The sequence below is a fragment of the Sphaerochaeta associata genome (genome assembly GCF_022869165.1).
In the GTDB taxonomy this organism is placed as follows: domain Bacteria; phylum Spirochaetota; class Spirochaetia; order Sphaerochaetales; family Sphaerochaetaceae; genus Sphaerochaeta; species Sphaerochaeta associata.
Genome location: NZ_CP094929.1, coordinates 3169634 through 3400319 on the forward strand (window position 1 = coordinate 3169634; position 230686 = coordinate 3400319).

Below are 230686 nucleotides of genomic sequence, written 5' to 3' on the forward strand. Positions count from 1 at the left end.
GGGTGGCTGGTATTCTCCACCGAGCACCCTTTTTTTGCTTACAGGAACAACAATCTCCAGTCCTATTATGAGACGCAGGAGTTGCATATTCCCTGGAAAGGGTTCAGCGTCGAGGTGGTCATGGACAGCTATTACCACAGTTTGAGTGCAATTACTGAAGCCCTTTCGTCTTCCGGATTTCTTATAGAACGCATCATCGAACCCTATCCTGCCAAGGAGTTTGAAGCCGCCGATCCCAAGGGATACGAAAAACTGATGAAGTTTCCCCTCTTCTTGTTTGTAAGGGCGATTAGGCGTTAGGTCTCCAATCCCAGATGCAGCAGTTCATTGACTTTCTTCTGTACTGAGGTAAGTCGGCCGCAATAGCAGGTCCCCTGTTCGCTGAATGAGACATTCCGCAAGTCACTGAGGGAGAAGAGCACCTCTTCCACGGAAAGTCCACTTCCTTCCAGAGCCTCGTGGAGTACAGCCCTGATCGTCTCACTGATCAGTTGCAGAAATACCCTGCCAAGGAAGTATTGCGGGCTTTGGACCTGCAGGTTTTGACAATCCTCGAAGTTCATGAGGTTATCGAATCTTCGTTCGAACGCATTGCGTTTCTCGTACATATCCAGTGCTTCCTGGCTCGAAAGTTCCGTATTGGTCACCAAGGCCCAGAATCCGGCATGGGAGGCTTCGAAACGCTGTACGGGATCGGATGCAAGCTGTACATGATGCAAGGCTTTGCTGCGCTTTCGGACTCTGAAGTACGTCTCATACAACCTTGCATGCTCCTCGACATGCTGGCCGGTTTCAAGCTCCCGCTTGCATCGGCCCAACAAGGAAAAGAGATTCTCCCTTTGATTGGTCCGCCAGAGCTCATCATAAAACAGATGCACATAGAGAGATTGGTTCCCGAAAAATGGAGCCAGGAGGCGAAGGCTCCGTATATTTCGTTTTTGTGAATCAACCAGGCCAATACCCGTTTCGATTGCCTGCCGGTTGCTTGCGATCAATTCATCGAGCCATCCTTGTCTGGTAGGAACCCGGAAAAGGAAGGATCTGTTCTGTTGCAGCAACTGTTCAATCCTCGATAATGAGAAGAACCTGCGGTTGAGCATGAGAATGCTTGCATCGTCCGCATCGAGAAACGACAGGGTCTCGTCTACCGTCCTGCAGTCAAGCATGGTGCCGGGCAGGATTTGGAAGGAGATGGGGTGAAATCTCTCATAGGTGGTCAGAAGTACGATGGTATTCTGTTCGAGCGCCTCGCTGTCTCGATTGTACCCATACTGCAGGTATGGATTGTGATTCTCATAACTGGCGATTGCACACAGGTCGAAAACCGCATACTTCTGCCCTCCTTGTGTCAGTTTGGCCTGCCATGTCCGCAGCAGCTCCACATCGAGCAATCTCAGCAGTTCTCGCACCGCCTGAAGGTCGGCAGGCCCCTGATGGAGACCCGACTTCCCTTGTTCCCAGAACAAGGCGAAGGACAAAGGCCTTCTGTTACAGAGGAGAAACCAGGCCAGATGCAGAAGCCGGTCGGTCGCATCGGGACCGAGCAGGGAAGCAAGCTCCTGAATTGGTCGACAGTGTTGCTGAACATAGTCCTGCAGGCGGGCAAGACCCGGCGAGGTGAAGGTGGGAATCACCTGCATCCCGGTATCTTCCTGCCGGGAGATTTTTTCCCGATATGCTGGATTATAGACACGCTGGCCTGTCACACGATCCAGCTTTCCAATGCATCGACGCTTATGGCGTGTTTGTTTCTTGTGCGGGTCCCAATAGTGTTGGTCCTCGTAGAGATAGGTAACGTTGTTCTTTTTATTGGTAATTTCAATGACTTTTGGAGGAGAAAGTGTAGCTTCCATGTTATAATTTATAGCATTCCTACTCCTCAATCTCAAGGGTAAATCATAGCCTCCCAATTAATTAATCAACACCATGTTATAACTGAACTCTAATTACAAACATATATATTATAACAAATAGAGTACTTGTTATTGTTCTTGATCATACAATTTTGTTACAATTTCCTATCACGTTCTTAAAGGAGATACATGTGAACATAACTAAAAAGTTGTATCGTATTATGCTGCTTGTTGGTCTTTTGGCCTTGCTCGTCCTGCCTTCCTTGGTCGGCCAGGGACAGAAAGAAAGCAACAATACCATCTCATTTGCAGGCTCTGGAGGGTATCCCCCATTCAACTACCTGACCGAAACCGGCGAGGTTGCCGGCTTTGACGTGGATGTCGCCCAAGAAATCGCCGACCGAATGGGAAAGGAACTCACCTACGTAACCACCAGCTGGGACGGCATTGTCGAAGGTTTGCGTGCAAAACGCTATGACGGCATCCTGGGAAGCATGGGGATTACGGAGGAGAGACAGAAAGTCGTTGATTTCTCACAGCCCTACTACTATAGCGGACCGCAGCTGATCACCCGCAAGGACAGCACCATCAAGCAGGTGGAGGACCTGAAGGCAAGCCATCTCCTGGGTTTGGTGACCGGTACCACCTTCGAACGGGATGCTGAACAGCTGGGCACCCAGGTCAAGCTCTACGAGGACGACAACCAGACCTTGATCGAGCTGCTCAACGGCAGGATCGATGGAGTGCTCACCGACAGGATCGTCGGCCTCAATGCCATCGCAGAACTCAAGGAAGGAGACAGGCTCACCTTGGTCGGCTCGGTACTGAGAAGCGAGGTGATGGCCATTGCCTTCCATAAGGACAACACTGAGCTGAAGAACCAGGTCAATGACATACTCTCATCAATGTTCGCCGATGGAACCATGAAGGCGATCAGTGAGAAGTGGTTCGGCGGAGAAGACATCACCGTCGAATAAGGGAGCATCCTACCATGCATATACTACCTTGGGATCTCACAGTCATCCCGTCGAAGTTTTTTCTGTTCGCCGAAGCCGCTCAATACACGTTGCAGATTACCTTCTTCGGGATCCTGCTCGGTCTCATGATTGGATTGGTGGCCGCCCTCGGCCGCCTCTCCCATCGCTCTTGGCTCTCGGCTGTCTGCAGGTCGTACATTTTTCTGGTGCGGGGGACTCCACTTTTGGTGCAGCTGTTCATCGTCTACTACGGGCTGACAAGCCTGGTCACCATCGCCCCGATTCCCTCGGCGGTCATAGCCCTGGGTTTCCATAACGGGGCATATATTGCAGAGATATTCAGAGGGTCCATCCAGTCGATCGATATAGGCCAGATGGAAGCGGCGCGAAGCCTGGGCATGCCCCGCTCGAAAGCCATGCAGCGAATCATCCTGCCTCAGGCCTTCAAGCGAGCCGTACCCCCGCTTGGAAACCAGCTGATCATTGCACTCAAGGACAGCTCGCTCGCTTCGACCATCGCAGTTCCCGAACTCATGCTGAAGGGAAGGCAGATGGGTTCATCCTCATTCATGTATATGGAGATGTTTCTGATCGTCGGCATCTGGTACCTGATCATGACCAGCGTGCTCTCATTTGTGATGCATCGTATCGAACAAAGACTAAAGGTGAGCGACCGTGACTAACGAAACAAAGAAAACCGACGAAACCATTCTGAGAATCGAGCATCTGGTAAAACGATTCGGGGAATTGGAGGTGCTCAAGGACATCAATCTCGAAGTCAAACGCGGGGAGGTGGTGGTCATCATCGGAGCCTCGGGCAGTGGAAAAAGCACCTTGCTGCGATGTGTGAACTTCCTTGAGAAGGCGCAGAAAGGAAAGATTTTCATCAACGGAAAACTGGTGAAGCAGAGCGAGAAGCAGCTGAACAAGGTACGGCAGGAGCTCGGCATGGTGTTTCAGCACTTCAATCTCTTCCCTCACATGACAGTTATACAGAATGTGATGGAGGGGATGGTACAGGTGAAGAAATTCCCCAGGGAGAAGGCCCGCAAGGCAGCCTCGGACCTCCTTGATCAAGTCGGTCTGGCAGAGAAGGCCGACGTCTATCCTGCGATGCTCAGCGGCGGACAGAAACAACGCGTCGCCATCGCCCGCGCTTTGGCGATGAACCCGAAGATCATGCTCTTCGACGAACCCACCAGTGCACTCGACCCCGAACTGGTCGGGGAAGTCCTTTCGGTAATGACGGATCTTGCCAAGAAAGGAATGACCATGCTGGTGGTCACTCATGAAATGTGGTTCGCCAAGGAGGTAGCCGACCGGGTGATATTCATGGATGAGGGCTTCATCCTTGAAGAGGCGAACCCGCAGGACATGTTTACGTCCCCGAAGGAAGAACGGACCTTGGCCTTCCTCAAGCAGGTGTTGCCCCAGCAAGGTTGAGTCCTATTCCAGGAGGTTCAAAATCGCCTGATACGTCTCCATGATGAACTTCTCATCAAGAGGGCTCTGAGCATTATTGACGGTGACCACTACGGTATGGCGATTGTGCTCCTCATCCTCCAGATAGGTGGTCAGGTTGAGCACTCCCGGCTCGCTGCCTCCCTTATAGGCCACCCGATGCCAGCGCTCCTTGGTTGCAAGGCCTGCGTTGACGGTCATAAGAGGCAGAATCTGCAGGCGCTCGATCAGGGAGGCAAGCTCATGTGCTGTCATGAACCACTCAATGTCAATGGCGACAGGATTACCCGAAAGGAGGCCGGGCTCCATAAGAGGACGGCTCTTGATCTGGTCCAGAACCTTTTCCTTTTCTGCAGATGAACCTGTTCGGTACCGCGCAAGCAGGTCGCTGTTCGCAGGATTCTTCAACCGAAACGCTTCTGCTGTAGAGAGCACGGGCCTGCTGTTCGACAGGTATGAACCCACACTGTTTCTTCCAACCAACGACATGAGGGCATCGGTGGCGGTGTTGTCGCTCTGGCTGATCATCAAGGTCGCCAGCGTCTCAATGGTAAGACGCGAGCCGGTCGGCCAGTCCTGCAGGATTCCTGTTGGAAGACTCTTCCACATGGAGAGGAGCCGAACACTCTGAAACCACTGCAGCTTGTTTTCTCGCACGGCATCCTCAACGGCGGCAAGGATGCCCAGCTTGAAGGAAGAGCCCACGGCCAGGGGAATGTCGGCATTGTGGGCGACCACGGTCTCTGCGTTCTTACGAATCAGGATAGCAGTATCTGCATCGAGGTCGATGATCTGCTTCACTGCATCGGCGAGGGTAAGGCGGGCTCTGATCACTTCGGTGAATTGCAGACCGGCCACTTGATTCGACCCGTCCAGGCTGATATAGGCGGTTACGGTTCCTTCATCAAAGACCAGTGTGTACGGATTGGTACTACCCTTCACCTGCTTGAAGGGACCCAGTTGCGCCGAAAATTGGTCGAGAATCTGGTGCATCACAGCAAGCGGAACAGCACGTTCAAACTGCGCGGCATAGTCAATGCTTTCAGGACCTTTGGTGAACAGGCTTTCCAAGGTGGAAGCTTCATCGGCAAAGAGAGAGATGCCGAGTGCAAAAAGCAACATGCATATGCATGCAACGTATTTGTATGGTTTCATACGCTACTATGAGCACAAGTGAAAATCTTTGTAAAGCACTCCACCGTATCCAGTCAAGTAAATCCGGTATACAGGATGCAATGCCGAGAATAACAAGTATTCACGTCTTTTGTTTCTCACAACATATAATTACAGGATTGACAGGTGGCTATAGCGTGCTACACTAGAAGCAGGTGTTACGTAACACCTGCCTAAAAAGGCAGGTTGTATCACGAATGTACGAAGGAGGATTTTTAAATGAGGAAACATCTGTTGAACATGGTGGCATTCAGCCTCATGCTTGTCCTGGCAGCCGGCACCGTATTTGGAGCAGGCACACAGGAAGCTGCAAAAGAAACAACCGTCAATATGTTCCAGCTCAAGGTTGAAATCAAGGACGCCATCGACGGCTATGCTGCAGCCTACTCTGCAGCCACACCCGGTGTGACGGTCAAGGTCGAGACCCTCGGCGGCGGTGCCGACTACGGCGGGGCCCTGAAGGCAAAAGCGCAAGCCGGCCAAATGCCCGACATCTTTGTGATCGAAGGCCGCGGCGGCTATGACATCTGGAAAGACTACATCGCCGATCTCGGCGACCAGGCATGGGTTGCAGACACGGACCTGGCTTTCAAGGTGGATGGAAAGGTCTACGGCTTCCCCGTCGCCATTGAAGGCTACGGTCTGGCGTACAACGCCGACATTCTTGCAAAAGCAGGCATCGATCCGGCTAAGCTGACCACTCGTGCGGCATACGAGCAGGCATTCAAGACTCTCGAAGCAAAGAAAGCCGAGTTAGGCATTGATGCCCCGGTTTCCATGGCTGCATCGGTTGCAGGCGGAATGTGGTGGGTTGCGGCACAGCACAACCTCGCTACCTATTGGGGCGGCGGACTTGACTTTACCGACACCCGCATCATCGACATGGCCCTGCAAGGCAAGCTTGACGATGCCCGCTTCCTTCAGTATGCCAAGTATCTGCAACTGCTGTTCAAGTATGCCGACCAGAAGATCCTGCTCAACGGCAGCTATGACGATCAGGTCGGAGCCTTCGCCCAGGGCAAGACTGCATTCCTGCATCAGGGCAACTGGGTCGATCCCAACCTGAAACAGCTTGGTGTCACCTTCCCGATCGGCTACGCCCCGCATGCCTTCCTCGACACCGAGCAGAAGGGCCTGTACCTCTTCGCTCCCTCATGGTACTGCGTCAATGCCAAGAGCCCCAATGCCGAGGCTGCAAAGGCATTCCTCAATGCCATGGCCACCACAGCCGAAGGTCATGACTACATGGTCAACAAGGCCGGTATGATTCCCGCCTTCAAGTCGGTCACGCTCAAGCCGGCCGGCCAGCTCAGCCAAGCCTTGATGGCGGCAAATGCCAAGGGCGGCAACTATGGCGTCTTCTTCGGCATGCTGCCCGATGGAGCCGGCCAGAACGTCTTCGGCCCGATCTTCGACCTGTTTGCCCAGAACCAGAACAATATCAATCAGTTCATCGCAGACATGAAGAAGGCTGTCGCCGATCTTCCCAAGATGTAATACACTACTCGTTTCCTGCACAGGTCTCATCCTGTGCAGGAGCTTTCCGGGGGGCGAACACCAATGAAAAAGAACCGTGCCGTCAATATTGTATTTGTCGCACCATGCGTCCTGACCTTCGTCATGGTCATCATCATTCCCTTCTTCTTCGGTCTCTACTATTCAGTGACTGACTGGAACGGAGTACGTAATGATGTCGCCTTCGTCGGGCTGAAGAACTTCAGCAACCTCATGTCGTCTCCGGATTTCATCTATTCGTTCTTGATCACCATCGCCTATACGCTGATCAATATTGTTTTCATCAACATCGTCAGCTTCGTCCTTTCCTTGATTGTAACCAGCAAGATCAAAAGGCGGAATTTCTACCGCTCGGGATTCTTCGTCCCCTACCTGATCGGAGGAATCGTACTGGGTTACATCTGGCAGTTCATTCTGAACAACATCCTGGTGAAAATCGGAACCACCTACTCCATCGCCTTCTTGGAGACATCCTTTCTCAGCATGCCGCATACCGTCATCTGGACGATGGCTGTAGTCAACACCTGGCAGTATGCCGGTTACATCATGCTGATTTTTGTGGCAGCCATCCAAAGCATCCCATCCTCTCTCATGGAGGCTGCGAATGTCGACGGGGCCAGCTATTTTCATCGGGTCATCCACATACTCATACCGATGATGGCGAACGCGTTCACCATCTCCATCTTTTTGACCCTTACTACATCATTCAAACAATTCGATATGAACATGACACTGACCAACGGGGGTCCTGCAACACGTTTCATGGACGCACCGGTCAAGGCCAGTCAGTTGTTGGCCATGAATATATTCAATACCGCCACGGCAAACCGGATGGCGGAAGCCCAGGCCAAGGCAGTGGTTCTGTTTATTGCCTTGTTGATCGTCTCCCTGATCCAGGTATCAGTGAATAAGAAGAAAGAGGTGGAGATGTGATGAAACCACTACGCTTGGGAAAAAACAACCGCTCCCTGAAACCCGATCTGCTGCTGCTGGAACTGGTGACGATCCTGCTCTTCATCCTTTTCATGTTCCCCTTCATCATGGTGGTGTTGAACTCCGCCAAGACATCGCGGGAAATCATTTTCGATGCAATAGCCCTTCCTGCAAACTGGAACCAGCTGTGGGTGAACGTCGGACTCATCTTCAACAATCCGACGGTCGACTATCTGGGCGCCTTCGTCGACAGCATCGTCATTACGGTGTTATCGCTTCTGGTCATATCGATTTGTTCCTCCATGGCGGCATGGATTCTGGTGCGGAACAAGACCCTGTGGTCGACCATCCTCTTCATGGCCTTTGTTTCGGCAATGGTCATTCCTTTCCAGGTCCTGATGTACCCCTTGGTCCGTTGGATGCGGGTGATCGGGGAGTTCCTGCATTTCCGCCTGCTCGGAACCGTAGGGGGCATTGTATTCGCATACCTCGGATTCGGAAGTCCCCTGTCGATCTTCATCTTTCACGGATTCATCAAGAACATCCCCTTGGAGATCGAGGAGTCGGCGACCATCGACGGCTGTCCGAAGAGTACGGTATTCTTCAGGATTGTATTCCCCTTGCTGCAGCCGATCATCATCACCGTTCTCATTCTCAACGGGATCTGGATCTGGAACGACTATCTGTTGCCCCTGTTGGTGCTTGGCTCCAACGGGAGGGTGCAGACGATCCCCATCGCTGTAACGGCCTTCGCAGGCGCATATCTCAAGCAATGGGATCTGATTCTCACCTCAACGTTGATAGCCATGCTTCCGATTATTGTCTTATATATTTTCGCTCAACGATACATCATCAAGGGCATGGTTGAAGGTTCAATTAAATAGAGGGAGAGAAAACATGAAAATTGTACTGGTTGGTGCTGGAAGCATCCAGTTTGGCTTGGGTACGCTGGGCGATATCTTTACCAGCAAAGCACTCAAGGGCAGCGAGATAACACTGCTCGACATCAATATACAGTCGTTGGACATCGTCCTGCAAACAACGCAGGCATTCATACAGGCGCACGACCTGCCATATACGGTGAATGCGACCATCGACCGAAGGAGCGCCTTTGCCGGTGCCGATTTCATCATCTCCTCCATCGAGGTGGGCAACCGATTCCAGATGTGGGACGAGGATTGGAAGGTTCCCCTGCAGTACGGGGTGCATCAGGTGTACGGTGAAAACGGCGGCCCGGGGGGTGTTTTTCATTCACTTCGCATCGGCAAGGTGATTTTGGACATCGTCAAGGATGCCATGGAGATTTGTCCCGATGCCTGGATATTCAACTACTCCAACCCGATGACTGCCATCTGCACCACCGTCAAACGCATGTATCCCCAGGCAAAGTTTGTGGGTATGTGCCATGAAATCGGCTGGCTGGGCCGCTGGTTGCCCAAGATGCTGGGCAGAGCCCATGAGGACCTCCACTACCGAGCTGCAGGATTGAACCATTTCAGCTGCATGATCAGCCTGACCGACAGAAAGACAGGAGAGAACCTCTATCCCGAAGTGCTGGCGAGAGCCGATCGGTTCTTCGAACAGGAGCCCGGGTACAGCGACTTGTACGATTCGTACAGGCGCACGGGTTCACTTGCAGCAGCTGAGAAATTCGATAAAGGGGAGACGAATCTAAAGAGTGCTTATACGTGGGCCGACCGCAAGCTGGTGCAGTTCATGCTGAAGAACTACAAGCTGCTGCCCATCACCACGGACAGCCATTTCGGTGAATACCTCAGCTGGGCCTGGGACGTAGTGGACCATCGGGGCATACTCGATTTCTACGATGTATACAAGGTCATGCTCTCCCAGGAAGTCCCCCATGAGATTCGGCTGGAGACATCAGAGCGTGTCATTCCCATCATCGACGGGATCATTACCGACGCCAAGAGCGAGGAAGCCGCCGTCAATATCCTCAATGCAGGACTCATTGACGACCTGCCGTCCTGGTTGGTGGTGGAGGTTCCTGCAATGATCGACAAGAACGGCATCACAGGAATCAGGATGGGGCAGCTGCCCAAGGGATATCTGGCTCTGTTGCGCTCGTACGCCGGTGTCTATGACATGACGGCCGAGGCGATCATCCATAAAAGCAAGGAGTATGCAATTCAGGCCCTGCTGGCCAATCCGGTGGTCCACCAAGCCTCTTCATTGGAGGAATTGGTCGATCGAATGATCAGCAAGCAGGAACGTTGGCTGGGATATCTGAAGTAGGCGAACCAACAACGGATGGGAGTATACTTCCATCCGTTGAATTTTGTAGAATGGGCGGATATGGCTACAATCAAGGAAATCTCCCGTAAGGCCGGGGTGAGTGCTACTACGGTTGCAAATGTCATTCACGGCCGCACCAGCAAAGTCTCCCCTGCCACCCTGCAAAAGGTGCAGGCGATTATTGAATCGGAAAAGTATGCCCCCAATATGGGCGCCATGATGTTGCTGGGCAACAACTCACGAATCATCGGCGTGATCATGTTCACCGAGCCCAGACATAACGAAACCGTGTTGGAAGACCCGTTCTCCTCGGCCATCCTCGGGGCAATGGAGCGTGATATTCGAGCCGCCGGCTACTACATGATGCTCTATGTCTCCAGCGATGAGGAGGAGGTTGTCCGTCTATCCAAGGCTTGGAAGATGGACGGCCTGATTCTTGTCTGGGTCCCGGGCAAGATTTGCAGCATCATCAGCTCAAGCGTCGATGTTCCCTTGGTCTACATTGACTGCTTTTTCAATGACGACGATCACACGTATTATAATATCGGGCTGGAAGACAGACGAGGGGGGTATGAGGTGACGAAGTACCTCCTCTCGATGGGGCACACCAACATACTGTTCCTCCCATGCAACCCCATTTTTCCCGGCGGCGATTCAGAGCGGTTTTCCGGATGCAAGGAGGCTTTTACTGAACACGGCTTGGTTCTCACTGATGAAGCAAAGCGGCCCCTGCCGTACGATCGTGCAAAGCGGGAGAAGATCTATCTTGAAATCACGGGAAAGGATGCGGGTTATACGGCTTTGGTGTTCTCTTCCGATTACTACGCTTCCGAAGCGCTCACTTTCTTGCAGGAACAGGGCATCAATGTTCCCGATGACATCTCCATCACCGGTTTTGACGATAATATCTTCTCTCGTCTGGTAACACCCAGGTTGACCACCGTCCATCAGGATTCGAGCAGAAAAGGGAGGCTTGCCATCGAGATGTTGATGCGCCTGCTCCGTGGAGAAGAAATCGAGCAGCCGAGGGTTACGCTGCCGATATATCTGCAGATACGCGATTCGGTGCGAAAGCTCTAACTCTCGGTTCTCTCCCTATGCACAAAAGCCTCCCCTTCTGAATCGGATGGGGGGTTTTTGTTGCAGGTATCTTCAACTATCCATGGTTCTGTTATTTATATAACAAGTAAAATGTTTTTACAACAAATTGACACGTTGCTTCAATGGTTGTATTCTTATTAACATTCACATACCCTATTGGGGCTCTGTTGCCTTATAGAGAGAAAGGAAGGATACCAATGAAGAAAACTGTTGCTGTTTTGGTCGTACTGCTCTGTCTGACCGGAATGCTGTTCGCCCAAGGGAAGCAGGAAGCCCCCGCTTCACAAGCAAAGGTGCTGAGAGTCGCCATGGAGTGCGGCTATGCACCGTACAACTGGACCCAGACCACCAATGCGAACGGGGCTGTACCCATCTCCGGTTCAAAGGAGTTCGCATACGGCTATGATGTAATGATGGCCAAGCTGATCACCGAGCGCCTGGGCTATGACCTTGAGATTGTAAAGCTGGACTGGGATTCGCTCGTGCCTGCAGTGCAGTCCGGTACGGTGGACTGCGTCATCGCCGGTCAGTCGATCACCTCGGACCGCATGCAGATGGTTGATTTTACCTCCCCGTACTACTATGCCTCGATCGTCTGCCTGACGAACGGTGACAGCAAGTACGCCTCGGCAAAGGGTATCAGCGATCTGGCGGGAGGCGCCTGCACCAGTCAGCTCGGGACCATCTGGTACGACACCTGTCTGCCTCAGATTCCCAATGCAAAGATCCTCCCGGCCCAGGAGTCTGCACCTGCCATGCTGGTTGCCCTGAACAGCAAGCGCGTGGACTTCATCTGTACCGATATGCCTACTGCCAAAGCCGCCATTGTTGCTTACCCGAACATGAAGATTCTCGATTTCGCTGGCTCAAATGATGATTTTGCTGTCAGTGAAGAGGAAATCAACATCGGTATTTCCGTCTCCAAGAAGAACCCTGAGCTGACCAAGGCAATCAACAGCGTACTGGACACCCTCATCGTCGATGACTTCAATGCCATGATGGAGAGCGCCATCGCCGTTCAACCTCTGTCCAACTAACCTGAAGGAAATGGAATGTCGATATCTGAAATGAATTTCTTGCAGAGGATGCTCTACATCCTCGAGCAGTACAGCGGCTCCCTTGCAAAAGGGGCCGCTACCACCATGGTAATCGCCATCGTCTGTACGGCCTTGGGATGCGTTATCGGTTTTGCAGTCGGTATCGTCCAGACACTTGAACCAAAGAAGAAGGACAATATTTTCTATAAGATTATCTTGAAAGTCATCAAGCTGCTGCTCACCGCCTATGTAGAACTCTTCCGCGGAACGCCGATGATGTTGCAGGCTGCGTTCATCTACTATGGTGCAAGCCAGGTCTTCGGCCTCAACCTCGGCATGTGGCAGGCGGCGATCCTGATCGTCTCCATCAACACGGGAGCCTATATGGCTGAGACGGTCCGCGGGGGCATCCTGTCCGTCGACATCGGCCAAACCGAGGGTGCAAAGGCCATCGGCATGAATCACTTCCAGACAATGTTGTCCGTCATTCTCCCTCAGGCACTGAGAAACATCATGCCCCAGATCGGCAACAACTTGATCATCAACATCAAGGATACCTGTGTATTGTCCATCATCGGAACCGTCGAGCTCTTCTTCACCTTCAAGAGCATTTCAGGGGCTTTGTATACCTATTTTGAAGCTGCCACGGTCATTCTCATCATATATTTCATCCTGACCTTCGTCTCATCGCGAATCCTGCTTGCATGGGAGAACCGAATGGACGGCCCTGTCAATTTCGACCTTGCCACAACTGATACCCTGGCTTTCACCAGCGGCATGATGCGTTTTCCGCGCAAGGCGAAGAGGAGGAAATAATGTCTGAAATTCTTAGCATCGAGCATCTTTCAAAACGCTTCGGCGAAAACGAGGTTCTCAAGGACATCAATTTTCAAGTTCGACCCGGGGATGTAACCTCGATCATCGGAGCCTCGGGTTCGGGAAAATCCACGCTGCTTCGATGCATCAACCTTCTGGAGAGCGCCACTTCCGGCAAGATTCTTTTCCACGGACAGAACATCCTCTCAGATCATGTCAACGAGGCGAAATATCGTGCGAAAGTAGGTATGGTCTTCCAATCCTTCAATCTCTTCAACAACCATACAGTGCTCAGCAACTGCATGGTCGGTCAAATCAAGGTGTTGAAGAAACCGAAGGAAGAGGCGTATGATGCAGCACTGCTCTATCTTGACAAGGTAGGCATGACCAGCCACATCAATGCCAAGCCTCATCAGCTCAGCGGCGGTCAGAAACAACGTGTTGCCATCGCCCGCGCCCTGGCGATGCAGCCTGAGATCCTGCTCTTTGATGAACCCACCTCAGCTCTCGACCCCGAGATGGTCGGTGAGGTACTGGACGTCATGAAGGCTTTGGCCAAGGAGGGAACCACCATGCTGGTCGTCACCCACGAGATGGCCTTTGCACGGGATGTCTCCAACCATGTCGTCTACATGTATGATGGGAAAATTGAGGAGGAAGGGGAGCCGAAGAATCTCTTCTCTCGTCCAAAGAGTCCCCAGCTGAAAGAGTTTCTCAGCCGATTCACCAAAACAGACCAATCCAACGATGCAACGTAAACAGTTCAGCCGATGAAACAATTCCCGGCTCGTGTGGACACTTTTTAAGGTGAAAATGCATCATAGTAAGTAACAATGGTCCTTATAAAACCTATCATGCACTAGTTTTGCCTGTAGGGCGTTGTTTGGTTTACCTAAAACCAGGCCTGCCCGAGGAGGCAGCATGAGAAAAAGGTTTTACATGGGGCTTATTACTGCATTGCTTGCGCTGGTAGTGGGCTGTACGACCACTACAACGACTAAGGCAGGTGTCCATCCGCTCTGGGATGCGGGAAATACCCGCGATAAAATCATTGTTCTCAGCGATATTCACCTCGGCATTGAGGATGCATATGCTGAAATTCTGGAAAACCGCTCCCATCTGATCGAATTCCTCAATCGAATCGCCGCTACAGCAGATGTACGGGAAGTGGTGCTCAACGGTGATATCCTGGATGAATGGTACCTGCCTCTCTCCTTCAACGAGACCGACCGTGATGCCTTCTATCAGGAAATTCTCGAGAACAACCGGGGGGTGCTCGCTGCGTTCAAGAACATTATGGATGCAGGAATCAAGCTGGTGTACGTAGTAGGGAATCACGATATGTCCATTACACCGGCGAGCATCGAAGAGGCAATCCCCGGCATTGTTGTCTGCTCCGACCGCCTCGGCCTCGGTCTCTACAGAACCGGGGACCGAAGCGAGATAGTCATCGAGCATGGACATCGCTACGACGTATTCTCAGCCCCGGATACCATCACCAATTCTCATCTGGTAAGTGGTCCCACGATGTTTCCTCCCGGATACTTCTATGCCCGGTATGCAGCCGATTGGGTGATCTCCGGCAAGCCGTCCTTCACAGCCGATCTTCCCGTCATATCAACAGTTCCAGACCGAGCGACGAATCCCGACCAGTTCGCCGCCTATGCCTATTACAAGACTCTTGCTACGGAGTTCAGCCGTATTACCTTGGGCAATGCATTCGGTGATGCGCTGTTCGATATCCGCATCGATGGGTACAACGATGTGTACTCCGTTAAGGATATGTTTCCGGTCCTCAATGAACAAGGCGAGATTTCTGCACCGGTTTTGTTTCCAAACTATCAGAGGACGTGGGATGCCCGTCAGCAGGCGAACGGTGTTCAAAAGAAGGCCAGTTTCATTGAAGCAGCACTCGGAGCACTCGGGGGAGATTACATCGAGACCCAGGCACGCCTGCAATTCGAAGTCGACAAGGCCCATAGCGATACCAGTGTCGTGCTCTTCGGCCACTCTCATATTCCTGCGTTCTACGACTACGGCAACAACCACTACTATGTAAACACCGGTACTTGGATCGACCACAACGTCAATTACAAGGAGGCAGACGGCAGCTACCTCGCCAGAACCTTTGCAGTAGTCACCACCGGTCCTTCCAATCAGGTGGGAGTCTACCAATATACCACCGATGGCAAGCTTCGTGATATCAAGGATCTGCTTCTCTCGGACCTTGTGTAACAGGATTGTCTGCCCCGTGGCCGAAGAGGCCATGGGGCTTGTTCTCAGAGCTTGATCAAACGGGTTTTGGAAAAATCGTCGGTATCACGGTCCAAATGATCGGCGAGATTCTGCACGGCTGCAACCACTGCTTCGAGATCATCGTCCGAAAGATTCTCCAAGAGGCCGAACATCTGTTTGTACCCGAGTTCCAGCAGCCCCTTGCTCTTGCTGCTGTAGAACTCCCTGCCAAAAGCCGACGGCCGCAGGATGATTTCTTTTTGGTTATCCGTTTTTTTGTACCGTTCAACCAGATGTTGCTGTACAAGGCGTTTCACATATTTGGAAAACGTGCTCTGAGGCATACCGAGACAACGGGAAAGTTCCGCCATCTTCAGAACTTCATCCTCATGTTCGATGATGCACTCCAAGACCTGCCAGCTCTGGGCGGAGAGAAACACTCCATCCTCCCCTCCCAGCTCAATATTATAGCCACGGACATAGATGTTGGCATATCTGGTCAACTGGCCTACGAGATTCCTATACCGCCCCATCCAGCTCAATTCCATGAAGCACTCCAGCCTACTCTCAAAGTAGTGTGAGTATAGCACATCTTGGAAGGGTGAAAACAGAACCAGGTGACATCGGCGAAAGCGGTTTTTGATGACACCTGGCAAATGGACAAGCGACTACAGCATGACTGCAAAGGAACCGGCAGCACTCAGGTACCAGACAATGAAAAGTGTTGCGATGCCGGCCCCTGCATACACCCTGCCGGTCTTGCGGAAGAAATACGTGTAGATGCAGGCAACAAGCGGCCAGAGAACCAACAAGGGGATGTAGTAGATGCCTCCCATCCCGGCAGCTGTCTGAATCAGAGGATTCGAGCCAAAGATAATGGATCCACCCACCATAAGCGGTACATACAGGAAGAGCAGCCAAACAACCGCTCCCAATGTCATCACAACGGCATTGATCGCCATCTCCCTGCCTAAACCAAGCTTGCCCTGCTTCGGTCTTTGGAAACCAGCCAACACGATTCCTTGCGGTATGAAATAGAGAGCAAAAGGAACCAAGTACCCAAGAAAGGCTAAAAACCGTTTCCCCGTGAATGGAAGCAGGGTGACAACCCAAGCCCTGAAATCCACCTTCCATACCCCGTCAACGAATACGAGAATCAGGTAAACAGGCAGGAGGGTGCATATTGCAAAGCCTAGGGATTTCAAGATTTTCATCCCGTCGAATGTACGTGAAGAGTCGGTCAATCCATAGTGCGCGACTGTAGCTCCTTTCTTCTTCAATTGGGTGTAATGCCCCAATATCATGAGAACAACGGCTATACCGCCGCAGAGCATCGACCAAACCATATATACATTGGTGAAATTCTGAGGCCAGAGTCTGTTTGGAGTAATCCAAGGCACAAAAAACATGTGATTCCAAACAAACAGATACAGCAGTGGCCCGATGGCGGTGGTGAGCAACGCACCGATCCACCAACTTCTACCCTCATACCCGCGGTACTCCGGGAGTTTCTCCTTCAAATCGTTGAAATACCGGGTTTCAAGAAGCAATGAACCCATCGGAAAGAGGAACAGCATTGCACCAAATAATGCAAGGGCCGTACCGATAAGCTTGACAGGCCAAATCTGATTGCGCGCAGAGAGCCCGTTTCCACCTTCAAGCGTCAGTTGCATCCACTCCAAGGCATTTGCAATAGCCGGAATGGAATCTGTAGCACCTGCATGGTTCTCCCAAGGCTGATAGAGTATTCTTGCTGTTCCTTCTTCGATGGACCCATACACCTTTCCGACCTCGATGGGATCGGTAGTATTGAACAACGGCTGCAATACCGGTGATACGGGAGCATCAGAACCCTTGCCGATGAATATCATCACGCCAAGCTCGGTAACCGTTCCAATATTGAAGGCTGCATTTTTAACCAAGGGGGCGGCCGAGAGGTCCATGGACCCCGGTGCATTCACCTCGGACTCCATGAAGAACACCGATGAGTAGCCATCGGGATTCGAGGTGATTGCACCCATCGCTCCTGCAAACCCTCCTTGGGACATCCCGACTATACCGATATTCTGCGTATCAACATTCGGCAGGCTTCGAAGATATGCAAGGCCGGCGGGACCTCCGGCCCCATGGTCGAGATTCTTGGCGGTGGATCTTCCATGACCGCTCATATCCATGGAGAGAACCACATATCCTCTTCGCGCAAATTCCAGCGCAGTATTCGCCATATGGTTCTTTTGATTATTCAACCCATGAATGGCAAGGATTGCCGGGGCTTTTCCGGTATTGGCCTTGGGCGTATACAGGTAGGCGCTTACCTTGAAGCCCGGTGCATGCCAAATGGAGACCTCTTCGACCTTCACCCTCCCAAACCCTGCATTCACCCATGCTCCTACCAGACTACCGCCAACCATGAGTATGATCGCCAGATAGAGCAACATCCAGTTCTTGCTTGTTTTCATTCAAGCCCTCCTTATTTCTTTAGAATCTTTTTTGATTCTATAGTAAGTATAGACCAAGATATTCCTCCCTGCAACGATGATATTCATCATGACGGTGAGCTTCCCGACTTCTCTATTGCTTTACGATTGGATTTCGAGCGACTCGGCTATCCTACCATCTCCAGGAACGCTTGCTCCTCCATGGGTTTTGCGTAGTAAAATCCCTGTACACGCTCGATACCCACGCTCTTGACCATTTCCAACTGCTGTTCGGTTTCCACTCCTTCGGCGATAAGCACCTTGCCCAAGGTGTGCAGCATATCGACAAGCAAGGCAAGCATGGCAGGATCGGCCATGGCTGCATGGATGACGCTCTTATCGAATTTCACATAGGCGTACGGCAGGTCCATCAACGCCTTCAGGTTGGAATACCCCGTACCGAAATCGTCAAGGGCGAACTTGATGTCCCTAAGCGAGAGCTCAAGCATCACCTGTGAAACTTTTTCATATGAGCGGAGGGCCACCGATTCGGTGATCTCAAAGCCGATCTTTTTGGGGGCGATTTGCTCTTGCTCGATAATGGAGATCAATGAACCTGCAATATGGCTCGAATTGAAATCCTCGCCGCTCAAATTCACCGAAATGTACTCCAAAGCACACTCGCCCAGATTTTTCCTGACCAAGGTGCAGACTTTCGAGAGGAGAATCTTGGTAAGATGAACGATCAACCCCGATTGTTCGGCAAGGCTGATGAACTGGGAGGGAGGCAAAAACCCCAGATGTTCATCCTTGATCCTCATCAATGCTTCAGCCGAAACCATCCGGCCTGTTGCAACATCGTAGATGGGTTGATAGTGCACCATCACCTGCTCGGGATTGCGGATCGAGGATCGGAGTGCGGACAAGACGTTCATCCGACGTTGCTGGTCGAAAGCATCCTGCTTGGTAAAGATGAATACGGGCTGCTTGCGTACCGAAGTTATTTCGGAGAGCACCCGTTTGCGTGCCTGATCGTACTCTGCAAGCGTAGAAGCATGGCTTGGGATGTGCAGCACACCGAAGTTGACTTGTACGAACAGCAGCTCTCCCTCCACCTGCCAACCTTGGGTCATGCGCTGCCTGACCGCCTGAACCACCGAGCCGGCAAGCCTGCCGTCCTTCGATGGAAGACAAAGACAAAACCTGCTGCCTTCCAGTCGGAACGCCTCATTCGAAGCAGCCATGGTTTTCAGAAATGTACCAATCCCGACAAGCACTTGCTCGGCTGTCGGGGCTCCATGGAGCGAGCTGAAATACTCGAAGTTCTCGATATCCAAAAAGATGAGCGTATGAGGTGATTGAAAGCGGAAGATGCGGATGAGTTTACGCTGAAGCAATGCTTCGTTGGGAAGGCCGGAAAGACTGTCGAAGGTGACTGAGTCCCGTTGGCCTATCAAGTAGTACAACACCAGCATGAATGCATTAACCAGCATGAACATCAAGGGGGAATGGGTCGTCTGAAGCGATATCAAGGAGACTCCGAAGCACAAGGGCAACAGCAGGGAGATGAACAGAAACGACCCTTGGAGGTTCTTGCGATGGCCCAGGGTTGGCATGAGCATGGCAAAACAAAAGAACCAGGAGAGTGCAATGATATACGTGCTTCCAGAAGAAGGAAGCAGATGCACGAACGCCTGATTCAAAGGATAGAACTGTTGCCTGGGAACGTCCCGAAATGCAAGAACAGTCAAAACAGCGAGGGGAATGTCGTGGATCAGGGAGAGGATGCCAACTAATTTGGGATCATCCATCACATTGACTGCATTGAAGTGCATCCAGGCAGAGAGGAGAAATGGAATCGCCAGCGCATGCAAGGTCCAAACAAGCCGATGGATGAGAACCGGGTAGATTACAAGACCTTGTTGTGCTGATACCAGCAGCAACGTGAGGATGATGTACAACGAATAGGTGATGGTCAACTCCGAGAAGAACCTGCTTCCCCTATCCTTGCGTAAAAGCGGGAACCTGAGAACATCGATGAGAATCGAAAGCATCAGGATGCTCGAAAGCAGTGCGACTGTAACATAATGCATGAACCACCCCTGAGAGAAAGCTTGTATCTACAATGGTGGAATTATAACACAAACAAGCAAGAGTACAGCAGGAAAGGCATGGGGAACTACAAAGTCAACAGGTTCTATAGTATAGTCAATCCCATATGAGAAAGATTATCAGTATTGCGGTATGCATGCTCGCTTGCAGTATGGTGTTTGCTGCATCCTTTTCCTCGGTGGAAGGAAAGCTCTTCAACGACAAGTCATTCATCTTTCCCGATGATTTGCTTGAAGAGAGGTCTGTCATCATCGCCCTCACCCTCAGTTCATCCCGTAAGAACGGAGAGGAACAACAAAAGCACTTCATTGAGTGGCAGAAAAAGCTGAAAGAAACGTCATCAAAACTGAACTCAATTACCGTCTATCATATTTCGGTGATCGACGGGGCTCCCTTCTTTGTGCGGGGTGCAATCAGAAACGGCATTGCAAAGGAGTATGGCGACCTTGTAAAGGAGACACAGGGAGGGGTGCTCTACCTCTCCAAGTCCGAACGGTTCGCCTCCGATGCACGCATCCCCATCGATGGAGAGCCTACCCTCGTGGTGCTCTCAGCCACCGGTTCCATTGAGGGTTTTGTCAAAGGAGCGTACAGCTCCGACCGAATGCTCCAGCTTCAGTCTTTACTGGGTATGTGAGCTTGAGCTTCTAAAAGCGAGAGGGCGACTTTCTCATCCACCGGTCTGCTGATCAGGTAGCCCTGAATCTTGTCACAGCCGAATTTCCGTAAGTACTGCAGCTGTCTTTCATGCTCGATGCCTTCGGCTACGACACAGTGGCCGAGCTTGTGCGCAAGGCTTATGATGTCACCGGTTATTGCTTCTTCGTCGGTGAGTGTCATCAGTTTATCGATGAAAAACTTGTCGATCTTCAAACAGTTGATATTGAGCTCCCGTTCCCGGGCGAGGGAGGAATACCCGGTGCCGAAGTCATCGATTGCAATCTGGATACCCATGCTCTGCAGTTGTCCAAGAACCCTGTTGATGTCCTGATAGTTGGAAGCAAACACCGATTCGGTGATCTCGAGGCAGATGCAGCGGGGATCGACCTGCATCGCCTTGATCATCCGCAAAAGATTGGCGGTGAAATCATGTTTGAGCAGCTGGATGGCCGAGATGTTGATGGACATCACAATGTTGTGATACCCCTTGCCGTGCAAGGTGTTCAGAAACCTCAGAGCCTGTAGGATGATTGAATCACCGAGGGGGATGATGAGCTTGGTTTTCTCGGTGATCGGAATGAATTGCAAGGGGGATATGAGTCCGAGGGAGGAAATCTGAAGGCGTGCCAACGCCTCGAATCCGACAATCTTGTTGCTCGCAAGTTCAAAAATCGGTTGATAGTTGAGAAACAGCGAACCGCTTCCCTCACCGGCGGCGATGCGGCTGAGCTCTGCGGTTATCTCCTCCTCCCGGTAGAGCCGCTCCTCCATCTCAGTATCAAAGAAGCAATAGCTGGATTGTCCATGCAATTGCTGCAGAGCCTGCTCTGAAGCAACCAGGAGATTCCTGAGCAGTTGCTCCACATCCTTGGTGGCATCCCTGCCGATTTCAACAATGCCAATACCCCAATTGATACCCTCAATAATGAGAAAGGTCTCTAAAAGAGATGAGATTCTCTTACAGAAGTCTATCAAATCCTGTTTCTCACGGTAGTTTTTTACATAAAAGGAAAAGCGATACTCATGAGTTTTGCATAAGAGACACTGCTCGTTGCTGAGTACAAGCAAGGCAGTGGCAACCTTTTTAATGATCTCTTGTGTATACTGAAAACCGTAGGTCATGCTCGCCGTATGCAGGGCACTCAGATTGACTGCGACCACAGCCCGCTTCAAACAAGCATGCAGCTGGATATCCTCATGCAAGAGATTTTCCAAATGCCGGCGGTTGTATAGACTCGTCAACATGTCATGCTCGTTGTAAAACGTCAGTTCCTGTTCAACCTTCTTACGATCGGAGATATCGAGAATGATGCCCTCCAGCTCCTGTACTTCGCCTCTCTGGGTGTAGTATCCCTGCCCGGTCTCCCACACCCACACACGCTGTCCATCAGCTTTGATGATCTCATACTCATAAGTGAACGTCTGGTGCAAGGGCAACACACGTTCCCACTCCTCTCTGATGGCCTGCCTATAGGAAGGGACGATGAGCTCGTTGAAGCTGATGTCACGATTGCCCACCAAACTCGCCGGTTCATACCCGGTCAGATTCTTACAGCCGTCGGAAACGTAGAGCACCGTCCAATCAGGGTCGTACTTGGTACGGTAGGCAAGGCCCGGCAGATGGGAGAGCAACACAGACTTGCTGCGTTCGCTCTCGGCGAGCTGCTGCTCTGCCTGCTTGCGCTGTGATATGTCCTGCACCAGGCAGATATGGCTGTACGAGTGATTGCTCTGAATTTGCAAGGAAGCCACAACCATGGAAACCCATACCCAGGAACCATCGCTCTTGATATATCGTTTTTCCATCGAGTAGCTTTGGATTTCGCCTGCCTGGAGTCTTTTAAATTGTACGAGGTCCGCTTCAAGGTCGTCGGGATGCGTGATCGAGGCCCACCCGATTGTCTTCAGCTCCGCCCTGGTTCTTCCGGTTATCTCCTCAAACCGGGGGTTCACGCTGAACACCTCGTTTATGGTACCATCGAGCGGCCCGATGCCATGGGAGATGGTGATGCCGATGGGGGCCTGCCAGAAGATGGCGTTGAAGAGGGAGGACTGCTCGTTGAGCTGCTTGCAACGGTCCTTCTGCAGCACCTGCTGCACCTGATCCGATACACAAGCTCTGGTGAGCGGTGTGTGCAACACCGACTCACCCTCTCCTGTTTGGGATATCAGCATTACTGCGCAGCGGGGATCCTGTTCAAGGGTGTGGAGCAATAAAAGGGCGTCGAGAGTTTCAGAGGTCGCATCGATGATGATCAACACCAGATTGGAGAGATTTGCAACATACTCCAAGGCCTGCCTGCCGTCCTTGGCAAGAATGACATTATACACAGCAAGCGCAGCTTGTATGGTTGCCCAGTCATCCCGGGAAGACCCGACTACCAGTATGTTATCGCCCACGGTTGCTCTCCTTGCTTATGGTATGCAGTATACACGATGCCTGCCCCCGAGAGGAAACATTTTACCACTTGCATACAAGCACACCTGCTTGCCGCGTTATTCAATCGACGATCATCCAAGCCTTCTCTTGGGCAAGGGTACGCAATACGGTATCATCGCCTGGATTCCTGAGTACTCCAAACCGGGCCAACTGCAGCATCTCCCTATCCCCGATGCTGTTTCCAAATGCAAGCTGTGCAGCAAGAACACCAGCCTGAGCAAGGCGTTCGACTTTACCCGGGCCGTAGGGCAGCTCATGTCTTGTATCAGCCGCAATGGGGGTGATGCCTGAAAGTGCAAACATTTCGCAGAACGCAATCACCACCTGCAAGGGGCTTGCCGAGACAAGGAATACTGCCTTTTTAGCGTGAAGGCAGGCTTGCAGAAAAGCAAGCATGTGCTGCTCTTTCTTGACAAACAGACTGTGCTTTACGCCATCGAACAGAAAGGAACAACTATTGTCGCCAAAGGCTTCAAAGCAGCGGATGCAGGCGGACAGCACTTTAGCGTATGGAAGAGTCTGGACATAGTCGGCAGTGATTGCATAGGCCTCCTTCATAAGACCTTGCCTGACGGCACTGCTGTACGAACCGAGGATATGCTCCAAGCCTGTGCCTTTCGACTGTTCAAGCAAGGTGACATCGGAAGCGTTGATGGTCTGAGGCTCCTTGTGCAGCAGCTCGCATGCAAGCAGGACGAAAAACGAGGTCTCCCCCAAATCCCCGGCGAACAGCGTACCGTCCATATCAAACAGTGCCGGTCCCTCACCCTGATGACACAATTCCCATAGATCCTGCATTGCCTCTCCTCCCGATGCAGAGTATCGTTGCATACCTTGGCGCAGATTGCAACTTGCATGATTGGCTGTGATGGACTAGAGTACTACTTCATATGGGAACGCATACAAAACTCATGACCACCGGCTCCATCCAAAGGAATCTGCTCTCGTTTGCGATACCCATATTCCTGGGCAATCTTTTTCAACAACTCTACCACACCGCCGACTCCCTGGTCGTAGGGAATTTCGTCGGCAAAGAGTCGCTGGCGGCCATCTCCTCCATCGGGTCACTGACCATGCTGTTGATCGGACTCTTTCAGGGCATCTTCGTTGGGGCAGGGGTCGTCATCTCCAAAGCCTTTGGGGAAGGCGATGAGGCTGCAGTGCAAAAAGCTGTCCATACCACCGTCGCCCTCGGGCTTTCCGGCGGTGTACTTCTAACGCTGCTCGGGTATTTTTTTGCCCCGGTCATGCTTGTCTGGATGCAGACGCCGCCCAGTGTTTTCGACGACGCAGAGCTCTACATACGCATCTATTTTCTAGGGATCAGCACCCTCATTCTCTACAATACCGCCAGCGGCATCCTGCAGGCCGTCGGAGACAGCCGACACCCACTGTACTTCCTCATCATCGCCTCGGTCATCAACATCGTCCTGGATTTGGTCTTCGTCGCAGTATTTCAGATGGGGATTGCAGGAACCGCCTATGCTACGATCATCGCCCAGGCGGTGAGTGCCATCCTGAGTTTCCGCCTGCTTATCACCACGAATGACATCATCAAGGTACGCTTGTGGCATGTTCGTTTCCACAAAGGGTATCTCGGCCCCATCCTCAGACTTGGCATTCCCTCGGGAATCCAGAACTCGGTGACAAGCTTCGCCAATGTCATCCTTCAGTCCTCGATCAATCTCTTCGGCCCTTCCGCCATGGCTGGCAACGGGGCGTTCATGCGCATCCAAGGCTTTGCATTCATCCCCATCACCGCTTTCGCCCTCGCACTAACCACCTTCACCGGCCAGAACCTGGGAGCCGGAGAGTATGAGCGGGTACGCAAGGGAGCCCGCTTCGGGGTGATTTTTGCCATGGTGCTGGCCGAAACCATCGGCTTGTTGATGTACTTCGGCTCCGAACCCTTGATCGCCCTGTTCAGCCGCGATCCGGAGGTCCTGTCCTTTGGAGTACAGAAGTCCCACATCGCCAGCCTGTTTCTTTGGTCACTCGCCCTCAGCCATGCGATGACCGGCATCTTCCGGGGGGCGGGCAGGTCCATCGTCCCGATGAGCGTCATGCTCGCAATCTGGTGCATTTTCCGCATTATCTTCATTCAGGTGGGGCTCTCCATCGTCATGGACATCCGCGTTGTGTACTGGGCCTACCCGGTCACGTGGACGATCAGCGCGGTAATCTTCGTCATCTACTATTTTTCGGTCGACTGGATGCGCCAAACCAAGTAAACTGGAACCACCGATAGGAGGTTCTCATGGATACGACTACCTTCACCCTCTCAAAAATACGATGCATCCCCATGGTCAAGCTGTACACACAGAGCCAGGCTCCAAAGCTCATCCAAGCCCTCAAGGACAGCGGGGTCAGGGCCGTCAATGTCAGCCAACAGGGAGGCGACGGGCCGGCTCTCCTCAAGATCCTGTCAAAGGAGGAGACTCTCTTGGTAGGAGCGGGCAATGTGCAGACCTATGAACAAGCAGAGCGGGCGATTCATGCAGGGGCGGCATTTATCTTCTCCCCCCTCTTTGACGAGCGCATGATCGAGCTGTGCCACAACCGCTGTGTTCCCATCTATCCGGTCACCACCCAGGCAAATCTGGCTGTGTTGCATCAGTTGAAGGTCCTTGGCTGCTATCCGGTGGAAGAGCTGGGAGGGCTTTCCTTCATCGACAGGATGGCCGCCGAAGGCGACTTCTCCTTCTTTGTCGCCGGACATATCGATGAGTCGATGATGAACCACTATCTGAACCACCCTCACGTGCTGGGCATGACCGGCAGTTGGATGTTCAAGGACGCTGATAATTGGAAGGCTGTCACCGATGCTCTGATCCGTACGAAACAGTATTGGCTTTCATAAGAGCATCGATGGTTTTTGGTGTATAGAGCGTAAAACCCTGCTCCCTGAGCAGGTTTGCAAATACGCCTTCTCCTTCGATCAAGGTACCGCTGAAGGTTCCATCATATACGCATGTCGAGCCGCAGGATGGGCTGCGTTCCATGAGCAGCGCAATACTGCATCCTTGAGCTCGAGCAAGAGCCAAAGCCTTGCGTGATCCTTCCACAAAGGGCTCGGTCAGATCCAAGCCTTCCTTTGTCAGCACCCGCCTGTTCACCAATTCCGCACAGCTACGCGGGGTGGGAAGGCCTCCAAGCTGCTCGGGGCACAAGGCGATGAGCTCAAAAACCTCATCCAACGCATTCAAACAGGAAAGCAGGGCCGAACTGCCGTCATACCGGCAGCATCTGCCGGCAAGACATGCGCTGATTACAAGCGGGAGCTTCTTCATATCGAAAGCATAGCACACTGTGATATGCTGTTGCCATGGATGGATACGATACCCTGATTGAGACATTGAATCGGTTTGAGAGAAGCCTTGATTCCGCCACCCCCATTACCACGGTCGCCGAGTTGGCTCAAACCAGCGGCTACAGTGCTCACCACTTTTCCAGGCTCTTCTATTCTCATACAGCGCTTCACCTGAAGGAGTACCTGCAAGGCAGGCTTCTGACCAGCCTGATGATGGAAGCTGCGCGTTGCGACATCAGCTTTGCTGTTCTTGCCTCCCGCTACGGGTTTCGTGACTACGAAACATTCTACCGTGCCTGCAAAAACCGCTGGAACAAGAATCCCTCCCGGATGCGGGAGAGGGGACTCGGCGATGAGGAGAAACAAGAGCGCATCCATCCTCGACGAAAAGAAACGTCCTGCATCCTGGCAGGAGAGCTTGTTCATAAGGAAGCCTTCACGCTTTGTGGTCTGAACTTCTTTCTAGGGCCTGAAACGAAAACATTCCACACCATTTGGGCACAGTTCGGCCGTTACGAGCATCTGATCAGGCATGCTCTACAAGAGGGGACGACCTATCAATACAGCGCTTGGACCAACGAGGAACTGCCGGGCATGAGTGTGCTTTGTGCAAAATCTGTGAACCAAGGCTGGACAGGAGAGGAACTCTTCACCGTTCGAAGAGTTCCTGCAGCCTCGTACATACGATTCATCCACTCAGAAGATGTAACGCGTATAAGGGACGCGTATCAGTACATCTACGGTACCTATTTTGCCCAAAGTCCCCTGCATCCTCTGGGCAACTGGGAGTTCCAACGGTATCCGAAGGGACAATCGGTGATCGAAATCTACATTCCCGTCAGAACAGAAACTCCTCTTCCCAACTGAAGTGCTCGCTGTCCTCGATCCATTGCGGCCAATGGGCACACCAAACCGGAGTCTTGTATTCACGAACCCGGTCCTCGCTGCCGTGGTACGGCTTGATGTCCAGCACCGGCGTTCCATCTTCTGCATCGATGTATCCAAGCTGTAGAATACCCTGCTCCTCATCAACATCCACTACGCAGGCTGTACTGATGCACAGTGAGTTGGGTCGGTAGGGAGAACGGGTTGCGAAAACCCCGATCTGTTCAGGCCCCTTGGCATACGGCTTGGGGATGACGGTAAAGGCCGAACCGGCATTGCCCGCTTGGTCGGCAAACCAGACAACTTGTACATGACCAAAGCCTGCAAGGCCCTTCAAGCCATGCTTGTAGGGAGCCTGGAGTACAATCCGACACCCATCGCGCTGCTCGACGTTACCAATTACGGTACAGGAAATTTCCATAGTTGATCCTCCTGATCTGAGCATGAACTGCCTTGTGGGGGAAAACCATGACAAAACCGGAGAGGCAGATGACAAAAATTGCTTTATCTACAGGCCCAATTCCAGCAATTTGCGTCCTATTGCCTCAACGGTGGTTTCGATCAAGTACTCCCCGTATGCGGCTGTGGAAAGACGTGGATCTTCGCCCTTCACCCCCAGCGGCCATGCTCCGGAGGAATCCTCGATGCGACTGAGGTCCACCAAATCAGGATGAAGGGCCATCATGACCGATGTCTCATTTCGGCCTGCGTGGTCCTGCTGGGTCACAAAGGATTGTGCATCAAAGTCATTGATCGATGAGAGGAGGATGATGTCATACTGTTTCTCCCATTGCCCGGCCATGTGGGCCCAGGCTTTGCGTGAGGGCCCATGCCCGTCGGCTAAGAGACAGATGAATCCAGCCCGTTTCGCCTGAACCACGAGCGCCTCGAGCATCATCAGAAACAAGCCGTTCGAAACCCAGTAGCAACTCCCCTCAAGCCTTTGGTGGGGCTTGGTTGCATCGCTATAGTCCATGCCTATCAGATTTGTGCCCTCAGGCCCGGCCTCAATACGGTCCGGTCCGAGGTAGAGAGGAGGAAACACGATTCCCCCGAATCGTTGCGCTGCACGGGTGAAGATACCGTCAGCCTGCAGGGCGTCGGCTCCCAATACATTGTGGAGCCCGTGCCATTCAAGCGTCCCCAAGGGTATGTAGCCCACCGGGTGCTCTTTCAACCGTTTGGTGAACGAGGGAACACTCAACCTGGCATAGTGTACACACTCATCCATCCGAGGGCCTCCGTTTCATCGCCTCCTTGTTGCGATACATGGCATTGTCTGCAGCAACATAGGTATTGAACAAATTTCCGATGCACGACTCACACCAGGAGGTGCCCGATGCCAACGAGAGTTTGATCGTTCTTGTCGTATTTGACAGCTGAATCTGTACGTCCAAAAGCACAAGCGCGCGCTCGATTTCCTTATCGTCGATTTTCGTGCTGACAACGGCGAACTCATCGCCTCCGACCCGATAGACCTTGCCCAACCCCCTGAAACACCGCTCGATCAGAGAACCGGCATGCACCAACAGCTCATCTCCGGCCTTATGCCCATAGGTATCATTTGCTTTCTTCAGATAGTTGACGTCAAGCACTACGATTGCTGCTGCATCCCTGCTGCCATGCTGCAAGTCCAGGATATCATGCATGAACATGGTTCGGTTTCTGAGACCGGTCAAGGTGTCGATCGAATAGCGTTGTTCCAGGAAGAAGAGGTAGAAGAGCAGAAGAGAGAGGGCGACGCTCGGCCAGAGGGTAAGCACCCAAGGATACAGCATCTGGACTATAAAGCCCAAAATAGGGGTGGTGAGGATGCAGATCAGCAGCAATCGATCGGAATTATTGTAACGCGGCAACGACTTTACAAGGTACAGAATGCTCAAGCCATAGTAGAAAAGCGTAATGGAGGTGGAGACAAAAAAGAATGGGCCGCGCCGGTAGATATTCTGTTCGTCAACAAAGAAGGCCCACCCCGTCCAATAGCTCGCCAGGCTGAACATCGCATTGAGAATGAGAGGCAGCACCATAACGGGGCTAAGTTTCCGTACTCTGTAGTACCCGATGAAATGCAGTAAAAAGAAGCAGACCACCGGTGAGAGGGAGAAGCCCAACACATTGGTAGCCCTATGGAAAAATATCTGGCCGGCCACTCCCACATCATCCACCTGATAGGCGAACAACTCGGTTCCGAGTAATACGAGCAACGAGAATGCAGAGAGAATGTACCACCGGTTTCGGGGATTGGTCTGTACGCTTCTGCTGGCCAAGGCTATGGCGAAGAACATCATAACAACGGAAAGCATGTCCAGTTCCAACGTCGCTTGCATATCGTTACCCTTGCTTCGTATGATGACACAGCCATTTGCCTTTGCCTAGGGGAAAGGTTGCCACAGCGGCTTCTCTTGCGTACTATAGCCCTATGCATCCACCCCTTCCTCAGTATCCGGCCATGTTGCACGCTCTGTACTTGCAGCACCTGCTGACAACAAGAAAAGCCATTGATTTCGATTCAGAGTCCGCTTACTCCACCGACCGGCTCTTCGAAAGCGGTGGCGGCCTTATGTTCGGTGTGCTCACAGCGTGCGACCAAGCGGGAAACGAGGTGCTGCTCAAAGCCTTTTCAGGAAGCCTGGGGGGAAGGCGCAACCTACCCCACTGGGCCCCCCATGTAGTCAACGACCAGGACTACGATGTGTATATGAAGCAGTACGACCAGAACATCAAGAAGCTCGCAGGAAGGGCACAGCAGGCCACCCTCTCCCAGAAAGCCCTTTCCCACTACTACAGCCTCTACAACCTGGCGGCCATCGACGGTACCCGGATTCCTCTCACCTCATGTTTTTCTACTCCCAACATCCCTACCGGCAGCGGGGATTGTTGTGCGATAAAACTGCTTCATGAAGCGTTTTCCCGAGGTCTGCAACCGATCAGCATGGCCGAATTCTTTTTCGGCAATAGTTCCAACCGCACACATTCGGCCTTCTACGGCCCCTGTGACGAGAAATGCAAACCCATATTGCAGCACATGCTGGGCCTCGACATTGTCTATCGGGACGAGCACATTGCAGTGGTCAACAAACAAGCCGGGCTGCTCTCGGTCCCCGGCCGGACGGAGGACAAGGCCGATTCAGTGGAGACAAGAATCCGCCGCCTCTTTCCCGACGCCCCGCTTCAGTGTGCAACCCATCGCCTCGATATGGACACCTCCGGCCTGTTGGTGGTTGCCCTGAACAAGCAGGCACACCGCAGGATGCACCAGCTGTTCCGCGACCAACAGGTAAAGAAGTGCTACACAGCCCTGTTGGAAGGTGTATTGAAAGTGGAAAGCGGGACCATCACCCTGCCTTTCCGTGCCGACATCACCAATCGACCGCATCAAATCTATGATGAGGTTCATGGCAAATGGGGAACCACGGTCTATAAACGCCTGCGGGTGGAACGTACTGCCGATGACAGGTTGGTCACCCGTGTCCAGTTTGAACCCAAGACGGGAAGAACCCATCAACTCAGGCTCCACAGCTCCCATCCAAAGGGTCTGGGCCTTCCTATCGTCGGAGACCGGCTGTACGGCAGCGGGATGCAGGACCGGCTCTACCTGCATGCACAGATGATCAAGTTCGCGCATCCTGCAACCGGAATACTGATGACCTTCAGCACCGAAACACCTTTTTAAGCAGCACATACTTCTTACTTCGTACTTTCTTGACCACCAATGTTGGTGTATAGTAGATGGACAGGGGGCACTACATGCGGAGAAAGAACAATGCCATTTACATCGATCTGGAGAACATCCCTTCCGGTCTCGATCTGAAGATGCTCTTCGAGGAGCTTACACTCAAGCACAATGACAGCCCCGAGGAAGAGAACATCTTCGTCATCAAGATGGCTTGCGGAAATTCCAAGTCAATCAAGAAACTCGAGAAACAGCTGGCCGAGTATAATTTCACCATCCGCGACACCCCGTCGATCACCACCAATTACAAGAATCGGGCCGACCTGATCATCAGTCTTGAAGCATTGGAGACCATCATCATCAACACTCCGGTGATCGACCGGTATGTCTTCATCACCAGCGACAGTGATTTCACTGTCATTATGGAAGCACTGAGGAAATATGGGAAGGAAGTCTATCTGGTGACCAAGGAGGCGGTGAGCGACAAACCTATTTTCAACAACTGCTGTGATGAAATCCTGATCATCGAAACATTCATGCCCAAACCCAAGGCCGAAGAGCCGAAGGGAGCCGAGAAGGACAAGGCCAAAAAGGTTGAGAAACCCGACGCCGCCCATACCAAGAAAATGGACATTCTGGTCGAGGACTTGATGAGAAAGGTTGTTGAATCCTTCGACCCTGATGCCTGGCAACTGGTCAGCTATGCAGGGGTAAAGTTTCATCAGATGGATAAGAGCCGGATGATCGAGCGCAGCAGTTATCGCAGCCTCGGCAACTTGTTGTCCAAACTGGAGCAGGAACGCTTCATCGAACGAAAGCTCAATGAGAAGGGACATCCGGAGATTCGCAAGGCATCTCAAGCAAACCATGCATAGGAAGGTATAATGCTGGACTTCTCTGCTGAACATCGCATGCAACGGATTTTGTTGTTACTGGTCGTAGTCATGCTCTGCATGGCCTGTTTCCTCGACTCGTTTCTGCCCATACCCGCGTTGGACAATGAACCGACCACCGAATGGGAAGGCCCTTGGACAATCTACGAAGGGGAAACAGCCATTGCAAAAGACGTCAAGCTTCCCTACTCCATTGAAGGCCCCTTATTGGGAAAGACCTTCACCGCTGCCTACCGTCTACCCGCCTCGTTTCCCAACCACAATACCGCCATCGCAGTCAATACCAGCATGAGCAGCCTTATCGTCTCGGTCGACGGGACCAGCATCTATCGGTTCGAGGGACCCAAGCAAGGTTGGGCGCGCCCGGTTTTCGGGGGCTCGACACCCCATTTCATCCGCCTTGATGATGCCTATCAGGGCAAAACCCTTTCTCTGACGTTCGAATACACCTCCAACAACGCATTTGCCGGCTATATCCACGAAGTACGTGCCGGCAGCAAGGCATCCCTCATCCTTACAGAATTCAAAGAGTGGCCGTCGTTGTTCTTCGGCTTCTCACTACTGTTGTTGGGAACACTCATCGCCCTCTTCTCGTTTGCAATCCAGACCAAGGAGGAGCAAAAGAGCTTCTTCTACCTGGCCATGATTCTGCTCGCCCTCGGCGGGTGGGTGTTCAGTCAGACTCCGAGCAAGTTCCTGCTCTGGCGCAACCCTGTCCTTCCGTTGAATTTCAGTTTTGCCGCCCTGTACACGCTCCCGACCTTCCTGACCAATTATGTCATCCATTCCTATCCGGTACATCGAAGAATCAAGCACTTCAAGCGCATCTCGATGCTCTTTTTGCTGATGTACATCATCGGAGGCCTGCTGCAGATGACGGGTATAGCTCAGTATACCGACCTCCTTCTCTATTCGGGCTTGGCCCTGGCCCTCTTCTTGATTGCACTGTTCACCAACCTCGGGTGTGAGTATATAAAAGGAAACAGCCGGCTCAGCTCCTTTTTGCTCGCCTTCTCCTGCCTGCTTGCATCCATTCTCGCCGAAGTCGTTCTGCTTGCAATGAACATTCAGCTCGACAGTGCAGTCCTCCTGCACTTCGGCATGGCCCTTTCGGCAGTCATTCTCTTTTGGCACAGCATCACCCTTGTCAGACAGAAAACACAGCAGCTGAGTAAAGAACAACTTTTACAGCAGATCGCCTACACCGATGCACTGACCGGGGTAGGAAACAGGGCTTCCTACGACATGGAAGTGGAGCGGATCTGCAACGCAGGGAAATTAGAGGTGCTTGGGATTCTGATGATGGATGTCAACAATCTCAAACAGATCAACGATGCACAGGGCCATAAGGCCGGAGACAATGTACTGCGGGACTTCGGCCAACGACTCTCACGGTTGTTGCCGGCCTCGGCAAGCCTGTATCGTTACGGAGGCGATGAGTTCATAGCGCTCATTCCAAAAGTCGATGAGGACCAGATTGCCAAGCTTGCCGATACGGTGCTTGACTTCTTCAGCTCATCGGGCAAAGTCGACTACGATGTTGCCGTAGGCTATGCTGTGTACATACCCAAGAAGAAGGAGAAGTTTGCACAGGTAGTCAGCCGAGCCGATGCAGCCATGTATCGATGCAAGAGTGCGATGAAGGCAAAGAAGGTGTGATTCTTGACCTGCTCGAACTATTTCGGCACCCTTAGCACAGGAGAATTGTATGAAAAGATTCCTTGCTGTTTCCCTGATTCTGCTTGCATGCTCGGTTTCGTTGTCTGCAAATACCACCCTTGCAGGAACGTCGGGATATATTGTCGTCCCCAGCGCTGAGGTAACACCCAGCACCAATGCAAGTGCGGTCACCACCGCCTACAGTGCCACATTCGGCACCAGCGGTGCTCTCCATATACCCGCCCTTCAATTGGCTTTCAAGGACACGTTTGAGACGAGTCTTGCCGTTGACATCGCCGATAATACCGACTTGTTGCTCAATGCAAAGTGGCGGTTCAGCAAAAAGGGAACCACCAGTCTTGCTGCCGGATTGCTTGGACAATGGAGCGGGGTGTCTGATACCAACCAGATATCGACGCAGCTGTACCTTGTCTCCACCTTCGACAGTTCCATCATGGACCATCCATCCAAGACCACGCTCTTGGTGGGGTACTCACTGATGAAGGGCATGAACAGCGACATCAACTTCGCCCTCGCCTTCCAGACTCCGCTTTTGGAGAAAACCTTCAAGGGGAAGGTCGACTTCCTCATGGATTTCGGCAATGTAAGCTACAGTGCAACCCCATCGGCCGGCAATGCCGACATCCGGGGGTTGGTCAATGTAGGAATACGGCTGCTGCCCATCGAGTTTCTCAAGTCGACCTTCATCTCAGTGGACATCCGTGCCTTGGATCTCTTCGACCATCAGGGAAGAGCCCTGAGTCTGGGCGCTTCCATCTCCTTCAGGCCGTAGTACTACTCGATCTCCACCACCTTGATCATGTTGGTCTTGCCCGAGCTGCCCACCGGCACCCCGGCGGTGATCACCACAGACTGTCCTCTCTCCACCAACTTGTGCTCTTTCAGGTACCAGGGTGCATAGGCCAACAGATGGTCCACTGAATCCTGAGGCTCGATGAGTATGGGGGTGACACCCCAGGAGAGGGCAAGGTATTGCACGACCTCCTTCAGGGGGGAGAAGGCGATGATGGGCACCGAGGGACGGAATTTGGCGATCAGGCGGGCCGTTGATCCGGATTGGGTGAAACAGGCGATGTAGGAGGCTCCTATAGAGAGGGCGAGTTCACGTGTAGCGAGACCCACCGCCTCGGTCTTGGATTGCTTGCGGTGCGGATCGAGGGTGCTGATCTGATTGAATACCTGCCTGCGGAAGGCACTGCTGCGCTCGGCCAGACTTGCAATACGAGCCATGGTGGTCACCGCCTGAAGCGGATACTCCCCTGCCGCAGTCTCCCCGCTGAGCATGACCGCACTGGTGCCGTCGAGCACGGCATTGGCAACGTCATTTGTCTCGGCTCGGGTGGGCCGGGGGTTGTGCATCATCGACTCAAGCATCTGCGTGGCGGTAATCACCGGAATACCGGCATCGATGCAGCTGCGGATGATGGATTTCTGAATCAGGGGAACCTCTTCGGCTGGAACCTCCACCCCCAGATCCCCACGGGCGATCATGATGACACTGGACTCACCGATGATATCGGCAAGGTTCTCCACAGCTTCGGGTTTCTCGATTTTGCTGATGATGGGAATGGTCCTGCCGTACACAGCTTTCATATGAGCCTTCAAGGCTCTCACATCATCGCCGCTGCGGACAAAGGAAAGGGCTACATAATCGAGGTTGTTGGCAAAGGCGAAGGCAAGGTCCGCTTCATCCTTCTTGGTGAAGGAACTGAGATGCTTCAGCGGGACTTGAGGTAGGTTCACTCCTTTTCGGGGCAGCAAGGTTCCTTCCTCCAGCATCCTGCAATGGATGTCCCGGCCCTCGATACTCTCCACAACCAGGCTTACCAGACCATCGTTGATGAGAATTCGCTGACCGATGAGTATCTCTTCGTGCAGGTTCGGATAGTCGATGCTGATACGCCGGCGGTTTCCCACACAGACTTCGGTGGTGATGATCAGCTTCTCGTCCTTCTTCAGGGTATAGGAGGGATCCTCCAGGCTGCCCAGTCGAATTTTCGGCCCCTGCAGGTCCATGAGGATTGTGACGGGAAAACCCAGCTCCTCGCTTGCTTTGCGTACGTTGTCGTGACGCTTCTGTTGCTCCTCGTGCGAGCCGTGGCTGAAATTCAGCCTTATGACCCTGCAACCTGCCTCAAGGATGGTCTTGATCATCTCATAGCTCTCACTGGCCGGACCGAGTGTTGCGACAATCTTGGTATAGTTCATAGTGTTCCCCCTATGGCAATCATCATGGATGGACCGGCTTTTGTAAAGCGGGTATTACCTATCGGGTGATAGTGTCTCACCCGCAAAGGTGAGGCAATATGCTCTGCTCAGGCGATTGCAGACATGCTTGAAACGGCTACAGTGATGATATGGAACACCAACGAAGTCGCGACGCATTGATCGTCATAGCCTGCCTGCTTCTCTCTTCTCTCAGTCTGCTTGGAATCGGAAGATTAAAAATCGATTCCTCGACCGATGCCTTCATTCCCACCAAGGCTCCAGTCGTGGAGACGAACAACCGGATCGAAGAGCAGTTCGGCTCCCTCGATGCCCTCGTTGTAAGCCTGTATGACGAAAAGGGCATTCTCAGTGGAGAAAACCTTGCACTCATAGCCTCTCTCACCGATGAGATAGGAAAACTGGAGGGGGTCAAGCAGGCCAGCTCGATCACCAACTTGAAGCATCTGGAGCCTGCACCCGATGGGGTGGAAGTGGTTTCACTGTATGAAGGGAACGTAGAAGCGCTTGAGACCCATATTGCAAGCTGGCCGGGTTTCTACGAGGGAACCTTTCTCAGTGAGGACCGGACAAGCGCCTCGATCCTCATCCAGACACAGCTCGATTACAACCAGGCAGCGCTGCTCGGCTCGCTGCGCGCCATCCTCGCCCCCCTCTCTGGTTTGGAGTCTTCCATCCTGGGGCTTCCTGTGGTTACCGAGCAGATTCGAATAAGCCTGCTCGCCGATCTCGCTTTTTTGGTCCCGATTGTTGCGGCCTTGATCATGCTTGTTCTTTATCTCTTCCTTAGAAGTTTCAAGGCAACCCTTCTGTGCCTTGTTCCTCTGGTTTTCAGCAGCTCGCTGGCTTTGGGAATCATGAGTATCACCGGCATCACCTTCACCATGGCCACCATGCTGGTACCCGTATTGCTGCTTATCGTCGGCAGCGCCTACACCATCCATATTTTCAGCCACTTCTTTGAGGAGTATGAGAGCCTGGGAGTAGAAAACGCCTTGAAGAAAGTGGTCAAGAAAAACACCTCTCCCATTCTTAGCGCAGCTGCTACGACCGCCTTCGGCTTTCTCGCCCAGCTCTCCAGCCCGTTGTTGCCGTTTCGCACCTTCGGTTTGCTCAGTTTCATAGGAGTGGTGGTCTGCGCCGCAAGTTCTCTGATCCTGCTGCCGGCCCTGATACGTCTGGTCTACAAGGAACCTATTCACAAGCAAGTACGAAAGAGAGCAGCAAGGGGCCTGTGGGTTGCGATGGGGAACACCCTCTCCAACCACTACGGGAAAGTCATACTGTTTGCCTCCCTGCTGCTTTTGGTAATCATCCTGCCGCTCTCCTACAGCAAGCTTGAAGAGGGAACGAACATCCTTGCCTTCTTCAAGAAAGGCTCGGACCTGGTCCAGGATACCCGATCATACAATCAGCGCATGCAGGGGAGCTTCTCACTCTCGGTCATGGTCAAACCCTCCGAAGAGGTGCTGCTGCCAAGCACCCTCACCATCGTTGAGAAGGCAATTTCAACCTTGGAAGGAGAAAACCATGTAGGAGGGGTGCAGTCCATCCTGCCGTTTGTGAAGCGGATGAATGAGCTGCTCGGCCCGGGAGATGGAGAGAGTACCGTACAATCCGACGAACCGGAGCTCGTTTTTGATTTTTTCACAGACCTGTCCGATGAACAGGCCGGCGGGCAAGCGTACGAGCCGTTACGTGAACAAGCGGGGGGAATGGGAAGCTATGAGATTCCTCTCGACCCCTCCCGTTATGGGCTTGAGACAGAAGACCAGTTGGCCGCCCTCATCGCCCAATACCTGTTGCTGTACAGTTCATCGCTGGACACCTTCATCAACGACCCGCTTGAGCCCGATGCCATGCTCATAACCATTCTTCTCAAGGATTCCGATACACGGACGCTGCGAAACCTCACCTCCCTGATCCCCACCCTCTTTCCTGAAGATTGGTCGGTGGAGATCGGCGGCGGGGAAGCGGTAAGCCTTGCACTCACCGATTTGGTGACCAAAAGCCAGGTCATCTCCCTCTTCAGTTCACTTCTTGCAGTGTGGCTCTTGGTTCTCTTGACCTTCAAGTCGGCAAAGCTAGCCACGCTCAGCCTCATTCCCTGCCTCTTCGCCCTTACCTCGGTATTCGGTGTCATGGTCATTTTCCATATCAAGTTGGACATTATTACCAGCCTGCTTGCAGCACTGTGCATCGGAGTCGGAGTGGATTATGCCATTCACTTGATTTCGGCATTCCAACGCAACGATCAGAGCGTAACCGAAGTCATGCAGACAACGGGCAAGGCGATCATGGCGAATGCAGCCTCGGTTGCCTTGGGGTTCTCGGGCCTGCTCTTCAGTCGCTTCGTTCCCATTGCCAACATGGGTCTGCTCTTCTCCATCGCCATGATCAGTGCCGCACTTTCCGCCCTGCTGATTCTTGGAGCGATAAAACTACATTACAGCTCTCTTATTACCAGGAGGCCTTCATGAAACGAATGTTCACCAGCCTTATCCTTGTCCTGTTCACCTGCAGCCTTGTCTTGGCGGCCGTACCGGCCGGCTACGTGATGGCCAAGGTAATGGAGATCCAGAGTTCCGATACATCCGCACTCGATCTCAGACTCACCCTTATCGAACCCAACGGTCAGATGCGTGAACGAAGGATTCAAACCCTCAGCCAAACCAAGGAGGGATTGACATCTTCGCTGACAGTCTTTCTCTCCCCTGAAAATGTGCGAAACACACGGTTTCTCTCCATCGAGCAGCAAGGGGGGAGGACCGAACAGTGGATCTATCTGCCTGCCTTGAAGCGAAGCCGGCGCATAGGCTCATCAGAGGAGGGAGGCTCGTTCATGGGCAGTGACTTCTCATATTCGGACATGGCCTCGACCACCTATGACGAAAAGGAGGCAGACCATCTGCTGCTGGATGAGGATGCAACAAGCTGGCGCATCCAATCCACTCCCTTTGCGCAAAAGACCTATGGGAAAACCATTACGGTAGTCGAAAAAGCGACGTACCTTCCTTTGCGGGTCGAATTCTACGACCTCGATGGAAAAACCCTGGTAAAAACCTTGGTCACCGAAGAGACCGATACCGTCGAGGGAAAACCCATCACTAAAATCCTGACGATGAAAACAGAGGCCAGCGGCCATGCCACACGCCTTGAGATGCTGCAGACCCGCTTCGACATCCCCCTCAGCAGTGGATATTTCACCTTGAAATTCTTGGAAACCGGGAGGCTCTAATGAAACGCATACTCCTTATACTCGCATTCAGTCTTCTCTTGCCGGCGCTGTACAGCTTCGACCTGTTCTTGGAGGAGCAGCCAAGCAGAATCACCACCTTTACGGTAAAAGCCGGTGGAGGACTCTATCGGGACGAGCAGTTTCTTACTGACTCGAAGCTCTCCTTCGCCGCCGAGCAGAACGGTCAGCGTTACCGTTCAGTCGCCCAACTCTCATACGATGTGCTGGAAAACCGGTTGGAGGCGGACGAACTCTCGATCTCCCTCTTTGCGCGGAATCTGACGATCAAGGGGGGCCTGTTCACCCACCCGTGGGGAAGCGCTTCCACCTCCCATGTAGTCGATGTGCTCTCCTCCCGTGACCTCAGAGACGGCTTTGTGGACGACCTTGAGGCGATGAAACGCCCATCTGCGATGCTGCTTGCATCCTCATACTTCAAGAACAGTTCGCTGGACCTGGCTTTCAAGCCGGGCTTCTCACCCTCCTATTTGGTCACCGAAGGCCGATACAGCCTCGTTCCTACGGCCTTTGGAAGTGCAACCATCACCGAGCCGGACACCTCAAACCTTGGCTCATGGGAAGCCGGCGGCCGGTATCGCACCTCCCTTGGAAACCTGGATATGGGCCTGTTGTACTTCAATGGACATCACTCGGATCCTGGATTCACCATTACAGCATTCGATTCAGTAACATTTTTGCCAACTTCTTTGAACTTGACCTATACCCGCTACCAACTCTTCGGCATGGAAGGCAGCCTGCTCTTCGACCCATTCACCCTTGCCCTTGAAGGAGGCTTCTTTCTCAGCGAAGACAAGGATGGAACTGACAGCAGTCTCTACAACAGCAGGTTCGCCTATCTTGCAGAGCTTTCCTATACTCACCCGGCAAGCTCGGCCTTCCTGGCCCTCGCCTATCAGGGCAGGTATATATTGGACTACAGCAGCGCAAACCCCGTTGATGTGGATTATCTGGCCTCCTACGATGGCAAGGCGTATGAGAACACCCTCTTGATGGTCGTGGAGTATCCGTTCATGCAACAACGGCTCACAGCCAGGGCCGCTGTCACCTACAACATCGAGAGCGAAGGGTATGCCGTCCTCACTTCTCTTTCCTATGCGCTTGAGGATAACCTGAGTGTATTTCTCAAGGGTACGGTGTATGGGGCTGCCGGCACCAAGAGCAGTCTGTACAAGAGTTGGGATGACAATGATTCGCTGCAGGTCGGCATGAAGGCATGGTTCTAGAGCGCCGGGTGTGATAGGATTCTCCAAGAGGGTCTCTATGGTGATTCTATCCGACATCCTGCTCTTCTTGACGACAGCCTTGGTAGTCTCGATTACCTGCTTGTGCGTGTTGCTTCGCGTTCGTATGAGTGATGCCTATACCGGCTCGTTTCTCACCGTGCTCACCCCGTTGAGTTTTCAGATGTGCCTGACTTTGTTGACCACCTACCTGAGCAGGGTTTTGGATGAGCAGCACCTGCTTTCACGTTTCTATGAGACCTATGCCCTGGGAGCGACCCTTCTCTCCGTATTGCTGACCACGCTCCTGCTTCTGATGTTCAGCAGGTACTTGATCAAGTTGATCAGGGCGACCGAGGAGCAGAAGCATCTGGGCAACCGCATTCTCACCCTTTTGATTCTTGTCTTTTTCATCCTCAGCCTCTACATCATTTTTGCAAAGAGCGGAGGAGACTGGATCAAGGCTTTGCACGACACCATGCGGTACCATTTCTTCAGTGCAAGCATGTTTCTGGTCATTCATGGAGTGCTGGGGTGCCTCTACGCTAAAAAAGCGACCACCTGGGAGGAGGAGCGGCTGCTGAAAGGCATCTGCTACACCTTCCTGCCCCTGATCATCCTGTTCCCTTTGGACATCCTTTTCTTCAGGCAGGTGGCATTCAAGCTTGTGTATCTCAGCTTCGCCGTCCTCTCGGTGTACTTGTACTACTTCATCAGCCGCCGTTACTTCCTCACCTATGAGATGACAAGCGGACTTCCTGATGCCAAGGTGAAGCAGCTTGGAGTCTCGGAACGGGAGGCACAGATCATCAACCTCCTGGTCGAGGGATTGAGCAATCAGGAGATTGCGAAGGAACTCTTCATCTCCCCCAATACCGTAAAGACCCACATCAAGAACATTTATACGAAACTGGGGGTGAGCAACCGCCTGCAGCTCTTCAATTTGTTGAAGCAGTAGCATCCTTGCAATTCTTGCACTGGCCGGTCAGAAAAAAGGTATGGTCGCTGACGGTGAAGCCATAGGCCTGTTCCCACCTTGCCAATTGTTCATCATATTGGCAGTCTCCAAGGTCTATGAACCGATGACAGGTCCGGCAGTGAAACCAGTGGTGATGCACACCATCCTCACAGCTTCGATAGCTGTAGTAACGCTCCGTGCCATGCTCGGTGCAGTGAAGAATGAATGAGTCGGCCATCCCTTTCTCCTCCAGGTAATGAAGGTTCCGATAGACGGTGGCCTGGTCGAACCGAATGGAGGGATGCTGCAGCAAGTGGGAAGCCGAGACCGGTTCATTGCTCATCCTCAGTACCTCAAGAAGTGCTTTTCGCGACTTGGTCATGGCCCCTCCTTCGCTTCGTAATGAGATTCCCTGCCGCCTTGCCTAAAAAGAAGGCTCCAGCGATGACAACCACCATTGCCCCCACCGGAACGTCGACGACCCAACCCACCGCCAAACCCGAAAAGGAGAAGAAGAAGGCATAGAGGGTGGCACCGACCATCATCGATGCCAGGTTCTTTGCTGTATAGCCGGCCGTCCCCGCCGGCAGGGTCAGCATGGCTATCACCATGACAATCCCTACGAATGTTTGTAAAAGCACCACCGCAACGGCGGTCACCGAGAGGATGATCAGAAATACCGAGCGGGTATGGATGCCCCGTACCTGGGCGAACTCCTCATCGAAGGCCGAAGCCTCGATCTGGGGGTAGAAGCGCCAGGCGAGAAAGACCACCACCACGTCAAGCAGAAGAAGCAACACCAAATCTTGATTGGAAATCAAGAGGATGTTGCCGAACAGGTAACTGGAGGGATCGGTGTATCCGGGAGTCTTTGCCATGAAGAGCACCCCGATGCTCATCCCGATCGCCCAAATGGCTTGGATGACGGTATCCTCGCGCTGCTTGGACTTCAGTGAGACCGTTCCTATGATAATTGCAGAGAGCAGGGCGAATACAACCGCACCCACCATCGGACTGAGGCCAGGAACCTTGCCGGTTGCACTAAGGTACAGGGCGATCCCGATTCCTCCCAGCACCGCGTGGCTGATCGCCCCGGCGAGGCCTGCAATGCGTTTGACGGTGACTACCGAGCCGAGCACCCCGAAGAGCACCGAAGAGAGCAGACCAGCCAGAAAGGCATTCCTGACAAAGGGAAAGTCGGCTGAGACCAATGCGCTGAAAAAGCTTGCAAGACTATCCATCAAGACCCTCCTTCTGGCACTGGTCGCCCGAAAGACGGACATCGTGGAGGATGCGCTTGGTCCCGTCTTCGTAGTCTTCCAACGCATGCTGCACCACGGTGCGGCCCACTTTTCCCTGCTTGTGGGCATCGATGCAGAACACCCGGTCGGTGAGGTCGGAAACTTGACGCATATCGTGAGTGACGATGAGAATCGTAGTCTCTCCCTTGAGGTTGGCCAGCGTGGCATAAAGCCTTCTCTCGCTCTCCTTGTCCATATTGGCAGCCGGTTCGTCGAGGATGAGCATGCTCGGCTTGGCACACAGCGCCCTTGCTACCAGGACACGGCGGCGCTGCCCGCCGCTCAGATCGCTGTAGGAGCGGGATGCCAGATGGGCGAGCTCTACTTGCTCCAGAGCCCATAGGGCTTGCTCCAGCTCCTGCTTGCGCTGGCCGCGTCCTGTCGATGCCACCATACCCATTCTGACAACTTCCTGCACCGTGATTGGGAATGTCGGGTCATAGGACGCGTGCTGAGGGACATAGCCGATGAGGCTGCTGCTCTTTTTTGGATTCTGGCCGAGCAAGGTGATGGCTCCCTTCTGTGGTTGCTCCAGACCCAGGATCAGCTTGAGCAGTGTGGTCTTGCCCGATCCGTTGGGACCGACAAGGGCTATGAACTCCCCGCTATGAAAGTGGAAGCTCACATCCTCGAGTACATCCAAAGCCGGATAGGAGAACGAGACCGATACAAACTGGAGTGCAATTGGTACATCCACCATGGTTTTACCGCACCTTCATCAGCGCATCAGCCATGGTTTGGATGCTCTCCATCCAGTTATAGGCAAGCGGATCGAGGCTCACCACCTCTGCCCCTACGGCTTCGGCTACCGTCTTGGCACTGGCCACGGGGAACTGCTTCTGGACAAAGATTACCTTTGGCTGCTGTGCCTTGGCCTTTTCGATCAAGGCAGACAAGGCTTTGGCGGTAGGCTCCTTTCCCCCGGTCTCTACGGCTTCCTGAGCGATTGAGAAGGAGTCGAGGAAATAGCCGAAGGAGTTGTGGTAGACAAAGACGGTGGAACCGGCCAGCGGCTCGAGTTGGTCGGTAAGCGATGCAAACAGCACGTCAATCTTTGAAATCTGGTCTTGGCATCGACTCTCGACGACCGCCTTGCTCTCAGCACTCAGTACGGGCAAAAGGGCTTCTTTTGTGTTGGCAAGCAGAACCTTGACCTGTTCATGACCGAGCCAGGTATGGCGGTCGATGTTCAGATTGTGCCCATCATCGTGCTCATCATGGCCTTCGGCCTCATGGTCATGCTCCTCTATCATCCGGAATGTCATTCCCCTTGTCCCATCCACTACAACTAGGTTTGGATAGAGACCGGTCACTTTCTGTCGCAGGGAGAGCTCAAAATCGGTTCCGCTGAGAATCCAGAGCTTGGCTTTCGCCAACCGCGCCATCTGAGAGGGGGACGGTTCGTAGGAGTGCGGGTTCTGCCCCTCACCCACCAAGGTGACAACCTCGACCAAGCCTTGGGTCAATTGGTCGACAAAATAGGCGTGCGGCAGGATGCTCACCACTACAACCGGCTTGGAATCTTTATCGGTTGCTTCTTTTGTCCCGCTGCCAAAGAGCAGAGCGGATGAAAGAAGAACGAATATGACAAGAATACGAGTACGCATGGCACCTCCTCATAAGGTAGGTACAAGATAGTGAAATGTACTGTAATTTGCAAGTCATTCGCAAATCAATCACTATACAGAAATCACTGAATATGGTTCAATCCATAACAAAGGAGCATTTGCATGATAGCAGGATACAATGGGACCCAGCCTACAATTGGACGACACTGTTATGTTGCACCGACGGCCGATATCATCGGGGATGCCAAGCTCGGCGATGGGGTCGGCATATGGTTTCATGCCACGCTCAGAGCCGACGTAAACAGCATCACCATCGGTGAGCAGACGAATATCCAGGACAATTGCGTGCTGCATGTGACCAAGGCTCAAGCCTTGGCGGTGGGCAAACGGTGCACCATCGGTCATGGGGCGATCCTGCATGCCTGCACGATCGAGGATGACTGTCTGATAGGAATGGGTTCGATCGTGCTGGACGGCAGCCACATCGGAACACAATGCTTGGTCGGGGCCGGTTCAGTGGTTCCACCCAACAAGACCTATCCACCACACAGCCTGATCATAGGCTCCCCTGCCAGAGCCATCCGCCAACTCACCGAGGAGGAACTGCTGCACATGAAGCAGAACACCCTTGAGTACTGGCACTTCGGTGTGGATTTATGTGAAGGCAGACAGACTATCGGCTAGAGCTCGTTTGCCTGCTCGAACTTCTTGATCGCCTCATTCGAGCCGCCGACGACCAGCACATCCGCCTCCTCGAGCACAAGATCGGGGGCAATATCGCTGATGGCTTTCTCGTTGCGTATGACTACGATGATGTTCAGGTGATAGCGTTTCCTCAAGTTCAGCTGAGCCACACTCTGATCGGCGAATTTGGAAGATAGCTCGATGTTCGCAATGGAAAAGTCCTCACACAGCTCCAAAAAGTCCAAGGTACCGGTGCTGACCAGTGAATGGGCAAGCCTCGTCCCCATCTCGACCTCGGGGAACACCGCCTCGGCACCGATGCGCTGAAGCACCTTTCCATGGTTGGTGCTCGTGGCCTTGGCGATGACCCTGGGAATCCCCAGCTCCACCAGACTCATTGTAACCAGAATATTGGACTCGATGTCCTTGCCGATGCAGACGATGGCGGTGTGGCAATGGGATATGCCGGACTCCTCCAATACCTCGGGTGTGATCGACTTGATCGGATAGATGTTCTCTATCTGGTCCTTGACCGCATCCAGCTTTTCCGCCTCGACTTCAAGGACTATCACATGCTTTCCCGCCGCAGTCAACTCAAGGGCCAGGGCCAGACCGAAACGTCCCAGTCCGATGATTCCAAATGCATTGGGGTCAAACTCTTTCTTCATATGCTCCAGCTCCTTGCATCAACCGATGAATACTTGTTCTTCAATATAGCCCAGATGGGAACTCTTCGCCTTGAGGCTGGTGGCGATTGTGATGGGCCCCACCCTTCCGGCAAACATAATAAGCACAATGACCACCTTCGAGAGTGTTGACAATGTCGGGGTGATACCGCAGGAAAGACCGACAGTAGCAAAGGCGGAGACGGTCTCGAACAACACCGCCATGAAGTCATAGGTTTCACCTTCGATCAACAACAGCGACAAAGATCCGAACAGGACAACCAGGAAGGAGAGCAGAAGCACCTGAAAGGCCTTGAGGATACTCTCACCGCCCACCTTGCGTTTGAATGCCGCACTCTCACGGCGGAACATCAACGACCCCAGGCTGAGCAACAGGGCGAAAGTCGTCGTGGTCTTGATGCCGCCGCCGGTGGAACCCGGGGAGGCCCCGATGAACATGAGCAGCATTGCAAAGAACAGACCGGCTTGGGAGAAGGAGGCGATATCGACGGTATTGAAGCCCGCGGTTCGGGTTGTTACGCTTTGGAAGAAGGCGGCAAGCGGGGATAGGTGCTCGACGGCCATGAAGAAAAGGAAGCCCAGGGTAATGAGCGTTCCGTTCATCAGAATCACGATCCTGCTGTGCATGCTCAAGCTCGACCATGTTCGGCTTCTGGCTATGTCGGCAAGTACAAAGAAACCGGTCCCTCCAAGGATGATGAGAACAGCGGTGGTCAGGTTCATTACCGCACTTGCTTGGTAGGCTGTCAGACTGCGATAGCCGCCCATCAAATCAAACCCGGCATTGTTGAATGCACTGATGGTATTGAAAAGGGCGTGACCGAAGGCGTTCAAAGGCGTATAGGCCTGGCGGAACACAAAGTACTCTGCTGCAGTCCCCAGGGCCTGGATTACAAAGGAGGATATCAGGACTGCACGGACGATGCCCAGCGTCCCCTTTATCGATGAGAGGTTGTACGCCTCCTTGATGAACAGGCGTTTGGACAGGTTGACGTTCATGCCCAAGAGCAGACTGAAGGAGATGACGATGGAGGCAAAACCCAAACCTCCAAGGAGTATCAGGATGGCGATAACCGTTCGTCCGAACAATGAGAACGTCAGGGCGACATCGACGGTGACAAGGCCGGTGACGCAGACGGCGCTTGCAGAGATGAATAGGGCATCGATGTAGGCAACGTCTTGGCCGCTGTTATGGGCGACAGGCAGGCTCAGCAGCATCGAACCCATCAGGATGATCGCCAAAAAGCCGATAAGCAGCAGATGATTCGGCTCCAAGCGTTTGCCCTTTGGTTTTTTCATGAGCAAAAGTCTACTCCAACTCTTTTCTGCGATGCAACTCCCCCCACTGCGCGATTACCATTGTCGATACACAATCTTAATTGTATACTATTCTTATATCACGCATCTCGACTAAAGGAGAACCAACCATGCTTGCACCTACCATTGCAAAATTGATCACCGAACAAATCAACAAAGAGTTCTACTCTGCCTACCTCTATCTGGATATGGCAAACTACTATGCTGACAAAGGCCTGTTGGGCTATGAGAACTGGTTCAAGGTTCAGGCCCAGGAGGAGATGAGCCATGCCATGCTGATGCGCCAGTATCTGCAGAACAATGGGCATTTCGTAAAATTGAGCGCCCTTGCAGACCCGTCCAAGCCCTATGCCGACCTTAAAGCCCCGCTTGTGGAGGCCCTCAAGCATGAGGAATATGTGACAGCATCCATCAATACCATCTACGAAGAAGCCATCAAGGTGAAGGATTTCAGGACCCAGCAGTTTCTGGACTGGTTCATCAAGGAGCAGGGAGAAGAGGAGATGAACGCCCAGGAGAATATCCAGAAGTTCGAAGTCTTCGGATCCGATGCCCGCGGCCTGTACCTGCTCAACCAGGAGCTTGCAGCCAGAACCTTCGCACCGCCCTCTCTCGTTCTGTAATATCCTGCGTATGAATCTACCCGCCCTTTTGCAAAAAGGCGGGTAGTCTGTTCTTTAAGCAAACAAAGGAGTTTCCATGCACGTAAAGCCCATCAAACGCATCACCGGAGGCGCTGTCCAGTACGACGGAGCCGGTGTAAAACTGGTCCGGGTCATCGGCTACAACGATGTCCAGGAGTTCGATCCCTTCCTTATGTTGGATGCCTTTGACTCTGTCGATCCGAAGGACTATGTTGCAGGATTTCCCTGGCATCCCCACCGAGGCATCGAAACAGTCACCTACCTCATCGAGGGGGAGATCGAGCATGGGGACAGCATGGGAAACAAGGGTTCGATCAACGACGGGTGCTGCCAGTGGATGACCGGCGGCAGCGGCATAATACATCAAGAGATGCCGCAGGAGAGCAGGCTCATGCTTGGCACCCAGCTGTGGATCAACCTTCCCAAGAAGGACAAGATGACCGATCCTGCGTATCGCGATATCAGAGAGCATCAGATTCCAGTCATACAGGGAGAGGGTTCGGAGGTCAGGATCATCAGCGGCTTCTATGAGGGCAAGGCCGGACCGGAACAGGGTGACTATGTGAAGACGCTTTATCTGGACATCAAGCTCGAGCCCGATGCGTCATGGGACCTTTCGGTCAATCCCGGGAATACCCTGTTCATCTACATCGTCCGTGGTTCGGTGCATACCGACAACCAAGAAGTCCCCTATCACAGGGCGGTGCTCTTCGGCGAAGGAGACACCCTTTCGTTGAAGGCAGGTTCAGAGGGCGCGCGCATTTTCCTCTACAGTGCAAAACCACTTGGAGAGCCGATCGCCTGGGCAGGCCCCATTGTCATGAATACCCGTGAAGAGCTCTCCCTCGCCCAGCGTGAGTTGCGTGAAGGAACTTTCATCAAACACGCATAAGATTTTCTGCTCCTCCTTTTTTGCTACCCATGCGAGGGTAGCAATTTTTTTTCCATAGACACCACGAGGCTTTTGTTGACATTGTACTAATACACCAGTACAATAGTACAAGAAAGGAGCGCTATGTGGCAAAGCTGAAAGAAGAACCTGCATTGGAGTTCAGCCTGGATGTAAAGAGCGGGGTTCCGTTCTACAAGCAAATCATCTTCCAGGTGGAGATGGCCATCGCCGACGGGAGGCTTGAAAAAGGTGCACAGCTGCCCACTGTCCGCAGCCTTGCCGTCGATTTGAGCATCAACCCCAATACAGTCGCCCGAGCGTATGCTGAAATGGAAATACGGAACATCGTGGTCACCCAACAGGGCTCGGGAACCTTCATCAGCGACAAGAAGGTAACCCTTGATGCAATTGAACGCGAGCGCATCCTCTCCCAAATCACCAAGGAGTATCTTACAAAAGCTTCCAGCTACGGCTTCACGTTGGAGGAAATCCAACAAGTCATTGAAGACCTGGGCGCAGAAGCTCAGAAAAAAGAGGGAACAGTATGAACCTGTATCAGAAGAAAATTGAACGAATCAAGAACATGAAGGGGTTTGTTCTCAAGCGGGACTTCAGCTATGGCTCGATCTCGTTTTTGTGTCTGGCCATCTTTCTGGCCCTTGGAGCGGTTTTACAACTGTCGCTCTACCCTTATACACATCTTGAGGCCATCGTATCGGTGAGTGCATCGACTTTTGTGGCGGCTTTGGCTGTAGTAATCTTTCCCATCTGGGCTGTTGTGATGGCACTCGTTCTCATGCTGTGGGTCGGCATTGTGGGCGGTCTGTCCATATACCTCTACCCCATCACGCTTCTATCAACCTTAGGGCTATTGCTCTCGGCATGTTTCCAGTTGGTGTATCACTGGGACAAGGTCCTGGTCCTGAGGCTTGGCAAGTTCCATAAGGTCCGCGGACCCGGATTGTTCTTTCTCATTCCACTGGTCGACCGTATTGCAGAGTTCATCGACATGAGAATCAGGGCAACCGATTTCAGTGCGGAGAAAACCCTTACCAAGGATACAGTGCCGGTACATGTGGACGCCCTCTCCTTCTGGATGATCTGGGATGCAAAACGAGCAATCCTGGAGGTGGAAGACTACACCGAGGCCGTCATCCTATCCGCCCAGACCGCTCTGCGCGATTCAATCGGCAAGCATCCTCTCTCGAGTCTGCTCAGCGAGCGCGAGGAGTTGGGACGGGAGATCCAGCAGGCCCTCGATGCAAAGACAAATCCCTGGGGTGTTTCGATTCTCTCGGTGGAGATCACCGATATCATCATTCCCAAGGAGTTGGAGAATTCGCTGAGCAAGCAGGCTCAGGCTGAACGGGAGAAGGAGTCGCGCATCATCCTCGGGGCCGCAGAGGTGGAGATAGCGAAGAAGTTCACCGAGGCCTCCGCCCAATACGCGAGCGACCCGATTGCCTTGCAGCTGCGCTCGATGAATATGATCTATGAAGGCATCAGGCAGAACAATTCCATGATGCTCATGCCTGCTTCCATCCTCGACCATATGGATTTCGGCTCTGTCATGGGCACAGCAGCCATGCAGAAGGTGGAGGAACTTACACATACACAGTCAAAGACCGACGAGGGAGATACTGAGAAATGATCAAGGTTCAGAAGGTAAGTCGCAATTATAAGACGGGTGAGAGTGTTGTTCGTGCATTGAGGCAAGTCTCGCTGGAGATACAGGACGGGGAGTTCCTCTCCATCGCCGGGCCCTCGGGCTCGGGAAAGACCACATTGCTCAACCTCATCGGGTGCATAGACGCTATCGATGACGGGGAGATCAGCATCAACGGGCAGAAGGTCAGCACCATGAACAAGGAGGAGAAGACTTCGTTCAGAAGACAGAACCTTGGATTCATCTTTCAGACCTACAACCTTATTCCGGTTCTCTCCGCCTATGAGAATGTCTCATTCGTCCTCTCCCTGCTCGATGTTCCTGAAGCAGAAGTGAGGCAGCGCACCTATGAGATCCTGAAGGAAGTCGGGCTGGAAGGCATGGAGAACCGTCGCCCTTCAAGGCTCAGCGGAGGACAACAGCAGAGAATAGCCATCGCCAGGGCGTTGGTGAAACGCCCGCAGATTATCCTGGCCGATGAGCCGACGGCCAATCTTGACTCCAAGACCGGCGAGGAGATCCTCAAGCTGATGAAGCGGATGAACGAGAAATTCGGCACGACCTTCATCTTCTCCACCCATGACAAGATGGTCATGGAGTATGCCAGCCGGCTGGTGCAACTGCATGACGGCTCCATCGTGAGCGATGAAAGGAGGCAGTGATGAAATTCATCCTGCAACTGGCAGCAAAAAATTTGATGCGTTACAAGCGCAGGACCGCCATAACCGCTGTTGCCATCGCTTTCGGATTGATGATGTACGTATTCGTAGACTCACTGCTGCTTGGAGCAGAGCTTGAGTCGATGAGAAACCTTCGCTGGTATGAGACGGCATCGCTGAGGGTCCACGATTCCGCTTACTGGGAGGACCGCTATTTCCTCCCCTTGGATGCATCGATCGAGAGTCCTCAACCAATTCTCGACCTGCTCAAGGCTGAAGGAATTACCGCTACCGCACGTACTTCCTTTGCCGCCGATATGATTCTCTATCAGGATGACTTCGGAGAGGACGGCAATATGAGCGTACAGGTGACAGCCATCAATCCGGCTACCGACTTTGATGTTTATCGCTTTGAGAATACACTCATCGAAGGCCGGTTTCTCCAGAGCGGGGAGATGGACGGCATCGTTCTGGGCAGCTGGTTTGCCGAGGACATCGGGGCGAAGGTGGGTTATTGGGTCACCCTGGTCACCCGTGGAAAGGGAGGGTTCTATGAAGCCTTCGACATGCAGGTTGTCGGCATCATCAACTGCCCCAATCCCAATGTGAATCGTTCATTGGTGATGATGGACATCCAAGCCGCCGACCTCTACCTCGCCATGGATGGTTCGATTTCGAGCATCGACATCGTGCTGGGAGAGAAAAGCAACCTCAACGAGGTTGTGCAAAGTCTTCAACCAAAGCTTCAAGCCATCGATGCCGACCTGACGCTTTATACCTGGGAGGACCTTGCACGCGACTATCTGGCGATTCTTGAAGCCAAGCAAGGAGGCACCGGCATGATCCTCTTTCTTGTGTTCATCATCGCAGCCGTCGGTGTTTCCAATACCATGTTGATGGCCATGTATGAACGGATGCGCGAGCTGGGCATGATGCGTGCCCTGGGCATGCGCGACCGCGATATTCTGCTGGCTTTCCTCTTCGAGGCCGGCGGCATCGGACTGCTTGGTTCGGTGGTCGGCATTCTATTGGGTTGTCTTGCCAATCTATATTTGGTGAATGTAGGCTTCGATTTCGGTTTCATGTTGAGGGATATGGACATCGGCTTCAGAATCCAGAACGTCATGCGGGGTGCCTGGAGCATTCCGACTCTGATCAAGGCTTTCCTCAGCGGCATCGGTCTCTCCATGATCGTTGCATTTTTACCCATTCGAAGAGCCCTGAAGCTGGACATCCCAACCTGTCTGCATCATCAATAGGAGAATCGGCAATGACGACTAAACTACCAGCAGTAGCATTTCGCAATATTTTTCGCAATCTTCGTCGCTCTTCGCTCTCAGCTATAGCGATAGCAGTATCAGCAATGGCAATCATGGCCCTGTTGGCCCTGCTTGAGTGCATGGAAGCGGATATGGAGACAAACCTGACCTCCTATTATACCGGTGAGATACGAATCCGGCACGAGTCGTTCGAGAAGTATGAACGTTACAATCCTCTCCACCTCAGTCTTGATGTGGAGGCAGTGCTTGGCGTTGCAACGTCCGTCGATGGCGTTGAGGCGGCAACCAGCCGTATCAACTTCCCGGCAAATCTCTATCTCAACGGCAAGAACAACGGAGCCCTCGGCGTCGGTGTCGATTTTGCACGTGAAGCGGCATTCATCGACTTTCCCTCCTTGGTGACCAAGGGCAGCATTCCTCAAGCGGGAAAGAACGAGCTGCTCATCGGAGCCATTCTGGCTCATGAGCTTCAACTGGAAGTCGGGGATAAAATAACTGTTTTGACATCCACCGCCCTGCGCGGATCGAATGCAATGACGTTCGAGATAGTCGGCATAGCATCGTTTCCAGTCGGCGGCTTGAGTTCCAAAACCCTCTATATTCCCTTGGACCGGGCGCAGTACATGCTGCGCATGGAAGGGCAGACCCAGGAGATTCTCCTGCAGGTCGCCGATGGGTACAAGGAAGCGGATGTCGCTCAATCGGTGAAGGCTGAGCTTCAGGCCTCCTTGGGGCTTGCCACCGAGACCAAGGCTTGGAAGGACCTGAACATGATGTATTCCCTGCTCTCCATCGCCAAGTTCATCTACTACGTCATGGCCGGAGTATTCTTTGTGCTTGGAAGCACCGTCATCATCAATACCACCATGATGGTAATTTATGAGCGGATGCGGGAGATCGGTACGCTCGCTGCCTTGGGCATGCAGGGCAAGGAGCTCACCCGGCTCTTCCTGCTGGAAGGGTCGTTCATCAGTATCGCCGGCTCTACGCTCGGGACCATCGCCGGGCTCATCATCATCGCTGTTCTGGGCAAGGTAGGCCTGAATTTCACCGAGGCGATGAGCGGGGTGGATATGGAAATCTCTTCCATCCTCTATCCACAGGTCAACTGGTGGATCGCCCTCTTTGTCTGGTTCTATGCCATTCTCACTGCTACCCTTTCCACGCTCATTCCCTCCAGAAGAGCATCAAAAATCCAAATCGTGGAGGCACTGCGCTATGTCTAACCGTACTCGCATCATCACAACAACCCTGCTCTTTCTGCTCATTATTCCCTTCAACCTGAGTGCAATCACGGCAGAAGAGATCATCAACACCATGGACGGGATGCAAACCTTCGACACCTCCTATTCGACTGGGTCCATCAAGACAACCGACCGCTTCGGTGTGAAGGAGAGTACCTTCAAGGCATGGTCGCAGGGTTCAAGCGACTCCCTGATAGAGTTCACCAGCGTTGCCGAACGCGGGCAGAAGATCCTTCGGACCAAGGGCAGCCTGTACCTCTTCTATCCTGATGCCGAGGAGTTGATCAGACTCCAGGGGGCTGCACTGAGACAGTCACTGCTCGGTTCGGACCTCTCGTATGAGGATATGACCGAGGAGAAGAACACCCTGGACGATTATACCGTCCGCCTTGACGGCAGCCAGATCGTCAACGGACACGACTGCCATGTCCTGACCTTGACTGCCAAAACACGTCAGGTCGCCTATCCCATCCAGAAAATCTGGGTGGACAAGGAGACATACCTGGTGTGGAAAGCCGCTTACTCGACTGCTCAAGGCAGGCTGCTCAAGGAGATGGAGGTCCTCGATACCATCGTGGTTGATGGAAGAACCCTTCCTAAGCAAACCAAGATCGAGGACAAGATGAAGCGCGACAGCTCCACCATCATGGCCTTGGATACCTTGGAAGTAAACATCCCGCTCGACCGAAAGATCTTTGCCTTGGAGAATCTGACATGGTAGGAAGACGACTGCTATGTGCATCCATTCTTATCGGCTGTTTCCTCTTCGGCATCGGGGCGGCACAGAATCCTGTGGTGGAGATGAATCTTTTATCCTCAACAGCCTATATGCTGTATTCACAAGATCTCATGCAGGGCATGGGAATGGATTTGAAAATTTCACTTCTCTCAGAAAACTCAGGCAATGTACGGGGAGAGGTTGCTTTTAGAACCACCTATAATTCTTTGGTACCGACTCCCATCACGTCTATCGACGATGTCATTTACAAAGCCTATCTGCGTGCCCGATTCCCCTCCTTCCGCCTGACAGCGGGCAAGACCCGCCTCAGCTGGGGGGACGGCATGCTCTTCAATGCTGCAGACATCCTCTACGGCAGCTCCTCTGTTTCGGTGGACCTAACGCAGGCTGAGTTGCGTTCCAAGACCGATTGGATGATAAATGTGAACTATCCGCTGGGCTTTTTCAGCTTCGCCGAGGCGGTTTTTCTGCCGAGCATGACAGGAGAGGCCCAGGACATGGGAGTGGGTGGTCGCTTCTATACCAATGCGGGAGAGACGAAAGTCGAAGGCGGCTACCTTACCAAGAAGGAAACCACACGGGTTCACAAGCTCTACACAAGCCTGCAGGGAAACATCGGACCCGACTGGTATCTGGCCTCCTCGATTACCATCGACCAGAGCAATCCCAGTGCCTCCGATATCCAAAAGTCATGGCTGATCAGCGGCGGCCTCTTTCATATGCAGTATCTCAGCGGAGAGAGAAACCTGTCCCTTCGCCTTGAAATGCTCAGTCGGCCTTTCGGCACATGGAAGTTTGAGAGCCAGAGCGAAGCCTCCTGTGCCCTGCTGCTCTACCCGGAGGTCGTATACAGTCCGACCAGCACGCTATCGTTCAGCCTCAGGGCGATACTCTCACCGCTTGATTTCAGCACCATGCTCTCTGCAGGCGCATCCTGGTCGGTGTTTGAAGGCTTCGCCCTGATCGCAAACATCGCCGCCCCCTTTGGAGAGAGCGGCGATCTGTTCAACTGGGATGGAGCAAGTGCAGCAGCGTTGACCTTGGGAGCCTCCTGGATCTATTAGCGCAGGATTTCCCCTTCGGTGGAGATGGTCACCACTGCAAGGGGGATGATCTTGCCGCTTGCGGCGATGGCGCGCTTGACCGCTGAATCCAAGCCTCCGCAGCAAGGGACTTCCATCCGTGCCACCGTAATGCTTCGAATATCGTGACTTGAGAATATCTGGGTGAGCTTCTGTGCATAATCGCCCTCATCGAGCTTGGGGCAACCAATGAGGGTGACTCGGTTACGGATGAATGTATTGTGAAAGTCCCCATGCGCATACGCTGCACAGTCGGCGGCGATGAGCAGATCGCAATTGTTGAAGAAGGCTGCATTGGGGGCTGCAAGCTTGATCTGTACCGGCCACTGCCTCAGTTGGCTTACAGATGGTGCAGCGGTGCTGGAAGGCACACTCTGACGCTGACTCTCCTTCATGACCTTGATCTGGCTGCCGGGACAGCTGAACACAGGCTTGTTGGCTTGCATGAACTCTTCGACCGCCTCGTGGTTGAAGGCAGGGGCTTCCCGCTCTTCAAAGGTGATGGCTCCGGTAGGACATACCGGGAGGCAGTTGCCCAGTCCATCACAATAGTCTTCGCGCAAAAGAACCGCCTTACCGTTGACCAGGCCGATGGCTCCTTCCTGACAGGCGCTGACACACAGGCCGCAACCGTTGCACTTCTCTTCATCTATAGTAATCATCTGTCTGATCATAATATCCTCCATTGTCTCGAATCGAAGGGTATGGTACCATGGGGCTCAGTTTTATTATGTTGTTTTTACAACAGAAGAGGGAATCCTATGGATGTAGTACAAATTCTGTTGCAATCGGTATTGTTTACCCGGATTCAAGATGAGAACATCGAGGGGCTGCTCTCCTGCCTGAAGGCTAGAACGTCAACCTTCCCCAAGGAATACACCATCATCGATGAGGGGGAGTATACCGATGAGATGGGAATCATCCTCTCGGGGTCGGCGAACATCGTCCGCCACGATTTCTGGGGCAATCGGACGGTCGTCGCAAACCTCGGTGTTGCAGACAGCTTTGCCGAAACGATCGCCTGCACCCAGCTGCCCAGCGAGGTGGTTGTCATCACCTGTGAGCCGACAACCGTACTCTTTTTGAATATTCACCAAGTCATCACGACCTGCCAAAGAGGATGCGTGCATCATCAAGGACTCATCGAAAACATGGTACGACTGCTCTCGCAGAAGAATCTGGAACTGATGAAGAAAATGAACCACATCACCAAGCGAAGTACCAGGGAAAAACTGCTGTCCTACCTATCCGAGGAGGCAAAGAAACGCAGCAGCCGGACCTTCACCATTCCTTTCGACCGCCAGCAGCTGGCCGACTATCTCTGTGTCGAGCGCAGCGCAATGTCCAGCGAGCTCTCCAAAATGCGCAGCGAAGGTTTGTTGGAGTATCAGAAGAGTACCTTCACCCTATACGAGGAGGAGTAAATGAAACGATTCCTACTACTTTCAGCACTATCGGCTTTGATGCTGCTCACTTCCTGTGCGAGCACATCCCGTACACCCGGCCCTCTCGCAGTCAAGGTGACCGAGGCTGTGAATTCACCGCTGCTGGTGCTCTCGATAAGCGAGAACGACTTGTACCAAGCAGGCTATAAAAACGGCGATCGGGTGCTCATCGAACTTGATGGAATGTTGATAAAGGCACTGCTTTCGGACAGTGCCTCACAACAAACTACAACCTTGGTGGCAGGTCCGACCAACTCGGTTCTCTACACTCCCACCGCAATCAGGCAGGGAAGCTCGGGCCTGATCATTCCCTACCGACCGCAACAGGAGAGAACACAATCGTCAGTGAGTTTTTCGGGCAACTTTGTCTTCACCCTGTAGTTGTACAGGCTCGGAGAGAATGTCAAAGGTATCGCAGACGGTTTCCAGCAGGAAAATCCTGATGCTTTGCATATCCATGCCACCCTCGTACGGGCCGAGATCCTCACGCACCTCATTGGTGTAGACATAACCGCGCAGCTCGGAGAAGTATCCTTTGGTTTGATAATCCTCCTGCAGCTCACGAAGCGAACACCCCAGCTTGTAGGAGAGGGAGCGCAGGTCCTCCTGCTCGAGGGAGACGGCAAGAATCACCTTTTTGCCGCGCTTGACGATCATCGAGTAGGGAATATTCACCAAATCCTCCCCGCTCTTGCAGGCAGGGTTCTTGAGCATGGTACATACCAACGTACCGCACTTCCATATTTCATCGGCAAGAATACCATCGTTCTCATCGGGAAAAGAGTGCCAGATAAGCGGATCGATCGCAGCTTGGCTTACAGGGTCTAACAACATAAGAGCCTCCGGCTTCCACATTAGCCTTTCATCTTGTACCTAGGCAAGGGGTTTCCCATCTTGACCGTTCAAGTCCGGCTTCGTATTGTAAGGGCATGAGCAGCAATCCAATCTTTCTGGCTTTCCTGGCTACGATGGGTACCTGGGCTATGACAGCCCTCGGAGCGGCGTTCGTATTCTTTTTCAAGACAATCCAAAAGCATGTGATGAACGCGCTCTTGGGGTTTGCCAGCGGCATTATGATTGCAGCGTCGTTCTGGTCGTTGCTCGCCCCTGCCATCGAGTTGGCCGAGGACGGTCCGGTTCCAGCCTACATTGCGGCTACCATAGGATTTCTGCTTGGAGGCCTCTTTCTCTATGTAAGCGACCATCTGCTGCCCCACACCCACATCGGCTCGAAGGAAGGAGAGGAGGAAGGAATCCCAACCCATCTTCGCAGGTCCATCCTGTTGGTCCTTTCCATCACCTTGCACAACTTTCCTGAAGGTTTGGCGGTAGGAGTTGCCATCGGATCGGCGGCCATAAGCGGAGGGAACATGAGCGCAGCCCTGGCCGTAGCCATCGGCATCGGGCTTCAGAACCTTCCTGAAGGGGCGGCCGTCTCCATTCCCCTGCGCAGGGAGGGACTGAGCCGGACCAAAAGCTTTTTCTATGGACAGGCATCAGGTATCGTTGAACCCATTGCAGGGGTATTGGGAGCCCTTCTGGTCACCCAGGTGACGCCGATTCTTCCCTATGCACTTGCCTTTGCGGCAGGGGCGATGATCTATGTGGTGGTTGAGGAGCTGATCCCCGAAGCCCAGGGGGCCTCGGACGATCACAAGGGGACCCATTACGCCACCTTGGGGACGATGCTTGGTTTCGCAGTCATGATGATTTTGGATGTTGCCCTGGGCTAGATGCGCTGCAACAGGTTCTCGATGGTCAGCGACCCAAGACTGGCAATACCCCGGTCCTGGACCTGTAGGGCGACAGCCTCTCCGGCCGTATCGTGCTCCACCTCATCCATGGTCTCAAGTCCGTACAGGCCTATCACCAAGTCCTGAAGACGCAGACTTTCCAGCGGTTGCTTCGGAATAAAGCTCGTATGGCTGTTGTTGGTGGGAGTGATGAAATCCAGTTGGGTCAACAGGGATAGAAAGCCTTGCAGGCGGTTGTAGGGAATTGCAAGGCGGTCGAGCATCTCCCGAACCGAGGTCGCCCCCTTGCCGTCCCGGAAGTTGCTTCCGATGAGCATCATGATATTGGTCCCCTCCGAAAGCTGCAAGGCAGGGCTCTGAGGAAGGCCTATGAAGCTGGAAGCTTCTGGTCGAAACTGGTGGACATACGCCAGCTCGACACTGAAGAAAACCGTAGCCCAGAATACGTAACAGAAAAACAAGAATAAAAAGACTGCGGCGAACGAACCGTAGATGACCGAGAAGTTGGTGGCCATCGAGGTAAGGATGGTGGTGAACTTGCTGAATATGCTGATGAACAGCAGACCGGCGAGGCTGCCAAGGAAGGCGGCATCGAACCTGACTTTGGTATTGGGAACAAAATAGATGAGCATAAAGAGAACAAGGGCTACAATGAGCGAGGGGGCGATCGTTCTGAGTACACTCGACCAGCGGCCGATGGAAACCCCCAGCAGGTCCAGATACCACGAGGCCAGCACCGACTGTACGCTCACATAGGCAGCCAATAAAAGGCTGGCTACAATGAGGAAGGTGACATACCCTGCAAAGCGCTTGAGGGGGTTGCGGCTGCGCGACGACCGGTAAATCTGGTTGATCACCGACCAGACCTTGTTGATGAGCAGGACCATGGTGATCAGGAAGGAGACCAATCCAACCACACCAAGACTCGTTGCATTGCGGGTGTAACGATTCAGCAGGACCATCAACTCACTTCCCGCCTGAGGCCCTGCAAGTTCGCCAAGCCATTGGGAGATGAAGTCGGTCAGAGGCTCAAGGACCCCAAGGATGTTGAAGAACGTGAAGATGAAAGTCAGGGCCGGAACAATGGCAAGGAGCGTAGAATACACCAAACCAGAGGCCGAGTTGAGAATATTATCCTTCATCGCCTGTCTGAAGACGGTGGAGAGAAACTTACCCAATCGTTTGAGGTTCTGCTGCACTACGCTCCAAAGCGTTGTTTTCATATCCTTCGTTTCATCCAATTATACAGGTATTCCTTGGTCGAAAGACGGTTCGTCTCCTGCAACAACTCATGCCGTGCCTCGGGAACCAAGGAGAGCGTGATGTCGGAGATATTGCTGTCACGATAGAGCTCATACACCCTGCGGACTCCCTTGCCGTATCCCCCCACCGGATCTTTTGCACCGCTGATAATCAATAAAGGCAGGTCAACCGGCAGTTTTCTGGCCTTAAGGGGGTCATTGGCCATCTGAACCCCGTCAAGCAGGTCCTCAAAGAATTTGGAAGTACAGACAAAACCACACAACGGATCCTCAATATAGGCGGCAACCTGCTCCTTATCTCTGGAAAGCCAATCAAAGGGGGTCTGGGCATTGGGAATTTTCTTGTTGTAGGAACCAAAACTCATTTTATCCAAAAGGGCGTCGGGATACTTGGAGCCATGCTTGGAAACATGGGAACGGGCGATCATTTTCCCGACCTTGCCAAGAAGGCCCTGTGAGGAGCCGGTACCCATGATGATCACCCCGTCAAAGAGGTCGGAGTGGTCGACGATCAGGGAGCGGGCGAGAAAGGATCCCATGCTGTGGCCCAGCAAAAAGAGGGGTTTCTTTGGAAAATCGGAAAGAATGATATTGCTCAGCTCGTACGCATCCTCCACCACACGCTGCCACCCTTCCCGTTCGGCGAAATAGCCCAACGTATCCCCTTCCTGCTGACCGGTCAGACCATGCCCCCGGTGGTCGGGAGCATACACGGCGATGCCTTTGGAGTTGAGAAACAAGGCGAATCGTTGATAGCGGAGACTGTGCTCGGCCATGCCATGCAAGATAAGGAGAACACCCTCTATCTGCCTCTCATCAGGAATCCAAACGCGATATTGTACCGTTTTCCCATCGCTGCAATCCAACTCCCTGATTGTAGTCATAGGCCCCTCCCCGTCTTGTTTATTTTTATATAATTCCCGTATCATGATAGCAATATTGTGTGCACATCACAAGAACCAAATTTCCTCTCTTTGGGAAATTGCTGTAGGAGAATATGAACTCATGCATCCGACTCTGATTCTGGCCAGTGATATTCATGGATCAACTGCAGCTCTCCGTCTGTTGCTGCAATACGCCAAGCACTATCAGGCGCAACATATTCTCATTGCAGGAGACATCTGTCCTCCTTCATCACCTGCTTTCAAGGAGCTGCTCAGTCAGCATACCGATACTATCCTGGTCCGGGGCAATTGCGACAGCTCGTATGATTTCAGTGCCGCCGGCATCAATCTCCCTCCCTTGGTGCAACGGCTGAAGTGGGGCGAACACTCAGTGGTCATGACCCACGGCGACAGGTTTCCCTCTCCCTACGGTTTGGATATGCAAGGTGGTGACATCTTCATCTCCGGGCACACACACTCACCCCGTCTGGTGATGCAGGAGGATGGTATTCTCCACATAAACCCTGGCTCGACCACCTTCCCGAGAACGGCCTTGGGTCCTACCTATGCACTGCTTTTTGAGGATGGAGCAAGCATCAGAAGCCTTGACGACGATCGGCCTTTGCCTTCACTGCAGTACTATTTCTTGTAACGAGAAAGATGCTGGTAGGCATCCAGCAGCCTGGCAAGCGGAACAACCTGCGCCCTTTGGTAATTGCTCTTTCCATTCACCAGAAGCTGATCAGGAAGTCGGCCTTTCCGCTTCTCAAGCAGCTTGTCGTTGATTTGCTGTTGCAACGCTTGAGCCTTTTTCCCGAATTCCATCATCTGCTGTGCTGATATCTCATACCCTTCGCCCAGCGAGGCGAAAGAGGCAAGCATTGTAAAATTCTTGTGCTTGTTCTTCCACCGAGGGAAGTGTAGAAGCGGATGGGCGAACGAGGGCAGCAACACCAGTGGACAGAGTCCGACACTCTCCAAGGCGGATGAAAGTTGCTGGACATAGAGGGCCCAGGAGGCAAGAGTCCGCTCATTTCCTCTGCGATAACGGTTCCCCCAGAGCAATTCACCATATACCATTCGCTCATCCCCGAGCGAAGCAAGCAGGGCTTGCACAGGAAGCGCCCGATAATCGAAGGGAGGGAGCGGCAGATTGTCGACTTCGAAGGCATGGTCTGCTCCACCATAGGTGGCAACCAACTCTTCCATCGTCTTCCCCAACTGCTCGCCGGTCCCTCGCTGGTAGGCCATGGCATCGAGAAGCCTGAGATAGAGCATGGCAGAGGAGCGCTGCATATCGGGCAGAAAGCCTAAAAGACCGTCCATTCGGCTTTTGCGCGCCCAAGAGAGGACCGCACCGGCACTTATCGGATCGAGTCCGTTTTCCAGGCATCGGGCGACCAGCTGCTGGACACTGCGGCTGTCGAAGAGTTCCAGGTTGGACCCCAAGGCCATGGCACTCTGAAGGTCCATAGCCGACTTCTCCTCACATACAGGACAGGAGACATCCTCTTTCCGTACTTCTTCCTCGCTCGAGCGCGGACAGAGTCCCCAGAGGCGCCCATCGATTCGCATCGAATAGTTGTCGATAGCGGCCCAACCATGGTGATTCGCCTTTGCAAGCAGCGCCAGAGTACCTTCCTTGGCTACCGTCCGGCTGATTCGGCTCTTGCTCATTGCCTGTAACGATGATTGGACAAGCAAGCCGAACCGATGAGGATCGTAGGATTCCCTGCCGGTTGAAGACATATCGAGGGAGAAATATTTGATGTTTTTCAGGCCGAACACCATGGCGATGCCACCGCAGCGGATGTTTTGGTTGTCGGCGACAAGCGAGGCATGGGCAACCAGATGCTCACCCGCAGGGCCGATGGAGACCACATGCTTGGAACCTACCCGTCTGGCAACCTCTACGGTAGTCATGTTGTGCAACTCTTCGGCTGCAGTAAAGCTCACCCCGCCGTCATGGATGGAGAAGCCCAAAAGCCTTCGTGCGCGGCCGGTGATGACCAAGGCGCTATAGCCGGATCCTGCGATGGCCCCTGCCAGGGATGATGCAGCACTCCCAACGGCAATCCTGCCCGTTATCGGGCTTTTCGTAACCATGGTGTAGGAGGTGGGACAGGGCATGGACAGGTCGGAGGCGGCACCGGGTGCAAAGACAATCGGGTTGCCGCTCTCATAGTATTTCGCCCCGAGCTCTGTAAACACTGCAAACCGTTTCCATAGCTCGAGGGCAAGAAGTCTCCCCCCAAGGTACGCTTTTGCATCGGATTCCGACAAGGGGATGACTTCGAATGATTCAGATGCTATATCTATATGCAATACCGAGCGTTGCCGATAGGGGAACGCTAATGTACGCTTCTTTTTCATATACAAAGGGTACCTACCTCACACGTTGCTGTCAATCAAAATTCCAGTCTCTATACTGAAGTAACAAGTATAGCATGGATTTACAAAAAATGCTTTCCCCTTGCCGCCGGTTTCACCTGCCGGTATTATAGATGCATGAAACAGATTAGTGTGAAAATCCATGGCCAAAATCTATCCTTGCCGATAGGCACCACTGTAGAGGATGTACTGCTCATGGCTGACATCGAAGGATCATGCAACGATCCTGTCTACGAGGACAACCCCTTTGTGGGTGCTTTGGTCAATCATGAGCTGCACTCCTGTTCGCGCTCCTTGGTTGCCGACTGCACCGTTGAACCTGTTCGCCTGTTCGGCGACATGGGCAAACGCATCTACCGCCACTCCCTCTGTTATCTCTTGTGTGCCGCTGTTTCCATGCTCTACCCCCAACGCCGTCTGGTTATCGGACACTCACTCGGAGACGGCTACTATTTCAGTTTCGACGACGAATTGATGCTCGCTGGCAGCGATATCCTTGCCATCGAGGAAGCGATGCGTTCTTTGGTCGAACAGAAACTGGATATCGAGGAGGTCACCCTCACCTACGAGAACGCCCTCGCTTATTTCGAACAGAACCACTTCGACCAAACGGCGGCACTCCTGTCGACCCGCAATGAACCAAAGGTGAACCTATACCGGCTCAGCGGATACCTGGACATCTCCTATGAACCGCTGCTGGGCAACACCGGCCTGATGAAGGTATGGGAGCTAAAACCGTACCAAGAGAGGGGCATGTTGCTGCGTTACCCCAGATCACACAATATCAAGGCGCTGGACCCGTTTGTGGACAACCCCCTGCTCTTCTCCGTCTTCAAGGAGTACAAGGCGTGGGGGAGCATACTGGGCGTCCAGTCTCTGGGGCAATTGAACCGGATGGGCAACCAGAATACGGTTGAGTCATTCATCCGACTCGCCGAGGCTCTACAACAGAAGAAGATCGCAAGCATTGCAGACCAGATAAATCTGCACAGCAGCGTCAAGGCTGTCCTCATAGCAGGCCCCTCCTCATCAGGCAAGACAACCTTCGCCCACAAACTGGGAATACAGCTTCAGGTATTGGGGAAGAAAACGATAAAAATTTCGCTGGACAGCTACTATCTTCCCCCCAGCCAAGCCCCCAAGGACGAGTTCAACAAGCCCGATCTGGAAGCGCTTGAAGCACTCGATGTGGCCAAGTTCCAAGAGGACCTTGCCAGCCTGTTCAGAGGAGAACCGGTTCGATTGTGCAAATTCGATTTCAAGACGGCGAAGCGCAGTTATGAATCCGAACCGGTGCAGATGGACAAGCGCACGCTTCTGGTTATTGAAGGCATTCACGGAATGAATCCCGAGCTCACAGCCTCGCTGGAAAGCGACCTGCTATTCCGAGTCTACATCTCAGCCCTTACGCAGCTGAATCTCGACGACCACAATCGCATCAGCACCACGGACAATCGCATCATCCGGCGTATGATCAGAGACAATCGAACCCGCGGTACGAATGCCGAGACCACCCTCAATATGTGGCCGTCGGTACAGCGCGGTGAAGACCGCTACATTTTCCCCTACCAGAACAACGCGAATGTTCTGATAAACAGTGCCCTCGATTATGAACTGGGGGTGCTGACCACCTACGCCCAACCGTTGTTGAAGATGGTAAAGCCATCAGCAGGGGCGGCCTATGAGACGGCCCGCAGGCTGCTGAGGTTCCTGGAGCATGTGAATCCCATCCCCGACACGCTTGTACCACCCGATTCCCTGCTCAGGGAGTTCATCGGAGGGAGTGAATTTGACGTCATTTGACGAAGGAGTCAACATATGGAACTCTACGATTCCAGACAGATAGATACGCTTGCATTGGAGACAAGACTGGGAAAGCCGGTCAAGCTCTACGAGAAATCGGTGACGAGCCTTGGAGAGTGCATCATCGCACTGATCCGCTCTGAGAAAGACAAATACCTGGTCGCCCAAGGCAGCGGGCCTGTGTTTGATGAATTGACAGGTGATGTCGCCCAAACATGCAAAATCTGCCCTGCCGACCATGCAAACCGGCTTGTCCTGAACAAGTATCTGCCCTACACGACACCGGTGGCCAATACAAGCAGACGGCCTTCACTCGGCTTGGGGGACAGGCTCGGCGAGGCGACGGCCGGTCATATCCAGGCGTTGAGTGGAACCAAGGTGTTCCCGTTTTTCGCCCAGCAGTCGATCAGGGAGCTCAACTTCACCGGTCGAAGCTTCGACGATGTCATCGATGCTGCTGCCTATGCAGTCTTTCAGGAGGGGTATACCACCGGATACGGTGCAGACGGCGATCACCTGAAGAAGTGTGAGGATATTGAGAAGTCTCTCAAGCAAGGCGCTACGATGATCACCCTCGACTCCTCGGAGCAGATCGACAACTCCATCCAAGGTCTGGATACGGATGCATTGCTTGCTCGCTATCAACAGCTTGGAGAAGAGACCCGGACAATGTATGAGAAGCTCTATCAGGAGCAGTTGATCACCATAGGCGATGAGATGTATAAACTCGACCGCACGCATCTGATGCAGGACGTACTGACCTATCACAAGGCATTGGACTTCATCCAGATGGTGTATGAAAGCTATATTTGCACCTCGTCAAGGCCGATTGATTTTGAGATCTCCATCGATGAGACCGACACCCCGACCGATCCCAAAAGCCATGTATTCATCGCCTTGGAGCTGAAACGAAGGCAGGTGTTGGTTTCTACATTGGCCCCCCGCTTCATCGGTGAGTTCCAGAAAGGAATCGACTATATCGGAGACCTGGACCTCTTTACTGCAGACCTTGCCCAGCATGCAGCCATAGCCGACCACTATGGGTACCGACTGAGCATTCACTCAGGCAGCGACAAGTTCAGCATCTTCCCCATCCTTGCAAAAACAATCAAGGGAAGCTTCCATGTCAAGACGGCAGGGACGAACTGGCTTGAAGCCGTCAGGCTTGTCGCACTGAAAGATCCTTCACTCTACCGCAGGATGCACGAGCATGCCCTGAAGAGGTTCCCCGATGCCAAGAAATTCTACCATGTTACGACCAGACTCGACCGCATCAGCGCTTTGCAGGAGGTGGAAGACAGTGAGCTGTGGCGCTATCTGGAGGATGACAATGCACGACAGCTTCTGCACATAACCTACGGCTACCTGCTGCGGGATGAGAACGATACGGGAGCAAAATTGCTCGGCGATGATCTATTCGGCCTGCTTGCACGTGAGGAAGAGCTTTATCAGACCCTGCTTGCCAAGCATATCGGCAAGCATCTTTCCTTATTGGGATTCTCCAAGTAGGACAAGGATAAGGCGGCCTTTCGGCCGCCTTGCTTCTTCATACGTTGTAGATGTGCTTGAACTCGTCAAAGAGTTCGCTTACCGCTTGCTTGCACTTTCCGCAGACCGTACCGTATTCGGTAATCTCCTGCAGTTGTTCGAGCGTTTTCGCCTGCCCGGACTTCACCAGGTCCTCAATCTGGACATCGGTGACGCTCTTGCACTCACAAATAACCTTGGCCACGTGCTTCTTGAAGGGATTCTCCCTTCCCTGCTTCTCCAGATAGTCGTCTATGGCGGCACGAAGAGCCTTGTCCCCAAGAACGGAGCAGTGGAACTTGTGCTCGGGAAGCCCTCCCAAAGCGTCGGTGATCATGGCCGGGGTGAGGTGGTACGCCTCCTCAAGGGTGAGGCCGATGGCCATTTCACTCATCATGGAAGTGCTTGCAATGGCCGATGCGCAGCCGTAGGTAAGCCATCTCAGGTCGAGGATTCTGTCGTCCTTGACTTTAATCAAGATTTGCATCTGATCCCCGCATGCAAGCGATCCAACATCTCCAATACCATCATAATCGAACTGTTCATCCTCTTTGAGGGTATTCCTGGGATTCATAAAATGGTCCTTCACCACCGGGGTATAGACCCATTGACTCATAAAATTGGTCATCGTGTTGACATCTCCCTTAAACGCTTGATAATCGGCGGCAGCTTCTCCAGGACATATGCAACGTCCTGCTCGGTATTGTATCGACCGAAACTGAACCGGATGGAGCCGTGGGCAAGCTCGATATCCACCCCGGAGGCCAGCAGTACGTAGCTGGGCTCAAGCGACCCGCTGGCACAGGCACTCCCGGTGGAAACCATAATTCCTTCCATATCGAGATAAAGCAGAATGGACTCCCCTTCTGCATGAGGGAAGGAGACATCAAGGGTGCCGGGCAGGCAGTGCTCCTGATTCCCGTTGACCACAACATTGCTGATACGTTCAAGAATCCCGACTCTCAGCATCTCCCTGAGTTTCCAAAGCTTCTTTCGCTCCATATCCAGATCGCGCTGTGCAATGGAGGCAGCCACTCCCATCCCTACGATGGAAGCCGTATTATAGGTTCCTGCCCGCTTTCCGCCTTCCTGATGGCCTCCATGCACCAACGGGGCATAGGGTGCCTTGGCCTTCACGACCAATGCTCCGACACCCTTGGGCCCATAAAACTTATGGGCGGAGAGACTGAGGTAGTCCACCCCAAGCTCCCTCATAGAAACAGGGATTTTCCCGATTGCCTGCGTAGCATCGGTATGCATGAAGGCCCCCGTTTGATGGGCGAGTCGAGCAATCTCTGCAACCGGCTGGATGGTCCCGATCTCATTATTCCCCAGCATCACCGACACCAGGGCGACATCATCGCCAAGCAGCTTATTCATCACGTCCATCTTCACCCGACCGGTACTATCGACCGGACATTCATCGACGTTGTAGCCGAGTTGTCTCAGGTATTTGACGGTCTCGATTATCGAAGGGTGTTCGATGGTGGTTGTCACAATTCGATTGCGCTTCGAACCAAGGTCGATGCGCTCCTTGAAGATATTGAATACGGTATTGTTTGCTTCGCTTGCACCGCTGGTGAAGACGATTGACGAGCTCTCCTCATCGATGAGAGAAGCAAGAGCCTGCCTGCTCTGTTCGATGGCAAGGGCCGCCTGACGCCCGGCCATGTGCATGCTGGAAGCATTTCCGTATAGCATATTGGATTGATGCACCGCTTCGATGACATCTTCATGCATCGCAGTAGTCGCATTGTTATCCAGATAGATAATGTTCTGTTCCATGAAATAACCTCATATACAACATAGTGAAGCACGGCCCGAAGGGTCAAGCCGCACACATTTCATGCGCGAAATGTATCGTATAGAGGTTCGTCCGAGTCCTCGGAAGGACAGGTCTTGCTATGGATGAAGCGGATGAAACGCCGCTCGGCGAATCGAAGGTGATGCTTTCTGGCCCAAGCCACGTAGCCGCAGGTCTCGGGCAGGTAGGAGGCGAACATTGCCCTGAGCCGTGTCATCTTCTGGCAGCGGGCGCAACGGACAAACCGCTCGGAATATACCTTGCATTGTTTGGTCGCCGGGTCGAAAAATTCACACCAGGAATCCAGGTCTATGACAAGATTACGGCCGTACACAGCCTTCTCATGGCAGCAGAGCCCGCATTTGGTGCATTTATCTTCCCAACACTTACCCACAATCGACCTCCTCGCTCATGGCGTCGAGGGCTTGTTGCACCTTCTGGTGCACCGGGGGAAGAATGGAAAGGGCGGTTACACTGATGTAGCCGCTGCGGACAGCCTGGAAATCGGAGAACTGTGTATCACAGCGTTGTATCGGTTGCACTCCCCCTTTAAGGGAGAGCACCACCGAGGTTCCAAAGCGTACTGAAGCAGTATCGAAATATCGATTCTCCTGCTCATGCTTGGTCTCTACTGCATCATGGTACTCAAGATAGCTGAGCACCCCGCTCTTCCACTTGCCGTTTCCATCCCCGGGGACATTGATATTGATGATGCACTCTCTGCTGGTCAGTGGATAAAACTCATCCAAGTGCTCTACCACAAAGGCTGCCGAACGGGCAAAGGGAAAGGAGCCCTCTTTGTCACGGCTGCAGCTGACAGCCATCGAGGGAAGCCCTGTCAAGGCTGCTTCACGAGCTGCCCCGACGGTTCCTGAATAGAGAATATCGGTGGATATATTGTAGCCGTGATTGATTCCGCTGATGACCAAATCGGGGGTCATGGGGAAAATCTTCCCTTTGGAAGCATAGAGAATGCAATCGGCAGGAGTGCCGCTGCAGTGATACCGATTCTTTGCATACTCGGTAATGACAATCTCTCCACGGAGTGTCATGGAGTGGCTGCTGGCGCTTCGCTCGGATGAGGGAGCGCAGATCCAGACATCGTGGCCGGCCTTCACCAAAGCATCGGACAGCGCAGCCAGTCCTTCACTTCGATACCCATCGTCATTCGTCAGCAGTATTCTCATCTATGCTCAGGGAGCACAACTTTTGCAGCTTCATGCCCACCATAGATATACCAGCGTGGGTGGAAACCAAAGATATGCTCGTAGTCCTCCAGACGGCTAATATAACTTGGAAGCGCCTGTTTACTCAAGAGGACCATGATATTACCGGAAAATCCATTGGAGATCTGCACCGACCCAAGACATCCATTAAGCTCTGAAGCACGTTTGGTGAGCCAGTCGACTTCCGGGCAGGTTACCTCAAGCAGGTCTCTCAGACCTGCCTGGACACGGTTCATCAGCTTGCCGTACAGAGAGGCGTCCTTGGATGTCAGCAACGATGCAGCATCATTGGCAAGATGTGACTCCATCAGGACATATTCACAGATATGACGAGCTTCCTCATCAAGGGGAACAATTCTAGCTGAGAGCTCGCTTTCAGGAAAGTCACGCAGAAAGCCTCCACTTTTCAGCTCCTTGAGCTTGCAGAAAGCACGCTCGATGGCCCGCCTCTTGCTGCTGATCTCTTCGCGCATCGCGTTCGGGGAGATTTTGCTATCCACCACGATAGCGACATACTCCTCATTCTCTTCGGTGAAGGGGAAGGAGATCTCCTTATAGGTCACATGCTGCAAGTCGAAGAAAAGTATCTTGGAAGGCTTTCCGTTGAGCATCGTCAATAGGTCGCTGACCCTGCAGCTTTCATTATTGAAGGTGGTGCTTGCTTGGTAGGCGATCCTGATCATGGAAGTCATGCTGAGGTTAAGGCCCATCAATGCATCGAGGGCGATGACCGTCCCCAGCGAACAGGCAGTGCTGACCATCTGGTTGTCACCATATAAAAGATTTCCTTCCACTGTAATATTCAACCCGGTGAAAGAGACCCCTTCATTGGCGAGAACAGCGATGACACCCTTGAGATAATTACCCCATCGGTCTTCCTTGCGGTACTTGATATTCCCCAGGGAGAAGCGTTTGCGGTCGTTGAGCGTGGCATTCGTCAGCCTTACCAGCTGGTCGTCACGCAACGAGACTGCTACGAAAAGCGTCGAGGCATCAGTACCGACTAAAGACCATCCCTTGCATGCATCCGCATAGCTACCCAGCAGGGTACACGTACCCGGCACTTGCGCTATTACGAGAGGAGTCTCTCCGTACTCTTTACTATGTTGTTTGATGACGTTATCCATGCCCCAACCTAATTTTTATGGGTCAATTTTAGGATACTTGTCGGCATAATGCAACAAAAAACCTACTTTTGTATAGTTTGCTGACCGAGCATTTCTCAACCCAATCGATAGATGCACGAACTGTGTTGCAAATACCTTAAAAAAGCCACCATTGCTGGCGGCTTCTTTGTGCTTGATTATTTTTCCAGGCCGTAGCGCTTCTTAAAGCGTTCGATACGTCCAGCGGTGTCAACCATTTTCTGGGTACCGGTGAAGAAGGGGTGGCAAGCAGAGCAAATTTCCAGCTCCAAGCTCTTGGCAGTTGTCTTGGTCTTGATTACGCTACCGCAAGAGCAGCGAACTTCAGCCAATTCATAGCGGGGGTGAATTCCGTCTTTCATGTTCAAATTCCTCCAGGAATATGTAATCTGCTGGCTGTACGCAGCAGACTGGTTTCAAATTCTCTTGGTCCTAATAGCCTGCAGAGTTCGTAGGAATCCCGGTATTAATAGAGCGTAAGAACGCCTCATTATCCTTTGTCTTCCGGATTTTGTCAATGAGGAACGGAGTCATCTCTTGGTCGTCCATATCATTGACAGCATTACGGGTGAGCCAGATCCTGGCAGCTTCATCAGGAGGCAACAGCAGATCTTCACGCCTGGTTCCACTTTTCTTGATGTTGATGGCCGGCCATAGACGTTTGTCTGCAAGCCTGCGGTCGAGAATGATCTCATTGTTTCCGGTACCCTTGAACTCTTCAAAAATAACCTCGTCCATCCTCGAACCGGTTTCAATCAAGCCAGTTGCAATAATGGTGAGGCTTCCGCCGAACTCAATGTTACGGGCAGCTCCAAAGAACCGTTTGGGTTTATGCAGGGCATTGGAGTCGACACCACCGCTGAGGATTTTCCCGCTCGCAGGAACCGTCTGGTTGTAGGCGCGGGCGAGACGGGTGATCGAGTCAAGCAGAATGACGACATCCTTCTTGTGCTCAACAAGACGCTTGGCCTTCTCAATGACCATCTCCGCGACCTGGACGTGACGACTTGCCTGCTCGTCGAAGGTGGAGGCGATTACCTCTCCCTTGACGTGACGGCGCATGTCGGTCACTTCCTCGGGTCGTTCATCCACCAAAAGAACCATGAGAACCACCTCGGGATGATTGGTACTGATGGAGTTGGCGATTTTCTGAAGCAGGACGGTTTTACCGGTTCTCGGGGGTGCAACGATCAAGGAGCGCTGACCCTTTCCGATCGGGCAGAACATATCAATGATACGCACCGACATATCCTCTTCAGCAGTCTCCAATTTCAATCGCTGATCGGGAAAAAGCGGGGTCAGACTGTCAAAAGGAACACGCATCTTTGCTACGATGGGCTCATCGCCGTTGACCTTGAGGATTTTGAGAATCGCAAAGAAGCGTTCGCTCTCACGCGGGGTTCGAACCTGTCCGTAGACAACATCCCCGGTTTTCAAATACAGGCTCTTGATCTGGGCGGGAGAAACATAGACGTCCTCGAGTCCGGAGAGATAGCTGTTTGACGGTGAACGAAGGAATCCAAAACCGTCGGGAAGAATCTCAAGGGTGCCGGTCCCTACAATAACGCCGCCGCTTGCAGTGTGGATCCTCAGAATTTCAGCTACGATTTCCTGCTTGCGCAAGTCGAGAATGGTATCTGCACTCAGGCCCTTCTCTATTCCCACCTTGCGCAGTTCATCGATGGACATATTGGTATACAGTTCAAGCTGGAGAACGGGTGCTTCAGGATGCTCTTCAATATTCAAGTCAAAAGAGGGTTCTTCATTCTGGTTCTGGCGCATTGAGCGATTCGGACCAAAGCTTTGGCTCTTCTGGAAGGAGCCCTTTGGATGGCGGTTTTGCTGATTGCGGTTGTTGCCTTTATTGAATTGGGGGTTCTTTCTATATGCATTCTGGTTCGGATTCTGATTCTGGGTTTGACTCCTCTGTTCGCTCTGCTTCTGCGATGGCTGAGTCTCGTCTGGTGAAGCAGCATGGGGCTGCGGTACAACAGCGGGAGCTTCTTCCTTGACCGGCTGGTCCTGCTGCTCAACGTGCAAGTCGAGCTGCGGTTGCTGCTCGTCAAGCATCTGAGATTTTTCATCTCGCTGCCTCACGCTGGTTTTCTTTGGCCTACCTCTTCGTTTTTTCTGCTGTGAGGACTCGTCTGTCGCCTCTTGTTGCTCGGCACTCTGATCAGCAGCATTCTCTGACGCTTTTACAGCCACAGGGCTTTTTTTTCGGGTGATACGCCGTACCGGTTTCTTCGCCTTTTCAGACTCGGAAGGTACTGACAACGCAGCTTCAGTTTGCACTAATTCTTCGGAAGACATAGGATAAACTCCAACGGAACAGGGAATTATACGTACCGATAAGGTACAATGACAACCCGACTCCTAAACTGTGATACAGGATGTAAGAATATGCGGGAATACAATTAACGAAATTCTGATAACGTCCCGCGATTGATACTCTAAATATATTGCCACTTCTTCACAGTGTCAAGCAAGCAAGCTCCTTTGATATACTGACTTGCAAGAATCAAGGCGACAACCGAAGCCTTTCTTCTTACCGAATCACGACCATAGGAAGTAAGTTGCACCTTCACTGCCATGCTTGAACGATGTTTGGAGGCGAATCCAAACCATACGGTTCCCACCGGTTTCTCGTTGCTGCCGCCGTCGGGCCCGGCGATACCACTGACTGACAACGCCCAATCGGTGTTTGAACGATTGAGCATACCCTCGGCCATTTCAAGCACACAAGCCTCGCTGACTGCTCCGTGGATTTGCAAGGTCTCTTCGTTCACCCCAAGCATAGCCATTTTTGCTTCATTTGCATAGGTGACAGCCCCTCCATAGAACCAAGCTGAACTTCCGCTTTGGTCGGTAAGCAGCTTTGCAATAAAGCCCGAGGTGCAGCTCTCTGCACAGCTGATCGTCTCACCCCTGGCCACAAGCAGATCCGTCAACAGCTGAGCGGGCATGACATCACCCTCTACCAGCAAGGAAGGGCCGACAAGGGATTCAAGGCGCTTTGCCATCTCTACACGCTCTTGATCATCACCTCCCACCAGATACAGGCTGATCTTCAAATCCTGGAACCGTGTACCCCACTGCAGACCATTGAAGGTTGCCTGCCTGCAGAGCTCATCGAGTTTTGCTTCGGGGATCAGGAAGGTGGAGTATTCACTGCGCGCAAAATCATCATGACCGATCAGCTGAGCCAGATAGGGCAGCACCTGGTCGAAGAACATCGGATCCATCTCCCTGGGCGGACCGGGCATGGCGATGCAGACAATCTCGCGGTCCCCTTCGGGTATGATGCCCCGGAAGCCGGCTGCCGTTCCATACGGATTGGGGATTGCGGCAAAGCCCTGAGGTATCATGGTCTGTTGCTCATTGGCTCCCCAGATACGCTCGCCGATGCGCGCATACAACGCATCAAAGGTTGCTTGGTCACGTACCAGAGGGACGTTTGCCATTCGGGCGACAATGCTGCGGGTCAAATCGTCGCTGGTGGGTCCAAGACCTCCGGTAAGAATGACAATGTCACACGTATCGATGCACTCCTGCAGCACTTCGCCGATGGTCCCGTCATCGGGAACCAGGACCATGCGATCAACCCGATACCCCAGCTGCGTCAGCTGGCTGGCAAGGACCTGCCAGTGTTTATCCGCAATGACGCCGCGGGTCAATTCAGTCCCGATAATGAAGAGTGCCGCACTGATGTAGGTCATGTTCTGTTCTGCCTTCTCTTTCGAATGAAGTGTAGTAGGTGATTGAGAGCTCCAAAACCAAGCAATAGGTACGAAAGGTAAATGGTCAAAAAGGCGAACCAGTCGATGTGCCTGGTATAGAAGGTTGTTCCATGACTTTCTCCGGTGAATACGGGAACGTCATAGATATGCCAGCCTACCTTGAAGGGCTCCATGGGGTCGATGATCTTTCCGGTTACATCGATGACGCAGGTCATGCCGCTGTTCGTACCACGAACGGTGGTACGTCGATTCTCGATGGAGCGGAACACAGCCAGACCCAGGTGCTGCATCTCGGCCGAGACGGCCTTCGACCAGCCGTCGTTGGTCATATTGACGATGACATCGGCGCCGTTGGCTACAAAGCCGGCATTCAAATAGCCGAACACATCCTCAAAGCAGATCGGAGTGGAGAACTTCACGCCTTCCTCGGTTTCGAAGACCACACTCTCGTACCCCTTCTCCCACCAGTTGTAGTCATTGGCCAACAACAGGTTGTAGAGCAGAGGCAGTTGTTTCTCATAAGGGAAGTGTTCGGTGAACGGGACAAGATGTTGTTTGCGATATGTATTCTTGATCTTGCCGTCCTCAAAGAAAATGACCGTGTTGTAATCCTTGCGGTTCCAACTTCCATCTGAGAGCAAAGCCGGCTGGGATGGATCGTCGATCACTCCTTCGGGGTTTCCTGTCACCAACGGAATGGGCAGGGACTTGCCGAATGCAACGAACTCTTCGACCAAAGCCGAAGTGGCCGGATCGGAGGGATAATTCTCATGCCATGCAACCGAGGGAACAAATGCGGTCTCAGACCAAAGTATGATGTCGGGATCAGCTTGCAGGGCCTCCAGGCTCATGCGGCGCAGGTTGTTGAAGTTATTCTTGTATGTGGTATACCCGCCCTTCCAGGTATCGGCGCTGTGTTGGATGGTGGCGACTTTCCAAACTTTCTCGGGCTCTTGGGACCTCCAGTAGGAGATGCTGGCAAAGCCGTACACCAATGTCGCCAGCAATATAACTGCATAGGCAGCCAAGAAGAGCAGATGCTGCTTCAGGTAGGTCGTATAACGCTCCGGACGGTTTCGGTATTTCTCGAACAGAATGAAAGCCAGGAATGTTTGGGGCAGTACCATCAAGAAAGTAACCCCCCAGATGCCGGTGAATTCGGCAATCTGGATGAACGCAAGATATTCGTAGGCAGCCGACCCCAGGGTTCCATAGGGGTATCCGGCAAACCAATCCTGGCTGACATAGGAGTACGCTACCCAGATGATGCCCTCGACGATATACCCATACTTCTTGAACAACTTCTGTGCTGCCTTCAATAGAGGAAACAGGACAACCATCTCGCCGCCCTTGATGATGGGAACGATCAGGATGGCAAGCGGATGGAAGGTCTTCAGCCAGTAGTTGAAGAACAGGTAGAACATGAAACCATAGAAGAAGCCGTATACAGGCGTAAGCTTCCAGCTGGTATTACGAATAACAGCAAAAACCGGAATCAGGGCAATGAACCCGATGAAACCCAACCCATTGGCCGATACGAGCCCCGGGAAGGCAAATGAGTACACAAACGCTGATGCCAATAACACAAAAACCTCAGAACAAACCGTTCCGAGGTTCCGTCTGGGATACAAATCAACCAAGAGATGTTCTCCTACTGTAAACGCGTGAAACTTCAGTCGTTCTCCGGCTTGTTGTCACGCAAGTCCCATACATAATCCTTGAGCTCTTTGCCAGGACGGAAAATTGCGACCCCGTGTGTCTCGACGGCAACAATAGCACCAGTCTTGGGGTTGCGAGCTTTCTCCCTGCCCTTACGGGTACGAACCTCAAAGGTTCCAAATCCACGGAGCTCGATGACCTGATCGTTCTTCAGCCCTTCTTTCACTTCTTCGAAGAATTCATCGATGATCTTATGGATATCGGCTCTATTCAGTCCATGCTTCTCATGGAGACTCTCAATAATGGCTGCTTTTGTCAATTTTGGTCCTGCCATGGTAACTCCTTAACACACAATATTTGCAAAAGAACATAAGCCGATACCACAATCGGCCTGATTTCAAGTGGCCGTTATGCCTGGACGGCAGCCTGGTTGTTCAGCTTGTTGAACCTGGCCTGCAATCTGGATTTCTTGCGGCTGGCGGTGTTCTGATGGATAATTCCCTTGCTTGCAGTTGAGTCAAGCAGTTGGAGACTTAGCGCCAGGGCAGAAGCAGCAGTATCCTTGTCATTGGAGACCACAGCGGCTTCAAACTTCTTAATTGCGGTGCGCATAGTACTCTTGGCTGCACGGTTCCTCATTCTCCTGACGCTGTTCTGTCGCTCTCTTTTCTCAGCAGACCTGTTAATCACGTAATACCTCCAAACATATTACCTTGAATACGTAGTTATTTGTATGAAATATGAAGTCGGCAACACAGGGCCGACGGTGTAAAAACATATCACAGTCTATAAAATCGGTCAATACAATGCTTTACTTCAGTTTGACAAAAATTCATCCGTATACTCCTTCGTTATCTCCCAACGACTGGATTCCTCGTTGAAAAATACCGCTGAATGAGGGATTGCCAGCATCCGACCCTCACTTCCCGTGAGCAGAATTCGTTTTGACAGTATGTTGACTTCTGATACTTTCATCAACTCAAATCCCACTTTTAATTTGCTTCCTTCCGGAGGATAGTTGCGTTTTTCCTCCACATAGAAGTCGAATTCATAGGAAAGACAGCAGAGGAGCCTACCGCATGGACCGGAAATTTTCATCGAATTGAGTGATAAATTCTGCTCCTTCGCCATTTTGATTGAAACGGGATTGAGTTTGTCAGTTACACTGTGGCAGCAGAAATCTCTTCCGCAGACAGCCAAACCGCCAAGCACCCGACTTTCATCACGCACCCCGATTTGACGCAATTCGATACGGATGCGGAACACCGAAACCAAGTCCTTGACCAACTCCCGGAAGTCGACACGAACATCCGCGGTAAAAAAGAAAATTATTTTCGGCTCCCCGAGCAAAAAGTGAGCGGTAACCAACTTCATGTCCAGTTTATGACAGGCAATCTTCTCTCGACAGATCCGCATCGCCTCATCCTCTTTCTCCACAAGCTCCTGGTATCGGTTCAAATCGGAGGGGGTCGCCAAGCGGTCGATCCATACAATCTCTCCGGTCAAATCGACTTCCCTGGGCTCGGGGTGCGGATTACACCCGCCGCAGGAGTCGCAAGGATCTTCGTCGGGCTCGGAACGGTACAGGATCTCGATTCCTTGCTCTGGCTCGATACCGACCGCTTCATCCTCACGCTCGTCCTTGGGAAGACATTCGCCATGCAGACAAGCACCCTGACACTGGTCGCAACCGGGAGTATACTCCTTGCCCAACCTGTCTGCACTTGCCACGATGATACCCAAATCCAATCCATACCGGGTAGGCGCCACCACCGAGGTGCCGGGATACAATACAGAATCCCACGCACAAATGCTGGTCTCGTTGGATGAAGGGTTCTTTACCAAATATATATAGCCGCGAGAGGGTCTGTTTCGTTGACTTTGACCTTCGGGGGCACGCATTCGTTCTTTTTTCATGCAAATCCTTTGCCAAAAGGGCACTAACGTTGTAAAGCTACCACGTGGACAAGAAATTGTCAAACTGTATATCAAGGGGCTTAAGTGATTGACAGTATTCGAGTTACAACGTTGACGGCTACATTCTGGCATGGTATAGTCTAGGCACATCTCCCATTATGTTGAGAATGTTTCTCAAGGAGTCGGTATGCAACTGTTTGATACGCACGCCCACATAGGGTTGTTGCAGGATGACAAGATGGAGCAATTGCTGGCAGTCCAACTTGCGAAAGTCAAGTCGGTCAAACACGTAGTAAGCATTTGCAACAGTTTGTCGGACTTCGAGCGTACCTATGCCAACCTGGAGAGTGCCGATTCCGTCTATCATGCCGTAGGGGTATCCCCGACCGAGGTTGCCAATCCCGGCAAGGACTGGGAGGAACGGGTTATCACCCACGCCCAGCAGAAGAAACGCATTGTCGCCATCGGAGAGACAGGTCTGGACTACTACCATATGTTCGGCGGCGATAAGACACTGCAGATCGAGTTGCTGCTCAAGCATCTGGAAATCGCACGGCATCTCGACCTTCCTGTCATCATACACAACCGTAATGCAGCGGAGGACCTGTTGCCCATCCTCGCAGAAAAACTGCCGCCAAAGGGTGGCATCCTTCATTGTTTCGGGGAGGACTGGACGTTTGCAAAACAGGCTCTCTCACTTAACCTGATGTTCTCGTTTGCAGGAAACCTGACGTTCAAGAACAGCAGAAGCCTGCAGGAGGTTGCAATGAGACTGCCTTCCGATAGAATTGTCATTGAAAGCGAAGCGCCCTTCATGACACCCTACCCTTACAAAGGAGAGCGCAATAAAATTCACTATCTGGTTGAAACAGCCAAGGTCCTTGCCACACTGCGGCAGACCTCCCTTGAAGAGCTTTCTGAAAGCCTTTATGCTAACAGCCTGAAGGCGTTTGCCCTTCCAAAGGACGTATGAACGAACAGCAACTGTATCACCCGGTCCAGATAGGAAATGTCAAGATTGCAGGAAATCTCTTTCTTGCACCGCTTGCCGGCTACACGGACATCCCATTCAGATCACTGTGCATCGAAGCAGGGGCCGATTTCACCTTCACGGAGATGGTCAGTGCAGAAGGGCTATCCCGTGAGGGGGAAAAGACCCTGGAATTGATGTATCGCGCCCCAAATGAGAAGCAGTATGCCATCCAGCTTTTTATGAGCAATACCGATTCGCTGAAACAGGCGCTCCAGCAATTGATGCCCTTCCAGCCGGAAATCATCGATATAAACTGCGGCTGTCCGGTTCCCAAGGTCACCAAAACCGGCGCGGGATCGGCAATGATGAAAACACCATCCCTGATCACCGACGTGGTGCGAACCATAACCGATGAGATGGACATCCCGGTTTCAGTCAAGTTCCGTACAGGCTGGGATGCGCAAAGCGAGAACTTCCTCACCTTCGCCCAGGCCGCCCTTGATGGAGGGGCGTCGGCGCTCACCCTGCATGCCCGAACCCGTAGCCAAGGATATGCCCCCTTTGCCGACTGGACCAAGCTCGCTTCCCTTAAACAGTATTGCATCGAGCATGACTACCAGGTCCCGGTTTTTGGTTCAGGAGACCTCTTTGCCGCCGAGGATGCAAAGAAAATGATCCAGGAAACCGGTGTTGATGGTGTCATGTTCGCCCGCGGAGCCATCGGAAACCCCTTCATTTTCGCCCAGGCAAAAGCGCTTCTGCAAGGCAAGGAAATGGTTGAGATCACCAAGAAGATGCGCTATGAGGCAATTCTCAGGCACTTGGATCTGATGATCGATACCTTCGGGGAGAAAACTGCCTGCACCCTGATGCGCAAGCACACCTGTTCCTACCTCAAAGGCGTCCCCAATACTTCTCCCATAAAACAGGCGGTCGTCCAGGCGGTTAAGCGTGAGCACTACACACAGGCTCTCAGCCCACTTGTTGACCTATGAAGCCGTAAAATGGTACGTTTATTAGAGTAATCTGAGATTGAGGAAATGCAATGAGAGTATTAGTGTTAGGTTCCGGAGCCAAGGACCATGCCATTGCATGGTGGTTCTCCCAAAGCCGTCTGGTCAACGGATTATTCGTTGCTCCGGGTAATGTGGGAACACAGTCCATCGCCACCAATCTTGCCATTGATCCGTCAGACCCCAAGCAGGTCTACGAAGCCTGCACCGCCCATGGAATCGACTTTGTCTTCGTCGGTACCGAGACTCCCTTGTTCACCGGCGTCATCGACTACCTCAACGAAAGGGGCATCGATACGTTCGGCTCACCAAGCAGGGCACTTAAACTTGAAGGGGATAGGAATTTCAGCCGCATGTTCACCGACCGGCATAACATCCCCACCCCAACCCACGTCCTGTTCGACGACGAGCATAAGCTTTCCGAATACCTCAAGCGTCACGAAGGCGAACGTTTTGTCGTGAAGAGCAATGCCATCGCCCCCAGCCGGGTAATGATCGACTCCTCCGATTACCACTCCTTGATGGAGTTCTCGAAAAGCATCATGGCCACCAGCCCGATTATTTTGGAGGAACACCTCAACGGGCTTCCCATCACCGTCACCCTCTTCTTGGACAACAAAGGGTACCTTGCCCTGCCTACCTGCAGCGACTACATGAAATCTGAAGAAGGCGGCCTTCCTACCGGTGGTATGGGTTCCATCTGCCCTGTTCCACTTCAGGAAGAAGTCAGCCAGGCCTTGGTCGATACCATCATAGAGCCCACCCTGTTTGGCTTGAAGGCCGAGCGCATGTCCTACAAGGGAGTCCTGACGATCAGCGTCATCATCACCAAGCGAGGTCCGATTCTTGTCGATTACCACGTTCGCTTCAATGATCCGGCAGCCCAGGCCTTTGTGCCTTTGATCAAGACCGATATCGTCGATATCCTGAATGCAATGAAGCATGACACCCTCTCTTCCATCACCCTTGAAGCGTCCACCAAGTCAACCGTTGCCTTGGTTGTCGCCTCCGAGGGGTATCCTGAGAAGCCTATCATCGGCAAGGTCCTCGACCCCATGCCTGCGGCTTTGTTGCTCAATACCTTCGAGGGAGCCCCCCGCTATTACTTTGGCGGCGTACAAGAGAAGGAAGGTGCGTTGGTGACCACCGGCGGGCGGTGTGTAACCGTCGTCGGTGTCGGGTACAACATCATGAATGCAAACAAGAACGCCTATAAAGGCGTCAAACATGTACATTTTGAGGGTGCGTGGTACCGCAAGGACATCGGAGACAGGTTCTTCGAGAACTGATTCAGGTCAAGCACAGTTGTAAGGAACTCCCACAGCCTGACGCAATTATTGTTGTCGGGCTGATTTTATTTGCAAACCAGTCTCATTTATTGGTACTATTGAAGTACAAAACATTGAGGTCCCCATGGAGTTAATTGTAGCTGAGTTTGTATCCTTTTTCATAGTAGCAGGCATCCTCGTAGAACATCTACGATCAAAGAAGGCTAGCTATCACCTTAAGAAAGACGCCATCACTTCGGTCGCTCTTTCCTACGTCTTCTACCTCCTTACGTCAATCATCACACACCTTTTCATAAGAGGCTACCTCTCACTTGAGCCTTGGATTGCACAGTTCCTCACGATGCTGCATATACTTGCCATTCCCACCTACATCCTGTTCTGGATGCATGCCATCGAACGGCGTCTACTCCCACCAAAACCGGCTCGAACCCTTGGGCAGGTACAATTCATCGCGCTTGGATTGGTGCTGCTGATCTCATTCTCCGACCTTGCCTTGCGCAAGCTCTTCGTCTTCTCCCCTATCGGACTAATCGTCAATGGCCGCGGAGTCTTATACATCCTCTTTCTGTGTGCCTTGTTCATCTTTGTCCAGATGTACGTCCTGGTCTTACGTTGGCGTCGAATCCCCGGTTATGTCCGCAACCTCTTTCTCTTCTCCTCCTTCTTCCTGCTTCTCTCTCTTGTCTTTTTCCAATGGTTCAAGCAGCCCTATTTGTTGGGCCTGAGCAGCACCTTCATGCTGCTGCTCAGCTATCTGGTTTGGCAAAAAAGGGAACTCACTTTGGATTTACTGACAAGGATTCCCAATTACACTGCATACCTGGAGCACCTGAAGCATGTAGTACGTACAGCACAGGAAACAACCATCCTCATGCTCGACATCGAGAACTTCCGCTTGATCAACGATCGGTACGGCAATGCCCATGGGGATGTATTCCTGCAGCGTTTTGCAACTAAACTTGAAACATCCATTCCATCGGGTCCTGTATTCAGACTGTTCGGCAACCGATTTGCCATCATCCTTCCCCACCAAAGCCATAACGGAATCGTCCGTATCGTCAAAAACATCAGATCCATTGCCAACGAGGGTTTCCTCATTGAGGAAATGCACATAAGCTGCCATGTCAACATTGCCATTGTTGAATCACCGCTGAAAACAAACACAGTCGAAGAGATTGTTGAATCCCTCGATTACACGATGGCTGAAATCAAGGAGCGGCGCAGGCTTTCAGTAATCATATTCAACCAAAAACTGGTCCCCCTGCGTCAGAGAAAGCTCGATGTCCTTTCGGTTCTCAGGCGGGCTGTGGTGCAGGAGTCGATGGTCAAGGTTCTTTACCAGCCCATCATAGCAACAAAGGACAACCGCATTATTGCCGCTGAAGCGTTGATGCGAATCGAAGATGATCGGCTTGGGATGATTTCTCCGGGAGAGTTCATCCCTGCCGCCGAGATGGCGGGGCTCATCTCCCCTCTGACAGAAATCATTATACGCAAGGTCTCCACGTTTTTGAAAAACCATGAGCAACAGGCCTCTCATCTCTCTCATATCTCGATCAACATCTCTGCTGACGATTTGCATTCGGCTGAATTCGCCAGACGAATTTTGGATATCATTGAGCAGACCAAGGTGGATGCTGGAAAATTGAGTTTTGAGGTGACTGAATCCATGTTGCTCAGCCCTTCAGACTCGGTGCATAAGAACTGGAATGCATTCACTGAGCGGGGTATTCATTTCCTGCTCGACGATTTCGGTACCGGATACTCCAATCTAACGACATTGGTCAGCAAACCATTCGACTTCGTCAAGCTCGACCGTAGCCTGGTTTCAAATGCTACCAACAATTATGAACTACTGTCCCTAATCACAGGCATGCTCAAACACCTTGGCTTGAGCATGGTTGCAGAGGGTGTGGAGACTAAGGAACAACTAGAAGTCGTAATGCGGGAAGGAATTCAGTTTGTGCAGGGCTACTACTTCTCCAAGCCGGTTTCTGAAGAACAATTCTTGAGGTGGTTGTCGGGGAGCATGTGCATCATCCCTAAAGCGTAAAGAAATGAGGCCTCGTACCCCAACGAAGCCTCATCACCGACCATCCCTTCCCTCTCAAGACTGGCGGCCACCTCCCCAGGTAGCCGCCATCTGTTCATCCCCCCACGCAAAGGGAACGGTCTGAAGAAATCGTCTTAGAACTCTCTCAGAGTGACTGCTGTCTAGAAGGAAACACAAAACACAGCCTCTCTGTGTCTTCATCCTACTCTCAGTTTCCCTGCGCCGTCAATGAATACCGTATCTGAGGCCCTCTTAATTCTAGCAGTGTACTATGATCATTAGAATGAAAAGGAAGTCCCCATGACAAGTTGCACATCCCATGCATGAGAGTTGAAAGCTTGTAAACTCTGAAGATATGAACCTCTCGCCAGCAAGGATACCTGCGAATACACCTGCCAGTCCGTACTGAAAGATATCAAATTCCCCACATCCAATGCTCCAGCAAGGGTGGCGATGAACGATGTGTGTATCACATCTTCGCTGAACATCGTGGTTCCATACCCACTGGATCTATCGTCAAGTTCTGTAAACATGTCAATATCACCCTTCAGCACTCCGGTCACAGCCAGCGACAAGCTACCCCTATCCGCAACCTTGTAGAGTGTTTGGGCATGGAGGACAAAGGCATCGCCGCCGTAGGGAGAACCGATGTAGTCCAGCTTGATGGCATTCCAAGCATTATTGTTTAATCCGGCATATCTGCGAGCCATCAAGAAATCCACGGTGTCGCGGCGGTACATGTGAGGCAGCGCCAACGAAGCTTCAATTGACGACTGCCACACCCCTTGGGCGAGGACTGTTGCATAGTCAGCCCCCAAAGACAACCCCCATGCCGGTAGTTCAGGATTATCACCTTCGTTGGGAGCAACCGCTTGATCGAGAGCAAACTGTCCATAGAACCGGAAGCCTGCAAATGGTACATAGGCAAGCTCAATATGGGCGATTGCATTAAATTTTTCCCGCTGGTTCAGATTATGATACACAAATGCTGGATTGAGAAACCGTAAATCCAATGTATCATCCTGATACATGACATTCTCACTGACAGCCACGCTGACCTTGCCCCAAGGACGGAACTCCAAGCGATGAGCCAACAACATCCTTAATTTGGAAGAGCCAACACAATTCATATCGAAAAAGACGGCCAACGCCTCATACTTGAAATACTCGGAGTAGGTTGTGAACCGAAGATACTCATAAAAATCAACATGGTCGTCGAGTACGAAGTTCCCGATCTTTGAATTGCCCCAGGAGATTCGGTCCCTGCTGAAGGTGGCATTCCACTGCCGGCCTCCCAAGGAGATGACCGATCGCTTGGGGGTCTGGAAGTCGATATGCGTGGAGGATGAGATCAGGTTGTTGGCATACCGCTTTTGGTATTGCACCAACGTGGTGTTTTCGTCTACGTAGTACAGCTTGGAATCCTTAGGGATAAGGGCTCCGACACTCTCATCGGCACCGAGATAATCGAGAGTATCATCCTTCGTATGCAGACCGTACCCATATTGCAGATCGGAATAGGTGTAGAAGAAATCCGAGACCGCCATGTCCAAGCGCAAACGCAGCAGCGGTTTTCTATCGACGTAGGAGTAATCCCACGCGCCATAGGAGGAGAAATCCGAGTTTAAATGAACGTAGGATTCCACAGAAATGTCGGCGTATGCGGAAAGTGAGAAGCCATCGGAAAAGTTCCAACGAAGCGGAGCACCCACTCTCTCTTCGATGGATTCATACAGTGAGAGAGCGGCTGCTTGCAGCCCCTCTTTCTGTACTCTGCCCAAGATTGCCTGTGCTTCCGCCTTTGTCCAGGGCCGGGAACCGGAGGGAGTACCCTCTCCTGCAAGCAGATAAAGCAAATCCATGTCTTCATATACCGAGCTTGCAAGAGGGATTACCTCCTGCGCCCCTACAGACGCAGGAAGAGGAATTACAAAGGCAATAAACACTGCAAGACAGAGAACAATTCGTTTCAAAAAGGCTGTTCTCATAGTGAATACGTTGCACCGAAGGTCAGCTGGATGTCTCCGGCACTGTCTCCACTCTTGTTCTTGTAGTTCTTGATGGTAATGTAGTCCACCTGCCCGAAGACCGAGAGACAATCGGACAGCTGATAGGAGCCGTTTATACCCGCAACGAGGGTGTGTGAGACGGCGTTGCGTGATGCATACGTGCTGTCTTTATAGTTACCCGCACTATCTCCTCCATTATCGGTAGGGGTCGTTGCTATAGGAGAAGCATTTCCTCCAACACGATCCCAAATGGTGAACATATCAAACGTACCATGGGCCATATAGAACACGTTCGCTGATACATTCCATGCTCCAAATGCCTTCATTCCTCCGTTGAAATTGAGCACTCTCGCATCATTGCCGTACGTATATCCCAAGAATTGGGGATTGTACAGTGTTCCCGATTTATTGGTGAACTCTCTGATTACTCCCACATAATTCAGGCCATAATCATCATAATTTGGAGGATTAGAATCAGGTGCACTCTTTGTAGTGTATCGTAGATAGAGATACGGATCGGTTTGGGCGAATTCAAGCGATGCGTACCCTACTGCACTCTTAAGAGGAAGTACCCCCTTAAATCCTGCAAGGAAACCAAACGTTTGCGGATAATTGGTCTCAGTTGCGCTTGGAACAGCCTCTCCTGGCAGTGAGAACTCATCCACTGCAGCCTGGGCATAGATGTTCAATCCCTGAACAGGAGTATAATCGATTTCCAAGCCAAGAATGGAGTTTGCATTGCTTCTGATGTAGTAATCATGGAAGATCATGGCAGGATTGAGAATCCTCAGATCCAGCAGGTTTTCCTCACTTTGGTACATGATGCTCTCGGTGAGGGTGAGGCCAACCTTGTCTGCAAACATCCGCCACTCCAAGCGATGGGACATGAACATGTAGATGCCACCAAGAAGAACTTCTTGCCCATTTCCTTTAATAGGACCATCTCCAGGATTAAGCGTAATTGATCCATCGGGATTCGTAGTAACACCATCATAATAGCTAGCCGGATGCGGGAAGAACGAAGTCACAAAGGTATATTTGAACTTGTCCGAGAACGTCGTGATACGGGCCATGTTGTGGTACTTGAGCGTATCACTGAGCATGAGGTTGCCGGTTGTCCCTGCACCCCAGTTGAGCCTGTCCCTACCAAGCTGGAAGGTTCAATGATCTCCTCCACCAGCTACAAACGTACGATACGGGAAATTCAAATCAATATCAGAAGTTGCTGCTGGAGGAACAACGATGACGTTTGAAGAAATCATGGTACTTCCAAACGGTGTGGCAAGTGTAGGAACGTTTCCAACACTAAATTCTGAATACCCATAAAAGCTCTCAGCCGGCCAAGTTTCCAATCCGATGTTCAATAGAGGCTTCTGTTGGAGAGAGCCTCTCGTCCAGGTTTCCCTTCCCACGAAGTTGGTGGTATCGGTGTGGTAATAAGTTTCCAGATTGGCATCGAAATTCCACGAAAGCCCGATTCCTTTTCCTTGAATCTTAGGCTCGATGTTCAATTGTTGAACAACATAGTCATATGTTGAGGAAAGACTTCCTTTCAGTGTTTCAGGCTTGAGCTTCTCCAACATCAAGGTCAGCTCAGCCTGGCTGTACGGCCCGGTCGTTGAGGGAAGAGACAGCCCTTGAGAAACGTACAGTATTTGTATTGCTTCATAGATATCGCTATCCAGACTATAGATTTTCTGTTGATTCGAAACAGCAAAAATTGGAGACACCAGCAATGCAATGCATAGACCAACCAGCAGCGGACGGAGCTTTCGCATGAGAGACCTTTTTTGATAATTTTCATCAGTATAAACCAAGGGATGCCGTTTGGCACCCCTTAAAAAGAAACATGTACATGGATTGTTACATCGCAGTGACCAACCCGGCAAGGTCGTCGGTTACCACCGTCTCCTCGGCAGGAGCAGCCGTCATTGCGTAGGTAGGCGGCTCATAATTCTCAAGCCAGATGCTTTGATCAGCATCTGCATCGGCAACCAAGGCCGGCACAAGAATCATGACCATGTCCTGCATCAAGGGGATCTTGAACTTTCGGGTGATCACATGCTCTTCCCAATTGGAGTCGGTATAGACTACCGTCACCTTGTGGGTTTGTCCGGTCACCTCGAACTTGTCACGGTCGCGGGCAGCGAGTTCCAATCCATCAAGCTTGTTGACCTGGACCTCAACCAACTGCAAGGCCCTGACCTCGGCTCCATTGACCGTGATGGTCTTGTTATCCACCAGAACCGTGTGCTGCCTTCCGATGAAAAAGAGAAATACGGAGAAGGCCAGCAGTACAATGATGGCGGAAAGGCGAATCCATGTTTTACGATTGAAGGTAATGCTCATGCCTGCACCCCCTGATCGGCTGCAAGCTCAAGGCCTGCAATATTCTCGTCCCGCTTCTTTCTCACCTCATACAGGACAAGCGAGATGGTGATAACCCCATAGGAGACAAATACCCGGAAGTACTCTCCAAGCTGTGCCTGACCGATAAGGTTCTTACCTGCCATCGGGGATACGATGAACATCAAATGGAACAAAATGACACCAAGGAAAACGTTTCTGATGTTTGCTTTTGCAACTGTGGCACCACCAACCAGGAGGGCGGCAACGCTGAACATGCCGATCTGCATATGGCTGTTGTAGGTGTTCAGGGTGCCGATGTTCTGCATGTACACGATCATGCCAAATCCGGCAAACACCGTGGAGATGATGATCGAGATGATGCGGGTATGCTCAACCCTGATGCCTGCTGCCCGTGCAACTTCCATATCCTGTCCTACCGCACGCATATCCTGTCCGAGCTTGGTCTTCTTGAACCAGAGCACAAACAGACACAGAAGAGCAATCAAGGCCAGGGTGGCGAGGGGTATCGGTATACCAAAGAGACGGACAGTCAACAGATTATCCAAGGATTTACGGATACCGATCAAGTTGACGGTATTGCGGATCCCATAGCCTCTGGGAAGCACCAGTGCGTTTGATCGAATCGGAATAACCGCCCCCATGCCATAGAGAACGATCAGCTGATAGATACCGTTCATGAAAAAGCCGATGATGTAGCTGGTAACCATCTCACGGCCCTTGGCCATGTTCAGGATCTTGCCGCACCACCACCCCAGAAGTATTGAGATGGGGGTGGAGATGATCATCGCCAGCAACATGCCCGGGATGCCTACGATGCCCCAGTCACTGATGAAGATCAGCCCGATCTGCCCAGCCATGGCACCGAGAGTCATGCCAAAGTTCAATCCCATACCGGCAAGGATGGGGATCAAAAGGCTGACAATCAGGAAGGAGTTTCTGACGATTCGAATAATGATTTCACTAAGCAGGTAGTTTGCCGAATATCCACTGAGAGGAATACCGAATGCACAAATCACCAAGAAAAGAATCGGCACGGTATTGTTGGCCATGAAGCGAAGTACTTTTTGTGTATTGGTCATCTGAAGTTTCATCGTACTGCCTCCGTTTTTCTGGTCAGGGCGTAGAGGATCATACCATTGGAAACCACAATTCTGATAACCTCACTCATGTCAGTATGAATCATCGAGTTCATAACCGAAGGCGTCATGGTGACAATACCCTGGAACAGGAAAGTCCCTATCACAACGTTCAGGATGGAGGCCTTGTTCACCGACGCCCCGCCGATGAGAATCGCCGAGACGGCAGGCAATGCCATGTAGAAGGGTCCCATGTAGAGCTGGATGAATCCAAAGCTCTGCTGATACACGAGGATGCCTATGGCACCCAACCATGTCGACATGACTACACTCAACGTCCTGATACGATCGACGTTGATGCCGCTCGCCCTGGCGAACACAGGGTTCGATCCGACAGCGGTCATAGCAGTTCCTGTCTTGGTATGCAGAAAGGCCCAGATGATGAATGCCAGCAAGGCGAAGAACAGAATCATACCGGTTGGAATGACCAAGTGATCACTGAGCCGAATCGACAGCAGGTCGTTCAGCACATGCAGGTAGTAACCTTCCACGGAAATGGTGGTACGAAGCCCCGAACCACTGTACCCCCAGACCATGGTGGGATTGTTATACGGCAGCAGCAGCCACATGATGCACATAAAGGCTACACTGGAAAACCCGACATAGGTGGCGATCATCATCTCACCACCCTTGACCTTGTTGAGCAACTGCCCATATCCCCAGCCGAGAATGACGGCGAACGGAGTGGCCAGAAGGACCGCCAGGACGAATGAGAACGGACCACCGATATTGATCTGCAGGCTGAGAGTCGCTCCAAGAAGCCCTGCGATGATTCCCAAAGGAAGGCCGAAGTTCAAGCCGCAACCGCTGTGAATCATCGGCACCATGGCCAATACCATGACTGCGTTCATTCCGAATCGGTTGAGGGTATCAGAAAGGCTGGTTCCGACATTAACCCCCACAAACGGTGCGAGAATGAAGAGAACCAACAAAAACAAGGCGATAATGACTCGTGGAAGCCCGAAGGAGTGCACCATGCCCTTTATCGAAGCTGTCAGCTTTTCGAAGTTCATACACTCCCTCCTTGTTGGAGCTGGCTGGTCTGGCCGACCATCAACAAACCGAATTCAGCACTATCGGTGGTTGCCGGCAAGATACCGAACACCTTACCGTCGCTGATAATGGCTATCCGGTCGCAAATCGCCCGAAGTTCTTCAAGTTCACTGGATATCATAACAATGGTTGTCCCACTCTCCTCGTTGTATTTCCTGAGGGCCTTAAGTACAAGGCTCTTTGCCCCAATGTCGATTCCCCGGGTAGGTTCGGATACAAACAAGAGCTTCGGAGCGACCGCAAAAGCCTTGGCCAGACAAACCTTCTGCTGGTTGCCTCCGCTGAGCTCCTTCGCTTTCTGCTTGGTGCTGGTACAGCGGATCTCCAGCTGCTTCACATAATTCTCTGTCTCTTCTTCGATTGCATCTTGGTCCCGCCATTTAATGGCACCACCAAGGTACTTCTTGAGGTACTTCTCCTGGACCTGCATGGCAGTGAAAGAGATGTTCCACTCAAGTGTCTCATCGAGCAACAACCCCACTCCACGGCGGTCTTCACTTACAAACGCCATACCGGCATCAAGGAAATTACGGGGATTATTCAGATCAATCTGCTTACCCTCGAAGGTGATTTTTCCTCCGGCGGGAAACAACCCCATGGCTCCATTCGGAATACCGAGCTTTCCTTGTCCCGCCATTCCTCCGATACCCAAAATCTCTCCCTTGTGCACCGCAAGGTTCACATTTCGTACCGTCTCACCGGGCATGTTCACCCACAGGTTTTCCATGGAAAGAATCACCGGTGATTTCTGATAGTCGAACTCACGGGCCTGACGCTGGGCGGTGTTCACATCACGACCGACCATCCAGCGGGCGATATCGGTTATCACCACGCCTTTTGCGGGAACCGTCTTGATGATTTTTCCATCACGCATGACCATGATGGTGTCGCAGACATCAATAATTTCCTGCAGGCGGTGTGTTATGAAGATTATGGCAATCCCGGCTTCGCTGAGCTTGCGCATTGCAGAGAGCAGGCTGTCGGCTTCCTGCTCCGAGAGGACAGCGGTCGGCTCATCAAGGACCAACAGCTTGATTCCTTCGGTAGCCTCGGAGGCCTCCTTGCTGAGCTCTCGGGCAATCTCAGTGAACTGCTTGTGACCTACAGGCATTTGGGAAACCAACATGTCGGCATCGAGGGGGACATTCAACCGGCCGATGGCTCGCTTGGAAATATCGTCCATCTGTGCACGATCGAGTTTGTTCATCCTCTCTCCGAACACTTCGCTCAGCCACGTGTACTTAAGCGGTTCACGGTTGAGTAAAATATTCTCTGTGGCGGTAAAATCAGGCAACAGGGAAAACTCCTGGTGCACCATGCCGATTCCTTTCGCCAAAGCATCAATGGGGGAAGCGAATTCAACCTTTTGTCCATGCATCAGGACATCCCCGCCAAATCCACCGGTTTGATGGATCTCATCCATGCCAAAGAGAATTTTCATCAAGGTGGACTTTCCTGCACCATTCTCACCGACAAGGCCCAATATCTCCCCTTTTTTCAGGGAGAAATTGATGTCACTGAGTACTTGGTTGCCGAAGAAGTCCTTGCTGATGTGTCTCATCTCCAGCAAGGGAGCATCGTTCTCATTCATCTGTTCTATCCTTTCAAACTTGGTTGTGGCTCTTGTCTGCTTACAAACAACAGTCACGACCACGTCTAAATACAGCTCTCAATAAGCGGTACAAAGGGGGAGAGTACCACTCTCCCCCTCAAAATTACAACTGGGAAACCTTATTTGATGGAGAAATACTTCTCGGGAACAACGAGGTCAGCATTGCCCATGTAGCCCTTGCCCATCATGTAGGTGTCCTGGTAAATGAGGACGTGGTTGCGAGCTCTGACACCAGTGTTGACATCAGTGTAGAAAGAACCATTCCACTTTGCATCAGCGGTGTACTTGCCATAAGCCTTCATCAGGTCCGAAAGCTTGAGCAGTTCGCTCTCGCCTTTGAGCACGTTGATGGCATGCTGGCCCAAACCGGCAGTGGAGGTGTAACCATAGGAATAAGCCCAGGTACCAAAGCGGCCTGCGCCGCCCTTGGCGACAACAGAGGCTTCAACCTTCTTGAGAATGGCACTAAAGTTGCCAGCCTCAGCAGAGAGGTCGATGCCCAGAGCTCCAGGATATCCCATCAGCGGGCTGGGGAGGTCGGCTTCGATGAAGTAACCACCATAGGCCAGAAGCTGCTTGAGCAGGGGCTCGGTGTGAGCATCGTTGGTGCAGAAGAAGGCAGCATTCTTGCCGTAGGATTCGATCCATGCGGGAACCTTCTCCAGGATGTACTGCTGGGCACCGGCGACACCGACGTCGGAGGTCGGATCGGGAGCGGTCTCAAGCACGAACTTCATACCAAGTTCCTCACAAGTTGCACGCATGATGGCAACGCGGCGGCTCATGGTTTCATAGCTCATGTGCCTGGGGAACGAGATGTGCACGAATGTATCGCAACCAAGCTCATGAGCGGTGCGGATGATCAGATAGCCGCGGGCCACAAAGTCATTGTTGACAGCGAGGTCTGCAGAGGTCTGGATTACATTCGGGTCCTCATGGGCTTCACCGGCGATGGTGATGATGTCGGGTCTTCTCTCCTTGACGCGACGGAAAGCCTCGGTGGTTCCAGGAATGGCCTGGTTGACAATGATGGCCTTCATCTTCGGGTCATCGGCGAGACCGCTGATGACACTGATGGTGGTCTCAGCTTCGTCCATGAAGTTGTCAGGATAGGTGACATGCTGGATGATGCCACCGGTAGAAACCGAACCATACTCCTCGATCAGGCGTTCTGCACCACGCAGATCATCTTCAGACTGGGAGACGGTACCGGTAACAATACCAACATGGAAGTCACTGGCAGCGGGCTTGGCTGCAGGAGCGGGAGCTGCAGGAGCTGCGGTTGCTACGGGGGCAGCTTCTGTCTTGGTCTCAACAGTGGCAGGAGCTTCTTTCTTTCCACAGGAAACAAAGACAGCACTGACAAGTAAAATACAGAGAACAAGAGCTAAGGTCTTTTTCATTTCTACTTCTCTCCTTGAATTGGGTTATATCCCACCAACCATGATACGAAAAAGATAGTCAGAACACAAGAAAAGATTATTTTATTTATACAAAATGCTGTAAATTATCTGTATTTTTATTGAAAACAGGCATGGGAAAGCTCCTTGCCTTTATACATTTACAATCATTTGTGGCAATTACTTGGTCGCTTGCTGCCTTCTCACCTCATAGAGCAGAATACCGGTTGCCACCGAAACGTTCAATGAATCGATGTGTCCGGTCATCGGAATTGTGACCATATGATCACAAAGCTTCTGCGTCAGCTGCCCGATTCCCTTGCCCTCATTGCCCATTACCAGAACGGTCCGCTTGGGGAACACCGTCTTGTACACAGCCTGCCCGTTCATCGAAGCACCGTAGACCCAGAATCCTTCTTTCTTCAAGAATTCAATCTCACGATTCATATTGGTGACTGTTGCCAGCGGTACGTAATGAGCAGCCCCCGAGGAGACCTTCACCACGGTGGTATTGGCCTGGGCGCTTCTCCTCTCGGGAATGATGACCAAAGATACGGAGAATTGGTCGGCGGAACGCAGGATTGCACCAAGGTTCTGGGGGTCGGTGATCTCATCAAGCACCAGAACCAGTGCAGAATCGTCTTCCTTCAGCCCGGCACAAAACTCTTTGACGGACATGGCGGGAATTCTGGCACCAGCGCCTTTGACAGGAACCATAAGATCCAGAACCGCTCCTCTATGGTCGGCCTGGTCGACCATGCGATCCATCTCGACCTTTGCAATCTTCTTGACGATTACCTTGCCGCTCAGCTGAGCCTGTCGCTCCAGCGTCTGGGTGTTGCTTCCCATTCCACGCACAAGATAGAGAACAGACCCGGAGGCTGCTCGTTTAAGTCCTTCTTCAATGGCATGGAAGCCAATAATTTTCTCACCCATGTGGTGCTCCTCGTAATACGGCCAACAGGGCTACCGATTCCGGTAGCCCTGGCCTTGTTAATCTTCATCAAATGGAACTGGATTCGGCGAAGTCTCTTCACCCATTGCATCCGAAAGTTCCTGCATCAGCTTCTTTGCCTTCATCCCCAAGCGCTTAGGAACTTGGATCATAAGCTTGATATACATATCGCCTCTGTCGGTTGAGTTGAGTTTGGTAACTCCCCTCTCCCTCACCCTGAGCATTTTCCCATGTTGGATGCCGGCAGGAATGTTCACCTTGATCGACTGCCCATCGATGGTTGGTACCTGTATCTCGGCTCCTAGTGAAGCCTGGGTAATTGAGATGGGAATCTGGCAGTACAAATCATAATCCTGCCGTACAAAATACTTGTGAGGCTTCACATTGATGTATACATACAAATCACCGGCGGGTCCGCCGTTGGGACCGGCATCACCCATACCGCGCAGGACAACCCTGCTTCCGGTATCGACTCCTGCAGGAATGGTCACCTTGACTTTCTGCTGCTTTCGCTTCAACCCACTGCCATGACAGGAAGAACAGGGATTATCGATCACCTGGCCGCTTCCATTACAGGTCGGACACGTGCTGGCGATGGCGAAGAAGCCGCTGTTGCGTCTTACCTGGCCGCTGCCGTTACAGGTCGGACAAACCTTGGTACCGCTGCTGCCCTGCGAACCCGATCCATGGCACTCTTCACAAGCCACCTGATGCGAGTAGGCAACCTCGATTTTCGTCCCGAAAACGGCATCCTTGAATTCGATATCCACATCATAGCGCAGGGAAGACCCGGCTTCCGGACCACGTTGGGCACCCCGGCCCTGGGTTCGGCCTCCGCCTCCAAAGAAAGAGCTGAAGATATCCTCAAATCCACCGCCTCCAAAGCCACCACCAAAGATATCGCTGAAGTCACGGTACACATTGGAGTAGTCATGAGCGCCGCCATTAGCACCATCGACACCCGCAAAGCCGTACTGGTCATACATTTTGCGCTTCTTTTCGTCGCCAAGGACATCATATGCTTCGGTAGCTTCCTTAAAGCGTTCCTCAGCCGCCTTATCCCCGGGATTCTTGTCCGGATGGTTGGCAATAGCCAGTTTGCGGTATGCCTTCTTAATTTCTTCGAGTGTCGAGGTCTTTCCGACCCCCAGCACTTCATAATAATCACGTTTCGCCACGATGCGACTTCCTTAGAACAGATTGGCCTCAGAAACATCATGTCGGCCGAAGCCGACATGATGGTAAGCCGTTATGCTATAGTACCCTGTTACCGACTCCTTAGTCTACGACTTCGAAGTCAGCATCCTCAACGCCGTCCTTCTTATGCTTCGGCTGGGAAGCTTCGGAAGGTTCTTCCTGAGCTTGAGAAGCATCAGCGCCTTGAGCGGCACTGTGCTTGTACACCTCTTCGGCAAGCTTGTAGGCTGCCTGCTGCAAGGCCTCATTCTTCGCCTTGATCTCCTCGGCACCAGCACCTTGATTCTCCATTACACGCTTGAGGTCTGCAATGGCACTTTCAATCTTTGCCTTGTCCTCGCTGCTGATCTTATTCCCATACTCCTTCAGAGACTTCTCGGTGGAGTAGATCAAGCTGTCAGCTTCGTTACGGGCATCGATACGGGCACGCTCTCTCTTGTCCTCTTCGGCGTGGGCTTCCGCTTCCTTGACCATCTTGTCGATTTCAGCATCGCTGAGGCCGCTGGAAGACTCAATGCGAATCTTCTGCTCCTTGCCGGTGCCCAGATCCTTTGCAGAAACGTGGACGATACCGTTGGCGTCGATGTCGAAGGTGACTTCAATCTGGGGAACGCCACGGGGTGCGGCAGGAATGCCGATCAAGTCGAACTTGCCAAGGGTCCTGTTCTGGGAAGCCATCTCACGCTCACCCTGCAGAACATGGATGCTCACCGCAGTCTGCCCGTCGGCAGCAGTGGAGAAAATCTGGCTCTTGCGGGTGGGAATGGTCGTGTTGCGCTCGATTAAACGGGTGCAGACACCACCGAGGGTCTCAATGCCCAAAGAGAGTGGAGTGACGTCCAGAAGCAATACATCCTTGACATTTCCACCGAGGATTCCACCCTGGATTGCAGCACCCATGGCTACAACCTCATCAGGATTGACTCCCTTGTGGGGCTCCTTGCCGAACAGCTCACGGACCATGGCCTGGACAGCGGGGATTCTGGTGGAACCACCAACGAGGATCACCTCGTCGATATCGGCTGCAGTCAGACCGGCATCACGAAGAGCATTCTTGACCGGGAGCTTGGAGCGCTCGATCAGGTCGGCGACGAGTTGTTCGAACTTTGCTCGAGAAAGAGTCATCTGCAAGTGTTTCGGACCGGTGCTGTCAGCAGTGATGAAGGGCAGGTTGATGTCGGTACTGGTCGAGTTGGAGAGCTCGATCTTCGCCTTCTCGGCTGCTTCACGCAGTCTCTGCAAAGCCATCTTGTCGCTTGAAAGGTCGATTGCATTGGACTTCTTGAACTCACTGATCATCCACTCGATGATTCTCTGGTCGAAGTCGTCACCACCGAGGTGGGTGTCACCATTGGTGGACTTTACTTCGAAAACACCGTCGCCCAACTCAAGGATGGAGATATCAAAGGTACCACCACCGAGGTCATACACTGCAATCTTCTCCTCCTTGGAGGCGTCCTTGCCAAGACCATAGGCAAGAGCTGCAGCAGTAGGCTCGTTGACAACACGCTTTACATCAAAACCGGCAATCCTGCCTGCATCCTTGGTTGCCTGTCTCTGTGCATCGTTGAAGTACGCAGGGACGGTGATGACTGCTTCGGTGACAGGCTCACCAAGATAGTCCTCTGCCGTCTTCTTCATCTTCTGGAGAATTGCGGCAGAGATTTCCTGTGGAGAATATGACTCACCGCGAATATCAACCTTTATTTCATCGCCATTCTTGGCGACAACCTTATACGGAATTTTTCCAAGTTCAGAGGGAACCTCATTATATTTGCGACCCATAAAGCGCTTGATGGAATATACAGTGTTTTCGGCATTCGTAACCATCTGGTTCTTAGCCGGCTGACCTACCAAGCGATCGCCCTTGGAGGTAAATGCAACGATACTGGGAGTCGTCCTCTGGCCTTCGCTGTTAGCGATGACCACGGGATCGTTACCTTCCATAACTGCAACGCAGCTATTGGTGGTACCCAAGTCAATTCCGATAATTCTTCCCATTTTATATTTCTCCTCTCCAAATTAACTATCAAATGTATAATCAGGGAACTAATCCCTGCATGTAAGGTACTCAAACGACCGCCAATCGTCAAACGTTTGGCTTGCCTACTTTTACCTTCGAAGGCCTGAGCACCCGTCCATGAAGCTTGTAACCTACGATGAACTCCTGTAGTACCGTTTCGGTTTCCAGTGAATCATCGGTGACTACCATATAGGCCTCGTGCTCCTCAGGATTGAACTCTTTTCCGACCGACTCGATCTTCTGAAGACCCCAATTCTTCTCCAACGTGGAATAGAGCTGGGAATTCACCATGACAACCCCGTCATGCACCTTGGCATAATCCTTGGTGGATTCTGCCGCTTCCAAAGCGCGACTGAAGTCATCAAGCGGCTGCAAAAGGTCCTTAATCAGATTCTCATTGGCAAACCTGATGGAATCTTCCTTGTCACGAATGAGACGTTTTCTATAGTTTTCAAGATCGGCACGGTCACGAAGCATCTGCTCCTTAAGGGAGGCAAGCTCACTCTGAGCCGTTTCAAGTTGTTCTTTCAATCGCACGATTTCCAACTCCTTCTGTTCAAGTTCAGACGGGACCTTTGCATCCTGTCCTGCTGTTTCTGAAGAAGTAGGTTCTTCTTGCTGAGTATCAACAGCCTGAGCGGTCGCAGCCTTTACTTCATCCTGTGCATCAGACTTGCTTTTCTTATCTTTCTTATCCATTCCGTTCCTCGATTTCCCATACACCAAACCTTTGTATTGGCACATGTCTATTTGTAAACCCGGCATACAGTAACTTCCCATTTGCCGGGCTCAGAATCATAACCATTCATAACATAAAGAGTAGCCCGACTTCGGGCATGCAGATAACATACTCACACACAAGAGGAAGCGTCAAGTATTTTTATCCTCTTCCTCATCCAATGTAATCTCTTCTTCCTCACCCTCAGGAATATATTCAACCCAGATCTTTTCTTTCTTAGTAGTGCGATTATCATCGGAAGGCTCATCCTCATCGGAAGGCTCATCTTCATCGGAAGGCTCATCTTCATCGGAAGGCTCATCTTCATCGGAAGGCTCATCTTCATCGGAAGGCTCATCTTCATCGGAAGGCTCATCTTCATCGGAAGGCTCATCTTCATCGGAAGGCTCATCTTCATCGGAAGGCTCATCTTCATCGGAAGGCTCATCCTCATCGGAAGGCTCATCCTCATCGGAAGGCTCATCCTCATCGGAAGGCTCATCTACATCGGAAGGCTCATCTACATCGGAAGGCTCATCCTCATCGGAAGGCTCATCTACATCGGAAGGCTCATCCTCATCGGAAGGCTCATCCTCATCGGAAGGCTCATCCTCATCGGAAGGCTCATCCTCATCGGAAGGCTCATCCTCATCGGAAGGCTCATCCTCATCGGAAGGCTCATCCTCATCGGAAGGCTCATCTTCATCGGAAGGTGCTGCTTCTTCGGATGATTCTGTTTCCTCGAGTTCGGATTGCCGGGCTTGGGCTTGCAACTCTTGTTGCTGGATGGTTTCAGTGAGTACCTGCAGTTCATTCTGCTTCTGGTTCAATTGCAGAGCAAGAGCAGCAATTGAAGCAGCCAGGGTTGCTGCAGTATTGCTTTCCTGCGAATTGGCAACAACGAGATGCTCTTTTTCGGCATTGAGACGATCTAGCTCCGTATGCAGGGAGGAAGCCTCATCTCGAAGATGAGCAATCACCTGGGCAAGCTCTTCCTGCTTTCGGTCACCCCTTCTCAGACTCTCCTGCACGTCATCATTGCGTTTTACCAACAACTGGATCTGACTGGCATATGTTTCCAGATTTACGTGTTCCTGCTCCTTGAGCTTCTCACTCATTTGTTGGGCCTGCACCACCCGTTCCTGCAGTTCCTGGATAAAACTCGTGATGGTATGAATCATGGTCTGGAATGCTTGGTCAGTTTTGGCGATGGTATGGGTGAACAGATTCTCCATCTCGATATTGCATTGCTGGGAGAAGGCTTTCAATGATTGCAAGGATTGCATGTTTACCTCTTCCGAGAGATCCTGCAACGTCTGTTTCTGTTGGACCAGAGCCTTCTCGATCTCGGTCTTGACTGCTTCATAGTTTTTCTTTTGTTCGTTCAGGTCCTGGAAAGCCTGTTCTCGGGCAAGCTCAAGAGCATGTTCGTTGGAAGCGATAATCTGCTCGCTCTCATCCCCAAGCTGGCGGATCTTTGCTAGTTGGCCGGAAAGGACAGCCAACGAAGCAGCCTCATGACCCTTGAGCATCTCGGCATGTGAGGCAACTCGCCCCTGGTTGGCCCGTTCTACTTCCTGCACCTCACTCTCATACTCCTGAAGTTTTGCATACGAAGTGTCCAGAAGCTGTTTGACCCGTAGCTGCTGATTTGAAATAGCCTCGGTACCTTCTTCAACCATTGCCTGCAGAGCAGCCCTGAACGATTCAATTCTTGTATCGAATCCATCAATAATGGCTTGCACCGCTTCAATACGGTGCACTTCCTGCTTAACCTGCTCGATGCGTGCCTCAACCTGGGCTGTGGTGGCACCAAGCTTCGTCAATGAGTCACGATAGGTATTGAGTACACTCTGGAGCTTGGCGAGGTCCTCACTGCGAACCTCAAGCTCGGTCAGCTGGCTGTCAAGTCTCATCAACATCTGGTTGGAAGCTTCAATCTTATGATTGACCCGCTCCTCCACCTGTTGGGCTGTATCCTTGAACTGCGATCGGGCCGATTCCACTTCCCGGGAAAAGAGGTTTACCTTCTGCTTCATCAAATCCAGACGGCGATCACGTTTATCCTCCACCCGCAATAAGTAGATTATGACCAACGTAATCAGAAACAGAATTACAGGAAGTAATAGTTCAAGTCCCATACCGCACCTCCATGCATTCAGAGTACCAGAGAAGCAAACTCCTTCCAAGAGCCGACTACAAGGTCGGCATCCGGGTAGACAGGTTTTCGCTTTGCCGTAATCAGGCAGGAGTACATACCGGCTCTTTTCGCTCCCTGGCAATCCTTGGAATAACTGTCTCCCATAAAGAGAACCTGTGCCGGTGGCACTGCCAAACGTTCAAGCAAGAAAGAGAATGCACGGCTGCTCGGTTTCAGGTATCCGCTCTCCTCCGAACTGTGTGCTATATCCACCAAATCGGAGATACCCAGCGTTTCCAATTTTCGGGCAAGCGGAAAATCGCTGAACACCGCGATGACCAGCCCATGTCGTTTTGCCTCTGTAAGAGCTTCTTTCATCCCTTCGTAGGCTTTTATCGAACGAAAGGAACGCTCCCAAGCGCGATAGAACTGTCGTTCGATGGAGTCGCGGGTCTTCTGCAGGTTTAACTCATCCAGAGGACGGCCGAGTCGGCCGGCAACCAATCGGGATTGGAGGTCAAGCAGGCCTTCCCTGCTCGGCTTCAGATTCGGATGCACATCCTGGACCCGGCGGTACTGGGCTCGAGCCCAATTGAAGGCCATCGCCAAACGAAGCGAGGGAAAGGAGGAACGTACCATTCTGCTGTTGAGCATCCGCTTGGGGTAGAGGGTCCCATCAATATCGAGGCACAGCACCCTGATGCCTTGGTCAACCAAAAACCCCATCCTTATCCTCGCTTCCGACTGCTCTGCTTCTCGTTACGCTTGCGAGCCTTGTCCACCGATGCCTTGTTGCCCGGCTTTGTTGACTTCGGCTTGGCAATCGCCTTTCCTCCAGTATTTCTCTTCACCTCTTTCTGCGGCGTTGGATTGACTGGTGCTTTCGGCCCGCGGTCATGCAACGAAGGATTACGCTTACGCTCACGTAAATCAATTTCAATCGGAATGAGGGTGAACCCCAAATCCTTACGGATGCAATTCTTCAGGTATTGGATATAAATCTGCGGGAATTCCTTGATTCGGTTCACAAAGAACAGGAATTTGACCGGATTGGCGCTGATCTGGGTTCCGTAATACACCTTGTAATGACCGCCGCTTCCACGCGGGGGTTGATAAGCCTCACCCCAGACCTTGATGGACTCGTTGAGACGAGCGGTATCGACACGCTTGTTCAGTTGTTTCCAAACCGTCCAGACCATGTCGAGCAACTTTCCAATATCCTGGCCCTGCAAGGCGCTGATGGAGGTAATCGGTGCAAAGTTGAGAATCGGGAACAGGAATCTGACACGATCCTTGATCGCCTCAAGTTCATTGCCGATTCCGGCAAGCAGGTCGATTTTGTTCAAAACCAGAATAATGCCCTTCCCACGGCGTACAATGAGATTGGCGATTTTCTTGTCCTGGTCTGCAAGACCCTCGACGCTGTCAATCATCAACAGGACGACATCGGCTTCATCGATGGTTTTGATGGCCCGGTTCACAGAGTAATACTCGACATCCTCCTCAACCTTGCTCTTGCGTCTGATACCTGCAGTATCGAGTACCGTGAAGTCTGTTCCCTTGTAGTTGAAGGAACCCATTACGACGTCGCGCGTAGTGCCTGCAATTTCGCTCACAATTGAGATGTCCTTGCCGACAAGCAGGTTGGTCAAGGTGGATTTGCCGGTATTCGGTTTGCCCAAGATTGCAATCTTCACCCTCTCTGCTTCCTCGGGAGCCTCTTCGAGACTTACCAGGTCAAGCATTCCCAGCAGGGTATCCTCCAATTCCTCGATACCCAGACCATGGGCTGCAGAGATACCAAGAATACGCTGATACCCGTACTCGTAGTACTCCCACAAGAGGTCCTCGCGCTTGGGGTCATCGATCTTGTTGACCACAAGGACGATCTTATCGGTGTATGGGCGCAGGTACTCCAAGAGCTCCCGATCCTCGGCGGTTACTTCGGTACAATCCATCATGAACACAATGGCGTCGCTGATGGCCAGTAAGCCAAGGCTTTTCTTGGCCACCAGGTCATCCATGCTGTCACGGTCGACCTTGACTCCACCCGAATCGATGAGGGTGACCGGGTGGTTGCCCAACAGCCAGCGCTCGGGAATCAAATCGCGGGTAACCCCGGGAGTGGGATCGGTGATGGCTCGTCGTTTTCCAATAAGGCGATTGAAGAGGGTGGACTTGCCCACGTTGGGCCGTCCTATGATGGATACCACAGGAATCTTTACCTGGGTATCAACGTTGTCAGATGGTGGTGAAATGATCGAATCGGTCATGCATCCACTCCCTTATATAGGTGGTAATCGTCAGATAGGAGTCCATGTCCAGCACATGTTCGGCAAGCGCCTTTGCCTCCTTGTAGGAGACGGAGCGAAGAATCTTGCGGACCTGCAGCAGGCTTTGGGACCCCATACTCAATTCATCCAATCCCATTCCTGCCAACAGCACGGAACAGAAAGGATCGGAAGCCATCTCCCCGCAGAGGCTCACCGGTATGTTGTTTTCGTGGGCCATTTGGACGATCATTTTAATTGATCGCAATACCCCGGGGTGAAATGGCTGATACAGGTAGGCAATCTTCTCATTTCCCCGATCAACGGCGATGGTGTATTGGATCAGGTCATTGGTTCCAATAGAGAAAAAGTCCACTTTCTTGGCCAGAATATCTGCACACAAGGCTGCAGAAGGCACCTCGATCATAGTCCCCACCTTGATGTCGGGGTCAAAGGGTATGTGTTCATTTCGACATTCACCTTTGACATGTTCAAGGAGGTGCAATACAGCATTCAACTCCTCAACCCCGCTGATCATGGGGAACATGATTTGTAATTTTCCGTAGACACTGGCGCGGAGCAACGCCCTGAGTTGAACGGTAAAGATATCCTTGCGAGAGAGACAGAACCTGACCGCCCTCCAACCGAGGATGGGGTTCTTCTCATCGATACCCAAACCGCTGACCACCTTGTCTCCACCGATATCGATGGTACGGATGGTTACCGGCTTGGGGGCCATGGCCTCGATGACTTGTTTATAGACTTCAAACTGTCGTTCTTCCGATGGATTCTCCAAGGATTCCATAAAAAGAAACTCGGAACGGAACAAACCGATACCCGAAGCACCACAAGCCTTGGCCGCTTCCACCTCACTGGAAGTCTGAATGTTGGTCTTCAGCAATACCTCGTGTCCATCGGTAGTGGTGCTGGACAGAACAGCCATTTGATGCAGCTCGACCTCGTGTTGCTGCCAACGGGCATACCGCTCATCAAGCATCTGTGAAACGGTATGGTCGGGCCTGATGAACGCCTCGCCATAAGTTCCGTCAACAATGATCTCATCACCATCATTGACAGTCTTTGATGCCCCGCCTGCAGCGAGCACGGTGGGAATGTTGAATGCACGCACCAGGATTGCTACATGGCTGGCTCTACCTCCGCCGTCAAGACAGATACCCAGGATGTGGGTCTTGTCCATGGCGAAGAGTTCACTGGGCATCAGAATATCGGCAACGAGAATTACATCCTCGCCCAGATGCTCCATCCGTCGCTGGCCCTTGCCCTTGATCGCATCGATCAAGTACAACGATACATCCTTGAAATCCACAGCCCGTTCACGAAGCAGTTCATCATCCGTCTGCTCGAGCAGTGTTACCATGCTGGTGGTAACCGAATCGATGGCCCATTGGGCGCAGACCAGATTGGTGGTGATATACGCTTCGATTTGCTGAGTATACTCAGGATCCTCAAGCATAAGCAGATGCGTCTCCAGAATGTCCCTCGACTCCTTGGAGATATCGCTTGCATTGTGCTCTTGCAATGTGTGTTTCGCAGTCTGTAGGGCTTTCCGAAATTTTTCCAGCTCCCCTGACACCCCGTCGGCCAGGATATGCTGCTTCTCTGCAGTCATCGATGCATGATGATGCACCAACGCTTTTCCCTTCGCCAACCCCTCGGAGGCTGCTATACCCTTGAATATCCTCATATGTAATGTACTATACGGACTTTATCTGCTGATGTAAAGCTGGAAACACAACCGTCGATTTGTTAGAATACATCCGATGGAAGACCAAATCCTCGGCGAAAAACCAAGAAAACGACACCCTTTGATACTCTTTCTCATATGGGTTCTCTTCTCCCTTGTGGTTGTGGCGCTCGGATACCCGCGCGTACGTTCATCCATCGAGGACAGCGGGGTGCTCGAGATTCTGAAAACCAGTGGTTTATCTTCGCAATCCCAGGCCAACACAAGAAATGTAGAGGTAGTCTTCATCCAATACCCCCAAACATTCAAAACGTTTACCGTTCAGCAGAGCCGTTTGGGAGGGAGTGCCTACCATGACACCTTCGAAGCCCTGCTTTCCGGTCCGTCACTGGAGATTCTCAAGACAGGAGCAGTCAGCTACATCCATGCCGATACCACGCTCATAGGAGTCACCCTCTCCTCAAGCATCCTCTATGTGGACCTCTCCAAGGAGTACCTGCTTTCACCGGACCTGGAGACGGCGCGGCAGCAGATACGCCGTACAGCCCTGGCTTTCCAACGTGTCAAGGATGTTGTAATTCTTGTCGAAGGGAAACAGCTCAGCTGAGCAGCTCTTCCAGCTGCGCAGTCATCTCATCCTTGCTCAAGCCCGGCTGCATCTTCAAGAGGGAGAGAAACTCGGTATTTCCCTTGTGGCCGGTGATCGGGCTTTTTGCCAAACGATGCATCCCCACCCCGTCCCGGGCAAGCAGGTCATACACATTTCGCATGACCTTGACCAAGACGGAACGGTCCTGCACCACGCCGTTGAAGTTCACCAAACCCTTGGGCACCTCGAACTGGGGTTTAATCAAGCTGACCAACCATCCGTCCTTGCACAGGGAAAGTATGTGACGAGCAGCTCCTGCAATCGAGCGAAAGGAGAGGTCGCAGACCGCTGCATCGCACTCAGGCTCGAGGGAATCGAGGGTCATGATGTTCTGCTTCTCATGCACAACCACCCGCTCATCGATTCTCAACCGCCAATCGAGCTGGTTGTACCCGACATCGACGCTGTGGACCAGAGTGGCTCCACGTTTGAGCAGGCAATCGGTAAACCCTCCGGTGGAGGCTCCTGCATCAAGCATCACCAGATTTTGTACATCGAGTCCAAATGTGTCCAGAGCATGCTCCAGCTTGTAGCCGCCGCGGGAGACGTAGGCATCGAAGGTGAAGGAGAAGCAAGCATTTGGATCGACCAATAGTCGCGGGTCTGTTGCAAGCACACCATCCACCAATACATTGCGGCATACAATGAAGGCTGTGAGTTGGTCCTTGGTATACTCGTCAAACTGCCGGCCGAGGGCCTGAAGCAGTGCAACCTTACGGACTTTCATCAGATATCGTACAACCTCGAGAACCGTTCGATGGAGAGAGCCTGCCCGCTTACAGCATCGATCGTGATGCAAACCCCCTGCAGCAAGGGGGCGGTGTCGGCAATCTCGGTACGCAGAGGCATTTGCGTAAGTTGCTTTGCGATCGATACGGAAGGATTGGAACCGATGACACTTGCCGACGGACCACACAGGCCCAAGTCGGTGATGTATGCGGTTTTACCGGGGAGTATTTTCTCATCGGCAGTCTGTACGTGGGTGTGTGTTCCCACAACAGCAGATACCTTGCCATCCAGATGGAAGGCAAGAGCCTCTTTTTCCTCAGAATTTTCTGCATGAAAATCTACAAGGATGATGGGCGTCTGTTTTTTCAGGCGCTGCACCTGGTCCAACCCAACCCGGAACGGACAGTCGATGCTCGGCATCGATTGACGACCCTGGAGGTTCAACACTGCAACCTTGTAATTCTTGATATCCACCACTACAGAACCATGACCAGGAGCCTGCGGAGGATAATTGGCCGGCCTGAGCAGGCGCTTCTCACTATCCAGCAACAGCCTGAGATCGTCCTGCTGCCAGATATGATTCCCACTGGTTATCACACTGATTCCAAGAGCGAAAAACTGATCCATCAGAGAGGCTGAAAGGCCGAAGCCATTAGCGGCATTTTCGCCGTTGACCACGACCACATCAGCACGGTACTCCTTGACCAGCGTGTGTAATCCGATAAAAAGAGCCCTGCTTCCGGGCTGTCCGCAGACATCCCCAAGCAGCAGGGCGACACATGTTTTTGCATCAGCCACGAACAACCTACCTAGCGTACTCGACGACTCTCATCTCACGGATGATCGTCACCTTGATGCGACCCGGATACCTCAGCTCAGCTTCGATGCGCCCGGCGATGCCCTTGGCTATCTGCTTGGCTCCATCATCATTGACCTGATCGTTGTTCACCAGGATCCTCAGCTCACGGCCGGCCTGGATGGCATACGCCTTGTCTACGCCGGTAAAGCTCTCAGCAATCTGCTCAAGAGACTCAAGGCGCTTGATGTAGTTGTCCAACGTTTCACGGCGTGCACCAGGGCGGGCGGCACTGATTGCATCGGCAATCTGTACGATGACGGCTTCGATGGTTTGCGGCTCAGTATCATTGTGATGGGCGAGGATGGCATTTACCACCCGTGGATCCTCACCAAGACGCTTTGCCATATCGGCTCCAAGCTCTGCATGGTTTGCATCGCTCTCGGTCTCAATTCCCTTGCCGATGTCATGCAGCAAGCCCGAGCGCATCGCAAGTTCGCTATTCGCTCCGATCTCACTGGCGATCATACCTGAAAGAATGGCGACTTCCTTGGAATGACTAAGTACATTCTGACCATAGCTGGTTCTGAAATGAAGCCTGCCCAAGGCTCGGATTGTTTCCGGCCCGACATTGTGGATGCCAAGATCGAAAATAACCTTCTCTCCCTCGTCGGCGATGATTCTGCCGATTTCCTTGGTAACCTTGTTGACCACCTCTTCGATGCGGGCCGGATGGATTCGTCCATCCTGGACCAAGCGCTCCAAGGCGACTCTGGCGATCTCCTTGCGAACCGGGTCGAAACAGGAGATGACCACGGCCTCGGGAGTGTCATCGATAATGACATCCACACCGGTGAGGGTCTCAAGGGTACGGATGTTTCTTCCTTCCCGACCAATAATCCTGCCTTTCATCTCGTCACTAGGCAGACTCACCGAACTGATCGTCACATCACCGACGACCTCTGTGGCAAGCCTCTGGATTGAGGTCACAACGATATCACGAGCCTTTTTGTCAGCGGAAAGCTGCGCTTCCTGTTCGATCTTATTGATCATCAGTTGCGCATCTCTCCTCGCATCGTTGTACATTGTCTCCATGATGATGTTCTTTGCCTCATCAGCTGACAATCCAGCAATGCGTTCAAGTTCAGTAATCAGGCCGCCTTCTTTCTCGGCAACCTCTTGTTCTTTCCGGGCAAGTCCAGACTCCCGGTCTCCTAATTGCTTCCTGATAGCATCCAATTCAGCCTGCTTGTGTTCAAGATTCTCTTCCTTCTGAAGGATTCTTCTCTCGACACGCTGCAGTTCACTCCGTCTTTCCCTAGCCTCTCGTTCCTGCTGTTGTTGTTCTTTCAACAACTGATCCCGAGTCTCAAGCAAGAGCTCTTTGCTCTTTGCTTCCGCTTCCTTTATCGCTTCCTCGTTCAGTCTGATCGCTCTTTGTTCGACCGAGGTAAGCTTAAATTTCGCATACAGCCAACGGCTTAACCAACCTAAGATGATACCAATAAGACAACTAAGGAGGATGATAAGTATACGTTCCATATACTACCCCCTATTGTAATGGTACAATGATACGTACGCTTGTCGGAATTGTCAAGGCTCGAAAGCAACGCTATCTTGTCTGTAAGTACAGATTGTTCGGTTAATTACTGAGAATCGTACACTCTATGGGAACAATAAAAAAACCGCTGTCATGACAACAGCGGCTTCACCCAAATGGGTTTTTGTTTAATTGAAGAGGCACTTCAGAGGCTTATTTTTCCTCGTCGTCACTCTTCTCAGCCTTCTTGGCTGGTTTGTCGGCCTTCTTCTCAGCCTTCTCAGACTTCTTTTCGGCCTTCTTCTTCTCGGGCTTTGCGGTCTTCTCAACCAGCTCGAGGATCACCATCTCGGCAGCATCTCCGAGGCGGTTGCCGGTCTTCAGGATGCGGGTATACCCACCCTTCCGCTCGACAAACAAGGGGGCGATCTCTGTAAAAAGCTTTGCTGCAATAGCTTCATCGGTGATGTCCCGAGCGATCAAACGGCGGTTTGCAACGCTGTCGACTTTCGCACGGGTAATCATCTTCTCTGCCATTCTGCGAACTTCCAGAGCCTTTGCCTTGGTGGTCTCGATCCGTTCATATCTGAACAGTGAGGTCACCATGTTGCGCTTGAGGGCCTTACGGTGAGATGAGGTCCTACTAAGCGCATTGAATCCAATCCTATGCTTCATTCTCTTCTTCCTTGTTCCCAGGTACTTTGATTGCAGTTTTCAGAACACTATAGTCGGTCATCCCAAGGCTGAGATTCCACTCCTTCAGTTTTTCCTTAATCTCTTGGAGGCTCTTCTTACCGAAGTTCCTCGTCTTTGCAATCTCTTCCTCAGTCTTCTTGGTGAGATCGCCGATAGTACGGATGTTGGCATTCTTCAGACAGTTGCTGGATCGAACGGTCAGCTCGAGTTCCTCAACCGAGGTATTGAGAATCTTGCGGACCCTCTCTTCCTCTTCGTCCACCTCATCGTTATTGCTGATCAGAGTCTCGTCGAAGTTGATGAAGATCTGGAAGTATTCCTTCGCAATCTTTGCAGCTTCAGCAAGAGCATTCTGCGGTGCAATCGTACCATCAGTGTAGATTTCCAGTGTAAGCTTGTCGTAATCGCTGCGATAGCCGACACGGGTGGGTTCAATCGAATACTTAACGCGGGTAACCGGTGAGAATGTGGCGTCGATGGGGATGGTCCCGATCTCTTCCACATACTTCTCGTTGATTTCAGACGGGACATAGCCCCTACCAAGGTCAATCTGGACTTCCATCTCGATGTTGGCATCATCCATCATCGTGAAGAGAACCAAATCCTTGTTGGTGATCTCAACCTGGTCACGCTCGAAGTTTGCGCCACTTACAATACCGGGGCCCTTGCATTCGATGAGGAGGTTGGTCCCCTCCGAATCTTCGGGCATCCTGATCTGAAGCTTTTTCAACGCAGCAATGATGTCTGCGATATCCTCGCGGACTCCGGGAAGCTGCTCATACTCGCTGGAAATCAGGTGGGGAACACCATCCTCATTGAAGCTGGTGAACTTTACGGCAGTGACGGCATACCCCTGGATCGATGAGAGGAGCACCCTCCTGAGCGTGTTTCCGATCGTGGTTCCAAAACCTCTCTCAAACGGATAGGCAATGAATTTCCCATAGTTCGGTTCAACTGCGCTGTGTTCGAAGGTTATCCCCTTGGGCTTCTTGAAGCCCTTCAGAAGGTTTTTGCGTGCCATGGTTACTCCTTATCTGGAATACAACTCGACAACCAGCTGCTCGTTGATCTTCTCGAGCTCGGTGACTTCACTTCTCCTCGGAACAGCGACGAAGGTACCCTTCATTGCATCCACGTCCAGGCTCAGCCACTGGCAGACACCGGACTTGGTGTATTCCTTGAGGTTTTCTTTGACCAAAAGCATCTTCTGACCCTTTGCACCAACGCTGACTACGTCACCGGGGCGAAGGCGGTAGGAAGGAATGCTCACACGCTTTCCGTTCACAAAAATGTGGCCGTGGTTGACGAACTGAGCTGCCTGGTTGCGGCTGGCTGCAAAGTGGAGTCGGAATACCACGTTGTCGAGCCTCTGCTCCAAAAGCATGATCAAATTCTCACCAGTCTTACCGGGAATTCTTGCGGCTTCGTCGAAGGTCAACTTGAACTGCTTCTCGAGCATGCAATAGGTTCTCTTCAGCTTCTGCTTTTCGCGCAACTGCAAGCCGTAGTCGGTCGGCTTCTTGGAACGTGCGCGGGGATCCTTGCCCGGAAGGCCGGTGGACTTGGTATCGTTCATCGGGCACTTGCCGCTGTGGCAACGCTCTCCCTTGAGGAACAACTTGGTCCTCTCGGCTCTGCAATATCTGCACTTAGGTCCAGTATATCTTGCCATGTATCTGCTATCTCCTCATCAGACTCTTCTACTCTTGCGAGGTCTGCATCCATTGTGGGGGATGGGGGTGACGTCACGGATGGAGCGGACCTTCAGTCCAAGCACACCCAACGTTCTGATGGCGCTTTCGCGGCCAACACCAGGTCCCTTCACAAATACGTTCACTTCCTGCAGTCCACTGTCCATAGCAGCCTTGGCTGCCTTTTCGGCAGTTGTCTGTGCTGCATAGGGGGTGGACTTCTTGGCACCGCGGAACCCAAGTCCGCCGGCGCTTGCCCAAGATACCGCATTCCCGTTGAGGTCGGTTACGGTAACAATGGTATTGTTGAAGGTCGCCTGAATGTAGACGTTTCCTTCGTATACCGTCTTTTTGACTTTACGCTTTGCTGTAGCCATGTGGTACCTGCTCCTTATTTCTTCTTAGCCGCAACGGTCTTCTTCTTACCCTTGCGAGTACGGGCATTGGTCTTTGTCCGCTGTCCGTTTACCGGAAGACCCTTACGATGACGAAGGCCACGATAGCAGCCAATGTCCATAAGGCGCTTGATATTCAGAGCGACTTCTGTTCTAAGACGTCCCTCAACCTTGTACTCTTCCTCGATTACCTTACGAAGTACTGCAAGATCCTCGCTGGAAAGGGTGTTGATGTTGGTATCTGGATTAATATTTGTTTTTTCACAAATTTCAACCGCCGAAAACCTACCGATCCCGTAGATATAGGTCAAGGCGATTTTCACTGCCTTGTTCGGCAAATCTACACCTGCAATTCTCGCCATTCATGGCCTCCTGAATTTCTCTTATAGAGTAGGAAGGCTTGCGCCGAACCCTGTTATCTCTGTCTCTGCTTGTGCTTGGGATTGTCACAAATAATGCGGACCACCCCATTCCGTCTGACTACTTTGCACTTGTCACAAATCGGTTTGACACTTGCTCTTACTTTCATGTTCTAGCTCCTAGCCTAAATATGTTTTGACTTTTTTCCACTCACATTGAACCCATCGTAGTGGTGCATTTTCATGACACCCTCAATCTGACGCATGGTATCCAAGTCAACGCCGACAAGAATCAGCAGTGACGTTCCACCAAAGAGCATGGCCACGGTCGAGGGGAAGTTGAAGAACTTCTGTACCAGCGTGGGAATCAAGGCGATGAAAGCCAAGAAAAGAGAGCCGGGAAGAACGATGCGGTTGAGAACCCTGGTAAGGTACTCTTCCAATTTCTCGGACCGTACACCGGGAACCGAGCCACCATTCTCGCGAATCTGCTTGGCCATCTCAACCGGGTTCATAGACACCTGCGTATAGAAGAAAGCAAACGCTATGATCAACAGGGCGTAGATAATCAGATAGGGGGCACCCTGCGGATTCAGCCAATTAGCAAAGGCGGCAAGCCACCTTACTTCCGGGCCCAAGGTAGTAGCAATCTGCAGCGGGAAGGAGAGCAATGCGCTTGCAAAGATTACAGGGATAACGCCGGAGGGGTTGACCTTGATGGGGATATAGGTGCTCTGTGCACCATACATCTTCCGGCCTACCACACGCTTTGCGTAGTTCACGGGAATCTTGCGGACGCCCTGCTCTTCGTACACTACGAGAGCGACAACCACCAAGAACATCACAAACACCACCAAGACTACAATCGGATTCAGAACACCCGCGGAGATGCTTCTGAACAAGACCGACATGGCCTCGGGGAATCTTGCGACGATACCGGCAAAGATCAACAGGCTGATACCGTTACCGATACCCCACTGGGTGATCTTATTGCCGATCCAAATCAAGAGCATCGAACCGGTGGTCACAGTCAGCATTGCTACCAACGTGAACGGAAGGATACCCATAGTCATCACGCCGGGAATGGAATTGGCGTAAATAGTAACTACATACGACTGAATCAAACATACAACAATCGTACCATATCTGGTGTATTGCTGAATTTTCTTATGGCCTGACGGGTCCTGAGCCAGCTTCTTCAATGAGGGGATCACCAACATCAACAGCTGCACGATGATCTGCGTGCTGATATAAGGCATGACACCAAGCATAAAGAGTGAGAAGTTGGAAAATGCTCCGCCAGAGAAGAAGTTCAAATACTCAGTCAGACCGATATTGGAACTAGAACTCTGTGAAAGAAAAAACAGTTTCAGAACTTCCGGATCAATCCCGGGAATTGGAATCACAGCCCCGATCCTGCTGACAATCAGCAGGCCCAGGGTAATGAGTATCTTCTTCCGAAGATCCTTGATTCTATACATCTCAACTAAGGAGTTTGCCATAAAGCCCTTCTTTGTTATCTGATTTCGCCGCCCGCAGCCTTAATCTTTTCGATTGCGCTTGCGGAAACCTTCAGTCCGTCAATGACTACCTTCTTGGTCAGATCCCCATTGCTCAGGATTTTAGCCTGTGCATTGTAACCCTTAACCAACCCAGCGTCCTTAAGGGCGTCGAGGGTAACTACATCGCCATCTTCAAAGTTGGCGGAAATCACATCGAGGGACACGACAACATACTCCTGCTTGAATACACTGTTCGAGAAACCCCTGCGAGCGACACGACGGTACAGAGGCATCTGACCGCCCTCAAAGCCAAGACGGACACCGCCGCCGGAGCGGGAATTCTGTCCATCGTGACCCCTACCACTGGAGCGGCCCTTCGAGGAAGCACCGCGACCAACGATAGTCTTTTTTGTATTGGCACCCTTGGGTGCATTGATCTGTCCCATCTTACATCTCCTCGACTTTCACAAGGTGAGCTACTACACGGACCATCCCAAGGTTTGCAGGGGTGGCGTCATGTACAACCGAGCTGGAAATCTTGCCGAGTCCCAGAGCCTTGACAGTCCTGCGCTGATTAGGCAGGCAGCCGGAAAGGCCTTTGACCAGGGTGACCTTGATTTTCTTTGCTTCAGCCATCATCTTACCCCCACATCTCACTCAGGGACTTGCCCCGATTCTTCGCAACAACCTTTGCATCAAACAGGTGCTCGAGTGCATCGAATGCAGCCTTTACCGTATTGATGGAGTTCTTGGAGCCAAGGCTCTTGCTCAGGATATCATTGATTCCGCATGCATCGCAAATGGCACGCACAGCACCGCCGGCGATAACACCGGTACCGGGTACTGCGGGCTTGAGAAGCACGCTGGCACTCTTGTAATTGCCGATGATTTCGTGAGGAATTGAAGACTTCTTCACCGGGACGACAATCATACTGGCCTTTGCACGATCGACGGCTTTGCGGATGGCTTCGGTTACGTCGTTGGCCTTGCCAAATCCATATCCAACCTTACCGTTCTGGTCGCCTACGACTACCAGAGCAGAGAAGGAGAACCTTCTACCACCCTTGACAACCTTGGCAACACGGTTGAGCTTGATCAGCTTTTCAACGTACCCGTCGTTCTTATTGTTATCTCTTTCTCTAGATCTTTCCACAGTTTCCCCCTAGAACTTTACGCCGGCTTTGCGTGCGCCGTCAGCGATGCTCTTGACAATGCCGTGGAACAGATAGCCGTTACGATCGAACACACAAGTATCGATGTTCTTCTCGAGCATTCTCTTCCCGACGGCCTCTCCAAGCTTTGCAGCATCTGCAACAGTGTTCTTCAAGCCCTTCAGTTCACCTTCCAAGGAGCTGGCGGACACAAGGGTGCAACCTGCTACATCGTCAATGACCTGAACATACATGTGGGAATTGCTGCGGAATACACTCATCCTTGGCTTGCTGGCAGTACCGGAGATGTTCTTGCGAATATGATGCTTGCGGCGAGCAAGCTTCTTTCTCTTGTCGATTACTCTATTCATCTTTCTTACCTACCCACTATTTCTTTGCCGAAGCGGTCTTACCAGCCTTGCGACGGATGACCTCGTTATCATACCGGATACCCTTGCCCTTATACGGCTCAGGTCCACGGAGAGAGCGGATCTCGGCACAAGTCTGTCCGACAAGCTGCTTGTCAATGCCGCTGAGAGTAACCTTGTTGGGGTTCTCCACAACAACAGTGATTCCCTGGGGAATTACAACTTCAACCAACTCGGAGTACCCGAGGTTCAGAGTCAGAAGATTTCCCTTCAGATCGGCGCGATAGCCGACGCCGTTGATCAGCAGGGTGCGGGAGAAGCCTTTGGAGACACCTTCCACCATGTTGTTGATCAACTGGCGATAGAGGCCCTGGAAGGCATTCGCTTCCTTGGACTCATCCCTCGGAGCAACCTTGACCACAGAACCTTCAATGGTGAGAACCACTTCAGGACGGGCAGGACAATTAAGCTTTCCCTTCGGACCTTCGACATGAATTACACCATCGGTGACGGCAATCTTGACCCCTTGAGGTACAGTGATTGGCAATTTTCCAATTCTGGACATTTTATACCACCTTACCAAATAGAGCAGATCAGCTCACCACCGACCTTGTTCTCAGTCGCCTTCTTACCGGTAATGATACCAGCAGAAGTGGATACTACAACAACACCATGTCCGTTGTACACACGGGGCATATCCCGGTATCCGGTATAAATCCGGCGGCCAGGAGTGGAAATACGTTCAATCCCGTGCAGCACAGGACCCTGCGTCTCATCATATTTCAAGAATACGCGGATGTAGGAAATACCATCCTTCGTCACCTTCTTGAAGTTCTTGATAAATCCTTCATTCTTGAGAATCTTCACAATCTGAAGCTTCATCTTCGAAGTGGAAATATCTACTTTTTCATGCTTAGCCAAACTAGCATTTCTGATTTTGGTCAGCATATCAGCAACTGGATCACTTACAGCCATTTTTCTCTCCTACCAACTAGATTTGGTAACACCAGGAATCTGGCCTTCACTTGCCAATTTGCGGAAGCAGATCCTGCACATATCGAACTGGCGCATATAGCCACGGGGTCTGCCGCAAACTCTGCAGCGATTGACGTGTCTGGAACTGAACTTGGGCTCCCTATTGGCCTTTACGATCATTGATTTCTTTGCCATATGTCTCCACCCTTATTTGCTGAAGGGCATGCCAAGCTTTGCAAGCAGGGCGTAGCCTTCTTCATCGGTCTTCGCGGTCGTTACAATGGCGATGTTAAAGCCGCTGACACGCTCGATTTTATCGAAGTCGATTTCCGGGAAAATAATCTGCTCGGTGATACCCAGCGAATAGTTTCCATGACCATCAAAGGCATTGGGCTTTACACCCTTGAAGTCCTTGACGCGGGGAAGAGCAACACTAATCAACCGTTCCAGGAAGAACCACATGTTGTCACCACGAAGGGTGACCATAGCGCCGATTTCCTGGCCTTCGCGGACCTTGAAGTTGGCAATGGACTTTCTGGCCTTGGTCTTAAGGACATGCTGACCGGTGATCTGCTCGAGCTCTTTAACAGCAGCATCGAGAAGCTTCTTATTGGTAATAGCCTCGCCGACACCAACACTGACAACAATCTTTTCCAGGGCTGGAATCTGCATCTTGGAGGTGTAGCCAAGCTCCTTGAACAAGGCGGGAGCCGCAGTTTCAAGGTATTTCGTTTTAAGGTTTGGTACGAACTTTTCCATTAGATTACTTCCCCGGTTTTCTTGGCGTAGCGGACTTTGTTTCCACTTTCATCAAACTTGTACCCGATCCTGGTAGGCTCACCCTTTCCGGTGACATACGCAACGTTGGAAACGTGGATCGGAGCCTCGATTTCCATGATGCCGCCCTTATCCTGCGGATTCTTCTTTTTCATGGTCTTCTTGACCATGTTGGCACCCTGGACGACGACCCTCTCATTCTCACGGTCTACCTTTACGATCTTGCCGGACTTACCTTTGTCCTTGCCAGCAATAATCAGTACGGTGTCGTTCTTCTTAAGCTTCATGTGCACACTCCTACAACACTTCCGGCGCGAGTGAAACGATCTTCATGTACTTGTCACGCAGCTCTCTAGCTACGGGCCCGAAGATACGCTTGCCGCGCGGGTTATTGTTGGCATCAATGATAACGCACGCGTTGTCATCGAACCTGATATAGGTACCGTCAGGTCGGCGGTATTCCTTCTTCGTTCGAACAATGACCGCCTTCATGACGTCACCTTTCTTGATGGCGCCGTGGGGCAGGGCATTTTTAACAGCAACTACAATAATATCGCCAATTCCTGCAACATACCGGTGGCTGCCGCCAAGCACCTTGATGCACTGCACCTGCTTGGCACCACTGTTGTCCGCAACATTCAAATACGTCTGCATCTGTACCATATCGTCTCTCTCCTATTAGCGAGCGCGCTCGACGATCTGCACGAGACGCCAGCACTTATCTTTGCTGATGTGGCGGCTTTCAACAACACGTACGGTGTCGCCGATATTGGCCTCGTTCCGTTCATCATGTGCCTTCACTTTCTTGGTGGTGGTCACATACTTCTTATACAGGGGATGCAGTCTTCTGGAGGAGATGGCCACGACGATAGTCTTGTCCATCTTGTCACTGACCACCTGGCCGGTAAAACTTTTCTTGTTAGCTTCCATCTGAATCGCTCTCCCTTACTTTGCCGCTTTCCGGATTCCGAGTTCATATTCGCGAATGCGGGTATTCACACGAGCGATATTCCGCCTGATGGTGCGAACAGCAAGCGGATTTTCCACATGCCCGAGCACTCTTCCCATGCGAAGGTCAAAATACTCTTTGTGCAGCTTTTCCTTCTTGGCAGCCAGCTCGTCAAGGGTTAAATCATTATATGAATTTTTCATAATCTTACTCCACTTCCCTTCTGGCGACAAACTTCGTCTTAATCGGAAGCTTGGACGCTGCAAGCGTCAATGCTTCACGAGCCAACTCTTCGGTAACGCCACCCATTTCAAACATGACAGCACCGGTCTTTACCACAGCCACCCACCCTTCGGGGGCACCCTTACCATTACCCTGACGGGTTTCAGCGGGCTTCTTGGTGTAGGGCATATCAGGGAAAATCCTGATCCATACCTTACCACCGCGCTTGATATGACGGGTCATCGCAATACGAGCTGCCTCGATCTGGCGGTTTGTAATCCACTTCGGCTCGAGAGCCAACAGGGCAAACTCACCAAAAGCAATCGTAATACCGCGATGTGCAACACCATCGGTGGTGCCACGCTGCTTCTTTCTATATTTTACTCTCTTTGGACTAAGCATGGCCTACTAACTCCTTGCCTCAAGGCTTTCGCTCTTGCTGGGCTTTCTTACCAACCCGCCGGCGTCCTCTTTGATTGCACGATCGTAGATCTCACCATTGAATACCCAAACCTTGACACCAATGACACCAAAGGTTGTATTTGCAGTAGTAAAACCATAGTCGATGTCGCTGCGAAGCGTATGAAGAGGAACACGGCCTTCCTTCATCCACTCGGAGCGTGCAATTTCTGCACCACCGATACGACCGCTGAGCCTGATCTTCACACCCTGAGCTCCACTCTGGATTGCCTTGGAAACAGCAGTCTTCATAGCTCTGCGGAATGAACCGCGGGAGACGAGCTGCTTGGCAACGTTCATGGCGATCAACTGGGCGTCCGCCTCGGGCTTCTTGATCTCCTTGATCTTAATCTGCACCTTCTTGTTGGAAAGCTTCTGCAGACGTGCACCAAGCTTCTCAACGTTGGCGCCCTTGCTTCCGATAATGATGCCGGGGCGACTGGTGGTGATTACGATCGTGATGCGCTGAGGCTTGCGGATGATTTCCACATCCGAAATTTCAGCACCCTGAACTTCCGGGCATTCAACCAAAGCCTTTCTCAGCTTCAGATCTTCATGCAGGGTTTCTGCATACTCCCTGGGGTCCACATACCATTTGGACTTCCAGGTCTTGTTGACTCCAAGACGGAGTCCAATAGGATTAACTTTCTGGCCCATTTATTTCCTCACGCTTGCTTTTTCGTCAACGACGACGGTAATGTGTGACATCCTCTTAAGCAGAATATCCCGTCTTCCATGGGATCTCGGCCAGACTCTCTTGAGCCTCGGACCCTCGTTAACCTGCAACTCCATGATCACAAGATTCTCTTCATCGATCTTCTTGTTCTGATCAAGAGCATTTGCACAAGCGGATTGCAAAACCTTCAGGATCAGGTTTGATCCCTTCTGGGGCATAGCCTCGAGAATTGCAACAGCCTCCACATAGGACTTATTCCTCACAAGATTGGCGACGGGGCGAACCTTGGAAGGAGATACCATCAGATACTTTGCAGTTGCTGAGTAACCTTTCTTTTCTTCCATATTAGTACCCATTGCGATTAACCAACCTTCTTGTCGGATGCGTGCCCGCGGAAGATTCTGGTGGGTGAAAATTCACCGAGCTTGTGCCCTACCAGGTTCTCCGTCACAAATACAGGAATCCAAGTCTTTCCGTTGTACACGGAAATCGTGAATCCCACCATTTCAGGGATGATCGTTGAACAGCGGGAATAAGTCTTGATCATCTGCTTCTGATTAGTCTTGAGAGACTCCTGAATCCTCTTATACAACTTCTTCTCAATAAAAGGACCTTTTTTGATTGATCTAGCCACTTTCTACTCCTACTTCCGCTTCTTCACAATAAAGGCACCGGAAGGCTTCTTCTTGGAACGAGTCTTGCCACCCTTGGTCGGCTTACCCCACGGGGTAACAGGGTTGCGTCCAGCTGCAGTCTTACCTTCACCACCACCATGCGGGTGATCAATCGGGTTCATTGCAACACCGCGAACCTTTGGCCTTCTTCCGAGATGACGGCTTGCACCGGCCTTTCCGAGGCTGACGTTCATATGGTCTTCATTGCCGAGCTGCCCGAGGGTAGCGTAGCATTCACCAAACACCATGCGCATTTCACCGGAGGGGAGGCGGAGGGTGACATAGTCCCCTTCCTTGGCAACAACGGTTGCACCAAGACCGGCAGAACGGACAAGCTGTCCACCGCGGCCGAGAGTGAGCTCAACGTTGTGAACCATCAACCCGAGGGGCACTTTCTTCAACGGAAGGGCATTGCCGCTCTGGATCGAAGCATCAGGACCGGAAACAACAGTGGTTCCTACGGTCAGTCCCTTCGGAGCAATCATGTAGCGCTTCTCGCCGTCGGCATAGAATACCAAGGCAATGTTTGCGCTGCGGTTCGGATCGTACTCGATAGTCTTGACAGTTCCGGGAATACCGTACTTGTCGCGCTTGAAATCGATGATACGATATGCACGCTTATGGCCACCGCCTCTACGGCGAACACTGATGCGCCCGAAGGTATCCCGACCAGCCTTTTTGCTAAGGCCAACGGTCAAGGACTTCTCAGGCTTGCTGGCAGTCAGCTCGCTGAAGACCAAAGTGGTCTTCTGGCGAAGGCCGGGAGTATTGGGCTTGTAAGTTTTTAGAGCCATTTTCCAACTTCTCCTTATACGCCTTCGATGGCCTGGATGGATGCACCCTTGGCCAAGGTTACGACAGCCTTCTTCCAATCACCGGTGTTACCAAGGATGCTGCCACCCTTACCGCGGGAATACTTAGGCTTGCCCTTTACAATCATCACGTTGCAATCGGCAACCTCAACTCCAAACAGCTCCTTTACAGCAGCCTTGATCTGGAATTTATTGCTGTCCATGCGGACCTTGAACGTGTACCTTTTCGTTTCGCCTTCGCGAGCAATGTTTGTCTTCTCGCTCAGAACGGGTTCAATAATAATTTGGTCTGCTCTCATTTCCGGTCCCCTTATTTGTCGCCGTAGAAATCGTTGAGATTTTTAGCGGCACCTTCCAGAACCAAGAGCTTTCTTCCATACAGCAGTTCCTTGGCGGAAAGCCTGTTGTATGAGAGAACACGCAGGTAGGGAATGTTCCTCGCAGCGCGGCGTACCATCTCATCGTCGTCCTTCAGAATCAAGATGGTTCTTGACGCATCCTTGACGAAATTCTTGATGATCAGGTCCAAATCCTTGGTCTTGCCACTATCAATGGAGAAATCCTCAACTACTACGAGGCGGTCCTCCTTGACTCCCAAAGAAAGCAGGCTTTTCATTGCAAGCCTCTTCATCTTCTTGGGAAGGGTGTAGCTATAATCACGCGGCTTGGGTCCGAAAATCGTACCACCACCAACCCAGACGGGAGACTTCTTGTCACCAGCACGTGCGTTACCGGTTCCCTTCTGTTTGTATGGTTTTACGTTGCTGTAATGGACCTCAGCGCGGGTCTTCGTGCATGCAGTACCGACGCGGCGGTTTGCAAGCTCGTTGTTTACGGCATAATAAATGGATCCGTCACTCACTTCTCTGTTGAACACTTGATCATTCAACTCAATGCTTCTGACTTCACTGCCGTCAATTGAAAAGACTTTCGTTTCCATATATCTCGCCCCTACTTCTTAATCGCTTTCTTGACGATGACGACACTCTGGGCGGGGCCAGGGATAGCACCCTTAACCATAAGGACCTGCATCTCTTCATCGACACGGACGACTTTCAGGTTCTGAACCGTCATCCTCTCATTACCCATGTGGCCAGCCATTCGGTGACCCTTGAACGTGCGAGCAGGGGTGGATGACATTGCAGTACCACCGATATCGCGGTGGAACTTGGAACCGTGGGTTGCGCGACCGCCAGAGAAGCCGTGACGCTTCATACCGCCGGCATAACCCTTACCTTTCGTAGTCCCGGTGACATCCACAAAAGTGGCGTCCTTGAATATATCCACGCCCAACACCTCGCCGACCGTGAGTTCCTTATCATAATCACGGAACTCGATCAAATGCTGCTTCGGCTCACACACATCGGTGAACTGGCCAGCATAAGGCTTGGTGATAGTGCTTTTCTTCTTGTCGACGGAACCCAGGACGGCAGCACTATATCCGTGCTTTTCGTCAGTACGTTCCCCGACAACAACATTGCCCTCAATTTTTATTACAGTCACTGGTGTGAGCCTGCCTTGCGCATCAAACACCTGTGTCATTCCAACTTTTTTGCCGATAAGCCCTAACATCTCTTACCTCAACTCTCTTACTGTTTAATCTCTACATCCACACCGGCAGGGAGCTCAAGCTTCATGAGGGCATCCATGACTTTTGATGTAGGATCCAATATGTCAATCAACCTTTTGTGGGTTCTCATCTCGAACTGTTCGCGAGATTTTTTATTGACAAAGGGCGATCTCAGGACAGTGTACTTGTTAATACGAGTCGGGAGAGGAACAGGACCTGACACCGTGGCACCAGCCCTGACGACAGTTTCAACGATTGCTTTTGAGCTCTGTTCAACCAGCTCAATATCAAAGCCTCTCAACCTTACTCGAATTCTTTCTTTAGCCATATTTCCTCCAAAAAACGGGCCTTGCCATCATCAGCCGATGATGGCAAGACATTCGTCAATGAACTCAGTCGATAATCTCGGTTACTTGACCGGAAGCAACAGTCCTACCACCTTCACGAATAGCGAAGCGGAGACCCTTGTCCATAGCGATCGGGTGAATCAGTTCAACGATAATCTCAGTGTGGTCACCAGGCAGTACCATCTGCTTGCCTTCGGGCAGGTTTACGGTACCGGTGATGTCAGTGGTGCGGAAATAGAACTGCGGGCGATAGCCGCCGAAGAACGGAGAGTGACGTCCGCCTTCGTCCTTGCTCAACACGTATACGGTACCGGTGAACTTGGCGTGGGGCTGGATGGACTTGGGCTTTGCCAGAACCTGGCCGCGAACAACGTCCTTCTTGTCAACGCCGCGAAGCAGCAAACCAACGTTATCACCAGCCTGACCTTCGTCGAGCAGCTTGTTGAACATCTCAACGCCGGTTACGACGGTGTCACGGGTTTCCTTGATACCGACGATGGAAGCGGGATCGTTCACCTTGATGATACCGCGTTCGATACGACCGGTAACAACGGTACCACGACCGGAGATGGAGAAAATGTCCTCAATCGGCATCAGGAAGGGCTGGTCTACAGCGCGCTCCGGAAGCGGAATGTAGGTGTCCATTGCTTCGAGCAGGTCGTCGAGGCACTTGGTTGCTTCAGGATTGTCCGGCTGGGTCATGGCTTCGTAAGCGCTGCCGCGGATGACAGGAGCGTTGTCGCCATCGAATCCCTGTGCACGAAGCAGATCGCGCATCTCTTCCTCGACAAGGTCGATCAATTCAGGATCGTCAACCTGGTCGCACTTGTTGATGAATACAACGAGGCAGGGTACACCAACCTGGCGAGCGAGCAGGATGTGCTCCTTGGTCTGAGCCATTGCACCGTCAGTTGCTGCAACGACGATGATGGCGCCGTCCATCTGCGCAGCACCGGTGATCATGTTCTTGATGTAGTCAGCGTGACCCGGGCAGTCAACGTGAGCATAGTGCCTGTTGGTGGACTGATACTCAACGTGTCTGGTGTTAATGGTAATACCACGCTCTTTTTCTTCAGGGGCGTTGTCAATCGCATCGTAACCAAGGGCCTTATCGCCGAACAGCTTAGCGCAATGCATGGTGATAGCAGCGGTAAGGGTAGTCTTACCATGGTCGACGTGACCGATGGTTCCTACGTTTACGTGTGGCTTGTTCCTCTGAAATTTCTCTTTTGCCATCATTTCCTCCTTGTGACGTTCCATTGACTGTCACAAAAAATAATTAATATGTGCTCATAAAGGCCCAAAGCCTTTACCATTCCGCTTGAGACAAACTAATTACTTGGAAACAAAACATAAGAGGATTCCAGAGGTCCTCAGGCCTGGAGAATCCATCCTGACGACATAGTATAAGTTTTAAAAAAAACTTCTTACTGACTGAAACCACCTTATCATTGCTTCTGCAATAATCGGTTTGGCTCTTCATAGCACCGCATAGGCATAGCTATACGGACACCTTAAGCACTATATGCGAAAGCTGTTTTTATGTCAAGCAATACTCTTTAATTATATACAGATACAAAAAAAACCGGCTTTTCTTTTGAAAAAGCCGGATTTTTTTATGTACAGGACTACCAACGGTAGTGACTGAAGGCCTTGTTCGCCTCTGCCATCCTGTGGGTGTCTTCCTTCTTCTTGAAGGCGGAACCGGTATTCTGGAAGGCATCAAGGAGCTCGGCACCAAGCTTCTCAGCCATGCTGCGACCATTGCGGTTGCGGGCGGCTGCGATAATCCAGCGCATTGCAAGCGCCTCACGGCGATTGTCACGAATCTCGACGGGAACCTGGTAGGTGGCACCACCGACACGGCGGCTCTTTACCTCTACAACAGGCTTCACATTTTCCAAGGCTTTGAGAAACACGTCCAACGGCTTCTCTCCAGTCTTCTCTCCAAGGCTTGCCATAGCCTGGTAGATGATCCTGGTGCTGATGGACTTCTTGCCATCCACCATCATGCGGCAGATGAACTTCTCAACAATGACACTCCCATAAACGGGATCGGGCAACACTTCCCTGACGGGAGCAGTAGTTCTTCTTGACATATTCTATCTCCTCCCTTATCAAGCCTTGGGTCTCTTCGCACCATACTTGGAGCGACTTCTCTTCCGATCTGCAACACCGAGGGTATCCTTGGCACCGCGAACAATGTGATAGCGGACACCGGGAAGGTCCTTGACCCTTCCTCCACGCAGAAGAACAACAGAGTGCTCCTGCAGGTTGTGGCCGATACCGGGGATGTACGCGGTAACTTCAATACCGTTGGAGAGGCGCACACGTGCGACCTTTCTCAGAGCAGAGTTCGGCTTCCTCGGGGTGACGGTCATGACCCTGGTGCAAACACCACGCTTCTGGGGACAACCTTCAAGGGCTGGGGACTTGGTCTTGTTGCGGACGCTCGTCCTCCCCTTTCTGATCAGCTGATTAATAGTAGGCATCTTGTAGACACACTCCCTTTTCTTTCTTTGATCCACCGCCTCTCACAAAAGCGGGGATCTGTGCCGCCCCTACGGGCAGCACCTCGTATGTAAAATCCGTACCCAGCATGGACACAATGGTGTGGTTTTTTACACGAACCTTCCCAGGCTTCAGGATACGCCGACAGGCGCATCCATCATTCCTCGTCAGAATCGTCCACATCCACGGTATCACCTACGGATTTCATGTCTGCCAAATCTTCGACGTCGAAATCATCGTCATCAATCATCTCTTGGCGCCTGGATTCCTTGACCGCATCAACTTTCTGCTGCAGTGCGAGCAACTCCTCGTCCTTGAGTTTTACGTCCCGGTACTTCTTCATGCCGGTTCCGGCAGGAATAAGGTGGCCGATGATGACGTTCTCTTTCAGACCGCGCAACTCATCTTTACTACCAGCAATTGCTGCGTTTGTCAAGACCTTGGTCGTCTCCTGGAAGGAGGCTGCACTGATGAAGGAGTCGATGCTCAAGGACGCACGAGTGATACCGAGCAGCAACGGCCGTGCAACAGCAGGCTCACCGCCTTCGGTAATTACCCGATCATTTTCCTCGAAGAACCGATACTTATCCACCTGCTGCCCATGAATCAGGTTGGTGTCACCGACATGGACAACCTCGACCTTGCGGAGCATCTGTCTGACGATAACACCAAGGTGCTTGTCGTTGATCTGAACGCCCTGCATTCGATAGACCTCCTGAACCTCGTCCACCAGGAAGGACTGCAATGCATTCTCCCCAAGGATGTCCAGAATGTCGTGCGGATCTACAGAACCGTCACACAGCGCCTCGGCGGCTTCCACCGAGTCTCCATCGCGCACCAGAAGGTTTCGTCCCATCGGTACCATGTGCTTGTACTCATGCCCGTAGGGATCGGTAACCACGATGGTTCGTTTGCCCTTGACGATCGAAGCAAAACTGACCAAGCCGGCGACCTGGGCAAGAATTGCAGCATTGCGGGGCCTTCGAGCCTCGAAGAGCTCGCCGACACGGGGGAGACCACCGGTGATATCCTTGGTCTTGATACCTTCCTTCAGCAACTTGGCCAAAATGGTACCCTTGAAGACCTTGGTGTTGTCCTTGATCTGCAGATACGAACCGCCTGGCAGCAGGTATGCTGCGAGCACATCGCCCTTTCCATGCTCTGCACTCGTAATCTCGATGCGGGGCTGGAGGGACTCCAAGCTGTGTTCGGTAATCTTCTTCTCGATATTACCGGTTTCTTCGTTCACTTCCTCGATCAAGGTGGTTCCCAGCTTGATATCGACGAAGTTGACGTAACCGCCTACTTCTGCCAATACGGGCTCACTGAACGGGTCGAAGGAGACAATGGGAGTCTTCGCATCCACAAACCTGCCGCTCTCAACCAAGAGCTCGGAACCTGTCTTGACGACCTGGCTGGTTGAGTGACCGACAAGGTAGACCTTCGAATCCACTACCTTCACAGAGCCGTTCTCTTCACTGGTCACTTCCTTGCCCTTCTTGAGGTACAACGGAGTTCCCTTCGCTACAATCGAGCCATCCTCAACCAATAACTTGTCGTAACTGCCCTCATCAATGACAGCATTGACACGGAAGTATTCAATATGGCCCTTACGGGTGAACACATTGACCGAATCGCTCTCACGAACAACCCTGGTTCCGGTGATGTTGCCGATAAGTACAGGATAGTTGAAGGTAAGCTTGTTCTCTTCGGCGCTCGTCGAGGCAGTACCACCAACGTGGAACGTACGCATCGTAAGCTGGGTACCCGGCTGCCCGATTGACTGGGCGGCTATGATGCCGACTGCTTCACCGATGACTACGGGCCGGTTGGTAGCAAGGTTGCGGCCATAGCACTTACGGCATACACCATGCTTTGCTTCACAGGTAAGCACAGTCTTCAGCAGCACTTTCTCGATACCGGCTTCTTCGACCTTAAGTGCAGTAGCCTCGTCGATTTCAACGTTTGCATGTGCAATGACCTGTCTGGAGAAGGGATGCAATACATCCTCGACGGGACAGCGTCCGACGATGCGTTCGGAGAGCGATTCAACGATTTCATCGCCATCCTTGAGGGCCCCTCTCCAAATACCGTTGATCGTGTGGCAGTCATCCTCATTGATGACGACATCCTGGCTGATGTCAACCAGACGGCGGGTAAGGTACCCTGCCTCTGCGGTCTTGAGTGCGGTATCGGACAGACCCTTACGGGCACCGTTGGTGGAGATGAAGAACTCGATGATCGAAAGACCTTCCTTGAAGTTCGACTTGATGGGGAACTCGATGACGTCGCCGGACGGCTTTGCCATCAAACCACGCATACCACCAAGCTGCCTGATCTGGGTCTTCGATCCTCGGGCACCGGAGTCAGCCATGAGGAACAGCGGGTTGAAGCCGTTCTGGCTTACTCGCAACTCGCTCATCAAGGCATCGGTAAGCTGGTCATTGGTCTGGGTCCAGACCTCGATGACCCTGTTGTACCGTTCTTCCTGGGTGATATGCCCCTGACGATACTGCTCGAGGATTCTCTGCTGCTCGTTGTTCGCCTTGCTGACAAGCTCCTGTTTTGCAACAGGAACAATCATGTCCGACAGGCCGATGGTAGCACCAAAAAGCGTTGCATACTTATAACCGACATCCTTGATGGAGTCGAGCATCTCAACGGCGATGGAGTTGTCATTTGCCTTCAAGGTGTCGCCGATCAAAGCCTTCAGTTCCTTGTCGCCAAGAGTTGCGTTCTGGAACGGAACACTCTTGGGAAGGACGGCATTGAAAAGAATTCGACCGGGAGTGGTCTCAATCTTGGTACCATTCTCAAGTTTATATCGAATCTTTGCATTATACGAGAGCAGACCACTGTCAAGTGCCATCTCCAACTCACCGATGTTGTCAAAGTACTTGCCTTCACCGGCGGCACCCTTCATGTCACGGGTCAGGTAGTTGATACCGAGGACCATGTCCTGTGAAGGATATACAATCGGCTTGCCGTTGGCAGGGTCGAGCAGGTTGGTAACGCTGAGCATCAGCGTCCAGCATTCCAGCTGGGCGGCATGCGTCAACGGTACGTGGACTGCCATCTGGTCTCCGTCGAAGTCAGCGTTGTAGGCATGACATACCAATGGATGCAACTTGATTGCCTTTCCATCGACGAGAACGGGATCGAAAGCCTGGATACCGAGTCGGTGAAGCGTAGGTGCACGGTTGAGCAGCACCGGATGCTCCTTGACTACTTCATCAAGAATGGACCATACAGCATCAGTCTCTTCCTCAACCAGGCTCTTTGCCTTCTTGATGTTGTAGACCACGCCATCCTGCACAAGCTTCTTCATGATGAAAGGCTTGTACAACTCAAGGGCCATCTTCGAGGGAAGACCGCACTGATGCATCCTGAGCTCGGGACCGACGACGATAACCGAACGACCGGAGTAATCGACGCGCTTTCCAAGCAAGTTCTGTCGGAAACGCCCCTGTTTGCCTTTCAGCATGTCGGAGAGACTCTTCAAGGGCCTGTTGCTCGCACCCTTGACCACACGCTTGCGCTTCGAGTTGTCAAAAAGGGCATCCACCGCTTCCTGAAGCATTCGCTTCTCGTTGCGGATGATGATGTCCGGGGCATTGAGCTTGACCAAACGGTCAAGACGATTGTTTCGGTTGATCACACGACGATACAGGTCATTGAGATCGCTGGTGGCAAACCTGCCGCCATCGAGCTGGACCATGGGTCGGAGATCGGGGGGAATGACAGGAATGACGGTGAGAATCATCCACTCAGGGCGGTTGCCGCTGTCGCGGAAGTTCTCACACACCTCGATGCGCTTGAGCAGGCGCTTGTCGGCCTTGTCGCCCTTGAGGCGCATCTGCTCGCGAAGTTCGCGGGAGAGCTCCTCGAGGTCGAGATTGACCAGGAGCTTGCGCACCGCTTCAGCACCCATGCCCGCCTCAAACGAGTCGCCGTATTGCTCGCGTGCCTGCCAATACTCTTCCTCGGAAAGCAACTGCTTGCCCTTCAGGTTGGTATCCCCTGCATTGATCACTACATATTTCTCATAGTAAAGAATGCTCTGCAGGGAGTTGCGTGTAATATCGAGCAGCATGCTCATGCGGCTGGGAACCGAACGATAGTACCAGATGTGGGAAACGGGGGCCGCCAGGGTGATGTGACCCATGCGTTCACGGCGTACCTTTGTATTGGTCACCTCAACACCACAGCGGTCACAAATCACACCCTTGTAACGGATCGACTTGAATTTGCCGCAGTAGCACTCCCACTCCTTGGTGGTACCGAAAATCTTCTCGCAGAAGAGACCATCGCGCTCCGGACGGAGGGTGCGGTAGTTGATCGTCTCCGGCTTCTTCACCTCGCCGTAGGACCAATCCTTGATCTGCTCCGGCGAAGCCAGCTTTATCATGATGCTATCGAAATCTTGAATTTCTTTCATCCGTACTTCTCCTGGTTAGTTGAGGGAGCCTTTCGACTGCTTGGCGATCAACTCTTCATCACGTTCGGTAAGGGGCACCTGCCGACCCTTGGAGTCATACACAGACATATCCAGAGCCAAGCCACGGATCTCCTGAACCAACACATTGAATGCCTCGGGCATTCCTGCTGTAGTGGCGGGTTCACCCTTGACGATACTCTCATAAATCTTGACACGTCCGTTCATGTCGTCACTCTTGATGGTCAAGAGCTCCTGCAGCGTGTTGGCAGCGCCGTACGCCTCAAGGGCCCACATTTCCATCTCACCAAGTCTCTGACCACCGAACTGAGCCTTACCGCCGAGCGGCTGCTGGGTTACCAGTGAGTAGGGACCGGTTGAACGTGCATGCATCTTGTCATCCACCAGGTGGTGCAACTTCAGATAGTAGATATATCCGCAGAATACAGGATTCACAAAAGGAACACCGGTCAGACCGTTGTACAGAACAGTCTTGGAGTTCTCGGGAAGCCCTGCCTCACGCATCTTCTCCTCGATCTGTGCCATCGTGGCGCTCTGGAATACCGGAGTGGAATACCACTTGTCAAGCTTGACTGCAGCCCAGCCCAGCTGGGTCTCCATCAGCTGTCCGATGTTCATTCGGGACGGAACGCCAAGCGGGTTCAAACAGACATCAAGCGGAGTACCATCGGCCATGTACGGCATATCTTCCTCTGCGAGAATGCGGCTGACTACACCCTTGTTACCGTGTCGTCCTGCCATCTTGTCACCCTGCCTGAGCTTGCGCTTGGTAGCAATGAGGACCTTCACCGTCTCCTCGACACCGGGGGGAAGCTCATCATTGTTGCTTCGCTTCAAGCGCTGGATGTCGATAACCGTACCCTCGGTTCCATGGGGAACCTTCAGGGAGGTGTCACGAACCTCTTTTGCCTTCTCACCGAAAATCGAGTTGAGCAACTTGAACTCGGGCGTGGTATCACTTTCACTCTTGGGAGTTACCTTACCAACCAGAATCGAGCCCGGGCGGACTGCGGTTCCAATACGTACGATACCATCCTCATCAAGCTGCTCGAGCATTTTCTCGCTGGTGTTGGGGATATCACGGGTAAGCTTCTCAGGACCGAGCTTGGTCTCACGGATATCGGTAGTGAACTCCTTGATGTGGACGGAAGTGAAAATATCGTCCTTTACAACGCGCTCACTGATGAGAACGGCGTCCTCATAGTTGTATCCGTTCCAGGGAACGAAGCCGACGAGAATATTGCGTCCGAGGGCCAGCTCTGCACTCTGGGTTGCAGGACCATCGGCCAGAACGTCTCCGGCTTCAACATGCTGGCCGAACGAAACAATCGGCTTCTGATTGAAACAGGTATCCTGGTTGGTTCTCTGGTACTTCTGCACCTCATAGGTGTCCAATTGACCCTGAATCTCTGCAGAATCAGGCTGAATCACCACGCGGTCGGAACTTACATAGGTAACCGTACCACTACGCTTGGCCTTCACCAACACACCGCTGTCATAGGCGGTCTTGCCTTCCATACCGGTACCGACTCGCGGGGTTTCGGGGAATACAAGAGGGACTGCCTGACGCTGCATGTTCGAACCCATCAGGGCTCGGTTGGCGTCGTCGTGCTCAAGGAACGGAATGAGGGAGGCTGCAACACTGATAACCTGCTTCGGGTCTACGTCCATGTACTTGATTTCGGCAGGCGGCTTGGTGGAGTAATCGCCACTTCTGCGTACCGGAACCTCATTCTCATGGAAATTACCGTCATCATCCAGCTTTGCTGAAGCCTGGGCGATGAAGAATTTCTCCTCATCGTTTGCATCCAAGTAGCGGTACTGCTTGGTGACCACACCATTGACCACCTTACGGTAGGGGGTCTCCAAAAAGCCATGCTGATTGATGCGGGTATAGTTGGCCAACGAGACGATAAGACCGATGTTCGGTCCTTCAGGGGTCTCGATGGGACAGATGCGACCATAGTGGGTATAGTGGACGTCACGAACCTCAAAGCCTGCGCGGTCACGGGAAAGACCGCCGGGTCCGAGTGCGTTGAGCCTTCTCTTATGGGTAAGCTCGGCAAGCGGGTTGACCTGGTCCATGAACTGCGAAAGCTGGCTGCTGCCGAAGAACTCCTTGATCGCCGCCACAATCGGCTTGATCGAGATGAGGTCCTGCGGCTTGACAGAACCGGTCTCCAGGTTCATGCGTTCCTTGGCAATGCGCTCCATGCGGGCGAAAGCACTCTTCAGTGCATTCTGCAGAAGCTCGCCAACCGAACGGACACGCCTGTTGCCCAGATGGTCGATATCGTCGACGTTCTGTTCACGGATGAATACCTTGATCAGGAAATCCATCGTATTGACGATATCCTGAGGGGTGAGAACGGTCAGGTCTGTGGAAGCATTCTCCTCTTCCTCTTCGGTACCGGTTCCGAACTTCTTGTTGAACTTGTAACGGCCGACCGAACCGAGATCATAGCGGCGATTTGAGAAGAACATGTCAGGAAGGTCCTTCTCTGCACGCTCGATGGCAATCATCTCACCGGGCATCAAGACAGAGAAAATCGGAGAAAGAACATCTTCCTTGGTAGGCTCGTCGTACCCTTCACGCGTGTACTTTGCATCCTCGATTTCGAAACAATTGAGAATCATGTCACTGTGCAGGGTTCCCTCTCCACGGAGGTTGACCAACTGTACTTCATGTACATTCAGCTTGAGCAGCTCATCGATTTCATGGGCGTGCAGCATGTCACCGGCTCGAAGGACCTTTTTCTCAGTCCCTTCAACCTGTGCATGGACGTCCTTGAAAAGGTAGCGGTTTTCCAAGCTTGCCTTCAAGTCGGCATCATCGACCAGTTCAACCGTTTCGGCAGAATAAAACTGCTCGAGAATCTTCTCACGTGTATCGAATCCGATGGCACGCAGGAAAAGCGTACCAAGGATACGCTTCTTGCGGTCGATCTTGGTGAAGATCAAATGCTTTTTATCATCAATTTCAAACTCCAGCCAAGACCCCCGGTAGGGGATGATCCTGGAGGAATAGACATCTTTTTCATCTGAAAAGATTACACCTGGGGAGCGGTGGATCTGGCTGACCACAACGCGCTCTGCACCATTGATAATAAAGGTGCCACGGTCAGTCATCAGCGGAATGTCACCGAAGAAAATCTCTTTCTCCCTCATTTCTCCATTGGAGAACTCAAGGCTGATTGTGACTTTGATGGGCACACTATAGGACCGACCTTTTTTCTTGCACTCCGTTTCGGAGAACTTGATATTATCAAGATCAATCGTATACCCCTTGTATGCGAGACGCATCTCACCATTGGGGCTGTCAATGGGGAATGTCGACTGGAACACTTCCTCAAGCCCGTACGACGAATCTGGACTCAGGCCCTGCCTACAGCGTTCCAGCTGCAAAAATCTCTCATAGGAATCAAGCTGGATCCCGATAAGGTTGGGCAGTTCACAGACTTCATGTAATTCAGAACCGATGTACGTGCGTGTTATGGATTTGCCTTTGGCAACCATCATGTACCCTCCAAAGTCAATTGAGAAACAGACAGCATCCCTCGTAAGGAGAGGGAAACGAAAGACACAACAGGCCACCGGTGTCTATCCGGTGGCTCAATGAACCGGGCGTTGGCCCTCTTGCAAAAATCGAGAGCAGGGGGCCAGCCTTGCAGCCGGTCCCCTAATCCGAGATTAGTCAACGGGCTTAACTTCAACAGTACAACCAGCAGCTTCAAGTTTCTCCTTGAGGGATGCTGCATCGGCCTTGCTGACGCTTTCCTTGACAACCTTGTCACCAGCTTCAACCAGGTCCTTTGCTTCCTTGAGGCCGAGGCCGGTGATAGCACGGACTTCCTTGATTGCTGCAATCTTCTTGGTAGGATCACAAGCCTTGAGGATTACGTTGAATTCAGTGGGCTCTTCCACAGCGGCAGCAACCTCGGCGACAGGGCCGGCGGCAACGGCGGCGGCGGCAGCCACAACACCAAACTTCTCTTCCATCATCTTGATGAGGTCAGCGACTTCCATGACGGACATACTTGCGATCGATTCCAAAATCTCTTCTTTAGTAGCCATATTATCTTCTCCTTGTAAAAGTTTTGTCTGCACAGTCATAGCAGGTTACCTGTGAAGACTAAGACTGTGTTCAGTTCTCTTCGGTGGCGGAAACAGAACCGCCATTTCTCTCGACATAGGCAAGCAAGGTTGCTGCCAGCTTCTGCACCGGTGCCTTCATGGTCCCCATCAAGGAAGCGATCAACTCCAGCTTGGTCGGGAGCTTGCTGAAAGCCTCGACCTCTTCAGGAGTGAAAAACTTACCATCGAGCATTGCGCCCTTGACCTGGATGGGAGAACCATCCTTGATAGTTGCAAACAGCTCCTTGGCAACCACATTGGCCTCATCACCGCGGACAAGTGCAATGGCCGTCGGGCCAACCAGCTGATCGTCAGCCTGATTGTCCAACTCGGTCAAGGCAATCTTTGCAAACCGGTTCTTGACAACACGGTATGCAGCGTCCTTCTTCATGAGGATTCTTCTCAGTTTGGTGATCTGTTCAACAGTCATTCCGCGGTAATCGGTGAAGATGTAACCGGTATACTGGCTGAACTCATCCTTCAATGCCTTGACGGCCTCTTCCTTGGCGGGGGTAATACGAGTCTTGTAATCCATAGTATGCATCTCCTCTTATACCGAAGCCGTCAGGTCCTTCACATTGACCCTGACACCAGGACCCATTGTGGAGGAAAGGGCGATGCTGACTACAAAGTCAGCCTTGGCATCGGAAGGCTTCTTGCGGATGATTTCCTTGACCACGGACCTGGCGTTTTCACTTACTTTGTCGGGATCCATGGAAACCTTTCCAACTGCAAGGTGAATAACGTTGGTCTTGTCGGAGCGGAACTCGACACGGCCCTTGGTAAGCTCTGCAAGAGCTCCCTTCAGGTCGAAGGTAACGGTCTGGGTCTTGGGGTTCGGCATCAAGCCTCTGCGACCAAGGATGGGACCGAGACGACCTACGTCCTTCATCATATCAGGAGTGGCGACAGCCACATCGAAATCCATCCAACCGCCGCGAATCTTCTCGATCAGGTCGTCATCACCGACAAATGCGGCACCGGCCTGGCGGGCTTCTTCAGCCTTCTCTCCCTTGGCGAAAACAAGTACGCGCTTCTGGGCTGAGAACTGGTTGGGAAGGACCACCGTATCACGAACACTCTGGCTCTTCTTGAGGGTAAGCTTGACGGAAATCTCAACGGTCTCGTCGAACTTGGCAAATGCAACGTCCTTTACCAGGGCTGCAGCTTCTTCGAAGGTATAGAGCTTGGTACGGTCAATTTTCTTGATAGTCTCGCGATAATTCTTTCCGTGTTTCATCTTACTGCTCCACCTCTACGCCCATGCTGCGGGCAGTTCCTGCAACGATCTTCTTGGCAGCCTCAATGTCATTTGCATTGAGATCTTCAAGCTTGGTCTGTGCAATCTCGGTCAGCTGTGCCTGGGAGAGCCTGCCAACCTTCACCTTGTTGGGACTGCCGCTTCCGCTGGTGATACCAAGAGCCTTCTTGATAAGCACGGCGGCCGGCGGAGTCTTCAGGATGAACGTGAAGCTCTTGTCGGCATACACAGTTATGATGACGGGAAGAATGAGTCCAGCTTCGTAGTTCTTCGTCTTATCGTTGAACTCCTGGACAAACTTTGGGGCACTGACACCATGAGGTCCAAGCGCGGGCCCGATCGGGGGTGCCGGCGTAGCCTTCTGGGCAGGGCACTGCAATTTGATGACTGCAGTTACCTTTTTCTTTGCCATGTTTCTCTCCTTACGCGACAATCCCACCCATCGGGTGGTTTTTCGATTTCGCGCTGGTCTTAACGCCTGTCATACGATCAGGCTCCCACCTCATGCAACATGAGGGAGTAATCACACACAAAAGGACTCGGTTGTAAAAAATCAGAAAACTCTCGTGCAGCCATCCAGTCCTGAAGACGACTACAGAATCTTTTCTACTTGCAGGAAATCCACCTCAACCGGAGTGGAGCGTCCGAAAATTCCGACACTGACCCGCATTCGGGCCTTTTCAAGATTGACCTCTTCAATGACTCCGGTAAAGGAGTCGAAGGGACCCTCGATAATACGAACCTGCTCTCCGATGGAGAACGACTGCTTGGGTTTAAAGACCTTTTCAGCAGGAAGATCGCCGGTTTTCTGGAAGAGACTCTTCACTTCAGCGGCATTCAGTGGTTGCGGCTTCACACTATCATTGGGTGTGACAAAACCGGTTACGCCTTGAATGCGCTTGATCTGGGAACACCAGGTTTTCCAGCTATGATCGGGCAAGTCGAGCTCAACGAGGATATATCCAGGAAGAATCTTGCGCTTTACATCGCGTCTCACCCCGTCCTTCACCTCAACGACGGTCTCGAAAGGGACCTTCACATCAGTGCAAACGAGCGCGAAGTCCGTATCGGTCTCGCGCATCTTGTTGATGATTCGCTCAATCTTTTGTTCGTATCCCGAATAAGTATGTACTACGTACCAGCCCTTTGCCATGTCGCCGCCTTACAGAATAAACAGCACACCCTTGAGCAGGAGGAAGTCCACCAACCCAAGGAATATTGCGACGATGACTGTAGAAACAAGTACGACCTTAGTCGAAGAAATGACAGCTTCACGGGAGGGCCAGACAACTTTCTTCAGTTCCTGGTGGGACTCCTTGAAATACTTTAAAAGCTTCTTCATGAAAGGCTCCTTGTGGAAATGATCGAGAAGCCAACAGGCCAAGAAGGACTCGAACCCTCAACATCCGGTTTTGGAGACCAGCGCTCTACCAATTGGAGCTATTGGCCTATTCGCTTCTCGATCGAAACTACCTTATTTAATCTTTGTCTCGCGATGCAAGGTGTGCTTGCGTTCAAACGGACAATACTTGCTCAACTCAAGCTTTCCTTGAGTATTTCTCCGATTCTTTTCGGTGGTATAGTTCTTCTGCTTGCATTCGGTGCACTGGAGAGCAATTTTCTCCACGGGACCTTTTTTCTTTGCTTCACCCATTACATGCTCCTCGGTGAGTGTTCACCTCATACCCATCCTACTAAACCGGAAGGGGATAAAAAAAGAGCCCTCGAACGGATTTGAACCGTTGACCCCCACCTTACCATGGTGGTGCTCTACCGACTGAGCTACAAGGGCGTCGGTCATATTACAGGGCATCCACGAGTATACCAACCTGCAACATGCAGAAGCAAACTTACCAGAGTGCGTTCTTTTTGTCAATATACATCAGCAACATTAGGGAAAAACTTGGACCTGTTGCTCAGTTATCTTCAATCATATATAGTTTATACGAGTTATTTGTACCAATTACAAGGAGTTCCTATGAAGGATCAACAAAAGACCCGTTACGGCCATACTGCCAAGGACATCGCTCAGGATTTTGCCGAGCACCTCAAGTACAGCCAGGACGCCGATATGTACCATACCACCCAGGAGGGCCGTTATACCGCCCTTGCCCTTACTGTACGTGACAGAATCATACATCAATGGAACCTCAGCCGCAAAACACAGAGACAGCAGAGCGCCAAGCGCGTATACTATCTCTCACTCGAATTTCTCATGGGCCGTGCCATGACCAACAACATCATCAACCTGGGAATTGAGGGACCGGTGAGAGAAGCCCTCGCCTCCCTTGGCTATACCTACGAGGAGTTGAGCGAGGTGGAGCCTGATGCAGGTCTGGGTAACGGCGGCCTCGGCCGACTTGCCGCCTGTTTTCTCGATTCACTGGCAACCCTTGAGATACCCGCCTACGGGTACGGCATCCGCTACAACTACGGCATCTTCCGCCAGCAGATCAAAAACGGCTGGCAGGCGGAACAACCTGACAACTGGCTTCGAGACGGAAACCCTTGGGAAGTCCTGCGACCGGATGTAGTCTATCCGGTACAGTTCGGAGGAGAAGTACAAATCATCCGGGAGCGGGGCAAGGACCAGTTCAAGTGGATCGGCAGCGAAATCGTACAAGGTATCGCCTACGACACCCCCATCATCGGATTTGGTTGTAAAACAGTGAACACCTTGCGCTTGTGGTCGGCCAAAAGCCCCGAGGAGTTCAACTTCCATGAGTTCAACGACGGCGACTACACCGAAGCGGTACGCTCCAAGATTTCGGCGGAAAACCTCAGCCAGGTCCTCTACCCCAACGACACCCAGTATATGGGTAAGGAACTCAGGCTGAAACAGCAATACTTCTTCGTTGCCTGCTCATTGGCCGACATCATCCGGCGATTCAAACGCGAGAACAAAAGCTGGTCGATGCTTCCCGACTTTGCGGCGATCCAGCTCAACGACACCCACCCGTCCCTTGCAGTACCCGAGCTCATGCGCATTCTTCTCGATGAGGAGTTGCTTGATTGGGACGGTGCCTGGGATATCACAACCCGTACACTCGCATATACAAACCACACCCTCATGCCCGAAGCCTTGGAGAAGTGGTCGCTTCCCATGCTGCAGAAAATCCTGCCGCGCCACATGCAGATCATCTACGAAATCAACCATCGCTTCTTACAGCAGGCAGTCTCCTATTTCCCGTTGCAGCCGCAGATGCTCGGAAAAATCAGTGTCATTGAAGAGTCAAACCCGAAGCAGGTCAGGATGGCCAACCTTGCCATCATCGGCAGCCACAGCACCAACGGGGTGGCAGCTCTGCACTCACAACTGCTGAAGAAGCAGATGTTCCCCCAGTTCAACCTGATCTTCCCCGACCGGTTCAACAACAAGACCAACGGCATCACCCAACGAAGGTGGCTGCTCGCTTCCAATCCCAAGCTTGCCGATCTGATCAAGAGTGCGATCGGCGATGCATGGATCACCGATTTCAGCAGGATTTCCGACCTGGCTCCCTTTGCAGAGGACAAGAATTTCCTTCTGGACTTCAAGGCGATAAAAGAAGAGAACAAGGTTCGTTGTGCAGCTTTCCTGAAAGCAGAGAGCGGCTTGATCATCAACCCAAGCTCCTTCTTTGACGTACAGGTCAAACGAATCCACGAGTACAAGCGCCAGCTGCTCAATGCACTGAATATCCTGATTATCTACAACGATTTGAAAAACGGAGGAGAGGCTACCAAGAACATGGAGAGCACCACCTTCCTCTTCGGGGGAAAAGCTGCACCGGGATATGTGAATGCAAAGCTGATCATCAAGCTCATCAACAACATCGCCAAGGTGATCAATGCAGACCCCGCCACCCGCGACCGTCTGGCCATTCACTTCATGCCCAACTATCGGGTATCCATGGCGGAAATCGTCATCCCGGCCACCAACCTCAGCCAGCAGATTTCCACAGCGGGAACAGAGGCTTCGGGAACCGGTAACATGAAGTTCATGTGCAACGGTGCTTTGACCATCGGTACGATGGACGGTGCGAATGTGGAAATCGCTGAGGAAGTCGGCAAGGAGAACATGTTCATCTTTGGTCACACCGAAGAGCAGATTGCAAAACTCAGCCATACCTACGATCCCTTCTCCACCGTCATGGCGGATAAGGAGATCAAGAAGGCAATCGACTTGTTGTTCAGCGGTTACTTCAATGTGAATGAACCAAACATCTTTGAACCGCTTCGTAGAAGCCTCTTCGAGGAAGGCGACCGATACTACCACTTTGCCGACCTCAGGATGTACAGTGAAGCACACCGAACGGCAAGGGAACTCTACGCCACCGATGGCATGGAATGGAATCGTCGTGCGACGCTCAATGTGGCCTCAAGTGGAAAATTCTCCAGCGACCGAACCATTGCAGAGTATGCCAACGACATTTGGAACATCAAGGCATGCCCTGTCGCCAAGGATACAGGCGACGACACTGCGCTGCAGGATGCAAAAAAGCGTACATAAAGCGTGTCTGTGACGAAGGATTATCACCTCGATTCTCGAGGTGATATTTTTTCGTCACATTACGTAGTATTATTTTCATATCTATTCGATACTTATTTATTTGTTATTAAATATAGCATATTTTAATGACATATTCTCGTCACTCCACCCTGTCCCCTGCTATATTCATACCATGTCAAAATTCTGGGATAGAGTAAAAGTTTTGATGAGCGCCCCGACGGTTGTTGATTTAGCCAACCAGCTTGAGGTGAAGCGTAGCACACTCTCCAGTTGGCTGCATACAGACAGACGTCCGCCTATGAGCGTATTGCTCAAGATATCGGAGAAGACCGGTGTCACCATCGAGCAGCTTGAGTATGGGTTGGACTACAAACTGCTGGACGAGGAAGAAGCAGCAGAAGACATCCCCTCTTGCAAAAAAGAGCTCAAGATGTGGATCGACGACCTTCAGGCGAGGGAGCTATTCATTCTCAGACCCCTGATTTCCTATCTTAGAAACCAATCCCTTGAACGAAAGCCTTGATCAAAGGCGAAGCCAACGCCAACAGCGGAGCAATAATCATCGCGGGAAGGAAATTTCCTGTCTTGCTCTTGCGGATATCCAGCAAACCGAACCCGATCATCATGAGAAGCACCCCGCCCACAGCCGCCAGTTCGGTAATCCCAGCCTCACCGAGAACCGGGGCGATGGCACCTCCGGCAAGGGTGAAAAAGCCCTGGTACAACAGTACGAACAAGGCACTGGCCATGACTCCGGGACCATAGGCTGCACTGAATATTATCGCCATGCACCCATCCATGATCGACTTGACAAGAATCAGCTGATAATCGCCCACGGTCCCCGCCTGGATCGACCCAACCACGGTCATTGCACCGCTGCAGAACAAAAGGGATGCGTTGAGAAAACCCAAGGCAAAATTACGGGCGCTCTCTGCATTGCCCCTTCCCCTGGACAGGCGTCGTTCCATCCATGTGCCGAGGGCCAGGACTCCATCCTCGATTCTCAAGGCATAGCCGACAAACCCGCCTATCACCACTGAGAACAACAGGATCAGGTAGGATCCTGTCTGCATCGCCATGGAGATACCGATAACCAACGTGACCAAACCCGAAGAGGTAAATACAACCTCCTGATAAGAGGCCTTGAGCTTGTTCTTCACCAAGAGTCCGAGCAAGGACCCGACGATTACCATGAGGGCGTTGAAATAGGTAGCAATCATAATGCCAACGAGTATAATGGTTTTGGAATACTCACTCAAGGAAGCAACATGCAAAACATCTTGCTGGCCGCAGGGCTGGGCTCACGAAGCGAAGGAAAGAAACTGTTGCTCCCCTATCAGGGGGAGACGTTGGTCCATCATGCGGTCAAGGAATCCCTTCTTGCAGGCCTGTACACGGTGCTTGTGACCGGATACAAGGCTGACGAAGTGAAAGAAGCCGTCAAGGACCTGTACTGCGACAATCTGCTGGTTGTGCACAACAGCGAATATGCGCAGGGACAAGGCAGTTCCACCCGCTGTGGGGCATTTTATCTCAGAGAAGAGGAAAGCTTCTTCATCTCCCTTAGCGACATGCCACTTATCAAGGCAAGACACTATCACCACCTTGTTCGATGTGCAACACACGCTGCAGCCAGGCCCAGCTATAAAGGCAGGCTGGGCCATCCGGTGCTCCTTGCCCCGACATTTCTGTCGGTCATCAGAGACCGGAACGGCCCGTTCACCATGCGAAGCCTGCTATCTTCCTATGAAGTACAGGCAATCGAAGTGGACGAAGAAGCCTATATCCTCGATATAGATACGCTGGATGAGTACCACGCGCTGCTCGCTAGCGGGCAACCACCTCAGAGCCCTCCATTGTAAGATGGATTGAAGAGCCGGGGGCGAAACCGCCGCCGAGCAGTTTCACCGACAAGGGATCCTCAACCATACGCTGGATGGCACGCTTGATGGGCCTTGCACCGAAGGCGGGATCATAGCCTTCGCGGTACAGAGCATCCACCACCTCATCGTCCCAACGCAACGAGAAACCCCGCTTCTGCAGACGAGTCTGCAGTTGCTTCAGTTGCAATCCCACAATTCTACGGACCTGCTCCTCTCCCAGCCGTTCAAAGACTATGATCTCATCCAACCGATTGATGAACTCAGGCTTGAAGGAACTGTGGATGATTTGATTCACCATGCTCACTCCTTCCTCGTGACTCGGGGCATTCAAGAGCTGCTGGCTGCCCAGATTGCTGGTCATGATGATCACTGCGTTGGTAAAGTCGACGACCCGGCCTTGGCCATCGGTCAATCGGCCGTCGTCGAGCAGCTGCAGCAGGACGTTGAATACATCCGGATGCGCCTTCTCAATCTCGTCGAAGAGAATGACCGAATACGGACGTCGCCTGACCACCTCGGTCAGCTGTCCGCCTTGGTCGTATCCTACATACCCCGGAGGAGCACCGATGAGGCGGCTTACGGAGAATTTCTCCATGTACTCGCTCATGTCGATGCGGGTCAAAGCCTTCTCATCATCAAAGAGCAGTTGGGCAAGCACCTTGGCAAGCAAGGTCTTTCCAACACCCGTAGGACCGGCGAACAGGAATGTTCCCAGCGGCTTGTGCTCATCGGAGATGCCCGCCTTATTGCGTCTGATGGCGTTGCTGACTGCTTCAATGGCTTGCTTCTGGCCGACCACCTGCTCTGAGAGCGTCTTTTCCAGCTGCAGATATTTAGCCATCTCACTACCTTTCATCTTAGCAACAGGCACTCCTGTCCAGTTGCTGACGATGCGGGCGATATCGTCTTCACTGACCTCTTCACGCAGCATCTGTTTGCCTTCGTTCTGTACACCGGCAAGTTGCTGGTTCATCGCTTCGATTTCTCGGACCAATTCGGGAATCTGGCCGTGTTTGATCTGGGCTGCCTTGGCAAGGTCCCCATCACGTTCTGCGCGCTGCTCCTCCAGATTCAACTGCTCCAAGCGAGCCTTGCTCTCACGCAGCTTCGCAATGAACGAGCGTTCGTTTACCCACTGCAGATGCATGGCATCGCGCTTGTTCTTCAAGTCCCCCAGCTCCTTGTGCAGCTTCTCCCGCCGTTCACCGCTTGCCTTGTCCGTCTCACGGTTGAGCGCCTGGTCTTCTATGTTCAATTGCAGGATCTTGCGCTCGATCTGGTCCAGTTCATCCGGTTGACTTTCGATCTCCATCTTCAGCTGGCTGGCCGCCTCATCCACCAAGTCGATGGCCTTGTCAGGGAGGAAACGGTTGGTAATGTACCGGTTGCTCAAGGTGGCTGCAGCCACCAAGGCCTCATCCTTGATTCGAACCCCATGGTGCACCTCATAGCGCTCCTTGAGCCCGCGCAGAATGGCAATCGTGGACTCAACCGACGGCTCCTTGGTGTAGACCGGCTGGAAACGCCGCTCCAAAGCCTTGTCAGGCTCGATGTACTTGCGGTACTCATCCAAGGTGGTCGCCCCGATCGTGTGCAGTTCCCCGCGGCTGAGCGCCGGCTTGATCAGGTTTGATGCATCGGTGGAACCTTCACTGGCCCCGGCTCCGACGATGGTATGCAGTTCATCGATGAACAGAATGATCGCCCCTTCGCTGGAAGTCACTTCCTTGACAACCGCCTTCAGGCGCTCCTCGAACTCACCCCTGTACTTCGCCCCTGCAACCAGAGAGCCGACATCAAGGCTCAAAAGACGTTTATGCTTCAACGACTCCGGCACATCTCCTGAGGAAATACGAAGGGCGAGCCCCTCGACAATGGCGGTTTTCCCAACACCGGGTTCCCCGATGAGAACCGGATTGTTCTTGGTCTTTCGGGAGAGCACCTGCATCAGGCGACGGATCTCCTCATCGCGCCCGATGACCGGATCGAGCTTGCCTTGGCGGGCAAGGGTCGTCATATCCCTGCAGTATTTCTCCAGTGCCTGGTATCGGCTCTCCGGGTCCTCGCTTTGGATGCTCTGGTTTCCCCGGATGGTTTGGAGCGCCTGCATCACCGAGTCCTTGGTCAACCCAAGACTCTTGAGGGCCTTGCCGACCTGACTGCCATCATCAAGAACTGCAAGCAGCACGTGCTCGGCACTCAAGTATTGGTCCTTGAACTCCAAGGCCACTTTGTCGGCTGCGTACAACTGACCGCCCAACTGCGCAGAAAGCGAACGCTGTACGTTCGATCCATAGGCTTTGGGAAGTCGGTTGAGCAACCCTTCAATCTTCTCTTTCACCAGTTTGTGCGGTACGCCCAGCCGCTCGAGAAGCGGAGGCAGCAAGCCCTCCTTCTGGTCCAAAAGGGCTAGAATCAGATGCTCGGTGGTAATCTCTGCATTACCGTGCTCATTGGCAAGCATATCTGCATCAGCGATTGCCTGACGCAGTTTAATGGTCATTTTATCTAAATTCATGGATACTCCTCATCTTCGGGCATGAAGCAACGCGACCCTTTGCAGGGCCCTGTCCTGTACATACCAAATATACTGAGGTTTTTACTTATCGACTAGGAAAGGCCTTCGCGCTGTAGAAGGCAAGATAGGTACTTACCAGATGCTTGGAGTGCTGCATATCAAACGTATCGAGGAAAGCAACCTGGAAACAGGAGGACTCTAGCAGCAAGAGCAGATGGTCCGCCACCCGGTTCACATCACAGCCGATGATGTCCCCTTCCTTGATGCCCATCCGCAAAAGGCGCTTGAACAAAATGGTAAGCTTGGCCGTTCGGCGCAGGATGATTTCGTTGAAATCCCTGCCTTCCTTCTTCATTTGCAGCATCACATCGACCAAGCTGGTAAGCTCGCCTTCATGCTCGCTGGCTGTCTGCATGATATCCAGGCAGATGTTGGTGATGCGCACAATATAGTTCTGGTCGGTCGACCAGGCAAAGGAAGCATACTTGTTGAACATCCGGCCGGTAACCAGTTTTACCGCGTAATAATAGATTTCTTCCTTGTCCTTGAAGTATTGATAGATGGTCGGCCGGGAAATGCCGCATTCTGTGGCGATCAAAGAGAGATTGGAGTCACGATACCCCTCCCGCGCAAACACTTTCAGTGCTGTTTGCAGGATTTTCTCCTTCCTCTGCTCATGATCTATCTTCTTGGGCATGCGTCTATTAACTCCCTGGTTCCGCTACAAAACTGTTGTTACTGTACAATATATCATTATAATGTAGAAAACACTAGAATGGAATTGGAGAATCAGCATGGTTTTATCTCTCCTTGCAGGTATTTTTCTACTCCTGTTGCTCATAATGATTGCTCGAACGATGGTGCTGCAACAATCCAAAGAGGCTGCGCCACAAACCCGTCGGACCGTCGACGAACAGGATGCCCTCGGCATACTGAGCAAAGCCGTACAATGCAAAACCATCTCCCATCAGGACCCGGAGAGGACCGATTGGAATGAATTCATCCGTCTGGCCGACCTGTTTGCACAAACTTATCCACGCTGTGAGAGTCATCGTATTACACCAGATGCCGGAGCCTATAACCTTGTGTATCGGTTCGAGGGGGAGGACACCCAAGCCGCTCCCGCTCTTCTGACTGCACACCTCGATGTCGTAGGAGCCCAGGAGGAGGCGTGGTCGCATCCACCTTTTTCCGGCGTCATCGAGGATGGGTATCTTTACGGACGAGGCAGTTTCGACTGTAAGGTACAGGCAGTTGCAATCCTCACTGCATTCGAGTCACTGCTTGCACAACACAAGAGACCGAAGCGGACCTTCTATGTTGCGTTCGGTTGTGACGAGGAGTGCAACGGCTCGCAGGAAGGAGCATGTTCCATCGCCTCCTGGTTTGAAAAGCAAGGGATCAGCTTTGCATATGTCCTCGATGAAGGCGGCGTGGTCAGCCAACGCTACATCAAGGGATTCGATCAGGACATCGCCGTGGTGGGAGTGGCCGAGAAGGGTTACATGGACGTAGAGCTGTCTGCTGCGAGCAGCGCAGGGCACTCTTCCACCCCATCCTTCCCTACTGCACTGGGATTGGTCTGTCAGGCTGTACAGAGCCTTGAGAGAAGAACAATGCCGGCCAGACTCACCGTCCCTGTCAGGGCAATGCTCGATTCCCTTGGGCGGCAGGCGAAATTTCCGTTCCGCTTGCTCTTCTTGAACCTGTGGATCACCAAGCCGATGCTACTGGGAATCTTCAGCAGAAGCCCGACTCTCAACGCCTTGATCAGGACAACGGTTGTTCCGACGATGATTGAGGCCAGCGACAAGAGCAATGTCATAGCCGAGCAGGCCAAGGCCATGGTCAACGTCCGACTGCTTCCCGGCCAAACCCCTGATGAGGTGCTTGCGTGGATGGAGAAGGTCATCGGCAATCCAAAGGTCAAGCTCAAAGCCGTACGCTTCACCGCTGCATCAGAGGTGAGCCCTGCCAAGGGAGAGGCTTTCGACCATCTTGAAAAGACCATCACGGCCTGTTTCGATCATGTCCTGGTGACCCCTTATCTGATGCTTGGCGCAACCGATGCGCGCAAGTATCAGAAGCTGAGCAAGCATATCTATCGATTCACACCGGTACGGATGGATAGAAGTGAAGTCGAGCGCATGCATGGGGTGGATGAGCGAATCAGCGAACAGAACATCCGCCTTGCCGCCACGTTCTACGCAACGCTGATCCAAGGCTGAGCATGCAAAGGCCCCGCACAATGGCGGGGTCTTGCATGTACAGGACAGGTTGTTTCAGCCGTTTATGTAATCTTTACTTCAATGGCCTTGGGCTTTGCAACTTCCTTCTTGGGAAGGGTGAGCCTCAGAAGCCCATCGGCGAATGCACCTTCAATCTTTTCCTCATCCACATCCTCGGGAAGGGTGAAGGAACGTTCGAAGCACTGGTAGCAACGTTCGGAAACAAGCCTTCTCTTGTCCTTCTCCTCCTTCTTGCTCTGCTTTGCCGAACTCAGCTTCAGCACATGCTTCTCAACCTGCACCTTCACTTCCTCCTGCTTATATCCGGGAAGCTCAGCCTCCAAAACATAGGCATCGTCGTTTTCAACAATGTCTACAGCAGGGAAGCGGGAGGGCATCAGGCCCCAGTCACCGAGCATGTCATTGAAGAGCGAGTCAAATGCTGACACCATCGGGGAATTGTAATCACGTTTTGCCAAGTATTTCATAGTACACCTCCGTGTTTTGTTGTATTCTGTTTTGCTCCCTTTTCGGGTTCGATAATACAGATGCAACAAGCGTGCCAAGTTTTCCATACAAGGAGGTTATATTTTATATTTATATGTATTATATATACTTAAGCGTCTTTTTACATAAACAGTAATCTACAAGACCATGAGGAGAACAGCAAGAGAATGGGACAATCCGATCCCGCCATGCACAAGACTGATTCGATATTGAGTCAATTTGACACACCTATGCCATAGAAACTCCACCAAAGTGGCTCATCAAGAGCCACCCTGCGGAAATTCTTCATCACAACTCTCTTATTTGCATATAATTATCTTTCTATTCGGCTTGTTACTCTTCTACAACACAACCTTTGCCTGTCCCACTCGAGAAGACCAAAACAATCAAAGAATCAGAGTATACCCGTCATAGTGGCAACCATGACGGCCTTGATCGTATGCATGCGGTTTTCAGCCTCATCGAAGACCACCGAGTGCTTGCTGCGAAAAACCTCGTCGGTCACTTCAAGCTCCTTCAAGCCGAACTGGTCATGAATCTGCTGTGCCACAGCGGTATTGAGGTCATGGAAGGAGGGCAGGCAGTGCTCGAACAGTACATCGGGGTTTCCCGATGCCTGCAGGACATCCATGGTCACCTGATAGTCCTTCAAGAGTGCAATCCTCGTCGCTGTCTGATCCTCCTCACCCATCGAGACCCAGACATCGGTGTAGATGACATCCACTCCCTGCACGGCCTCTTGGATGCTGGTGGTCGCCGTTATGACGGCACCTGAGTTCTTGCAAGAGGGAGCAAGTTCCTCAAGCAGGCTCCGGGATGGAAACAGCTCCTTGGGACTTGCAATACGATACTCCATGCCCAGCTTGGCAGCCCCTATCATCAATGCATTGGAAACATTGTTGCGCCCATCACCGATATAGGCGAACTTCAAATCCTTGGGCTCTTTTCCGGTATGCTCCATGGCGGTCAACACATCGGCGAGCACCTGGGTGGGATGGTCGTCATCGGTAAGTCCGTTCCACACCGGAACACCGCTGTACGTTGCGATTTCACGGATGACTTCAGGTGAGAAACCCCGGTATTGGATGCCGTCGTACATTCTGCCCAGCACCTTGGCGGTATCCTCAATCGATTCTTTCTTTCCCATCTGGCTGTTGGTGAGGAAGGTGACCTGGGCGCCTTCATCAAAGGCGGCTACTTCAAAGGAACAACGGGTGCGGGTGGAGCTCTTGTCAAAGATGAGCACGATGTTTTTATCTGCGAGCAACTTTCCTTCCAGCTTGGTAGGACAACCCTGCCCTTTCTTCTTTGCCTTAAGGTCGATCGACAACTGCAAAAGAGCCAGTATCTCTTCGGCCGTGAAATCCTTAAGTGTCAAAAAACTGCGTCCTTTCATACGTTCCTCCGAAAGTGATGGATACTTATTGTAGATATTTATACAATAACTGTCAATATTTATGCATTTTTCTTCGAATCACAAATTATTATATGCATAACTATACAAAAAAACCTCCCAGCGTATGCCAGGAGGCTGTACAAAAAAGGAAAATGCCTACTTTGAAACCAGAACGACTTCTCCGTTGGTATAGTGCTGAGCAACATACGCCTTGATCTTCTCGCCGCGCAGTGCCTTTACCAAGGCGACGATTGCAGCATCGCTCTCACGACCCTGCTTGACTGCTACGACATTGACGTACGGGCTGTCCGAACCTTCAACGATCAAGCCGTCGCGGGTGGCGATCAGACCGGCGGGAATCGCATAGTTGCCATTGATGATGGCGGCATCGACATCCTGAAGGACACGGGGAAGGCTGGCCGCCTCAATCTCACGGAACTTGAAGTTCTTGGGATTGGCGGTGACATCAAGAGGGGTGGCTTCAAGACCGGCATTCGCAGCGAGTGTGAGCAGACCGGCGCTCTGCAGCAACAGCAATGCCCTGCCTTCGTTGGTGGGGTCGTTGGGAATTGCAATGGTCGCACCATTAGGAAGGTCTGTGAGGGCCTTGTACTTCTTGGAGTAGAGTGCGAACGGCTCGACGTGGATGCCGCCGGCATTGGCCAGATGATATCCCTTCTCCTTGTTGAAGGATTCCAGATAGGGGATGTGCTGGAAGAAGTTGGCATCAAGCTCTCCGCTCTCCAGTGCTTCGTTCGGTGTGACATAGTCAGTGAACTCCTGCACCTTGAGGGTATAGCCCTCTGCAGCAAGGTCCTCGACGATCAGATTGAGGAATGCAGCATGAGGCTCGGGGGTTGCTCCAACAACGATGGTCTTGGAGGTTGCCTGCTCTTTGGTACCTGCTGCGAACAGTGAGAACGCCAGCAACAGTACAAGGGTGATGCTTAGAATCTTTTTCATAATTTCTCCTTCTCTCCCCCACAAGGCGAGAGGTATGCACAACTGATGCATCAGCGGCGGGCTATAAGCCTCGCACTGATTTTGTTGCCTATCACCTGCACGATCTCAACGAGAACGAGGATGATTACAACGGCAACGAACATAATATCGCCTCGGAAGCGCTGGTATCCATACCGAATCGCCAGATCTCCCAGGCCGCCTCCACCGATTGCTCCGGCCATGGCCGAATAACCGATCAGGTTGATGATGGTGAGCGTCACACCGCTGACCAAGGAGGGCAGTGCCTCAGGAATCAAGACCTTCCGGACAATCTGAAAATTGGTGGATCCCATAGCACGGGCGGCCTGAACGACCCCCGGATCCACCTCCTTCAGTGCAGTCTCAATCACTCGAGCCACAAATGGTGCTGCCGCAATGGACAGCGGGACGATAGTAGCGGTGGTACCGATACTCGTGCCGATGAGAATCCTTGAAAGCGGAAAGAGCAGAATCATCAGGATGATGAAGGGAAACGAGCGCAACACATTGACGATTCGCCCCAGGACACTATTCAACATGGGATGAGGGATGATGCCCCCCTGTTCCTCACTTGACGTGGCGGATAGCAGAATCCCCAAGGGAAGGCCCAAAATCAGGGAGAACAGGGTGGAGAAGAAGACCATGCTCAATGTTTGTAATGTGGCGTCGAAAACCAACAACCAAATCTTGCTCATTCTGCATCCTCCTCTTCAACGACGACACCCATCTGTTTCAAAGCCTCGATGGCCCGCTTCTTCTCCTCTTCACTGCCGCTGATGTCTACAAGCATGGTTCCGATCTCAACATCACTGACTTTCTGAACCCCACCTGCGCGGATATTGAAATCCACCCCTATCTGTCGGCTTATCTTGCTGAGAATGGGTTGGTCCGTGGTCCCCCCACGGAACCGCAGGGTATATGCTCCCCGCTTCTTCGACCAGTGGACCATATGGTCATCGGCAAGCGAAGCCTCATCGATGCCTACAAGGTGAGTAAGAAATTCCTTGGTCACTTCACTGGAGGGATTGGCAAAGATATCGGTGACCAAACCCTGCTCCACGACAACTCCGTCATCCAATACAGCCACTTGATCGCAGGCATCCCGTACCACTTCCATCTGATGGGTAATCATTACCACAGTCAAGGACATCTTGCGTTGGATTTCCTTCAGGAGAGCCAAGATGGAGTGGGTTGTCTGGGGGTCGAGAGCGCTGGTGGCCTCATCACAGAATAGTATATCGGGATCACAGGCAAGGGCGCGGGCGATGGCCACGCGCTGCTTCTGTCCACCGCTGAGCGTGCTGATAGGGGCATTGCCCCTTCCTTCAAGCCCGACGAGGGCGAGCAATCTCTCAACCTTCTGCTTGATTTCCTGTTTCGGAATTCCGGTTATTTCCAATGGATAAGCAATATTCTGTTCTGCATTCCGGCTGGAAAACAGATTGAAATTCTGGAAAATCATACCAATACGGCGGCGTCTCTGAATAAGACTGTCCTTCTCCAAATCGTCAACCCGCTTGTCATCAAAATAGACTTCACCTGCATCAGGTCGTTCCAACAGGCTGATCAACCGAACCAAGGTCGACTTTCCGGCCCCGCTCTTACCGATGATGCCGTAGATGGTGTTTGAGGGTATCGAAAGAGAGATGCCATTGACTGCATGCAATGTACCATACGTTCTCTTTAGATTTTTCAACATAATCTGCATACATATACCCTCTGTATTCACTTTGGAGTTGAATTGTTACCATCATAGTGAAAAGGGTTGTATTGGACAAGACACAGATGGGATAAAATCGTGATACCCTATCATACAGATAGCATTTGTCTGCCTAACGACGAAAAGAGGACGTTTTCACGTCCCCTTCTCTATCTATGTATATACAACCGGCAAGCCGGTGCAAGGCAAAAAGAAGGCCCGGCGGCTACCTACTCTCCCACGGCTAACCGTAGTACCATCGGCGTGAGGGTGCTTAACTTCCGTGTTCGGGATGGGAACGGGTGTGTCCACCCTGCTGTGGCCACCGGGCCGGCCAACGCCTGGGAGCACGGATGGATCCGTACGACCGGCCTTGGCAGCCCTGGGACTGGAAGGATGATATGGTCAAGCCTCTCGGATGATTAGTACCGGTGGGCTGAACGCGTTGCCGCGCTTGCACCCCCGGCCTATCGAACAGGTAGTCTCCCTGTTTCCTTACGCCCGCTTGTGCGGGTGGGATGTCTCATCTTGGGGAGGGCTTCCCGCTTAGATGCTTTCAGCGGTTATCCCTTCCGAACGTAGCTACCCGGCAGCTGCCGTTGGCACGACAACCGGTACACCAGAGGTTCGTCCACTTCGGTCCTCTCGTACTAAAAGCAGAACCCCTCAAACATCCAACGCCCATGGCAGATAGGGACCGAACTGTCTCACGACGTTCTGAACCCAGCTCGCGTACCGCTTTAATTGGCGAACAGCCAAACCCTTGGGACCTGCTCCAGCCCCAGGATGCGATGAGCCGACATCGAGGTGCCAAACCTTGCCGTCGATATGAACTCTTGGGCAAGATCAGCCTGTTATCCCCGGAGTACCTTTTATCCGTTAAGTGACGGCGCTTCCACTCGCTACCGCCAGATCACTAAGACCTACTTTCGTACCTGCTCGGCTTGTTTGCCTCGCAGTCAAGCCACCTTGTGCCTTTACACTTGCCGGATGATTCCCAACCATCCTAAGGTGACCTTCGCGCGCCTCCGTTACTCTTTAGGAGGCGACCGCCCCAGTCAAACTTCCCGCCTGGCACTGTCCCGCGACCGGATGACGGCCGCGGTTAGAAAATTGGACAGGCAAGGGTGGTATTTCACCGACGGCTCCTCGCAGGCTGACGCCCACGCCTCGCGGCCTCCCACCTATCCTACACATCCCTGCCCAAGTCTCCATGCCAAGTTGAAGTAAAGGTTCACGGGGTCTTTCCGTCTAACCACGGGTACCAGGCATCTTCACCTGGACTTCAATTTCACCGGATTTCGCGTTGAGACAGCGCCCATATCGTTACACCATTCGTGCGGGTCGGAACTTACCCGACAAGGAATTTCGCTACCTTAGGACCGTTATAGTTACGGCCGCCGTTTACTGGGGCTTGGATTCGCTGCTTCGATCGCTCTGACAACTCCTCTTGACCTTCCAGCACCGGGCAGGTGTCAGTCCATATACTTCCCGTTGCCGGTTCGCATGGACCTGTGTTTTTGGTAAACAGTCGCATGGGCCGTTTCTCTGCAACCCCCTCGCGGGGGCCATACTTATCCCGAAGTTACGTATGCATTTTGCCGAGTTCCTTAACGCGAATTCTTCCGTGCGCCTGTGCATTCTCAGCTCGCCCACCTGTGTCGGTTTGTAGTACGGTCCCCCAGGGCCGTTCCTTAGGGATTATTTCTCGGCACGACGACTACGCGCACTTCACCGCACCGTGGTGCGGCTCGCTCGCGGCTCGCCTCGGCCCCCGGATTTGCCTGGGGGCCTCGTCGGCTCGCCGTTTCGGCCGGGACTACCGTCGCCCGGCTGCGTTTCGCCCTATGCGTCATCCCATCGGAACCCTGGGAGGTGCGGGAATGTTGACCCGCTTCCCATCGGCTACGGCTCTCGCCCTCGCCTTAGGGGCCGACTGACCCTTGGGTAGATTGACTTTACCCTGGAAACCTTAGGCTTTCGGCGGACGGGGATCTCACCCGTCTTTTCGTTACTCATGCCTGCATTCTCTCTTCCGTCCCGTCCACGGGGGCTTGCGCCCCCGCTTCTTCCGTACACGGAATGCTCTCCTACCGACAGCATCACTGCTGTCCCGCGGCTTCGGTGGCGTGCTTAGCCCCGTTACATTATCGGCGCATGACTACTCGACCAGTGAGCTGTTACGCACTCTTTGAAGGGGTGGCTGCTTCTGAGCCAACCTCCTGGCTGTCTGTGCAATCATACTTCCTTTCCCACTCAGCACGCCTTGGGGACCTTAGCCGGCGGTCCGGGCTGTTTCCCTCTCGACGACGGCCCTTATCAGTCGCCGTCTGACTGCCGCACATTGTATCGCGGTATTCGGAGTTTGGTTAAGCTCGGTACCCAGTGACGGGCCCTCACCTATCCAGTGCTCTACCTCCGCGACAGTCCATGCGACGCTAGCCCTAAAGCTATTTCGGAGAGTACCAGCTATCTCCAAGTTTGTTTAGTCTTTCGCTCCGAGCCACAGCTCATCCCAACCCTTTTCAGCGGATTTAGGTTCGGCCCTCCACAGGATTTCACTCCTGCTTCAGCCTGGCCATGGCTAGATCACTTGGCTTCGGGTCTACCGCACGCGACTGAACGCCCTGTTCAGACTCGGTTTCCCTGCGGCTCCGGGACTCCCATCCCTTAACCTCGCCGCATACGGTAACTCGCAGGCTCATTCTACAAAAGGCACGCCATCACCCTCTCGGGCTCTGACCGCTTGCAGGTCCACGGTTTCAGGTTCTCTTTCACTCCCCTCCCGGGGTCCTTTTCACCTTTCCCTCACGGTACTATGCGCTATCGGTAGCTGCCGAGTATTTAGCCTTGGAGGGTGGTCCCCCCGGATTCCGGCAGGATTTCTCGTGTCCCGCCGTACTCAGGTAACGCGGCCATGCAGCCGCAAGCGTTTCGCGTACGGGGCTTTCACCCGCTCTGGCCGGCCTTCCCAGGTCCGTTCCGCTACGCTTGCGGTTTCTCACTGCACGGGGCAACCCCCGCCGCATCCCTACAACCCCGCGCACCCGAGGGCACGCGGTTTGGGCTCCTCCCCGTTCGCTCGCCGCTACTGGGGGAATCTCGTTTGATTTCTACTCCCGCTGGTACTTAGATGGTTCACTCCCCAGCGTATCTCCCATGCACGGTATTTTATTCGCGTGCATGTGCATGTCATCCAGACATACGGGTTACCCCATTCGGAAATCCGCGGATCTTCGGGTATTGGCCCCTTCCCGCGGCTTATCGCAGCTTATCGCGTCCTTCTTCGCCTGGCAGCTCCTAGGCATCCTCCGTGGACCCTTATTCACTTGACCATATCATTCTTCCAATCCCTGCGCTATGTTGACTTGCTCTATTCGCAAATGCTCTGTAAAAAAACAAGTTGCCAACGCAACTGAAAATGGGACTGATAAGACTTGAACTTATGACCTCGTGCTTATCAGGCACGCGCTCTAACCACCTGAGCTACAGTCCCGGTTAACAGAAATATCAGAGAAGAGAAGAGTTGATTGGAAGCTGAAGGGCGATTTGTTGCAGGACTTGCACCTGCTGGTCGACGACCGTTGACGGACGCGGCTGTGAGGGCCGCATCCAGCCTTTCTTCTCAGAAAGGAGGTGATCCAGCCGCACCTTCCGGTACGGCTACCTTGTTACGACTTCACCCCCCTCACCGGACGTACCTTCGGAACCGCCCCCCCTTGCGGGTTGGGCTGGCGACTTCGGGTACCCCCGACTCGGATGGTGTGACGGGCGGTGTGTACAAGGCCCGGGAACGTATTCACCGCGCCATGCTGATGCGCGATTACTAGCGATTCCAACTTCATGGAGTCGGGTTGCAGACTCCAATCCGTACTGGGACCGGCTTTAAGCGATTCGCTCCGCCTCGCGGCCTCGCTGCGCTCTGTACCGGCCATTGTAGCACGTGTGTAGCCCAGGACATAAGGGCCATGATGACTTGACGTCGTCCCCACCTTCCTCCGGTTTGTCACCGGCAGTTCCGCCTGAGTCCCCACCTTCACGTGGTGGCAACAGGCAGCAGGGGTTGCGCTCGTTGCGGGACTTAACCCAACACTTCACAGCACGAGCTGACGACAGCCATGCAGCACCTGTACGCCGGCCGCAAGCGGCACGCACCTTTCGATGCGCTTCCGGCGTATGTCAAGCCCTGGTAAGGTTCCTCGCGTACCATCGAATTAAACCACATGCTCCACCGCTTGTGCGGGCCCCCGTCAATTCCTTTGAGTTTCACCCTTGCGAGCATACTCCCCAGGCGGTGCACTTAATGCGTTAGCTACGGTACCGGGGGTCGACCCCCCGCCACCTGGTGCACATCGTTTACTGTGCGGACTACCAGGGTATCTAAACCTGTTTGCTCCCCGCACCTTCGCGTCTCAGCGTCAGTACATGGCCAGATGCCTGCCTTCGCCATTGGTGTTCTTCCAGATATCTACAGATTTCACCCCTACACCTGGAATTCCGGCATCCCCTCCTGTACTCAAGCCCTGCAGTTTCCAGCGCGTCCCCCCGGTTGGGCCGGGGTCTTTCACGCCGGACTTGCAGGACCGCCTGCACGCCCTTTACGCCCAATGATTCCGAACAACGCTCGCCCCCTACGTGTTACCGCGGCTGCTGGCACGTAGTTAGCCGGGGCTTATTCCGGGATTCACGTCATCCCGCGGCCATTCCCTGCCACGGTTGTTCCCCCTCCCGAAAAGAACTTTACAACCTCACGGCCTTCTTCGTTCACGCGGCGTCGCTCCGTCAGGCTTTCGCCCATTGCGGAAGATTCTTAGCTGCTGCCTCCCGTAGGAGTCTGGACCGTGTCTCAGTTCCAATGTGGCCGTCCACCCTCTCAGGCCGGCTACCCATCGTCGCCACGGTGGGCCGTTACCCCGCCGTCTAGCTAATGGGACGCAGACTCATCCCCCGGCGGCGCCGCAGCGCCTTTCCCGGATCCCGCCATCGCGGGTCCCGTCTCATCCGGTATTAATCCAGGTTTCCCTGGGCTATCCCGGGCCGGGGGGCAGATTGTCCACGTGTTACTCACCCGTCCGCCGCTCTAGGGGCCCGAAGGCCCTTGCCGCTCGACTTGCATGCTTAAAACGCGCCGCCAGCGTTCGTTCTGAGCCAGGATCAAACTCTCCGTCATAGGAATCCCGCACCCGAAGGTGCGGGCTCTACTTCTTCAATAGTTCGCCCTGTCATTCCTCGCAAACGAACGTAGCTTTTCACTACTGTTCATCATTTTCTTAGGTAATTGACTGGGAAGCCCTTACAGCTTCCACACACTCGATCAACGGCCAATTGGCAATCATCTCGTGTCTTTTATCTTCTCTTCTCTTCTCTCATATATCTGTCAAAAAACAATCGCTGTCGACTTGGTGTCGCTCAGCGTGCTCCGATAACATAACAAAAGACGCCTTCTAGTGTCAAGCATCCCTTGCAACTATTTCTGCATTTAATTTGCTCGTTTCCTCAGAAGCTCATGCACAATCTCGGAAAAGCCCGCACCACCCTCGCTCTCAGAAGCATACCGAGGAAGCACTTGCATCGATTGCACATGCTTCTGTATGTTACCGACTCCGAAACTCAACGGAAAACGAGAAAACATCACCTGGTCGTTGGGAGCATCTCCACAATAGCAACTTTTTTCAATCATGGTCTTTTCATCAAGGCCCAGAACATCTGCAAAAAAGGCCTTTGTACCCTGATACTTGTCAAACGACCCGAACCATGCATTCACATGAATCGAGCTGACGGCAGTCCCCGCCCCCATGCTTTTACATACCTCGACCACACGGGCAATCTGATCTGCATCCAAATAGGGCGGCTCGCTTCCATGATCGAACGCAACATCGAAAATTCTGGCAAACTGGTCGCTTGAAAGTTTGGAACCCGGTACAAGGGAGAGTACTTTCTCGATCAACGCACTTTTACGCTGTTCATACCCCTCTTGCACAATGGATGGGTGTACGTACTTACGGATGGCACCATTCTTACGGTAGAGGCATACCGCCCCGCTTTCGCTGAGCACGGCTTCAACCGGCCACTGACGCAGATAGGTATCTCCCCATCCAGCAGACCCCCCGGTCACACAGATGGTCCGAATGCCAGCTTCTTTCAAGACATACAAGGCTTCAAGGGCAACAGGCCTGAGCTTTCCTTCGGTGGTAATCGTATCATCAACATCAGTAAGCAGGAACGAGACCCTTCCGGCCTCGTCCCCTCTGAGATTCTGCACACTCTGCATATTCACATCCTCAGCGGGTCATCGTCGAAAGACTGCCGTCACGTATAATCGCCTTAATGTAGGTAAGAAAGGACATGACTGAAGAAAGGGCTGCCAATACGAAAATCACATACAAGCCGATGCGGGCCCCTTCCATGAAAGGAGCATCGGAGAACCAGTTGCCCAAGGCGATGTAAAGAATGCCTAAGGCTCCGCTGATGGCGTACAGCACAGCCTTGCTCTTCCCCCACAGGTTTGCCGCAACAGGCTTGCCCTTTCCCATCATCAGCATACGCACGAACAGGATGGAAAACTCCCTCCACATAATGAGGATGAAGGTCCAAAGGGGCATGACACCGGCACCCGACAGACACACAAAGTACGTCAGTCGAGAGAACGTATCGGCAAACGGATCCATTACCTTTCCCAAGTCGGTAACCAAATTCCTGCGTCGGGCAATTTGGCCGTCCAGCAGATCCGTCAGCTCGGTACATGCCCATAAAATGAGGGTGAGGATGGAAGAAAGAGTTTGAAAGTCCTCTCCGAACCAACCGCCCAGATGGAATGCGATGAAGAACATAGGAGCCATAATCAGCCGCGATACCGTAAGCTTATTCGGAATATTCATGAATACCTCTGATTAGCCGAACAGCCGGCTGAATTTGTTTTCAAGGTAGCTTGTGAACACTGTTGCGTCAAGAGCTTTTCCGGTTACCGATTCGGCAGTCCTCCGCCCTGTCTGCAAGGCGCCTTTCTCATACACGGCATACCTCAGATATGAGCTGATACCTTCCACATCATCAGGTCTCAGGCCGAGATTGTTCTGTATATGAGCCCAAATCTGAGCACCGTAGAGATTGCCCAGGGCATAGGTGGGGAAGTACCCGAAATCACCGCTGCTCCAATGTACATCCTGCAGCACACCCTCGCTTGCAGTTGCCGGCTTGAACCCGAACAGACGGGCAAACTCCTCATCCCATGCATGGGGAAGCTCTTCAACCGAAAGGTCTCCGGCAAGCAAAGCCTGTTCAAGACCAAAACGGAGGAAGATATGAAGACTGTAACTCATCTCGTCGGCATTGACGCGGATGCATGTCCGCCCGACCTTGTTGACCGCCCTGACAAAGTGGTCAAGGCCGATACCGGCTGTCTGGGTCGGGAAAAGCTTGCTGAACTGCGGATAGTAGCGCTCCCAGAACTCAGGGCTTTTGGAGACCATATTCTCCCAAAGCCGACTTTGCGACTCATGCATCCCATGGGACGCCCCGCCGGCAAGACTGGTGCCCCTGAGTCTTGTGCTTGAAGCACCCATCTCATACAGCGCATGCCCTCCCTCGTGTATCGAGGAGGCAAAACTGTCCATGACGCTGGGATCGGTATAGCGGGTGGTGATCCGGATATCGTCGCTGGCAATGGTGGTGGTGAAGGGATGCACCGAGACGGCACAGCTGCCGCGGGTGAAATCGAATCCCATATCGGTCAGCACCTGATTGGCAAACGCCTGTTGGCCCTCGATCGGATACGCTTGACGCAGAAAGGAAGCATCCACATCCTTCTCTGCATAGGTCTGCACCAAATCGGACAATGGTTTCTTGATCGAGTCAAAAAGGGTCGCCACCTCCTTGGTACTCATTCCTTCCTCGAACTCGGCTAGCAGGGCGTCATACAAGGAAGAGCTGTCATCGGATAAGCAGGAAGCTTTCTCCCTTGCCAGATCAACCATGACCGCCAGGTCCTGGGAAAAGAGGGAGAAGTCGCTGGCTTTACGGGCCGTCACCCAACTCTGATGGGCTTTTGCACCCCCCTCGGTGATGGCCCGCACCAGATCCTTGGGCATTCTCCGCTTTCTTTCATACTCCTTCCTACGGATCCTGATCAGCGCCTGCTCAAATACCGACTCACTCTTGGTCTCATCCAAGAGGGCGAGCAACTGTCCCATCTCATCACCGCTTGCCACCGCATGGGACTGCTCGGCAAGCCAGCCGAGTTGATTCGCACGTTCGTCCACCGCCTTCTCGCTGAGAATCGTCTCCTGATCCCACTGCAGGGCGGCGCCGATATGTTCAAGCATCACCAAATGGCGGTCAAGCGCCTCAAGGCGTGCAAAGGCTTGTTGTTGTTTCATACATCCTCCCAGAGATTGAGAGCCGGATTGCTCCGGCTCCCATTGCATTTACAGCTGCTCCTTGTTCTCTACCTTCTGCTTCACCATATCGATGAAAGCCTGGGTGGAGAGTCCATTCTCCTGCTTGCCGGTTCTCAGTCGTACCGACACCTGGTCGTTCTGAGCCTCCCGGTCGCCGATGATCACCATATAGGGGATCTTCTGCTGCTGGGCATTGCGGATCTTTGCATTCATGCGGTCGTCGCCAAGATCGGCCGATACCCGCAAGCCTTCCTTGCGCAGCCTTCGTTCCAATTCCTTGGCATAATCGAAGAAAGTCTCCCCTACAGGAATAATCTTGATCTGCTCGGGTGACAACCACGGCGGGAACGCTCCTGCATAGTGCTCGATCAGAACTCCGAAGAACCGTTCGATGGAGCCCAGCAGGGCACGGTGGATCATGTACGGACGCTTTTCCACCCCGTCCTTGTCCACGAACGTCATATCAAAGCGTTCAGGCTCATTGAAGTCGAACTGCACGGTGGAGAGCTGCCATTCACGACCGATGGCATCCTTGATCTTGAGGTCGATCTTCGGACCGTAGAAAGCACCGCCGCCTTCATCAATCTCATAAGAGAGACCCTCGGCCACAATCGCCTTGCGCAGCGCCTCGGTTGCATCAGCCCACCGAGCCGGATCACCAACCGATTTCTCAGGCATGGTGGAAAGGTACGCGTTGATCTCGGTAAAGCCGAATGAGTGAAGCATGTGCAGCGAAAAGCGCAATACTTCCAGAATTTCGTCATTCATCTGGTCGGGGGTGACAAAGAGGTGGGCGTCATCCTGAGTGAAACCTCGCACCCTCATCAAACCATGCATGGCACCAGCCTTCTCATATCGATACACCGTACCAAGTTCAGCCCAACGGAAGGGCAGGTCCCTGTAGGAACGCTTGCTGTTCTTGTAAATCATTATATGGAACGGGCAGTTCATCGGCTTCACATAATAGTCGCTCTTGTCCATCTCCATCGGAGGATACATACCCTCCTTGTAGAAGCCCAAATGACCGCTGGTCTCCCAGAGCCACGAACGGCCGAGGTGGGGGGTATAGACCATCTCATAGCCGTTGGCATAATGCTCGTTGCGCCAGAAGTTCTCGATCGCCTGACGAATACGCGCCCCCATCGGGTGCCAATAGACCAGGCCGGGACCGGCTTCCTCATGCAGACTGAACAAATCGAGCTCCTTGCCGAGCTTGCGGTGGTCGCGTTTCTCCACATCCTCAAGGTGCTGCAGATAGAGCCTCAGCTCCTTGGCATTTGCCCATGCAGTGCCGTAGATGCGGGTAAGCATCGGATTGGTCTCCTTGCCACGCCAATAGGCACCTGCAATACTCATCAGCTTGAAGGCATCGGCCTTCAGCTCCTTGGTCGACTCCACATGAGGTCCGCGGCAAAGGTCGGTAAAACCGCCTTGGCTGTACAGGGAGACCTCCTCGTCCTCGGGAATCGCCTGCAGCAATTCAAGCTTGTAGGTCTGGTCGGCAAACTGCTTCTGAGCTTCGGCTCTACTGACCACCGTCCGGACAAACGGCTTGCCCTCGGCGATGATGGCCTTCATCCTCTCAGTGATCTCCTCGAGGTCCTCGTTCACCAACTGCCTGGGCAGATCGAAATCATAGTAAAAGCCGTTGTCAATCGCAGGGCCGATCGTTATCTGTGCCGAGGGAAACATCTGCAGCACTGCTTCCGCCATGACATGCGCCATTGAGTGTCTAATTCTGGAGAGTCTCTCTCCTGCATCTTCCTTTGCCATACCATCTCCTCGTATATACCAACAAAAAAAGCCTTCATGCCTTCCCTCTCCGGTACGGCATCATCCGCATCCGGCAAGGACGAAGACATGAAAGCTCTCATGTTCCGCGGTTCCACCTTGCTTCCCTTTTCGATTCTATCCCACCGAAAAGGACGCTCAATTTACCTGTATCGCCAGGTGTGCGGCATAGTCTACTGGGTTTCCCGTTCGGTATGCGGCTCAAAAGGGGTTTTCATCGAGCGCCTGCCGGACTCCTCTCAACCAAGGGAATCCTCTCTGTTGCCCCGCCATCGACTACTCGTCTTTCTCAACGCCTTGTAAGATAGAATGCTTACATTGGAAAAAATAGTCAAGAGTACAACAATTGGGAAATTATCTTCGCAGCATCGTCGAGCAGCTTCTGGTCCTCAAGCGTAAAGCGTGAAAGCGTGGGGCTGTCCACATCCAACACCCCCACCACCCTGCCTTTTGCATCGACAAGGGGAGCGACCACTTCGCTGTTGCTTGCACTGTCGCAGGCGATGTGATCGGCAAAGGCATGCACATCGTCGACGCGCACACTCTTGCCGGTACGGGCGCACAACCCGCACACCCCCCTGGAAAAGGGGATGTCGGTACACGCCACCTTACCCTGGAATGGACCGAGCATCAAGTTCTGACCTGAATCGTCGACAAGGTAAAACCCCACCCAGTTGATGTCTCCCAGATGTTCGGCAAGCAAGGCCGAGGCGTTGGCCAGATGACAATAACGCCTGGGAACAGAACCATCCCAATCGCGTATGAGAGCAGCCAGCTGCTCAAGCATTCCCTCTGAATTGTGCAAATCCATGGAAGCAGCTCCTTGTTTATAGTACCGACCGCATGGCTTTCACCGGGGCGGCAGCCTTGTTGCCCCCCCGCAGCTTCATAGCCACCGAGGGTTTTACTACCACACCCGGGCCGTTGATGCAACCGCCTTCGCAGCACATCACCTCGACCAAGTCGGCTTCGGCCGGACGTTTCTCCCAGATTTTCATCGTCCTGAACATCTTCTTATCGACCCCATTGACCGGCAGCACCTGCACTTCGTGACTCGGGGCAAAGCGGCTGAGCACACACGAGGCAACCCCACCGGAGAGGGCGAACTGCCTGCAGTCCTCAAAGGAGGCGGTATCACCCAAGTCGGCTCCCTCCATCTCCCGCACATCGATGTTCTTGGCAATGAACAGGGAGGCGAGCTCGCTGAAGGTAATCACAGCGTCGATGGTCTTCAACCGTACAGCCTCCACCTTCTTGGCAAGACAAGGGCCGATGAAAACACTCTTGGTTGCAGGATTGAGTGCTTTTGCCTTCAAAGCAATATAGCCCATGGGTGAGAGGGCGGACGAACGTCGTTCATCGAGGAACGGCAGGTGCTTGTCCACCAACTCCATGTACGCAGGACAGCAGCTGGTAGTCATATACCCTTTCCCTCTTGCTTTACGCTCCGCCAGTTCCTCGGCCTCATGCAGACTCGTTGTCTCGGCTCCTTCGCTGACCTCCAGTACAGAAGAGAATCCAGCTGCAAGCAAAGCCGCCTTGATCTGTGAAAGCGTACCGGGAAACTGACCTTCGATTGCAGGAGCGATCAGGGCTGTGACATGCTCTTCCTTGGCGAGCATCTTGACCACCGGAATCAAGGCCGAGCGCTCGACGATGGCCCCGAACGGGCAGCTCATTGCACATCGTCCGCAGCTGATGCACTTCTGGTAGTCAATCTCCACATACCCCTCTTCATTCTTCTTCACTGCATTGACAGGGCAGGCTTCCTCACAGGGGACCGGAATATGGACAACTGCATGGAAGGGACATACTTCCTTGCACTTGCCGCAGCGTATGCAGCGGCTCTCGTCTATGTGAGCCTGCCCACCGGCGAACGTGATGCAATCCTTGGGGCAGTTTGCCAGACAGGGCCGGGCAAAACAGCCCCTGCAAGCGTCACTGATGAGATAGCGGTCCGGCGGACAGGAAGAGCAAGCCGTACTGATGGTCGTCAGGATCGGAGCTGCGGGTTTATCTTTCTGCATCACCTCTTCGACATATTCGGAGAGGCTTTTCAGCTCATCGTCATCGGTTTCGATGTTGATCCCCAAAAGCGCCATGATCCTGTAGCGGACCATCGCCCGCTCCTTATAGATGCAACACCTGTTGGGAACCCTCTGCTTGGGAATGATCCTGATGGGCAGCTTGTCGACATTCTCCTTCAACGTTCCTGCAAAGAACTCCTTGAGCACCTCTGCATGAACCTGACGCTTCATCAGCGTATATTGGTTGTTCAATTCAAGCACGGGTCGCCTCCGCAAGAAGTTTGCACAGTTTCTCCTGGTTCACACTGCCGTAGACATTCTCCCCGATGCGAACATAGGGAGGGCGCTCCTTGGATTGGGCGTCCTTGCAGCCGCCGATGCAGCTTACCCCCTCGATCTCGCAGCCGCCAAGAACAGCCGGATCCAAAAACTCGTTATAAAGGAGCAGGTCGGCACCTCCCTGTACAAAACAGGCGGTTCCTACACAAATCTGTACACGTACTTTATCTTTCTTACCCATATGCTTCTCCTCTGTTCAGATATATTCCTGCGAGGTCTCTTTCAGATACACATCTTCCAATGCCTTTCGGAGCCTGCCGATCAAGTTTCTTCGAATCCCTATCTCCACCGGAATGCTCGGGTCCTGATGGGCCTCATTGATTTTCGTCCCCACGATGAAGTGCACCTGGTCGCTGTCCTGCATGACTTGGATGAACTTCTTCACAGCATCATTGGTCATCGACCGAACCGGCTTCTTCTGCTCCAACGCGGTGGCCACCTTGCTGAGTGTGAGCATTCCTTCGGTCACCAGGTCTATACCCTCCATCATCGAACACGGAGGAACCTGGGGCGACCAACAACTCATATCCACTTTCAAGGGTTTTTGCATCAGACGGGAGACGATTTGCGCCGTTGTTCCACCACTGACAATTTTTTTCCCCTCGAACTCCTTGATCTTCTGCACCAGCTGTTCATCGTGCTCCTTGGTGAACGGAGGACCGGTGACCACCAGCGTACGCCTGGGCCTGCGGACATACACCACCATGCAGGTGATGTCGTCCTTGGCGCTCAGGCGGTCCAGGCTGTGCGCACGACAGACAATGGCCTGGGCGAGATCATGGCTGGAGATATCGGGATTTGCCTCAATCTGGGTACGGGTGAACTCCCGCACCCCATCCAGGCGCCAACCCAGGGGAAGCGACCTGCCCATACCGGCCTGGGTGACCCCGTCACTGAAAATCACGAGACGGCTGCCGATCGGCAGTGTAAGCAGGGAGTGGCCCAGCACCTCTTTCTTGAATGCTCCATCGCGCTGCAGATCGATATGCTCGACATCCCACTGCACGCTCGTGCTTCCTTGAAACACCAATGCGCTGGGATTGTCGTACTCCACCAGGTTCATGGCGACCTGGTCGCTGGCAAGCATCCTGAGGTCTGCGATGGTAAAGGTTGCATAGCTGATCTTGCGCTCCTTGCACACCGGCAGCGTATTCATGATGATCCGCGCCGAATGTGTCAGGTCCATCGGGCTGAAGCTCAGTTTGTGAGCCATTCGGGCCGTCAAGCTGGCAAGGACATTCGCCTTGACTCCACTTCCGAGTCCATCACTGAGCGTGCACACGATTTGGTTGTTCTCGGGGTTCCGGGAGAGCAGAAACACATCCCCCCCGATTTTCTGCCCGTCCTTGTAGATTTGGGCGTAGTCGACATCGATGAAAAGGTCGTTCATGACTCAACCTTGGTGAAGCCGTCGCTCTGACTGCTCCCGGGGACCTTGAAGGCATCGATGAGGCTGTTGAGCATGATCTCGGTCTCGGCGGCATTCTCACCGAGCAGGCTGGCGATCTGCTGCACCGTCTCCAAACTCTTCTGAATGACATCCTCGGCTTTCTTGATCACCGTCTCCCTTCTCACCGTGGGGGTGGTGATGTCTTCGAACAAGGCTCCTACAAGATGCTGTTTTTCCACCGAGAAGAAAGTCACCTTCAAAAACTTGTCTTGATAATGCAACCGATACTGCTGCGCCCTGGGATTGGAAAACTGATTCTTGAATTTCTCATGGAACGGTACGAACCGTTCAAGCGGCAAGCCGCCGACCAGACCCAGCAAGTCGCCTTCGATGGAGAAGTCGATGTCACCGAAAAGCTTGAGAAAGCTGTTGTTGCAATCTACGATTTTCAGCTGGTCATCGACGATGACCACACCGATCGGTATGGTTCTGAGCAGTACATCAATCTTGCTCTGTGCCTCCTTTCGCATCTTGGTGACACACATCTCCGGCTCGGCCATCCCGTCGAGATACGCGATCGCCATCTCGCGGCAACTGTTGTAGCCGCAGCCGCCGCAGTTCAGCTCCTCGGCTTTGTCACGCTTGCCGAGAATCTTCAAGGCTCTTTCTATCTCCAATTCGCTGTGTATCGATACGAAGCTGGAAACCGGCGGGTTCTGCACACCGTTTCCTGGTTTTTCAATCAAGGAATATCCCTTCTCAAGCAAGGTGGAAACAAACGACCGGTCACCGGCGAACAGCGGGCCTTCATCAGTGATACGACTTCGGGTATAGCGCGAAGAACTACCTTTCTTTGCCGCCGAGGATCGCCCTTTCTCACAACCCGGCCCATTGATGCAACCGCCTTCGCAGAAGAGCAGCTCCAAAAAGTCGGAATTGATTTGACCTTTCGCCATTCCCCCAAGCGTCCCCACCACCTGCGTCGCGCCGCTTATGGCGACAGCCTTGGTCTGGAACGGGTCGCTTCCCCAGGCAAGCGAAGCGATCATGCCGCCTTCGATCGGATAAAGGGTCGAGGAACCTGCCCTGCAGGGTACAAACGGAGGGACCAAGGAAGGATCGGCGTCTATCTGCTGGGCAAGCAGATCCAAATCGATGTTCTCCAATTTCAGCCACGTGCGAAGCTCCTCAAAGGTAAGGGCGAAATCAGGGTATCCAGGCGTCTCATCGGCCTCCACCTTCTTTGCGATGCAGGGACCGATGAATACGACTCCGATCTCCTGTCCATAAAGCTTTCTCAGGTAGGCACTGTGGCATTGAAGCGGAGAGGGAACCTCGCTTAAGGCGGGAACCAAGGATGGGTAATACTTCTTGACCGTTTGTACAACGGTGGGACAAGCTGTGGAAATCCACGCGCAAGTCCCATCATGCCCGCCGGCATGCACTTCAATTGATTCGTTGACCAAGGCGGCCCCGATGGCGGTCTCACTTACCGCAAAAAAACCAAGACGCTCCAAGGCCAGGACCAAGGCGTCGACGCCTTGGACAAACTCACTGGCGGCCGAGGGTGCAAGACTGCAGTAAATCTTTCTCCCACTGGTTAGAAACTGCCTGACCCTGGCCAAGTCGTTGCGGATTTTCTTTGCATGGGAAGGACAGATATCGACACAATGGCCGCAATAGATGCAGCGATCCTTCACGACCACCGCCGAGCCGTCCTTGACCTGAATCGCCTTCACCGGACAGCCCCGGACACACTTATAACAGTCCCTGCACTCAGTCAGTTCGGTATAGATGGGATGGATCACGCCTTCCCTCCCCTGGTGTGCAGCTCGGTTTTAACCAGTTCGAGAACGCTTGCAGTATCGAGTCCGCTGTAGGTCTCACTCCCGATTCTCAGGTTCGGCCCTTTTGCACAGTTGCCAAGACAGAGATGGCCGACCAATTCAACACGATCGGATAGATTCTCTTCCTTGAGATAGGCCTCCAAGGCCTGCAGGGTTTGCGAATTGCCTCGTGCAAAACAAGAGCTCCCCAAGCAGAGTTCCACAACCAATGTATCCATCACTACGACCTCTCAACCTGTTATTGAGCTCAATCGTACTGCGAACACCCTTACAAGTCAATATTTCTTGATGATTAGGTATTTTATTCTGATTTTTTGGTATTTTTAAGGTATATTAATTAATAATTAACTTATTTAATATTCCTATAAGAATATTATAATGGGGTATCGTTACGATACCCCACATTACAACAGTTTGATTTACCACTCGTCATCTTCATCCAGCAAATCTTCCTTGGCCATCTTCCGCTTGACCTTGGCAGAGAGCACGGCAAAGCTGGTCGCCAAATCGGTGCGCTGCACCACCACGCGGGGGGGAAGCTTCAGATCCTTGGGAGCGAAGTTCCAAATGGCGAGGATTCCGCATGCCACCAGTTTCTCTGCAACCTCCTGGGCTTGCACGGCAGGAACTGCAAGTACGCCGATGTTCACATGGTTTTCCTCAAGATATTGCTGCAGATGGGTGAGAGGATAAACCGGGACATCCCCCAGTTTTGCACCCCATTTCTGTTGGTCGATATCGAAGGCGGCGACTATCTTCAGGCCATAGCTCTCAAAGCCCTCATACCGGGCAAGAGCAGAACCGAGATGCCCGGCCCCGATGAGCACCGCATCGGTGGCGTTGTCCCAACCCAAGGTATGAACAATCGCATCAATGAGCTTCACCACGGTGAAGCCCACCTTCGGCTTGCCTTCGATTCCTGTACACGAAATATCCTTGCGGACCTGAATTGGTTTAAGGCCAAGCTCATCGGCGAGCATGGTAGCCGATACCATCTCCATCCCCTCGTCGCGATAGCCTTTCAGAAGGCGGAGGTAGGAAGGAAAGCGCTTGATGGTAGGGATAGGTATGCCACGGTTGTCTGTTGCCATCATTTCTCCTGTTGCAGTGCATCCACGATGTTCTCTACGAGAGAGTGCGGAGTGGAGGCTCCCGCTGTTATACCCAGTATAGCACACTGGCGCATTTCATCTACGATTTCTGATTCATCCTCTATATGCCACGCTTTCCTGCCCATTTCAATAACCATGGAGTACAACGCCCTGGTATTTGCGCTGTCCTTGCCTCCGATGACCACTACTCCGTCGCACTGCCGGGCGAGCTCGATCAAGGCGGTCCTGCGGTTCACCGAGCTCGGACAGACCTCATTTGCAAACACCACTTCAACACCCTTCCGGCGCCAGGAGATCAACACATCCTTTATCTGGGCCCACAGGCTCTGGTCGAACGTGGTCTGCACGAAGACAGCGTAGGCGACTCCGTCTTCAGGCTCTCCTACATCGTCAAGGGCTGTGACGAGCTTGGTGGTGATGGGCTTTCCATCAAGCAGAACCTCAAGCATGGCCGTCGATTCGGGGTGCTTATTGTGTCCGACAACGAGAATTGTATGCGTGCAAGCATAGCGGCCGATATGCAAAAGGTTGCGCTTGACCACCGGGCAGGTGGCATCGACTATATGGTATCCGGCATCCAGAAAATCGGAACGCAACGCATCGCCGACTCCATGCGCCCTGATCACCACCAAGCCTTTTTCATGCCCTTCGGGCCCGGATATCTCTGTCATCCCCTCTTGGGCGAACCGGTTGCAGACTTGCTTGTTATGAATCAATTTTCCCAAGGAGTATACAGGAAGACCTGCCCTGCGGGCATCCTCTATGGCATTTTGGGCCATATCAAGGGCTCGGGAAACTCCCTTGCAATACCCCATGGTATGCGACATGACTATTTTCATAGCATCCAGTATGACAAAAATACTGCCGTAAGGTAACCCCACGGCAGTATGTGATAGTTCGAGATGAGTAGAATGCCGGTTACTTGGCCTCAACCACCGCAGTCTGCTTCTTCTGAGCCTTACTGATCCAGTACAGCATGGAAGGAGCGAGGAAGTTGGAGGAGAAGGTTCCAAAAAGAATACCGAACATCATGTTGATGGCAAAGAGCTGGATATCACCCGATGCGAAGACTGCGAGCGGCAGAATTGCAACCACAGTAGTAAGAGCACTCATGATCGTTCTGCTCACCGACTGAGTCACACTCAGGTCGATCTGCTTGGCCAGGGCGGCACTCTTGTTCAACTCAACATTCTCACGAACACGGTCGAAGATGACGATGGTGTTGTTCAGTGAGTAACCGATAATCGTCAAGAGCGCGGCAATGGTCGTACTGTTGAACTCAAGACGAAGAATCGAGATTGCAGTAAGCATCATCAGAATGTCATGCAACAAGGCGATCAAGGAGGAGGCTGCATAGGCAAAGCGGAATCTGATCCAGACATAGAGCAGAATCAAGGCCATGGCGACAACAATAGCCAGAATCGAGCTGGAAAGCAGGGTTGCACTGAACTTTGGCCCGATGTAGTCACTCTGCAGCACTACAACGTTTCCCTGTCCGAAGAAGGACGCAAGAGCATTCTTCACCTCCTCTTCCATGGAAACCTGATTTGCACCGTCTTTGATGCCCAAGCGGACCTGGAAGGTCTGGTTTTCGGAAGAACCCACAGTCTGCACCTTCACGTTTCCAAGAGAAGCGAGCGCCGAGCGTACATCCTCGATGGTGGAAGTTCCGGTACCCTGGAAATTCAGCTTGGTCGGAGTCTCTCCAAGTGTTGCAGGGAATCCGTAACCTGAAAGAAGGTCGGCCGTATTCAATGAACCGTCGACTGCAGTTGCAGTCACTTCAGGCACTGCATTGAGTGCAGCAGCTAGATCCTTGGCGGTAGGATACGCTTGGGAGCGGAAGCTGGTTGCAGAAACGCCTTCCTCACCGCGGAACTCGAGACTCAAAGCAGAACCGGAAATGGCGAGGACTGCATCCTTGTTGCCACTGTAGGTCACTTCAAGTCCGACGGGGGCGATTTGGATGCGCTGGCTCAAGCCGCTTTCGAAGTCAACACCGAGGTTGAAGCCTCCGAACACACCCAAGGTGACGGCTCCGGCAAGCAGGAGGACCACAGCCAAAGCCCATGCATACCAGCGAAGTTTGATGACAGGAATATCGTTCTTAAGCATTTAGTTTTTCCTCCAGCTGATGTGCAATTTCTTGCCCTCACGGTGAGCAACAGTCGCATCAAAAATGAGATGCGAGACAAACAGGGCGGTGAACACCGAGCTGACGATACCGATGGCCAGGGTGTTGGCAAAGCCCTTGACCGAGCTGCTTCCGAGCTGCGAAAGCACCAAGGCTGCGATGATCGTAGTGATGTTGGCATCCATGACCGTCCAGAACGCCTTGTCGAACCCTGCCTTGATGGAGGCAATGTCGCTCTTTCCCAATCGCCGTTCTTCCTTGATGCGCTCAAAGATGATGACGTTGGTGTCGACTGCCATACCCAAGGTGAGTATCAGACCGGCCACGCTGGTCAGGGTCAAGGTGAAGTTGAAGGCGGAAAGCACGCTGATCATGATAAAGAGGTTGAACAGCAGAGCCAGGTCGGCAACCAAACCGGACACATGGTAGTAGGCGAACATCAGGATGACGACCAAGGCGAGACCGATGGCAATCGCCTTCACACCGGCACTTACTGCATCCTCACCCAAGGTTGCGCCGACAGCCTGCTGGCTGGAGACAATCAACTCGATGGGAAGGGCGGCGGTCCGCAGTACGATGGCCAGGTCACTGGCTTCCTCTGCATTGAAACCGGAGATCTGTACGCTGTTTCGGATTCCCTCATTGATGGTGGCCATAGCCTTGACTTTGCCATCCATGACAACGGCCATGGTATCACCGACATGAGTGGAGGTGAGCTTGTAGAAAATATCCCCGCCAAGGCTGTCAAGCTGGAAGTTTACAACCGGTCGACCGGTGATGCCGTCGGTCCCGGTGGTTGCGCTCTCGAGATGGATGCCGTCCAAGCCGACTTCCTCTTCGATGACTACATAACTCTCAAGCTCGTCAATGCCGTAGGCATCGCTGACATAGTAGCCGGCTGCAATCTTGCCTGCAGGCAGGAAGGAGGGCTGCTTGAGGGCGCCTGTATCGGTATAGACTTCAGAGGGATTAGCCTTGTAGTACGCGTCAAGCTCGGCGGTCAAAGCTGTGTCAACCATCTTGAAAACCAGGGAGCCCTTGCCACGGAGGAACGAGTTCACACGTTCGGGATCGGCGGCTCCAGGGACCTCGATCAGAATCTGATCGCTGCCCTGCAATCTGATGACCGGCTCACTGACGCCGAACTGGTCGATGCGCTTCTCCAGGATCTCGATATCCTGGCGGATGGCTTCGGCAATCTCGGCAGAAGATGCGCTGCCGCCCTTCTTTGCCTCATAGCTTGCCGTATCTGCTTCCAAGAGGATGCTCATACCACCGCGCAGGTCCAAACCAAGTTGCAAGGCCTTGTTGCCAAGGGTCTTCAGCTCAAGCAGGGAGGTGCGATAATAGGACTCGATGGTATCGAACAGATTCTGCTCGTTGTAGAACCCACCAAAGACGGCTTCCAACGTCCAGGTCTTGGGGACAGGGCGCTTCATTGCCTTGTAATTTTCCTTGGCACTGTCCTTGAGGTAGGAATACTGGGCGGGAAGTGCCGCCTTGGAATCTTGGGCCACCAAATCCTTCAGGGAACGCAAGTCCCGTGAAGCCTGCCCGCGGGCATACTCCTTGATCTGTACATTTGAGCCTGTTGCCAGTTCCTTGGCGTCCTGCGGTACGAATCCATACCACTTGATGGTGGGATACAAAAAATATCCACACAACAAGATGACAGCCAGAACGATCACCAGACGACTCCGTTTTTTCATGATACTCTCCAGATTGTCTTCAATAGAATTTAGTTGTTGTCTTTTTTCTCAGCATCGGCTTCGACTGCAGCCACTTCAGGCTTTGCTTCAACGGCCTCGGGAGCACTCACCTGCTCTTTCTTGGCTTTCTTCTTACTCGAAGGTTCAGTCGTCTCAGCTTTGCGGTTAACAATGCTGCTGATTGCATTCCTGGAGAACTCAATGCGGGTATTGTCATCGACCTTGACCACAACGGTAGTCTCTTTTACTGCAACTACGGTTCCGTGGATGCCACCGATGGATACAACCTTGTCTCCCTTCTTGATGGCGGCAAGCATCTCCTTGGTCTCCTTGTCCCGCTTCTTCTGCGGTCGGATGATCAAGAAGTAAAAGATGACAATGATGAGACCAAAGGTGACAAAGGTGGTCATCATTGAACCAGTTGAGCCCGCGGCACCTGATGCCTCTGGGGCGGCCATAGCACTAAGCAATGAAAGCATGGGGTAATCCTCACTTTGCAAGAAATCGGATGCAGAAAAGAGGTGGAAGGGGTCTTCGCATCCAATTTTCCAAGTATCGATAAAAGTAGCACGTTCACTACATGGTAGTCAAGTTTTACCATTATAGCCAAAAAAGGGCCGCAGTAGTTGCGGCCCCCGTCTGAAAGCGATAATTTACATCATTCCGCCCATTCCCTCGGCACCCGGATTCATTGCCGGAGCCGCAGGAGCGGGAATATCGGTGACGGCGCACTCGGTGGTGAGGATCAGCGAAGCAATGGAAGCTGCATTCTGCAGTGCACTGCGGGTGACCTTCACCGGATCGATGATGCCGCTATCGAACATATTGACCCACTTCATGTTCTCAGCATCGAAACCGACACCTGCTTTCTCATGCTTGCACTTGTCGGCGATCAAGGAACCATCAAGGCCTGCATTCTCAGCAATCTGGCGGATCGGCTCCTCAAGAGCGCGGCGGACAATCTTGTACCCAACCTTCTCATCCTCGGTGAACTTGGACAGGTCGGTCTTCTCGAGTGTAACAGCGGCCTGAACCAGAGCAACACCACCGCCGGGGATGACTCCCTCCTCGATGGCTGCGCGGGTGGCGGAGAGTGCATCCTCAACACGGTGCTTCTTCTCCTTGAGCTCAACCTCGGTTGCAGCGCCGACATTCAGAACGGCAACTCCACCCGCAAGCTTGGCCAGTCTCTCCTGGAGCTTCTCGCGGTCGTAGTCGCTGGTGGTATCACCGATTTGGACCTTGATCTGTGCGATGCGGTCCTTGATCTCACTCTGCTTGCCGTTTCCGTTGATGATGGTGGTGTTCTCTTTCTCCACCTTGACGCTCTTGGCTCTTCCGAGCTGGGAAAGGTCGGCATTCTCAAGCTTCAGGCCGAGCTCTTCGCTGATGACCTCTCCACCGGTAAGGATGGCGATGTCTTCAAGCATGGCCTTGCGGCGGTCGCCGAAGCCGGGTGCCTTGACGGCAACGACATTGAGAATTCCGCGGACGCTGTTCACAACCAGGGTTGCAAGAGCCTCACCGTCTACATCCTCTGCAATGATGAGCAGGGGCTTGCTGGACTGGGCGATCTTCTCAAGGATGGGGAGCAGTTCCTTCATGTTGGAAATTTTCTTGTCGTAAATCAGGATGAAGGGATCGTCGAGCACTGCGGTCATGGTGTCGCGGTTGTTGCAGAAGTATGCAGACAAATAACCGCGGTCGAACTGCATGCCCTCGACAAAGTCGGTGGTGGTCTCGATGGTCTTGGACTCCTCAACGGTGATGACACCGTCCAAGCCGACCTTTTCCATCGCATTGGCGATTTCATCGCCGATGGTGCGGTCGTTGTTGGCACTGATGGAAGCTACCTGTGCGATCTCTTCCTTGTCCTTGATCATCTTCGCCTGCTTCTTGATCTCGATGACAGCATCTGCGACAGCCTTGTCGATACCACGGCGGATTCCCATCGGATTCACTCCGGCGGCCACGCTCTTCATACCTTCCTTGGTGATGGACCAAGCAAGCACGGTCGCGGTGGTGGTTCCGTCACCTGCAACATCGTTGGTCTTGGTTGCCACTTCCTTCAGAAGCTGTGCACCCATGTTCTCGAACGGGTTCTCGAGCTCAATCTCACGGGCAACCGATACACCGTCCTTTGTTACGGTCGGAGCACCGAATTTCTTGTCCAGAACGACCAGACGACCCTTTGGACCAAGAGTTGCCATGACTGCGCGAGAGATCTTTTCGACACCGGTCACCAATGACTTGCGTGCCTCTTCGTTGAACTGCAATTGTTTTGCCATACTATATATCCTCACTTAAAGAATATGTTGTGCGATTACGTGTAGTAGGACCAAACGGCTCTACCGTCATGTAACATACAAATAAAAATGCCGAGAAGCAAGTGAAAAATGCAGATTACGTGATTATCAAGGCCAAAGACATGCCCAAAATGGCGGAAACGACATTACTGACCAAGTTCACAACATCATTATCCACCCACCTTAGACCACGCTCCAGCGGCAATACTCTTCCTTCGACGACAGGCCGCTCGGTTATACGGTCGTTGACTTCATCATAATAGTGTGCCTGTACGGTCGCCCCCAAAACGCTGTCCAAAAGGCACCCGAAGAAGGAGCTGAGAGCAATCACAGAAGCCGCAAGAGCGCTCTTGGCAGTAATCGGGAGAAAGCAACCCCACATACACAAAGCAATCAGGACCGCGCCGACAAGACCGCTTGCAAGGCCGAGCGGACTGACTGCACCGCTCAAGCCGGCTTTCATCGGACGACCGGTAATAATGGAGACCGGCTTGGTTTTGGAGAGAATTCCCACCTCACTTGCAAAGGTGTCGCTTGCAGCCTCCCCCACGGCCGAGCCGAACATCACCAGAAAGGGGAGAGATGGATTGAATGCATACAGAAGAGCGGAAACAAGGGCCATCAAACCGTTGGCGTACACCTGGGCGGCATCACGCCGGCCGCCCTTCTTATGGATCTTCATGACATCGAAGGAAATCGCACGCTTGGCGAGCTTGCCGAGCACCCCTGCCGCCATGAAGAACAACAGCAAGGTCGTCAGGGCCCCAAAGCCCAGTACCCAAGTCGGACCAAAACCGACCAGATATGCCGCGACAGCCCCTCCAAATGTAAGTTGCCGGGCGGCATAGGAGCCTATGGAGACTACCAGCATAATCAGGACAAGAGCCCAGAATGCAAAGGGAAAGGAGAAAAAGAACTCATTGAAATAGGAGGCGAGGGAACCGGTAGCTGGAACGAGGTTCGCAAACTCGCTCATAGGAACACCTCAAGGAGGAAAACTGCGAGCAAAGGAACGGTGATATTATCCAATGCAAGGGGGGTAACGGCTTCCACCAATGCACTGACCAAGCCGATCAGCAGAGAAATTCCAACAATTGAAGTCATTCCGAGCGTGCTGTAAGAAGCAAGGCCGATGAAGGTGATGATGAAACTTACACCGGCCATGACCAGCGTCCCGAGGTATGATTTCTTGGCAAACCGGATTGGCAGCTTCTTTTTTCCCCACTTCGCACCAATGAGGGCCGCCAAGCCATCCCCGTACCCCATGATCAGCACGGCGATGCTGCAAGCCAGGGAAGAAACAATGCCTTGGTACTGCATCACCACCAGAATCAATAACGTAATGGGGAAGTAGATGAGACCGTAGTTGCGCTTGCGGTCATCCATTCCCAACGCCTTGCCCCAACCCAAGAAGGTGAAAAGGCTGTTGGTGATGATGAAAAAAATCGGACCGACAAGGGCGTAAGCGAGGGTGGTGAAGAAATTCACCTCGATGAACCACCAGTTTGAAACACCGATGTGCACAAACTTTCGCATCGATTCGCTGGTAATCGAGAACCGATGCTTCAAAAAAATTCCTACGGCGATGACCAAGGCTAAAAAGGGAAACGATATGAGCAATCCGATGATATTACTATTCATACGCGTCATGATGCAGGGAATGTATAAGAATTTCAAGAGATTAGGCGAGTAACAGGCATGTATGCAAAACATCAAAAATGATTAGACGGAGAATTGACAGCACTACTGCCTCATGCTACCGTTTTATTGCTTTCGATTTTGTGTTGCAGCTGGTACGTAATTCCTAAATGTTCGCACGCGTGCGTTACTGAATCGCTCCCGCAGACAGGTAAGAGTTCAAGACTGCGCCACATGAAGCAATATTGCAGTGCAGGTGCAGTGAACCTGCGAAGGATGCTTTGAATGGCAAAGAAAATCTACGTTGGAAACATGAGTTACAACACTTCCGAAGAAGAACTTCGGGACCTGTTCGCACAGTACGGCACCGTTGTCAGTGCCAATATCATCATTGACCGCGAAACACGCCGCCCCAAGGGCTTCGGTTTTGTGGAGATGCAGGAGGATGCTGCTGCCGATGCCGCAATTTCCCAGCTTGATGGCAAGGAAGTGGGCGGGCGCAATCTTCGTGTCAACGAAGCGATTGCAAAGCCCCGGCCGGCGCATGGAAACTATCGCAACTAAGTAGCCATTGTATGATTCAGTAACGGGAACGGAGCCTCGCGGCTCCGTTTTTCTTATCGTGCTTCCTCCAGCTGAAAACGCAACAACCTCTTGCCGTCATGCTCCACGGTCTCGCAGAACATCTCGTACGGACGAACCCACCAATAAGGGGTCCCAAGGGGGCGGTAGAGCACCATCGTCTTCAGCGTCTCGCTGTCGATGACGGTGTCCACCACTTCATACAGCCCGCCCTTGAAGTGCCGATAGACACCCTTGTGGATGCTTTGGGGCTCTACCATGCTCCTCCTCCGCCACCGCCGAAACCTCCGCCACTGAATCCGCTTGACCCGAAGGAGGAGTGAATCGGAGAACGGCTTCCACCCTTTGCCTGGGTATAGACGGCTTTTTCCATGACCGACCCGTGCAGTCGGTGTGAGAGAGCGCTGTAGAACACCGCATCCCTGATCGGGCGGCTGCCTACATACCACGAAGGTTGCTCGATTGCGATCTTGGCGAACTTCTTCGCCCATACATCCTCAAGCCCCAGAACGATGGCGAAGCCAAGCACATGGTAGAAGATCTGCGGGTCGGAGTCGATCATCATCTTCAGCCTGTCCATTTCCACCTTGCTGATGAACTCTTTGTAACCAACAATCTGTTCAAGCTTTGCTTGGGCGTACGCGCTCCGCTTGGCCGTCATGATCGTAAGGAAGCCGAAATACACGGGGAAAAGCACCACCGCAAGACTCATGACCGTCGAATACGGCAGACTGTGCTCCAACACAGCATATTCGAACATGAATGCAAAACCGAACATTGCGATGCAAAAGAGGGCCAGGGCGAAGAACTTGATCGTCTTCTTGGCAGGCGAACTCATAACCCACGTCGATGAAAGCCGGCTTGCCGACAAAAGGGCGATGCCCATGCTGAAGAAACCGATGACCAAAAAGGGAACCGTCTCAGCCGATATATAGGTGATGGTGGATGCAATGGCATTGAGCACCACCACCAAAGCCCCATAGAGCATGGCGATGACCCGCTTTTTCTCGGCAGTACTGTCGTTGAGTCTGCGCTCTCCCTTGAAGTAGGCGTGTACATCTGTTTTCGCCTTCATCAAAGCTTCTGCAAATTTGCCCTTTTCCAGTTGCTTCAGGGTAACCGTTGTGCCGTCTCCACAGGCAAAGAACGCATCAAACAGCTTCTTCTCGTGGGCTTTGGTTGTTGCAGGCTCGCTGAGCTTGGTAAAGAGGAACTCCTTCTTCGCCTGCTCCTCGATGGTCAGACAGCCCTGGTCCGCCCAGGTAAAGAGCATGCTTGTCACGTCCTTGTTGTCCACCACCCCGTCGGCCAGATAGCCGACTTCCATCGGACTCAGACCCTCGGGGGGATCGAAGCGGACAACGGGAATAAACAACTCCTCCCTGCCGTACCGGCGAAACAGCATCAGGGCATGAAAGCCGGCAAGCAGGGCGACCAGCCATGAAATGATGGAAGCCGGAATTGTATAGTCGATAAACGGCTTTACCTCGGAAAAGTAGCCCTCTTCCATCTGAACCCGCAAGGTAAGCGCTTCCCCGGGAAGAAGGTTGCTTGCTTTTCCCTCGATGGTCCGCCCATCGGAACCGAGGGTGAAAACCCCCCGCTGGGCGGTTGAACCATAGGAGCCTCCGGTCAGAAAGACCATGGAAGGATCAACCGGTTTGGGGAAGGTGATGCGAAACGTCATCTCCTTGATCGGAGCCTGCCAGCCCGGTCCGACCAGATTGTAGTAGAACTCGTCATACTCATCGTTGCGATCGTCCCCGATTGCATAGGTATAGCCTATCAAATACTCCTTCAGGCCCGTAACCGTCCGATTCTCCGAGCCGAGGCGGAAGGTCACCCAATCGGAGGAAACGGAATCCTCCTTGATGGGCTCATTGGATTGAAGGTCCTTCAGTTTGACCCGTACCTTGCCGAAGCGAATGGGAATCTCGCGGAAAATTCCGTGGCGCGGAGTGGAGAAATTAGCCACTATCTGCTCTTTCACTGCATAACTATTGTCCAATGCGGCTTCCATCTCGAGATGGAAGCGCTCGAATACATAGTCCTGGGCAAAGAGCAGAGAGAGACTGCACACGATCAAAATTACAAGAAGCAGTGTCCGTTTCATTAAAACTTAACCTCGACACGGGCTCTTGCCTCTTCTTCAATGGCCAGGTAAGGCTTCTTGCCAAAGTGGAAGATGGAGGCAACCAGAGAAGAAGGAAAGACCTCGATGATGGTATTCAAGCCCTTGATGATGGCATTGTAGTACTTGCGCGCCCCAAGCAGCTGTTCCTCGATTTTCTGCAGTTGGGCCTGAAGGTCCAGAAAACCCTGGTTGGCTTTGAGATCCGGATAGGCTTCGCTGAGGGCGAACAGGGATTTGAGGGTGGAGCTGAAGGCCTTGTCTGCGGAATCCTTGTTCTCGAGACCGGTTGCATTGATGGCCTTGTTGCGGGCTTCGATGACGGCGGTCAGGGTCTTTTCCTCATGCTTGGCATACCCCTTGACGGTTTCCACCAGATTGGGGACCAGATCGTAGCGCTGCTTCAGGTGGGCGTCGATCGCCGATTCGGCTTCCTCGCCTTGGTTTCGCAGGCGCACATACTTGTTGTAAACGCTGACCACATACAGACCGATCAAGATGACGACACCAATGAGAATATACAAAATTGTCATACCAACCTCCATGTTGGGAATACCAATTTGTAGCATGCTACAAGGGCGGCCCTCGGTCAAGAGTTCGACAAAAAGGGAAGAGGGAAGCTTGCATTAGATACGATAGTACTGTATCTTTATTCGTGTAAATCGCATAAATATTCCATTCCAGGAGAATCCAAACCATGAGGGAACGACACAACCGGTTGGCGGTAGTCAAGGAATTGATAAAGAACAACCGCATCGACAATCAGGATACGCTGCTGGAGCTGCTTAGAACCGAAGGGTACTCGGTTACCCAGGCAACACTCTCCCGTGACTTGAAAATGCTCAAGGTGGGCAAAATCAGCGACGGTTGGTCGGGGTACTACTACAGCCTCCCCGAGAACGACTTGATCAGCGAATCAGAGAAAAGCTATATCCAGGATGTGCGCAGAGGCATCCTGTCCATTGAATTTTCCGGCAACTTCGGAGTCATCAAGACAAGACCCGGCCACGCCAACTCTGTCGGCATTGCCTTGGATGTGCTTGCCATTCCGGAGATCCTCGGAACCCTTGCAGGTGATGACACCATTTTCATCATCCTTCGTGAAGGAATGACCAAGGAAGACTTGCAGGAGAGTTTCAAGACCCGCATCCCCGATATAGAAGAGTAAAGCCACCTTGCACACCACCGCCCCTCCGCTTACAATGGGGGGGCTTTTGTGTACCATCAGGAGAACAGCATATGACATTTAAGAATCTCGATACCAGCAGTGCATTCAAACAGTTGCAGGCCCTGCCTGCAAGCGACTTGAAACTCGTTCTGAGTCCGGATCGTATCAAAGCCTGCCATGCATATGCAGGAGGAGGGCTTACCTACCATTATGGGGCCATGCCCGTAGCACAAGAGCATATGAAGGTACTGCAGCAGCTCAGCGACGAGCTGTCGTTGACCGGGAAATATCAGGCCTTGGTTGATGGAAAGGTCATGAACACCGGCGAAAATCGTTTGGTGCTCCACCACCTGACCCGCGGACAAGTCGGAAAATCCGTAACTGCCGACGGTGAGGACAAGGGAGCCTTCTACCAGGCTCAGCTGGAGAAGATCAAACGTTTCTCCGACCAGGTACGCAGCGGAGCCATTCTGGGTTCGACAGGCAAGAAGTTCTCCACTGTGGTACAGATAGGTATCGGCGGCAGTGATCTGGGGCCCCGTGCACTCTATCTTGCCCTCAAAGGTTGGTGCACGAGTTCTGAAATTGAGTTGCTCGATGCCCAATTCATCAGCAATGTCGATCCCGATGATGCACAAGCGGTGCTTCAGAACCTCGATCTGGAAAGCACTCTTTTCATCCTGGTCTCCAAGAGCGGAACAACATTGGAGACGCTCACCAACCGCGACCTTGTCTTCCAAGCCATCGCAGAAAGCGGCATCAGGGGTATCGACCCTGCCAAGCACATGGTTGCCGTTACCAGCAAGACCAGCCCGCTGGCCGCCTCATCCTCTGTTCTCGACTCCTTCTTCATCGACGACTACATCGGAGGTCGCTACAGCTCGACCAGTGCGGTAGGAGCAGTGGTACTCTCCCTTGCCTTCGGCTTTGAGACCTTCAAAGCCTTTCTCAACGGCGCCCATGAAGCCGACATGCTCGCCCTCAATCCCAAGGTTGAGGAGAATGCCGCATTGCTCGATGCCCTGTTGGGAGTATACCTTCGCAACGTCCTTCAGTATCCCACTACGGCAATCCTCCCCTACTCACAGGCTTTGAGCCGATTTCCCGCTCACCTGCAACAGTTGGACATGGAGAGCAACGGCAAACATGTGAACCGGGATGGGCAGAACCTCTCCTATCCGACCGGACCGGTCATTTTCGGTGAGCCGGGAACCAACGGCCAGCACTCCTTCTACCAGCTGCTGCATCAGGGGACCGATATCGTGCCTCTGCAGTTCATCGGCTTCTCCGAGTCTCAGTACCAAAAGGATGTCGTTGTGGAGGGCTCCACCAGCCAAGAGAAGCTGAACGCCAATCTTGTCGCCCAGATCGTCGCCTTTGCCTTGGGCAAGAGTGATGGAAATGCAAACAAGCAGTTTGCAGGCAACCGGCCTTCCTCGCTGCTGTGTGCCAGACAACTCGACCCCAAGGCCCTCGGAGCGCTGCTTGCGCACTACGAGAACAAGGTCATGTTCCAGGGCTTTGTGTGGAACCTCAACAGCTTCGACCAAGAAGGAGTCCAATTGGGCAAGGTCCTGGCAGCCAAGGTCCTGGACGGCTGCAAGGGCGACGAGGTGCTCAAGGCATTCTCAGAGTTGCTCTAAACGTTGTACGGCCCCCCGCGGGGCCGTTGCTATTTGTTCTTCATATATCTTCTTGAAAAACCCGTTGCCGCTTTTCTGGTTTTTCACTATTATCGTTAGCATCCTAACAAATAGTCTGGAACACATGGAAACAACACCGCGCATTGGATTCACCATCAAAACCCTCTCCCATCGCATCGGAAGGAACCTGGGACAGCAACTCAGGCTGGGGCATGACTGTGCCTCGACCGCCGTACGCAGCCACATCCTGGGCTACTTCGCCCACCATGAGAAAGAAACCGTACTGCAAAGCGAGCTGCAACAGCACCTGCTCGTCAGGCGCTCGACCATGACCAATATACTGGCCGGTATGGAAAGCGAGGGGCTGGTCACCCGAGAAGACTGTCTTGCCGACAAGCGACAGAAACAAGTCCGCCTGACAGAGAAGGCGAAGGCTCTGTGCAACGAGCACCTCAAGCTGGTCAATGAGTTTGAGGACACCCTGAGAAGCTGCCTTACCGATGAAGAGCTGCAACAGTTCTTCACCATCACCGAGAAACTGAATCAACTATTGGATAGCTATACATGATACACAACCTGAAAAAACAAGCAAAAGGCAATCTGGCCCCCACCTTCCTGACAATCCTCTTCGTCATTCTTGAGGTCGTCATGGACGTCACCATTCCCTTCCTGATGGCATTTCTGCTGGACAGGGGCGTCGATGCAGGAAACCTCTCGGAAATCATCAAATGGGGATTGCTGTTGTTGCTCTGCGCCTCGATCGCCCTGCTCTTCGGAGTGCTTGCCGGCCACTTTGCCGCCAAGGCATCAACCGGCTTTGCACGTAATGTCCGCAGAAGTCTTTTCCACAGGGTGCAGGACTTCTCCTTCTCCAACATTGATAAGTTTTCCACTGCATCCTTGGTCACCCGCATGACCAGCGACGTCACCAATATCCAACATGCGTATCAAATGCTCACCAGAATTGCGGTGCGCAGCCCGGTCATGCTGCTCTTCAGTTTCATTATGGCCTACAGCATCAATGCCCGCCTGAGCATGGTGTACCTGGTCGCAATTCCCGTACTCGGCATCGGTCTTTTCTTTTTAATCCGTGCAGCCTACCCGATTTTCACCCGGGTCTTCAAAATTTACGATCGGCTGAATATGGTGGTGCAGGAGAACATCCGAGGAATCAGGGTGGTCAAATCATTCGTCCGTGAGGAGCATGAGAAAACAAAGTTCAACACCGTCTCCGATGAGATTTTCAAGAACTTCATGAAGGCTGAAAAAATTGTGGCCTACAACAGCCCCCTGATGCAGGGCACGATGTATGTATCCATCCTTGCAATCTCCTACATTGCAGCCCGCCTTATCGTCTCCTCCAGCATGACAACCGGCCAACTGATGAGCTTCATCACCTATACCTCGCAGATCCTGATGAGCCTGATGATGCTCTCCATGGTCATCGTCATGCTGACCATCAGCAAGGCCTCGGCCCAACGGATCGAGGAGGTGCTCTCCGAGCAGAGCAATCTTACGCAGAATACCAACGGCCTGACGACCATCGCCGATGGTTCGATTAGCTTTGAGCATGTCGACTTCAGCTACTTCAATGCACAAGAGAAGCGTTGTCTCTACGATATCAACCTACGCATAGAGAGCGGACAGACGGTGGGCATCCTCGGCCCAACCGGCAGCGCAAAAACCACGCTGGTCCAGCTCATTCCCCGTCTCTACGACGTCCTGTCAGGATCGGTGAAGGTAGGGGGCGTCGATGTACGCGAATACAACCTTGAAAGCCTCAGGGAGGCGGTAGCAATGGTGTTGCAAAAGAACATCCTGTTCAGCGGAACCATTGCAGAGAACCTGCGATGGGGAAATGAGAAGGCCGGGGACGAGGAACTTGTCCAAGCATGCAGGATCGCCCAAGCCGACTCGTTCATCACGGCCATGACCGATGGATATCAAACGCACATTGAGCAGGACGGGACAAACGTATCAGGAGGACAGAAGCAGAGACTGTGCATCGCCCGAGCCCTGCTGAAGAAACCCAAGATCCTGATCCTCGACGACTCCACCAGTGCAGTGGATACAAAAACCGATGCTGCGATCCGCAAAGCCATGGCAACCGAGATGAGGCAAACTACGAAAATCATCATCGCCCAACGCGTTGCTTCCGTTGAGGACGCCGACCAGATCATCATGCTTGACGATGGCCGTATCCAGGCGGTGGGAAACCACCAACAGCTGCTTCAGTCCTGTCCGCGCTATCAGGAACTGTACACTGCACAACTGCGCAAGGAGGAACGGGCATGAGAATGAACGGCAATCAGAAACCACAGCTACACGGGGGAATGCCCAAACTGGATATTGCTACCTTCAAGCGTCTCTTTTCCTTGATCTTAATCCCCTACAAAGGGCGCTTTGTCATTGTCTTTCTGTGCATCATCATCAGCGCCCTCAGCGGTGTCGCGGGTTCGGTATTCCTAAGAATACTCATCGACTCCTACATCACCCCGCTCATCGGGTCCGCAAATCCTTCCTTCGGCCCCCTCATACAGGCGCTGCTCTTGATGCTCGCCATCTATGCAAGCGGCGTTGTCGCCTCCTTTGTCTACAACCGATTGATGATCACCATCGCTCAAGGAACCCTCAAATCCATCCGCGACTCCATGTTCTCCCATATGCAGACCTTGTCGATCCGCTACTTCGACACCCACTCCCACGGCGATGTGATGAGTCTGTATACCAACGATGCCGATACCCTGCGGCAGATGGTCACCCAATCAATCCCGAATTTCATCAACTCGATCATCACTGTCACGGCGATTTTCCTTGCGATGCTTCTGACCAGCTGGCAGCTGACCCTCGTGGTGGTGGTCTCCCTCGTATTGATGCTCTCCATCTCCTCCAAGGTGGCAAAGAAGAGCGGCTCCTACTTCATGGCCCAACAAAAGGCTATCGGCAAAACCAACGGATACATCGAGGAGATGATCAACGGCCAGAAGGTGATCAAGGTATTCACCTATGAGAATCGGGCGAAAGATCGATTCGACCGACTCAATGAGGAACTAGCCGCCGATGCCTTCAACGCGCATCGCTTTGCAAACATCCTCATGCCGATCATGGGCAACATAAGCTATATCCAATATGTACTGGTCGCAATTGTCGGAGGCCTTCTGGCCCTCGGAGGAATCGGTTCGCTCACCCTGGGAGCCATCGCCTCCTTTCTGCAGCTCAGCCGCTCGATCAATATGCCTATCAACCAGATGGCGCAGCAACTCAACTCGGTGGCAATGGCACTGGCAGGCACAAAACGCATTTTCGCACTCCTGGACGAATCGAGCGAACCGGATGAGGGCTACATCCGCTTGGTGAACGCAAAGCAGAACGAAGAGGGAACGCTGACGGCAACCGAAGAGAAAACCAATCTCTGGGCATGGAAGGATGAAAGAACCAATACGCTTACCAAGCTATGCGGCCACGTGCAGTTGCACGAGGTAGATTTCGCCTATACTGCCGACAGGCTGGTTCTGCAGGATATCACCATCGAAGCAAAACCCGGTCAGAAAATCGCCCTCGTCGGTGCCACAGGCGCCGGCAAGACAACCATCACCAATCTCATCAACCGGTTCTACGACCTTGCTGATGGAAAAATCCAATACGATGGCATCAACATCAACACCATCTCCAAGGACCAATTGCGCCGATCATTGGGCGTGGTCCTGCAGGATGTCCATCTTTTCAGCGGAACGGTCATGGAGAACATCCGCTACGGCCGCCTGGACGCCACCGACGAACAGGTGATCGAGGCAGCAAAGCTGGCCAACGCCGACACCTTCATCGAACACCTGGCACAGGGGTATCAAACCCAGCTCTCAGGGGACGGGACATCCCTCTCCCAAGGGCAGCGGCAGCTGCTCTCCATCGCACGGGCCATTGTGGCGAACCCTCCGGTGCTGGTTCTCGACGAGGCAACCAGCAGTATCGACACCCATACCGAGACGGTTGTCCAACGTGGCATGGATGCCCTGATGCAGGGAAGAACGGTATTTGTCATAGCCCACAGGCTGTCGACCATCCGCAATGCCGATATGATTTTGGTGCTGCAGAACGGCAGGATCATCGAGCAGGGTACGCATGAGCAGCTCATCGAGCAGAAGGGCCAGTACTATCGCCTCTATACCGGGGCCTTTGAGCTGGAATAGGTAACCAGAATCACCCCTATGGCAACGAGGGGCAGGGAGGCAAGGTACTGCATGCGCAGTACCGATTCTCCCAGCACAAGGGCTGAGAGCAGGGTGCCGAAAACCGGGATGAGAAAATTGAAGATGGTGATGGAGCTGACCCTGTTGTACTTGAGCAGCTTCGTCCACAACGAGAAGGCGGCGGCGCTCAGACCTGCCATATAGGCCAAGAGGCCGAAGCCTGCAAGACTGCTTCTTGGAAAAGAAGCTCCCTGCAACAAGGCAATCCCCAACAGGACCGAACCACCCAGAAACAGTTGCAGGGCGGTAAGCAGCACAGGGTCGATGGATTTGCTCATCCGTTTGCTGTACAGTGAACTCATGCTGTGCAACAAGGCGGCTATGATGACAAAGCCCTCTCCCTGCAGGGAGACGGAAAGCGTCAGGCTTGATTCAAAATTAACCATAATCACCGCCAAAAACCCAAAGAGAATTCCTACAGCCTTTCGTGTGCTGATCTTGTCGTTGCTATAGAAAAAATGAGCCAGGATTGCACTGAAGAAGACCGAGGAGGCATTGAGAATGGAGCTTTTCGCCCCGGTGGTGTAGGACACACCCACGTAAAAGAAGTAGTAGTGAACCGTCGTCTGCATCAATGAAAGCAGGGCGATGCTTCCCCACTGCCTTCGATCAAGACTTCGGGGACTTTGCTTTACCCCTTTCTGGAAAAAACGGACGAAAAAGACCAGCAGTCCGGCCAAGGCAAAGCGAAGCCCGGCAAAAGCCATTTTTGCAGCAGTATCATCCGCTCCTACGGAAAACAGCTCATAGCCAAGCTTAATCGCCGGATAGGCGCTTCCCCACAGCAGTGCACAAAAGCTTGCCAGCAGCGCGGCAACCACCGGTCTGGCCAGTATCGATTGTTTTTCTAATTGCATAACGGCAGTTCCTCACAAAACCTAATCAGGTCGCTCAAGCTTCCTTTGCGATACGAATCAAGAGAGTCTTGTTGTTCGTTGATCAGGCAATCGGTGACCAAGTACACCTGCATGCCCAGTTGCTGTGCAATCATGTCCTCACCGACATCGTTGCCGATCATCAAGCATTGCTCGGCCTTTACCGAACGACTCTTCAGAATCTCTTGGTAATAGCCTACATGAGGCTTTGCATAAGAAAAATCCTCATAGGTGGTAATCAAGGAAAAAAGGGAGGGGTCTAGATTCGCCCAACCCAAGCGGGCATAGGTTCCCTGCCAAGGGAAGAGCGGCGTGGTGGCGAGCACCACATCATAGCCCTTGCTGCGAACCATGGATACCAAGCCGGGAGCAAGCGGAGAAGGCTTGCTTGCAGCTTTAAGCTGATGAAAATCCTTTTCATAAAACGAAGCGAGGCGGGCATTGAATTCACTGACAGGGATGCCGGTCATGTGCTCGAACGTCTGGTCGAATCGCTCCTTGTTGGTCATGGTCCCATCATTTGCGAGCATGGCTTTCAGTCCGAATTGAAGAGCTGAAAGAGCAGAAGAGCCGTCATAGCCGAGCTCGACACAGCATTTTTCAAACAGGTTGAAATATCCGTGCATGAACCGCTTCTGTTCAAGAGGGAGCAAGGTCCCGTCAAGGTCAAAGAGAATGGTATTCAGTCGTGCTGTAGCCATTCGCCGATGATACGTCGAATAACGATGAGCGTCAACAAATAAAAAAACCCCCAGGGAAAAGGAGGTTAAACCCTGGGGGAACAAAAGGAGGTTAGAAAAAATCCGATTTCGTTGCCATCCGACCCAACGGGTGCAGTAGCATGTCGTTCTCTTTCTGAAAAGAACAGTACCGATAACACAAAAAAACGTCAAGCGGTTTTTTGAATTTTCCCAAAAAAATGATTTTCTTTTTAATTACTGTGTCATAAGTTACTCTAGCTTGAAACAATGTTTCTAAAAATTATTGCATGATTGGGAAAATCCTTCACATCTCACTGCGAAGAAGGGGGTCTCGCCCCCTTCTTCTGCTGATATCAATCAAACTTAAAATTCTTCATGGAAAGAGGCTGGCGGGTATTCTCCAGCACATCCCTCCATAAGGACCCTTCCAAGTCGACATGGTTTCGGGTTGATACCGCCACCTTGATCGGCAGATGTACAAATCGGTTGTGCAACAGGCCGATGAGCGCCTGCGTCTTGCCCGACATTGCAGCATGGACTGCATGTGCCCCCAGGCGGGCGCAGTAGATGGAGTCGTAGGAGTCCGCCGGAGCGCTGCGGATGATGTAGGACGGGTCGATGTATTTCACATTCGTCTCAATCCCCTCACGTTTGAAAAACTCGTTGATGCGGTCCTTGAGAAATATCCCGATATCCTGGAACTTGACATTACCCGAGGCATCGAGCTCGTTGCTGGGTGGCAGCAACTCCTGTCCGGCTCCCTCACTGACCAAAACAACGGCATGGCCGCGGTCGAGTATTCGCCGTCTCAGGTGTTCCAACAAACCATTGGGGCCATCGAGGTCGAACGGATTCTCCGGAATGAGGCAGAAGTTGACATCGCTTTGGGCCAAAGCCGTCTGGGCGGCGATAAAGCCCGATTCACGTCCCATGACCTTGACCAAGCCGATGCCATTGATGGAGTTCTTTGCCTCGACGTGGGCGCTGCGGACAACAGGAACCGCCATCTGGACAGCCGTATCGACGCCAAAGGAACTCTGGATCAAGGAGAGGTCGTTGTCGATGGTCTTGGGAATTCCGATGATGGAAATCTTCAGACCGCGTTTCTTCACCTCTTCGTAGATGTCATAGGCGCCTCGAAGGGTTCCATCCCCACCGATGGTGACCAAAATGTTGATATTCAGTTTTTCAAGGGAGTCGACGATCTCCTCAACCTGTTTACCGCCGCCACGTGCCGAACCGAGGATGGTTCCCCCCTTCTCCTGGATATCGTCCACAACATCGGGATCCAAGGTGATGAGCGGCCAAGGACTGTTTTCAAGCAGGCCTTGGTAGCCGAACTGCACTCCGCTGATTCTGCGCACCCCGTACCGGTACCAGAAACAGCGAACTACGGCTCGAATGACATTGTTAAGTCCTGGGCAGATACCTCCGCAGGTGCAAATAGCGGCATGTACGTGTGCCGGGTTGAAGTAGATTTTCGCCCTCGGGCCCGCAACTTCCACCGTCTCTTCATGACGGGGGACCGGATGACCGTTCTCATCGATATCGGTATCGATGCCGAACAGGATGTGGTCGTCGTCGTTGACATAATCGGCCTGTCCATCATTATGCGTGGTGCTCATCATGATCGGGCTTGAGATTTTCGCCTCGCCGAGTACGGAAATGTTAAAATCCAATTTTTTCGTTGTCACAGTTCACCTCCAGGTGCATCTTGCGCTTCAAGCAGAAGTGCCAAGTCCTGCCTGAATCGATCGAATGGTACGTTCAGATCCCTCTTGGCCTGCTTCTCAAAATTACGGTACAAGTCAAGAAAAGCCATGGCGAAGGCTGTGAGGGTCGCCCCGTCGCGACTTGCCCCACCCTTGCGTCGATTCAGAACAGCAACTCCAAGACTTCTTTCCAGGTTCTGCACCATGGAAAACGCCTTCGAATAGGAGATGCCCAAGGCCGAGGCGGCCTTGCGCAATGAGTTGTGCACCGCCACCTGATCAAGCAGCCAGAGCACCCCGATTCCCATGAATTTATTGCCTTCCTCGTCGACGAGGTAGAGCTTTGTCTTTAGTTCCATGCTTCTCCTGCCGCCTGATAGACCAAGTCCACCAGTTCAGCAATCTTATCACATTCCACCGAACAATAGGCAAGTCTGAACGTTACATCGGCAATATTGATGCATCCAACCTGATACTTGTCCAGTAAGTAACGACGTAGAGCCTCGGCACTTCCTTTGGTCTTGAAGGCCATGAAGTACCCGCTATTGAAGGGATAGGGTGTCAGAAGAGGATTCCCCTCATGTTTCTTGAGCGCTTCCTTGAGGATCCGGTAGCGCTTTTCCATCTCCGTCTTTGCAGCAAGCTTGTCCGCCTCGTAGCGAGGGCCGTCCTTCATCGCCTTGGCCAGCAGACTCTGCCCGGGCTTGTCACAGTTGGAGACCGTGCTGCGGATGATGCCCAACGTCTTCTTGTTCAGCGCGTCAAAGTGAGCCTCGGTCAAATCCTTGCCGCCATAGGTGATGAATCCGATACGGAACCCCCATACCATGTCTTCTTTGGTTGCAGCATCGCATTTGACGGCGAAAATGTTGGAGTGGGCGTTGCATAGGTAGGCAAACAGGCTCTCAGTGGCGGTCTCTTCCTCGAAGAAAAGGCCATAGTAGGCGTCGTCACTGATGACCATCAGCTTCATTCCACTCTCTGCAAGCTCGATCAAGGCAGCAGCGATGGCTGCCATCTCGGCCTTGCTGGGAGTATAGCCGGTAGGGTTGTTGGGGAAGTTGAGAAGCAGGCGGGCTTTCCTGTCTGCAATCGACAGCAGTGCCTGTTTCATCCCTTCGACATTGAACCGTCCCGCATCCGTGTAGAGAGGGAAGGTAACAATACCAGCATTGACCTGATGGCCGAAGATCAACTCATAGTTGTCCCATGCCAGATCGGGAATGACCAGCGTATCACCTTCTTGGGCGAACAGCTGGGCGAGCACGCTCAGTCCATGGGTGAGGCCTGAGGTAACGATGGGCAGCGAGATGGACTTGCCCGCAAGCGAAGGGTTCTTCACAAGCATCTGGGCTTTCCAAAGTGTCCTGAGCTGCTGGTCCCCTCCACCGGGGGCGTACGAGAAGAGTTCGGAGGGCTTGAAGGAGTTCTCGGCAAACTTGTTGTAAATATCCGACAGATACATGGGCTGGCCTTGTGAGGTGGCCATTCCGATCGTGGCATTGAAACGAGTTGCTTTCTGGCCGGCTTCGGCGCTTTGGGCGACGATTCCCTTAGGGAAAAACATCCTTTGCCCGACGTCGGAGAGCATTGCATCCACTATAGTGTTTTGCAAAGTCTCATTCAGTTCAGTGGCTAGTGCGTGCATAACATGTCCTCCAGTTATGCATTACTGTATATACGGTTTCCCGGAAAATGTCATTAATACCAGCCTAAAAAACAAATTCTCCCTGCTTCTGATCCTCTCCGCCCGCGTTTGTTTTCAGCATGGCGAGAAAGGTCTCTTCGTCGACCACCGTCACCCCCAGCGCCCGGGCGCTCTCCAATTTGCTCCCGCCTCCTGCTCCTGCAAGCAGATGCGTGGTTTTTCCGGTAACAGAGCTTACGGTCCGTCCCCCCCGCTTGGTTACTTCCTCCATGGCAAGGGATCGGGGATTGAAGTGCTCAAAAGAACCGGTCACACACCAAACCTGGCCCGAGAAGCTGTCGTCGAGCTTTTGCATCTGCTGATCTCTCTCCTCCATCGCAAGGCCTACGTCCGCAAGACGGGCAATTCTTTGCTGCATGGCGGGGTCGCTCAAGGCTTCGATGTAGAGATTTGCACTCTTTTGACCGATCTGCTTGATTGAGGTAAGCCGCTCGACATCATTGCGCTTTGCAATATCGAGTAGAGCATCCATGCTGGTAATACCATGCGTGATCAGCAGCTCAGCACCTTTTTTGCCCAGCTCGGGAAGGCCAAGCGCAACCAAGACCTTGCGAAACGGTTGGGACTTGCTCTTCTGTACACCCTGCTCGATCAGGCGGATTTTCTTCTCCCCGAAGCCCGCCTGCTCTGCAAGAGCTTTACGATAATCGATGCGGTATATATCATCCACGTCCTTCAGGTAGCCCATCTCTATAAGGACCGATGCGGTTTCGGGACCGAAGCTTTCAATGTCCATCCCATCCTTGCCGATGAAAAACTCGATGCGGCCCCTCACCTGGGCGGGGCAGGCGATGTTCGGGCAGAAGGTATGGGCACCGTGCACTTGCAGAACACTGTTGCAGACCGGGCACTGTGAAGGCATTGTATAGGTGCCTTCAGAAGCCTCGTTCTTCTCGATGACGCGCTCCACAGCCGGGATGACATCCCCGCGTCGTGATATCTCCACCGTGTCCCCGATTCCCAGCTCGAGCATGTTGATGTAGTCCTGGTTGTGCAAGGTGATATTACTGATCGTCGAACCAGCCACCTGTACCGGCGTCACCCGGGCGACCGGGGTGACCCTTCCCGTTCGCCCCACCTGCACATCGATGGACTGAAGGACGGTCTGCGCCTGGGGGGACTCGAACTTATAGGCCAATGCCCATCGTGGGTGATGGCCGGTGTAGCCCAGCATCTCCCTTGCCGACACCGAGTTCACCTTGGCAACCAAGCCGTCGATCTCGTAGTCCAGGGAGGATCGCTTTAGGGTATGCTCCTGGATATAGGAAGCAAGGTCGGAGAAACTTCCACCGAAGCCGGAAAGTCCGGCAGCCTCAAGAGCCTGCCTTGCCTGCACGCCATCCTTGGCAAAGTATCCAAGATTCGGATTGAGCCTGAATCCATAGGAAGCAAGTGTTGAGAGAATCTGCAGATGGTCGCTCTGCACCACATCCTTGGAGAACCCCTCGTAGACAAAAATCTGAAGAGGGACCTTGGCCACTTCGCTGCTCTTGATCCTTCGGATTGTTCCCGCTGCAAGATTGCGGGGATTCGCAAAAGGAACTTCCAAGCTCGCATTCAATGTGGCAAAGTTCGCCTTGGGAAGGTAGATTTCTCCTCGGACAGCCAGATTCGCTTCGGTCGGAAGTCTGAGCGGTATGGATGCTATGGTCTTGACGTTGGCCGTCACATCATTGCCCACCATGCCGTTGCCCCGTGTCACCGCCCGGACAAGCAGTCCATCCTCATAGTAGAGTACAATCGAAATTCCGTCGATTTTTTCCTCGATGACAATCCCCACATCCTCGCCGATTTTCGCCTCGGTCTTCTCAATCCAGGCGAGCAGCTCCCCATCACCGTACGCCTTATCCAGGCTGAGCACCGGAATGGTATGCGCAACTTCGCCGAGGGTCGAGTCGAGGTCGCTTCCCACCCGTTGGGTCGGAGAGTCGGCACGCTTTAGGTGGGGATGTTTTGCCTCCAAGGCAACCAAACGGTCGAAAAGCCGGTCGTACTCCAAATCACTGACCAAGGGACGGTTGTCCACATAGTAGGCTTTCTGATAGGCGGCAAGCTGCTCGGAAAGGGTATGGATTTCTTGTTCAAGTTCATTCATGGCTCTGATTGTACGGCTCTCTCAGCACTCATTGCAAGCCGTGGTTCGGGTTTCTCTCATTGCTTTGATGGTTCGTACATGGTATCTTTCTAAGGCGAGAGAGGGAGGGAGCATGGCAGAGAAAAAACCATCGACAAGCAAGGTGACGGCGCTTCATGGACTGATCGTCACCGCCTCGGTCGATGCCGGCCGGATCGAGGAAATTTCCCTCCCCGAACTGGATGCAAACTTCACCTTGGTGACCACCCGGGACATCCCCGGCACGAACAGGGTCCGCACCCTCGACGCGGCCACACCGCTGCTCACCTCTTCGACCATAAGCTACCATCAACAGCCGATTCTGGCACTGTTCGGCTACGACAGCGAATCTGTACAGCTCAAGGCAAGGGAGATCAACATCTCCTACCAGCTGCCCACGGCTCAGGAAAGCCCGACCGCGGTCATCGAGTCGACTCCGTACACCTACCATTTCGGGTCGCTTGAGAGCATCACCAGCGATACCGACCTTGCCGTGCTGGAGCGCTCCTACCGCTACAGCGGCTCGGACTACCGAAGCAACACCCTCACCCGTATCAGCGTGGAGATGGAAGGTGATATCCTGCACGTCTATACACCCACACAATGGCCCAGTCATGTGCGGGAGACTGTCAGTGATACCACCGCAATCCCCAAGCGCAGGATAGTCGTACATCGCCTCCCCTTCTACGCGCCCCATGACGAGATGCTTACCGCCCCTTCGGCCCTCTGCTCGATCGCCGCCATCGCCTGCTTAAAGGCCGACTGCCCCACCGATCTCATGTGCAAGGTTGAAAGCTTCAGACCCGACCTTTCCATCAAGCGCAAGAGCTGGTATTACAGCGATGGACGGGTCCAGGCGGAAGACATACACGTGCAGGTCAATCAAGGGTGCGAACCGATGTTCAGCGACGAGATGGCCAATCAACTCATCGCAGGCCTGGTTCCTCTCTACCCCCTGCAGGCCTTGAACATCTCGATAACCTTCTCCTCCGGCAACACTCCTCCTTCGCACTTCTTCGGGGACCTCGGGTACGCCGATGCCCTTTCCAGCACCGAGGCCCACTACTGCTCACTGGCAAAGCTTACCGGTTACAACCCCCTCTCATGGAGACTCAAGTTCACCGCAGAGAACACCGGGCACACCCAGGTCATCAGAACCGACAAGTATACCAAGCTCAAGGACCTGATAAACGAATTAAGCACCCGTTGTGATTTCCAGCGTAAGAATGCCGCCTATGAGATGCAGCGCCAGATGCGCGTTAAACTCTCCACCTTCTTCAACTACAGCAGGGGAACCGCCCTGGCCTGCGGCCCGGGGATCAGCGGGTTTTCCAGTGAGTGCCGCTCTCTTCCCCAGCAATCGGTCCAAATCACCCTCAAGCCGAACAACAAGGTAGAGGTGAATACCTCGTTTTACAACAATGGGTCAAGTGCCGAAATCTGGCGGCAGATCATAAGCGAGGAGTTGAGCGTCTCCAAAAGCGACATCTCCTTCATTGAAGACCAAAAGGAGATGCTCGACAGCGGGCCGTCGGTGTTGTCGGCCAACAGCGGGCGCATGCCCCAACAAGTTCTTCGCGCCTGCAACCAGATCAAGGAGAAGCGATTCGTCCAGCCCCTGCCGATTTGTGAAAGCGTGCTCTCGCCCAAGCAACCGGAAACCAAAGGTTCGCTCTTTTTCAGCAACAGCTGGATAGCCCTCATCCTAGAGCTTGAAATCGATGCTGTCCTTCTGCAGCCCTTGGTTCGTTCGGTATGGGTCTCAGTCTCCCTTTCGCGAATATTCGACGAGCAGGTGCTCAAGAGCAAGATCCGCCATACCATCGTCTCCACTCTCAGAGAAGCCGGAGCGTTGCTCTCCCACCGAAGCAGCTTTGAGATCGACATCTCCATCACAAGCGATGGGGAGCAGATATCCTCCTCGGTTACCAGCGCCCTCAAAGGGGTGGTAACCGCAGCCTTCGTCTCCGCCCTCGAACAAGCCCTCGGAACCCCGGTGGCCAAGGTCCCTGTGGACGGAGCAACCTTGCTTGCAGCCATGCGGGGAAAATCATGAAAATAGAATGCACCATCGACGGCAAGGCTCTCTCCCTTTCGGTGAACTCAAACAAGCCTCTTTCCCTGATCCTGATGGAGGACGTGGGAAACAGGACCATCATCAGTCACTGCAGGGGGAATGCATGCGGAAATTGCATCGTTCTTATCAACGATGAGGCGGAGCTCAGCTGCATCATTCCCGCCTTCAGATTGCGGGAAGCCAACATCAAGACCTTTGAAAGCTATCAGAAAACGCGTCAGTACCGGGATATCGAACGGGCATACCAATCCACCGGCAACACCCCGTGCCCCAACTGCTATGCATCCAAGACTTTGATCATCGAATCCATTCTCCAAGAGCTTACCAACAGTACGCGGCTGAAGGCCTTGGGCAGAAACAGTCCTCAGCTCCGAGACGAGAAGCAGAGCGAGGAGAAGCTGGATAAGAAAGCCATCATCCAGGAGCTCAGCCTCAATACCTGCCAATGCATGGACATGTCCGAGATGCTGCAGATTGTGGAAATAGCCCTTACCTACAGGAGGCGCAAGCGTGTACGAAGGAATTAGGTCTCCTGTCATCCATACCCCCAAGACCCTCAGTGAGTTCGCCACCATCGCCTACCGCTATCCATCAGCGGTAATATGGGCGGGCGGCAGTTACCTGATGAGCCAAAAAGAGTACTATCCCAGCGAAATCAAGGACGGCATCATCGACCTCGGATCACTGGAGGAGCTGAAGAAAATCACCCGCAACGACCGATTCGTCGAAATCGGGGCGATGGTTACCGCCAGTCAGCTGCTCTTTGCAGGGAAACTGGTCCTGCCTCCTGTGCTGCAGGAGACTCTGCGTACCCTTGCTTCGCAAATCGTGAGGCGCCAGATCACCGTCGGCGGAAGCCTGTGCGTACCGGACATCCGGCTCGCACTCTCCACAGCCTTGGCGGTACTGGACGCCATGGCCGAAGTCAAATACTATCAAGGCGGAAAGGTTTCCACCCATTGGATCCCCATCGCAAAGCTCTACGACAAGGATGGCAAGCTCCTCCTTGGTTCTCAGAAAGCCCTGCTCACCCGCATCCGCATCGGCCTTGAATACGGTGATTACCAGAAGTTCGTTTGCGTTGAGGACCCTATCCGCAATACCGATGAATGTGTTATAGTTGCCTTCCAGGCAAACCGGTCGCAGAACGCTCTTTCAAAGGTCCAGTTCTGCATCACCTTTCCCAACAAGGCCTTCCATATAAGCAAGGACCTTGAGTCGAAGTTGTCGGGTTTGACCCTCCCGATTCATCCAGAACGGGTCAATACGCTCTCTTATGAGCTGGTAGCCGAATTAACCAAAATGCACTCAGGAATCAGTGAACTGCAACTCGAGCGTGGAAGAAGGATTTTTGAATCCTTCCTGCACGATCTCAATGCCCAGTCCCTCTCATCCTGAGCACGTGGAGCACTGTATACATGTCTGAGCTTGAGTCCGAAATCAAAGTAGAGCAGAGTCGATTCGTCCATCTGCACAACCACACCGACTTCTCCCTCCTCGACGGAGCCGCCCCCATCAGCCGCTACATGGCAAAGGCGAAAAGCCTCGGCATGACGAGCCTGGCCATCACCGATCATGGGAATATGTTCGGCGCATTGCGCTTCTATTACGCGGCCAAGGATGCCGGCATCAATCCGATCATCGGTTGTGAATTCTACTGCAATCCACCCTCTCATACCGAGCGCCCCGCCCCCGGCGGTCGAAAACCCAATCAGTACCACCTCATTCTCCTTGCAATGAACGAGAAAGGCTACCACAACCTGATGGAGCTCAACTCCATCTCGTACACCCAGGGGTTCTACTTCAAGCCCCGCATCGACGACGAGCTTCTGGTAAAATACAACGAAGGGCTCATCTGCCTTTCTGCCTGCCTGGGTGGGGAAATCCTGCAGCACCTGCTCAACGACCAATACGACAAGGCAAAGCAACGCGCACTTTGGTTCTCTTCGGTTTTCGACGACGGACGCTACTATCTGGAAATGCAGGACCACAACCTTGCCGAGCAGAAGCGCACCAACCCCCTGCTCAAGCAGCTCAGCGATGAGACCGGCATCCCCCTCGTCTGTACCAACGACATCCACTACATAGAAAAGGATGACGCCAATGCCCAGGACCTGCTGCTCTGCGTAGGCACCAACTCCAAAAAGAACGATCCGGATCGCATGCGGTTCCCCAACCAGGAATTCTACATGAAAAGTGAAGAGCAGATGACCTCCCTCTTCAGCTGGTGTCCTGAGGCTGTGGAAAATACCAGCAGAATCGCCGAGCGATGCAACCTCGAAATTCACCTCCCAGGCCCGCTGTTGCCCGACTTCGATGTTCCCCGGGGCTTTGAAGGCCCGGCGGCGTATTTGCGCCATCTCTCCCATGAAGGGTTGAAAAAGCGGTATAAACACGTCACCGAGGATTTGACAAAACGGTTGGATTATGAGCTGGATGTCATCATTAACATGAAGTTCGAGGGGTACTTTCTCATCGTCATGGACTACATCCAGTGGGCGAAGCAGCACGACATACCCGTCGGACCGGGGCGTGGATCGGGTGCAGGATCCTTGGTTGCATACTCCATCGAAATTACCGATGTCGACCCGATCAAGTACAACCTCCTGTTCGAACGATTCCTCAATCCCGAACGGGTGAGCATGCCCGACTTCGATATCGACTTCTGCTTCGAACGAAGGCAGGAGGTCATCAACTATGTAACCGAGCACTATGGAACAGAGCGGGTCGCCCAGATCGCCACGTTCGGAACCCTGAAGGCCAAGGCCGTCGTCAAGGACGTCGCCCGAGTTCTGGATATTCCCTTCGACGAATCGAACAATATCTGCAAACTCATCCCCGACGACCCCAAAATGACGCTCGCCAAGGCGTTTGAACAGAATAAGGAACTGGTTGAACTGGAACAGAAAGGCGGCGTATATGCCGAGCTGTTCGATGCAGCACGACGTCTGGAGGGTTTGAACAGGCATACATCAACCCACGCAGCCGGAGTGGTCATCGGCAAGGAGGAGCTGGTAAACTATGTCCCGCTCTATCGTGATGCCAAAACCGGTGCCATCTCCACCCAATACACCATGGATCTCATTGAAGAGTGCGGCCTGGTGAAAATGGACTTTCTGGGACTGAAGACCTTGACCCTGATCAAGCACACCGAGGACCTGATCCACAAGAAGGATCCAAACTTCACCAGCACTGCAATCGATGAGGAGGACCCCAAAACCTTTGAGATGCTCTGTCGGGGGGAGAGCACCGCCGTCTTCCAGTTTGAAAGCCAGGGAATGCAGAACATCCTCAAAGAGGCAAAACCCTCCAATATCGAGGACCTGGTCGCCCTCAACGCCCTCTATCGTCCCGGCCCGATGGCCTATATCCCACAGTTCATCAACTGCAAGCTTGGCCGCCAACCCATCACCTATGCAAACCCGGAGTTGGAAGAGGAGCTGAAGACCACATACGGGGTCATCGTCTATCAGGAACAGGTCATGAAGGTGGCCCAGATCATTGCCGGCTACTCGCTTGGCAGTGCTGATATTCTCAGGCGCATCATGGGTAAGAAGAAAGTCGCCGCACTTGAGAAGGAGAAGGTGAAGTTCATAGCCGGGGCGAAAGCCCTCGGTCGCAGCGAGCAGCATGCCGCAGAAATCTTCGAGATGCTCGAGCCCTTCGCCGGGTACGGTTTCAACAAGAGCCATGCGGTGGCCTACTCGGTCGTAGCGTACCAGACCGCCTTCCTCAAGGCAAACTACCCAGCCGAGTTCTGGGCGGCCAACCTGACCAACGAGATGAACAGCCCCGACAAGTTCAGCGAGTATCTGCAGGTGGCGAAGGACCAAGGCCTTGAGATCCTTCCCCCTTCGGTCAACTACTCGGACAAGCACTTCTCTGTTGTGGACGGCAAGATCGTCTACGGCCTTGCCGGCATCAAGAATGTCGGGGAGGGGGTGGTCGAGCTGTTGGTGCAGGAACGGGAGAAGAGCGGCCCCTACAAGGACCTGCTGGACTTTTTGACCCGACTCGAGGCGAAGGCCATGAACACCAAGCTGTTGGAATCTCTGATCAAGGCGGGAGCCTTCGACAGCATGGGAACCAACCGCCCCACCTTGTTGGAAAACCTCAGCGATGCCATCGTTTATGTACAAAAGCGCAAGGAGGCAACCGCCTTCGGTCAGATTTCCCTCTTCGACGAGGAGACGGAAGCCTCGATGGAGACCTTCAGCATGAAACCGGTCGAGGACTGGAAGCTTCCTGAAAAACTGGAAATGGAGAAAGGCCTTTTGGGTTTCTACATCTCAGGCCATCCCTTGGATGCCTTTGCTCAAGCAATAAACCAGCGGGTGACGGCCAACACCGCCCACTTGGAGACAATCGGGTTCAACCGGCCCACCAACATCATTGCCATGGTCAGCTCGATCAGGCCCTTCACCACCCAAAAGGGAGGTATCATGGCCTTTTTACAGCTCACCGACCGCAATGCAACCTTCGATGCAACCTTGTTCCCCAAGATTTTCGAGCAGTATCGTGACATGCTGCATGTCGATGGCATCTATGGATTTGTCGGTAAATTCGACAACTCCAGAGGCAATGATAAAATTTCCTATCTGATTGAACAGATATTCGAGGATCCCAACCAGTTGGCCCCGATTGCCGTTTCGCGTTGCCACATTGAGTTGGAGAAGTCCTTTTGCAGTACTGAACAGATTTCCCATCTGAGGGACACCTGCCTCACCTATGGAGGTAGCTGCAGCGTCCTGCTCCACTTCAAGACCGAAGGGGAAAGCATGCCCCTGGTCGTCGAGTGCGGCCGAGAATTCTCGGTCCGGTACTGCGATGAGATTGAAACGGCGGTGAAGGAAAATCCCTCGGTGCTGAATATTTGGTTCGACTAATGGGAAAAAGTTCTGTATCTTGGACAGTGGAGGAACAATATGAACCAAACCTACTATGACAGCGGGGTTCCCATCCTACCGGCAGCATCCAATGTCTTCATGACCATTGCCTCGATTGCCGCTTCCCTGCTCTCCTTCTATTCGCTTCTGATCTGGCTCAGGATTGTTCTTACGTGGATCCGCATCCCCGGCCAGTTGCAGGAGAATCCGCTCGCCGCCCTTCTGGGCAAAATCGTCGACCCCTACCTCGCGTGGTTCAGGGGGATCAGCAGCCTTAGGCGAAGTCGGTTGGACCTCACCCCGCTCGTGGCCCTTGCAGTCCTTTCGGTGGTCCAGTCGATGCTTCGCCTCTATGGGTCCTACGGCAGCTTGACGGTGGGCATGGTCGTTGCCTTGGTGCTGCAGACGCTCTGGTCCTACCTGCTCAGCCCCGTCTTCTGGTTCTTGATCATCCTCTTGGGCATACGCCTTGTTTTCTGTTACAAGCGCAGCCCGGGAGTCATCGGGTACATCTCCATGCTCGATTCCATGATCGGCGGAGTACTGAACTGGGTGCAGAACCTCTTCTATCCCAAAAAGTCAATCAACGACCGACAGCTGATCATCACAAGTCTGGTCTTCTTCATCGCCGCCTATATCGGATCTTCTCTGCTGCTGCGTTTCATGGTGGGATTCTTCGCCAAGCTCGGATTCTGATCCATGGCGTACGTCCGCGGCCTGAAAACCAGTATTACCGAACTCGGTGGAGTCGGGCCTGCCGCAAAGGCAGGCTATGCCGAACTTGGCATCACCACCTACAGCGACCTGCTCCTGCTCTCCCCCAGATCCTGGGAGGATCGCAGTGAAGTACACCCGCTGGGTTTGGTTGAAGACTCCCAGATGGCCAATACCCTGGTCGAGGTGCTCTCCCACTCCTATTTTGGCATGAGAACGGGCAAAAAGCGGACCTTGAAGATTATTGTCCGCGATGTCTCAGGACTCGGGGACGGCCGGCTCAGCCTGTTGTGTTTCGGACGCAACTTTCTGGAAAAAACCATCAAGGTCGGGCGGATCTATTACTTGTACGGCAGCGTCAACCGCAACCGTGGCGAGCTGCAATGCTCCCAATTTGAACTCTATCCGGCCACCGAGGATGGCGATTTCCCCAAACAGTTCGGACAGATCCTTCCCATCTATCCCCTGCGCGGCTCGCTGAGCCAGCGTCTTATCAGAGCAAACATCAAGGCAGTGCTGGCAACTGTCGACAGATTTGAACAGGAGCTGCCCACCTCCCTGCGCGAACGGTACCACCTCATGGATACCGACCAGGCAATCAGAACCTACCACTTCCCCCCCTCGGTGGAAATCCTGCACCAAGCACGCAGGACCCTGGCCCTGACCGAGCTTTTCTACCTGCAGCTGGTGACCAGAAGGCATAAAAGCCTGGAACAACGCAGTGCACGGACTGGGCCGAGCATTCCCACCAAGCTGGAGTTGAAGTGCATCGAAACACTGCCCTTCAGCCTGACGGTCGACCAGCTGGCCAGCCTGAAGGAAATCCGCAAGGACCTGGACAGTGATGTCCCCATGAACCGACTGTTGCAAGGCGATGTCGGCAGCGGAAAGACCTTGGTGGCTTGGATCAGCGCCCTGCACGTCCTCTCCCAGGGAGCTCAGGTGGCCTTCATGGCCCCCACCGAACTTTTAGCCCGACAGCATGCAGAATCGGGGGCTGCATTGTTGGAAAAACTTGGAATCAGACTGGCCTTTTTGACCGGTTCGGTCAAAAACAAGGAACGCAGGCTCCTGCTTGAGGCCATCAAAGACGGAGAAGTCGATATCATCATCGGCACCCACGCCCTCTTCTCGGCCGAGGTTGTCTTTCGCAACCTCAGGTATGTCATCATCGACGAGCAACACAGATTTGGAGTCGAACAGCGCCTTGCCCTTCTGGAGAAAGCCCAAGTTCCCGACCTGCTGCTCATGACCGCCACCCCGATTCCCCGCACCCTTTCGCTGACCGTATTCGGAAATCTCAACGTTTCCACCCTCAAGACCATGCCGGCCGGCCGCAAGCCGGTCATCACCCATCTGGTCAATGAGCAGAGCCGCAAGCGCATGTACCAGGCGGTGGGGGTCGAGTTCCAACGGGGGCACCAGGCGTATTTCGTCTACCCGCGCATCGATGACAGCGGCGAGAGCGACCTTCGCGATGTCACAAACATGTACGAATTCCTCAAGGATGAATACCCTGCCGTCCCCTCGGCCTTGATCCACAGCAAGCTTGATGAGGAGGAGAAGGTCCGTATCCTCAAGGAGTATCAGGCAGGCAGGCTCTCCTACCTGGTATCCACCAGTGTGGTCGAGGTCGGAATCGACATCCCCAATGCCACGTGCATGGTCATCGAGCATGCCGACCGCTTCGGACTTTCGGCGCTGCACCAGCTGCGTGGACGTGTCGGACGATCGGAGCTGCAGTCCTACTGTTTTCTAGTCTTCGGAAATGACCTGACCGATGAGGCGAAACAACGATTGAAGGTGATGAAAGAGTCCAACGACGGCTTCTTCATCGCCGAGCAGGACCTGCTCATCCGAGGACCGGGCGAGATAACGGGCACAAGACAGTCGGGCTACCTCAAGCTCATCTATGCTTCGCTGACCGACGACCTGCCGCTTATCGAGATAGCCAGAAACGAAGCAGATCTCCTGTTGGAGCACGATCCGGGGTTGCTGTTGGTCGAGCATGAACCGATCAGGGCCGTCCTTGCCAATGCCCCTCCCTTTGAAGAAGAGCACAAAGAGGCATGAAACGGCAACTTGCACAAGTGTGCTCAGGTTACTATCATCAAGGAGCGAGGTGAAACGTATGCGCATAACCGGAGGAATCTATCGCGGAAGGACAGTTGCCTGTCCCCCGGGAATCATAAGACCTGCAATGGACATGATGAGGGAGTCGCTGTTCTCAATCCTGGGAAACCTGGAGGGAAAGAGCTGGCTGGACCTGTTCACCGGCAGCGGTTGCGTCGGTATCGAAGCTGCAAGCCGGGGAGCGGCTCCTGTGCATCTGGTGGAGAAGGACCGGCTCAAGAAATCCACCATCATAGAGAACATCAGTATGGTGGAGAGCGAGATCACTCTTTTCATGGCGGATGTCCATCGATTCATCCCAACCGCCAAGCGTCAGTACGACATCGTCTACGCCGATCCTCCATTCCCCATGCAGGGAAAGGTCGGACTCGCCCAATCGGTGGACAAGCAGAAGCTGCTCTCCGATGGAGGGCTTTTCATCATCCACTACCCCTCCGAGGAAAAAGGCCAGTGGCCCGAGCAGGTGGGGAACCTGGTTTGCTACGACCAGCGTAAATACGGCAGAAGCACCCTTCGTTTCTATAAGAATACCCAAAATGCGGGAGAACAGCATGAAATCTGACCTTGTCCTGATCGATGAAAACAACATAGCACACAGCACATTCACCACGTACAGCTATGAGACGGATTGTTTCTCTGAAGCCCGATTGGCTTTTTATTTCCAGATTGTACAGGAGGCGGCGGGCATGCATGCAGCGATGCGCGGCTGCTCGATTCCCGATTTGCATAAGGAAGGAAAGACGTGGGTCATCACCCGCAGCAGCATGGAGATCGAGCGATATACCTGCTGGCCCGAGGTGATCAAGGTCCAGACCTGGGCGCAGGAGCCGATCAGGCTGCACCTCCCTCGTGTGGTCAAGGGCTTTGATGGTGCAGGCAATCCGCTTTTTACCGCCAAGACCCATTGGGCCATCATCGACCTGGACAATGGCAGACCTCTGAGGCCCATGGATATGTCACTGCGTATCGGACTTCCCCCCGCCGATGATGAAATGCATCGGCTGGACATGACGCTCCCCAGGAGGCAGGAAGACGAGAGCCTTGAGCTGCTGTGCACCTTCAAACCGATCATTGCATATCTGGATACCGACCGGAACCTTCACGTGAACAACATCTCATACCTCAACTGGGCTCTGGAAAGCCTTCCTTCGGCGTTCCGCAACCGCTGTAAGGTCTCATCGGTCGATGTATCCTATCTCAGGCAGACATTCCTTGAGGATGATTTGATTGTCTCCACCTATGCTCCCCGGAAAGAAGCCCTGTTCAGTGATGAACCGACACTGCAGCATACGATCGTGCGCAAGGAGAAGGATGGAACATCCACCTCGGTGTGGCAGGGAACGACAACCTGGAAACGAAGGGAAGAACTCAGATAAAGACTTTGCGAAGCGTGGGATCCTTGCCCAGCAACAAGCCTATGGACTCACGAACAAGGAAGAGGCCGTTCTTGGAGTTGGCGCTGTAATAGCAGTACCAGCAGCCCTCCTCACTCTTGTAATGCACATCACAACCGACGATATAGCGGCTCGCCCAACCCGATTGGGGGGGGACGAGCACCGGGGAGCGGAACGAGGGCTTGAAAACAAGCCCGTCGGTACTTTCCAGTTGCAACAGCATGCTGGTGGTCTTCGCCCGCTTCTTGTCCCAGTACATGGCACACTCAAAGCCTACATACCCGTCATCGGTCTTCACCACCTTGATGCTTCCCACCGCCATGTTTCGATAGGGGTCGTCGGCATAGGGTGAGAGCAGAGGCTCCCCCTCGTTGGCCAAGGCATACGGACCCTCCAAATTGCTTGAAAGAGCCATTGCGAAGTGTCTGCTTGTCTTTTGCTTGGTATCGGGGAGCAACAGGTGCGAGGCGCCGAAGTAGAGGCGGTAGCCCTGCTCCGTCTTGATGAGCTGGGGACGGGAGATGCGCGGTTTCTTCAACCCATCCTTGGCAAAGGGAACCGTTCGGCTGTCCAGAAGGATTTTGGGTTCACTGAACAGAATCAGGTCGGTCGAGGAACGCATTTCAAAGCGGCTGTAGGTTATCTTCTCCTGCTCCCTTCGTCTGAACCGTCCTTTTCGGATGGGAGGCAGGGAGGCATTGTGCTTCTCATACATCAGGTAGTAGATGCCGTCCTCATGGTATATGAAGGGGGAATGGCCCCTGAGCTCGATCATCTTCTTGGGCTCCCAACTGATCCCGTTCTCACTGATGAAGTGCTCGATTCCCACCCAGGTGTGGCCGAACAGATGCCATTTGCCGTCCGGGCTCTCCTCGGGGAACAGGAAGCATGGATCGCAGAGCCGGCTCATATACCACTGGCTGCGAATGACAGGCTCATCGCTGAACGGATACCACGAGATTTTCGAAAAGGTGGAGAGGGAGAGGGCCATCGGACCTACTCCTGCTTGCGCTTATTGGGTCGGCGTCCACCCCAAAGCGGACTGAGGTTCTGCTCGAGGTTGAACTTCTTGTTCATCCACTTGATGATCTTGGAGTAGACAAAGAAACTCCCACCGATGCTCACGACAAACGTCAGGCCCAGCCACATCGGGATCAAGGAGCTGTTGGGGTCGACGAACCGGGTGATCAGGATGAAACAGACGATGAAGAGAATCATCATCAACAGGATGTTCAATACGGTGGCAGCCAACATGAACCAGAGGGTATTCGATTTCTTAGACATGCTTTCCTTCCTTGGATTCCGAACGCTCGAACAGAATGCTGGCCGCAAGCAGGATGCCGCTGATGACCAGGGAGGCATCAGCTATATTCCAGGTCGGCCAACGTTCAAAGCCCAGAAATCCATAGACTTTGACGCTGATGAAATCCACCACCCTGAAGCTTCGGAAAATCCGGTCGATCAGGTTGCCGATGCCTCCACCCAGAAACAAGGCGAGCACCCAACGGTGGAATGAACTGAGTATGAAACGTTTGGAAAAAAACACCACGCACACGGCGATGACCAAAAGCACGGGGACAATGATGAAAAACAGCAGCTTGACGGCCAAGGGCAGACTGTCGCCCATACTGAAGGCAATGGCGGTATTACGCACATGGACGATAGCGAGAAAGTCACCCCAATACTGATAACCGACGGTGTTTTCTGCAATATGACGAACTATCCAAGCCTTGGAAAGCTGGTCTGCAAGGATAACACAAGCTGTAAGCAATAATGGCAGGTAGCTTCGTTTGTTCTGTCCCATAGTGCTGACTATACTATAACCCGGTTGGGTTGGCAACAAAGACAACGTTAAGTGAGAAGGTCTCACGGATGTGTTCCATGAGCGCCAAAGGTCCGAACGTCTCGGTCACATAATGCCCCCCGGCGATCACCGTAATCCCGCCTTCGGCGGCATCGTGATAATACTGGTGCTCAAACTCTCCGGTTATAAAGCAGTCAAGGCCATCCGAAAGAGCTGCGAGCACATCCGAGCTCGCACCCCCGCTTACGATTCCCACTCGGTGTATCACCTCATCACCGAATGGAAGGATCAGGGGGTTCTTGAATCCCAACCTGGCTGATATCCACTCTGCACTCCGACCATCGGCCAGCGTACCCTTGAAGCCCAGCATCCGGCCCTTGTGCTCTGCAAAGCCTTGGATGTCCTGCAGCCCCAGCTTTCTTGCAATGGTAATGTTGTTACCCACCTCGCTGTGGGCGTCAAGTGGAAGGTGGGCCGCATATACATCCAGATTTCCCTCAATGAGCGTCTTCAGCCTGGTGTAGTGAGGCCCGCACACGGCAAGCGGCTGTCCCCAGAACAGGCCGTGATGAACCACCAGCAGGTCTGCACCCGCCTCTATTGCCCCCTCGAATACGGCCTGACAGGCGTCCACGGCAAAAGCGACGGTATGCACCTCGCGATCGAGGGGCCCTACAACCAGGGAATTCATTGAGCGATCAATACCCTCAAACGAGGCAACTTCCAGATATGCATCAAGATAGGTGACCAGTTCACTACGTTTCATAGCCATAGTATAAAGAGTTGACACCTTTTGTTCCACCACCTATAGTTCGAGCATGACCGATACACAGGTACGGGTAAAGCCGCTTACATATGAAGAAGCTTCCTTTGATTTCGACCTCGCAACCATTCGAACATGCAGGGCTCTTGGCAGCAGTGAGCCGATTGTCGGGCAACCACGCGCCCTGAGGACGCTCGAACTGGGTCTTTCCCTCTCCAAAAGCGGCTACAACATCTTTGTCAGCGGCGACAGCGGCAGCGGCAGGCACAAGGCGGTGCGCCATGCAGTTCAGAATCTTATCCACGACACCTCGTCGCTGTGCGACCTCGTCTATGTCTACAACTTCCTCCAACCCAACAGTCCGAGGGTACTTACCTTCACGTGCGGGGATGGGCAGCTGTTTTGTGATGCTTCAGAGGCATTCAACCAAGAGCTTCTCTCCCTGGCCCTGCAAAAGCGGGATTTTTATGCAACGGCCCTCGAACTGGTTTCAGAATTCGAGGCGCAGTTCCCCCAAGCATCGCTTCGTGACCATTTCGACCATATACGCATGGACCTCAAGCGGATGGACAAGCACATCCAGGGCCTTGATGAAAAGGCCTGCAAAGCCGATCCTATTGCCACCAAATACCGGGCGAATCTTCTGGTAAATCATGCAAAGGCCACTCAGAGACCTTTTATCATTGAATCACATCCATCCTTTTCAAACCTCTTCGGCTCGGTGGACAACGAGCAGAAAATGCCCCATTTGGGCCTGCATGCAGGAACCCTGCTGGAGGCGAGCGGAGGCTTCTTGGTCATCGATGCCGAGGAGCTGCTCAGCGAGCAGGGACTGTGGGACGCGCTGAAGCGCTACCTTGATGCCAACGCCCTGACTGTTGAGAGCGGAGCCATCACCAAGGGTGAATTACGCAGCGCCTCCATCAGGCCGCAGATGCCCCCGTTGCCGGTCAAGGTCATTCTTATCGGCAGTGAGGAGACCTATGACACCCTCACCGAAGGCGATGAGCGCTTTCTCACCCTTTTCAAGCTCTGTGCACAGTTTGACTACTCGATGAATCTTGATGAGAAGGCCATCGCCCAGACAATCGCCAACCTTGACAGCTATGCAAAGCAGAACCAGTTGCTCGAGCTCAGTGACGAGGCTTTTCTCCAGCTGCTCAGATACAGCTGCTGGTATGTGGAGTCCCGCGAACATCTGAGCACCCAGTTCTCCACCCTCTACGACCTGCTCGAGGAGGCGAACTGGTGGGCGCGTTATCATCGGAAGAACCAAATCGACGATCAGGTGATCCTCACCGCCCATGCAGAGCGGGAGTATGCCAACGGCATCAGCGAGACCAAGATCAACGAGGAAATCATCAGCGGCGATATGATCATCAGCCTGAGCGGCACCAAGGTCGGGGTGGTCAACGGCTTGGCCGTCATGGACAGGGGGAGCGCATCCTTCGGGACTCCCACGGTGATCAGCTGCACGGTGGCGCCGGGCAATGAGGGTATTGTAAACATCGAGCACGAGGCCGGTCTGAGCGGTGAAATCCACGATAAGGGGCTGTTGATTCTCGAGGGGTACCTGCGCAAGCACTATGCCCGCACCTTCCCCCTTTCCATTTATGCAGGAATCGCCTTCGAGCAGTCCTATGCCGAAGTGGATGGGGACAGCGCCTCCTCAAGCGAGCTGTACGCCCTGCTGTCGGCCATCGGGGAGCTTCCCGTCCGCCAGGACATCGCCGTCACCGGTTCGGTGAACCAGATGGGCATGATCCAGCCGGTGGGCGGCATCAATGAAAAAATCGAAGGATTCTTTCATACCTGCCAGGCGACCGGCCTGACCGGAAGGCAGGGGGTCATCATTCCATTTCAGAATGTACGCAACCTGATTCTCGGCTATGAGGTGCTTGAGGCGATCAAGGCCAAACAGTTCTTCATCTACCCCATCAAGACGATCGATGAAGGCATGCAACTCTTGACCGAACGGCCTGCAGGCATCCGCAATGCAAAGGGCAACTACAGCGCAGGCAATTTCAACTACGATATCGAGGACAGGTTGCGCAAGATGTACCAGGCGGTCCTAGCCAACAGAGGTTAGGCTGCGCAGCTTCTTTAAAAAAGGAAGTATGTAGGCAAGCGAGAGTACAAAGGTAAGCACATCGGCGATGGGCTGGGCGAGCTGCACCCCTGCAAGCCCGACGAGACCGGGCAGCAGTGAGATGACAGGAACAAAGAAGAAACCCTGTCTGGCAAGGGCCAATACGGAGCTTGAGCTGCCGTGGCCGGTACTTTGGAACACCATCCCGCTCAAGGTATTGAACGAGGACAGCGGCATCAGGATGCACTGGTAGCGTATGGCAACCGTCCCGATGGCGATGACCGTCGGGTCTGAGAGAAACAGCAGCATGATATAGTGCGCTCCTGCAAAGCAGACCACACCGATGAAGGTGAAAGCCAGAACTCCGGTTCGCACACAGAACGTATAGGCTTCAATCAGACGGTCGTAGCGCTTGGCTCCCCAGCTGAAGCCGGCAACCGGCTGCAGGCCTTGTCCGAATCCTATCAAAGCCGAGTTGAGGAACTGCATCACGCGGGTGGTGATGGACATCGCAGCTATCGCTTCATCACCGAATGGGGCGGAGAAAACATTCAGACAAATCGCTGAAACGGTGTGCAGCAGGGTACGAAAGAGCGAAGGGGCTCCAACGGTGAAGATATCACGATAGATCCACCACTTCAGTCTCACATGCCGGAGGGAAAGGTGCAAGTTGCTTCTTCTCTTGACGAAATGCGAGAAGAGAATGAAGAAACTGAAGCCCTGACTGAGAACTGTTGCAAGGGCCGCCCCCTTGATGCCCATGCCCAGAACAAAGATGAATATCGGATCGAGTATCACATTCAGGATGGCACCGCTGCTCATCCCGAGCATGCCAAGGTGGGCCTTCCCCTCCGAACGGAGGTTGTTGTTCATCGTATAGCAGACCGCCATCCAAGGTGCACCGACGAGAATCACCGAGGCATAGCTGACCGCTTCGGTCTCGATGGTGGGGGTTGCTCCCAAGAACCGTACCAGCGAGGTGGTGCCGGCCAGACCGGCCAGGGTGAACAGCAGGGCCATGCTCATCGAGGTGAAAAAGGCGGTGCTGAAAACTTGGTCTGCCTCAGTGCGTTGCTTTGCGCCAAGCAGACGCGAAACCGTATTGGCAGACCCCTGGCCGAATGTGATGCCGATGGACTGGATGATGCTCATGATCGAATAGACTATCCCCACCGCAGCACTGCTTTCGGTCCCCAACCGACTGACGAATATGGTATCGGTCATCGAGTAGAATGAGGTGATGAGCATGCTGATGATCGTCGGGGTAGCCAATTGAAGAATGAGTGATCTCACCGGTTGCTCGGTCATACGCTTATAGTTCTGCTCGGCGTTGAGCGTTTGGAATTTCATGCAGAGAACCATCCATGCATCATGATTCCTGCAGCCACTGCGACATTCAACGAACCTTTGGTCCCCGCCTGGGCGATGGACAGCCTGCCCAGCGAAGCTTCACAGGCGCCAAGCAAGGCCGGACTCACCCCCAGCTCTTCACTGCCTATCACACCAATCCCTTTGGCCGGAAATGGGAATACATCAAGTTCGGTTCCTCCGGTCTCCAAGGCGAACAGGGGAAGATCGAGGATCTTCAACCGGGCGAGCATCGCTTCCTCACCGAGCACCTCATACTCCACAGTCCGGGTGCACCCTCGGCTTGTTTTATAGGTTCTTGGATGATCGACGGCGGCACAACCCTCCACCAGATAGATTTTCTGAATGCCGAAGGAGTCGGCCGATCGGAAGATGGAGCCGATATTGTACGGCGAGCGGAGACGGTCGAGGACCAGGATGTGGTCGAGAATCGTGCGCTGGCTCGAATCCAGGTTACCTTCCTCATCAACGAAATCCCAATCGGCACTATCGCTGCCCAATGCCTGAAGCAACAAATAGTGAATGTCTTCACAGGCGACAGCCAGCTCGGCCTCCTGGAGCAGGGAAAGCTTTACACCAAGTCCTGCCAGGCGTGCAAGCTCGCTTTCGCCGAGCACCGAGCGAAACTGAGGAGAGTCGAACAGTCCTGTCAGGGCCGCAAGATATGCGGGTTCATGCTGATTGCGCAGGGCAAGCGTTGCCTGTTGGTGAAACAGCAGGGCGCACTTGCGTACGCACGTACGATCCTTGAGCGTTTTAAGCTTCGCTATCGTTATCATCGCTTTCACCCGTTTGTTTTGGAGCGACCAGTACGGCGAACTCCCCTTTAACCGCATCCCTGCCGGCAAGCGTGGAGGCAACCTCGGCAGCGGTACCCTGGAGGAACTCCTCAAACTTCTTGGTCATCTCCCTGCCCGCAACCAACGTACGTGTCGCATCGAGGGCGGCGATCTCTTCCAAAGTCTTTATGATACGGAACGGGGACTCATAGAGGATGAAAGCTTCGTCACGCTGCAGCAACTGTGCAAGACGCTTGGTCCTTCTTCCCTTTCTCGGGCTGAGGAATCCTTCAAAGGTGAAGCTCTTGCCGACAAAGCCGGCTACGCTGACCAGCGTTGCAACAGCACTGGGGCCGGGAATGGGAACTACAGGAAAGCCCGCCTGACGGACGGCGGTGACAACCCTGGCCCCGGGGTCGCTTATGCCGGGAGTGCCGGCATCGCTGACAAAGGCCACATCCAATCCACTGCCCAGCAACTCCACGATACCCTTGGCCGAGTTGATCTCGTTGTGGGCGTGACAGGCGATCAGGCGCTTGGAAATTTCGAAGTGATTCAGCAGCTGCTGGGTGTGACGGGTGTCCTCGCAGGCGATTACATCCACGTTCTTCAGCGTCTGTACAGCCCGGTAGGTGATGTCCTCAAGGTTCCCGATTGGTGTCGCCACCATATAAAAGGTACTCATGCGCTTCAGTCTACATGCTCTCATTCATCCTTACAAGCGTAATGGGTTGGTATCGTTTCCCACACGGTTTGGTATTTTTCACCATAAGGTAGGAAAAACCCCCTGCATTTACCCGAATCCTACAGAAAATCAATCATTTTCTTCTGGTTTTTAAAAGTTGGCACGCCTTTTGCATAGCTATCTACGTAACAACGAAACCACAACAGCCACCCGGTGGCGAAGGAGACAATGATGCAGATGTTTAAAAGAATCGCCGATATCTTCAACTCACACGTCAATAGTGCTTTGGACAAGCTTGAAGATCCGGCAAAGATGATCAGCCTGATGATCACCGAACTGGAGGATACCCAGACCAAGGCCCGTTCTTCCATGGCAGCCCGTAAAGCGGAGCAAACAAGCCTGGAGAGAGAAAAGGCTGAGTTTGAGAAATCCGTCCTTCGTTGGGAAGATCGCGCAAAGCTGGCCATCACCAATGGTCGTGAGGACCTGGCCCGCGAAGCCCTGTTGGAGAAAAAGCATGCCGCCGAGCAAATCAAGCGCATCGAGGAGCAACTTGCCAACCTGACTTCAATTCTTGCCAGCCAGAGCGCCCAGCTCACCCAGATCGCCGATAAGCTCAAGGAAGTCAAGGACAAACAACAGATCCTCGTCCAGAGAGCCAGAAGCGCCAAGGAGAAGAAGCAGGTCGCCCAGACCCTGAAGAGCAGCGATAGTGCAGACCTTGCCCGTAAGTTCAGTGAGCTCGAGAGCAAAATCGAGCGGATGGAAGCCGATGCCGAAATGGCAGGCTATCATGGATCACCTTCTGCGAGCGATGAGTTTGCAAAAATGGAATCCGATGAGGCCATCGAGGCCGAGCTTGCAAGCTTGAAGCAGTCCATGACCAAGAAGAAGGAGCAGAAATAATGTACTACGACAGAGAAGAGGATCGTACCCTGTATCGTGAAAGACGGGGCATGATATTGGGAGTGTTCCAAGGATTGGCCACCTGGTCGGGGCTGCCGGTACTCCTGCTCAGAATCATCGGCCTTATCCTGCTCTTCTCGGTTGGATTCGTTCCGATGGCCATCGCCTACATTCTGACAGCACTCATGCTGCCTTCACGATAACCGAACCAGACATTTTTTCATGACTGTCATTGAGTTTCTTCCTTGAGCAGGGCATCATTTGATGTCCTGCTCTTCTTCTTGCAGGCGGTCCTGATATTTTCGGTACAGTCCCCGCAGTTGGTCATAGGTCAGATTGAGCAGCTTTGCAGCCTCTTTCTGGTTGCCTGAAGCGTTCTTGAGGGCTTGTTTGAGATACTTGAGGTCCAGCTCAAGTCGTGCCGCCTCGAATTGGCTCAAATCGAGCTCTGCCTCCTGAAGGGGCAGGACCGGCTGTTGCTGACTCGTGCGCTTGAATGGATTGTCGAACGGGTTGAACTCAAGGTGTTCGATCAGTGAAGCGTCGCTGCGATAGACAGCCCGCTCAACAACATTTTTCAGCTCACGGACATTACCCGGCCAAGGATAGCAGAGCATCTGGGAGATGACGTCCTCACTGAACGAGGGCATCTCCTTGCGCCCGCACTCAAGGGTCATCTTGGAGGCAAAATAGGTTGCCAACAGGATTATATCCTCGCCCCGCTCGCGAAGCGGGGGAAGGAAGAGCACCTCGAAGGAGAGGCGGTCCAGCAGGTCCTCCTTGAACTTTCCCTGTTCGCACAGGGTCGGCAGGTCGGCATTGGTCGCACCGATGATCCGTACGTTCGTTTCATGGGTCACCGACGATCCCACCCGCTCGTAGGTGCCGTACTCGACCACCCTGAGAATCTTCTCCTGGACTTCCAAGGGGATGAGACCGATCTCATCCAGAAAGAGCGTCCCGCCTTCGGCTTCCTCGAACCTGCCTTTGCGGGTCTTCTGCGCTCCGGTGAAAGCTCCTTGCTCATAGCCGAAAAGTTCTGTTTCAATGAGGGAGGGCGGAAGGGCGGCGCAGTTGACCGTTACCAGGTTCTGCTGCCACCTCGGGGAGAGGAAGTGGAGACGTCTGGCGGCAATTTCCTTGCCGCTGCCCCGTTCTCCTACAAGCAGCACCGAGCGATTCACGGTTGCAGCCCGGCTGAGCTTGCTTTGGAAGTCAAGAAAGACTTCACTCTCACCCAGGGGTTGCTGATTGTATCCGGCTTGCACGGCTTCCATACACTCCACCTCACTTGGTAAATTTAGCCATCCTTGGCAGGTTTCACCAGCGTTAGGGTAGCACAGCTTGGTGAGAGCGAAAAGAGGAAGGGCCGCAATCCTAGGCAAAATGGCGATTTAGATATTTTTCTTTAAACTTTTAATAGTTGGCACGATTCGTGCATCTAGATTTTCACGAACACAGGTGGTACTACTACCTAAGGAGAGAAGTATGGGAGTGTTTTCAAGATTCTTAGATATTGTCAACGCAAATATCAACTCACTGCTCGACAAGGCGGAAGATCCGGAAAAGATGATCAAGTTGATGATGCAGGAGATGGAAGATACCCTGATCGAGCTGAAGAGTTCCTGCGCTGCGAAAATGGCCAGCAGAGCCAAAACCGACCGCACCTACAAGGAGGCGCTCAGTGCTGTCGATCGCTGGCAGAGCAGAGCGGAGCTCGCCATCAGCAAAGGTCGGGAGGATCTGGCCAGGGAAGCGTTGCTGGAACGAAAGCAGGCAAAGGCGGCCCTTGATCAGCTGCAGGCTGAGCTCAGTGCATACGACGACTTGATCAGGACTGCAAAGAGCGAGATCAATCAGATCGAGGACAAGCTTACCACGGTCAAGCAGAAGTATCAGATGATGGTTGAGCGGGCCAAGCGTGCTCGCGAAGAACAGGCTGCACAGGAGGCTCTCAAGCGTGCCAACGACAGCAGCACCTTCGGTCGGTTCAGCGATATGGAAGAGAAGATCGACCGGATGCAGGCAAACAATGAGATGAATCGGCCCACCAATTCTTCTCTCGACGACAAGTTCAGGGACCTGGAAGAGATGGATGACATTGATGCCGAAATCGCTGAACTGCGCAAGCGCGCCGGCTTGTAAAGTAGAGGCGAAGCATGGAAGCTATTTGGATTCTATCTGTCATCTTCACGTTCATCATCATCATTTCCACCATCGATCATCGGTACAACCTCAGGAAGAAAAAGATCGATGCCGCCCTCAGGATGCGGGAGATGGAGATGGGACTCCCTCCGGGAACCTACAGTTCCACCAAGATCAAAAGCGGGAAAAACCGGAATACGGTCGATCCATCCTTCACTGAATGGAAGCAGACATCCAATAGGACTGAACTGAAGAAGGGTATCGATGATTTGCAGCAGAGGCTGGCAAATCTGGAAACAATAATGAACAACCGGAAGGCAAAGCCTGAAGGTATGCAAGATAAGGAATGGAAGGAATGATTGCTATGGCTACCAAAAAATTGTACAGATCCCCTCGGGGAAAGATTTTCGGGGTTTGCACCGGCCTTGCTGAGTGGAGGGACCTGCCCGCCGACCCAGTTCGTCTGATTGTTTTCCTGGTGGTGCTTGTCACCGGAGTGTTCCCGGGAGCCTTGATCTACTTGGCTGCCGCCCTCTTGATTCCCATGAATCCAGGATACGACTACTCTGAGAGCACAATCTACTCCAATGACGAACCCAAGCAGAGTGAAGCGGAGCTGAAAGCCGAGTACGAGAGACTCAAGCGCAAGGTCGAAAAGATGGAAAGCGAAATGTTCAACAAGGAACGGGATTGGGACGACCGATTCCACCAGGGAAGCTGATATGCTCAAAGATACCAAGGCCAACAAGATTTTCCTGATAATTCTGGTGGTTCTGTTGGCCCTCGGCTTCACCGTAAGCAGAGGGTGGACCATCCGTAGCAGGGACAGCCGGACCAACCAGTCCATCGATTTCGCAACCACCGATTCGCTGAAGGTTTCGACGATTTCCAATGACATCGTCATCGAAGTGGACAACGCCGCCAAAGGCGCTTCCGTTTCGATTGGAAAAAATGAGTCGGACGTCCTGTCGGTCTCGAAAACCGGCAGGAGCCTGAACGTGGACGTCAAACCCAAGAAAGCATGGTATTTCCGCTTCTTCTCCTACTCCCCCTCGGCGCTGGTCATCACCCTGCCCGCATCCCGCCTGGACGGCCTTGAGCTTTCCAGCATCTCGGGGGATATCCGGATCCTGCACCCCATCCAGGGCAGCACTTTGGTTGCCAGGAGCACCAGCGGAGAGATCGATTTCTTGACCTTGACAGCCGATCAGAGCATTAAACTGAGCAGCATCAGCGGCAGCATCAATGGAAGTGAAGTTGCCGGTAAGCGTTCGGTTGAACTGATGAGCACCAGCGGAAGCATCGAAGTACAGAGCGTAGAGGCTCAGGATGCAAATCTCAAATCCATCAGTTCCAGCATTGAGGCAGAGGTGGAGATCCTGGACGGAGGATCGCTGAACGCCGCCTCGACCAGCGGTTCCGTGCAGATTGATCTGAAGCAGAGCTCCAACCTGAAGATCCAAGCCTCCAGCACCAGCGGCCAGATAGTTTTCAATGATAAGGATATGGGAAAGAGTGCGGCATTTGAGACGGGAAGCGCCAGAAACAAGGTGAACCTCTCCACTGTGAGCGGTTCAATCAAGCTCTGGTACTGAATTGCAGGCATTACAGCCAGGCTGTCTCGAAAGAGGCAGCTTTTTTATTTGACTAGCAGTCTATCCATCGGTAGCATACCTATATACCAGAGGAGGCACCGTGCAGCGTAGTGAAAAGCTTTTATATCTTCTGATGGTTCTACTTATCACCTTGCTCTTCATTACCGCCATGGCCCTCGAGGGCCCGCTCGAGGTGGTGGGACAGGTTGTATCCTTACAGAGAGAAAGTGCACGTCTGATCAACGATTTCACCCTCTACGGGGTGGGAACTGCACTCTTCAATGCCGCAACCGTAGGAACGCTTGGTTTGGTTTTGGTCTACTTTGCCACCGTCAGTCTTTCTGGACCCACCCTCTCTGCAATCCTGACGATGATGGGCTTCGCCTTCTTCGGCAACACCCTGCTCAACTGCACTCCCCTCATCCTGGGAGTATGGCTTGCCAGCAAGCTCGCACGGAAAACCTTCGGTTCCTACAGTCTCATCGCCCTATTCGGCACCGCTCTCGGACCGCTGGTCACCTATGTCATGTTCTCCCTCGGCCTTCCTTATGCACTTTCCATCCCTCTGGGGTTGGTTTCAGGAGTTGCTGCAGGCTTCATCCTCCCTGCAGTCGCCGGCTCGATGCTGCAGCTTCATCAAGGCTACAATCTGTACAACGTCGGCTTCAGCTGCGGCTTCATCGGCCTGTTTGCAGCGAATCTGCTGCTCGCATCCAACAAGATGCAAGCCATAACCATTGCATGGAATACTGCGTACTCCCTCTCCCTCACCCTGCTTGTCCCCGTTTTCAGCCTCACCCTCATTATCACCGCCATCGTCGTCGACAAACCCAAGCGCAGCATGCAAGGACTGCTTGCCATCCAGAAGCTGTCCGGACGGCTTCCCTACGACTTTTTCGACACCGGGTATTTCGGCGGTACGCTGCTGAACATCGGCCTGCTCGGATTGTTGTACTGGACCTATGTACTGGTAGTTGGAGGTGTCATCAACGGCCCGGTCATCGGAGGAATCTTCACCATCATGGCTTTCGGAGGTTTCGGCAAAACCTTGAAAAACACCACCCCGGTGGTTGTAGGAGTCATTCTTTCCACCTTGCTGTTCGGCAAGTCCCTTACAGCCCCCGGGCCCTTGCTTGCAGCGCTTTTTGCCACCACACTCGCCCCTATCGCCGGTCAATTCGGCATCATCGCCGGCCTGCTTGCAGGCTTCATCCACCTGATCATGGTGGAAGTAACGGCTTCCTGGCATGCCGGCCTCGACCTCTATAACAATGGATTTGCAGGAGGTCTGACCGCAAGTTTATTCATCGCCATCCTGCAATGGTACAAGACCAATCGCCCGAAGGAGGATTTCACCACATGAAACGAAAAGAGTTTCTCGGACGACTGATTGGGGAAGTAACAAACTTCCTGCTCGAAGGCAATCCCCTCCGACTCGTCGTCTCCCTGCACCAGGAAGACGATGGTGCACATATCAGCTTCTTCGACGACCGGCCGAGGTCGGAAGAGGAGATTCAGCGAATCTACAACTCCCTCAATCCCCAAAAGAGCAGACCAGAGCTCGCCGAATACTATGGTTTGATGGCCGGCCACGATATGGCGTGGGATGCACGACTGAAACTCATCGGCTGGCAGATCAAGCATGCCAGTGTTGACAATTCGGACAGCGGATTGAGAATCGACCTGTGGTTGGGCAGTGATGCATTCAACCCGGAGAACTTTACGTTGAATAAGAAGGAAAAGAAGAAGTAATTGCAACAAATCTTATATTTTTTGTTGCATAAGCTCTTTTAGTTATGGGTTCTGTTGTATATTAATGCAGAATCTGTTGCATAATATTCCAATTTTGGCTATCATCCCTACAATTTAAGCGGATGGAGCAGCCATGAACACATGCTTTCTACTTCTCGAAGACGGAACCTTGTATCAGGGCAACGGGTTCGGATTGCAAGCCCCGTTGCTTGACGATCATCTCTGTGCAGCAGAGCTCGTCTTCAATACCAGTATGACCGGATATCAGGAGATTCTGACCGATCCCTCCTACCATGGACAGATGGTGGTCATGACCTATCCGCACATAGGAAACTATGGCTGTGAGCCTGATTTCGATGAGGGGATTTCCTCTCCAAGTCCCATTTGTTGTACCGCTCTTATTGTTCGAGCAGCATATGAAGGCCCTCTTCCTTTGAAGAGGGTCTCTTTAGATACCTACCTATCCGAGCATAAAACAGTCGGGATTACCGACATCGACACCCGCTGTCTTACCATCCATCTGAGAAAGCATGGTGCACAGAATGCAGCAGTCTTCCGGACCATGGACGGGAAGCTGACAGACCACCAATACCACCGGGCTCTCGAAAAGCTTGCAGCCTACCCGCATGTCGGACAGCGCAATCTTATTGAAGGTGTTGCAACAAAACAGACGATTACAAACCCGAAGCTACCCAACCTCCCCAAGCATCCGAAGCTCAGGTTTGCCGTGGTGGATTTCGGTATCAAACGTTCCATCATCGCCGAGCTGTACAAACGGAATATCGCCGTTACACTCTTCCCCCCTTCGGTCCAGGCAGAAGAGATACTTGGAAGCGGCTGCGATGCAATGCTGCTCTCCAACGGGCCCGGGGACCCGGCCCTTCTTACCGAAGCAGTGACGATGACCAAAGCGGTTATGGACTCCCTACCTGTCTTCGGGATCTGTCTGGGCCACCAGCTGATCACCTGGGCGCTGGGAGGAAGAACGTATAAAATGAAGTACGGCCACCATGGCGGCAACCACCCCGTCATCGACATCCGCACCAAAGCCTGCTTTGTCACCAGCCAAAACCACGGATACGCAAGCCAGGAGGATTCCCTGCCTTTCGAGGTCGCAGTCTGGCTGCGCAACGCCAACGACAACTCCGTCGAAGGGCTGTATCACACCAGCAAGCCCATATGCTGTGTACAGTTCCACCCCGAAGCCTCACCAGGCCCCCGGGATGCCTCATGGATTTTCGATACCTTCATCCGGACTGCACAGGAGGCAAAAGCATGAGTGCCAGAACCGACATCAAGAGGATTCTCGTCATCGGCAGCGGCCCGATCGTCATCGGCCAAGCCTGCGAATTCGATTACAGCGGGACACAAGCGGTCAAGGCGCTGAAGGAAGAGGGGTATGAGGTAATCCTGCTCAACCCCAATCCTGCAACCGTCATGACAACCCCCTCCTTGGCCGACAAGGTCTATCTCGATCCCTTGAAGGTAGAATATGTCGAACAAATCTTTCAACGCGAGAGACCCGATGCAATCCTGACCACCATGGGAGGCCAGAGCAGCTTGAACCTTGCCCTGGAACTGGACAAGGCGGGATTGCTCGAGCAGTACGGGGTCGAGGTGATCGGCTCCTCCATAGCCTCCATCAAACTTGCCGAGGACCGAGGCTCCTTCAAACAAGTGGTGGAGGGACTTGGCTTGGAGAGCGCCAACAGCCATGTTGTACACTCGCTTGCTGAAGCACAGTCGAAACTTGCAGACTTCCCTTATCCGCGCATCATCCGTCCCTCCTATACATTGGGAGGAATGGGTGGCTCGATCGCCAACAACGAACAAGAGTTCCCCGAACTTCTGCTCCACGCCCTCGAGACCAGCCCGACCGGCGAGGCGCTCATCGAGGAGTCCTTGATTGGATGGAAGGAGTTCGAGATGGAGGTTATGCGCGACAAAGCCGACAACGCGATCATTGTCTGCTCGATCGAGAACATCGACCCCATGGGAGTGCATACCGGGGACAGCATCACCATCGCTCCCATCCAGACACTGGATGACAAGCTCTACCAAACAATGCGAAATGCTTCAATAGCAATCCTGCGTGCGGTAGGAGTCGACTGCGGAGGCAGCAATGTCCAGTTTGCAGTCCATCCAGAGACAGGGAGAATGGTGGTCATCGAAATGAATCCGCGTGTCTCCCGATCGTCGGCCCTTGCCAGCAAGGCAACCGGATTTCCCATCGCCCGCTGCTCGGCGAAACTCGCAGTAGGCTATACAATGGATGAGGTGGTCAATGAGATCACCGGCCAATCGGTCTCCTGCTTCGAACCGGTGCTGGACTACTGTGCCGTCAAGGTCCCTCGCTTCGAGCTGGAGAAGTTCCCCCTCCCAATCTCGGCATTGGGAACACAAATGAGAAGCGTAGGAGAAGCCCTTGCGCTGGGGAGAACCGCCTTGGAGGCCTTGAACAAGGCCATCCGTGCATCCGAACGCAAGCTGGAAGGCTTGTGCGACCTGGTTGCGATCGGCCGCTACAGCGAAGTGGAGGTGGAGCAATTCTTAGGCAGTGCACACCCGCTGAGACTCTTGTCCGCCTATACCACGTTGGTCAGAAAAGGGCCATCCAGCCTGCCTATGATCGAACAAATCACCAAATTCGACCGCTGGTTCCTGCATCTGCTGGTGCAGCAATACGAGTTGGAACAAGCCATCCGCTCCAAGCTCGATCAGCAAACCCTGCTCGATGCAAAGAAGGCCGGTATCAGCGACCGTCATCTCGCCTTCCTTACCTCACAAACGCCACAGGCCATCGAGCGGCTGCGCTATGCCTATGAAATGCACCCGGTAAATCACCATGTCGATACCTGCTCGGGTGAGTTCGATGCCCTCACTCCCTATTTGTATACCACCTACGACGAAACGACCGAGGCCAAGCCAATGGGAGAAGAAGCGGTAGTCATCCTTGCCAGCGGTCCGAACAGGATCGGCCAAGGCTTGGAGTTCGACACCTGCTGCACCCTCGCCTCCCTTGCCTACCGCAAGTTGGGCAAGAAGACCATCATGATCAACAGCAACCCGGAGACAGTCTCGACCGACTTCAACATCTCCGACCGTCTCTATATGGAGAGTCTGGCTTCCGAGGAGGTCAAGGAAATCCTGCGTCTTGAACGAGCGAAGCATGTAGTGGTTCAATTGGGAGGACAAACCCCGCTGAACCTTGCCGGCGACCTGATCAAGGCAGGCGCCTCGATAGTCGGAACAAGCCTGAAGGGACTGCTTGATGCCGGAGACCGTGGAAAATTCTCCGCCCTGGTCTCCGAGCTCGGCCTCAGGCAGCCGAAGAACCGCAGTGCCAAACGAACCGAGGATATCCTTCCCCTGGCCAAGGAAGTCGGATTTCCCGTCCTCATCCGCCCCTCCTTCGTACTCGGGGGACGAGGCATGTACATCGTCTATGATGAAGAGGCCTTGCTTGCGCTCACGCACCTTGAGGCCAGCGAAGAGGCTCCCGTTTTGGTTGACCAGTTTCTGGAGGATGCCTTCGAGTATGACCTCGATGCGGTCTGTGACGGCAAGAGCCTCTACATCGGAGGAATACTGCAGCATATCGAGGCTGCAGGAATCCACAGCGGCGATTCGGCCGCCGTCTTTCCACCCTACAAGTCCAGTCCCCAGATCCTGGAGCAGATGCAGGCTTGGGCGCACAAGCTCGCCATAGCCTTGGACACCAGGGGTCTGATGAACATCCAGTTTGCCGCCAAGGACGGGCTCTTGTACCTCATCGAGGTAAATCCCCGCGCTTCCAGGACCATTCCCTTCATTGCCAAGACCTCTGGCGTCGATCTCATCGAGGCGGCGGTACGGGTCTGGGAAGGAGAGGATTTGGTCTCCCAAGGCTTGGTGAAAACCGTTGGAGGCAGGGCGATGGGAACTTGCAGGACCGGGTGGGCGGTCAAGGAAGCGGTGTTCAGCTTCGACCGTTTCTCCAATGTCGACCCCGCCCTCGGACCGGAGATGCGCTCAACAGGAGAGTCGATCGGCCTAGGTAAAACATTCGGCGAGGCGTTCGCAAAGAGCCAGATCAGCGCGGGCAACAAGCTGCCTGTTGCAGGAAAGGTCTTTGTCAGCGTCAACAAGAAGGACCGCGCCACCATTCTGCCGGTTGTGCAGAAGCTGGTAGGCCTGGGCTTTGCAGTAGCGGCAACCAAGGGAACTGCAGGCTTCCTGTTCGAACAGGGAATCTTGTGCGAGGTGATGCAGAAGGTCCATGAGGGGAGGCCGAACATCATCGACTATCTGAGGAGCAGGCAGATTGCCTTGGTGATCAACACACCGATGGGCTACCAGGCACACGCCAGCGACGATGAGATCCGCAGCATCGCCATGCGACTGAAGATTCCCTACACCACTACCACCAGTGCCGCCATAGCTGCTGTACAGGCAATCGAATACCTGCAAAAAAAACAAGTGGTTGTTCGTTCCCTCTCTTCCTAGGAGCAATTGCCTTTTGGGTCCTCTTACGATAGTATGACAATACTTTACAAAGGAGACCCAAGAGGGACCGAGTATGTCTGAAGAAGTATTTTCCCAACGAACAACTACCTGCGGGGCGCTGACCAAGGCTGACAACGGAAAAACCGTCGTCCTCAATGGCTGGGTGCACCGTGACCGAAATCATGGCGCACTGCATTTCATCAACCTCAGAGACCGTTACGGCATCACCCAGGTGGTAGTCGATGACGATGCGTCACCAGCTCTCCAGGCTGTTGCAAGCGAGCTTCGTCTCGAATACTGCATTGCCGTCACCGGTTTCGTCCGCCTTCGGCCCGACTCCATGGTCAATCCCGAGATGAGCACCGGCGAGATTGAAGTAAAGGCACAGAGCATCGAGATTCTCAGCCGCTGCGCCCCTCTTCCTTTCCAGATCGATGACGGCAAGGAGACACGCGAGGACCTCAGGCTCAAGTATCGGTACCTTGACTTGCGCAGCCAAGGCATGCAGCAAAGGCTCAAGCTGAGGCATGATTTCATTTTGGCGTGCAGAAAGTACCTTGCAAGTCGCGATTTCTATGAGATTGAGACTCCGACCTTGATCAAGAGCACCCCCGAAGGTGCCCGCGACTTCCTGGTTCCCAGCAGAATCTATGCAGGCAAGTTCTATGCACTTCCACAGAGTCCCCAGCTCTTCAAGCAGATTCTCATGGTCGGCGGCATGGACAAGTATTTCCAAATCGCCCGCTGTTACCGTGACGAGGACGCCCGCGGTGATCGTCAGCTCGAGTTTACCCAGCTGGACCTTGAGATGAGCTTCGTCAAACGCGACGATGTCCTTTCCTTGATGGAGGACCTGTTCAACAGCGTCTTCAGGGAAGTCATGAACTACGAGCTGCCCGCACGCTTCAGACGGCTTTCCTACAACGATGCCCTGAATACCTACGGCTGCGACAAGCCCGACCTTCGTTTCGACCTTCCCCTCAGTGATGTGAACGACCTGGCCCAAAAGAGCAGCTTTGCCACATTCAAGGACATCGTCGCCAACGGCGGGTATGTCAAGGCACTGTGCGCTCCCAAAACCGAGGGTGTGGACTTTTCCCGCAAGTACATCACCGAGCTTGAGGATGCCGCCAAGATCTACGGAGCCCAAGGGCTTGCCTGGATAAAGGTGGGTGAGAACAAGAATCTTTCGGGTGGAGTGAGCAAGTTCTTCAGCGGTCTTGAAGCTGAGCTTGTCGAAAAACTCGGTGCCAACGAAGGGGATATGATTCTCTTTGTCGCCCACCAGAACTGGAAGAAGTGCTGTGCAAGCCTCAGTGCCGTACGTACCAAGCTCGGCAAGGACCTGAACCTTATCAGAAAGGGTTTCGAGTTCTGCTGGATCATCGACTTCCCCCTCTTCGAGTACAATGAGGCAGGCGGACACTGGGAGGCCGCACACCATATGTTCAGCATGCCCCAGGCCGAGTACCTCGATACCCTCGAGTCCGATCCGGGCAGCGTAAAGGGTGATTTGTACGACCTGGTCCTCAATGGGTATGAGGTAGCCTCCGGCTCGATCCGTATCCACGATGTCGAGCTTCAGAAGCGCATCTTCCGCATCTGCAACTTTGATGACAAGACAGCAGAGGAGCGCTTCGGCTTCCTGCTCAATGCCTTCCGCTACGGGCCTCCCCCGCACGGCGGCATTGCTCCGGGAGTCGACCGTATGGTGATGATCATGAGCGAGCAGACATCCATCCACGAGGTCATCGCATTCCCGAAGAATACGGCTGCAGTCAGCCCGATGGACGATTCACCGTCCGAAGTCGACCAGCAGCAGCTTGACGATTTGCACTTGATCATCAACTATCCCAAGCCTAAAGCTTGATTTGGAGAGCCCTGGAGCAATCCGGGGCTCTTCCTTGACAAAGAGGGCAAACGGCCCTAGTGTGTAAAAGACATCTGCGGGACTGCAAATCCTGCGGATGTCTTTATTCTATGCAGAGAGATGCCCTATGAAAACAAACCTTGCGCTGACTGTATCAAAAATCAATATCTTCAATAATGTGGTGCTTGCAATCAGCAAGATCAGCATCGGTGTCGTCGCTCACTCGGCAGCCCTGCTCAACGACGGTATCAACAACGCCGGAGATGTAGTCAGCTCGGTCATCGCCTCGGTGGGTATTTCTGCGGCCGGAAAAGAGTCCGATGCAGAGCACCAATACGGACATGAACGGTTGGAGAGCGTTGCAGCCATTCTTTTGTCGGGTATCATCATGGTCGTGGGGCTGGGCTTGCTCGTTGATGGAATCTCCTCAATCATAAAAGGCTCCTACCATGAGAAACCGGTCCCCGGCCTGCTTGCCGTCATTGCAGCCATTGTCTCCATCGTAGTAAAGGAGATCATGTTCCTCTATACCCGATGGGCGGCTAAGAAGACAGCCTCTTCGGCCCTGCTTGCCTCAAGCTGGGACTCACAGAGCGATGTGCTGGCCACCACCGGCGGCTTGATCGGCATCCTCTTTTCCCGCATGGGGTACCCGATCGCCGATTCCATTGCAGCCATCATCATCGCCCTCTTCATCTTCCGTGTCGGTGTGCAGGTATTCCGCGACGGGGCCGACCAAATGGTCGACCGTGCCTGCAAGGAGGAGACGGTCCAGCAGATTCGCACCGTCATTCTCGACCAGGAAGGGGTCCGCGGCTTGGACCTGCTGCGAACAAGAACCTTCGGTTCTCGTTGCTATGTCGACGTGGAAATCTCCGCCGATGGTCTGCAAAGCCTGGTGGATGCACACTCCATCGCCGAACGCGTCCATCACGCCATCGAGAAGAACTTCCCCCAGGTAAAGCACTGCATGGTGCATGTAAATCCCAGCAGGCAGAAGAAACTATAGTTTACGATATATCAGAAACTTTAATCGTAAATACATAATTTTTACGATATATCGTATTTTTACCATAAAAACTCTTTACTTTACGATATACCGTAACTATACTGCCATTAAAAGGCAGAACATATGATACTCAATAGAAATCAGTATCTTGACCGAGTCAAGGCCTTCATGCACCAGGATATCATTAAAATACTCACTGGTATCCGGCGTTGCGGCAAATCGAGGCTGCTCTCCCTCATAAGGGAAGAGCTCCTCCAACAAGGAGTGCCGCAGTCACATATTCTTCTGGTGAACTTTGAATCTTTTCAATTGGATTTTGAGAAAACCGTGAAAGCTGTGTATGCAGCCGTCCAAGCATTGACGAAACAAGCAGCAGGAAAGAAGGTATATCTATTATTTGATGAGATTCAGGAAATTGAGCATTGGGAGCGGGTTGTCAATGCCTGTCAAATTGATTTTGACTGCGATATATACCTAACGGGCTCGAATGCTTACTTATTGTCCAGCGAACTTTCCACCTATCTCAGCGGAAGGTATATTGAGATTCAGGTGTATCCCTTCTCTTTCCGGGAAGTATGGGAGTATGGAGTTCTCAACGAGAAGACAGCTACCAAGGAGCAAGCATTTGAAAAATATCTGAATCTTGGTGGACTGCCTTTTATTCATCAAAACTCTCTTTCCCCAGAGAATGCGCGAGTCTATCTTGAAGATGTCTTTGAGTCAGTTTTGGTAAAAGATATCATAGCCCGCAACAAAGTGCGTGATATCGATACATTAAGGAGAATTCTTATCTATTGCGTGGCGAACAGCGGCAGGATGTTCTCTGCCTCGAGTATCGTTAAGTACCTGAAACATGAACATCTGTCCATCTCTTTGGATACGTTGTATCGGTACATCGAATATTTCAAGGCTTCATGCCTTGTCCTTCCCGTCAGCCGATTCGATATCAAAGGGAAAGAAGTCCTGCGATTTCAACAAAAACTCTACCTCAGCGACCATGGGTTCAGACTCGTTGCATTCTCCAGCAATGTACGTGATATTGAACTCATTCTTGAGAATCTGGTTCTTCTTCATTTGCTTCAATACGGCTATACGGTTTTTACAGGTCACTTGGACGGGGTAGAAATCGATTTTGTTGCACATAAAGGAGAACAATTACTTTATATCCAAGTCTGCTACCTTCTAGCCAGCGAAGAAACAAGAGAACGTGAGTTCGGAAATCTTGAGAGAATTCGGGATAACTTCCCAAAATACGTAGTCTCCATGGATCCGATCAGGCAAGGCCGCAACGGCATCGAGCACTCCCATATCATCGATTTCCTCCTATCAGAACCCCTCTAAAAACTTCCCTCACGTTTTGCCGGTGTGCTATGCTTTCAGACATACAGTCGCATACCAAAAGGAATACGATCTTATCATGATGGAAACCATGCTGCGTACCCAGATTCTTCTCCTTTGTCTTATGTTGCTCGGCTTCTGCTATGCCGCCACAACGTGGAAGCCCTTGTTCGGCGGCTTGGGTTCTTCGCTCTCGCTTCGGCTCTACCATCTCTTCATTCTCTTTACCACCATCATGCTGGTCACCGATCTTCTAGGTTGGGTTTTGGATGGGAGACAGGATAAAGGTGTACATCAGATTCTGCTGGCGGCCCACACAATCTACTATGCCATACACGCCCTGCCGACCATCTGTTATATTCTCTATGCCGATCAGCTGCTCTACCAAAATCCAGAGAGGTTGAAACGTTGGGCAGTACCTCTGATAATCCTGGCAGGCTTGCTTGCACTTGCTTCATTGGCCTCCCCAATCACTGGATGGTTCTTTCACGTCGATGCGCAGAATGTATACACTCGAGGAACATGGTTCATCGGCTATGCTGTTGTCCAATTGCTGCTGCTGGGAGCATCACTCATCCCTCTTATCGGAGCCGCAAAGAAAAGTACGGCAAGGACGTATTGGACGCTGGTCTTCTTTCCGGTCATTGCATTTGCAGGGGGCCTGCTTCAATCGTTGTTCTATGGCTTGGTGTTGATCTGGCCGGTGACCACGGTATTTCTTGTGGCTGCAGCGCTGAACATCCAGAAAAACCAAATCGGCATCGACCACCTTACCGGCATCTCCAACCGTTTGTTGTTCGATGAAATGCTCAATCATCATCTGCATCTTCAACAAGGATTCGGCTGCATCCTGATGGACCTGGACGGGTTCAAGCAGATCAACGACACGTTGGGGCACGATGCGGGCGATCAGGCGCTCCAGGAGATGGCCAGGATTCTCAGGCGGGTGGCCGGACCCAAGGACATCGTAGCCCGCTACGGCGGCGATGAGTTTGTAATACTGATGCATGAGGCTTCAGAGTATCACCTGCAGGACTTGGTTTCGAGAATCGAACTTGAAGTGGCGATGAGCAACCAGTCCTCCAAAAGGCCGTATCTGCTATCGGTGAGCATGGGATACGCCATCTTCGACTCCTCACTGTTTTCCGATGACAAGAATTTCATGGCCGGCCTCGACGGGGCCATGTATGAACAGAAGCGGAGCAAGCTTGGCAACAGGAAGTGAGAGGACCGTCATGCTCGCTGGAAATATCGTCCTGTATGGGCTATGATGGAGAAAACGATGACAAGGAGTAATCCATGGGTGATAAAAAACATATACGTGCAGACTTTGTTCCGGGCCACTACCAGTTTACAACCGACAAAGGCTCCAGTTTCACCATAGGGCCTGAGAGCGCTCCCTATGACTACCTGCTGGGCGCACTATCGGGCTGTCTGTTTTCAACCTTTGAGGAGCTTGCGGTAAAGATGCGCGTAAGCTGGGAGCATGTCAGTTTTGAGGTGCATGCAGAGAAGCGCGAGGACGTACCGACCACGCTTCGGGAGCTTTCCATAACCGTAGAGGCTACCGGTGTGGACAACCAGCAAAAGTTCAGCAAAGCCTTTGAGACTGCTACGCGCTACTGCTCCATCTACCAGACCATCAGCGGTGTCAGTGAAATGCACTGGTCTGTGGATTTCAGGTAATTGCAATGGCAGGCAACGGACGCTTCACCACCATTCTCCTGTTCGAGGCTTTTGAGAAGGCCCTCATGCAGTTCATGCATGAGGACGCGCAGGTTCTTACCTGGCCACGGGCCAAGGCGAGCCTTGCACACTGCCTGGCCGGCCAACTGCAACGGAGTCTGAGAAGCGTCCTCGGCTTGAGCGAGGACAGCGCCAGTCCCGCTTTCTTCTCGCTTCCGCAGGATATCAAGGTCGATATTCTGGTCGAAGGGTGTGACATCCTGGTACACGACCGAAAAGGCAAGCACCTGTTGGGCATCGTCCTTGGCTACGACTATCTGTCCAAGGCACAGCAGGAGCACCTGCATCAACTCAAGGAGCAAGGCTTCAGGCTCGTCCTGGGGGTCTCGTTCTTGATGCAGAAGGAGTACGTCCTTCTCTACAGTCCGAAACAAGAAAGTCTTGAGTACTATCACTTCAACAAACAAGATGGTACGACACACCACCTCATGCAGCGCGACGTAGAAGGCGAAGCCGATGATCGTCAGCTCTCCTTGGGAATCAAGGTACGAAAGAAGCGGAAGCCTATACAGGATCAATGACGCGGTGACGGCCGGTCATCTTGTCCACACCCCGCTTGTGGGCATCCTCACATCCATTCCAAGGTTTATCCATATTCTCCGACTTGTACTTCTGGGTCATCCAATGAACATCATTTGCTATTCTGTCCAGGTTGAGCACCTCGGTCTGGGTCAGGTCATGTACAAACTGGGCGAGCAACGAACCCGATAGAACGGCCGGAGCCGTTTCCAACAGAAGCTGGAAGTGATGCAGGCAAAACCCTTTGCCTTCCTGCAGGGCAGAACGGAAAGCTGAGTCCTCCCCCCATAGATAGCAGGTAGTGAATAGATAGCGATCCAGGCGCTGCTGCATCGCACTACAGACCAAGCATCCTTTCTCGCGCTTTTGCATATCTTCCTTCAAGGATTGTATGGCCTTCTTGGCCTGCCTGGGATTCTTGGTCCCCAGCAGGCTGTTTATCGATTTCTCAAACTTGGTCCGTGTCATGCCAAGGTATGTATCGGTCATCAGAGCGATGCCCTGGGGTTTGTTGGCGGCTGTCAACAGCTGCCAATGCTTGGTACAGAACCCGCTCTCATTGACCTTGACCCGAGTCCCGGGGTTCATGACCGAATTTCCCAGATAGAAGGAAAGAGCATCCTTCTGGGCCTCGGCCATCAAATCACACACGTAGCACTCACTCTTGCTTGCAACACCATCCCATACAGGAATGGTTTCCAGTTCAAGCTTCATACAGCTACCAAGGCTTCAACCTTCTCGACGATTGAAGCAGCGGTAAAACCGAAGGTTTGTGCAAGGTAGGCAAGTTTCCCGACTTCCCCGAAACGTTCGCCGACATTGACGAAATCCATTCGGGTCGGCTGTACCCGGGCGAGGTGTGCGGCAACGGCCTCTCCGATCCCGCCTGCATACCGGCCGTTTTCACAGACCAGGATCCGGCCGGTTTTTGCTGCCACCTGCTCGATCAAGGGATAATCGAGGGGACGGATGGTATGCAGGTCGACCAAGGTGGCTTTCACTCCCTTCTGGAGCAACAGCTTCACCGCCTCCTGGGCGGCATTGACCATTACTTCTCCGGTAGCGAAAATACCGACATCCGATCCTTCGGCCAGGACTATGCCCTTGCCCAATTCAATGGGAGTTCCCACCGGGTAGCGGTGGGTGGCACCCTTTCTGGGAACCCGGGTATAGGAAGCCTTGTTCAGCTCATAGGCCTGACGGATCAACTCATACAGGCTCTGGGCGTCGCTCGGTTCGATGATGGTGACACCGGGAACCTGTCGCATGAGGGCGATGTCCTCGAACGGCATGTGCGTCCCGCCGTTGAGCTGTGCGGTAATGCCCGGGTCGCTTCCGATGAGATGCACTGTTTGGCCTGTGTATCCGACAGAGAGAAAAACCTGGTCGTAGGCGCGACGGGTGGCAAAGCAGCCAAAGCTGTGGGCGAACGGAACCAGACCCATTGAGGCCAGGCCCGCAGCCACACCCACCATATTCGCCTCGGCGATACCACAGTTGTAGAACCGATCGGGATAGCGCGAACAGAAGGATCCCGAGCCGAGACAGCTGGCCAGATCGGCATCCAGCATCACTACTTCCTTGTGCTCGGAAGCAAGATCATTGATGGCAGCCATCGCTGCATCGCGCATATTTTCACAGGTACTTAAATCTCTCATAGCGTTGCCCCCTCGCGAGCATACAAATCGGCGATGGCCTTCTGGGCCGCCTTCTGGTCGAAAGCCATGCTGTGGTTGGCTGCCACACCCTCTCCGGGAATAAATCCGTAGGACTTGATGGTGTCCAGGATGATCATGCTGGGTCGGTCCACAACCGCTTGGGCACGCTTTACGGCGCGGTCGATCTGATCGAAGTCATGGCCGTTGATCCGCTGCACATGCCAGTTGAATCCAAGCCAGCGGGTCTCGATGTATTCCATGTCGGAAATGTCTGAGACATATCCGTCCAGCTGCTGCTTGTTGTAGTCGGTGAAGGCGATCAAATTGCCCAGCTTCCACTGGCTGGCTGTATGGGCTGCCTCCCAGATCTGGCCTTCCTGACTCTCCCCGTCACCGATGATGGCATACGTACGGGCATCCAGGCCTTTGATCTTCTGACCCAAAGCGATGCCTACAGCAGCGCTGAAACCCTGACCGAGCGAGCCGGCGGTGAAATCCACTCCGACTGTCTTGTTCATGTCACAATGGCTGGGAAGATTGGTGCCCCCACTGTTGAGCGTTTTCAGAAGCTCGGCGTTAAAATACCCTTTACTGGCCAAGGTTGCATACACTGCCGGCCCTGCATGACCTTTCGAGCAGACAAAGCGATCGCGGTCTTCCTTCCTGGGATTGCTTGGGTCGATCCTCATTGCTTCATAATAGAGATAGGTGAGCACTTCCACGATGGACATACTTCCGCCGATGTGTCCCGAGCCAAAATTTCCGATTTCCTCAATGGTGAGCCTGCGGATTTCCAACGCCTGCTGCTTGAGCCGTTTCATGTCTAGCATCTCGTTCCCCTATTTTTGGTATTTCATGTGCATAAGCTGCTGCAACCGGTTCTCTCCCAAGGGGGAGACATCGTATCCTGCAGATGCCATCTGTGTTGTGATCACCGTCATTTGTGCTGCCCGCTCAAGAAGCTCAATCTTATCGAAGGCCTCAAGCATCGAATGCCCGAGGGTTACCGCCCCATGGTTTTCCAGCAACAACACGTCGTGGTCGAACGCCTTCACCGCCGCAATCTCCGCAAGGTTGACCGTCCCCATCAGGCGGTAGTCGACCAGAACAGGGTCTTCAAGAATATAGTAGGATTCGGCGATCAAATGGGTGTTTATCGCACACTTTCCATCCTTCTGTATGGCGGTGAATGCCGACACATACGTAGGATGGGCATGCACGATCGCTGTACAGTCGGGGCGGGAGATGAGAATGAGGCGATGCATCTCGGTCTCTATGCTCAGGCGCAGCTGAGGCGTCAGGTTCTTGCCGTCAATGGTGACTACTGCGATGTCCTCGAAGGTGAGCAAGCCTTTATCCAAAGCGGAAGGAGTGATGCAGAACAGATCCTCATTTATTCTCAGGCTGATGTTTCCGCCACTGGCCGTGGTAAGTTGCCGGTCGTACAGGCGCGTCATGAAAGAAGCGACTTGTCGCCGCTGTTGTTCGTATTGTTTGATATCCATAGGGCGAGTATAGCATGTCTCCGGTATCGTGGGAAAGGAAAACCATCCTCACCCAAGGCTTGAGATGCACAAGGGGTTTTGCTACAATGGCCACTGTTCGAATACCAAGGAGACGTATCAAGATGAGGATGTCCAAACTCTTTTCAAAAACCCTTCGCGAGGCCCCGAACGGTGCTGACAGCAAGGGCTACGAGTATTTGCTTCGTGCAGGTTTTATCCGCCAATTGGGAGCCGGTATTTTCAGTTTGCTTCCCTTCGGCTTCAATGCAACCAAGAAGATTGAGCAGGTCATCCGCGAGGAAATGAATGCAATCGGAGGCCAGGAAATCCTGATGCCCTTGGTCAACCCTGCCGACATCTGGAAAGAGACCGGTCGGTACTACAGCATCGACAAGGAGATGAGCCGCTTCAGCGACCGTGTCGGTCGTGACATGGTGCTTGCCATGACCCACGAGGAAGCTGTCACCGACCTGGCCCGCGGTGAGATCGACAGCTATAAGCGCCTGCCGCTTCTGGTCTACCAGATCCAGACCAAGTGGCGCGACGATCCCCGTCCCCGTGCCGGCCTGATCCGCGTGCGTGAATTCACCATGAAAGACAGCTACTCCTTCGATGTCGACCAAGCGGGTCTGGATGCCCAGTATGCCGCCCATTACAAAGCCTACTTCAGGATTTTCAGTCGGTGTGGTCTTCCTGTCATTGTTGTCGGAGCCGACAGCGGCATGATGGGAGGCAAGATCTCCCACGAGTACATGTACCTCTCCGCCATCGGTGAGGACACGATCATCACCTGCCCGACGTGCGGATACACCGCCAACCGCCAGGTGGCGACCTTCAAGAAAACCTACTATACCGAGCCGATGAAGCAGACCGAGAAGGTTCTCACCCCCGATTGCAAGACCATCGATGAGCTTGCTGCGTTCCTGAAGATTGAGAAGCGGCAGACCGCCAAGGCTGTGTTCATGGTCGGAACCTTCATCAACGATACCAATGGCGAGGAAGAGGACAAGCTGATCGTCGGCATCATCCGTGGCGATCTGGAGGTTGAGGAAAACAAGCTCCAGAATGCCGCCCGTGCAAACGCCCTCAGGCCCGCCCATGCAGAGGAGATCCTTGCAAAGAAGATGGTCCCCGGCTACGGCTCGGCCATCGGATGCAGCAAGGATGTCCTG

Annotated in this window: 224 protein-coding genes, 3 tRNA genes and 3 rRNA genes (2 of these 230 cut by a window edge); 83 read left to right on the forward strand and 147 right to left on the reverse strand. The window is 52.9% G+C overall.

Annotated elements, in window-relative coordinates; translation table 11 throughout:
- Positions 1–300 carry the final stretch of a class I SAM-dependent methyltransferase gene (locus MUG09_RS14625; RefSeq protein ID WP_244772181.1) on the forward strand. The gene continues 411 nt to the left of window position 1, outside the view, so 300 of the gene's 711 nt are visible here — the last part of the coding sequence; its start codon lies off the left edge, out of view; the stop codon is at positions 298–300.
- Here MUG09_RS14625 and MUG09_RS14630 read toward each other — a convergent pair.
- Entirely contained in the window at positions 297–1853 is a 1557-nt protein-coding gene (locus tag MUG09_RS14630) for an IS1634 family transposase (protein ID WP_244772182.1), read from the reverse strand. The genes MUG09_RS14625 and MUG09_RS14630 overlap by 4 nt on opposite strands.
- A gap of 191 nt (positions 1854–2044) precedes the next feature.
- On the opposite strand from MUG09_RS14630, the gene MUG09_RS14635 reads away from it, so the two are divergent.
- Genes MUG09_RS14635 through MUG09_RS14645 form a run of 3 tightly spaced genes read left to right on the forward strand, consistent with a single transcriptional unit; the run spans position 2045 to position 4273 of the window.
- Positions 2045–2830: an ABC transporter substrate-binding protein gene (locus tag MUG09_RS14635; protein ID WP_244772183.1), complete on the forward strand. Its 786-nt coding sequence runs from the start codon at positions 2045–2047 to the stop codon at positions 2828–2830.
- 14 nt (positions 2831–2844) lie between these two features.
- Positions 2845–3513: an amino acid ABC transporter permease gene (locus MUG09_RS14640; protein WP_244772184.1), complete on the forward strand. Its 669-nt coding sequence runs from the start codon at positions 2845–2847 to the stop codon at positions 3511–3513.
- The gene (locus MUG09_RS14645) at positions 3506–4273 is read left to right on the forward strand and encodes an amino acid ABC transporter ATP-binding protein (RefSeq protein ID WP_425314085.1); all 768 of its coding nucleotides are present in this window, start codon (positions 3506–3508) and stop codon (positions 4271–4273) included. Before MUG09_RS14640 ends, MUG09_RS14645 begins: the two co-directional genes overlap by 8 nt.
- Positions 4274–4276: 3 nt before the next feature.
- On the opposite strand, the gene MUG09_RS14650 is transcribed toward MUG09_RS14645, so the two are convergent.
- Positions 4277–5413: a serine hydrolase gene (locus MUG09_RS14650; protein WP_244772185.1), complete on the reverse strand. Its 1137-nt coding sequence runs from the start codon at positions 5411–5413 to the stop codon at positions 4277–4279.
- A gap of 270 nt (positions 5414–5683) precedes the next feature.
- On the opposite strand from MUG09_RS14650, the gene MUG09_RS14655 reads away from it, so the two are divergent.
- The 9 genes from MUG09_RS14655 to MUG09_RS14695 all read left to right on the forward strand — a co-directional run bounded on the left by MUG09_RS14655 (position 5684) and on the right by MUG09_RS14695 (position 15354).
- Positions 5684–6961 carry an ABC transporter substrate-binding protein gene (locus MUG09_RS14655; RefSeq protein ID WP_244772186.1) on the forward strand — a complete coding sequence of 426 codons (1278 nt, stop codon included), beginning with the start codon at positions 5684–5686 and terminating at the stop codon, positions 6959–6961.
- Positions 6962–7024: 63 nt separating this feature from the next.
- The gene (locus tag MUG09_RS14660) at positions 7025–7912 is read left to right on the forward strand and encodes a carbohydrate ABC transporter permease (RefSeq protein WP_244772187.1); all 888 of its coding nucleotides are present in this window, start codon (positions 7025–7027) and stop codon (positions 7910–7912) included.
- Positions 7912–8796: a carbohydrate ABC transporter permease gene (locus MUG09_RS14665; protein WP_244772188.1), complete on the forward strand. Its 885-nt coding sequence runs from the start codon at positions 7912–7914 to the stop codon at positions 8794–8796. Before MUG09_RS14660 ends, MUG09_RS14665 begins: the two co-directional genes overlap by 1 nt.
- 13 nt (positions 8797–8809) lie before the next feature.
- On the forward strand, positions 8810–10165 hold the full coding sequence (locus MUG09_RS14670; protein ID WP_244772189.1) for a family 4 glycosyl hydrolase: 1356 nt from the start codon (positions 8810–8812) through the stop codon (positions 10163–10165).
- A 60-nt stretch (positions 10166–10225) separates the two neighbouring features.
- On the forward strand, positions 10226–11245 hold the full coding sequence (locus MUG09_RS14675; protein ID WP_244772190.1) for a LacI family DNA-binding transcriptional regulator: 1020 nt from the start codon (positions 10226–10228) through the stop codon (positions 11243–11245).
- Positions 11246–11463: 218 nt separating this feature from the next.
- Complete coding sequence (locus tag MUG09_RS14680) at positions 11464–12303, forward strand: transporter substrate-binding domain-containing protein (protein WP_244772191.1); 840 nt, start codon at positions 11464–11466, stop codon at positions 12301–12303.
- Positions 12304–12318: 15 nt separating this feature from the next.
- Complete coding sequence (locus MUG09_RS14685; protein ID WP_244772192.1) at positions 12319–13119, forward strand: amino acid ABC transporter permease; 801 nt, start codon at positions 12319–12321, stop codon at positions 13117–13119.
- Positions 13119–13877, forward strand: a complete 759-nt coding sequence (locus tag MUG09_RS14690) for an amino acid ABC transporter ATP-binding protein (RefSeq protein ID WP_280529369.1) — start codon at positions 13119–13121, stop codon at positions 13875–13877. Before MUG09_RS14685 ends, MUG09_RS14690 begins: the two co-directional genes overlap by 1 nt.
- A 163-nt stretch (positions 13878–14040) precedes the next feature.
- Positions 14041–15354 (forward strand): metallophosphoesterase, encoded by a 1314-nt coding sequence (locus MUG09_RS14695; RefSeq protein ID WP_244772193.1) that lies wholly within the window; start codon positions 14041–14043, stop codon positions 15352–15354.
- Positions 15355–15398: 44 nt separating this feature from the next.
- Here the strand turns inward: MUG09_RS14695 and MUG09_RS14700 are convergent, their stop codons facing one another.
- From MUG09_RS14700 to MUG09_RS14710, 3 genes are all read right to left on the reverse strand, one after another.
- Complete coding sequence (locus MUG09_RS14700) at positions 15399–15902, reverse strand: MarR family winged helix-turn-helix transcriptional regulator (RefSeq protein ID WP_244772194.1); 504 nt, start codon at positions 15900–15902, stop codon at positions 15399–15401.
- 120 nt (positions 15903–16022) lie between these two features.
- Complete coding sequence (locus tag MUG09_RS14705; protein ID WP_244772195.1) at positions 16023–17813, reverse strand: alpha/beta hydrolase; 1791 nt, start codon at positions 17811–17813, stop codon at positions 16023–16025.
- A gap of 146 nt (positions 17814–17959) precedes the next feature.
- Positions 17960–19864, reverse strand: coding sequence for a GGDEF domain-containing phosphodiesterase (locus tag MUG09_RS14710; RefSeq protein WP_244772196.1), 1905 nt, complete (start codon positions 19862–19864; stop codon positions 17960–17962).
- A 125-nt stretch (positions 19865–19989) separates the two neighbouring features.
- Here MUG09_RS14710 and MUG09_RS14715 point away from each other — a divergent pair, with 125 nt between their 5' ends.
- Positions 19990–20520, forward strand: a complete 531-nt coding sequence (locus tag MUG09_RS14715) for a hypothetical protein (RefSeq protein ID WP_244772197.1) — start codon at positions 19990–19992, stop codon at positions 20518–20520.
- On the opposite strand, the gene MUG09_RS14720 is transcribed toward MUG09_RS14715, so the two are convergent.
- Together MUG09_RS14720 and MUG09_RS14725 are read right to left on the reverse strand one after the other, a co-directional pair.
- Positions 20499–22943 carry a GGDEF domain-containing phosphodiesterase gene (locus tag MUG09_RS14720; protein ID WP_244772198.1) on the reverse strand — a complete coding sequence of 815 codons (2445 nt, stop codon included), beginning with the start codon at positions 22941–22943 and terminating at the stop codon, positions 20499–20501. The two genes, MUG09_RS14715 and MUG09_RS14720, sit on opposite strands and share 22 nt — an antisense overlap.
- A 100-nt stretch (positions 22944–23043) precedes the next feature.
- A complete protein-coding gene (locus MUG09_RS14725; RefSeq protein WP_244772199.1) occupies positions 23044–23781 on the reverse strand; it encodes a haloacid dehalogenase-like hydrolase in 738 nt (245 codons plus the stop codon).
- 92 nt (positions 23782–23873) lie between these two features.
- On the opposite strand from MUG09_RS14725, the gene MUG09_RS14730 reads away from it, so the two are divergent.
- The gene (locus MUG09_RS14730; RefSeq protein WP_244772200.1) at positions 23874–25214 is read left to right on the forward strand and encodes an MATE family efflux transporter; all 1341 of its coding nucleotides are present in this window, start codon (positions 23874–23876) and stop codon (positions 25212–25214) included.
- Positions 25215–25240: 26 nt separating this feature from the next.
- Positions 25241–25843, forward strand: a complete 603-nt coding sequence (locus MUG09_RS14735; RefSeq protein WP_244772201.1) for a hypothetical protein — start codon at positions 25241–25243, stop codon at positions 25841–25843.
- On the opposite strand, the gene MUG09_RS14740 is transcribed toward MUG09_RS14735, so the two are convergent.
- Positions 25800–26273, reverse strand: a complete 474-nt coding sequence (locus tag MUG09_RS14740) for a 2-thiouracil desulfurase family protein (RefSeq protein ID WP_244772202.1) — start codon at positions 26271–26273, stop codon at positions 25800–25802. The two genes, MUG09_RS14735 and MUG09_RS14740, sit on opposite strands and share 44 nt — an antisense overlap.
- A gap of 35 nt (positions 26274–26308) precedes the next feature.
- On the opposite strand from MUG09_RS14740, the gene MUG09_RS14745 reads away from it, so the two are divergent.
- Positions 26309–27160 carry an effector binding domain-containing protein gene (locus MUG09_RS14745; RefSeq protein WP_244772203.1) on the forward strand — a complete coding sequence of 284 codons (852 nt, stop codon included), beginning with the start codon at positions 26309–26311 and terminating at the stop codon, positions 27158–27160.
- Here MUG09_RS14745 and MUG09_RS14750 read toward each other — a convergent pair.
- The 3 genes from MUG09_RS14750 to MUG09_RS14760 all read right to left on the reverse strand — a co-directional run bounded on the left by MUG09_RS14750 (position 27132) and on the right by MUG09_RS14760 (position 29505).
- Positions 27132–27599: a TrmO family methyltransferase domain-containing protein gene (locus MUG09_RS14750; protein WP_244772204.1), complete on the reverse strand. Its 468-nt coding sequence runs from the start codon at positions 27597–27599 to the stop codon at positions 27132–27134. The two genes, MUG09_RS14745 and MUG09_RS14750, sit on opposite strands and share 29 nt — an antisense overlap.
- A gap of 87 nt (positions 27600–27686) precedes the next feature.
- Complete coding sequence (locus MUG09_RS14755) at positions 27687–28409, reverse strand: creatininase family protein (RefSeq protein WP_244772205.1); 723 nt, start codon at positions 28407–28409, stop codon at positions 27687–27689.
- The gene (locus MUG09_RS14760; RefSeq protein WP_244772206.1) at positions 28402–29505 is read right to left on the reverse strand and encodes a GGDEF domain-containing protein; all 1104 of its coding nucleotides are present in this window, start codon (positions 29503–29505) and stop codon (positions 28402–28404) included. The genes MUG09_RS14755 and MUG09_RS14760 overlap by 8 nt, the downstream gene beginning before the upstream one ends.
- A 92-nt stretch (positions 29506–29597) precedes the next feature.
- Here MUG09_RS14760 and MUG09_RS14765 point away from each other — a divergent pair, with 92 nt between their 5' ends.
- From MUG09_RS14765 to MUG09_RS14780, 4 genes are all read left to right on the forward strand, one after another.
- Positions 29598–30851 (forward strand): RluA family pseudouridine synthase, encoded by a 1254-nt coding sequence (locus MUG09_RS14765; protein WP_244772207.1) that lies wholly within the window; start codon positions 29598–29600, stop codon positions 30849–30851.
- A 74-nt stretch (positions 30852–30925) separates the two neighbouring features.
- Positions 30926–31726: an NYN domain-containing protein gene (locus MUG09_RS14770; RefSeq protein ID WP_244772208.1), complete on the forward strand. Its 801-nt coding sequence runs from the start codon at positions 30926–30928 to the stop codon at positions 31724–31726.
- Between the two features lie 9 nt (positions 31727–31735).
- A complete protein-coding gene (locus MUG09_RS14775; protein WP_244772209.1) occupies positions 31736–33403 on the forward strand; it encodes a GGDEF domain-containing protein in 1668 nt (555 codons plus the stop codon).
- 49 nt (positions 33404–33452) lie between these two features.
- On the forward strand, positions 33453–34196 hold the full coding sequence (locus MUG09_RS14780; protein ID WP_244772210.1) for a hypothetical protein: 744 nt from the start codon (positions 33453–33455) through the stop codon (positions 34194–34196).
- Between the two features lie 2 nt (positions 34197–34198).
- On the opposite strand, the gene pyk is transcribed toward MUG09_RS14780, so the two are convergent.
- On the reverse strand, positions 34199–35632 hold the full coding sequence (gene pyk, locus MUG09_RS14785) for a pyruvate kinase (RefSeq protein ID WP_244772211.1): 1434 nt from the start codon (positions 35630–35632) through the stop codon (positions 34199–34201).
- A 149-nt stretch (positions 35633–35781) separates the two neighbouring features.
- Between pyk and MUG09_RS14790 the strand changes: the two genes are divergently transcribed.
- Genes MUG09_RS14790 through MUG09_RS14805 form a run of 4 tightly spaced genes read left to right on the forward strand, consistent with a single transcriptional unit; the run spans position 35782 to position 41087 of the window.
- The gene (locus MUG09_RS14790) at positions 35782–38130 is read left to right on the forward strand and encodes an efflux RND transporter permease subunit (RefSeq protein ID WP_244772212.1); all 2349 of its coding nucleotides are present in this window, start codon (positions 35782–35784) and stop codon (positions 38128–38130) included.
- Complete coding sequence (locus MUG09_RS14795; RefSeq protein ID WP_244772213.1) at positions 38127–38888, forward strand: outer membrane lipoprotein-sorting protein; 762 nt, start codon at positions 38127–38129, stop codon at positions 38886–38888. The genes MUG09_RS14790 and MUG09_RS14795 overlap by 4 nt, the downstream gene beginning before the upstream one ends.
- Positions 38888–40132: a hypothetical protein gene (locus MUG09_RS14800; RefSeq protein WP_244772214.1), complete on the forward strand. Its 1245-nt coding sequence runs from the start codon at positions 38888–38890 to the stop codon at positions 40130–40132. Before MUG09_RS14795 ends, MUG09_RS14800 begins: the two co-directional genes overlap by 1 nt.
- Positions 40133–40169: 37 nt before the next feature.
- Entirely contained in the window at positions 40170–41087 is a 918-nt protein-coding gene (locus tag MUG09_RS14805) for a helix-turn-helix domain-containing protein (RefSeq protein WP_244772215.1), read from the forward strand.
- Here the strand turns inward: MUG09_RS14805 and MUG09_RS14810 are convergent.
- Genes MUG09_RS14810 through MUG09_RS14825 form a run of 4 tightly spaced genes read right to left on the reverse strand, consistent with a single transcriptional unit; the run spans position 41068 to position 43995 of the window.
- Complete coding sequence (locus MUG09_RS14810; protein WP_244772216.1) at positions 41068–41469, reverse strand: Fur family transcriptional regulator; 402 nt, start codon at positions 41467–41469, stop codon at positions 41068–41070. The genes MUG09_RS14805 and MUG09_RS14810 overlap by 20 nt on opposite strands.
- A complete protein-coding gene (locus MUG09_RS14815; RefSeq protein ID WP_244772217.1) occupies positions 41441–42328 on the reverse strand; it encodes a metal ABC transporter permease in 888 nt (295 codons plus the stop codon). Before MUG09_RS14815 ends, MUG09_RS14810 begins: the two co-directional genes overlap by 29 nt.
- On the reverse strand, positions 42321–43088 hold the full coding sequence (locus tag MUG09_RS14820; protein ID WP_244772218.1) for a metal ABC transporter ATP-binding protein: 768 nt from the start codon (positions 43086–43088) through the stop codon (positions 42321–42323). Before MUG09_RS14820 ends, MUG09_RS14815 begins: the two co-directional genes overlap by 8 nt.
- Before the next feature lie 4 nt (positions 43089–43092).
- Positions 43093–43995, reverse strand: coding sequence for a metal ABC transporter solute-binding protein, Zn/Mn family (locus MUG09_RS14825; protein WP_244772219.1), 903 nt, complete (start codon positions 43993–43995; stop codon positions 43093–43095).
- 123 nt (positions 43996–44118) lie between these two features.
- On the opposite strand from MUG09_RS14825, the gene MUG09_RS14830 reads away from it, so the two are divergent.
- Entirely contained in the window at positions 44119–44640 is a 522-nt protein-coding gene (locus tag MUG09_RS14830) for a gamma carbonic anhydrase family protein (protein WP_244772220.1), read from the forward strand.
- Here the strand turns inward: MUG09_RS14830 and MUG09_RS14835 are convergent.
- Both MUG09_RS14835 and MUG09_RS14840 read right to left on the reverse strand, forming a co-directional pair.
- Positions 44637–45308 carry a potassium channel family protein gene (locus tag MUG09_RS14835; protein WP_244772221.1) on the reverse strand — a complete coding sequence of 224 codons (672 nt, stop codon included), beginning with the start codon at positions 45306–45308 and terminating at the stop codon, positions 44637–44639. The two genes, MUG09_RS14830 and MUG09_RS14835, sit on opposite strands and share 4 nt — an antisense overlap.
- Positions 45309–45326: 18 nt before the next feature.
- Positions 45327–46625, reverse strand: a complete 1299-nt coding sequence (locus MUG09_RS14840; RefSeq protein WP_244772222.1) for a TrkH family potassium uptake protein — start codon at positions 46623–46625, stop codon at positions 45327–45329.
- A 128-nt stretch (positions 46626–46753) separates the two neighbouring features.
- Between MUG09_RS14840 and MUG09_RS14845 the strand changes: the two genes are divergently transcribed.
- The 9 genes from MUG09_RS14845 to MUG09_RS14885 all read left to right on the forward strand — a co-directional run bounded on the left by MUG09_RS14845 (position 46754) and on the right by MUG09_RS14885 (position 54831).
- Positions 46754–47266, forward strand: coding sequence for a ferritin (locus tag MUG09_RS14845; protein WP_244772223.1), 513 nt, complete (start codon positions 46754–46756; stop codon positions 47264–47266).
- A gap of 76 nt (positions 47267–47342) precedes the next feature.
- A complete protein-coding gene (locus tag MUG09_RS14850) occupies positions 47343–48179 on the forward strand; it encodes a pirin family protein (protein ID WP_244772224.1) in 837 nt (278 codons plus the stop codon).
- 125 nt (positions 48180–48304) lie between these two features.
- Complete coding sequence (locus MUG09_RS14855; protein ID WP_244772225.1) at positions 48305–48727, forward strand: GntR family transcriptional regulator; 423 nt, start codon at positions 48305–48307, stop codon at positions 48725–48727.
- Positions 48724–49830: a slipin family protein gene (locus MUG09_RS14860; protein ID WP_244772226.1), complete on the forward strand. Its 1107-nt coding sequence runs from the start codon at positions 48724–48726 to the stop codon at positions 49828–49830. The genes MUG09_RS14855 and MUG09_RS14860 overlap by 4 nt, the downstream gene beginning before the upstream one ends.
- The gene (locus MUG09_RS14865) at positions 49827–50507 is read left to right on the forward strand and encodes an ABC transporter ATP-binding protein (RefSeq protein WP_244772227.1); all 681 of its coding nucleotides are present in this window, start codon (positions 49827–49829) and stop codon (positions 50505–50507) included. The genes MUG09_RS14860 and MUG09_RS14865 overlap by 4 nt, the downstream gene beginning before the upstream one ends.
- Entirely contained in the window at positions 50507–51763 is a 1257-nt protein-coding gene (locus MUG09_RS14870; RefSeq protein WP_244772228.1) for an ABC transporter permease, read from the forward strand. The genes MUG09_RS14865 and MUG09_RS14870 overlap by 1 nt, the downstream gene beginning before the upstream one ends.
- An 11-nt stretch (positions 51764–51774) precedes the next feature.
- The gene (locus MUG09_RS14875; RefSeq protein ID WP_244772229.1) at positions 51775–53010 is read left to right on the forward strand and encodes an ABC transporter permease; all 1236 of its coding nucleotides are present in this window, start codon (positions 51775–51777) and stop codon (positions 53008–53010) included.
- Positions 53003–53749 (forward strand): outer membrane lipoprotein-sorting protein, encoded by a 747-nt coding sequence (locus MUG09_RS14880; RefSeq protein WP_244772230.1) that lies wholly within the window; start codon positions 53003–53005, stop codon positions 53747–53749. Before MUG09_RS14875 ends, MUG09_RS14880 begins: the two co-directional genes overlap by 8 nt.
- Complete coding sequence (locus MUG09_RS14885) at positions 53743–54831, forward strand: hypothetical protein (RefSeq protein ID WP_244772231.1); 1089 nt, start codon at positions 53743–53745, stop codon at positions 54829–54831. Before MUG09_RS14880 ends, MUG09_RS14885 begins: the two co-directional genes overlap by 7 nt.
- Here MUG09_RS14885 and MUG09_RS14890 read toward each other — a convergent pair.
- Complete coding sequence (locus tag MUG09_RS14890) at positions 54828–55523, reverse strand: ATP-binding protein (protein ID WP_244772232.1); 696 nt, start codon at positions 55521–55523, stop codon at positions 54828–54830. The two genes, MUG09_RS14885 and MUG09_RS14890, sit on opposite strands and share 4 nt — an antisense overlap.
- A gap of 87 nt (positions 55524–55610) precedes the next feature.
- On the opposite strand from MUG09_RS14890, the gene MUG09_RS14895 reads away from it, so the two are divergent.
- Both MUG09_RS14895 and MUG09_RS14900 read left to right on the forward strand, forming a co-directional pair.
- Complete coding sequence (locus MUG09_RS14895) at positions 55611–56273, forward strand: Crp/Fnr family transcriptional regulator (RefSeq protein ID WP_244772233.1); 663 nt, start codon at positions 55611–55613, stop codon at positions 56271–56273.
- A complete protein-coding gene (locus MUG09_RS14900; protein WP_244772234.1) occupies positions 56274–56675 on the forward strand; it encodes a hypothetical protein in 402 nt (133 codons plus the stop codon). It begins immediately after the preceding gene.
- Here MUG09_RS14900 and MUG09_RS14905 read toward each other — a convergent pair.
- Entirely contained in the window at positions 56637–57128 is a 492-nt protein-coding gene (locus tag MUG09_RS14905) for a hypothetical protein (protein ID WP_244772235.1), read from the reverse strand. The genes MUG09_RS14900 and MUG09_RS14905 overlap by 39 nt on opposite strands.
- A gap of 95 nt (positions 57129–57223) precedes the next feature.
- Between MUG09_RS14905 and MUG09_RS14910 the strand changes: the two genes are divergently transcribed.
- Positions 57224–58027, forward strand: coding sequence for a ZIP family metal transporter (locus MUG09_RS14910; protein WP_244772236.1), 804 nt, complete (start codon positions 57224–57226; stop codon positions 58025–58027).
- Here the strand turns inward: MUG09_RS14910 and MUG09_RS14915 are convergent.
- Together MUG09_RS14915 and MUG09_RS14920 are read right to left on the reverse strand one after the other, a co-directional pair.
- Positions 58024–59271 (reverse strand): YihY/virulence factor BrkB family protein, encoded by a 1248-nt coding sequence (locus MUG09_RS14915; protein WP_244772237.1) that lies wholly within the window; start codon positions 59269–59271, stop codon positions 58024–58026. The two genes, MUG09_RS14910 and MUG09_RS14915, sit on opposite strands and share 4 nt — an antisense overlap.
- The gene (locus MUG09_RS14920; RefSeq protein WP_244772238.1) at positions 59268–60194 is read right to left on the reverse strand and encodes an alpha/beta hydrolase; all 927 of its coding nucleotides are present in this window, start codon (positions 60192–60194) and stop codon (positions 59268–59270) included. The genes MUG09_RS14915 and MUG09_RS14920 overlap by 4 nt, the downstream gene beginning before the upstream one ends.
- A 43-nt stretch (positions 60195–60237) precedes the next feature.
- Between MUG09_RS14920 and MUG09_RS14925 the strand changes: the two genes are divergently transcribed.
- On the forward strand, positions 60238–60846 hold the full coding sequence (locus tag MUG09_RS14925; RefSeq protein WP_244772239.1) for a YfcE family phosphodiesterase: 609 nt from the start codon (positions 60238–60240) through the stop codon (positions 60844–60846).
- Here MUG09_RS14925 and MUG09_RS14930 read toward each other — a convergent pair.
- Positions 60834–62567 carry an aldehyde ferredoxin oxidoreductase N-terminal domain-containing protein gene (locus MUG09_RS14930; RefSeq protein ID WP_244772240.1) on the reverse strand — a complete coding sequence of 578 codons (1734 nt, stop codon included), beginning with the start codon at positions 62565–62567 and terminating at the stop codon, positions 60834–60836. The genes MUG09_RS14925 and MUG09_RS14930 overlap by 13 nt on opposite strands.
- Positions 62568–62702: 135 nt before the next feature.
- On the opposite strand from MUG09_RS14930, the gene MUG09_RS14935 reads away from it, so the two are divergent.
- Complete coding sequence (locus tag MUG09_RS14935; RefSeq protein ID WP_244772241.1) at positions 62703–64388, forward strand: nucleoside kinase; 1686 nt, start codon at positions 62703–62705, stop codon at positions 64386–64388.
- Positions 64389–64403: 15 nt separating this feature from the next.
- On the forward strand, positions 64404–65897 hold the full coding sequence (locus tag MUG09_RS14940) for a tagaturonate epimerase family protein (RefSeq protein ID WP_244772242.1): 1494 nt from the start codon (positions 64404–64406) through the stop codon (positions 65895–65897).
- Between the two features lie 37 nt (positions 65898–65934).
- Here MUG09_RS14940 and MUG09_RS14945 read toward each other — a convergent pair whose 3' ends face one another.
- The 12 genes from MUG09_RS14945 to MUG09_RS15000 all read right to left on the reverse strand — a co-directional run bounded on the left by MUG09_RS14945 (position 65935) and on the right by MUG09_RS15000 (position 77406).
- Positions 65935–66543, reverse strand: a complete 609-nt coding sequence (locus tag MUG09_RS14945; protein ID WP_244772243.1) for an iron-sulfur cluster assembly scaffold protein — start codon at positions 66541–66543, stop codon at positions 65935–65937.
- The gene (locus MUG09_RS14950) at positions 66540–67700 is read right to left on the reverse strand and encodes a cysteine desulfurase family protein (RefSeq protein ID WP_244772244.1); all 1161 of its coding nucleotides are present in this window, start codon (positions 67698–67700) and stop codon (positions 66540–66542) included. The genes MUG09_RS14945 and MUG09_RS14950 overlap by 4 nt, the downstream gene beginning before the upstream one ends.
- Before the next feature lie 59 nt (positions 67701–67759).
- Positions 67760–68113, reverse strand: a complete 354-nt coding sequence (locus MUG09_RS14955) for a CxxCxxCC domain-containing protein (RefSeq protein ID WP_244772245.1) — start codon at positions 68111–68113, stop codon at positions 67760–67762.
- A complete protein-coding gene (surE, locus tag MUG09_RS14960; RefSeq protein ID WP_244772246.1) occupies positions 68106–68906 on the reverse strand; it encodes a 5'/3'-nucleotidase SurE in 801 nt (266 codons plus the stop codon). Before surE ends, MUG09_RS14955 begins: the two co-directional genes overlap by 8 nt.
- Positions 68903–70072 (reverse strand): galactokinase, encoded by a 1170-nt coding sequence (locus MUG09_RS14965; RefSeq protein WP_244772247.1) that lies wholly within the window; start codon positions 70070–70072, stop codon positions 68903–68905. The genes surE and MUG09_RS14965 overlap by 4 nt, the downstream gene beginning before the upstream one ends.
- 176 nt (positions 70073–70248) lie before the next feature.
- On the reverse strand, positions 70249–70452 hold the full coding sequence (gene rpmE / locus MUG09_RS14970) for a 50S ribosomal protein L31 (RefSeq protein ID WP_244772248.1): 204 nt from the start codon (positions 70450–70452) through the stop codon (positions 70249–70251).
- A 70-nt stretch (positions 70453–70522) separates the two neighbouring features.
- Positions 70523–72403, reverse strand: coding sequence for a transcription termination factor Rho (gene rho / locus MUG09_RS14975; RefSeq protein WP_244772249.1), 1881 nt, complete (start codon positions 72401–72403; stop codon positions 70523–70525).
- Positions 72404–72543: 140 nt separating this feature from the next.
- The gene (locus MUG09_RS14980) at positions 72544–73809 is read right to left on the reverse strand and encodes a nicotinamide-nucleotide amidohydrolase family protein (protein ID WP_244772250.1); all 1266 of its coding nucleotides are present in this window, start codon (positions 73807–73809) and stop codon (positions 72544–72546) included.
- Positions 73806–75470, reverse strand: a complete 1665-nt coding sequence (lnt, locus tag MUG09_RS14985; RefSeq protein ID WP_244772251.1) for an apolipoprotein N-acyltransferase — start codon at positions 75468–75470, stop codon at positions 73806–73808. The genes MUG09_RS14980 and lnt overlap by 4 nt, the downstream gene beginning before the upstream one ends.
- A gap of 32 nt (positions 75471–75502) precedes the next feature.
- Positions 75503–75823: an HU family DNA-binding protein gene (locus tag MUG09_RS14990; protein WP_244772252.1), complete on the reverse strand. Its 321-nt coding sequence runs from the start codon at positions 75821–75823 to the stop codon at positions 75503–75505.
- Between the two features lie 74 nt (positions 75824–75897).
- Positions 75898–76179: a 30S ribosomal protein S20 gene (rpsT, locus tag MUG09_RS14995; protein ID WP_244772253.1), complete on the reverse strand. Its 282-nt coding sequence runs from the start codon at positions 76177–76179 to the stop codon at positions 75898–75900.
- A gap of 126 nt (positions 76180–76305) precedes the next feature.
- Entirely contained in the window at positions 76306–77406 is a 1101-nt protein-coding gene (locus MUG09_RS15000; RefSeq protein WP_244772254.1) for a PSP1 domain-containing protein, read from the reverse strand.
- Between the two features lie 187 nt (positions 77407–77593).
- Between MUG09_RS15000 and MUG09_RS15005 the strand changes: the two genes are divergently transcribed.
- The 4 genes from MUG09_RS15005 to MUG09_RS15020 all read left to right on the forward strand — a co-directional run bounded on the left by MUG09_RS15005 (position 77594) and on the right by MUG09_RS15020 (position 82734).
- On the forward strand, positions 77594–78379 hold the full coding sequence (locus tag MUG09_RS15005; RefSeq protein WP_244772255.1) for a TatD family hydrolase: 786 nt from the start codon (positions 77594–77596) through the stop codon (positions 78377–78379).
- A complete protein-coding gene (gene dusB, locus MUG09_RS15010) occupies positions 78376–79374 on the forward strand; it encodes a tRNA dihydrouridine synthase DusB (RefSeq protein WP_244772256.1) in 999 nt (332 codons plus the stop codon). Before MUG09_RS15005 ends, dusB begins: the two co-directional genes overlap by 4 nt.
- Positions 79375–79424: 50 nt before the next feature.
- Complete coding sequence (purD, locus tag MUG09_RS15015; RefSeq protein WP_244772257.1) at positions 79425–80681, forward strand: phosphoribosylamine--glycine ligase; 1257 nt, start codon at positions 79425–79427, stop codon at positions 80679–80681.
- A gap of 124 nt (positions 80682–80805) precedes the next feature.
- A complete protein-coding gene (locus tag MUG09_RS15020) occupies positions 80806–82734 on the forward strand; it encodes a putative bifunctional diguanylate cyclase/phosphodiesterase (RefSeq protein WP_244772258.1) in 1929 nt (642 codons plus the stop codon).
- 278 nt (positions 82735–83012) lie between these two features.
- On the opposite strand, the gene MUG09_RS15025 is transcribed toward MUG09_RS15020, so the two are convergent.
- From MUG09_RS15025 to ptsP, 16 genes are all read right to left on the reverse strand, one after another.
- Positions 83013–84707, reverse strand: a complete 1695-nt coding sequence (locus tag MUG09_RS15025; RefSeq protein WP_244772259.1) for a hypothetical protein — start codon at positions 84705–84707, stop codon at positions 83013–83015.
- A gap of 11 nt (positions 84708–84718) precedes the next feature.
- A complete protein-coding gene (locus tag MUG09_RS15030) occupies positions 84719–85816 on the reverse strand; it encodes a hypothetical protein (protein ID WP_244772260.1) in 1098 nt (365 codons plus the stop codon).
- 87 nt (positions 85817–85903) lie between these two features.
- A complete protein-coding gene (locus MUG09_RS15035) occupies positions 85904–86521 on the reverse strand; it encodes a hypothetical protein (protein ID WP_244772261.1) in 618 nt (205 codons plus the stop codon).
- An 85-nt stretch (positions 86522–86606) separates the two neighbouring features.
- A complete protein-coding gene (locus MUG09_RS15040; protein ID WP_244772262.1) occupies positions 86607–87092 on the reverse strand; it encodes a DUF6672 family protein in 486 nt (161 codons plus the stop codon).
- Positions 87089–88204: an ABC transporter permease subunit gene (locus tag MUG09_RS15045; RefSeq protein ID WP_244772263.1), complete on the reverse strand. Its 1116-nt coding sequence runs from the start codon at positions 88202–88204 to the stop codon at positions 87089–87091. The genes MUG09_RS15040 and MUG09_RS15045 overlap by 4 nt, the downstream gene beginning before the upstream one ends.
- Positions 88201–89262 (reverse strand): ABC transporter permease subunit, encoded by a 1062-nt coding sequence (locus MUG09_RS15050; RefSeq protein ID WP_244772264.1) that lies wholly within the window; start codon positions 89260–89262, stop codon positions 88201–88203. Before MUG09_RS15050 ends, MUG09_RS15045 begins: the two co-directional genes overlap by 4 nt.
- A complete protein-coding gene (locus tag MUG09_RS15055; protein WP_244772265.1) occupies positions 89259–90893 on the reverse strand; it encodes a sugar ABC transporter ATP-binding protein in 1635 nt (544 codons plus the stop codon). The genes MUG09_RS15050 and MUG09_RS15055 overlap by 4 nt, the downstream gene beginning before the upstream one ends.
- A gap of 140 nt (positions 90894–91033) precedes the next feature.
- Complete coding sequence (locus tag MUG09_RS15060; protein ID WP_244772266.1) at positions 91034–92317, reverse strand: DUF3798 domain-containing protein; 1284 nt, start codon at positions 92315–92317, stop codon at positions 91034–91036.
- 177 nt (positions 92318–92494) lie between these two features.
- Positions 92495–93250 (reverse strand): 23S rRNA (guanosine(2251)-2'-O)-methyltransferase RlmB, encoded by a 756-nt coding sequence (gene rlmB, locus MUG09_RS15065; RefSeq protein ID WP_244772267.1) that lies wholly within the window; start codon positions 93248–93250, stop codon positions 92495–92497.
- 57 nt (positions 93251–93307) lie between these two features.
- Positions 93308–94447, reverse strand: a complete 1140-nt coding sequence (gene dnaJ / locus MUG09_RS15070) for a molecular chaperone DnaJ (RefSeq protein ID WP_244772268.1) — start codon at positions 94445–94447, stop codon at positions 93308–93310.
- 100 nt (positions 94448–94547) lie between these two features.
- Positions 94548–96467, reverse strand: a complete 1920-nt coding sequence (gene dnaK / locus MUG09_RS15075) for a molecular chaperone DnaK (protein ID WP_244772269.1) — start codon at positions 96465–96467, stop codon at positions 94548–94550.
- A gap of 88 nt (positions 96468–96555) precedes the next feature.
- Positions 96556–97188 (reverse strand): nucleotide exchange factor GrpE, encoded by a 633-nt coding sequence (locus MUG09_RS15080; protein ID WP_244772270.1) that lies wholly within the window; start codon positions 97186–97188, stop codon positions 96556–96558.
- Between the two features lie 171 nt (positions 97189–97359).
- Positions 97360–99348, reverse strand: a complete 1989-nt coding sequence (locus MUG09_RS15085; RefSeq protein WP_244772271.1) for a SpiroCoCo family coiled-coil protein — start codon at positions 99346–99348, stop codon at positions 97360–97362.
- A gap of 17 nt (positions 99349–99365) precedes the next feature.
- Positions 99366–100073 (reverse strand): HAD family hydrolase, encoded by a 708-nt coding sequence (locus MUG09_RS15090; RefSeq protein WP_244772272.1) that lies wholly within the window; start codon positions 100071–100073, stop codon positions 99366–99368.
- Positions 100074–100075: 2 nt separating this feature from the next.
- A complete protein-coding gene (gene der, locus MUG09_RS15095; RefSeq protein ID WP_244772273.1) occupies positions 100076–101620 on the reverse strand; it encodes a ribosome biogenesis GTPase Der in 1545 nt (514 codons plus the stop codon).
- Positions 101589–103322, reverse strand: coding sequence for a phosphoenolpyruvate--protein phosphotransferase (gene ptsP, locus MUG09_RS15100; RefSeq protein WP_244772274.1), 1734 nt, complete (start codon positions 103320–103322; stop codon positions 101589–101591). The genes der and ptsP overlap by 32 nt, the downstream gene beginning before the upstream one ends.
- A 76-nt stretch (positions 103323–103398) precedes the next feature.
- Between ptsP and MUG09_RS15105 the strand changes: the two genes are divergently transcribed.
- The gene (locus tag MUG09_RS15105) at positions 103399–103929 is read left to right on the forward strand and encodes a GerMN domain-containing protein (protein ID WP_244772275.1); all 531 of its coding nucleotides are present in this window, start codon (positions 103399–103401) and stop codon (positions 103927–103929) included.
- On the opposite strand, the gene MUG09_RS15110 is transcribed toward MUG09_RS15105, so the two are convergent.
- The 45 genes from MUG09_RS15110 to MUG09_RS15330 all read right to left on the reverse strand — a co-directional run bounded on the left by MUG09_RS15110 (position 103922) and on the right by MUG09_RS15330 (position 134813).
- Positions 103922–104698 (reverse strand): TlyA family RNA methyltransferase, encoded by a 777-nt coding sequence (locus MUG09_RS15110; protein ID WP_244772276.1) that lies wholly within the window; start codon positions 104696–104698, stop codon positions 103922–103924. The two genes, MUG09_RS15105 and MUG09_RS15110, sit on opposite strands and share 8 nt — an antisense overlap.
- Positions 104698–105498: a TIGR00282 family metallophosphoesterase gene (locus tag MUG09_RS15115; RefSeq protein ID WP_244772277.1), complete on the reverse strand. Its 801-nt coding sequence runs from the start codon at positions 105496–105498 to the stop codon at positions 104698–104700. The genes MUG09_RS15110 and MUG09_RS15115 overlap by 1 nt, the downstream gene beginning before the upstream one ends.
- Positions 105499–105505: 7 nt before the next feature.
- On the reverse strand, positions 105506–107038 hold the full coding sequence (gene rny / locus MUG09_RS15120) for a ribonuclease Y (protein WP_244772278.1): 1533 nt from the start codon (positions 107036–107038) through the stop codon (positions 105506–105508).
- Between the two features lie 211 nt (positions 107039–107249).
- The gene (rplQ, locus tag MUG09_RS15125; protein ID WP_244772279.1) at positions 107250–107711 is read right to left on the reverse strand and encodes a 50S ribosomal protein L17; all 462 of its coding nucleotides are present in this window, start codon (positions 107709–107711) and stop codon (positions 107250–107252) included.
- Positions 107701–108753, reverse strand: a complete 1053-nt coding sequence (locus MUG09_RS15130; RefSeq protein WP_244772280.1) for a DNA-directed RNA polymerase subunit alpha — start codon at positions 108751–108753, stop codon at positions 107701–107703. The genes rplQ and MUG09_RS15130 overlap by 11 nt, the downstream gene beginning before the upstream one ends.
- Positions 108754–108762: 9 nt before the next feature.
- Positions 108763–109404, reverse strand: a complete 642-nt coding sequence (rpsD, locus tag MUG09_RS15135) for a 30S ribosomal protein S4 (protein WP_244772281.1) — start codon at positions 109402–109404, stop codon at positions 108763–108765.
- 18 nt (positions 109405–109422) lie between these two features.
- Positions 109423–109800, reverse strand: a complete 378-nt coding sequence (gene rpsK / locus MUG09_RS15140) for a 30S ribosomal protein S11 (RefSeq protein ID WP_013608479.1) — start codon at positions 109798–109800, stop codon at positions 109423–109425.
- Positions 109801–109814: 14 nt separating this feature from the next.
- Positions 109815–110180: a 30S ribosomal protein S13 gene (gene rpsM, locus MUG09_RS15145; protein WP_244772282.1), complete on the reverse strand. Its 366-nt coding sequence runs from the start codon at positions 110178–110180 to the stop codon at positions 109815–109817.
- 53 nt (positions 110181–110233) lie between these two features.
- Positions 110234–110347 carry a 50S ribosomal protein L36 gene (gene rpmJ, locus MUG09_RS15150; RefSeq protein WP_013608481.1) on the reverse strand — a complete coding sequence of 38 codons (114 nt, stop codon included), beginning with the start codon at positions 110345–110347 and terminating at the stop codon, positions 110234–110236.
- A 15-nt stretch (positions 110348–110362) separates the two neighbouring features.
- A complete protein-coding gene (gene secY / locus MUG09_RS15155; protein WP_244772283.1) occupies positions 110363–111679 on the reverse strand; it encodes a preprotein translocase subunit SecY in 1317 nt (438 codons plus the stop codon).
- Between the two features lie 14 nt (positions 111680–111693).
- Complete coding sequence (gene rplO, locus MUG09_RS15160; RefSeq protein ID WP_244772284.1) at positions 111694–112125, reverse strand: 50S ribosomal protein L15; 432 nt, start codon at positions 112123–112125, stop codon at positions 111694–111696.
- Between the two features lies 1 nt (position 112126).
- Positions 112127–112318, reverse strand: a complete 192-nt coding sequence (gene rpmD / locus MUG09_RS15165; RefSeq protein WP_425314086.1) for a 50S ribosomal protein L30 — start codon at positions 112316–112318, stop codon at positions 112127–112129.
- A gap of 1 nt (position 112319) precedes the next feature.
- A complete protein-coding gene (gene rpsE, locus MUG09_RS15170) occupies positions 112320–112832 on the reverse strand; it encodes a 30S ribosomal protein S5 (RefSeq protein ID WP_244772285.1) in 513 nt (170 codons plus the stop codon).
- Positions 112833–112841: 9 nt separating this feature from the next.
- Positions 112842–113201: a 50S ribosomal protein L18 gene (gene rplR, locus MUG09_RS15175; RefSeq protein ID WP_244772286.1), complete on the reverse strand. Its 360-nt coding sequence runs from the start codon at positions 113199–113201 to the stop codon at positions 112842–112844.
- 16 nt (positions 113202–113217) lie between these two features.
- A complete protein-coding gene (rplF, locus tag MUG09_RS15180; RefSeq protein WP_244772287.1) occupies positions 113218–113763 on the reverse strand; it encodes a 50S ribosomal protein L6 in 546 nt (181 codons plus the stop codon).
- Positions 113764–113774: 11 nt separating this feature from the next.
- Positions 113775–114173, reverse strand: a complete 399-nt coding sequence (gene rpsH / locus MUG09_RS15185) for a 30S ribosomal protein S8 (protein ID WP_244772288.1) — start codon at positions 114171–114173, stop codon at positions 113775–113777.
- 9 nt (positions 114174–114182) lie between these two features.
- Positions 114183–114368 carry a type Z 30S ribosomal protein S14 gene (locus tag MUG09_RS15190; protein ID WP_244772289.1) on the reverse strand — a complete coding sequence of 62 codons (186 nt, stop codon included), beginning with the start codon at positions 114366–114368 and terminating at the stop codon, positions 114183–114185.
- 12 nt (positions 114369–114380) lie between these two features.
- Positions 114381–114932 (reverse strand): 50S ribosomal protein L5, encoded by a 552-nt coding sequence (gene rplE / locus MUG09_RS15195; RefSeq protein WP_013608490.1) that lies wholly within the window; start codon positions 114930–114932, stop codon positions 114381–114383.
- Entirely contained in the window at positions 114932–115237 is a 306-nt protein-coding gene (gene rplX / locus MUG09_RS15200) for a 50S ribosomal protein L24 (protein WP_013608491.1), read from the reverse strand. Before rplX ends, rplE begins: the two co-directional genes overlap by 1 nt.
- Positions 115238–115247: 10 nt before the next feature.
- Complete coding sequence (gene rplN / locus MUG09_RS15205; protein ID WP_244772290.1) at positions 115248–115613, reverse strand: 50S ribosomal protein L14; 366 nt, start codon at positions 115611–115613, stop codon at positions 115248–115250.
- A 15-nt stretch (positions 115614–115628) separates the two neighbouring features.
- Entirely contained in the window at positions 115629–115880 is a 252-nt protein-coding gene (rpsQ, locus tag MUG09_RS15210) for a 30S ribosomal protein S17 (protein ID WP_013608493.1), read from the reverse strand.
- A 15-nt stretch (positions 115881–115895) separates the two neighbouring features.
- The gene (rpmC, locus tag MUG09_RS15215; protein ID WP_244772291.1) at positions 115896–116102 is read right to left on the reverse strand and encodes a 50S ribosomal protein L29; all 207 of its coding nucleotides are present in this window, start codon (positions 116100–116102) and stop codon (positions 115896–115898) included.
- Between the two features lie 4 nt (positions 116103–116106).
- A complete protein-coding gene (gene rplP, locus MUG09_RS15220; protein WP_244772292.1) occupies positions 116107–116523 on the reverse strand; it encodes a 50S ribosomal protein L16 in 417 nt (138 codons plus the stop codon).
- 6 nt (positions 116524–116529) lie between these two features.
- Entirely contained in the window at positions 116530–117237 is a 708-nt protein-coding gene (gene rpsC / locus MUG09_RS15225) for a 30S ribosomal protein S3 (RefSeq protein WP_244772293.1), read from the reverse strand.
- A complete protein-coding gene (gene rplV, locus MUG09_RS15230; RefSeq protein ID WP_041380836.1) occupies positions 117238–117600 on the reverse strand; it encodes a 50S ribosomal protein L22 in 363 nt (120 codons plus the stop codon).
- Between the two features lie 17 nt (positions 117601–117617).
- Positions 117618–117890: a 30S ribosomal protein S19 gene (rpsS, locus tag MUG09_RS15235; protein ID WP_013608498.1), complete on the reverse strand. Its 273-nt coding sequence runs from the start codon at positions 117888–117890 to the stop codon at positions 117618–117620.
- A gap of 9 nt (positions 117891–117899) precedes the next feature.
- The gene (gene rplB, locus MUG09_RS15240; RefSeq protein ID WP_244772294.1) at positions 117900–118724 is read right to left on the reverse strand and encodes a 50S ribosomal protein L2; all 825 of its coding nucleotides are present in this window, start codon (positions 118722–118724) and stop codon (positions 117900–117902) included.
- A 14-nt stretch (positions 118725–118738) separates the two neighbouring features.
- The gene (rplW, locus tag MUG09_RS15245; RefSeq protein WP_244772295.1) at positions 118739–119041 is read right to left on the reverse strand and encodes a 50S ribosomal protein L23; all 303 of its coding nucleotides are present in this window, start codon (positions 119039–119041) and stop codon (positions 118739–118741) included.
- Positions 119042–119052: 11 nt separating this feature from the next.
- Positions 119053–119682 (reverse strand): 50S ribosomal protein L4, encoded by a 630-nt coding sequence (gene rplD / locus MUG09_RS15250; RefSeq protein ID WP_244772296.1) that lies wholly within the window; start codon positions 119680–119682, stop codon positions 119053–119055.
- An 11-nt stretch (positions 119683–119693) separates the two neighbouring features.
- Entirely contained in the window at positions 119694–120314 is a 621-nt protein-coding gene (gene rplC / locus MUG09_RS15255; RefSeq protein ID WP_244772297.1) for a 50S ribosomal protein L3, read from the reverse strand.
- Positions 120315–120331: 17 nt separating this feature from the next.
- A complete protein-coding gene (gene rpsJ / locus MUG09_RS15260; RefSeq protein WP_013608503.1) occupies positions 120332–120640 on the reverse strand; it encodes a 30S ribosomal protein S10 in 309 nt (102 codons plus the stop codon).
- A gap of 64 nt (positions 120641–120704) precedes the next feature.
- On the reverse strand, positions 120705–121895 hold the full coding sequence (gene tuf / locus MUG09_RS15265) for an elongation factor Tu (RefSeq protein WP_244772298.1): 1191 nt from the start codon (positions 121893–121895) through the stop codon (positions 120705–120707).
- 392 nt (positions 121896–122287) lie between these two features.
- On the reverse strand, positions 122288–122758 hold the full coding sequence (gene rpsG, locus MUG09_RS15270; protein WP_244772299.1) for a 30S ribosomal protein S7: 471 nt from the start codon (positions 122756–122758) through the stop codon (positions 122288–122290).
- An 18-nt stretch (positions 122759–122776) separates the two neighbouring features.
- Complete coding sequence (gene rpsL / locus MUG09_RS15275) at positions 122777–123151, reverse strand: 30S ribosomal protein S12 (protein ID WP_244772300.1); 375 nt, start codon at positions 123149–123151, stop codon at positions 122777–122779.
- Positions 123152–123327: 176 nt separating this feature from the next.
- Positions 123328–127608: a DNA-directed RNA polymerase subunit beta' gene (gene rpoC, locus MUG09_RS15280; RefSeq protein WP_244772301.1), complete on the reverse strand. Its 4281-nt coding sequence runs from the start codon at positions 127606–127608 to the stop codon at positions 123328–123330.
- A gap of 15 nt (positions 127609–127623) precedes the next feature.
- Entirely contained in the window at positions 127624–131142 is a 3519-nt protein-coding gene (gene rpoB / locus MUG09_RS15285; protein WP_244775398.1) for a DNA-directed RNA polymerase subunit beta, read from the reverse strand.
- Positions 131143–131316: 174 nt separating this feature from the next.
- Positions 131317–131700: a 50S ribosomal protein L7/L12 gene (rplL, locus tag MUG09_RS15290; protein ID WP_244772302.1), complete on the reverse strand. Its 384-nt coding sequence runs from the start codon at positions 131698–131700 to the stop codon at positions 131317–131319.
- A 70-nt stretch (positions 131701–131770) separates the two neighbouring features.
- A complete protein-coding gene (gene rplJ / locus MUG09_RS15295) occupies positions 131771–132295 on the reverse strand; it encodes a 50S ribosomal protein L10 (protein ID WP_244772303.1) in 525 nt (174 codons plus the stop codon).
- 15 nt (positions 132296–132310) lie between these two features.
- Complete coding sequence (gene rplA / locus MUG09_RS15300; protein ID WP_244772304.1) at positions 132311–133000, reverse strand: 50S ribosomal protein L1; 690 nt, start codon at positions 132998–133000, stop codon at positions 132311–132313.
- A 1-nt stretch (position 133001) separates the two neighbouring features.
- Positions 133002–133433, reverse strand: a complete 432-nt coding sequence (rplK, locus tag MUG09_RS15305) for a 50S ribosomal protein L11 (RefSeq protein WP_244772305.1) — start codon at positions 133431–133433, stop codon at positions 133002–133004.
- 180 nt (positions 133434–133613) lie between these two features.
- Complete coding sequence (nusG, locus tag MUG09_RS15310) at positions 133614–134174, reverse strand: transcription termination/antitermination protein NusG (protein WP_244772306.1); 561 nt, start codon at positions 134172–134174, stop codon at positions 133614–133616.
- Positions 134175–134183: 9 nt separating this feature from the next.
- Positions 134184–134363, reverse strand: a complete 180-nt coding sequence (gene secE, locus MUG09_RS15315) for a preprotein translocase subunit SecE (RefSeq protein ID WP_244772307.1) — start codon at positions 134361–134363, stop codon at positions 134184–134186.
- A 34-nt stretch (positions 134364–134397) separates the two neighbouring features.
- Positions 134398–134471: transfer RNA gene (locus MUG09_RS15320), tRNA-Trp, on the reverse strand.
- 24 nt (positions 134472–134495) lie between these two features.
- On the reverse strand, positions 134496–134675 hold the full coding sequence (gene rpmG, locus MUG09_RS15325; protein ID WP_013608516.1) for a 50S ribosomal protein L33: 180 nt from the start codon (positions 134673–134675) through the stop codon (positions 134496–134498).
- Between the two features lie 65 nt (positions 134676–134740).
- Positions 134741–134813: transfer RNA gene (locus MUG09_RS15330), tRNA-Thr, on the reverse strand.
- 186 nt (positions 134814–134999) lie between these two features.
- On the opposite strand from MUG09_RS15330, the gene MUG09_RS15335 reads away from it, so the two are divergent.
- Positions 135000–137513, forward strand: a complete 2514-nt coding sequence (locus MUG09_RS15335; RefSeq protein ID WP_244772308.1) for a glycogen/starch/alpha-glucan phosphorylase — start codon at positions 135000–135002, stop codon at positions 137511–137513.
- Between the two features lie 172 nt (positions 137514–137685).
- Positions 137686–138036: a helix-turn-helix domain-containing protein gene (locus tag MUG09_RS15340; RefSeq protein WP_244772309.1), complete on the forward strand. Its 351-nt coding sequence runs from the start codon at positions 137686–137688 to the stop codon at positions 138034–138036.
- Here the strand turns inward: MUG09_RS15340 and MUG09_RS15345 are convergent.
- Entirely contained in the window at positions 138005–138733 is a 729-nt protein-coding gene (locus MUG09_RS15345) for a DUF554 domain-containing protein (RefSeq protein WP_244772310.1), read from the reverse strand. The genes MUG09_RS15340 and MUG09_RS15345 overlap by 32 nt on opposite strands.
- Before the next feature lie 48 nt (positions 138734–138781).
- Here MUG09_RS15345 and MUG09_RS15350 point away from each other — a divergent pair, with 48 nt between their 5' ends.
- The gene (locus MUG09_RS15350) at positions 138782–139375 is read left to right on the forward strand and encodes a nucleotidyltransferase family protein (RefSeq protein ID WP_244772311.1); all 594 of its coding nucleotides are present in this window, start codon (positions 138782–138784) and stop codon (positions 139373–139375) included.
- On the opposite strand, the gene clpB is transcribed toward MUG09_RS15350, so the two are convergent.
- Positions 139341–141914: an ATP-dependent chaperone ClpB gene (gene clpB, locus MUG09_RS15355; RefSeq protein WP_244772312.1), complete on the reverse strand. Its 2574-nt coding sequence runs from the start codon at positions 141912–141914 to the stop codon at positions 139341–139343. The two genes, MUG09_RS15350 and clpB, sit on opposite strands and share 35 nt — an antisense overlap.
- Before the next feature lie 85 nt (positions 141915–141999).
- A complete protein-coding gene (locus MUG09_RS15360; protein ID WP_244772313.1) occupies positions 142000–142611 on the reverse strand; it encodes a TetR/AcrR family transcriptional regulator in 612 nt (203 codons plus the stop codon).
- Positions 142612–142708: 97 nt separating this feature from the next.
- On the opposite strand from MUG09_RS15360, the gene MUG09_RS15365 reads away from it, so the two are divergent.
- Entirely contained in the window at positions 142709–144142 is a 1434-nt protein-coding gene (locus tag MUG09_RS15365) for a M20/M25/M40 family metallo-hydrolase (protein ID WP_244772314.1), read from the forward strand.
- 62 nt (positions 144143–144204) lie between these two features.
- Here MUG09_RS15365 and MUG09_RS15370 read toward each other — a convergent pair whose 3' ends face one another.
- The 13 genes from MUG09_RS15370 to thrS form a co-directional block, all read right to left on the reverse strand.
- On the reverse strand, positions 144205–144630 hold the full coding sequence (locus MUG09_RS15370) for an Hsp20/alpha crystallin family protein (protein ID WP_244772315.1): 426 nt from the start codon (positions 144628–144630) through the stop codon (positions 144205–144207).
- 413 nt (positions 144631–145043) lie between these two features.
- Positions 145044–146045 (reverse strand): ornithine carbamoyltransferase, encoded by a 1002-nt coding sequence (gene argF / locus MUG09_RS15375; RefSeq protein ID WP_244772316.1) that lies wholly within the window; start codon positions 146043–146045, stop codon positions 145044–145046.
- Between the two features lie 156 nt (positions 146046–146201).
- Positions 146202–147008, reverse strand: a complete 807-nt coding sequence (locus MUG09_RS15380) for a MetQ/NlpA family ABC transporter substrate-binding protein (RefSeq protein WP_244772317.1) — start codon at positions 147006–147008, stop codon at positions 146202–146204.
- 50 nt (positions 147009–147058) lie between these two features.
- Positions 147059–147721 (reverse strand): methionine ABC transporter permease, encoded by a 663-nt coding sequence (locus MUG09_RS15385; RefSeq protein ID WP_244772318.1) that lies wholly within the window; start codon positions 147719–147721, stop codon positions 147059–147061.
- Positions 147718–148734 (reverse strand): methionine ABC transporter ATP-binding protein, encoded by a 1017-nt coding sequence (locus MUG09_RS15390; protein ID WP_244772319.1) that lies wholly within the window; start codon positions 148732–148734, stop codon positions 147718–147720. The genes MUG09_RS15385 and MUG09_RS15390 overlap by 4 nt, the downstream gene beginning before the upstream one ends.
- 208 nt (positions 148735–148942) lie before the next feature.
- Positions 148943–149055 (reverse strand): 5S ribosomal RNA (rrf, locus tag MUG09_RS15395).
- Between the two features lie 71 nt (positions 149056–149126).
- Positions 149127–152060, reverse strand: a 23S ribosomal RNA gene (locus MUG09_RS15400).
- A gap of 87 nt (positions 152061–152147) precedes the next feature.
- Positions 152148–152221: transfer RNA gene (locus MUG09_RS15405), tRNA-Ile, on the reverse strand.
- 133 nt (positions 152222–152354) lie between these two features.
- Positions 152355–153895, reverse strand: a 16S ribosomal RNA gene (locus tag MUG09_RS15410).
- The 16S, 23S and 5S rRNA genes sit together here with 1 tRNA gene alongside, the layout of an rRNA operon.
- Positions 153896–154204: 309 nt before the next feature.
- Entirely contained in the window at positions 154205–154996 is a 792-nt protein-coding gene (locus MUG09_RS15415) for a Cof-type HAD-IIB family hydrolase (RefSeq protein WP_244772320.1), read from the reverse strand.
- A 10-nt stretch (positions 154997–155006) separates the two neighbouring features.
- The gene (gene pgsA / locus MUG09_RS15420; protein ID WP_244772321.1) at positions 155007–155603 is read right to left on the reverse strand and encodes a CDP-diacylglycerol--glycerol-3-phosphate 3-phosphatidyltransferase; all 597 of its coding nucleotides are present in this window, start codon (positions 155601–155603) and stop codon (positions 155007–155009) included.
- Positions 155604–155615: 12 nt separating this feature from the next.
- Entirely contained in the window at positions 155616–157100 is a 1485-nt protein-coding gene (locus MUG09_RS15425; RefSeq protein ID WP_244772322.1) for a gluzincin family metallopeptidase, read from the reverse strand.
- A gap of 48 nt (positions 157101–157148) precedes the next feature.
- Complete coding sequence (gene thrS / locus MUG09_RS15430; RefSeq protein ID WP_244772323.1) at positions 157149–158894, reverse strand: threonine--tRNA ligase; 1746 nt, start codon at positions 158892–158894, stop codon at positions 157149–157151.
- A gap of 87 nt (positions 158895–158981) precedes the next feature.
- On the opposite strand from thrS, the gene MUG09_RS15435 reads away from it, so the two are divergent.
- Positions 158982–159215, forward strand: a complete 234-nt coding sequence (locus tag MUG09_RS15435) for a hypothetical protein (protein WP_244772324.1) — start codon at positions 158982–158984, stop codon at positions 159213–159215.
- 28 nt (positions 159216–159243) lie between these two features.
- On the opposite strand, the gene MUG09_RS15440 is transcribed toward MUG09_RS15435, so the two are convergent.
- From MUG09_RS15440 to MUG09_RS15505, 14 genes are all read right to left on the reverse strand, one after another.
- The gene (locus tag MUG09_RS15440) at positions 159244–159723 is read right to left on the reverse strand and encodes a GAF domain-containing protein (protein ID WP_244772325.1); all 480 of its coding nucleotides are present in this window, start codon (positions 159721–159723) and stop codon (positions 159244–159246) included.
- 16 nt (positions 159724–159739) lie between these two features.
- Positions 159740–161200: a monomeric [FeFe] hydrogenase gene (locus tag MUG09_RS15445; protein ID WP_244772326.1), complete on the reverse strand. Its 1461-nt coding sequence runs from the start codon at positions 161198–161200 to the stop codon at positions 159740–159742.
- Positions 161193–161459, reverse strand: coding sequence for an NAD(P)H-dependent oxidoreductase subunit E (locus MUG09_RS15450; RefSeq protein WP_244772327.1), 267 nt, complete (start codon positions 161457–161459; stop codon positions 161193–161195). The genes MUG09_RS15445 and MUG09_RS15450 overlap by 8 nt, the downstream gene beginning before the upstream one ends.
- 15 nt (positions 161460–161474) lie before the next feature.
- Positions 161475–162668 carry a SpoIIE family protein phosphatase gene (locus tag MUG09_RS15455; RefSeq protein ID WP_244772328.1) on the reverse strand — a complete coding sequence of 398 codons (1194 nt, stop codon included), beginning with the start codon at positions 162666–162668 and terminating at the stop codon, positions 161475–161477.
- Positions 162665–164476 (reverse strand): [Fe-Fe] hydrogenase large subunit C-terminal domain-containing protein, encoded by a 1812-nt coding sequence (locus tag MUG09_RS15460; RefSeq protein WP_244772329.1) that lies wholly within the window; start codon positions 164474–164476, stop codon positions 162665–162667. Before MUG09_RS15460 ends, MUG09_RS15455 begins: the two co-directional genes overlap by 4 nt.
- On the reverse strand, positions 164473–164733 hold the full coding sequence (locus tag MUG09_RS15465; protein ID WP_244772330.1) for a (2Fe-2S) ferredoxin domain-containing protein: 261 nt from the start codon (positions 164731–164733) through the stop codon (positions 164473–164475). The genes MUG09_RS15460 and MUG09_RS15465 overlap by 4 nt, the downstream gene beginning before the upstream one ends.
- A gap of 201 nt (positions 164734–164934) precedes the next feature.
- Positions 164935–165606 (reverse strand): redox-sensing transcriptional repressor Rex, encoded by a 672-nt coding sequence (locus tag MUG09_RS15470; protein WP_244772331.1) that lies wholly within the window; start codon positions 165604–165606, stop codon positions 164935–164937.
- Positions 165606–166466 carry a 4-hydroxy-3-methylbut-2-enyl diphosphate reductase gene (ispH, locus tag MUG09_RS15475; protein ID WP_244772332.1) on the reverse strand — a complete coding sequence of 287 codons (861 nt, stop codon included), beginning with the start codon at positions 166464–166466 and terminating at the stop codon, positions 165606–165608. Before ispH ends, MUG09_RS15470 begins: the two co-directional genes overlap by 1 nt.
- Before the next feature lie 79 nt (positions 166467–166545).
- Entirely contained in the window at positions 166546–167742 is a 1197-nt protein-coding gene (gene secF, locus MUG09_RS15480; protein WP_244772333.1) for a protein translocase subunit SecF, read from the reverse strand.
- Entirely contained in the window at positions 167743–169470 is a 1728-nt protein-coding gene (secD, locus tag MUG09_RS15485; RefSeq protein ID WP_244772334.1) for a protein translocase subunit SecD, read from the reverse strand.
- A 29-nt stretch (positions 169471–169499) separates the two neighbouring features.
- A complete protein-coding gene (gene yajC / locus MUG09_RS15490) occupies positions 169500–169949 on the reverse strand; it encodes a preprotein translocase subunit YajC (protein ID WP_244772335.1) in 450 nt (149 codons plus the stop codon).
- A 174-nt stretch (positions 169950–170123) separates the two neighbouring features.
- On the reverse strand, positions 170124–171758 hold the full coding sequence (gene groL, locus MUG09_RS15495; protein ID WP_244772336.1) for a chaperonin GroEL: 1635 nt from the start codon (positions 171756–171758) through the stop codon (positions 170124–170126).
- Between the two features lie 115 nt (positions 171759–171873).
- Complete coding sequence (locus tag MUG09_RS15500; RefSeq protein WP_244772337.1) at positions 171874–172752, reverse strand: DUF92 domain-containing protein; 879 nt, start codon at positions 172750–172752, stop codon at positions 171874–171876.
- Positions 172749–173417, reverse strand: coding sequence for a diacylglycerol/polyprenol kinase family protein (locus tag MUG09_RS15505; protein WP_244772338.1), 669 nt, complete (start codon positions 173415–173417; stop codon positions 172749–172751). The genes MUG09_RS15500 and MUG09_RS15505 overlap by 4 nt, the downstream gene beginning before the upstream one ends.
- Positions 173418–173699: 282 nt before the next feature.
- Here MUG09_RS15505 and MUG09_RS15510 point away from each other — a divergent pair, with 282 nt between their 5' ends.
- Positions 173700–173978 (forward strand): RNA recognition motif domain-containing protein, encoded by a 279-nt coding sequence (locus MUG09_RS15510; RefSeq protein ID WP_244772339.1) that lies wholly within the window; start codon positions 173700–173702, stop codon positions 173976–173978.
- Positions 173979–174031: 53 nt separating this feature from the next.
- Here MUG09_RS15510 and MUG09_RS15515 read toward each other — a convergent pair whose 3' ends face one another.
- From MUG09_RS15515 to MUG09_RS15525, 3 genes are read right to left on the reverse strand one after another with little or no spacing between them, the layout of a single operon-like run.
- A complete protein-coding gene (locus MUG09_RS15515) occupies positions 174032–174256 on the reverse strand; it encodes a DUF1653 domain-containing protein (protein WP_244772340.1) in 225 nt (74 codons plus the stop codon).
- Complete coding sequence (locus MUG09_RS15520) at positions 174250–176109, reverse strand: DUF2207 domain-containing protein (protein ID WP_244772341.1); 1860 nt, start codon at positions 176107–176109, stop codon at positions 174250–174252. The genes MUG09_RS15515 and MUG09_RS15520 overlap by 7 nt, the downstream gene beginning before the upstream one ends.
- Positions 176109–176660 (reverse strand): LemA family protein, encoded by a 552-nt coding sequence (locus MUG09_RS15525; protein WP_244772342.1) that lies wholly within the window; start codon positions 176658–176660, stop codon positions 176109–176111. Before MUG09_RS15525 ends, MUG09_RS15520 begins: the two co-directional genes overlap by 1 nt.
- Before the next feature lie 164 nt (positions 176661–176824).
- On the opposite strand from MUG09_RS15525, the gene MUG09_RS15530 reads away from it, so the two are divergent.
- From MUG09_RS15530 to MUG09_RS15550, 5 genes are all read left to right on the forward strand, one after another.
- Complete coding sequence (locus MUG09_RS15530; RefSeq protein ID WP_244772343.1) at positions 176825–177295, forward strand: arginine repressor; 471 nt, start codon at positions 176825–176827, stop codon at positions 177293–177295.
- Positions 177296–177366: 71 nt separating this feature from the next.
- Positions 177367–178938 carry a glucose-6-phosphate isomerase gene (locus MUG09_RS15535; RefSeq protein WP_244772344.1) on the forward strand — a complete coding sequence of 524 codons (1572 nt, stop codon included), beginning with the start codon at positions 177367–177369 and terminating at the stop codon, positions 178936–178938.
- A gap of 124 nt (positions 178939–179062) precedes the next feature.
- Positions 179063–179506 carry a MarR family winged helix-turn-helix transcriptional regulator gene (locus tag MUG09_RS15540; protein WP_244772345.1) on the forward strand — a complete coding sequence of 148 codons (444 nt, stop codon included), beginning with the start codon at positions 179063–179065 and terminating at the stop codon, positions 179504–179506.
- Positions 179503–181233 (forward strand): ABC transporter ATP-binding protein, encoded by a 1731-nt coding sequence (locus MUG09_RS15545; protein ID WP_244772346.1) that lies wholly within the window; start codon positions 179503–179505, stop codon positions 181231–181233. Before MUG09_RS15540 ends, MUG09_RS15545 begins: the two co-directional genes overlap by 4 nt.
- On the forward strand, positions 181230–183125 hold the full coding sequence (locus tag MUG09_RS15550; protein ID WP_244772347.1) for an ABC transporter ATP-binding protein: 1896 nt from the start codon (positions 181230–181232) through the stop codon (positions 183123–183125). Before MUG09_RS15545 ends, MUG09_RS15550 begins: the two co-directional genes overlap by 4 nt.
- Here the strand turns inward: MUG09_RS15550 and MUG09_RS15555 are convergent.
- From MUG09_RS15555 to ligA, 6 genes are all read right to left on the reverse strand, one after another.
- Positions 183098–184042 carry a DMT family transporter gene (locus MUG09_RS15555; protein WP_244772348.1) on the reverse strand — a complete coding sequence of 315 codons (945 nt, stop codon included), beginning with the start codon at positions 184040–184042 and terminating at the stop codon, positions 183098–183100. The two genes, MUG09_RS15550 and MUG09_RS15555, sit on opposite strands and share 28 nt — an antisense overlap.
- Complete coding sequence (locus MUG09_RS15560) at positions 184033–184761, reverse strand: HAD family hydrolase (RefSeq protein WP_244772349.1); 729 nt, start codon at positions 184759–184761, stop codon at positions 184033–184035. The genes MUG09_RS15555 and MUG09_RS15560 overlap by 10 nt, the downstream gene beginning before the upstream one ends.
- A 353-nt stretch (positions 184762–185114) precedes the next feature.
- The gene (locus MUG09_RS15565; protein WP_244772350.1) at positions 185115–186455 is read right to left on the reverse strand and encodes an ATP-dependent 6-phosphofructokinase; all 1341 of its coding nucleotides are present in this window, start codon (positions 186453–186455) and stop codon (positions 185115–185117) included.
- Entirely contained in the window at positions 186452–186832 is a 381-nt protein-coding gene (locus tag MUG09_RS15570; protein WP_244772351.1) for a winged helix-turn-helix domain-containing protein, read from the reverse strand. The genes MUG09_RS15565 and MUG09_RS15570 overlap by 4 nt, the downstream gene beginning before the upstream one ends.
- Positions 186823–188121: an aminotransferase class I/II-fold pyridoxal phosphate-dependent enzyme gene (locus MUG09_RS15575; RefSeq protein ID WP_244772352.1), complete on the reverse strand. Its 1299-nt coding sequence runs from the start codon at positions 188119–188121 to the stop codon at positions 186823–186825. The genes MUG09_RS15570 and MUG09_RS15575 overlap by 10 nt, the downstream gene beginning before the upstream one ends.
- 64 nt (positions 188122–188185) lie before the next feature.
- Positions 188186–190276, reverse strand: a complete 2091-nt coding sequence (gene ligA / locus MUG09_RS15580; RefSeq protein ID WP_244772353.1) for an NAD-dependent DNA ligase LigA — start codon at positions 190274–190276, stop codon at positions 188186–188188.
- Positions 190277–190388: 112 nt separating this feature from the next.
- Here ligA and MUG09_RS15585 point away from each other — a divergent pair, with 112 nt between their 5' ends.
- From MUG09_RS15585 to MUG09_RS15620, 8 genes are read left to right on the forward strand one after another with little or no spacing between them, the layout of a single operon-like run.
- A complete protein-coding gene (locus MUG09_RS15585) occupies positions 190389–192350 on the forward strand; it encodes a molybdopterin cofactor-binding domain-containing protein (protein WP_244772354.1) in 1962 nt (653 codons plus the stop codon).
- Positions 192347–192898: a 2Fe-2S iron-sulfur cluster-binding protein gene (locus MUG09_RS15590; RefSeq protein WP_244772355.1), complete on the forward strand. Its 552-nt coding sequence runs from the start codon at positions 192347–192349 to the stop codon at positions 192896–192898. Before MUG09_RS15585 ends, MUG09_RS15590 begins: the two co-directional genes overlap by 4 nt.
- Positions 192882–193769 (forward strand): FAD binding domain-containing protein, encoded by an 888-nt coding sequence (locus tag MUG09_RS15595; RefSeq protein WP_244772356.1) that lies wholly within the window; start codon positions 192882–192884, stop codon positions 193767–193769. The genes MUG09_RS15590 and MUG09_RS15595 overlap by 17 nt, the downstream gene beginning before the upstream one ends.
- A gap of 20 nt (positions 193770–193789) precedes the next feature.
- Positions 193790–197257 carry a DNA polymerase III subunit alpha gene (dnaE, locus tag MUG09_RS15600; protein WP_244772357.1) on the forward strand — a complete coding sequence of 1156 codons (3468 nt, stop codon included), beginning with the start codon at positions 193790–193792 and terminating at the stop codon, positions 197255–197257.
- 39 nt (positions 197258–197296) lie between these two features.
- The gene (locus tag MUG09_RS15605; RefSeq protein ID WP_244772358.1) at positions 197297–197953 is read left to right on the forward strand and encodes a YggT family protein; all 657 of its coding nucleotides are present in this window, start codon (positions 197297–197299) and stop codon (positions 197951–197953) included.
- Between the two features lie 3 nt (positions 197954–197956).
- On the forward strand, positions 197957–200044 hold the full coding sequence (recG, locus tag MUG09_RS15610; protein WP_244772359.1) for an ATP-dependent DNA helicase RecG: 2088 nt from the start codon (positions 197957–197959) through the stop codon (positions 200042–200044).
- Positions 200007–200666 (forward strand): 16S rRNA (guanine(966)-N(2))-methyltransferase RsmD, encoded by a 660-nt coding sequence (gene rsmD / locus MUG09_RS15615; protein WP_280529409.1) that lies wholly within the window; start codon positions 200007–200009, stop codon positions 200664–200666. The genes recG and rsmD overlap by 38 nt, the downstream gene beginning before the upstream one ends.
- The gene (locus MUG09_RS15620) at positions 200656–201480 is read left to right on the forward strand and encodes an acyl-[acyl-carrier-protein] thioesterase (protein ID WP_244772361.1); all 825 of its coding nucleotides are present in this window, start codon (positions 200656–200658) and stop codon (positions 201478–201480) included. The genes rsmD and MUG09_RS15620 overlap by 11 nt, the downstream gene beginning before the upstream one ends.
- Here the strand turns inward: MUG09_RS15620 and MUG09_RS15625 are convergent.
- The 4 genes from MUG09_RS15625 to MUG09_RS15640 are packed head-to-tail and all read right to left on the reverse strand — an operon-like array spanning position 201473 to position 204068.
- Positions 201473–202489, reverse strand: a complete 1017-nt coding sequence (locus MUG09_RS15625) for a glycoside hydrolase family protein (RefSeq protein WP_244772362.1) — start codon at positions 202487–202489, stop codon at positions 201473–201475. The two genes, MUG09_RS15620 and MUG09_RS15625, sit on opposite strands and share 8 nt — an antisense overlap.
- A gap of 5 nt (positions 202490–202494) precedes the next feature.
- A complete protein-coding gene (locus MUG09_RS15630; protein ID WP_244772363.1) occupies positions 202495–202782 on the reverse strand; it encodes a leader peptide processing enzyme in 288 nt (95 codons plus the stop codon).
- A complete protein-coding gene (gene lspA / locus MUG09_RS15635) occupies positions 202775–203302 on the reverse strand; it encodes a signal peptidase II (protein WP_244772364.1) in 528 nt (175 codons plus the stop codon). The genes MUG09_RS15630 and lspA overlap by 8 nt, the downstream gene beginning before the upstream one ends.
- A 13-nt stretch (positions 203303–203315) precedes the next feature.
- Entirely contained in the window at positions 203316–204068 is a 753-nt protein-coding gene (locus tag MUG09_RS15640; RefSeq protein WP_244772365.1) for a Nif3-like dinuclear metal center hexameric protein, read from the reverse strand.
- Positions 204069–204120: 52 nt separating this feature from the next.
- Here MUG09_RS15640 and MUG09_RS15645 point away from each other — a divergent pair, with 52 nt between their 5' ends.
- A complete protein-coding gene (locus MUG09_RS15645; RefSeq protein ID WP_244772366.1) occupies positions 204121–206154 on the forward strand; it encodes a Lon protease family protein in 2034 nt (677 codons plus the stop codon).
- On the opposite strand, the gene MUG09_RS15650 is transcribed toward MUG09_RS15645, so the two are convergent.
- Genes MUG09_RS15650 through rsmI form a run of 3 tightly spaced genes read right to left on the reverse strand, consistent with a single transcriptional unit; the run spans position 206137 to position 208986 of the window.
- Positions 206137–207504: an MATE family efflux transporter gene (locus MUG09_RS15650; protein WP_244772367.1), complete on the reverse strand. Its 1368-nt coding sequence runs from the start codon at positions 207502–207504 to the stop codon at positions 206137–206139. The genes MUG09_RS15645 and MUG09_RS15650 overlap by 18 nt on opposite strands.
- Positions 207501–208301 carry a TrmH family RNA methyltransferase gene (locus MUG09_RS15655; RefSeq protein WP_244772368.1) on the reverse strand — a complete coding sequence of 267 codons (801 nt, stop codon included), beginning with the start codon at positions 208299–208301 and terminating at the stop codon, positions 207501–207503. Before MUG09_RS15655 ends, MUG09_RS15650 begins: the two co-directional genes overlap by 4 nt.
- Positions 208279–208986 carry a 16S rRNA (cytidine(1402)-2'-O)-methyltransferase gene (gene rsmI / locus MUG09_RS15660; RefSeq protein WP_244772369.1) on the reverse strand — a complete coding sequence of 236 codons (708 nt, stop codon included), beginning with the start codon at positions 208984–208986 and terminating at the stop codon, positions 208279–208281. Before rsmI ends, MUG09_RS15655 begins: the two co-directional genes overlap by 23 nt.
- A gap of 231 nt (positions 208987–209217) precedes the next feature.
- Here rsmI and MUG09_RS15665 point away from each other — a divergent pair, with 231 nt between their 5' ends.
- Together MUG09_RS15665 and MUG09_RS15670 are read left to right on the forward strand one after the other, a co-directional pair.
- Positions 209218–209892 carry a PspA/IM30 family protein gene (locus MUG09_RS15665; RefSeq protein WP_244772370.1) on the forward strand — a complete coding sequence of 225 codons (675 nt, stop codon included), beginning with the start codon at positions 209218–209220 and terminating at the stop codon, positions 209890–209892.
- On the forward strand, positions 209892–210095 hold the full coding sequence (locus MUG09_RS15670; RefSeq protein WP_244772371.1) for a PspC domain-containing protein: 204 nt from the start codon (positions 209892–209894) through the stop codon (positions 210093–210095). The genes MUG09_RS15665 and MUG09_RS15670 overlap by 1 nt, the downstream gene beginning before the upstream one ends.
- Before the next feature lie 54 nt (positions 210096–210149).
- Here MUG09_RS15670 and MUG09_RS15675 read toward each other — a convergent pair whose 3' ends face one another.
- Entirely contained in the window at positions 210150–211169 is a 1020-nt protein-coding gene (locus MUG09_RS15675) for a sigma 54-interacting transcriptional regulator (protein WP_244772372.1), read from the reverse strand.
- A 211-nt stretch (positions 211170–211380) separates the two neighbouring features.
- On the opposite strand from MUG09_RS15675, the gene MUG09_RS15680 reads away from it, so the two are divergent.
- The 14 genes from MUG09_RS15680 to MUG09_RS15745 all read left to right on the forward strand — a co-directional run bounded on the left by MUG09_RS15680 (position 211381) and on the right by MUG09_RS15745 (position 226353).
- The gene (locus tag MUG09_RS15680; protein WP_244772373.1) at positions 211381–212037 is read left to right on the forward strand and encodes a PspA/IM30 family protein; all 657 of its coding nucleotides are present in this window, start codon (positions 211381–211383) and stop codon (positions 212035–212037) included.
- 14 nt (positions 212038–212051) lie between these two features.
- A complete protein-coding gene (locus tag MUG09_RS15685) occupies positions 212052–212396 on the forward strand; it encodes a hypothetical protein (protein WP_244772374.1) in 345 nt (114 codons plus the stop codon).
- A gap of 5 nt (positions 212397–212401) precedes the next feature.
- Positions 212402–212758 (forward strand): PspC domain-containing protein, encoded by a 357-nt coding sequence (locus tag MUG09_RS15690; RefSeq protein WP_244772375.1) that lies wholly within the window; start codon positions 212402–212404, stop codon positions 212756–212758.
- Between the two features lies 1 nt (position 212759).
- Positions 212760–213632, forward strand: coding sequence for a DUF4097 family beta strand repeat-containing protein (locus tag MUG09_RS15695; RefSeq protein ID WP_244772376.1), 873 nt, complete (start codon positions 212760–212762; stop codon positions 213630–213632).
- Positions 213633–213732: 100 nt separating this feature from the next.
- Entirely contained in the window at positions 213733–214995 is a 1263-nt protein-coding gene (locus tag MUG09_RS15700; RefSeq protein WP_244772377.1) for a DUF1576 domain-containing protein, read from the forward strand.
- Positions 214992–215384 carry a hypothetical protein gene (locus tag MUG09_RS15705; protein WP_244772378.1) on the forward strand — a complete coding sequence of 131 codons (393 nt, stop codon included), beginning with the start codon at positions 214992–214994 and terminating at the stop codon, positions 215382–215384. Before MUG09_RS15700 ends, MUG09_RS15705 begins: the two co-directional genes overlap by 4 nt.
- A gap of 133 nt (positions 215385–215517) precedes the next feature.
- The gene (gene carA, locus MUG09_RS15710; protein ID WP_244772379.1) at positions 215518–216663 is read left to right on the forward strand and encodes a glutamine-hydrolyzing carbamoyl-phosphate synthase small subunit; all 1146 of its coding nucleotides are present in this window, start codon (positions 215518–215520) and stop codon (positions 216661–216663) included.
- Positions 216660–219869 carry a carbamoyl-phosphate synthase large subunit gene (carB, locus tag MUG09_RS15715; RefSeq protein WP_244772380.1) on the forward strand — a complete coding sequence of 1070 codons (3210 nt, stop codon included), beginning with the start codon at positions 216660–216662 and terminating at the stop codon, positions 219867–219869. The genes carA and carB overlap by 4 nt, the downstream gene beginning before the upstream one ends.
- A gap of 73 nt (positions 219870–219942) precedes the next feature.
- The gene (aspS, locus tag MUG09_RS15720) at positions 219943–221739 is read left to right on the forward strand and encodes an aspartate--tRNA ligase (protein WP_244772381.1); all 1797 of its coding nucleotides are present in this window, start codon (positions 219943–219945) and stop codon (positions 221737–221739) included.
- A 127-nt stretch (positions 221740–221866) separates the two neighbouring features.
- Positions 221867–222748 carry a cation diffusion facilitator family transporter gene (locus MUG09_RS15725; RefSeq protein ID WP_244772382.1) on the forward strand — a complete coding sequence of 294 codons (882 nt, stop codon included), beginning with the start codon at positions 221867–221869 and terminating at the stop codon, positions 222746–222748.
- Between the two features lie 123 nt (positions 222749–222871).
- Entirely contained in the window at positions 222872–224089 is a 1218-nt protein-coding gene (locus tag MUG09_RS15730) for an ATP-binding protein (RefSeq protein ID WP_244772383.1), read from the forward strand.
- A gap of 76 nt (positions 224090–224165) precedes the next feature.
- Positions 224166–225311 carry a GGDEF domain-containing protein gene (locus tag MUG09_RS15735; protein WP_280529370.1) on the forward strand — a complete coding sequence of 382 codons (1146 nt, stop codon included), beginning with the start codon at positions 224166–224168 and terminating at the stop codon, positions 225309–225311.
- Positions 225312–225385: 74 nt separating this feature from the next.
- Positions 225386–225772, forward strand: coding sequence for an OsmC family protein (locus tag MUG09_RS15740; RefSeq protein WP_244772384.1), 387 nt, complete (start codon positions 225386–225388; stop codon positions 225770–225772).
- 5 nt (positions 225773–225777) lie between these two features.
- Positions 225778–226353, forward strand: a complete 576-nt coding sequence (locus tag MUG09_RS15745; protein WP_244772385.1) for a hypothetical protein — start codon at positions 225778–225780, stop codon at positions 226351–226353.
- Here MUG09_RS15745 and MUG09_RS15750 read toward each other — a convergent pair.
- Genes MUG09_RS15750 through MUG09_RS15765 form a run of 4 tightly spaced genes read right to left on the reverse strand, consistent with a single transcriptional unit; the run spans position 226337 to position 229514 of the window.
- Positions 226337–227065, reverse strand: coding sequence for a DUF6062 family protein (locus MUG09_RS15750; RefSeq protein WP_244772386.1), 729 nt, complete (start codon positions 227063–227065; stop codon positions 226337–226339). The genes MUG09_RS15745 and MUG09_RS15750 overlap by 17 nt on opposite strands.
- Entirely contained in the window at positions 227062–228009 is a 948-nt protein-coding gene (locus MUG09_RS15755) for a transketolase family protein (protein WP_244772387.1), read from the reverse strand. Before MUG09_RS15755 ends, MUG09_RS15750 begins: the two co-directional genes overlap by 4 nt.
- Positions 228006–228839 carry a transketolase gene (locus tag MUG09_RS15760; RefSeq protein ID WP_244772388.1) on the reverse strand — a complete coding sequence of 278 codons (834 nt, stop codon included), beginning with the start codon at positions 228837–228839 and terminating at the stop codon, positions 228006–228008. Before MUG09_RS15760 ends, MUG09_RS15755 begins: the two co-directional genes overlap by 4 nt.
- Before the next feature lie 9 nt (positions 228840–228848).
- The gene (locus MUG09_RS15765; RefSeq protein ID WP_244772389.1) at positions 228849–229514 is read right to left on the reverse strand and encodes a class II aldolase/adducin family protein; all 666 of its coding nucleotides are present in this window, start codon (positions 229512–229514) and stop codon (positions 228849–228851) included.
- A 122-nt stretch (positions 229515–229636) separates the two neighbouring features.
- Between MUG09_RS15765 and MUG09_RS15770 the strand changes: the two genes are divergently transcribed.
- On the forward strand, positions 229637–230686 hold the 5' portion of the coding sequence (locus tag MUG09_RS15770) for a proline--tRNA ligase (protein ID WP_244772390.1). The gene runs 717 nt beyond the window's last position; the window shows 1050 of its 1767 coding nt (coding positions 1–1050); the start codon lies at positions 229637–229639; the stop codon falls past the right edge of the window.

Coding starts and splice junctions, on each gene's coding strand:
- MUG09_RS14630 (WP_244772182.1), bottom strand. CDS start 1,853: ATGGAAGCTACACTTTCTCCTCCAAAAGTCATTGAAATTACCAATAAA.
- MUG09_RS14640 (WP_244772184.1), top strand. CDS start 2,845: ATGCATATACTACCTTGGGATCTCACAGTCATCCCGTCGAAGTTTTTT.
- MUG09_RS14650 (WP_244772185.1), bottom strand. CDS start 5,413: ATGTTGCTTTTTGCACTCGGCATCTCTCTCTTTGCCGATGAAGCTTCC.
- MUG09_RS14655 (WP_244772186.1), top strand. CDS start 5,684: ATGAGGAAACATCTGTTGAACATGGTGGCATTCAGCCTCATGCTTGTC.
- MUG09_RS14660 (WP_244772187.1), top strand. CDS start 7,025: ATGAAAAAGAACCGTGCCGTCAATATTGTATTTGTCGCACCATGCGTC.
- MUG09_RS14665 (WP_244772188.1), top strand. CDS start 7,912: ATGAAACCACTACGCTTGGGAAAAAACAACCGCTCCCTGAAACCCGAT.
- MUG09_RS14670 (WP_244772189.1), top strand. CDS start 8,810: ATGAAAATTGTACTGGTTGGTGCTGGAAGCATCCAGTTTGGCTTGGGT.
- MUG09_RS14675 (WP_244772190.1), top strand. CDS start 10,226: ATGGCTACAATCAAGGAAATCTCCCGTAAGGCCGGGGTGAGTGCTACT.
- MUG09_RS14680 (WP_244772191.1), top strand. CDS start 11,464: ATGAAGAAAACTGTTGCTGTTTTGGTCGTACTGCTCTGTCTGACCGGA.
- MUG09_RS14685 (WP_244772192.1), top strand. CDS start 12,319: ATGTCGATATCTGAAATGAATTTCTTGCAGAGGATGCTCTACATCCTC.
- MUG09_RS14690 (WP_280529369.1), top strand. CDS start 13,119: ATGTCTGAAATTCTTAGCATCGAGCATCTTTCAAAACGCTTCGGCGAA.
- MUG09_RS14695 (WP_244772193.1), top strand. CDS start 14,041: ATGAGAAAAAGGTTTTACATGGGGCTTATTACTGCATTGCTTGCGCTG.
- MUG09_RS14700 (WP_244772194.1), bottom strand. CDS start 15,902: ATGGAATTGAGCTGGATGGGGCGGTATAGGAATCTCGTAGGCCAGTTG.
- MUG09_RS14705 (WP_244772195.1), bottom strand. CDS start 17,813: ATGAAAACAAGCAAGAACTGGATGTTGCTCTATCTGGCGATCATACTC.
- MUG09_RS14710 (WP_244772196.1), bottom strand. CDS start 19,864: ATGCATTATGTTACAGTCGCACTGCTTTCGAGCATCCTGATGCTTTCG.
- MUG09_RS14715 (WP_244772197.1), top strand. CDS start 19,990: ATGAGAAAGATTATCAGTATTGCGGTATGCATGCTCGCTTGCAGTATG.
- MUG09_RS14725 (WP_244772199.1), bottom strand. CDS start 23,781: ATGCAGGATCTATGGGAATTGTGTCATCAGGGTGAGGGACCGGCACTG.
- MUG09_RS14730 (WP_244772200.1), top strand. CDS start 23,874: ATGGGAACGCATACAAAACTCATGACCACCGGCTCCATCCAAAGGAAT.
- MUG09_RS14735 (WP_244772201.1), top strand. CDS start 25,241: ATGGATACGACTACCTTCACCCTCTCAAAAATACGATGCATCCCCATG.
- MUG09_RS14740 (WP_244772202.1), bottom strand. CDS start 26,273: ATGAAGAAGCTCCCGCTTGTAATCAGCGCATGTCTTGCCGGCAGATGC.
- MUG09_RS14745 (WP_244772203.1), top strand. CDS start 26,309: ATGGATGGATACGATACCCTGATTGAGACATTGAATCGGTTTGAGAGA.
- MUG09_RS14750 (WP_244772204.1), bottom strand. CDS start 27,599: ATGGAAATTTCCTGTACCGTAATTGGTAACGTCGAGCAGCGCGATGGG.
- MUG09_RS14755 (WP_244772205.1), bottom strand. CDS start 28,409: ATGGATGAGTGTGTACACTATGCCAGGTTGAGTGTTCCCTCGTTCACC.
- MUG09_RS14760 (WP_244772206.1), bottom strand. CDS start 29,505: ATGCAAGCGACGTTGGAACTGGACATGCTTTCCGTTGTTATGATGTTC.
- MUG09_RS14765 (WP_244772207.1), top strand. CDS start 29,598: ATGCATCCACCCCTTCCTCAGTATCCGGCCATGTTGCACGCTCTGTAC.
- MUG09_RS14770 (WP_244772208.1), top strand. CDS start 30,926: ATGCGGAGAAAGAACAATGCCATTTACATCGATCTGGAGAACATCCCT.
- MUG09_RS14775 (WP_244772209.1), top strand. CDS start 31,736: ATGCTGGACTTCTCTGCTGAACATCGCATGCAACGGATTTTGTTGTTA.
- MUG09_RS14780 (WP_244772210.1), top strand. CDS start 33,453: ATGAAAAGATTCCTTGCTGTTTCCCTGATTCTGCTTGCATGCTCGGTT.
- pyk (WP_244772211.1), bottom strand. CDS start 35,632: ATGAACTATACCAAGATTGTCGCAACACTCGGTCCGGCCAGTGAGAGC.
- MUG09_RS14790 (WP_244772212.1), top strand. CDS start 35,782: ATGGAACACCAACGAAGTCGCGACGCATTGATCGTCATAGCCTGCCTG.
- MUG09_RS14795 (WP_244772213.1), top strand. CDS start 38,127: ATGAAACGAATGTTCACCAGCCTTATCCTTGTCCTGTTCACCTGCAGC.
- MUG09_RS14800 (WP_244772214.1), top strand. CDS start 38,888: ATGAAACGCATACTCCTTATACTCGCATTCAGTCTTCTCTTGCCGGCG.
- MUG09_RS14805 (WP_244772215.1), top strand. CDS start 40,170: ATGGTGATTCTATCCGACATCCTGCTCTTCTTGACGACAGCCTTGGTA.
- MUG09_RS14810 (WP_244772216.1), bottom strand. CDS start 41,469: ATGACCAAGTCGCGAAAAGCACTTCTTGAGGTACTGAGGATGAGCAAT.
- MUG09_RS14815 (WP_244772217.1), bottom strand. CDS start 42,328: ATGGATAGTCTTGCAAGCTTTTTCAGCGCATTGGTCTCAGCCGACTTT.
- MUG09_RS14820 (WP_244772218.1), bottom strand. CDS start 43,088: ATGGTGGATGTACCAATTGCACTCCAGTTTGTATCGGTCTCGTTCTCC.
- MUG09_RS14825 (WP_244772219.1), bottom strand. CDS start 43,995: ATGCGTACTCGTATTCTTGTCATATTCGTTCTTCTTTCATCCGCTCTG.
- MUG09_RS14830 (WP_244772220.1), top strand. CDS start 44,119: ATGATAGCAGGATACAATGGGACCCAGCCTACAATTGGACGACACTGT.
- MUG09_RS14835 (WP_244772221.1), bottom strand. CDS start 45,308: ATGAAGAAAGAGTTTGACCCCAATGCATTTGGAATCATCGGACTGGGA.
- MUG09_RS14840 (WP_244772222.1), bottom strand. CDS start 46,625: ATGAAAAAACCAAAGGGCAAACGCTTGGAGCCGAATCATCTGCTGCTT.
- MUG09_RS14845 (WP_244772223.1), top strand. CDS start 46,754: ATGCTTGCACCTACCATTGCAAAATTGATCACCGAACAAATCAACAAA.
- MUG09_RS14850 (WP_244772224.1), top strand. CDS start 47,343: ATGCACGTAAAGCCCATCAAACGCATCACCGGAGGCGCTGTCCAGTAC.
- MUG09_RS14860 (WP_244772226.1), top strand. CDS start 48,724: ATGAACCTGTATCAGAAGAAAATTGAACGAATCAAGAACATGAAGGGG.
- MUG09_RS14865 (WP_244772227.1), top strand. CDS start 49,827: ATGATCAAGGTTCAGAAGGTAAGTCGCAATTATAAGACGGGTGAGAGT.
- MUG09_RS14870 (WP_244772228.1), top strand. CDS start 50,507: ATGAAATTCATCCTGCAACTGGCAGCAAAAAATTTGATGCGTTACAAG.
- MUG09_RS14875 (WP_244772229.1), top strand. CDS start 51,775: ATGACGACTAAACTACCAGCAGTAGCATTTCGCAATATTTTTCGCAAT.
- MUG09_RS14880 (WP_244772230.1), top strand. CDS start 53,003: ATGTCTAACCGTACTCGCATCATCACAACAACCCTGCTCTTTCTGCTC.
- MUG09_RS14885 (WP_244772231.1), top strand. CDS start 53,743: ATGGTAGGAAGACGACTGCTATGTGCATCCATTCTTATCGGCTGTTTC.
- MUG09_RS14890 (WP_244772232.1), bottom strand. CDS start 55,523: ATGATCAGACAGATGATTACTATAGATGAAGAGAAGTGCAACGGTTGC.
- MUG09_RS14895 (WP_244772233.1), top strand. CDS start 55,611: ATGGATGTAGTACAAATTCTGTTGCAATCGGTATTGTTTACCCGGATT.
- MUG09_RS14900 (WP_244772234.1), top strand. CDS start 56,274: ATGAAACGATTCCTACTACTTTCAGCACTATCGGCTTTGATGCTGCTC.
- MUG09_RS14905 (WP_244772235.1), bottom strand. CDS start 57,128: ATGTTGTTAGACCCTGTAAGCCAAGCTGCGATCGATCCGCTTATCTGG.
- MUG09_RS14910 (WP_244772236.1), top strand. CDS start 57,224: ATGAGCAGCAATCCAATCTTTCTGGCTTTCCTGGCTACGATGGGTACC.
- MUG09_RS14915 (WP_244772237.1), bottom strand. CDS start 59,271: ATGAAAACAACGCTTTGGAGCGTAGTGCAGCAGAACCTCAAACGATTG.
- MUG09_RS14920 (WP_244772238.1), bottom strand. CDS start 60,194: ATGACTACAATCAGGGAGTTGGATTGCAGCGATGGGAAAACGGTACAA.
- MUG09_RS14925 (WP_244772239.1), top strand. CDS start 60,238: ATGATAGCAATATTGTGTGCACATCACAAGAACCAAATTTCCTCTCTT.
- MUG09_RS14930 (WP_244772240.1), bottom strand. CDS start 62,567: ATGAAAAAGAAGCGTACATTAGCGTTCCCCTATCGGCAACGCTCGGTA.
- MUG09_RS14935 (WP_244772241.1), top strand. CDS start 62,703: ATGAAACAGATTAGTGTGAAAATCCATGGCCAAAATCTATCCTTGCCG.
- MUG09_RS14940 (WP_244772242.1), top strand. CDS start 64,404: ATGGAACTCTACGATTCCAGACAGATAGATACGCTTGCATTGGAGACA.
- MUG09_RS14945 (WP_244772243.1), bottom strand. CDS start 66,543: ATGACCAATTTTATGAGTCAATGGGTCTATACCCCGGTGGTGAAGGAC.
- MUG09_RS14950 (WP_244772244.1), bottom strand. CDS start 67,700: ATGGAACAGAACATTATCTATCTGGATAACAATGCGACTACTGCGATG.
- surE (WP_244772246.1), bottom strand. CDS start 68,906: ATGAGAATACTGCTGACGAATGACGATGGGTATCGAAGTGAAGGACTG.
- MUG09_RS14965 (WP_244772247.1), bottom strand. CDS start 70,072: ATGGATAACGTCATCAAACAACATAGTAAAGAGTACGGAGAGACTCCT.
- rpmE (WP_244772248.1), bottom strand. CDS start 70,452: ATGAAAGACGGAATTCACCCCCGCTATGAATTGGCTGAAGTTCGCTGC.
- rho (WP_244772249.1), bottom strand. CDS start 72,403: ATGTCTTCCGAAGAATTAGTGCAAACTGAAGCTGCGTTGTCAGTACCT.
- MUG09_RS14980 (WP_244772250.1), bottom strand. CDS start 73,809: ATGACCTACATCAGTGCGGCACTCTTCATTATCGGGACTGAATTGACC.
- MUG09_RS14990 (WP_244772252.1), bottom strand. CDS start 75,823: ATGGCAGGACCAAAATTGACAAAAGCAGCCATTATTGAGAGTCTCCAT.
- MUG09_RS15000 (WP_244772254.1), bottom strand. CDS start 77,406: ATGAAAAAAGAACGAATGCGTGCCCCCGAAGGTCAAAGTCAACGAAAC.
- MUG09_RS15005 (WP_244772255.1), top strand. CDS start 77,594: ATGCAACTGTTTGATACGCACGCCCACATAGGGTTGTTGCAGGATGAC.
- dusB (WP_244772256.1), top strand. CDS start 78,376: ATGAACGAACAGCAACTGTATCACCCGGTCCAGATAGGAAATGTCAAG.
- purD (WP_244772257.1), top strand. CDS start 79,425: ATGAGAGTATTAGTGTTAGGTTCCGGAGCCAAGGACCATGCCATTGCA.
- MUG09_RS15020 (WP_244772258.1), top strand. CDS start 80,806: ATGGAGTTAATTGTAGCTGAGTTTGTATCCTTTTTCATAGTAGCAGGC.
- MUG09_RS15030 (WP_244772260.1), bottom strand. CDS start 85,816: ATGGCCCGTATCACGACGTTCTCGGACAAGTTCAAATATACCTTTGTG.
- MUG09_RS15035 (WP_244772261.1), bottom strand. CDS start 86,521: ATGCGAAAGCTCCGTCCGCTGCTGGTTGGTCTATGCATTGCATTGCTG.
- MUG09_RS15040 (WP_244772262.1), bottom strand. CDS start 87,092: ATGAGCATTACCTTCAATCGTAAAACATGGATTCGCCTTTCCGCCATC.
- MUG09_RS15045 (WP_244772263.1), bottom strand. CDS start 88,204: ATGAAACTTCAGATGACCAATACACAAAAAGTACTTCGCTTCATGGCC.
- MUG09_RS15050 (WP_244772264.1), bottom strand. CDS start 89,262: ATGAACTTCGAAAAGCTGACAGCTTCGATAAAGGGCATGGTGCACTCC.
- MUG09_RS15055 (WP_244772265.1), bottom strand. CDS start 90,893: ATGAATGAGAACGATGCTCCCTTGCTGGAGATGAGACACATCAGCAAG.
- MUG09_RS15060 (WP_244772266.1), bottom strand. CDS start 92,317: ATGAAAAAGACCTTAGCTCTTGTTCTCTGTATTTTACTTGTCAGTGCT.
- rlmB (WP_244772267.1), bottom strand. CDS start 93,250: ATGGGTGAGAAAATTATTGGCTTCCATGCCATTGAAGAAGGACTTAAA.
- dnaK (WP_244772269.1), bottom strand. CDS start 96,467: ATGGGAAGAATTATCGGAATTGACTTGGGTACCACCAATAGCTGCGTT.
- MUG09_RS15080 (WP_244772270.1), bottom strand. CDS start 97,188: ATGGATAAGAAAGATAAGAAAAGCAAGTCTGATGCACAGGATGAAGTA.
- MUG09_RS15085 (WP_244772271.1), bottom strand. CDS start 99,348: ATGGGACTTGAACTATTACTTCCTGTAATTCTGTTTCTGATTACGTTG.
- MUG09_RS15090 (WP_244772272.1), bottom strand. CDS start 100,073: ATGGGGTTTTTGGTTGACCAAGGCATCAGGGTGCTGTGCCTCGATATT.
- der (WP_244772273.1), bottom strand. CDS start 101,620: ATGACCGATTCGATCATTTCACCACCATCTGACAACGTTGATACCCAG.
- ptsP (WP_244772274.1), bottom strand. CDS start 103,322: ATGAGGATATTCAAGGGTATAGCAGCCTCCGAGGGGTTGGCGAAGGGA.
- MUG09_RS15105 (WP_244772275.1), top strand. CDS start 103,399: ATGGAAGACCAAATCCTCGGCGAAAAACCAAGAAAACGACACCCTTTG.
- MUG09_RS15110 (WP_244772276.1), bottom strand. CDS start 104,698: ATGAAAGTCCGTAAGGTTGCACTGCTTCAGGCCCTCGGCCGGCAGTTT.
- rny (WP_244772278.1), bottom strand. CDS start 107,038: ATGGAACGTATACTTATCATCCTCCTTAGTTGTCTTATTGGTATCATC.
- rplQ (WP_244772279.1), bottom strand. CDS start 107,711: ATGAAGCATAGGATTGGATTCAATGCGCTTAGTAGGACCTCATCTCAC.
- MUG09_RS15130 (WP_244772280.1), bottom strand. CDS start 108,753: ATGGCACGCAAAAACCTTCTGAAGGGCTTCAAGAAGCCCAAGGGGATA.
- rpsD (WP_244772281.1), bottom strand. CDS start 109,404: ATGGCAAGATATACTGGACCTAAGTGCAGATATTGCAGAGCCGAGAGG.
- rpsK (WP_013608479.1), bottom strand. CDS start 109,800: ATGGCTACAGCAAAGCGTAAAGTCAAAAAGACGGTATACGAAGGAAAC.
- rpsM (WP_244772282.1), bottom strand. CDS start 110,180: ATGGCGAGAATTGCAGGTGTAGATTTGCCGAACAAGGCAGTGAAAATC.
- rpmJ (WP_013608481.1), bottom strand. CDS start 110,347: ATGAAAGTAAGAGCAAGTGTCAAACCGATTTGTGACAAGTGCAAAGTA.
- secY (WP_244772283.1), bottom strand. CDS start 111,679: ATGGCAAACTCCTTAGTTGAGATGTATAGAATCAAGGATCTTCGGAAG.
- rplO (WP_244772284.1), bottom strand. CDS start 112,125: ATGGGACAGATCAATGCACCCAAGGGTGCCAATACAAAAAAGACTATC.
- rpmD (WP_425314086.1), bottom strand. CDS start 112,318: ATGATGGCTGAAGCAAAGAAAATCAAGGTCACCCTGGTCAAAGGCCTT.
- rplR (WP_244772286.1), bottom strand. CDS start 113,201: ATGAATAGAGTAATCGACAAGAGAAAGAAGCTTGCTCGCCGCAAGCAT.
- rplF (WP_244772287.1), bottom strand. CDS start 113,763: ATGTCCAGAATTGGAAAATTGCCAATCACTGTACCTCAAGGGGTCAAG.
- rpsH (WP_244772288.1), bottom strand. CDS start 114,173: ATGGCTGTAAGTGATCCAGTTGCTGATATGCTGACCAAAATCAGAAAT.
- MUG09_RS15190 (WP_244772289.1), bottom strand. CDS start 114,368: ATGGCAAAGAAATCAATGATCGTAAAGGCCAATAGGGAGCCCAAGTTC.
- rplE (WP_013608490.1), bottom strand. CDS start 114,932: ATGGAAAAGTTCGTACCAAACCTTAAAACGAAATACCTTGAAACTGCG.
- rplX (WP_013608491.1), bottom strand. CDS start 115,237: ATGAAGCTTAAGAAGAACGACACCGTACTGATTATTGCTGGCAAGGAC.
- rplN (WP_244772290.1), bottom strand. CDS start 115,613: ATGGTACAGATGCAGACGTATTTGAATGTTGCGGACAACAGTGGTGCC.
- rpsQ (WP_013608493.1), bottom strand. CDS start 115,880: ATGGAAGCTAACAAGAAAAGTTTTACCGGCCAGGTGGTCAGTGACAAG.
- rpmC (WP_244772291.1), bottom strand. CDS start 116,102: ATGAAAAATTCATATAATGATTTAACCCTTGACGAGCTGGCTGCCAAG.
- rplP (WP_244772292.1), bottom strand. CDS start 116,523: ATGCTTAGTCCAAAGAGAGTAAAATATAGAAAGAAGCAGCGTGGCACC.
- rpsC (WP_244772293.1), bottom strand. CDS start 117,237: ATGGGCCAGAAAGTTAATCCTATTGGACTCCGTCTTGGAGTCAACAAG.
- rplV (WP_041380836.1), bottom strand. CDS start 117,600: ATGGAAGAAAAGAAAGGTTACTCAGCAACTGCAAAGTATCTGATGGTA.
- rplB (WP_244772294.1), bottom strand. CDS start 118,724: ATGGCTCTAAAAACTTACAAGCCCAATACTCCCGGCCTTCGCCAGAAG.
- rplW (WP_244772295.1), bottom strand. CDS start 119,041: ATGAGAGCAGACCAAATTATTATTGAACCCGTTCTGAGCGAGAAGACA.
- rplD (WP_244772296.1), bottom strand. CDS start 119,682: ATGGAAACGAAAGTCTTTTCAATTGACGGCAGTGAAGTCAGAAGCATT.
- rplC (WP_244772297.1), bottom strand. CDS start 120,314: ATGTTAGGGCTTATCGGCAAAAAAGTTGGAATGACACAGGTGTTTGAT.
- rpsJ (WP_013608503.1), bottom strand. CDS start 120,640: ATGGCTAAAGAAAGAATTCGAGTAAGGTTGAGAGGCTTTGATATTGAG.
- tuf (WP_244772298.1), bottom strand. CDS start 121,895: ATGGCAAAAGAGAAATTTCAGAGGAACAAGCCACACGTAAACGTAGGA.
- rpsG (WP_244772299.1), bottom strand. CDS start 122,758: ATGTCAAGAAGAACTACTGCTCCCGTCAGGGAAGTGTTGCCCGATCCC.
- rpsL (WP_244772300.1), bottom strand. CDS start 123,151: ATGCCTACTATTAATCAGCTGATCAGAAAGGGGAGGACGAGCGTCCGC.
- rpoC (WP_244772301.1), bottom strand. CDS start 127,608: ATGAAAGAAATTCAAGATTTCGATAGCATCATGATAAAGCTGGCTTCG.
- rpoB (WP_244775398.1), bottom strand. CDS start 131,142: ATGGTTGCCAAAGGCAAATCCATAACACGCACGTACATCGGTTCTGAA.
- rplL (WP_244772302.1), bottom strand. CDS start 131,700: ATGGCTACTAAAGAAGAGATTTTGGAATCGATCGCAAGTATGTCCGTC.
- rplJ (WP_244772303.1), bottom strand. CDS start 132,295: ATGGATTACAAGACTCGTATTACCCCCGCCAAGGAAGAGGCCGTCAAG.
- rplA (WP_244772304.1), bottom strand. CDS start 133,000: ATGAAACACGGAAAGAATTATCGCGAGACTATCAAGAAAATTGACCGT.
- rplK (WP_244772305.1), bottom strand. CDS start 133,433: ATGGCAAAGAAAAAGGTAACTGCAGTCATCAAATTGCAGTGCCCTGCC.
- nusG (WP_244772306.1), bottom strand. CDS start 134,174: ATGGCAAAGGGCTGGTACGTAGTACATACTTATTCGGGATACGAACAA.
- secE (WP_244772307.1), bottom strand. CDS start 134,363: ATGAAGAAGCTTTTAAAGTATTTCAAGGAGTCCCACCAGGAACTGAAG.
- rpmG (WP_013608516.1), bottom strand. CDS start 134,675: ATGGGTGAAGCAAAGAAAAAAGGTCCCGTGGAGAAAATTGCTCTCCAG.
- MUG09_RS15335 (WP_244772308.1), top strand. CDS start 135,000: ATGAAGGATCAACAAAAGACCCGTTACGGCCATACTGCCAAGGACATC.
- MUG09_RS15340 (WP_244772309.1), top strand. CDS start 137,686: ATGTCAAAATTCTGGGATAGAGTAAAAGTTTTGATGAGCGCCCCGACG.
- MUG09_RS15345 (WP_244772310.1), bottom strand. CDS start 138,733: ATGATTGCTACCTATTTCAACGCCCTCATGGTAATCGTCGGGTCCTTG.
- MUG09_RS15350 (WP_244772311.1), top strand. CDS start 138,782: ATGCAAAACATCTTGCTGGCCGCAGGGCTGGGCTCACGAAGCGAAGGA.
- clpB (WP_244772312.1), bottom strand. CDS start 141,914: ATGAATTTAGATAAAATGACCATTAAACTGCGTCAGGCAATCGCTGAT.
- MUG09_RS15360 (WP_244772313.1), bottom strand. CDS start 142,611: ATGCCCAAGAAGATAGATCATGAGCAGAGGAAGGAGAAAATCCTGCAA.
- MUG09_RS15365 (WP_244772314.1), top strand. CDS start 142,709: ATGGTTTTATCTCTCCTTGCAGGTATTTTTCTACTCCTGTTGCTCATA.
- MUG09_RS15370 (WP_244772315.1), bottom strand. CDS start 144,630: ATGAAATACTTGGCAAAACGTGATTACAATTCCCCGATGGTGTCAGCA.
- argF (WP_244772316.1), bottom strand. CDS start 146,045: ATGAAAGGACGCAGTTTTTTGACACTTAAGGATTTCACGGCCGAAGAG.
- MUG09_RS15380 (WP_244772317.1), bottom strand. CDS start 147,008: ATGAAAAAGATTCTAAGCATCACCCTTGTACTGTTGCTGGCGTTCTCA.
- MUG09_RS15385 (WP_244772318.1), bottom strand. CDS start 147,721: ATGAGCAAGATTTGGTTGTTGGTTTTCGACGCCACATTACAAACATTG.
- MUG09_RS15390 (WP_244772319.1), bottom strand. CDS start 148,734: ATGCAGATTATGTTGAAAAATCTAAAGAGAACGTATGGTACATTGCAT.
- MUG09_RS15415 (WP_244772320.1), bottom strand. CDS start 154,996: ATGCAGAGTGTGCAGAATCTCAGAGGGGACGAGGCCGGAAGGGTCTCG.
- pgsA (WP_244772321.1), bottom strand. CDS start 155,603: ATGAATATTCCGAATAAGCTTACGGTATCGCGGCTGATTATGGCTCCT.
- MUG09_RS15425 (WP_244772322.1), bottom strand. CDS start 157,100: ATGAAACAACAACAAGCCTTTGCACGCCTTGAGGCGCTTGACCGCCAT.
- thrS (WP_244772323.1), bottom strand. CDS start 158,894: ATGGCAAAGGAAGATGCAGGAGAGAGACTCTCCAGAATTAGACACTCA.
- MUG09_RS15435 (WP_244772324.1), top strand. CDS start 158,982: ATGAAAGCTCTCATGTTCCGCGGTTCCACCTTGCTTCCCTTTTCGATT.
- MUG09_RS15440 (WP_244772325.1), bottom strand. CDS start 159,723: ATGGATTTGCACAATTCAGAGGGAATGCTTGAGCAGCTGGCTGCTCTC.
- MUG09_RS15450 (WP_244772327.1), bottom strand. CDS start 161,459: ATGGGTAAGAAAGATAAAGTACGTGTACAGATTTGTGTAGGAACCGCC.
- MUG09_RS15455 (WP_244772328.1), bottom strand. CDS start 162,668: ATGAACGACCTTTTCATCGATGTCGACTACGCCCAAATCTACAAGGAC.
- MUG09_RS15465 (WP_244772330.1), bottom strand. CDS start 164,733: ATGGATACATTGGTTGTGGAACTCTGCTTGGGGAGCTCTTGTTTTGCA.
- MUG09_RS15470 (WP_244772331.1), bottom strand. CDS start 165,606: ATGGCAACAGACAACCGTGGCATACCTATCCCTACCATCAAGCGCTTT.
- ispH (WP_244772332.1), bottom strand. CDS start 166,466: ATGAAAATAGTCATGTCGCATACCATGGGGTATTGCAAGGGAGTTTCC.
- secF (WP_244772333.1), bottom strand. CDS start 167,742: ATGCTTAAGAACGATATTCCTGTCATCAAACTTCGCTGGTATGCATGG.
- secD (WP_244772334.1), bottom strand. CDS start 169,470: ATGAAAAAACGGAGTCGTCTGGTGATCGTTCTGGCTGTCATCTTGTTG.
- yajC (WP_244772335.1), bottom strand. CDS start 169,949: ATGCTTTCATTGCTTAGTGCTATGGCCGCCCCAGAGGCATCAGGTGCC.
- groL (WP_244772336.1), bottom strand. CDS start 171,758: ATGGCAAAACAATTGCAGTTCAACGAAGAGGCACGCAAGTCATTGGTG.
- MUG09_RS15500 (WP_244772337.1), bottom strand. CDS start 172,752: ATGAGCGAGTTTGCGAACCTCGTTCCAGCTACCGGTTCCCTCGCCTCC.
- MUG09_RS15505 (WP_244772338.1), bottom strand. CDS start 173,417: ATGAATAGTAATATCATCGGATTGCTCATATCGTTTCCCTTTTTAGCC.
- MUG09_RS15510 (WP_244772339.1), top strand. CDS start 173,700: ATGGCAAAGAAAATCTACGTTGGAAACATGAGTTACAACACTTCCGAA.
- MUG09_RS15515 (WP_244772340.1), bottom strand. CDS start 174,256: ATGGTAGAGCCCCAAAGCATCCACAAGGGTGTCTATCGGCACTTCAAG.
- MUG09_RS15520 (WP_244772341.1), bottom strand. CDS start 176,109: ATGAAACGGACACTGCTTCTTGTAATTTTGATCGTGTGCAGTCTCTCT.
- MUG09_RS15525 (WP_244772342.1), bottom strand. CDS start 176,660: ATGACAATTTTGTATATTCTCATTGGTGTCGTCATCTTGATCGGTCTG.
- MUG09_RS15530 (WP_244772343.1), top strand. CDS start 176,825: ATGAGGGAACGACACAACCGGTTGGCGGTAGTCAAGGAATTGATAAAG.
- MUG09_RS15535 (WP_244772344.1), top strand. CDS start 177,367: ATGACATTTAAGAATCTCGATACCAGCAGTGCATTCAAACAGTTGCAG.
- MUG09_RS15540 (WP_244772345.1), top strand. CDS start 179,063: ATGGAAACAACACCGCGCATTGGATTCACCATCAAAACCCTCTCCCAT.
- MUG09_RS15545 (WP_244772346.1), top strand. CDS start 179,503: ATGATACACAACCTGAAAAAACAAGCAAAAGGCAATCTGGCCCCCACC.
- MUG09_RS15550 (WP_244772347.1), top strand. CDS start 181,230: ATGAGAATGAACGGCAATCAGAAACCACAGCTACACGGGGGAATGCCC.
- MUG09_RS15555 (WP_244772348.1), bottom strand. CDS start 184,042: ATGCAATTAGAAAAACAATCGATACTGGCCAGACCGGTGGTTGCCGCG.
- MUG09_RS15560 (WP_244772349.1), bottom strand. CDS start 184,761: ATGGCTACAGCACGACTGAATACCATTCTCTTTGACCTTGACGGGACC.
- MUG09_RS15570 (WP_244772351.1), bottom strand. CDS start 186,832: ATGGAACTAAAGACAAAGCTCTACCTCGTCGACGAGGAAGGCAATAAA.
- MUG09_RS15575 (WP_244772352.1), bottom strand. CDS start 188,121: ATGCACGCACTAGCCACTGAACTGAATGAGACTTTGCAAAACACTATA.
- ligA (WP_244772353.1), bottom strand. CDS start 190,276: ATGAATGAACTTGAACAAGAAATCCATACCCTTTCCGAGCAGCTTGCC.
- MUG09_RS15585 (WP_244772354.1), top strand. CDS start 190,389: ATGGCAGAGAAAAAACCATCGACAAGCAAGGTGACGGCGCTTCATGGA.
- MUG09_RS15590 (WP_244772355.1), top strand. CDS start 192,347: ATGAAAATAGAATGCACCATCGACGGCAAGGCTCTCTCCCTTTCGGTG.
- dnaE (WP_244772357.1), top strand. CDS start 193,790: ATGTCTGAGCTTGAGTCCGAAATCAAAGTAGAGCAGAGTCGATTCGTC.
- MUG09_RS15605 (WP_244772358.1), top strand. CDS start 197,297: ATGAACCAAACCTACTATGACAGCGGGGTTCCCATCCTACCGGCAGCA.
- recG (WP_244772359.1), top strand. CDS start 197,957: ATGGCGTACGTCCGCGGCCTGAAAACCAGTATTACCGAACTCGGTGGA.
- rsmD (WP_280529409.1), top strand. CDS start 200,007: ATGCCCCTCCCTTTGAAGAAGAGCACAAAGAGGCATGAAACGGCAACT.
- MUG09_RS15620 (WP_244772361.1), top strand. CDS start 200,656: ATGAAATCTGACCTTGTCCTGATCGATGAAAACAACATAGCACACAGC.
- MUG09_RS15625 (WP_244772362.1), bottom strand. CDS start 202,489: ATGGCCCTCTCCCTCTCCACCTTTTCGAAAATCTCGTGGTATCCGTTC.
- MUG09_RS15630 (WP_244772363.1), bottom strand. CDS start 202,782: ATGTCTAAGAAATCGAATACCCTCTGGTTCATGTTGGCTGCCACCGTA.
- lspA (WP_244772364.1), bottom strand. CDS start 203,302: ATGGGACAGAACAAACGAAGCTACCTGCCATTATTGCTTACAGCTTGT.
- MUG09_RS15640 (WP_244772365.1), bottom strand. CDS start 204,068: ATGAAACGTAGTGAACTGGTCACCTATCTTGATGCATATCTGGAAGTT.
- MUG09_RS15645 (WP_244772366.1), top strand. CDS start 204,121: ATGACCGATACACAGGTACGGGTAAAGCCGCTTACATATGAAGAAGCT.
- MUG09_RS15650 (WP_244772367.1), bottom strand. CDS start 207,504: ATGAAATTCCAAACGCTCAACGCCGAGCAGAACTATAAGCGTATGACC.
- MUG09_RS15655 (WP_244772368.1), bottom strand. CDS start 208,301: ATGATAACGATAGCGAAGCTTAAAACGCTCAAGGATCGTACGTGCGTA.
- rsmI (WP_244772369.1), bottom strand. CDS start 208,986: ATGAGTACCTTTTATATGGTGGCGACACCAATCGGGAACCTTGAGGAC.
- MUG09_RS15665 (WP_244772370.1), top strand. CDS start 209,218: ATGCAGATGTTTAAAAGAATCGCCGATATCTTCAACTCACACGTCAAT.
- MUG09_RS15670 (WP_244772371.1), top strand. CDS start 209,892: ATGTACTACGACAGAGAAGAGGATCGTACCCTGTATCGTGAAAGACGG.
- MUG09_RS15675 (WP_244772372.1), bottom strand. CDS start 211,169: ATGGAAGCCGTGCAAGCCGGATACAATCAGCAACCCCTGGGTGAGAGT.
- MUG09_RS15680 (WP_244772373.1), top strand. CDS start 211,381: ATGGGAGTGTTTTCAAGATTCTTAGATATTGTCAACGCAAATATCAAC.
- MUG09_RS15685 (WP_244772374.1), top strand. CDS start 212,052: ATGGAAGCTATTTGGATTCTATCTGTCATCTTCACGTTCATCATCATC.
- MUG09_RS15690 (WP_244772375.1), top strand. CDS start 212,402: ATGGCTACCAAAAAATTGTACAGATCCCCTCGGGGAAAGATTTTCGGG.
- MUG09_RS15695 (WP_244772376.1), top strand. CDS start 212,760: ATGCTCAAAGATACCAAGGCCAACAAGATTTTCCTGATAATTCTGGTG.
- MUG09_RS15705 (WP_244772378.1), top strand. CDS start 214,992: ATGAAACGAAAAGAGTTTCTCGGACGACTGATTGGGGAAGTAACAAAC.
- carA (WP_244772379.1), top strand. CDS start 215,518: ATGAACACATGCTTTCTACTTCTCGAAGACGGAACCTTGTATCAGGGC.
- carB (WP_244772380.1), top strand. CDS start 216,660: ATGAGTGCCAGAACCGACATCAAGAGGATTCTCGTCATCGGCAGCGGC.
- aspS (WP_244772381.1), top strand. CDS start 219,943: ATGTCTGAAGAAGTATTTTCCCAACGAACAACTACCTGCGGGGCGCTG.
- MUG09_RS15725 (WP_244772382.1), top strand. CDS start 221,867: ATGAAAACAAACCTTGCGCTGACTGTATCAAAAATCAATATCTTCAAT.
- MUG09_RS15730 (WP_244772383.1), top strand. CDS start 222,872: ATGATACTCAATAGAAATCAGTATCTTGACCGAGTCAAGGCCTTCATG.
- MUG09_RS15735 (WP_280529370.1), top strand. CDS start 224,166: ATGATGGAAACCATGCTGCGTACCCAGATTCTTCTCCTTTGTCTTATG.
- MUG09_RS15740 (WP_244772384.1), top strand. CDS start 225,386: ATGGGTGATAAAAAACATATACGTGCAGACTTTGTTCCGGGCCACTAC.
- MUG09_RS15745 (WP_244772385.1), top strand. CDS start 225,778: ATGGCAGGCAACGGACGCTTCACCACCATTCTCCTGTTCGAGGCTTTT.
- MUG09_RS15750 (WP_244772386.1), bottom strand. CDS start 227,065: ATGAAGCTTGAACTGGAAACCATTCCTGTATGGGATGGTGTTGCAAGC.
- MUG09_RS15755 (WP_244772387.1), bottom strand. CDS start 228,009: ATGAGAGATTTAAGTACCTGTGAAAATATGCGCGATGCAGCGATGGCT.
- MUG09_RS15760 (WP_244772388.1), bottom strand. CDS start 228,839: ATGCTAGACATGAAACGGCTCAAGCAGCAGGCGTTGGAAATCCGCAGG.
- MUG09_RS15765 (WP_244772389.1), bottom strand. CDS start 229,514: ATGGATATCAAACAATACGAACAACAGCGGCGACAAGTCGCTTCTTTC.